The sequence below is a fragment of the Fibrobacter sp. UWB11 genome, assembly GCF_900143015.1.
Taxonomy (GTDB): Bacteria; Fibrobacterota; Fibrobacteria; order Fibrobacterales; family Fibrobacteraceae; genus Fibrobacter.
Window position 1 is genome coordinate 1,384,119 of record NZ_FSRT01000001.1, and the last position, 230,686, is coordinate 1,614,804.

At 45.8% G+C, this 230,686-nt stretch carries 171 protein-coding genes, 5 tRNA genes, 1 other RNA gene and 1 pseudogene (2 of these 178 only partly in view); 70 read left to right on the forward strand and 108 right to left on the reverse strand.

The window, feature by feature from the left end; translation table 11 throughout:
- The 5 genes from BUQ91_RS05885 to BUQ91_RS05905 all read left to right on the forward strand — a co-directional run.
- On the forward strand, window positions 1-1,404 hold the 3' portion of the coding sequence (locus tag BUQ91_RS05885; RefSeq protein ID WP_072828412.1) for an HD family phosphohydrolase. 873 nt of this gene lie to the left of the window's left edge; only the last 1,404 of its 2,277 coding nucleotides appear in the window; its start codon lies beyond the left edge, outside the window; it ends in the stop codon at window positions 1,402-1,404.
- A gap of 168 nt (window positions 1,405-1,572) precedes the next feature.
- Window positions 1,573-1,648 (forward strand) — tRNA-Asp (locus tag BUQ91_RS05890).
- Window positions 1,649-1,952: 304 nt separating this feature from the next.
- Window positions 1,953-2,144: a hypothetical protein gene (locus tag BUQ91_RS05895; protein WP_072828410.1), complete on the forward strand. Its 192-nt coding sequence runs from the start codon at window positions 1,953-1,955 to the stop codon at window positions 2,142-2,144.
- A 6-nt stretch (window positions 2,145-2,150) separates the two neighbouring features.
- Window positions 2,151-2,225, forward strand: a tRNA-Val gene (locus BUQ91_RS05900).
- A 24-nt stretch (window positions 2,226-2,249) separates the two neighbouring features.
- A tRNA-Asp gene (locus tag BUQ91_RS05905) sits at window positions 2,250-2,325 on the forward strand.
- A 162-nt stretch (window positions 2,326-2,487) separates the two neighbouring features.
- Here BUQ91_RS05905 and BUQ91_RS05910 read toward each other — a convergent pair.
- The 5 genes from BUQ91_RS05910 to BUQ91_RS05930 form a co-directional block, all read right to left on the reverse strand.
- Complete coding sequence (locus BUQ91_RS05910; RefSeq protein WP_254842258.1) at window positions 2,488-3,237, reverse strand: hypothetical protein; 750 nt, start codon at window positions 3,235-3,237, stop codon at window positions 2,488-2,490.
- A 9-nt stretch (window positions 3,238-3,246) separates the two neighbouring features.
- Window positions 3,247-4,047, reverse strand: a complete 801-nt coding sequence (locus BUQ91_RS05915; protein ID WP_074208500.1) for a hypothetical protein — start codon at window positions 4,045-4,047, stop codon at window positions 3,247-3,249.
- The gene (locus BUQ91_RS05920) at window positions 4,019-5,278 is read right to left on the reverse strand and encodes a lamin tail domain-containing protein (protein WP_074208501.1); all 1,260 of its coding nucleotides are present in this window, start codon (window positions 5,276-5,278) and stop codon (window positions 4,019-4,021) included. The genes BUQ91_RS05915 and BUQ91_RS05920 overlap by 29 nt, the downstream gene beginning before the upstream one ends.
- Before the next feature lie 48 nt (window positions 5,279-5,326).
- Window positions 5,327-6,247: a M23 family metallopeptidase gene (locus BUQ91_RS05925; RefSeq protein WP_074208502.1), complete on the reverse strand. Its 921-nt coding sequence runs from the start codon at window positions 6,245-6,247 to the stop codon at window positions 5,327-5,329.
- A 137-nt stretch (window positions 6,248-6,384) separates the two neighbouring features.
- Window positions 6,385-7,149 (reverse strand): Nif3-like dinuclear metal center hexameric protein, encoded by a 765-nt coding sequence (locus BUQ91_RS05930; RefSeq protein ID WP_072828402.1) that lies wholly within the window; start codon window positions 7,147-7,149, stop codon window positions 6,385-6,387.
- A 233-nt stretch (window positions 7,150-7,382) separates the two neighbouring features.
- On the opposite strand from BUQ91_RS05930, the gene metK reads away from it, so the two are divergent.
- The 3 genes from metK (at window position 7,383) to BUQ91_RS05945 (ending at window position 10,818) form a co-directional block, all read left to right on the forward strand.
- Window positions 7,383-8,576: a methionine adenosyltransferase gene (gene metK, locus BUQ91_RS05935; RefSeq protein ID WP_072828400.1), complete on the forward strand. Its 1,194-nt coding sequence runs from the start codon at window positions 7,383-7,385 to the stop codon at window positions 8,574-8,576.
- 76 nt (window positions 8,577-8,652) lie between these two features.
- The gene (locus BUQ91_RS05940) at window positions 8,653-9,207 is read left to right on the forward strand and encodes a hypothetical protein (RefSeq protein ID WP_074208938.1); all 555 of its coding nucleotides are present in this window, start codon (window positions 8,653-8,655) and stop codon (window positions 9,205-9,207) included.
- 39 nt (window positions 9,208-9,246) lie between these two features.
- A complete protein-coding gene (locus tag BUQ91_RS05945; RefSeq protein ID WP_074208503.1) occupies window positions 9,247-10,818 on the forward strand; it encodes a DUF4832 domain-containing protein in 1,572 nt (523 codons plus the stop codon).
- Between the two features lie 74 nt (window positions 10,819-10,892).
- On the opposite strand, the gene BUQ91_RS05950 is transcribed toward BUQ91_RS05945, so the two are convergent.
- Together BUQ91_RS05950 and BUQ91_RS05955 are read right to left on the reverse strand one after the other, a co-directional pair.
- Window positions 10,893-11,855 carry a nuclease-related domain-containing protein gene (locus tag BUQ91_RS05950; RefSeq protein ID WP_074208504.1) on the reverse strand — a complete coding sequence of 321 codons (963 nt, stop codon included), beginning with the start codon at window positions 11,853-11,855 and terminating at the stop codon, window positions 10,893-10,895.
- Window positions 11,856-11,941: 86 nt separating this feature from the next.
- Window positions 11,942-12,157 (reverse strand): hypothetical protein, encoded by a 216-nt coding sequence (locus BUQ91_RS05955; RefSeq protein ID WP_074208505.1) that lies wholly within the window; start codon window positions 12,155-12,157, stop codon window positions 11,942-11,944.
- Between the two features lie 59 nt (window positions 12,158-12,216).
- Here BUQ91_RS05955 and BUQ91_RS05960 point away from each other — a divergent pair, with 59 nt between their 5' ends.
- From BUQ91_RS05960 to BUQ91_RS06000, 8 genes are all read left to right on the forward strand, one after another.
- A complete protein-coding gene (locus BUQ91_RS05960; protein ID WP_074208506.1) occupies window positions 12,217-13,233 on the forward strand; it encodes a hypothetical protein in 1,017 nt (338 codons plus the stop codon).
- A 103-nt stretch (window positions 13,234-13,336) separates the two neighbouring features.
- The gene (locus BUQ91_RS05965; RefSeq protein WP_074208507.1) at window positions 13,337-14,368 is read left to right on the forward strand and encodes a hypothetical protein; all 1,032 of its coding nucleotides are present in this window, start codon (window positions 13,337-13,339) and stop codon (window positions 14,366-14,368) included.
- Window positions 14,365-15,750, forward strand: a complete 1,386-nt coding sequence (locus tag BUQ91_RS15415; protein WP_254842259.1) for a tRNA lysidine(34) synthetase — start codon at window positions 14,365-14,367, stop codon at window positions 15,748-15,750. Before BUQ91_RS05965 ends, BUQ91_RS15415 begins: the two co-directional genes overlap by 4 nt.
- The gene (gene ftsH / locus BUQ91_RS05980; protein ID WP_254794395.1) at window positions 15,737-17,836 is read left to right on the forward strand and encodes an ATP-dependent zinc metalloprotease FtsH; all 2,100 of its coding nucleotides are present in this window, start codon (window positions 15,737-15,739) and stop codon (window positions 17,834-17,836) included. Before BUQ91_RS15415 ends, ftsH begins: the two co-directional genes overlap by 14 nt.
- An 8-nt stretch (window positions 17,837-17,844) precedes the next feature.
- On the forward strand, window positions 17,845-18,759 hold the full coding sequence (folP, locus tag BUQ91_RS05985; RefSeq protein WP_074208508.1) for a dihydropteroate synthase: 915 nt from the start codon (window positions 17,845-17,847) through the stop codon (window positions 18,757-18,759).
- A complete protein-coding gene (cdaA, locus tag BUQ91_RS05990) occupies window positions 18,746-19,588 on the forward strand; it encodes a diadenylate cyclase CdaA (protein WP_074208509.1) in 843 nt (280 codons plus the stop codon). Before folP ends, cdaA begins: the two co-directional genes overlap by 14 nt.
- Window positions 19,589-19,602: 14 nt before the next feature.
- Complete coding sequence (locus BUQ91_RS05995; RefSeq protein ID WP_074208510.1) at window positions 19,603-20,817, forward strand: formylglycine-generating enzyme family protein; 1,215 nt, start codon at window positions 19,603-19,605, stop codon at window positions 20,815-20,817.
- A gap of 66 nt (window positions 20,818-20,883) precedes the next feature.
- Window positions 20,884-21,261 (forward strand): hypothetical protein, encoded by a 378-nt coding sequence (locus tag BUQ91_RS06000; protein WP_072828382.1) that lies wholly within the window; start codon window positions 20,884-20,886, stop codon window positions 21,259-21,261.
- A 162-nt stretch (window positions 21,262-21,423) separates the two neighbouring features.
- On the opposite strand, the gene BUQ91_RS06005 is transcribed toward BUQ91_RS06000, so the two are convergent.
- From BUQ91_RS06005 to BUQ91_RS06025, 5 genes are all read right to left on the reverse strand, one after another.
- Complete coding sequence (locus BUQ91_RS06005; RefSeq protein WP_074208511.1) at window positions 21,424-22,170, reverse strand: amino acid ABC transporter ATP-binding protein; 747 nt, start codon at window positions 22,168-22,170, stop codon at window positions 21,424-21,426.
- Window positions 22,160-23,653 carry an ABC transporter permease subunit gene (locus BUQ91_RS06010; RefSeq protein ID WP_074208512.1) on the reverse strand — a complete coding sequence of 498 codons (1,494 nt, stop codon included), beginning with the start codon at window positions 23,651-23,653 and terminating at the stop codon, window positions 22,160-22,162. The genes BUQ91_RS06005 and BUQ91_RS06010 overlap by 11 nt, the downstream gene beginning before the upstream one ends.
- A gap of 63 nt (window positions 23,654-23,716) precedes the next feature.
- The gene (locus BUQ91_RS06015; protein ID WP_074208513.1) at window positions 23,717-25,426 is read right to left on the reverse strand and encodes a PCMD domain-containing protein; all 1,710 of its coding nucleotides are present in this window, start codon (window positions 25,424-25,426) and stop codon (window positions 23,717-23,719) included.
- Window positions 25,427-25,435: 9 nt separating this feature from the next.
- Window positions 25,436-26,251, reverse strand: coding sequence for a hypothetical protein (locus BUQ91_RS06020; protein WP_074208514.1), 816 nt, complete (start codon window positions 26,249-26,251; stop codon window positions 25,436-25,438).
- Between the two features lie 73 nt (window positions 26,252-26,324).
- The gene (locus BUQ91_RS06025; protein WP_074208515.1) at window positions 26,325-27,170 is read right to left on the reverse strand and encodes a CAP domain-containing protein; all 846 of its coding nucleotides are present in this window, start codon (window positions 27,168-27,170) and stop codon (window positions 26,325-26,327) included.
- A gap of 155 nt (window positions 27,171-27,325) precedes the next feature.
- On the opposite strand from BUQ91_RS06025, the gene BUQ91_RS06030 reads away from it, so the two are divergent.
- The 3 genes from BUQ91_RS06030 to BUQ91_RS06040 all read left to right on the forward strand — a co-directional run bounded on the left by BUQ91_RS06030 (window position 27,326) and on the right by BUQ91_RS06040 (window position 30,391).
- Window positions 27,326-28,921, forward strand: a complete 1,596-nt coding sequence (locus tag BUQ91_RS06030; RefSeq protein WP_074208516.1) for an ABC-F family ATP-binding cassette domain-containing protein — start codon at window positions 27,326-27,328, stop codon at window positions 28,919-28,921.
- A 28-nt stretch (window positions 28,922-28,949) separates the two neighbouring features.
- Window positions 28,950-29,483, forward strand: coding sequence for a DUF5662 family protein (locus BUQ91_RS06035; protein WP_074208517.1), 534 nt, complete (start codon window positions 28,950-28,952; stop codon window positions 29,481-29,483).
- Window positions 29,484-29,557: 74 nt separating this feature from the next.
- The gene (locus BUQ91_RS06040; RefSeq protein ID WP_072828325.1) at window positions 29,558-30,391 is read left to right on the forward strand and encodes a CvfB family protein; all 834 of its coding nucleotides are present in this window, start codon (window positions 29,558-29,560) and stop codon (window positions 30,389-30,391) included.
- A 114-nt stretch (window positions 30,392-30,505) separates the two neighbouring features.
- Here BUQ91_RS06040 and BUQ91_RS06045 read toward each other — a convergent pair whose 3' ends face one another.
- Window positions 30,506-31,204 carry an OmpA family protein gene (locus BUQ91_RS06045; protein WP_072828321.1) on the reverse strand — a complete coding sequence of 233 codons (699 nt, stop codon included), beginning with the start codon at window positions 31,202-31,204 and terminating at the stop codon, window positions 30,506-30,508.
- 121 nt (window positions 31,205-31,325) lie between these two features.
- Between BUQ91_RS06045 and BUQ91_RS06050 the strand changes: the two genes are divergently transcribed.
- Entirely contained in the window at window positions 31,326-32,381 is a 1,056-nt protein-coding gene (locus tag BUQ91_RS06050) for a hypothetical protein (RefSeq protein ID WP_074208518.1), read from the forward strand.
- Window positions 32,382-32,610: 229 nt separating this feature from the next.
- On the opposite strand, the gene BUQ91_RS06055 is transcribed toward BUQ91_RS06050, so the two are convergent.
- Together BUQ91_RS06055 and BUQ91_RS06060 are read right to left on the reverse strand one after the other, a co-directional pair.
- Window positions 32,611-32,683, reverse strand: a tRNA-Glu gene (locus BUQ91_RS06055).
- Between the two features lie 107 nt (window positions 32,684-32,790).
- Window positions 32,791-34,725 (reverse strand): peptidylprolyl isomerase, encoded by a 1,935-nt coding sequence (locus tag BUQ91_RS06060; protein ID WP_072828312.1) that lies wholly within the window; start codon window positions 34,723-34,725, stop codon window positions 32,791-32,793.
- 157 nt (window positions 34,726-34,882) lie between these two features.
- On the opposite strand from BUQ91_RS06060, the gene nadB reads away from it, so the two are divergent.
- Genes nadB through BUQ91_RS06075 form a run of 3 tightly spaced genes read left to right on the forward strand, consistent with a single transcriptional unit; the run spans window position 34,883 to window position 38,282 of the window.
- Complete coding sequence (gene nadB, locus BUQ91_RS06065) at window positions 34,883-36,463, forward strand: L-aspartate oxidase (protein WP_074208519.1); 1,581 nt, start codon at window positions 34,883-34,885, stop codon at window positions 36,461-36,463.
- 22 nt (window positions 36,464-36,485) lie between these two features.
- Window positions 36,486-37,535, forward strand: a complete 1,050-nt coding sequence (locus BUQ91_RS06070) for a serine/threonine protein kinase (protein WP_072828306.1) — start codon at window positions 36,486-36,488, stop codon at window positions 37,533-37,535.
- A 12-nt stretch (window positions 37,536-37,547) separates the two neighbouring features.
- Window positions 37,548-38,282 (forward strand): CvpA family protein, encoded by a 735-nt coding sequence (locus BUQ91_RS06075; protein WP_074208520.1) that lies wholly within the window; start codon window positions 37,548-37,550, stop codon window positions 38,280-38,282.
- Between the two features lie 98 nt (window positions 38,283-38,380).
- Here BUQ91_RS06075 and BUQ91_RS06080 read toward each other — a convergent pair whose 3' ends face one another.
- The 5 genes from BUQ91_RS06080 to BUQ91_RS06100 form a co-directional block, all read right to left on the reverse strand.
- A complete protein-coding gene (locus tag BUQ91_RS06080; protein WP_074208521.1) occupies window positions 38,381-40,351 on the reverse strand; it encodes a preprotein translocase subunit SecA in 1,971 nt (656 codons plus the stop codon).
- An 18-nt stretch (window positions 40,352-40,369) separates the two neighbouring features.
- Window positions 40,370-42,532, reverse strand: a complete 2,163-nt coding sequence (locus BUQ91_RS06085) for a zinc metalloprotease (protein ID WP_074208522.1) — start codon at window positions 42,530-42,532, stop codon at window positions 40,370-40,372.
- A gap of 136 nt (window positions 42,533-42,668) precedes the next feature.
- Entirely contained in the window at window positions 42,669-63,950 is a 21,282-nt protein-coding gene (locus BUQ91_RS06090; RefSeq protein WP_074208523.1) for a calcium-binding protein, read from the reverse strand.
- Between the two features lie 128 nt (window positions 63,951-64,078).
- A complete protein-coding gene (locus BUQ91_RS06095) occupies window positions 64,079-65,275 on the reverse strand; it encodes an FISUMP domain-containing protein (RefSeq protein WP_074208524.1) in 1,197 nt (398 codons plus the stop codon).
- Between the two features lie 146 nt (window positions 65,276-65,421).
- Window positions 65,422-65,727: a DUF3467 domain-containing protein gene (locus BUQ91_RS06100; protein ID WP_074208525.1), complete on the reverse strand. Its 306-nt coding sequence runs from the start codon at window positions 65,725-65,727 to the stop codon at window positions 65,422-65,424.
- A 655-nt stretch (window positions 65,728-66,382) separates the two neighbouring features.
- Between BUQ91_RS06100 and BUQ91_RS06105 the strand changes: the two genes are divergently transcribed.
- The 8 genes from BUQ91_RS06105 to BUQ91_RS06140 all read left to right on the forward strand — a co-directional run bounded on the left by BUQ91_RS06105 (window position 66,383) and on the right by BUQ91_RS06140 (window position 79,777).
- Window positions 66,383-68,854 (forward strand): hypothetical protein, encoded by a 2,472-nt coding sequence (locus BUQ91_RS06105; protein WP_175566607.1) that lies wholly within the window; start codon window positions 66,383-66,385, stop codon window positions 68,852-68,854.
- A 12-nt stretch (window positions 68,855-68,866) separates the two neighbouring features.
- Window positions 68,867-71,401 (forward strand): hypothetical protein, encoded by a 2,535-nt coding sequence (locus tag BUQ91_RS06110; protein WP_074208527.1) that lies wholly within the window; start codon window positions 68,867-68,869, stop codon window positions 71,399-71,401.
- Between the two features lie 9 nt (window positions 71,402-71,410).
- Complete coding sequence (locus tag BUQ91_RS06115; protein WP_074208528.1) at window positions 71,411-72,796, forward strand: formylglycine-generating enzyme family protein; 1,386 nt, start codon at window positions 71,411-71,413, stop codon at window positions 72,794-72,796.
- Window positions 72,797-72,857: 61 nt separating this feature from the next.
- Window positions 72,858-74,105, forward strand: a complete 1,248-nt coding sequence (locus BUQ91_RS06120) for a formylglycine-generating enzyme family protein (protein WP_074208529.1) — start codon at window positions 72,858-72,860, stop codon at window positions 74,103-74,105.
- Between the two features lie 261 nt (window positions 74,106-74,366).
- Entirely contained in the window at window positions 74,367-75,830 is a 1,464-nt protein-coding gene (locus BUQ91_RS06125) for an MSCRAMM family protein (RefSeq protein ID WP_083601159.1), read from the forward strand.
- Window positions 75,830-76,618 carry an efflux RND transporter periplasmic adaptor subunit gene (locus BUQ91_RS06130; protein WP_074208531.1) on the forward strand — a complete coding sequence of 263 codons (789 nt, stop codon included), beginning with the start codon at window positions 75,830-75,832 and terminating at the stop codon, window positions 76,616-76,618. Before BUQ91_RS06125 ends, BUQ91_RS06130 begins: the two co-directional genes overlap by 1 nt.
- Before the next feature lie 62 nt (window positions 76,619-76,680).
- Window positions 76,681-78,345, forward strand: coding sequence for a TolC family protein (locus BUQ91_RS06135; RefSeq protein ID WP_175566608.1), 1,665 nt, complete (start codon window positions 76,681-76,683; stop codon window positions 78,343-78,345).
- Window positions 78,338-79,777: a GAF domain-containing protein gene (locus BUQ91_RS06140; protein WP_074208533.1), complete on the forward strand. Its 1,440-nt coding sequence runs from the start codon at window positions 78,338-78,340 to the stop codon at window positions 79,775-79,777. The genes BUQ91_RS06135 and BUQ91_RS06140 overlap by 8 nt, the downstream gene beginning before the upstream one ends.
- A gap of 5 nt (window positions 79,778-79,782) precedes the next feature.
- Here BUQ91_RS06140 and BUQ91_RS06145 read toward each other — a convergent pair whose 3' ends face one another.
- The 6 genes from BUQ91_RS06145 to BUQ91_RS06170 form a co-directional block, all read right to left on the reverse strand.
- A complete protein-coding gene (locus tag BUQ91_RS06145; protein WP_074208534.1) occupies window positions 79,783-81,039 on the reverse strand; it encodes an amidohydrolase in 1,257 nt (418 codons plus the stop codon).
- Between the two features lie 121 nt (window positions 81,040-81,160).
- Window positions 81,161-82,588 (reverse strand): UDP-N-acetylmuramate--L-alanine ligase, encoded by a 1,428-nt coding sequence (gene murC, locus BUQ91_RS06150; protein ID WP_074208535.1) that lies wholly within the window; start codon window positions 82,586-82,588, stop codon window positions 81,161-81,163.
- Between the two features lie 143 nt (window positions 82,589-82,731).
- Window positions 82,732-84,009 carry an RluA family pseudouridine synthase gene (locus BUQ91_RS06155; protein WP_074208536.1) on the reverse strand — a complete coding sequence of 426 codons (1,278 nt, stop codon included), beginning with the start codon at window positions 84,007-84,009 and terminating at the stop codon, window positions 82,732-82,734.
- Between the two features lie 154 nt (window positions 84,010-84,163).
- Window positions 84,164-84,748, reverse strand: coding sequence for a signal peptidase II (gene lspA, locus BUQ91_RS06160; RefSeq protein ID WP_074208537.1), 585 nt, complete (start codon window positions 84,746-84,748; stop codon window positions 84,164-84,166).
- Window position 84,749: 1 nt separating this feature from the next.
- Window positions 84,750-85,832, reverse strand: a complete 1,083-nt coding sequence (locus BUQ91_RS06165; protein WP_074208538.1) for a squalene/phytoene synthase family protein — start codon at window positions 85,830-85,832, stop codon at window positions 84,750-84,752.
- A gap of 91 nt (window positions 85,833-85,923) precedes the next feature.
- Complete coding sequence (locus tag BUQ91_RS06170; RefSeq protein WP_254842260.1) at window positions 85,924-86,400, reverse strand: hypothetical protein; 477 nt, start codon at window positions 86,398-86,400, stop codon at window positions 85,924-85,926.
- A 305-nt stretch (window positions 86,401-86,705) separates the two neighbouring features.
- Between BUQ91_RS06170 and dnaA the strand changes: the two genes are divergently transcribed.
- Both dnaA and BUQ91_RS06180 read left to right on the forward strand, forming a co-directional pair.
- A complete protein-coding gene (gene dnaA, locus BUQ91_RS06175; RefSeq protein ID WP_074208539.1) occupies window positions 86,706-88,031 on the forward strand; it encodes a chromosomal replication initiator protein DnaA in 1,326 nt (441 codons plus the stop codon).
- 27 nt (window positions 88,032-88,058) lie between these two features.
- Window positions 88,059-89,207 carry a tyrosine-protein phosphatase gene (locus BUQ91_RS06180; RefSeq protein WP_074208540.1) on the forward strand — a complete coding sequence of 383 codons (1,149 nt, stop codon included), beginning with the start codon at window positions 88,059-88,061 and terminating at the stop codon, window positions 89,205-89,207.
- Window positions 89,208-89,224: 17 nt separating this feature from the next.
- Here BUQ91_RS06180 and BUQ91_RS06185 read toward each other — a convergent pair whose 3' ends face one another.
- The 7 genes and pseudogenes from BUQ91_RS06185 to BUQ91_RS06210 form a co-directional block, all read right to left on the reverse strand.
- Window positions 89,225-89,989: a hypothetical protein gene (locus BUQ91_RS06185; protein ID WP_175566609.1), complete on the reverse strand. Its 765-nt coding sequence runs from the start codon at window positions 89,987-89,989 to the stop codon at window positions 89,225-89,227.
- Entirely contained in the window at window positions 89,986-90,483 is a 498-nt protein-coding gene (locus BUQ91_RS06190) for a hypothetical protein (protein ID WP_175566610.1), read from the reverse strand. The genes BUQ91_RS06185 and BUQ91_RS06190 overlap by 4 nt, the downstream gene beginning before the upstream one ends.
- Before the next feature lie 107 nt (window positions 90,484-90,590).
- Window positions 90,591-91,259, reverse strand: a complete 669-nt coding sequence (locus BUQ91_RS06195; protein WP_074208543.1) for a hypothetical protein — start codon at window positions 91,257-91,259, stop codon at window positions 90,591-90,593.
- Between the two features lie 278 nt (window positions 91,260-91,537).
- Window positions 91,538-92,521: a diaminopimelate dehydrogenase gene (locus BUQ91_RS06200; protein WP_074208940.1), complete on the reverse strand. Its 984-nt coding sequence runs from the start codon at window positions 92,519-92,521 to the stop codon at window positions 91,538-91,540.
- Window positions 92,522-92,735: 214 nt separating this feature from the next.
- On the reverse strand, window positions 92,736-93,980 hold the full coding sequence (locus BUQ91_RS06205; RefSeq protein WP_348536624.1) for a DUF1015 domain-containing protein: 1,245 nt from the start codon (window positions 93,978-93,980) through the stop codon (window positions 92,736-92,738).
- Window positions 93,981-94,079: 99 nt separating this feature from the next.
- A pseudogene (locus BUQ91_RS16040) lies at window positions 94,080-94,565 on the reverse strand (DUF2062 domain-containing protein); the annotation flags it as partial.
- 120 nt (window positions 94,566-94,685) lie between these two features.
- Window positions 94,686-95,744 (reverse strand): fibrobacter succinogenes major paralogous domain-containing protein, encoded by a 1,059-nt coding sequence (locus BUQ91_RS06210; RefSeq protein ID WP_074208545.1) that lies wholly within the window; start codon window positions 95,742-95,744, stop codon window positions 94,686-94,688.
- Between the two features lie 111 nt (window positions 95,745-95,855).
- Here BUQ91_RS06210 and greA point away from each other — a divergent pair, with 111 nt between their 5' ends.
- Window positions 95,856-96,323 (forward strand): transcription elongation factor GreA, encoded by a 468-nt coding sequence (gene greA / locus BUQ91_RS06215; protein WP_074208546.1) that lies wholly within the window; start codon window positions 95,856-95,858, stop codon window positions 96,321-96,323.
- 143 nt (window positions 96,324-96,466) lie between these two features.
- Window positions 96,467-97,306, forward strand: coding sequence for a TatD family hydrolase (locus BUQ91_RS06220; protein ID WP_074208547.1), 840 nt, complete (start codon window positions 96,467-96,469; stop codon window positions 97,304-97,306).
- A 57-nt stretch (window positions 97,307-97,363) separates the two neighbouring features.
- On the opposite strand, the gene BUQ91_RS06225 is transcribed toward BUQ91_RS06220, so the two are convergent.
- Window positions 97,364-99,373, reverse strand: coding sequence for a putative bifunctional diguanylate cyclase/phosphodiesterase (locus BUQ91_RS06225; RefSeq protein WP_072830490.1), 2,010 nt, complete (start codon window positions 99,371-99,373; stop codon window positions 97,364-97,366).
- Between the two features lie 659 nt (window positions 99,374-100,032).
- On the opposite strand from BUQ91_RS06225, the gene BUQ91_RS06230 reads away from it, so the two are divergent.
- On the forward strand, window positions 100,033-100,476 hold the full coding sequence (locus BUQ91_RS06230; protein ID WP_072830488.1) for a zinc ribbon domain-containing protein: 444 nt from the start codon (window positions 100,033-100,035) through the stop codon (window positions 100,474-100,476).
- 60 nt (window positions 100,477-100,536) lie between these two features.
- A complete protein-coding gene (locus BUQ91_RS06235; RefSeq protein WP_074208548.1) occupies window positions 100,537-100,965 on the forward strand; it encodes a sugar 3,4-ketoisomerase in 429 nt (142 codons plus the stop codon).
- Here BUQ91_RS06235 and BUQ91_RS06240 read toward each other — a convergent pair.
- From BUQ91_RS06240 to BUQ91_RS06280, 9 genes are read right to left on the reverse strand one after another with little or no spacing between them, the layout of a single operon-like run.
- A complete protein-coding gene (locus BUQ91_RS06240; protein WP_074208549.1) occupies window positions 100,949-101,932 on the reverse strand; it encodes a GNAT family N-acetyltransferase in 984 nt (327 codons plus the stop codon). The genes BUQ91_RS06235 and BUQ91_RS06240 overlap by 17 nt on opposite strands.
- Window positions 101,933-101,950: 18 nt before the next feature.
- Complete coding sequence (locus BUQ91_RS06245) at window positions 101,951-102,760, reverse strand: RNA methyltransferase (RefSeq protein WP_072830482.1); 810 nt, start codon at window positions 102,758-102,760, stop codon at window positions 101,951-101,953.
- Window positions 102,761-102,779: 19 nt separating this feature from the next.
- Window positions 102,780-103,136, reverse strand: a complete 357-nt coding sequence (locus BUQ91_RS06250) for a four helix bundle protein (protein WP_072830480.1) — start codon at window positions 103,134-103,136, stop codon at window positions 102,780-102,782.
- A 36-nt stretch (window positions 103,137-103,172) separates the two neighbouring features.
- Complete coding sequence (locus BUQ91_RS06255) at window positions 103,173-104,075, reverse strand: sugar phosphate nucleotidyltransferase (protein ID WP_074208550.1); 903 nt, start codon at window positions 104,073-104,075, stop codon at window positions 103,173-103,175.
- A 13-nt stretch (window positions 104,076-104,088) separates the two neighbouring features.
- Window positions 104,089-104,526, reverse strand: coding sequence for a 3-hydroxyacyl-ACP dehydratase FabZ (gene fabZ, locus BUQ91_RS06260; protein WP_074208551.1), 438 nt, complete (start codon window positions 104,524-104,526; stop codon window positions 104,089-104,091).
- Window positions 104,513-105,430 carry a UDP-3-O-acyl-N-acetylglucosamine deacetylase gene (locus tag BUQ91_RS06265; RefSeq protein WP_074208552.1) on the reverse strand — a complete coding sequence of 306 codons (918 nt, stop codon included), beginning with the start codon at window positions 105,428-105,430 and terminating at the stop codon, window positions 104,513-104,515. Before BUQ91_RS06265 ends, fabZ begins: the two co-directional genes overlap by 14 nt.
- 23 nt (window positions 105,431-105,453) lie before the next feature.
- On the reverse strand, window positions 105,454-106,476 hold the full coding sequence (locus BUQ91_RS06270; RefSeq protein ID WP_254842262.1) for a UDP-3-O-(3-hydroxymyristoyl)glucosamine N-acyltransferase: 1,023 nt from the start codon (window positions 106,474-106,476) through the stop codon (window positions 105,454-105,456).
- Window positions 106,473-107,438, reverse strand: coding sequence for a diacylglycerol/lipid kinase family protein (locus BUQ91_RS06275; protein WP_074208554.1), 966 nt, complete (start codon window positions 107,436-107,438; stop codon window positions 106,473-106,475). The genes BUQ91_RS06270 and BUQ91_RS06275 overlap by 4 nt, the downstream gene beginning before the upstream one ends.
- Complete coding sequence (locus BUQ91_RS06280) at window positions 107,431-107,946, reverse strand: gamma carbonic anhydrase family protein (protein ID WP_072830468.1); 516 nt, start codon at window positions 107,944-107,946, stop codon at window positions 107,431-107,433. Before BUQ91_RS06280 ends, BUQ91_RS06275 begins: the two co-directional genes overlap by 8 nt.
- A 114-nt stretch (window positions 107,947-108,060) precedes the next feature.
- Between BUQ91_RS06280 and BUQ91_RS06285 the strand changes: the two genes are divergently transcribed.
- Window positions 108,061-109,512 (forward strand): aldehyde dehydrogenase family protein, encoded by a 1,452-nt coding sequence (locus BUQ91_RS06285; protein WP_074208555.1) that lies wholly within the window; start codon window positions 108,061-108,063, stop codon window positions 109,510-109,512.
- An 81-nt stretch (window positions 109,513-109,593) separates the two neighbouring features.
- The gene (locus BUQ91_RS06290; protein ID WP_254842263.1) at window positions 109,594-110,742 is read left to right on the forward strand and encodes an iron-containing alcohol dehydrogenase; all 1,149 of its coding nucleotides are present in this window, start codon (window positions 109,594-109,596) and stop codon (window positions 110,740-110,742) included.
- Window positions 110,743-110,769: 27 nt separating this feature from the next.
- On the opposite strand, the gene BUQ91_RS06295 is transcribed toward BUQ91_RS06290, so the two are convergent.
- The 22 genes from BUQ91_RS06295 to BUQ91_RS06405 form a co-directional block, all read right to left on the reverse strand.
- A complete protein-coding gene (locus tag BUQ91_RS06295; protein ID WP_074208557.1) occupies window positions 110,770-112,152 on the reverse strand; it encodes a glycoside hydrolase family 5 protein in 1,383 nt (460 codons plus the stop codon).
- A gap of 145 nt (window positions 112,153-112,297) precedes the next feature.
- Window positions 112,298-113,551, reverse strand: a complete 1,254-nt coding sequence (locus tag BUQ91_RS06300; protein ID WP_074208558.1) for a hypothetical protein — start codon at window positions 113,549-113,551, stop codon at window positions 112,298-112,300.
- A gap of 3 nt (window positions 113,552-113,554) precedes the next feature.
- Entirely contained in the window at window positions 113,555-115,870 is a 2,316-nt protein-coding gene (locus BUQ91_RS06305) for a DUF4419 domain-containing protein (RefSeq protein ID WP_074208559.1), read from the reverse strand.
- On the reverse strand, window positions 115,833-118,247 hold the full coding sequence (locus BUQ91_RS06310) for a DUF4419 domain-containing protein (protein ID WP_074208560.1): 2,415 nt from the start codon (window positions 118,245-118,247) through the stop codon (window positions 115,833-115,835). The genes BUQ91_RS06305 and BUQ91_RS06310 overlap by 38 nt, the downstream gene beginning before the upstream one ends.
- Before the next feature lie 119 nt (window positions 118,248-118,366).
- The gene (locus BUQ91_RS06315; protein ID WP_074208561.1) at window positions 118,367-118,858 is read right to left on the reverse strand and encodes a hypothetical protein; all 492 of its coding nucleotides are present in this window, start codon (window positions 118,856-118,858) and stop codon (window positions 118,367-118,369) included.
- Window positions 118,840-119,448, reverse strand: coding sequence for an alpha/beta hydrolase (locus tag BUQ91_RS06320; protein ID WP_074208562.1), 609 nt, complete (start codon window positions 119,446-119,448; stop codon window positions 118,840-118,842). Before BUQ91_RS06320 ends, BUQ91_RS06315 begins: the two co-directional genes overlap by 19 nt.
- A gap of 84 nt (window positions 119,449-119,532) precedes the next feature.
- Window positions 119,533-121,869, reverse strand: coding sequence for a DUF4419 domain-containing protein (locus BUQ91_RS15530; RefSeq protein WP_139299700.1), 2,337 nt, complete (start codon window positions 121,867-121,869; stop codon window positions 119,533-119,535).
- Window positions 121,870-122,103: 234 nt separating this feature from the next.
- Window positions 122,104-123,564 (reverse strand): radical SAM/SPASM domain-containing protein, encoded by a 1,461-nt coding sequence (locus BUQ91_RS06335; RefSeq protein WP_074208563.1) that lies wholly within the window; start codon window positions 123,562-123,564, stop codon window positions 122,104-122,106.
- A 71-nt stretch (window positions 123,565-123,635) separates the two neighbouring features.
- On the reverse strand, window positions 123,636-124,838 hold the full coding sequence (locus tag BUQ91_RS06340; RefSeq protein WP_074208564.1) for a hypothetical protein: 1,203 nt from the start codon (window positions 124,836-124,838) through the stop codon (window positions 123,636-123,638).
- A gap of 255 nt (window positions 124,839-125,093) precedes the next feature.
- Window positions 125,094-128,969 carry a phosphoribosylformylglycinamidine synthase gene (gene purL / locus BUQ91_RS06345; protein WP_074208565.1) on the reverse strand — a complete coding sequence of 1,292 codons (3,876 nt, stop codon included), beginning with the start codon at window positions 128,967-128,969 and terminating at the stop codon, window positions 125,094-125,096.
- Window positions 128,970-129,177: 208 nt separating this feature from the next.
- Window positions 129,178-130,467, reverse strand: a complete 1,290-nt coding sequence (gene hisD / locus BUQ91_RS06350; protein ID WP_074208566.1) for a histidinol dehydrogenase — start codon at window positions 130,465-130,467, stop codon at window positions 129,178-129,180.
- 31 nt (window positions 130,468-130,498) lie between these two features.
- Window positions 130,499-132,139, reverse strand: a complete 1,641-nt coding sequence (gene cimA / locus BUQ91_RS06355) for a citramalate synthase (protein WP_074208567.1) — start codon at window positions 132,137-132,139, stop codon at window positions 130,499-130,501.
- A gap of 124 nt (window positions 132,140-132,263) precedes the next feature.
- Window positions 132,264-133,376: a hypothetical protein gene (locus BUQ91_RS06360; RefSeq protein WP_074208568.1), complete on the reverse strand. Its 1,113-nt coding sequence runs from the start codon at window positions 133,374-133,376 to the stop codon at window positions 132,264-132,266.
- A gap of 16 nt (window positions 133,377-133,392) precedes the next feature.
- Window positions 133,393-134,826, reverse strand: a complete 1,434-nt coding sequence (locus BUQ91_RS06365; RefSeq protein ID WP_254842264.1) for a hypothetical protein — start codon at window positions 134,824-134,826, stop codon at window positions 133,393-133,395.
- A gap of 165 nt (window positions 134,827-134,991) precedes the next feature.
- Window positions 134,992-135,573, reverse strand: a complete 582-nt coding sequence (locus BUQ91_RS06370; RefSeq protein ID WP_074208569.1) for an FKBP-type peptidyl-prolyl cis-trans isomerase — start codon at window positions 135,571-135,573, stop codon at window positions 134,992-134,994.
- 67 nt (window positions 135,574-135,640) lie between these two features.
- Window positions 135,641-137,116, reverse strand: a complete 1,476-nt coding sequence (gene nadE, locus BUQ91_RS06375) for an NAD(+) synthase (RefSeq protein WP_074208570.1) — start codon at window positions 137,114-137,116, stop codon at window positions 135,641-135,643.
- Window positions 137,117-137,196: 80 nt separating this feature from the next.
- Window positions 137,197-138,567 carry a hypothetical protein gene (locus BUQ91_RS06380; protein ID WP_072830432.1) on the reverse strand — a complete coding sequence of 457 codons (1,371 nt, stop codon included), beginning with the start codon at window positions 138,565-138,567 and terminating at the stop codon, window positions 137,197-137,199.
- A gap of 112 nt (window positions 138,568-138,679) precedes the next feature.
- Complete coding sequence (locus BUQ91_RS06385) at window positions 138,680-139,552, reverse strand: NAD-dependent epimerase/dehydratase family protein (RefSeq protein WP_072830430.1); 873 nt, start codon at window positions 139,550-139,552, stop codon at window positions 138,680-138,682.
- Window position 139,553: 1 nt separating this feature from the next.
- Entirely contained in the window at window positions 139,554-141,014 is a 1,461-nt protein-coding gene (locus tag BUQ91_RS06390; RefSeq protein WP_072830428.1) for a DnaA ATPase domain-containing protein, read from the reverse strand.
- 432 nt (window positions 141,015-141,446) lie between these two features.
- Window positions 141,447-141,920, reverse strand: a complete 474-nt coding sequence (locus BUQ91_RS06395; RefSeq protein WP_072830426.1) for a hypothetical protein — start codon at window positions 141,918-141,920, stop codon at window positions 141,447-141,449.
- Between the two features lie 27 nt (window positions 141,921-141,947).
- On the reverse strand, window positions 141,948-143,237 hold the full coding sequence (locus BUQ91_RS06400) for a U32 family peptidase C-terminal domain-containing protein (protein WP_072830424.1): 1,290 nt from the start codon (window positions 143,235-143,237) through the stop codon (window positions 141,948-141,950).
- A 30-nt stretch (window positions 143,238-143,267) separates the two neighbouring features.
- Entirely contained in the window at window positions 143,268-144,845 is a 1,578-nt protein-coding gene (locus tag BUQ91_RS06405; RefSeq protein ID WP_254842265.1) for a capsule assembly Wzi family protein, read from the reverse strand.
- Between the two features lie 238 nt (window positions 144,846-145,083).
- Here BUQ91_RS06405 and BUQ91_RS06410 point away from each other — a divergent pair, with 238 nt between their 5' ends.
- Window positions 145,084-147,150 (forward strand): carbohydrate-binding domain-containing protein, encoded by a 2,067-nt coding sequence (locus tag BUQ91_RS06410; RefSeq protein WP_074208572.1) that lies wholly within the window; start codon window positions 145,084-145,086, stop codon window positions 147,148-147,150.
- A gap of 104 nt (window positions 147,151-147,254) precedes the next feature.
- Here BUQ91_RS06410 and BUQ91_RS06415 read toward each other — a convergent pair whose 3' ends face one another.
- The 24 genes from BUQ91_RS06415 to BUQ91_RS06535 form a co-directional block, all read right to left on the reverse strand.
- The gene (locus tag BUQ91_RS06415) at window positions 147,255-148,355 is read right to left on the reverse strand and encodes a type IV pilus twitching motility protein PilT (protein WP_072830418.1); all 1,101 of its coding nucleotides are present in this window, start codon (window positions 148,353-148,355) and stop codon (window positions 147,255-147,257) included.
- A gap of 1 nt (window position 148,356) precedes the next feature.
- Window positions 148,357-151,101, reverse strand: a complete 2,745-nt coding sequence (locus tag BUQ91_RS06420; protein ID WP_074208573.1) for a tetratricopeptide repeat protein — start codon at window positions 151,099-151,101, stop codon at window positions 148,357-148,359.
- Window positions 151,098-151,355, reverse strand: coding sequence for a Trm112 family protein (locus tag BUQ91_RS06425; protein WP_072830414.1), 258 nt, complete (start codon window positions 151,353-151,355; stop codon window positions 151,098-151,100). Before BUQ91_RS06425 ends, BUQ91_RS06420 begins: the two co-directional genes overlap by 4 nt.
- A 65-nt stretch (window positions 151,356-151,420) precedes the next feature.
- Window positions 151,421-153,067 (reverse strand): glycosyltransferase family 2 protein, encoded by a 1,647-nt coding sequence (locus tag BUQ91_RS06430; protein ID WP_074208574.1) that lies wholly within the window; start codon window positions 153,065-153,067, stop codon window positions 151,421-151,423.
- Between the two features lie 65 nt (window positions 153,068-153,132).
- Window positions 153,133-153,846, reverse strand: a complete 714-nt coding sequence (locus BUQ91_RS06435) for a polyprenol monophosphomannose synthase (protein ID WP_072830410.1) — start codon at window positions 153,844-153,846, stop codon at window positions 153,133-153,135.
- Window positions 153,847-153,879: 33 nt separating this feature from the next.
- The gene (locus BUQ91_RS06440; protein WP_074208575.1) at window positions 153,880-154,818 is read right to left on the reverse strand and encodes a glycosyltransferase family 2 protein; all 939 of its coding nucleotides are present in this window, start codon (window positions 154,816-154,818) and stop codon (window positions 153,880-153,882) included.
- Window positions 154,819-154,833: 15 nt separating this feature from the next.
- A complete protein-coding gene (locus tag BUQ91_RS06445; RefSeq protein WP_083601161.1) occupies window positions 154,834-158,064 on the reverse strand; it encodes a glycosyltransferase family 117 protein in 3,231 nt (1,076 codons plus the stop codon).
- 5 nt (window positions 158,065-158,069) lie between these two features.
- Complete coding sequence (gene nusB, locus BUQ91_RS06455; RefSeq protein ID WP_072830406.1) at window positions 158,070-158,510, reverse strand: transcription antitermination factor NusB; 441 nt, start codon at window positions 158,508-158,510, stop codon at window positions 158,070-158,072.
- Between the two features lie 2 nt (window positions 158,511-158,512).
- A complete protein-coding gene (ribH, locus tag BUQ91_RS06460; RefSeq protein WP_072830534.1) occupies window positions 158,513-158,980 on the reverse strand; it encodes a 6,7-dimethyl-8-ribityllumazine synthase in 468 nt (155 codons plus the stop codon).
- A 1-nt stretch (window position 158,981) separates the two neighbouring features.
- The gene (locus BUQ91_RS06465) at window positions 158,982-160,229 is read right to left on the reverse strand and encodes a bifunctional 3,4-dihydroxy-2-butanone-4-phosphate synthase/GTP cyclohydrolase II (RefSeq protein ID WP_074208576.1); all 1,248 of its coding nucleotides are present in this window, start codon (window positions 160,227-160,229) and stop codon (window positions 158,982-158,984) included.
- Window positions 160,216-160,815: a riboflavin synthase gene (locus BUQ91_RS06470; protein ID WP_074208577.1), complete on the reverse strand. Its 600-nt coding sequence runs from the start codon at window positions 160,813-160,815 to the stop codon at window positions 160,216-160,218. The genes BUQ91_RS06465 and BUQ91_RS06470 overlap by 14 nt, the downstream gene beginning before the upstream one ends.
- A 95-nt stretch (window positions 160,816-160,910) precedes the next feature.
- Window positions 160,911-161,852, reverse strand: coding sequence for a hypothetical protein (locus BUQ91_RS06475; protein WP_074208578.1), 942 nt, complete (start codon window positions 161,850-161,852; stop codon window positions 160,911-160,913).
- A gap of 3 nt (window positions 161,853-161,855) precedes the next feature.
- Window positions 161,856-163,133 carry a bifunctional diaminohydroxyphosphoribosylaminopyrimidine deaminase/5-amino-6-(5-phosphoribosylamino)uracil reductase RibD gene (gene ribD / locus BUQ91_RS06480; protein ID WP_074208579.1) on the reverse strand — a complete coding sequence of 426 codons (1,278 nt, stop codon included), beginning with the start codon at window positions 163,131-163,133 and terminating at the stop codon, window positions 161,856-161,858.
- 75 nt (window positions 163,134-163,208) lie between these two features.
- Window positions 163,209-163,646, reverse strand: a complete 438-nt coding sequence (locus tag BUQ91_RS06485; RefSeq protein ID WP_072830396.1) for a rhodanese-like domain-containing protein — start codon at window positions 163,644-163,646, stop codon at window positions 163,209-163,211.
- A gap of 60 nt (window positions 163,647-163,706) precedes the next feature.
- The gene (locus BUQ91_RS06490) at window positions 163,707-164,870 is read right to left on the reverse strand and encodes an alpha/beta hydrolase (protein ID WP_083601163.1); all 1,164 of its coding nucleotides are present in this window, start codon (window positions 164,868-164,870) and stop codon (window positions 163,707-163,709) included.
- A gap of 35 nt (window positions 164,871-164,905) precedes the next feature.
- Window positions 164,906-166,654, reverse strand: a complete 1,749-nt coding sequence (locus BUQ91_RS06495; RefSeq protein ID WP_074208580.1) for a 1-deoxy-D-xylulose-5-phosphate synthase — start codon at window positions 166,652-166,654, stop codon at window positions 164,906-164,908.
- 128 nt (window positions 166,655-166,782) lie between these two features.
- Window positions 166,783-167,049: a hypothetical protein gene (locus BUQ91_RS06500; RefSeq protein ID WP_139299701.1), complete on the reverse strand. Its 267-nt coding sequence runs from the start codon at window positions 167,047-167,049 to the stop codon at window positions 166,783-166,785.
- 111 nt (window positions 167,050-167,160) lie between these two features.
- A complete protein-coding gene (locus BUQ91_RS06505; RefSeq protein ID WP_254842266.1) occupies window positions 167,161-168,150 on the reverse strand; it encodes a hypothetical protein in 990 nt (329 codons plus the stop codon).
- Window positions 168,151-168,335: 185 nt separating this feature from the next.
- On the reverse strand, window positions 168,336-169,229 hold the full coding sequence (locus BUQ91_RS06510; protein WP_072830388.1) for a DMT family transporter: 894 nt from the start codon (window positions 169,227-169,229) through the stop codon (window positions 168,336-168,338).
- A 165-nt stretch (window positions 169,230-169,394) separates the two neighbouring features.
- Window positions 169,395-172,949, reverse strand: a complete 3,555-nt coding sequence (smc, locus tag BUQ91_RS06515) for a chromosome segregation protein SMC (RefSeq protein WP_074208583.1) — start codon at window positions 172,947-172,949, stop codon at window positions 169,395-169,397.
- 122 nt (window positions 172,950-173,071) lie between these two features.
- On the reverse strand, window positions 173,072-173,575 hold the full coding sequence (locus BUQ91_RS06520; protein WP_074208584.1) for a hypothetical protein: 504 nt from the start codon (window positions 173,573-173,575) through the stop codon (window positions 173,072-173,074).
- The gene (locus BUQ91_RS06525; protein WP_074208585.1) at window positions 173,575-174,813 is read right to left on the reverse strand and encodes a hypothetical protein; all 1,239 of its coding nucleotides are present in this window, start codon (window positions 174,811-174,813) and stop codon (window positions 173,575-173,577) included. The genes BUQ91_RS06520 and BUQ91_RS06525 overlap by 1 nt, the downstream gene beginning before the upstream one ends.
- Window positions 174,814-174,844: 31 nt before the next feature.
- The gene (locus tag BUQ91_RS06530; RefSeq protein ID WP_074208586.1) at window positions 174,845-176,263 is read right to left on the reverse strand and encodes an MBOAT family O-acyltransferase; all 1,419 of its coding nucleotides are present in this window, start codon (window positions 176,261-176,263) and stop codon (window positions 174,845-174,847) included.
- 3 nt (window positions 176,264-176,266) lie between these two features.
- Window positions 176,267-176,668, reverse strand: coding sequence for a hypothetical protein (locus BUQ91_RS06535; protein WP_072830378.1), 402 nt, complete (start codon window positions 176,666-176,668; stop codon window positions 176,267-176,269).
- Between the two features lie 387 nt (window positions 176,669-177,055).
- Here BUQ91_RS06535 and ilvB point away from each other — a divergent pair, with 387 nt between their 5' ends.
- From ilvB to BUQ91_RS06575, 8 genes are all read left to right on the forward strand, one after another.
- On the forward strand, window positions 177,056-178,774 hold the full coding sequence (gene ilvB / locus BUQ91_RS06540; RefSeq protein ID WP_074208587.1) for a biosynthetic-type acetolactate synthase large subunit: 1,719 nt from the start codon (window positions 177,056-177,058) through the stop codon (window positions 178,772-178,774).
- A gap of 15 nt (window positions 178,775-178,789) precedes the next feature.
- A complete protein-coding gene (gene ilvN, locus BUQ91_RS06545) occupies window positions 178,790-179,284 on the forward strand; it encodes an acetolactate synthase small subunit (RefSeq protein WP_014547307.1) in 495 nt (164 codons plus the stop codon).
- A 229-nt stretch (window positions 179,285-179,513) separates the two neighbouring features.
- Window positions 179,514-180,071: a hypothetical protein gene (locus BUQ91_RS06550; protein ID WP_074208588.1), complete on the forward strand. Its 558-nt coding sequence runs from the start codon at window positions 179,514-179,516 to the stop codon at window positions 180,069-180,071.
- Between the two features lie 24 nt (window positions 180,072-180,095).
- On the forward strand, window positions 180,096-180,734 hold the full coding sequence (locus tag BUQ91_RS06555) for a hypothetical protein (protein WP_074208589.1): 639 nt from the start codon (window positions 180,096-180,098) through the stop codon (window positions 180,732-180,734).
- Window positions 180,731-181,819, forward strand: a complete 1,089-nt coding sequence (locus tag BUQ91_RS06560; protein WP_074208590.1) for a radical SAM protein — start codon at window positions 180,731-180,733, stop codon at window positions 181,817-181,819. The genes BUQ91_RS06555 and BUQ91_RS06560 overlap by 4 nt, the downstream gene beginning before the upstream one ends.
- Window positions 181,820-181,966: 147 nt before the next feature.
- Window positions 181,967-182,752 (forward strand): hypothetical protein, encoded by a 786-nt coding sequence (locus tag BUQ91_RS06565; RefSeq protein ID WP_074208591.1) that lies wholly within the window; start codon window positions 181,967-181,969, stop codon window positions 182,750-182,752.
- Window positions 182,752-183,624 (forward strand): hypothetical protein, encoded by an 873-nt coding sequence (locus BUQ91_RS06570; RefSeq protein WP_074208592.1) that lies wholly within the window; start codon window positions 182,752-182,754, stop codon window positions 183,622-183,624. Before BUQ91_RS06565 ends, BUQ91_RS06570 begins: the two co-directional genes overlap by 1 nt.
- Before the next feature lies 1 nt (window position 183,625).
- Window positions 183,626-184,435: a hypothetical protein gene (locus BUQ91_RS06575; RefSeq protein WP_074208593.1), complete on the forward strand. Its 810-nt coding sequence runs from the start codon at window positions 183,626-183,628 to the stop codon at window positions 184,433-184,435.
- Here the strand turns inward: BUQ91_RS06575 and BUQ91_RS06580 are convergent.
- Complete coding sequence (locus BUQ91_RS06580; protein WP_074208594.1) at window positions 184,432-184,845, reverse strand: hypothetical protein; 414 nt, start codon at window positions 184,843-184,845, stop codon at window positions 184,432-184,434. The two genes, BUQ91_RS06575 and BUQ91_RS06580, sit on opposite strands and share 4 nt — an antisense overlap.
- 188 nt (window positions 184,846-185,033) lie before the next feature.
- Window positions 185,034-185,394: a transfer-messenger RNA gene (gene ssrA, locus BUQ91_RS06585) on the reverse strand.
- Window positions 185,395-185,756: 362 nt separating this feature from the next.
- Here ssrA and BUQ91_RS06590 point away from each other — a divergent pair.
- From BUQ91_RS06590 to BUQ91_RS06600, 3 genes are read left to right on the forward strand one after another with little or no spacing between them, the layout of a single operon-like run.
- Window positions 185,757-187,130, forward strand: a complete 1,374-nt coding sequence (locus tag BUQ91_RS06590; protein ID WP_083601165.1) for an SUMF1/EgtB/PvdO family nonheme iron enzyme — start codon at window positions 185,757-185,759, stop codon at window positions 187,128-187,130.
- A 49-nt stretch (window positions 187,131-187,179) separates the two neighbouring features.
- Window positions 187,180-188,604 (forward strand): formylglycine-generating enzyme family protein, encoded by a 1,425-nt coding sequence (locus tag BUQ91_RS06595; protein ID WP_074208595.1) that lies wholly within the window; start codon window positions 187,180-187,182, stop codon window positions 188,602-188,604.
- Window positions 188,528-189,868, forward strand: a complete 1,341-nt coding sequence (locus BUQ91_RS06600; RefSeq protein WP_254842267.1) for a formylglycine-generating enzyme family protein — start codon at window positions 188,528-188,530, stop codon at window positions 189,866-189,868. Before BUQ91_RS06595 ends, BUQ91_RS06600 begins: the two co-directional genes overlap by 77 nt.
- On the opposite strand, the gene BUQ91_RS06605 is transcribed toward BUQ91_RS06600, so the two are convergent.
- A complete protein-coding gene (locus tag BUQ91_RS06605) occupies window positions 189,865-190,623 on the reverse strand; it encodes a glutaminyl-peptide cyclotransferase (RefSeq protein ID WP_074208597.1) in 759 nt (252 codons plus the stop codon). The genes BUQ91_RS06600 and BUQ91_RS06605 overlap by 4 nt on opposite strands.
- Before the next feature lie 26 nt (window positions 190,624-190,649).
- Here BUQ91_RS06605 and BUQ91_RS06610 point away from each other — a divergent pair, with 26 nt between their 5' ends.
- Window positions 190,650-191,216, forward strand: coding sequence for a DUF4416 family protein (locus BUQ91_RS06610; RefSeq protein WP_074208944.1), 567 nt, complete (start codon window positions 190,650-190,652; stop codon window positions 191,214-191,216).
- A 3-nt stretch (window positions 191,217-191,219) separates the two neighbouring features.
- Window positions 191,220-191,591: a DMT family protein gene (locus BUQ91_RS06615; RefSeq protein ID WP_072827155.1), complete on the forward strand. Its 372-nt coding sequence runs from the start codon at window positions 191,220-191,222 to the stop codon at window positions 191,589-191,591.
- A 75-nt stretch (window positions 191,592-191,666) separates the two neighbouring features.
- Here the strand turns inward: BUQ91_RS06615 and BUQ91_RS06620 are convergent, their stop codons facing one another.
- From BUQ91_RS06620 to BUQ91_RS06635, 4 genes are all read right to left on the reverse strand, one after another.
- A complete protein-coding gene (locus BUQ91_RS06620) occupies window positions 191,667-193,067 on the reverse strand; it encodes a fibronectin type III domain-containing protein (RefSeq protein ID WP_074208598.1) in 1,401 nt (466 codons plus the stop codon).
- A 153-nt stretch (window positions 193,068-193,220) separates the two neighbouring features.
- Window positions 193,221-195,206 carry a family 43 glycosylhydrolase gene (locus BUQ91_RS06625; RefSeq protein ID WP_074208599.1) on the reverse strand — a complete coding sequence of 662 codons (1,986 nt, stop codon included), beginning with the start codon at window positions 195,204-195,206 and terminating at the stop codon, window positions 193,221-193,223.
- An 83-nt stretch (window positions 195,207-195,289) separates the two neighbouring features.
- Entirely contained in the window at window positions 195,290-197,377 is a 2,088-nt protein-coding gene (locus tag BUQ91_RS06630; RefSeq protein WP_254842268.1) for a family 43 glycosylhydrolase, read from the reverse strand.
- Window positions 197,378-197,441: 64 nt separating this feature from the next.
- Entirely contained in the window at window positions 197,442-199,103 is a 1,662-nt protein-coding gene (locus tag BUQ91_RS06635; RefSeq protein ID WP_074208600.1) for a family 43 glycosylhydrolase, read from the reverse strand.
- Between the two features lie 472 nt (window positions 199,104-199,575).
- Between BUQ91_RS06635 and BUQ91_RS15675 the strand changes: the two genes are divergently transcribed.
- From BUQ91_RS15675 to BUQ91_RS06655, 4 genes are all read left to right on the forward strand, one after another.
- The gene (locus BUQ91_RS15675; protein ID WP_175566611.1) at window positions 199,576-201,264 is read left to right on the forward strand and encodes a T9SS type A sorting domain-containing protein; all 1,689 of its coding nucleotides are present in this window, start codon (window positions 199,576-199,578) and stop codon (window positions 201,262-201,264) included.
- A gap of 11 nt (window positions 201,265-201,275) precedes the next feature.
- A complete protein-coding gene (locus tag BUQ91_RS06645) occupies window positions 201,276-202,247 on the forward strand; it encodes a T9SS type A sorting domain-containing protein (protein WP_074208601.1) in 972 nt (323 codons plus the stop codon).
- A gap of 14 nt (window positions 202,248-202,261) precedes the next feature.
- Complete coding sequence (locus tag BUQ91_RS06650; protein WP_083601197.1) at window positions 202,262-203,242, forward strand: T9SS type A sorting domain-containing protein; 981 nt, start codon at window positions 202,262-202,264, stop codon at window positions 203,240-203,242.
- 297 nt (window positions 203,243-203,539) lie between these two features.
- Complete coding sequence (locus tag BUQ91_RS06655) at window positions 203,540-204,481, forward strand: T9SS type A sorting domain-containing protein (protein ID WP_074208603.1); 942 nt, start codon at window positions 203,540-203,542, stop codon at window positions 204,479-204,481.
- Window positions 204,482-204,859: 378 nt separating this feature from the next.
- Here BUQ91_RS06655 and mdh read toward each other — a convergent pair whose 3' ends face one another.
- Window positions 204,860-205,801 (reverse strand): malate dehydrogenase, encoded by a 942-nt coding sequence (gene mdh, locus BUQ91_RS06660; RefSeq protein WP_072827148.1) that lies wholly within the window; start codon window positions 205,799-205,801, stop codon window positions 204,860-204,862.
- Window positions 205,802-206,140: 339 nt separating this feature from the next.
- On the opposite strand from mdh, the gene hisS reads away from it, so the two are divergent.
- The 6 genes from hisS (at window position 206,141) to BUQ91_RS06690 (ending at window position 215,009) form a co-directional block, all read left to right on the forward strand.
- On the forward strand, window positions 206,141-207,424 hold the full coding sequence (gene hisS / locus BUQ91_RS06665; RefSeq protein WP_074208604.1) for a histidine--tRNA ligase: 1,284 nt from the start codon (window positions 206,141-206,143) through the stop codon (window positions 207,422-207,424).
- Between the two features lie 2 nt (window positions 207,425-207,426).
- Window positions 207,427-209,064 (forward strand): SGNH/GDSL hydrolase family protein, encoded by a 1,638-nt coding sequence (locus BUQ91_RS06670; protein ID WP_074208605.1) that lies wholly within the window; start codon window positions 207,427-207,429, stop codon window positions 209,062-209,064.
- Entirely contained in the window at window positions 209,065-210,927 is a 1,863-nt protein-coding gene (locus tag BUQ91_RS06675) for a GDSL-type esterase/lipase family protein (RefSeq protein ID WP_074208606.1), read from the forward strand.
- Window positions 210,928-210,948: 21 nt separating this feature from the next.
- Window positions 210,949-212,799 carry an MBOAT family O-acyltransferase gene (locus tag BUQ91_RS06680; protein WP_074208607.1) on the forward strand — a complete coding sequence of 617 codons (1,851 nt, stop codon included), beginning with the start codon at window positions 210,949-210,951 and terminating at the stop codon, window positions 212,797-212,799.
- A gap of 230 nt (window positions 212,800-213,029) precedes the next feature.
- Window positions 213,030-213,683: a hypothetical protein gene (locus BUQ91_RS06685; protein ID WP_072827143.1), complete on the forward strand. Its 654-nt coding sequence runs from the start codon at window positions 213,030-213,032 to the stop codon at window positions 213,681-213,683.
- Between the two features lie 291 nt (window positions 213,684-213,974).
- Window positions 213,975-215,009 (forward strand): peptidoglycan DD-metalloendopeptidase family protein, encoded by a 1,035-nt coding sequence (locus tag BUQ91_RS06690; protein ID WP_072827142.1) that lies wholly within the window; start codon window positions 213,975-213,977, stop codon window positions 215,007-215,009.
- Between the two features lie 381 nt (window positions 215,010-215,390).
- Here BUQ91_RS06690 and BUQ91_RS06695 read toward each other — a convergent pair whose 3' ends face one another.
- Window positions 215,391-216,710: a chloride channel protein gene (locus BUQ91_RS06695; protein WP_254842269.1), complete on the reverse strand. Its 1,320-nt coding sequence runs from the start codon at window positions 216,708-216,710 to the stop codon at window positions 215,391-215,393.
- 137 nt (window positions 216,711-216,847) lie between these two features.
- On the opposite strand from BUQ91_RS06695, the gene BUQ91_RS06700 reads away from it, so the two are divergent.
- Window positions 216,848-217,435, forward strand: coding sequence for an L-threonylcarbamoyladenylate synthase (locus BUQ91_RS06700; protein WP_072827140.1), 588 nt, complete (start codon window positions 216,848-216,850; stop codon window positions 217,433-217,435).
- Between the two features lie 121 nt (window positions 217,436-217,556).
- On the opposite strand, the gene BUQ91_RS06705 is transcribed toward BUQ91_RS06700, so the two are convergent.
- Both BUQ91_RS06705 and BUQ91_RS06710 read right to left on the reverse strand, forming a co-directional pair.
- A complete protein-coding gene (locus BUQ91_RS06705; RefSeq protein ID WP_074208609.1) occupies window positions 217,557-218,042 on the reverse strand; it encodes a hypothetical protein in 486 nt (161 codons plus the stop codon).
- An 11-nt stretch (window positions 218,043-218,053) separates the two neighbouring features.
- Complete coding sequence (locus BUQ91_RS06710; RefSeq protein WP_072827138.1) at window positions 218,054-218,614, reverse strand: hypothetical protein; 561 nt, start codon at window positions 218,612-218,614, stop codon at window positions 218,054-218,056.
- Window positions 218,615-218,730: 116 nt separating this feature from the next.
- Between BUQ91_RS06710 and BUQ91_RS06715 the strand changes: the two genes are divergently transcribed.
- The 3 genes from BUQ91_RS06715 to BUQ91_RS06725 are packed head-to-tail and all read left to right on the forward strand — an operon-like array spanning window position 218,731 to window position 221,281.
- The gene (locus BUQ91_RS06715) at window positions 218,731-219,261 is read left to right on the forward strand and encodes a hypothetical protein (RefSeq protein ID WP_074208610.1); all 531 of its coding nucleotides are present in this window, start codon (window positions 218,731-218,733) and stop codon (window positions 219,259-219,261) included.
- Complete coding sequence (locus BUQ91_RS06720; RefSeq protein WP_074208611.1) at window positions 219,261-220,223, forward strand: glycosyltransferase family 2 protein; 963 nt, start codon at window positions 219,261-219,263, stop codon at window positions 220,221-220,223. Before BUQ91_RS06715 ends, BUQ91_RS06720 begins: the two co-directional genes overlap by 1 nt.
- 8 nt (window positions 220,224-220,231) lie before the next feature.
- Complete coding sequence (locus tag BUQ91_RS06725; protein ID WP_254842270.1) at window positions 220,232-221,281, forward strand: O-fucosyltransferase family protein; 1,050 nt, start codon at window positions 220,232-220,234, stop codon at window positions 221,279-221,281.
- 47 nt (window positions 221,282-221,328) lie between these two features.
- Here the strand turns inward: BUQ91_RS06725 and BUQ91_RS06730 are convergent, their stop codons facing one another.
- From BUQ91_RS06730 to BUQ91_RS06745, 4 genes are all read right to left on the reverse strand, one after another.
- On the reverse strand, window positions 221,329-222,204 hold the full coding sequence (locus BUQ91_RS06730; protein WP_074208947.1) for a glycosyltransferase family 2 protein: 876 nt from the start codon (window positions 222,202-222,204) through the stop codon (window positions 221,329-221,331).
- Window positions 222,205-222,212: 8 nt separating this feature from the next.
- Window positions 222,213-223,502, reverse strand: coding sequence for an O-antigen translocase (locus BUQ91_RS06735; protein ID WP_074208613.1), 1,290 nt, complete (start codon window positions 223,500-223,502; stop codon window positions 222,213-222,215).
- Entirely contained in the window at window positions 223,492-224,604 is a 1,113-nt protein-coding gene (locus tag BUQ91_RS06740; RefSeq protein ID WP_074208614.1) for a DegT/DnrJ/EryC1/StrS family aminotransferase, read from the reverse strand. Before BUQ91_RS06740 ends, BUQ91_RS06735 begins: the two co-directional genes overlap by 11 nt.
- Window positions 224,605-224,681: 77 nt before the next feature.
- Window positions 224,682-224,754 (reverse strand) — tRNA-Lys (locus tag BUQ91_RS06745).
- 127 nt (window positions 224,755-224,881) lie between these two features.
- Here BUQ91_RS06745 and BUQ91_RS06750 point away from each other — a divergent pair.
- Together BUQ91_RS06750 and BUQ91_RS06755 are read left to right on the forward strand one after the other, a co-directional pair.
- Window positions 224,882-225,895 (forward strand): PorV/PorQ family protein, encoded by a 1,014-nt coding sequence (locus BUQ91_RS06750; RefSeq protein WP_072827132.1) that lies wholly within the window; start codon window positions 224,882-224,884, stop codon window positions 225,893-225,895.
- Between the two features lie 14 nt (window positions 225,896-225,909).
- Window positions 225,910-226,698: a hypothetical protein gene (locus tag BUQ91_RS06755; RefSeq protein ID WP_074208615.1), complete on the forward strand. Its 789-nt coding sequence runs from the start codon at window positions 225,910-225,912 to the stop codon at window positions 226,696-226,698.
- A 137-nt stretch (window positions 226,699-226,835) separates the two neighbouring features.
- On the opposite strand, the gene gap is transcribed toward BUQ91_RS06755, so the two are convergent.
- From gap to BUQ91_RS06775, 4 genes are all read right to left on the reverse strand, one after another.
- Window positions 226,836-227,840 carry a type I glyceraldehyde-3-phosphate dehydrogenase gene (gap, locus tag BUQ91_RS06760; RefSeq protein ID WP_074208616.1) on the reverse strand — a complete coding sequence of 335 codons (1,005 nt, stop codon included), beginning with the start codon at window positions 227,838-227,840 and terminating at the stop codon, window positions 226,836-226,838.
- 165 nt (window positions 227,841-228,005) lie between these two features.
- Entirely contained in the window at window positions 228,006-228,773 is a 768-nt protein-coding gene (locus tag BUQ91_RS06765) for a thioredoxin-like domain-containing protein (RefSeq protein ID WP_074208617.1), read from the reverse strand.
- A 9-nt stretch (window positions 228,774-228,782) separates the two neighbouring features.
- Complete coding sequence (locus BUQ91_RS06770) at window positions 228,783-229,340, reverse strand: hypothetical protein (protein WP_074208618.1); 558 nt, start codon at window positions 229,338-229,340, stop codon at window positions 228,783-228,785.
- 9 nt (window positions 229,341-229,349) lie between these two features.
- Window positions 229,350-230,525 (reverse strand): beta/alpha barrel domain-containing protein, encoded by a 1,176-nt coding sequence (locus BUQ91_RS06775; RefSeq protein ID WP_074208619.1) that lies wholly within the window; start codon window positions 230,523-230,525, stop codon window positions 229,350-229,352.
- A gap of 118 nt (window positions 230,526-230,643) precedes the next feature.
- Here BUQ91_RS06775 and BUQ91_RS06780 point away from each other — a divergent pair, with 118 nt between their 5' ends.
- Window positions 230,644-230,686, forward strand: the beginning of a protein-coding gene (locus BUQ91_RS06780) for a M20/M25/M40 family metallo-hydrolase (RefSeq protein ID WP_074208620.1). 1,331 nt of this gene lie beyond the right edge of the window; the window shows 43 of its 1,374 coding nt (coding positions 1-43); the start codon lies at window positions 230,644-230,646; its stop codon lies beyond the right edge, outside the window.

Consider the following 230,686-nt stretch of genomic DNA (forward strand, 5'->3'; position numbering starts at 1 on the left):
GGCGCACCCATCACCAAGGAAATCCTCGAAAAGATTGACGCACTCCAGCTTGCTCAACAGAACGAAGAAAATTCGAAGATGCTCACCGCTCCTTATGGTAACGTGCTCGTCTTTGTCATTATCATTACGCTGCTCATCATGTTCTGCCTCTACACGCCGACGCGCACCATGTTCAAGACACCGCGCCAGTTGTGGAGCCTTGTATTCTTGACCGTATTGCAGCTCCTTGCATTCTGGATTATCCATAACCTTTCTGGAACACTCAACAGGCCCGACAGCATCCTCCCCGATGCCATCGACTTCATGTGGCTCTACCCCATTACCTTTACGCCCGTGATTGCCGTTGTGCTCTATGATTTCCGCATGGGACTTGCTTTTGCAACATTCTCCGCCGGATTCTATGGAATTTTGAACGGATACGACCTTGCCGCAACGCTCACGAGCCTTCTTGTCAATATCGCAGTCATCGCACCGCTCTTCCGCATGCGTTACCGTGTTCAGTTTGCTTGGAGTATGATTGCAGGTGTCGTTGCAGCAGCAGCATCCATCAGCATAATGCTTCTCCTCCGCAACAGATTCAACTTCGTGACATTCTACCAGACGCTCATCGCAGCAAGCGCAAACATCATCATCTTTACCGCAGTTGCATCAGTGCTCTTGATTCACGTCGTCGAAAAAGTATTCAGCATCACGACAGTGCTTACGCTCATGGAAATGTCCGACTTCAACAGACCTGCACTCAAGCGCATTTCTGAACTTGCACCGGGCACATTCCACCACAGCATTCAAGTTTCAAACCTTGCAGAAGGCGTTGCCGAAAGCATTGGCGCCAATTCGCTCCTAGTCCGCGTCATGGCACTCTACCACGATTTAGGCAAAACAATGCGCCCGGAATACTTCACAGAAAACCAGAAGCAAGGCGTGAACCCGCACAACAACCTTGATCCGTACCAATCCGTAAAAATCCTGACGGGCCACGTCTCTCAAGGCATTTTGCTTGCGAAGGAATACAAGATTCCGGAACTTGTTACTACCGGCATCCAGGAACACCACGGCACGACGCTCATCCAGTATTTCCACCACAAGGCTAAAGAACTCGCTAAGGAAACAGGAAAAGAAGTCAAGGAAGAGGATTTCCGCTACAAGGGCCCGCGTCCACAAAGCATGGAAACAGCAATCCTCATGCTTGCAGACGTTATCGAAGCCACAAGCCGCTCCATGGCAGATACATCTTCCGAAGCTCTTGAATCCATGATCCACAAGACGATTCTCGACAAATTCATGGACGGGCAGTTCAACGAAAGTAATTTGTCCGTAAAGGAACTTTCAAAGCTCGAAGAAGCGTTCTTGCATAGTTTGGACGGAACATACCATACCCGTGTCAAATACCCAGGACAGAGATAATCCGGAATTTGAAATGCATAATTAGGGATTTAGATGCTCGACTTTCTCGAGCATCTTTTTTTTCAAAAAAATTTCACTTTTTTTGCACATGACCCTTGACACTTAATTTAAATCTTTTTATATTTGGGTCGTTCGGTTGAAAGACCTAACAAACAAAAACAAACCACTGGGGTGGTAGCTCAATTTTGGTTAGAGCACCGGCCTGTCACGCCGGAGGTTGCGAGTTCAAGCCTCGTCTATCCCGCGAAAAAGCGCTTCTCTTTGAGAAGCGCTTTTCGTTTGCTGTGCGCACTCACCCTTACTGTCACCCCGCACTCGATGTCTTTGACCACTTAGAGCTTTTGCTCTTATGTGGTCATGATCCGCGAATGGGGACGGGATCACCATACATAGTTCCACACGGCACAAAAGCGATGTCAGCACTTTGTTCCAAACTCCCCAAAAACATACTCAAAAAAATTTCATTTTTTTTTGCAAAAAAGCCCGTTTTCGGTTGACAAGACTTTTAATATTTGTATATTTGGCACGTAATCTTGAGGTTGTAGAAAATGTTAAATAAAAAGAATCTTGTTCTTATAGCTATTGGCATTTTACTACTCGTCATCGGTTTCATTTGCTTGGGCACAGGTCCTGCAGATAATCCAATCAGCCTCTCGGTTGCACCGATTATTTTGACAATTGCTTACGTTGTAATTATTCCGCTTGGAATTCTCTTCAACGGCAAGGAAGAAAAGAAGTAATCATTTGGACGATTAGCTCAGCTGGTTCAGAGCGTCTGCCTTACAAGCAGAATGTCAGCGGTTCGAATCCGTTATCGTCCACTACCGAAGAATCGGAAACGATTTGGGGTGGTAGCTCAATTTTGGTTAGAGCACCGGCCTGTCACGCCGGAGGTTGCGAGTTCAAGCCTCGTCTATCCCGCGAAGAAGTCCTCTCGAAAGAGAGGACTTTTCGTTTGTTTTACGATAGCGAAACAAAAACCGCACTTCTCTTTGAGAAGTGCTTCTTCTTTTTTAGATTGCCGCGCTGCGCTCGCAATGACGACTTAAATCCGAATTCCGGACTCCTAATTCCTAATTGATTTTAAATCTGGAATCCTATCGCAGCGTTCACGTCGATGACAAGACCCTTGTCCATCTCAAAGAATCGATCTTTGCGGTCCGCATCAAAATCACTAGTCCAGACGTAACCTAATCCTACGTCAAGAAACACGGCGAAGCGCCCCAAGAAGCCTTCCCCGCCGTTCAAGACCTTCTTGACGCCACCATTAAGCATAAAGCCGTAAAGCCAACCATCAAAGCCACCATCGCGGTTCGAATGGATATGCAGATGATCCACTAAGAAGCCTACCTGGAAATAGCGCCAACGCTTGCCACCGACACCATACAAACGGAAACTTTCCTGCAAACCGATATCATGAATCTTGTAGCGGTCGCTTTTTCTTTTTCGGTCCACACGCACATAATGCGGCATCGAAATAAGGGAAATTTTTTCCATCAATTTCCATTCCACCGTCAAATAGTACAACGGATAATCCGTAAATCCATTCGGTACATTGACGCCACCCCAGAAATGCGAATACGGCACCATAAAGTTAAACGGATGGATATAAATGGTAACCGTCGAATCCATAATCTCTGATTCGTCCTGTCCAGTAGAATCAGATGCAGGCGTTTCCACAGCAATAGCGTTTTCTTCGGCAGCTTGGGTTTCGTCCTTTTCGACCACTTCCGTTTTTACAGCTTTTTCAGCACTCGCTTTGGGTTGCTTCTTTGCCGGTTTAGCCACACACAATACAGACAAAGCAATCAATAAAAGGACGACTTTTTTCATATGTCAAAGTTAGTTAATTTTCCTCCTTTCATCTTTAAGCCAACGCGTAACATGGAGGCCATTCCATGCTATTGAATTGTGCTTAAAGCCCCGCGCAAAGGATATTCCGTAACGAGAAATTTCAAAAGACAGCTGTAACGCCACCGCAAAGTCAGGAAACCGGTATGATGAGCTAATTTCAGCAAATTTCCATCTAAAAACAGTCCCTATGTACAAATAATCAAAATCGCATTCCGCAAAAGCGGCTATGGATTCATCCGAAATCCAATGAACTCCGACCATAGGCGAAACACCTTCATCCGTATAGCCGCTCAACATTCCTGCCAAATGGATTTCACGCCATCGGTAATCAAGAGCACCCTTAAAACGATGACGCGCCCAAAAATCCCCGCCAGGAATCCATTCCATATCTACCCCATAGCTAGCACCGATTGCAAAACGATTCCACGAACGCGCATACGAAAGTTCCGAGTACAAGTTCCGGTACAAGGAATCCATAGACAGGTACGCGACAAAGGCTCCCACACGATGGTCGTGATTTCCAAATTCAAGCGACATATTCCACGAGGTTTCTTCGACTTCATCCATCCAGTAATACGAAAGCCCGTACGACGGGTCTGCAAAACGAGCCGGTGTCGAATAATAACCACCAAGCCCAACAGGAGAAAGTCCACCCGCAAGGAGAGACGCAAACGAGGCGTGCCCCTCAGCCGCATAGCAAGGCTCAAAGCACCCCAATGCAGCAAGCATCACAACAACTGCCGAAAATACATACAAACGTTTAAGGGCGAACAAGAATACCGATGACATCTTCGTATTCCCCCACAGAAAAAGCGACATAGCCTACACCAACTCCAAGATATTCCTGTGCAGGCACCTTGACCCATTCGTTAGACATTGCAGAAACAACGGATTTCCACACACGCCGCCCTGCAGAATCCAACAATGCAAGCGCCACATCATGCTCGGAATCAACACGCACACGAAGCGCAGCACCTTTTTTCGAAGCCACCCTCGAAGAAAGTTTATATGTAAGCGGCGCATTTATAGGCACATTTATAGGTGTATTTATAGAAGGATTTACGGCTACATTTGTCGAAGTTCGACCTCCACCGATCCAAACACTTTTGGGCTGATACCCCGGCGTAAACTCTCGCTTTCCCGTCAACGGGTTGAATCCCAACGGACAAGAGACCATTCCCTTGTACCAAGAAACACTATCAACAACCTCATTACGGAAGCAAAGACGAAGCGAGCCTTCTACGTTATTCAAATACCCTAGCGATACCTGAACCATGCGAACATCAGGAATTCCAAGAGCCTCCCGCAAAGCCGCCGTATCCTTGCTCACCAGCAATGTCTGGAATGGCAGAATCGAATCATTTACATTCCCCAAAGCGCCACCACGATCGCAAAAGCGGAACTCCTGCAACGGGAGCGTATACGTGCTCGCATTATAAAGTTCCACCCACTCCGGCATAGGCTCTTCCGGACATTGATGAATCTCCGTCATGCGGAGCGTTCGCCCCTGCTTGCCCAGTTCACTCACCAAAGCCAAAAGCGATTCTTCTTCAACGCCAAGTTCGTATTCAGGATCGCCAGCACCAAAAGTACCAGCAACAAACACCCATTCATCCGTAAGGCCCACGCGCTGAATTGCCTTACCCGGCTTTGGCTGCGGAACCGTCACCGAATCCATGCACACGCCCGACCAAGCCTTCCAGATAGACTCTCTAGAATTCGGGAGCGAGACCTTCCCTAGCATGCCACACGCGACATTCTTTCGCATAGGACACTGCGAGGAATCATGCACCAGCACCAAGCGCTCAGCCTCCGGCCATTCAAATGCCAAGATTTCCTTGTTTTCGAACCGCACAAAAAGCGAATCCGCACGAAATTCATCCAAGCGAATTTCAACGTACTCGCCCTCCTGGTCTGAAACATTTTTAGGATCAGGGAAAAATTCAACAAACTGCGGACATGAAAAAGCCCACGAGAAAAATGCCAAGCCTAATGCCGGCACACAACAACAATTATTCACGACACCCTCCCCGGGCGCGCCCCTCTAAGCGTAAAACGCTAGCGAGATTTAGTCGACTTCATAGTCGTTAGGGAGAATATAAGGAAGAGGGTTCACCGGCACACCGTTTTTCCAGACCTCATAGTGGAGGTGCGGACCGACGGAACGTCCAGTATTGCCCATATAGCCAAGAATTTGATAACGATGTACAAACTGTCCCGGAGTCACGGCAGACATCTGCATGTGTCCATAACGGGTCTTAAACCCATTGCCATGGTTCAGGACTACAAAATTCCCAAAAGAAGAACTCAGCTGGGAAATTTCAACAACGCCATCCGCCGGAGCATAAATCGGAGTCCAGCGGTCATTACCGATATCGATGCCCTGGTGCATCTTACCAATTTCACCGGTAACCGGATGGATACGCGGCCCAAAGGCTGACGCATAACGACCCGTGGTCGGCGAAATCGACGGAATGTAGCGTAAAACAGAGCGGCTCTGGTCGATATACTTAGTCAGAGCATTAAAAGATTCTTCGTTGTTCTGGATCTGTCCAAAAATACGCCAGACATCTTCGTGCATCTTGGCAGTACGTTCGAACACAGGAGAACTATTGCGCAAAAGCTGGACATTCGGTTCGATATGGCCACCTGTCGACAGCTTACGGGAAGCTTCATCCGGCAGCGGCAGACCGAGCTTTGCATGGAGCATTTTTTCGGCATTGAAGAAATCCTTGGACGTATTGGAAATGTAATCCACGGTACTCTGGATTTGCGTCAATTCCTTATTGAGCTTTTGGCGACTTGCGAAAGCGTGCTTCAAGATACCATCATAGACGGAAGTCGAAAGCACCTGAACCAAGAAGAGAATAAAACCAACAACAACGACGATTCGCGCTAAAAGCGAACCGCGCAGAATGAACGAAGGCACCTTCACGGTCAACATCCGTGACGATTTCTGGAAATGTATGGAGGCCCTAACGAAATTCATCAAGGGATAATGTAAATAAATGGCACAAAAATTTCAAAGGATTTATCCCTATTTTTTTATTACAAGTCCTGTTTATGCAACAATTTGTCGTTTTTTAGACCTTTTTTCCCGTTATTTTTCATTTACACAAAAATATTCTAAACCGGATTATCCAAGTCAATGAACTTTGACGGAATATTCAGTTCAGCCTGAATTTTTGCAGCAAGCGCGCTTACGCCAAAGATTTCGGTCCTGTGGTGCCCGCAAGATACAAGGTTCACGCCGTTTTCTTGGCAGAGTATAGGAATATCTTCCTTGATACTACCGGTCACATAAGCATCGCAGTTCATTTCCATAGCTTCCCTGACCGCAGATGCGCTACAACCGCCACTGCAAATGGCAACACGCTTAATCTGTTCGGAACCGTAGAAGAATTTATTCTGCACGCCATGTTCAAAAGCAGTATCCAAGCAATCCAAGAATTCTTCTCTTGTTGCAGGAGTATTCCATTCGGCAATCACGCCAATAGCCCTCATGCCTTCGTACGCAAATTCACGGACTGGGTTCAAACCGAGATTCTTGGCGATAACGGCATTGTTTCCAATTTCGCGGTGGCCATCGAGCGGCAGATGGAAGCCGAACAAAGAAATTCCGTTATTCATAAGCTTGCGAAGACGTGCCCCGAATTTCCCTACCGGGAGCTGGTTTTCGCCTTTCCAAAAGCCATTCGGATGATGAACGATAATGCAATCCGCCTTTTCTTCTATGGCAGCATCAATCAACTGGTCGCGCAGGCTCACGCCCGTCACGATTTTGGTGACTTTATCATTAGCTTCAACACAAAGACCATTAACACAGTAATCATTAAAAGATTTTGGGTCGAGCAGGTCATCAAGCCATGCAGTTATAAAAGGCAAATCCATATTCGCTCCTTGTTAGTCAAGACATCCTGACACCATGCCAGAATTTACTCTCCGCCATCCAACTTTCTATTAGTAGCTATAGGAAATATAAATATATAATTTTAATTTACAACACACCCCCCTATTTTAGAGCGTAAAAAAGCCATTCGGATTATTTTCTCGTTGCCACAATCTATGCATTTAACTAAATTTACGCATAGATTGAATTTAAAGAATTATTATAGGAGCCCCAAATGGCACATTATCTTTTTACATCTGAATCAGTTTCTAAAGGTCACCCGGACAAGGTCGCCGACCAGATTTCCGACTCCATCCTCGATGCCTGCCTCGCCCAGGACCCGAAAAGCCGTGTCGCTTGCGAAACTCTCGTGAACACCGGTCTCGTCGTTATCTCTGGTGAAATCACCACCAAGGCTGTTGTTGATTTCCAGGAAGTTGCCCGCAACACCATCAAGAACATCGGCTACGTGAACCCGGACCTCCAGTTCGACTATAAGGGCTGCGCCGTGCTCGTCGCTATGGACAAGCAGTCTCCGGATATCGCCCAGGGCGTTGACGCCAAGGCAGCCGAAGGCAAGGAAGACGACAAGCAGGGTGCTGGTGACCAGGGTATGATGTTCGGTTACGCCGTCAAGGAAACCAAGGAACTCATGCCGCTTCCAATCAGCCTCGCCCACAAGCTCATGGAAGAAATCCAGAACCTCCGCGAAAAGGGCAAGATCAAGTGGCTCCGTCCGGACGCCAAGTCCCAGGTCACCGTCGAATACGACGAAAATGACAAGCCGGTCCGCGTTGACACCGTCGTCATCTCCACTCAGCACGACGAAAAGGTGAACGGCAAGGAACTCAAGCATTCCGTGATTGAAAAGGAAATCATCGAAAAGCTTATCAAGAAGGTCATCCCGGCCAAGCTCTTGGACAAGAAGACCCGTTACCTCGTGAACCCGACCGGCAAGTTCGTTGTCGGTGGCCCGCACGGCGACTGCGGTCTCACAGGCCGTAAGATCATCGTTGATACCTATGGTGGCATGGGCCGTCATGGTGGTGGCGCATTCAGCGGCAAGGACCCATCCAAGGTCGACCGCAGTGCAGCATACGCAGCACGCTACGTTGCAAAGAACATTGTTGCAGCAGGCCTCGCCTACCGTTGCGAAGTCCAGCTTGCTTACGCTATCGGTTACTCCAAGCCGGTTTCTGTGCTCGTGAACACGTTTGGCACAGGCAAGATCGACGACCGCAAGATCGAAGAAATTGTCGCTAAGAACTTCGACCTCTCTCCGGCCGGCATCGAAAAGATGCTCGACCTCCGCAAGCCGGGTTACGTGCAGACCGCAGCCCTCGGCCACTTTGGCCGCACGGGTGCTCGCTTCACGTGGGAAAAGACCGACAAGGCCGAAGCATTGAAGAAGGATGCTGAAGCGGTTTAATAAAAATCGCGAACAAACTTTACAAGGCAGACCGCACTTTAGCGGTCTGTTTTTGTATTTTATTCGAGGAGGAAATATGATACAAAGAATATTTGCACTTTTGCTTATCGCGGCTGTATTATGCTCAGCCCACGCAAATCCGTCTAGCGATTTACGCCCTCCCTATTTTGCAAAAGATTCCGTTCAAGCCGAGCAACATGCAACGCTCACGCAAGTCGATTTTGACGGATACTACGAGAACTTGATCCAAGCAGAAAAAGACGCAGTCCGCAACGCCACAACCATAGGCATCGCAAGCGGAGTCGTTACCGGATTTGGGGTATTTGCGACAGTCATCGCATTTAGAGACAAGGACCAAACAAAAGAAAATTCATACGCCGAGACTCACAGGCAATTACTTCAAGTCGGAGGCATCGCCTTCACCGCCATCGGAACAATCGGACTCATCCGCAGCATTTATACAATTGTCACTAGTACAGGCGAAAACAGCAAACGCGCCTCGTACGAACATGCCTACGAGATTTACAAACGCAGACGTTCCGAACACAAGGACGGAACAAAAGTCATTGTAACACCAGCTGTCAACTTGCTCGGAAGCTCCGCAGGAATGATGTTAAACGTTATATTTTAAAACACAATTCAGTGTAAGGGAATCTTTCGAGGAGCGTGTATGACTAAAAGTTTTTTTCTCGCTAGCGCTGCAATTACCGCACTAACAACAGGTATTCTTGCGACTAGCTCATTTGCAGTAGCACGTTCCATTGCACTAAACAAGAGCATCGAATCACTCGAGCCCATGAAGGGCATCGTATTTTGGCCCGATCAAGCCAAAAGCCAGAAAGACTTGCAAAAATCCATCTCGCTAGAATTCTCATATTGCCTCCCCTGTGCTGTTGTCACTGGGGAATACGGCGGTAAAATTAGCTACGACTGGAGCAGTTTCGAAAAGTTACTTGAAGATATCAAGAGTCGTGGGCACCAAGCCATCGTGCGGTTCCGCATCGAGTACCCGAATGAAACCATCAAGAACGCCCCGAACTGCACCGAAAACGTGAAAGGCGCAACCGCTGTTCCCAATTACTTCGTTACCAACAGCAATTATTTGGAGACGTTCTCTGAAAATCCGGGCGGTGACGGCCCCACATTCTATGCCGACTGGAGCAGCACAGCATTACAGTGGTTCTACAAACAATTCTACGCCGACTTCGCCGCCAAATACGATAAAGACCCGCGCATCGCATTTGTACAAGCGGGTTTCGGCCACTGGGCAGAATACCACATCTACGGCACCAAACTCAAGCTCGGCTCGAACTTCCCATCCAAGGACTATCAAAGAGATTTTCTGACACATCTTGATACTTTATTCAAAGAAACACCTTGGAGCATTTCTATTGACGCCGCAGACGATGAATACACACCTATCGCCAGGAACAAGACTCTGCTTGCACTTAATTTCGGACTTTTTGACGATTCATTTATGCACGAAAAGCACGATATTTCACAAGGCGAAGGCGACAACGAAAAGAACTGGCAAACAATGGGCAAAGACCGCTGGAAAACATCACCCGCCGGCGGCGAAATCAGCTACTACGAAGACAAGGACCAAAAAGAATTTCTGAACCCCGCCGGACTTTACGGAGTAACCTGGGAAGATGCCGCAGCCAAGTACCACATGACATACGTCATCGGCAACGACGCGCCTGAAGGCAAGTACGCCACCAGGAGCCGCGTCTATGAGGCAAGTTCCAATGCTGGCTACAAATTCGAAGTCACAGGATTTGCGGTCAACAAAGTTTCAGCCGCAATCCGCGTGAAAAACGTGGGTATAGCCCCGCTCTACCACAACGCCTATGTGACCATTAAAGGCATTCGCAGCGAAAAATCGCTCAAAGGTCTTTTGCCCGGTGAAGAAGCCACCTATACCATTTCAGGAATTTCTATCGCCGACAGCGAAACGCCCGAACTCACCATCACCAGCGATAAGCTTTTGCAAAATGCGACAATCCCCTATAACGCAAGCCTCAACGGAAGCGCAGCTGTCATCGAAGGACTCGTCGACGAAAACGGAACCACATCAATCGCAGGCGCACGTTGGAATAAAGGTGCCGCGAGCAAAGTTCACGAAAACCGCGCCAAGAACTCACAAATCGTAGATCTCAAAGGCCGTACCATAAACAACGCCGAAGCACAAAACTTCACAGGAACTGTGCGCAAAGCGTACTATAAAGTGAATAGGAAATAACATTTTTCGCAAAATGCGTTACGCAAAATGCGAAACTTTATACAATTCTCGCCCATTTAAGGTTTGGAAGCGTTTTATTCTCTATACCAGCATTTAGGAAATCCACTACAGCCCCAGAATTGATTACCTGCATTTTCACCTTTTTTAGCGGTTCGCAGAACTAAAGGTTTTCCGCACTTGGGGCAAATTTTTTCAGTTGATGGATTTTTAGCAGGTTCGACAGGTGTTTGATCACCACGTTCTTCCTTAATTTTACCGATAACGGACATCAAATAAATGTCCTCGTATTTTCTTGCATAGTCCGATTTATTTGGTCGATTGCAATTCAAGAAATACTGCATTGTTTCCAACATGGAAGAATCAGACCAATCAGCATTCCTTGAATTATCCATATTTTTTATAAAAGCAACCAATTGGTCTGCACGAATAACATGTTCTCTAATATTTTTAGGGGCTTTTTTATCGTTCAAAACTGTTTTTGGATTTGCAAGAACAACAATAGACTTGTAATTACTTGAAAAATTTTCATCAAAAACTTTTTCTGCGAGTCCAAGAAAACTACCTGTTTTGGCATCACGACGAACTTCTCTAAGGACATTCAAATGTCTTTCATTTTGTGTAACAGGAGAATACAAACCTTCTCGCTTATAAAATTTTCCAAAATTAAAGCGTCTAATAAAATTTCCTTTATCGTCTATTTCGATATCACCAAACAAGTTCTTACACTCAATTGCATAAATATGTTGGCGTGTACAAATCAAAAAATCAATCTGTGCAGACAAATCACCTTTTTCAAGATAAATATCATGCAATATATACATATCTAAGCCGCTATTTTTTAGTTCATAAATTATCTGTTTTTCACCAAGTAATCCAATTTCAGCAAGCTTAATCTGTTCTTCAATTTCACTTTTTAAACTTCCAGAAGCTCTTTCTGAAAGAGTCTTCATTTTAGCAATAAAGTTTTCAGCATCACTGTTTTCCTTTAAAAATACAGGACCTAGGCGTTTGTTGAAAAAAGCATCAATAATAGACATATCAAACTCCTTGCATAATAATTCAATTCCAAATATATACTGTATTTAAAGACATATTAAAAAAAGGCACATTCCAACTTAGCATATTAGTTCCATTTTTCACCATAAAAAGGGAAGTCCCCCGCATCAGCGAAGGACTTCTTGTGTTTCAAATTTCTGTTATACTTTGTCTTGTCTCGGACAACTCTTGTCCGTAACGAGGCTCCGTTTTGGGAGCCGTCTATGCGTCGCATGCGCATCATATCGCTTTCTTTGGCTGTTTCAGCAACCTTGCTGAACATTTTGTCTTTATTTTTAGCCATGACAGCCTCCTTATCGACCAAATTTAATATATTCGATTTGAATAGAAAAGGTATTTAATATGAAAAAAGCTTACACGTTCTTATTTGGCATGTTCATGTTCGTCGCCTGCAGCGATGACAATCCGACATCGGGTCTCGACAACACACAAAACAAAAATCCATCCGTTCAGTCAAATGTTGATTTCGGTGAAGGTTACACATATGCCATCCCAATTAAATACGATGAAGCAACGGGACGTGTTTATCAAGGAACGTACGCTTGCAATTACCACCCCGACACAAAGACTTTTGCTTGGGAAGAATATCCAGAATCATTGGATCCGGGCACTTATAAAATTGTTGGCGACTCGCTTTGGATGGGACCAACCGAAAAGCAAATTTCTGAAGATTCCGATGAACAACAATTTCTTGACACATACTACAACTATGAAACTTTGTCGTTAAGCAATGACCACAATGATATTTATGGAACGTGGAAAGTCACCGGTTGCAGAAGAAACCTTGGTGATACAGAAATCAAGTGTTCAAAATACATCGGTGGCCTAAGTGGAATTGCAAGAACAATGCAAATTACAAAAGACTCCATTTATATTACCACAACTATTGATACAGACAACTTAGAGCCAAACGACGTTAACATCGGAAAAATTATAAATCGTAGTTTTGGTTTTGATATTGGCGACGCCATCATCAAACAGCTGATGATTGAAAATACGATAAAGAAGGAATCCAAAGACTTTTTAACGCAATCCTTCTCTATCGGTAACCAGCTCTTTGAAGTTATTTCGACTCCTAAATTCGACGCCACAGGGATGAACTACATTTCAACGATATCCAGCAATGGAAAGACTTGCACAAACACGCAAAGATTGGGATTCATCAACGAGAAATTGTGCAAAGAAGAAACCGCAGAATTTTTATTGAGCGCACGTGATAAAAGCGATGATCAATCTTACTATAAAGAAGGACCTGTAGAAGGATTCAGCATAGACAACGATGATGAATTCAACAAATGCGCCAAAGAACTCCCGACAGAAGAAACAAGGCAATTGTTGAGACAGTACTCACGAGAATAGAACATAATTCTGTTTAAGTGCATAGATAGAACAGCATATTTAGCCGCAAAGGCATCCTTAAACTCAAATTTATTTTTAGATTTGAAATGGAAAGGAGTAAAATATGCTTGAAATTTTTAAAATCGTTTTAGAAGACGTAGCGAATTATGGGCTGAATATTTTTGCCCCATGTGTTCTAGCCTTAATTCTCACCCTGCTATATAAAAAGAACAAGCACAAAAAAATTTGCAAAATATTATTGTGGGTAATCCCCTTAATCATCATTTGCAAGTTGCGATTTCTTTCCTCTTATACATACGCATACACGATTGCGATTTTCCTTATTTTCGCGATTCTGTATGCGGCAACGATTGCTATTGGGAAACGTTTTGCAGAAAATAAAATCGTTCTTTGCTTATCGGTCCCCTTTATTTTAGCTTGTTCCTATCTGTTCCTTGCGGTTTTTGAATACATTGATTCGAGGGAAACATTCGGAAGCGTTGAAGATCGACCCTTACCAGACCATACAAAAAGTAATCACGACTACACCATCAGAATCAATTACGCAGATGCTTGGGGTAACAACAATTACACAATGACCATACGTGGAAAAAATGCTACAGACGTCCAAGCAGATTCCATTATCTTTTGCAAGCAGGTTAGGCTCTGTGCCGGTGCAAAATTTACTACAAAGGATTCCGCAAGCCGTGATACACAAAAGGTCTTACCGACTGAAAGAATTCGTTGCCAGTGGGAATTGTTCCCTAACGACAAAAAAGCAAATCTTTTTAAATTCAAAGAACTTGCTGAAAATTATACAAAAGAATACAAAATTGGCTTTGTCTTGGATGGCTATACATTTAGCGTAGACATGATTGACTACAACAAAAAAACAGTTCGTAATTTGAGCCTCGATAACGCTACAAATTACGAAGACCAAGTTCCTAAAGCCAAGGAAATTGTCAATCTCGGTTTGAATTTGATTGATTTCAATGATTCTATAAAAGTAGATAAGAAATGTAATGAACATCTACCACAAATGTCTACATCATTTGGTGTGGATTCAACATCATTAAACACAAATGATACAGGAACGGCGTTGATAAAACTAGACGAAATAAAGAAGCCCAAACGTCGTAAGCCCACTAAAAAATGACTTTAATTTGTCGTCACAGTTTTAAACGTCTGTTGCTTGCAGTTTCGGGCGGCTTAGATTCTATTTGCTTAGCGCATTATTTTATCAAGAATCGCGAGACTTTCGGAATCGAATGGCTTGGGATTGCGCATGTGCATCACGGGTTACGCGAAGGGACCGCAGACAGGGACGCAAAATTTGTGGAAGAGTTTGCGAAATCGTACGACGTTCCTTTTTTCTTGAGAAAACTAGATGGCGAAGCGCTGAAAAGTGCCGATGGATCGCTCGAAGAAAATGCACGAGATGCAAGATATAAAGCGCTATTCGAGATTGTGGAAAGCATTGTCACTCTGGAGCCAACAGGCGATAGAGTCCACAAAAAAAACGTTATGGATCCTATCGCCTCTGCGAGGCTCCAGGATGACGAAGGAAGATGCCCGCATCTTTCAGCTACGCTCAACACAAGTTCTGGCGGGCATGACAGTCTCCATAGCTCATACCCCAAAGCAGCCGAAAACTGCGGCCCCATATTCCATAGCTCTATTGCAATCGTGACGGCGCATCATGCAGGGGATCAGGCGGAAACCATGTTCATGCGACTCAAGCGCGGAACAACGCTTGCCGGGCTCCGCGGGATTCAAGAAGTCCGCATTCTAGACGAAGCCTCCCCCACCCAAGAAGACAAGAGTGAAGAAGGGAGATTCCCGCTCGGAGGCGGGAATGACAACGAAAAAGAAGGTTGCAACCTCATACCCCATACCCCATATCTCTACCGTCCATTCTTAAATGTCACGCGCAGCGAATTACTCGCCTACGCTCGTGAGCACGATCTCGATTGGTGCGAAGACGAAAGCAATACCGACGTGAAGTTCGCACGTAACAAGATTAGGCACGAGTTTTTGCCGAATTTGGAAAGCGAATGTCCGGGGGCAATAAAACAGCTTTGCAGAATTGCCGGGATTGCAGACAGGGCGTATGCGAAAGTGATAGGGAAATGCGACGAGGCGTTTGCACCGTGTTTATTAGACGAGAAGGAGATGCCCGGTCAAGCCGGGCATGACACGTGGCGATCCCGGAACAGAGTCCGGGATGACAATGCAATACGTACGATTGCGCTGGACAAGAAAAAGCTCAACAAGGTTCTGCGCGCACATGCCGATGCAGACCTTTCTGAATTATTCCGGTTGTGGCTTTCAGAGAAGGGTTTCCGCTTCCCAACAGGCTTTTTCTACGGCCCCAAGGAACCCGCCCATGTAAAAATTCCGATTCGTACCGTATATCGCAAGCGATCTATCGTCAAAATACGCAATACTGTCTGGATTTGCGATTTCAAAGACGCGCTATCCGCTGCAAAATTTGTATCTTGCGAGATGAAAGAAAAGGATTATAATGAACCAACCTAAGAAGCCTACATCCCCGTTTAAGAACAAGAATTTCATTATTGTTCTCGTCATGCTCCTCATGCTTTTTGTTTTGTTCCCCAAGACCGGGAACGACTACAACAAGGAAATTACCCGTACGGATTTTTTGGCATTGATGGGAGATTCCACCAAAGTCATTACGGAACTTTCGCTCCAGAAGACTCCTGATGGCGTAATTATCGAAGGCGCTTACGAGATGACTCCGGAAGAAATTGCCGAAGCGAAAAAGAACCAGAGCGCCATAGCAAGGTTCACCCGCGCCAGTAGCGATACAAAGCACAAGCATTTCAAGAGCCACATGCTCGAGGTCTCGAACGAACAGATTTCGACATGGGAAACGTTCAAGGGCGTAAAAGTCAAGGTCATTCACGAATCGACCACCTGGATTGAAACGCTCATCGGATTTTTGCCGGCCATTTTGCTCATCGCATTCTTCTATATCATGATGAGCCGTCAAATGGGCGGTGGCGGAAAGAGCCCGTTCTCGTTTGGCAAGAGTCAGGTTCGCCAGCTGACTTCGCAAAAGAAGACAACATTCAACGATGTAGCCGGCTGCGATGAAGCCAAGCAGGACTTGCAGGAACTTGTCGAATTTTTGAAAGACCCCAAGAAGTACGACAAACTCGGCGGACGCATTCCGAAGGGTGCTTTGCTCGTTGGCCCTCCGGGCACGGGTAAGACGCTCCTCGCCCGCGCTGTTGCTGGCGAAGCTGGCGTGCCGTTCTTTAGCATGTCGGGTTCTGACTTTGTGGAAATGTTCGTTGGCGTGGGTGCATCCCGCGTGCGTGACTTGTTTGAAACAGGCAAGAAGAACGCTCCGTGCATTTTGTTCATCGACGAAATCGATGCCGTAGGTCGCCAGCGTGGTGCTGGTCTCGGTGGCGGTCACGATGAACGCGAACAGACATTGAACCAATTGCTCGTGGAAATGGACGGCTTTACCGCTAACGAAGGCGTGATTTTGATTGCCGCAACAAACCGTCCTGACGTGCTCGACAAGGCGCTTTTGCGTCCGGGCCGCTTTGACCGACAGATTGTGGTGGGACTCCCCGACCTCAAGGGCCGTGAAGAAATTTTGAAAGTCCACTTGAAGAAACGCAAGGTTCCTCTTGGCGATGATGTCGATGTAAAGGCTGTTGCCAAGGGAACGCCTGGACTTGCCGGTGCGGACCTCGAAAACTTGGTGAACGAAGCTGCGCTCCTTGCCGCAAGGTTCAACAACAAGAAAGTGACGATGCTCGATTTTGAAGAAGCCCGCGACAAGCTCAGCATGGGTGCTGAACGCCGCACGCTCCTCATGACCGACGAAGAAAAGCGCCACACCGCTTACCACGAAGCGGGCCATGCCCTCATGACCTTGCTCTGCAAGCACTCGGACCCGCTCCACAAGATTACGATTATCCCGCGCGGACGCGCTCTCGGCGTGACCATGAGTTTGCCGGAACGCGACCAGGTAAGCTACAGCCGCGAATATGCCGAAGAACGCATCATGATCATGATGTCTGGCCGCCTTGCCGAACTCATTTTCTTCAACCACCAGAGTACCGGTGCTTCGAACGACATCCAGCGCGCCACAGAACTTGCCCGCAAGATGGTCACGGAATGGGGATTCGACGAAGAAATCGGACCTGTCTGCTACAGTCGCGCCGATGGCGAAGTATTCCTCGGTCGTGAGATTTCGAAGCCGAAGGAAATGTCCGAAATGATGGCCGAAAAAATTGACAATGCCATCAACGGCCTAATCAAGCGCATGGACGCAGCGGCCCGCAAGCTCCTTGAAGAAAACAAGGACAAGCTAATCGACCTCGCCGAAGCACTCTTTGAATTTGAAGTCCTCGACCGCGAAGAAATCGACAAGGTCATGGCGGGCGAAAAGCTCACCGGCACAAAGAAGAGCCGCCAGTACAAGGCCATGGAAGAACTCGCAAAGAAGCGCGAAGAAGAAAATACTCCACCTCCTGATCCGGGTGACCAACCTCCGGTAGCCCCGATTACCGACGTACAGCCCGCCCCCGCTACAGGTAACGAAACAGCCACTAACTCCGTTAAAGAAACCGAACAACAGTAACCGCGATTATGCTCCACTCTATTCTTGAATCCACTCGTGCAATCTCCTGGAAAATCGGAAACGACATCATTCCAGCTTCGAGGATGCCGCTTGTCATGGGTATCGTAAACGTTACCCCGGACAGTTTTTTTGATGGAGGCAAGCATAATACCCCCGAAGCGGCTTACGAACACGCGATTTCTCTTGTTGAACAAGGTGCCGTGATTCTCGATATCGGTGGCGAAAGCAGCCGTCCGGGAAGCGAGCATGTAAGCGAGCAAGAAGAAATCGACCGCGTTTGCCCTGTTGTCGAAGCGCTCGCACAGACCGCAACTATTTCGGAAGACCTCGACAATCCGGGATTCCGCAAATTCTACATCTCGGTCGATACGGTCAAGGCTAAAGTCGCCGAAGAATGCATGAAGCTCGGTGCGCACATCATCAACGACATCAGCGCCTGCATGATGGACCCGAACATGATCGACACGGTAGCCCGCACCAAGGCTAGCGTCGTGCTGAACCACATGCGCGGAAACTTCGGAACAATGCAGCAGGACTTCAAGCCTTACTCAAACGTGGTGCAGGAAGTTCAGGAAGAACTATTGGCTCAGGTAAAGAAACTCCTCGATGCGGGTGTAGAAAAAGAACGCATTTGCATTGACCCGGGTATCGGTTTTGGAAAGACTGTTCAAGACAACATAGACTTGATGAAGTCCGTCGAGGTTATGCTCAAGGACGGTTACCCCGTCTTGATAGGCACTTCGAGAAAGTCCTACATCGGAAAGATGCCGGGTCTCGAATCCAGCGACAGATTAATTCCGACGGTAACCGCAGGCATTGTGGCAGCCCTCGGCGGTGCAAGCGTTATCCGCGTTCACGACGTTCGTGAAGCAAAAGAATCACTTTTATATTTGGAGGCATTGAAGTCCCATGACTCTGTTTAAGTTATTCGGCATCATCGATGTTCGTATGGCTGACATTCTGGACGTTCTCCTCATATCAGTCATTCTGTACTATATCTTTTTGCTGTTCCGCGGGACGCGTGCAGCACAGATGATTTTCGGTGGCTTTTTGCTTATTCTCGCATGGCTCATCGCACAATGGTGGGAACTCCACACACTCGTTTGGATGCTCAGTAACCTCGCTACGCTCGGTATTATTGCCATCGTGATTTTGTTCCAGCCCGAAATTCGAAGCGCCCTTACACGAATCGGCCAAAGCGTGAGTAAGGTGGACTTGCGCAATATTCTCTTCCACGCCAGCGGTCTCGACGATATTTCCCAAAAAATTTGCAGTGCTGTCCAAGACCTCGCCAAGACAAAGACCGGTGCTCTTATCGTGCTTGAAAAACGCGTTGGCCTCAAGAACTACGCCGACACAGGTGAGCTTTTGAATGCACGCATCAGTTCCAGACTTTTACGCGCACTCTTTTTCCCGAACTCCGCTTTGCATGACGGTGCCGTAATCCTGAACTGCAAAGAAATTGTTGCAGCAGGATGTATTTTGCCGATGCCGACAGGTAATGCCGAAGGTGATGCAGGCTATGGCATGCGCCACCGCGCAGCAAAGGCTCTCGCAGCCGAAAGTGACGCCCTGATTATCATCGTCTCCGAAGAAACGGGTAAAATTTCGACCGCATACAGAAACAACCTGAGACGCGGCCTCACTCCAAAGGAACTCAAGGCAGAAATTTTCCGCCACTGGCATGACCTCTTCAACGAAGTTATCGATGAAGAACCGAGCGAAACTGAAAACGAAGCTGTTGAAAATTAAGATCTAGGAAAGTTATGGCTAAAAACACCAATACACCAAAAAACTCCGCAAATAAACAAAACAAGAAAAACGGGAAACGCAATCTCGTCATCTTGATTTTAATGTTCCTTTTACTTGTATGCTTGTTCGTTGTACAATGCCAGCTCAACAAAGTGAAGCAACAGGCTCTTGAAGAACAAAAGCTTGCGGAACTCGCCTTGCGCCAAAAAGAAATTCTCGACAGCCTCCGTGCTGAACAAGCTAAGGCCGACAGCCTGAAGGCCCTCGAAGACGCACGAATCACAGACAGCTTGCGCCGTGCCGATAGCCTCCGCACAGCAGATTCGCTCGCCAATTTGCCGAAGGTCAACAAGGATAGCCTCAAGCATGTGCGCGACAGCATCCGTGCCGAAAGAAAGGCTCGCAGGGATAGCCTAGACGCCCTTGCAAAAAACGAAAAAGCTAAGCAGGATTCCTTGGACAAATTACGCGAAGCCGAAAATCTCCGCAACTCGGACAAGGTCCCGCCTACCGCAGAAATCACACCCCCAGCAGGTCGCTATTACTCCCCCATCAAACTTAAAGTCAAGTGCGATGAAATCAAGTGCAAGACATTTGTTTCCATTGGTGATACGCTGAATCCGCAGGATGCAAGCAAACCCATTGACTACAACAAGACCGGTTCCGTATTCTTCCTTGCTGAAGATTCCGTCGGCAACCGCACCGCTTGGGAAGAAGCAAAATACGACATGGCAAGCGACAATATTTGTGGCAAGAACGCCTACCCTGTGCCTGTCGGCGGAAAAACGGTTTGCGTTGACGCATACGAATACCCGAACCAGCCGGATGCAACGCCCAAGGACATGGTAAGCCAGGAAGAAGCCGCCCGCATTTGCAAGAACGAAGGCAAGCACCTCTGCTCTATCGAAGAATGGCAAGCCGCCTGCCGTGGCAAGGACGGATTCAAATATTCTTACGGCAATAGCTATAAGCAAAGCAAGTGCAACACCAATACAAAATCGGCCAAGAGAAGTGGCCGCAAAACTCAGTGCCGCAGTTGGTGGGGCATGAACGACATGAACGGAAACCTTTGGGAATGGACGAGTTCCACAAGCAAGCAACACCCCGACAAATACCTGGTCGCAGGTGGCGCATGGAATACCAATAACGAAAGCAGCTGTTCCGAGAGCAAATTCAGTTTCTACCCGCAAAACCAGTACCCGAGCGTTGGTTTCAGGTGCTGCAAATAGAATTTGTTAAAACATCGTTACACACTTTCACTAGCTCACCCCCGCAAAAAAATCTAATTTAAAACCATGAAAACAAAACTTATTCTCTCCGCACTTGTTCTTTCGACTTTTGCATTCTTCGGATGCAGCGACGATCAACCCGTATACACCGGTTATTGGAAAGGCGAAGCCGATATGATTTTTGAAGTTTTCACTGAAAACAATATCGACTTCACCATCAGAAACGTGAATGGCGATCTTACCGCCAAATACGAAGACAACGCTCTCCGTGGCAAGAATTCCCTCAACATGGACATCTTGATGCGCGTCAAGGGCGACTCCGCTTACTATGAATTCGGCGAAGACGAATCTGGCAAGATTGTCACGGGTTACATGAGAATCACTAAGGACGAATACGACAAGATTTTCAAGGCCCAAACGGACGCAAGAAATAGCTATAACTAAGCGCTGAAACGTCGGCGACATGCCGCGAAAACGCAGCAGCAAAAAAGCTAAAATTTAAAGCAAGAAGCCCCGGTTTAAAAGCCGGGGTTTCTCGTTTTTTAAAGGAGGTCCCCGCTCAGAGGCGGGGATGACAACTTAATGCGGGAGTGCCGCGGCACTTCGTTATTTCTTGAGTGCCGAAAGGAATTCCTTGAGGCGGGCGTCTTTTGGATTGTCGAAGATTTCTTCGGGCGTTCCATCTTCCTTGACGTAACCGTCGGCAAAGAACAGTACGCGGTTAGCCACTTCGCGTGCAAAGCTCATTTCGTGTGTCACAACAATCATCGTCATGCCGGACTTCGCAAGATCCTTCATGATCTTGAGCACTTCGCCCACCATTTCGGGGTCCAGAGCGCTCGTCGGTTCGTCAAAAAGAATCGCTTCAGGTTGCATCGCCATGGCACGGGCAATCGCCACACGCTGTTGCTGACCGCCAGAAAGCTGTGCCGGATAATGGTCGGCACGTTCCAAAAGTCCCACGCGCTTCAAGAGGTCTTTCGCGCGAGCTTCGGCATCGGCTTTAGAAAGGCGTCCGAGCTTTACCGGAGCAAACATGATGTTCTTGAGAGCCGTCATGTTCTTGAACAGGTTGAACTGCTGGAATACCATACCAACGCGTTCGCGAATTTCAGGCTTCGAAACATTCTTGGCCAAAATGCTCTTGCCATCCAAAAGAATATCACCACTCGTTGGCTGCTCAAGCAAATTCAGCTGGCGCAAGAACGTCGACTTGCCGCAACCCGAAGGTCCGATAATGGCAACAACGTCTCCACGATGGATATCAAGAGAAATACCCTTGAGAATTTGCTTGTCACCGTAAGATTTGCAAAGGTCCTTGACCTGGATTAAAGTTTCAGCATTAGCGTTCATTTTTCTTCAACCTCTTTTCAAGTTTTGCAACACAAGCCGAGAGCCCGGCGACAAGAATAAAGTAAATTACAGCCACAGCAAGGAGCGGGAGCATGGCTTCGTAAGTCATACTGCGGATGATGTCACCACCGCGCGTCAAATCGGTAAGGCCGATGTAACCGCAAATGGAAGTTTCCTTGATGAGCGATATAAATTCGTTCGTGAGCGCGGGGAGAGAATTCTTGAAAGCCTGCGGATAGACAATGTGATAAAGCACCGTACGGAAACGAAGGCCAAGACTGCGCCCCGCTTCAATCTGGCCCGGATCCACGCCCTTGATACCGCTACGGATAATTTCAGAAACATAAGCACCGGAGTTCACACCGAATGCGACAATCGCAACGAGAATCTTGTTCACGTTCACCGACGAGAAGACGATGTAGTAAATGATGAGCAACTGGATCATCATTGGCGTTCCGCGAATCACGGCGAGGTAAGCTTTTGCAAACCAATTCAACACCTTCCAGCGACCGTTAAATTCATTGTTCGTGCGGATTTGCGCAATCACAAAGCCAATCATGATGCCGAGGAGAGCTGCAAAGAATGAAATAACAAGCGTGTTGCGGAGACCTTCGAGAATGAACTTCCAGCGAGATTCCTTCACAAAGTTCTTGTAGAAATGATCCCCAAAGCTTTCGTCATTTTCAATAGCCTTGTCGCCACGGACAATCACGACAACTTTAGAAAGCGTGTAAGGGGTCGTAAAGTTGATGGACTTTTTGCGTTCTTCAGTAACCGTGAAGCCCGCGAAACCGACATCAGCCTTGCCCGATGCGACCGCATTGATAATCGCATCGAATTCTATATCCTGAATTTCGACAGTTCGATGCAAATAATCGGCAATGTAATTGACGATTTCGATATCAAGACCGACAATCTTATTGTCCTTGTAGAATTCGTACGGAGGGAACTGAGCATTGGTCGAAACGATAAGTTTCGGACCTTCAGTCACTTTCTTCTGGTAATGATAATCGCTAGTGTGATTGATGTAATTATTGAAAATTGAATCGTAAACACCGTCGAACTTCATTTGCGCAATCGCCTGATTCACAGAATCAAGCAGCGATTCGTTGCCCTTTGCGACAACGCCCGCATACATCTCTTCGACGAAGACTTCTTCGAGAATGCGAAGTGACGGATTTTGGCGCACGAAAGCCTTGGCCGGTTGGTCATCGCTCATGACCGCATCAATCTTCCCCTGCATCAAGGCCTGCACGGCATCGGCAAGTTTCGTGTAGCGTTCGACATCGATTTTCGCCGTATCGCCACCATATTCGGAAGCATAGATATCGGCGGTGTTGCCAATCTGCACGCCCACTTTTTTGTGGCCGAGATCGCTAATGGAATGAACCTTATTGGGGATGACCGCCTGCTTGTTATCGCAAGAGGTCAAGGCCAGCGAATAAAACGCAATGAGAACTGGGAGTAGTAACTTTCGTATCATTTTTTAACCTTAATTTTAAAGTTAGTTAAAAGCCGAAAGTTTGGGAACCCTTGTGAGTTTTATTTAATAAATCAACCTCATTTCGTCAATGATAAGAGTCGCGCCCTTTATTCCCTCATAGTGGTTTCCATTGGCGCTTGAGGCAAAGACCACGCGGATATGCGTTACCGGCTCTTCGCCCGAGCCCTGCTCTAAGCCATTGTTAACAGCAGACTTGTTCGAGGATTCAAGTTCGGTATTGAATGTCGAAGAGTTCTCAATTGGAGAACCCGCCAGCGGTTCTCCATACTTGAGTTTGAGAAGAAGCGTGCGCATTCCATTTTCGTCCGGTTCCGAAACACTCACGACATCCGGATTTTCGCGGCCAGAATTGTCAGCCTTTGTAGAGCGGAACCAAGCCGAAGCCACCAACTTGTTCACATCGCCGGCCTTACGGTTTATATTCCTATCGCCTGTACGGTTTTCGAGCAGAATATAAATGTCGCAGCTATCGCCCTTGCCTTCGTAACTGAACTTGACTTCCATAAATTCGGGACGTGCCGCAAACGGTTTGCCAAAGTCCAAAAGTTCATTGCCATCGGGCCATGTCGATGCATTTGCCATCGAGAGCGTACCGACGCCCTTGGGGTTGAAATCTGCCGTGTAAAGGCTACCGCTTGCGACTTTTCCGAGCACGGAACTGGTCTGAATTTGCGCACCAATCAAGGAACCCGAAGTAATTTTTTTCGTCGTCGTCAAAATCGTGTTGGCATTACCCCAAATAGAATCCGGGGTCACGTCATCACCTTTCCAAGAATTAAAATTGGAGCCCGGCAATTGATAGCCCGCCTTGACGGTGTACGTTTCGCTTTCGTCATTTCCATTCATCACTGTCACCTGGACGCCAGTGCTAAAATCGTAAGACTCGCCCACTTTAATATTTGCCGAAGCACCTTCCGAAAGTTCCAAATCAGAAAGTTCAAGCGATGTCAAATCCGTTCGAAAATCGAGATCGTCAACGTGAATAGACTTGCTTTCTTCATTAACAACTGCCGCCAGGCCGGCAATAGAAAGCGCAAGAATTTTCGGGGGTTGAGAAGACTTTGCCGCTGAAGAGCTTGACGCAACAGATGCCGCAGAACTGCTAGATTCATTTTTTGCAGAACTGCTAGATTCGCTAGACTTGCCAGAATTGCTGGATGATGCGGATTTTGCGGAACTGCTTGAGGATGCCACCGACTTTACCGAACTGCTTGAAGATGCCGAGCTACTTGACTTAACCGAATTGCTTGAAGAAGATTTCGGTTTCACTTCAGGGATATTAAAGACCAGCTGCCAAACAGCCTTTTTACCACTTTCCGAAATTACAACAACATAAAGAACATGGCTAGAAGGAATATCAATTTTCTCGCCCATCTTAATGGATTCATCGGATACAGAAATCTTTTGCGCTAAAGAATCGAGCGCAACCGAATCCGTCGGAAATTCTTCAACTTTACCTTTAACCAAATGGAGCGAAGCGAAATGACTCATGTCAATAGCATCAATCGTCACGGAATTCCATGTTTCAAGCGATTCCGGCGGAGCCACCAAATCAAATACCATTCGATGATTATTCGAATAAACTGCAGGCGAAGATTCTTGTTCAGCAAATGTTATTTCGCTCAACACGCAATAATCCGATTTTCCAAAAGTATCGTAATCTGCAGAGCAACCATTCAACGAAACGAGCGTATAAACGGCACAAGAACACATCGCGATGATTTGCCAAAAAACTTTATTTTTAAACGACATAACAAGCTCCTAGAAGAAATAAACTAGCGAAAAATCAAGCGCTAGTAAGTTTATCTTAAAATTCACAATGTTGTAAGAAACTTCACTACGACGTTCACCATTTTCTTCTACGACTATCCAAGACGAACTCAAGCCCAACAAGCCCACCGACGTTTCAAATGCCAAGCGATCCAGCACCATAATGCAAAGGCCCGGATTGATACCAAACTTAAAAGTCCATCCGTGATTACGCGTTTTCGAGACATCTTCACCATCATCCGACTGCGAAATTCCATAAGAATATTCAGCCGTAAGCGAAGTCTCGTTAAAAAAGTAAATCGTTCTGGAATCAAAAACTTTCAAATAATTTTTAAGAAACGGCTGGACAAAAAAGCCATTGCTCACATACTTGCGACGTTCCTTAACATCAGCCAAATCTTCGAGAATCGAATAATCGACATCGACATAAGTGCGACTATAACCAGCACGCATACCCACAGCCATTGCATCACGAACAAAATATCCGCCAAAGGCCTCCGCCGTAAATGTATAACCTTCAGCCTTGTAAATATCGCCAAAGAGAATGTTCAAGGCATCTTCATCTGAATTTCCTTGGAGCAAAAAAAGCGTTGCACCTGTAAGGATATTTCCGCGATGAATCGCCTCATCTTGTTCAACGGCAAAAAGGCTACCAAGGAGCCCGCCTTTTTTCGCGGGCGATTTTGTAGAATCCGTAACAGAAACATCCGGCTGATGGGTTTCAAGATAAGCCGTTGTTTCCGGCATTTTCGCCAGAACATGCACTGCAATGAGCGAAATAACAAAAAAAATAGGCCTAATATTCATAGGCCTAAAGATAAAAAATTGATTTTAAAATCCAAATACTACAAAAAGCGTAATTTTTTAGAGTGAAAGACCATCACTTTCTAAAGAAATTCACGTTGAACCAGCCTTTTTTGCCATCTTCGCTGAGTGTAATGCCACAAGCGACAGTTTTATAGTTGCCCTTCATGTTGAGGTAATGGCCAATGTAGGAGTAATCCTCGTCTTTATTAGGGTCACGTTCGCCGCTTGTCACAAGCGCCTTTTCGTCTTCCCACATCATCTTAAGATAAGCATCGGACACTTCAATAGCCGTTTTTCTCCAAGAGGTATTGAAATTCGGGCCGCTGTTCTGAGCCCCTTCGCCGCAAGCGCCAAAGTGACCGTGCGCCTTATTTTCCGCAAGGTCGTCACCCGCTTGCTTATCGGTGCAGGTCTGCTTTTCTTCAGGAGCTAAGGTAAGTGGTTCCAAATTTTCTGTGGCACGGTATTCGTTGATTTTGTCGAGGCAAGCTTGACGCCAATTTTCACTAAAGAACGATGTGCCCGCAGACGAAGACGATGTTGCAGATGATTTCGGTGTTTCAGAAGAAGAACTTGCAGGTTTCTTTTCAGATGAGGAACTTTCAGACTTCTTTTCTGAAGATGAACTCGAAGCTTTTGCAGAGGAAGAGCTCGATGGTTTTGCAACGGAAGAACTCGATGTTTTTGCCGAAGAAGACTGCGCAACAGACGAAGAACTTTCGGATTTCTTTGATGAAGAACTAGCCTTGCTCTTTGCGCTAGACGAGGATTTTATGACTTCGGAAGGAGAAGGCTGTTTTTCTACTTCATGGGATTCATACTTCACAACCGAAACATTATCGGAGCATGCCGTAAATGCAAAAGCAAGCGATGCACAGATTGCGAATCCTGCCGTTTTCATAAACAAATTAACTTTCATAATATGCCCTAATATTTTAGACCCTTCGACTACCCCTATCGCCTGCGGCTCCAGGGTCCGCTCAGGATGACTCGTTTATTTAATTATAGCTTTTTCGGGCAGGATATGCCCTAGCCCCCTACAATCACGACCCATAATTTACTATCTTTGGCGCCATGCTTAATGTTTCTAATGTCAGTCTTCAATATGGTAGCCGCGTTCTCTTCAAGGAAGTAAACCTTTCCTTCAAGCGCGGCAATTGCTACGGTGTTATCGGCGCAAACGGTGCCGGCAAGTCCACATTCCTCAAGATTCTTTCGGGCGAACTCGAACCGAACACGGGTGAAGTCACGAAGGACCCGGGCGAACGTATCGCCGTCCTCAAGCAGGACCACTTCGCCTACGAAAACAACACTGTTCTCGAAACCGTGATGATGGGTTTCCCGGAACTTTACGAACTTAGCAAGAAGCGCGACGAACTGTACGCACTCCCTGAAATGACCGAAGAACAGGGCATGCAGGCCATGGAAATCGAAACGCGCTTTGGCGAAATCGGCGGTTACGAAGCCGATTCCAACGCAGCTGTGCTCCTCAAGGGCCTCGGTATTCCCGAAGAATTCCACTACAACTTGATGTCCGAACTCGATGGCGGTCAGAAGATCCGCGTGCTCTTGGCACAAGCCTTGTTTGGCAACCCGGACATTTTGCTCTTGGACGAACCGACGAACCACCTTGATTTGGAAACCGTCGGCTGGCTCGAAGACTACCTCGAACGTTTTGAAAACATCGTGATCGTGGTGAGCCATGACCGTCACTTCTTGAACGCTGTCTGCACGCACACTTGCGATATCGACTACGGCAAGATCAACATTTATGGCGGTAACTACGAATTCTGGTACGCAGCAAGCCAGCTCGCCCAGAAGCAGCGCAAGGACCAGAACCGCCGCGCCGAAGAAAAGATTGAAGAACTCAAGGCGTTCATCCGCCGCTTCGCATCGAATGCCGCTAAGGCCAAGCAGGCCACCAGCCGCAAGAAGCTTTTGGACAAGATGACCGTCGAAGAAATGCCGGCCTCCAGCCGTAAGTTCCCGTGGGTGAACTTCAAGATGGACCGCGAACCGGGTAAGATCGTGCTCGAAGTCAAGAACGCCACCGTTGATGGCGGCGACGGCATCATATGCAAGGGATTCGACTTCTCGCTCGGCAACCAGGACAAGGTCGCGCTCGTCGGTGAATACGACACTCTCAAGACGGCATTTTTCCAGCTCATTGCCGAAGAAATCAAAGCTCCGGATGGCGTGCTCAAGTGGGGCAACACCATCAGCTACAACTACTTCCCGAAGAACAACGACGCTTACTTCAAGACGGACCTTTCCCTCGTGGATTGGCTGCGCCAATACAGCAAGGAACAGGACGAGACCTTCATCCGCGGATTCCTCGGCCGTATGCTCTTTACCGGTGAAGAAGCCCTCAAGAGCGCCAACGTGCTTAGTGGTGGTGAAAAGGTGCGCTGCATGCTTTCGAAGATGATGCTTTCGAACGCAAACTGCTTGCTCCTCGACGAACCGACCGCTCACCTCGACTTGGAAGCCATCACCGCTTTGAACAACGGTCTCAAGGCATTCCAGGGTCCGGTCATCTTCTGCTCTCAGGACCATGAATTTGTCCAAACTGTCGCGAACCGCGTTTTGGAACTCACGCCGAACGGTGTTGTTGACCGCAGTATTACCTTCGACGAATGGCTTGAAACCAAGAAGACGAAGAAGAAGTAACTAGCGCCGCTTCGCGGCAGTTAGACCAATGCATCCGATTCGGCATTTCATCACGATTACCAAGCACAAAAACGAAGTCATGAGACTTTGTTTTAAGGCAGGTATCGGGTTGCAGGGGTTGCTACACGATTTATCGAAGTACAGCCCCACCGAATTTATTCCGGGTGCAAAATATTACACGGGCAAGGAATCGCCAAACAACGGCGAACGTCGCGATACGGGCATGAGCCTCGCATGGATGCACCACAAGGGGCGCAACAAGCACCACTTTGAATTTTGGTACGATTATGATATGAAGACCAAGAAAATCGTGCCGATGGATATGCCCGACCGCTATATCAAGGAAATGTTCTGCGACCGCGTGGCCGCCTCCAAGACGTACAACAAGGAGACATACACGCAAGAAGCACCGCTCCTTTATTTGACGAAAAGCACCGCGCACGAGAAGATGACGGAAACAACTTACAAGAAGTTACTGTTCCTGCTCAAGAAACTCGCAAAGGATGGCGAAAAAGAAACGCTTAGGTTTATGCGGCATTGCAAGGAACTGCCAACGGAATAACTATATTTAATTATATCGCGGATGTCCGCGACATTACCCCCGCCCTGCGGGATACCAGAACGGAAAGGCAAATTATGGAACTTGGAAGAATCAACCGCGCACGCGTCGAATCTATCACGCCACAGGGTTATTATCTGGAACTCGAAACTGGCGGAAGCGTGCTCCTCCCCGGCAACCGCAACAAATTCACGCTCGTCGAAGGCGAAATCATTGACGTGTTCGTCTATACGGACTCCGAAGACCGCCCGATTGCAACGCTCGACAAGCCGCTCGCGCAAGTGGGCGAATTCGCCGTGCTCACGGTCAAGGAAGTCAACCGCGTCGGCGCATTTTTGGATTGGGGTCTCAACAAGGACTTGTTCCTCCCCTTCAAGCAGCAACTTGGCGAATTGCAGAAAGGCGACCGTTGCGTAGTCTTTGTTCTCGAAGACGAAAAGAGCGGACGCATTATCGCTACTGAAAAAATCAAGAGCTTTATCGACCCGGACACGAACGACTTGCACATCGGCCAGCGCGTAGAACTCGCCGCATACGAAGTCACGCCCGATTACGTCGATTGCCTTGTGGATTACCGCTACACGGGCCGCATCATGACAACACCGGGCATGGAACGTATCTACATCGGCGATACAATGCCGGGTTACATCCAACGTTTCACGAGCGACGGAAAGATTACGCTCAACTTAACACCGGTCGGTTACAAGGGCATGATGAAGAGCGAAAGCCCCAATGCCATTCTGCAAAAGCTCGAAGCTGCGGGCGGATTCCTCCCCTATGGTGACCACACCGATCCGGAAACTATCCGTCGTGAATTCGGCATGTCCAAAAAGACGTTCAAGAAAATTATCGGGACGCTTTTCCGCGAAGAAAAAATCGTGATCGAAGAAGACGGAATTCGCGCGGTTTAATCCCCTAAAAAGGAGATTCCCGCTCAGAGGCGGGAATGACAACTGAAAAGCAGCGATTTGCGGCTTTCTTCATTTTCAAGATTCGCGCGGCTCAACGGCCGCGCATCTTAATTTTTAGAAATTCACTTCGTCGGCGTTGAGAACCTTGAGCTCGATGCGGCGATTAGCACGACGCCCAGCTTCGGTAGCATTGCTTTCCCTCGGACGGCTCGGGCCATAACCCACAGCAGTCACGCGTTCTGCTTCGATTCCATTTTCAATCATGTAATCGCGGACGCTATTGGCGCGGTCTTCAGAAAGTTTCTGGTTCAGTTCATCACCGCCTTCGCTACTCGTATGGCCTTCCACTTCGATTTTAGCCTTCGGATTGCGCTTGAGGCCAGCAATGGCAGCATTGAGCGTTTTCAAAGAACCCGGAACGAGTTCTGCGCTACCGGCCTTGAACGTAACACCCGTGAGTTCAGAACGAGTATCATCAAAGACGACTGTAATTCCACCCGTGCTTGCCGTGCGCGACACATACGGAGTTTCGCCACATTCGAACGGACCCGTCAAACTTTCGCAGAGAATCGTGTAAGTATCTTCACGCGGAATATGGAAACTGGCTTCGCCATACACGTCCGTCGTAATCACCACCTTTTTACCCTTGTTCTGCCCCACAAACGTGAGTTTTTTCTTTGCATGCGGAACGTCCTCGTTGTTCGTGTAAGTCACATTCAAAACAGCGTGAGTCTTGTTCGGGGCGAGCTTTCCGGCAGATGCAAACGAAACTGCCACCATCGCCGAAAGCAGGGTGCGTGAAATCATTCTCATTCTTGTACTCCAATTGATTTTTCGAGCCAAAAATAAAAATTGATAGACGGAGTTTCAAATTATCTTTAAATATTTTTTGAAATTTCTAGATTTGCGCCCGTACGATATACAAGGAGATTCCATGAACTTCAAAAAATTCACAAGCGCACTTTTGGTTGCAGGTCTCGTCTCTGCAGCCGCTGCAGCCGATGGCGAATTCGGCCTCAAGGGCAACGTCCAAACGCAAGCTACCAAGATGATCGCAGACCGCGACAACAACTTGAGCTCCCTCTGGATCCGCGCCAACATTGGCGGGCAGTACAAGAGCGAAAACTTCGACGCTCTCGTGATGCTTCGTATTTTTGCCCCGCAGTTCGGCAACAAGATTAAAGATGGTGACGGCAAGACCACGAGCTACGACAAGATTCTCGCCGACCTCTACTGGGCAAACTACAAGTGGAATTTTGAAACCTATAAGTTGAACCTCAAGATTGGTCACTGGAAAACGGACTGGTCCCAGTCTACCCACTTCGGTACCTATATCGATAAGGACCTCACGGCACGCGGTCTCTGGATGCGCGATTACAGCCACAACGCTATTGAACTCGGCTGGCAGACAGGTTACTCCAACTTCACCGCCATGCTCGCCACACGTGACAACAAGGCTAACACGGGTTACTTCCGCTTAGAAGAAGGCCTCAAGTTCGACTTCCCGCTCGAAGCTAAGCTCGCCTACCGCGTGAACGCTGTTGACGTCGTGCAAAATTCGGCATACATCACCCACCGTATAGCAACATACTTGAGCTACAAGCCGATTGAATTTTTACGTTTCTATGGTGAATATGGCTATATCCATACGCAAAAAGACAGCCACATCAATGGTAAAGAAGAAAACTATGTCGCTCAGGAATACAAATACATGAAGCCGGGTGACTCTTACCATCCGTTCTATCTCGGTGCTGAATACACCCCGAAAAAGGATTGCTTCATGAACACTCTCATGAGCAGCCTCTACGTCGAATGGGAACACATCAACGACCGTGCAGCTCTCACTGGTGGAAAGAACATCGATAACTGGGCATGGACCGTAGCTTGGGCCAAGAAAATCGCAAATTCCAAGCTCCAGTTCAGTGTTTATAGCGGCAACGAAATCAGCGATGTCGGTTTTGCATTCCGCTTGACCAGCACAATCAAGTAATAAACGCCAAAACGCGCGGGCATATTAACGAAACTGCGCGAAATTCGCGAAAAGCATTTGAAAAGCCAGGGTAACAAGCCCTGGCTTTCATTTTACCCATAACGAGAAATAATGGATGGGGCAAGCCCCAACGCAAGAGCTAAACAAGAAATTATGGATCCTTCGCTGACGCTCAGGATGACGAAATGCGGAAAATAAAAACGACCAGCCTTTCGGTTGGTCGTTTTTATACCCCCAAGCGGACTCGAACCGCTGTTGCGGGAATGAGAATCCCGAGTCCTGGGCCACTAGACGATGGGGGCAAGTGCGGCACATTATAGCAATTTAAGCCATATCCGTCAACCAATAATTGAATTTATTTGCTGACGGATTTTGTGCGCGCTCGAGAGCATTGCTCTCGCGAAAGCCCTTAGTCTCTGTAGAAGAGGTCAAGGTTGCTCTTAACCGGCGTAGAAGCTTCGAGATTCGTAACATAGTCGTTGAATGCAGTCATCACGCCAAAGCGGTATGCATTGTCTACATCCTGCTTGATAGCGTCTTCAACGTCTTCAATCTTCGGAGCCTTCTTGGAAACTACCTTGAGCATCACGGCGCCATTTTCAGCGACAACCGGAGCAGTCCATTCACCGACCTTAGCCTTGCCCACAACGCGTGCGACCTGAGCATTGCCGTAACCAAAGCCCGGAACGAAACCTTCAACAGATGCATTCTTGGATTCGATTTCGACCTTTTCGATCTTGGCTGCTGCGGTATCAGCCGGATTGTAAGCCTTCACCTGTGCGGCAACAGAATTCAAGTAGTTTTCAGCAGCCTTAGCAGCCTTCTGCTTGAGGAGAGTTTCCTTGATATTATCGTAGTAGAGCGGGAGGCTACGTTCGCCAGCCTTGAAGGAACCAACCTTCTTAGCAATGACAACCCACTTGTTGTTTCTGAGCACGCCAGAAATTTCGCTGTCTTCCTTCGGGAGGTTTTCGTTCGGCCATGCGAAAGAAGCGAGACCCTTGAGGTAACCAAAGGCAGCCATGTTGCCATCACGAGAAACCCATTCAGAAGTCTTGACTTCGAGACCGCGAGCCTGAGCTTCGGTGAGCAAGTCAGAACCAGCATCGACATCCTTCTTGATGTTCGTGAGGATCTTTTCGAGGCTATCAATAGTATTAGAAGAAGCAGTCACCGTAAGGAGAATGTGGCCAACCTTGACCTTTTCGACTTCACCCTTGGCATTCTTCACATTACCGTAAGACTTAATGATGTGGTAACCGAACTGAGAACGAACCGGTTCAGAAATCTTGCCTGAATCAAGAGCGAAAGCAGCGTCTTCGAACGGCTTGACATAAGCGCCACGGCCAACGAAATCATCGCTCAAGATGCCACCCTTTTCTGCACTACCCGGATCTTCAGAAGAAACGCGGGCCATGTCTTCGAACGTCGTTGTCGAAGAAGAATCGGTGAGCTGGTAGTAAAGAGTCATTGCATATTCACGGATGCTAGCATCGTCGCCTGCAGTAGCTTCGACCGGAATGGAAACATACTGGAACTGAGCAATGTCCTTCTGCACAAAGAAACTATCAGCATGAGCCTTGAAGTAGCCAGCAACCATCACGCTATCCACGGAGTTGCTATCCACAACAAACGATGCACTCGGGGCGACCGCCACCTGCAGTTCGTAATCCGTCAAGCGACGTTCAACACTCCACTTGGCTTCGAGAGCAGTCGGATGAACAGAAGCACCAATCAAAGTCTGGAGCTGACGAGCCGGAATGGTGTTGTTCTTCATTTCGTCTTCGAGCATGAGCATGGCGCTCCAGCGGTATGCAGCCGGAGTTTCAATCCAAGCGTCATAATCAGCCTTGTTGAAAGTCGTGTCCGTGAGGAACTTCGGCAAAGAAGCGATGTAGGCCTGAGAACGCTGCATCAAGTCTTCCTGAGAGGTAGCCTGCTGCTGGATAGCATAGAGGCGAGCCTGAGCTTCCTGAACCAAACGACCGCGAACAGCGTCGGAATTGCGCTTGAACTCGTTCTTGAGTTCTGCAACCGAGGCGTTAAGTTCGGCCTTTTCGAACTGTTCAGCAAAAAGAGCCTGACGGACGAAGCTAGAGAACACCTGAGCGCGGAGCTGGGAGTACTGTTCGTCGTCCAAGTGCTGATTCTGGTACTGATTCTGCACGATCATCTTCACGCGAGAATCAAAGTCCGTGTAAGAAATCTTGGTATCATTGACAACGCCGATAGGATAGCTACGTCCCTGATCCGGAACACGGTCCATGGCGAGAAGACCGATGGCGATACCGGCAGCAAAGATCACAATTACCCACTTGGCTTTTTCATTAATCCACGTTAACATAGAGACAACTCCATTAAAATTTTGTCGCACGAAAAATAGCAAAAAAAAATGTTTGCATTTTATTTTATCGAAATTGCAAGCCAAATATAATGCCGAAAAGCCCTATTTTTTCTATTTATTGGACATAAAAAATACATCAATTCCTTTGGAGTATCTCATGTACGATATTTTGGTTCTGGGTGCCGGCATTTCTGGATTGAGCGCAGCTCTCCACGCGGCAGAAAAAGGTTTCCACGTAGTTATCCTAACCAAAGGAGCAAAACCGGACGGCTCATCAAACTATGCACAGGGCGGTATCTGCTCTGTCACCGAAAAAACAGACAAATTTGAATTCCATGTGGCAGACACCCTCGAAGCAGGTGCAGGTCTTTGCAAAAAGGACTCCGTGAAAATTCTCGTGAAGAACGGTCCCACGACTATCAAGCAACTCGTGAAGTGGGGCGTCCAGTTCACACCGTCCCCCGAGGACAAAACGCAGTTTGACCTCCACCTCGAAGGCGGACACAGCCACCACCGCATTTTGCACGCCGCAGACCTCACCGGTAAAGAAATCATGCGCGCGCTCCTTTGCGAACTTCACAAGCAAAAGAACATCGACTACCTTGAAAACTGCTACATCAAGGACTTGATTTGCGAAGGCGAAGGCAAGGCAAAGCGTTGCATCGGGGCAAAGATTATCCACCAGAAGTCCGGCGAAGTCGAAAGCATTTTTGCAAAGGCCACCATCCTTTCTACAGGTGGTGCAGGTCGCATTTGGCAGTACACCGTTTGCCCGCCCGACAGCTGTGGCGATGGCATGGCGATTGCAGCACGCGCAGGTGCAGCCCTTCAAGACATTGAATTCATGCAGTTCCATCCCACGAGTTTGTACGCACCGAAGTTCAAGAAGCCGTTCCTCATTTCCGAAGCGGTTCGCGGTTTCGGCGGCATCCTCAAGAACGACAAGGGCGAAGAATTCATGAACCAAGTGCACCCGCTGCACTCCCTCGCCCCCCGCGACATCGTTGCACGTGCCATCCACAGCGAAATGCAGCGTCTCGGCAAGGACCACATGTACATCGACCTTTCCGGCCGTACCCCGAAGGATATCAAGAGCCACTTCCCGCACATTTATTCTAAATGCATGGACGCAGGCATCGATATCACCAAGGAATGGATCCCGGTCGTTCCGGCAGCCCACTACATGTGCGGCGGCGTTCTCGTCGATACTTGGTCCCGCACCGAAATCAAGGGTCTCTACGCCTGCGGCGAAGTCGCTGCAACGGGCGTTCATGGAGCAAACCGTCTCGCATCGAACTCGCTCTTGGAAAGTGTCGTATTTGCCATCCGCGCGGTCGATGACATCGAAAAGAGCGGCATCGCCAAGGAAAAGTTGAACGTATCTAAGTCCAAGAAGGAATCGGTCAGCTTTGCAAAGGCCGCCTACTGGAAGAAGCGCAAGAAGATGCTCCAGGACATGATGTGGACCCACTGCGGCATCGTGCGCACGGTGGCAGGCCTCAACCAAGGTCTCAAGGTCATCGAAGAACTCCAGAAGGATGTCGATACCGCCATCAAGAACAAAGAAACAGAAAACTTGCACTTCCTTGAATTCCTCAACGCATTGCAGGTTTCCAAGATGATTCTCATTGCAGCCCTCCGTCGCAAAGAATCTCGCGGGCTTCACTACATCCTCGATTACCCCAATCAGGACCCGAAGACAAAGCACCAGAGCATTTACTTGAGCGACAAGAAATAAATCTTTTTCTATATAGGGACGCATGGAAGAAGTCAAGGCAACACAATCGAGGAAAAAAGTAAAGGATCAACTACCGTCCAAAATTGGCGGATACAAACCCATACAAGCTCTAAACAGCGGAGCCATGGGCAGTCTGTGGCTTTGCAGAGACCCTTCGCTTGACCGACTTGTCGTTGCCAAAAGACTCCATTCGAACTTGAACCAGCAAGATGTGTATATCAAGCGGTTCCTGCAAGAAGGGAGCATCCTCGCCCACTTGAACCATCCTAGCATCATCCAACCGTACGCTCTCTGGAAAGATAGCGACGGCAATTATACGATGTCCATGGAATACGTACAAGGTTCAAGCCTCAAGGACTTGCTCTTAAGGAACAAGCGACCGCCCATTTGGGTTGTCGAGACAATCTTGTACGAACTTTTAAGTGCATTAAGCCACGCCCACCGCAACGGAGTCACTCATCGCGATCTAAAGCCCGCAAACATGATGATTGACAAAGACGGCCGCGTACGCCTTCTGGACTTTGGAATCGCCCATACCGAAACGCCTCTCGAAATCGGCAAGGAACTTACGCAGACCGGCTGCATCATCGGCACCGCCGCCTACATGAGCCCCGAGCAAATCATGGGTGAAAAGGTCAATTACGCAAGTGACCTCTATAGCGTAGGCATCATCGCAAGCGAAATGCTCATCGGCGAAAATCTTTTCCGCGGCAAGGACTTCGAAGAAACGCGCGAAAACATCCTCAAGATGAAATTCAAGCTCGAAGTTTTCCCGGACGATGTACCCAAGCCACTCCGCAAGTTCGTGTTGAAGTTGCTCAACAAGCGAGCAAGCAAACGCCCTTCCTCGGCATGCGATGCAGCAAACGAGCTTGCCGACATCATGAAGGAATACCCACGCGACATGACGCCATACATTGCCGAGTGGGCAGACACGGTAAACGAAGACCAACCCGTCGATACCGTTATGTCTCCGAAGCCGCAAAAAACTACATTTAAGTATGGAATAGGATTTATACTTGGAGTGAGTGTTGCGACGGCAGCTTTTATTGCCATCCAGCTTGCGACTTAGAGGATTAGTCCAATGAATTGGATAGACATTACTTGCAGCGCTTGTCTGCTTGTTTTCGGTGCCCTCGGGTTATGGCGTGGTCTACTCGGCAGCGTGTTCAGATTTTGCGCATGGGTCTCTGCGATTTTTGGAGCATACTTTGCACAAAGTCTTTTCGGTGATTTTTTCGCAAGGAACTTCGCCTTTGGCGACTTTGCATCTCACCTTATTTGCACTTGCATCGGCTTTTTGGTTCCGTTCCTGCTGTTTACGTTTATCGGGCATTTAGTCGGAGATTCTATCAAGAACACGATTGTCGGCAAAACAAACCGCATTCTTGGCCTCTTGTTCGGACTCATCAAGGCCGTCATTGCCTGCTTTATCTTGCTCACAATTTTGCATTTGCTCCCCGTCGAAGGTAATCTCAAGAAATTGAGAAACGATGCAATTTCGTACAGCGTCTACAAGTCTTCGCTCGAAACAATGGGATTTTCTTCTGACGAAGTAAACCTCCGCAAGATGGCAAAAGAAAAAGCAAGCGAACTTACCAAGACGATTACAGACAAAGCAAAAGGCTCGACAGAAGAGACCGCAGATTCGCTCAAAAGCGCCGCTAAAAATGCTGCGGATAGCGTAGCAACCAAAGTCTCAGAAACAGCCGAAAAAGCCAAGGATGCCGCTATTGCCGCTAAGGACGCAGCAATAAAGACCTTCGAAGAAGGCAAGTCAAGCAATTCCGCTTCGTCTTCAAGCTCTGCTAAAAAGTAGCCGAAAAAGGGAGATGCCCGCACGGTGGCGGGCATGACAATTGTTATTTCGAAACGAGCGGCGCAATTTTAAGTAACGCAGCCGCATTCATTATTGTTTTACACATCGCCACCGCTAAACCCTAACGATTCTTCAAGCCAGGTATCGGTGCGCTGTACAGCCACACGACTTTGATACGATTTACGGCCAGCACGATATTGCGCCCACTTTACCGCTAAAGAAGCCAATGGCCCCGCATGTCGAAATAGCGTCATCAATGGCGAAGGCAAATTTCGACGAAGCACTTCATCTTCAAAACTGGCATAATGGCTTGCGCTGCCCGGATCGCCCTGACGCGCCGAACGCCCAAAGAGCTGACGGTCAATTCGTGACGACATGTTGCATTCCGTCGCAATCACATGGAGCCCGCCAACTTTTTTTACACCAGCCGGAATCTTGATATCCGTACCACGCCCGGCCATGTTTGTAGCCACGGTAATTGCGCCTGCCTTCCCAGCTTCGGCAATGATATTCGCTTCGTCATCACTGCGCACGGCATTAATAATTTTGCAAAAAAGACCCGATTCCGACAGCATCCGTCCGAAAGTTTCACTTTCGTCAATATCCTTTGTACCAATCAAAATTGGGCGGCCCAACTTATGGATACGAACAACTTCATCCATAATAGCCTTGCGTTTGCTTTCCTTAGTGGAATAAGTCTTTAGACGATAAATTTTACGTTTATTCTTGCGATGGTTCGGGATACATAACACCGGCGTTCCATAGACCATCCAGAATTCATTGGAAGCTTCTTTCCCGGTTCCGGTCATTCCCGAGAAATGCTTATACAGTCTAAAGAAACGCTGGAAGCTCATTCTTGCTTCGGTTTCCTTAAGGCCCGTCAATTCAAGACCTTCTTTCAACTCTATCATTTGGTGCAAGCCGCCATTCCAAGAACGCATCGGCATTTTACGGCCGGTAGACTCGTCCACAATAACAACCTTGCCTTCTTCAATCAAATATTGACGTCCGAGGAAAAAGAGTTCCCTAGCAATCAAAGCCTGTCGCACCAAATCCTTCAAGAACGAAGCTCTGCAAAAGCCTCCATTTCCACCATTTTTTTCGGCAAGTTCATCTTGGATTTCTTCAAGGCGCTCATCCATATCGACCAAGAAGCGGATCGTTCGCAACTTAATATCGACTTTATAATCAACATCGCGGACCAAATTGTTAGAAAGTCCAAAAGCGATTTCGCAAGTTCTATTAAAGCCCTTGTTTTCTTTTTCACGAGAAATAATCAAAGGAGTAACGGCTTCATCAATAAGCACATTATCTGCTTCGTCCACAATAGCCGTAAAAAGTCCACGCTGTACAAGTTTATCCGAAAACGCATTTTGCTGTAAAGTAAAGCTATCCAAAATTCTCTTCGAAAAATTTTGGCTTTTGCCCATAGCAATACGGTCACGCAAAAAATCCGCAAGCACTTCTTTCGCCGTAGAATAAGTCACATCGGCAGCATAGCCTGCGCGTCGATCAGGCGGTTTCATGGCCCCGGTAACCGCACCAACAGAAACGCCACAGAAATTATAAAGGCCTCCCATAATCTGCGCGTCACGAGATGCGAGGTAATCGTTTGCCGTAATCACATGGCAAGGGCGACCGCTCCACCCGCGAATAACACCGCACATTGCCGCCGTTACCGTTTTACCTTCTCCTGTAGACATCTCAGCGATATAGCCTTTGTACAAAGCAAGGGCACCTGCAATTTGTTCTACATAAGGGCGATACCCCAGAACTCGCAAAACAGATTCTTGCACAAGAGCAAAAGCCTCGGCCAACACATCATCATTTACAGGACGCTTAAACTTTTCACGAATATCAAAAAGCTTTTTTTTCAATTCAGAAGATTCAAGAGAAGCAAATGCCTTCCCCATGGCATCGATTTTTCGTGCAGTCCTAAGCAGCTTGCGGCGGACACTAGAACGTTCCTTGAACTTTCCTACCAAACGATAAACAACCGCATCTAACCCCGAAGGGATTTTCTTGATGCGCTTGAGCGAAGTCAACCTGTAATTATCCGTCAAGTTCATGATAGCAGCTCTAGAAGACTACAGCCTATAATACTTCTGCAAAGCTTGGCGGGCCTTGCGAATTCCCTGCAACGCAATCGGCTTCTTTCCCAAATCAAAGCGGATTTTTCCAGAACGGCCATGTTTCATAAGAGCGCGCTTGTCATCGGCCAATAGCGTTGTTCTCACTAAATAAACAGGTTCAGCCGTTTGCTCCGAATAACCATTCGTTTTCGTTTCAATATCACCACCGCCATGCCAGCCTAACGCATTCGAAGGAAGCTTATCTTGGGCCGTGGGAATCACTTGAATTTTATCCGTCAAAATTTCCGTAAACGCTTCGCCGTTCAAGCGAACACTCGTCTTATGCGGAGTCCCCGAAAACAAGCGTGAAACATCTTCTTGACTTACGACCGCTACAAAATCATACGAAGTCGTATCAAGCAAAATTCCAATCGAATCACCCTTCTTGACATGACGCCCCACATAATTCTGAATATCACCCGTGCTAAGGACGCCATCCATTCCAGCCACTAACGTCAACCTGTTCTGCCTTTCTATAAGATCATCCAAACCCTGATTCAAAACATTCAACCGAATTTTTATAGGATGCATATTTTCTGGAGAACGTTCCAAGGCTTGATAGTACATTTGGTTCGTTTCCCTAATTTCACCCTGTTTTTCTTCGATTTTATAAGTCAACTCTGGATTTTCGAGAACCATGAGCGTATCACCCACATGCACAAAATCGTTAGAAATATGGTTCACGCCAACAACGACACCGCTCTCGCCCACAATGCTGTTTTCGAAACGGCTCGCCTCGATAACCCCCGGTGCCGTAAACGTATCGGGCACAGGCAAATAAAACAACACGCCCACAAGAGACGAAAATACAAGGAGCGTCAATATAATCGCTCGACTACGGACCTGCGCAAGAGCGGGCCCCGCAAATATATACTTGATAAACTTACCGAACGGGATAACAAGCATGGTCAAGCATAGCAAAGTTCCCATTATGAACGACAAAATCAAGTAATGCTCCGAAATCGCAATGACAAGCCCTGCGAACAAGAAGAACCTGTAAATAGCACTCGCCACACCGTAGAACGTGTAAATAAAGCGTTCGCTCCATGTATCCGCAATGTTTTCGGCATCGTACTTGCGGAACACATAACGTTCAAGCAGATACTTCAAATGACTAACAGAACGTTGCTGCAAATTGGGCATATCCAACAAGTCCGTGAGAATGTAGTATCCATCAAAACGCATCAACGGGTTCACGTTAAACAACACCGTCGATATGGAACAAATGATAAACACATTGTATGCCAGAGCCTTTAAAATTCCACCGCCAAGATTCGCCCATAATATGAGCGCCACCGCAGCGATAAAGAATTCAAAGAGCATGCCGCCAGCACCCACAAAAACGCGTTGCCATTTTTTGCGGAAAGACCAGCTCGCAGTAGCATCCATGTACGGGAGCGGAGCCAAGAGCATGAACATGACGCCCACCGTGTGAACTTCGCCACCATACTTTTTCACCACGGCGCTATGTCCGAATTCATGGAGCAGCTTAACAACCACCGTACAGACATACACCCAACCGATATTCGACGGCGATAAAAATCCGTGTGTCTGATCCTTGAGCGTATCGAAATTTTCAATGCCATATTTTGTCGCAACGATAATCGCAGCAAGCCACACAAGCGCAAACGGCACACTCAACAAAATGTTGATGAGCCACTTGAGCTTACGCAATAGAAATTCAGGATCAAAAACAGGGACCTTCAAAAAGAAGATATTCAAAAGAGTCGCTTTCACCTTCTTGCGAACATTCTTCTTGTTACGGTCAAACAACATCGTACCATCATCCACGCCCTCGTACAAGAGCATGTTCGACTGATACAACTGCGAAAGCATTTCGATGACCTCGCCCTGGCTAGGAACGCTCTCGGCACCGCTATTCAAAAGTTCGTTCCAGACCTCGCCCACCGTTTTATGCGAACTCAGCTTAGAAATAAATTCGTACGCCCCTTGAGGCAAACGGTAATACTGATTTGTAAACGGTTCATAAAGAACGTACCACAGAACGCCACGATAAACTTGGCGATGAACGTGGACACTCGAACGCAAAGTAATTTTACTCTCTGCAAGCCGGTACCACGATTCATGAAAAATCTTTCGCTGTTGGTCTAGAATCATCTAAAAACCTTGCAAAGCAAGCTCATTCCATTATTAAACATTGCAAGCAAATATAGCAAATTCGCCTCCATTATTAAACAAAAAAATCCTCACCTTTTTTTTGCAAAGGTGAGGATTATTTTATTACAACATTTTATTACTGATTAACATAGAGCGATGCTCGGCCCGAAGTCTTTGCAGTCACATAGATTACGTACATGCCGTTTTCTCCATTCGGATGATCCGGAATATCAACATACAAATCATTAGTTGAATTCGTATGAGCCCTGAATTTGCCATCCCAGAACCAATCAAGTTCAGGAATCGGAGCATTTTCTGCGTTATTGCCCCTGATGCAAATATTCGGAGTCCAATATGGATTGCCCTGCGGATAATCCGTGCAAACAAGCTTAATCGTCTTGCCCGCTTCAAACACAATAACTTCAGGCAACGTACCAATAGTTTCTACACGTTCATCTGTATTTGTGTTGTTAGAAGAACCCTGGTTGTTTTCGCCTTGGTTTGAATTACCCTGGTTGTTGCCAGTATTGTTCTCGCCTTGGTTTGTATTACCCTGGTTGTTGGTGTTGTTCTCGCCTTGGTTCGTGTTACCCTGGTTATTGGTGTTGTTCTCGCCTTGGTTCGTATTACCCTGGTTGTTGGTATTGTTTGAAGATTGCTGTTGTTCCACATAAAGCGGAGCATCATTGTATTCACCTTCAAACACAAGGTCCTTACCAGATTCACCATCGATATCGTCACGACGACCATTTTCAGTATTCTGCAAAGCAATACCAGAAAGTTTACCCTGATAGTACTTCTGTTCCATAGTCTGAACCTGCACACCATCATTATCGAGATATGCTTCGTTCGTTCCCTGGAAATACTGATTATCTTCGAGAACAATTTCCACATCCGGGCGGAACACACCAATCGGGTTATTATTTTCGAGTTTGAGCGAAGCATTGTCACCCAAAACCACATCATCGCCATCGCCAGTTCTGATATAATCTTTACCATCACCGCCAACGACAACATCGCGGTCTATACCTGTATGAATTACATCATCAGTACGGACATTCCTTGCAGCATCAGCAGATACACTCATCGATGTTGCAGAAATCACGCGATTCTTGTAATCCGATAGATTTTCGTTACCCGCAAAAGGAATATCGAGATCGAAATCAAGCATGGCATCATCACCAAAGACAAGGTCCTTGTCATGATCGCCACCAACTGCGATATCGCCTGTACGTTTTGCACCAGAAACAATCTGCACACCCGTAAACACCGGAATGTCATTGGGCTGCTGGTTGCCGACTCCAGTTTGTACGCAACGAATTTGTACAGTATATTCAGCAGTCTTGATTCCACGGAATACCACGTAGTTGCCAATCATCGAAACACTCGGCGTCACACCAGAAACAAGCATGTCCGGAGTATAGCTCGTGCACGTAATTTCCTTGAATTCGCCTTCAAAGCTATTGCCCGCCCAATCGTTCAAATAGAACTTCTTGTTATCGGAGCCCGTAATTTCGAAGACGTAATCATAAGCATCACCATGTTCAAGCTTACCGCCCACATAGACATATACATCACACGGGCTGTTTTCGGACCCAGGCAGATTATGCAAAGAAAGCGACAACGTTTCATACTTCTGGCCCATCACAAGAGTCTTCATCATCTTGTTGTTGCCAGTATCAGCATCCATCACAGGATCTTCCTGTTCATGTGCATTGTTGTTATTCCATTGAGCGATGGACGTGTAGTCGAATGTAATCGCGCCTTTTTTCGGGGCAACTTCATTGCCTGTAGCACGGTCACGCATTTCATGATTGCGCAGGTAAACGTTCTTCCAATGATTGTCAACAACAACGCCAGCAGATTCACCATCATTGATGAGCATCGACTGATTTGTAGACTCTCTCACGAAGTTAAACGAAGTAACCGTTACGCCTTCAATCGTAGTCTGTGCCTTTTCGGTTGCACCAGTATTAATTACATCATGTCCAATACCGCCAACGACAACATCGTTACCGTCACCAGTATTGATAATATCGTCGTAATTTGCGGTAAAGTTCGTTGCAGCAATAGATTCCGCATGCGTCAGCGTCGAAGCCGTAGAATCCTTACTATCACGGTCAGTGAGCAAAATCTTGGCATTATCGCCAAACACGACATCGAAATCGTCAATTCCGTAGTACTCGTCGCCATAAGTCGTAATCTCATCGCCACCAGTACCGCCAACAACAATATCGTTACCGCCACTTGTTTTTATCGTGTCCTTGCTACCATAATCGATATCCGTAGAGGCAGCGATATCTTGCTTGTGGAGCTTACCACAAACTTGGATACCAGCAATACCTGCACGATCCTTACCATTCGTACCATTCAGCGGGTCAGTAATTTCGACATGGAAACGGTCACCACTCAATGTATGCATAACGCCATTAGCATCAGTATACGACTTGAAGATAACACAGTTAGAAACAATCGCAGTCTCTACAGACTTACCCGTTGCAACAGTCCAAGAACCATTAAATGTATTATTGTCCGGATCGTTGACATAGAAGCGGTCAAATTCCTTGCTCACACAGTTACCATCTTCATCAAAAGTATCGATGAACAACGTAACCATACGAACACTATGTTCGGGCATGGAGTTTTCACGCACCATATCCAAATAGACAATCACATCGTATTCCGTGAAATACTGGTCAAGACCATCAATCTGCGTCAAGAGCGTATTGCGAGCGTTATTGCCGCTGATTTCAAGACCGCTCTTCATCAAGTTTACATCACCCGGATTCGAGCCAGTCACAAACTGAGACTGATCATAACCATGCAAGCGGATATTGGCACCATCAGAGGTCTTAACGCGGTGAGATTCAGAGGCACCGTAAGTCACGCTCACGGCACTTGCACGCGTACCATCGTCAAAGTAGACCAATTCCTTGTCATCATTGCCGTATGTACCAGCTTCTTGGCCAGACTGAGTCTTGATATTGTTCCAATTGCCAACACGATGATTTTCACTTTCAGTTAGCACACCAGCCTGTTCGTTAGCACCAATACCCCACTGGGCAGGGCCCTGGAAATTGAAGCTGAGTGTTGCAGAATCACGAACTTCAGGAGCATTTTCGAACGTAAACACATCCTTAAGATCAGTGAACTTTTCGTGCAAATCATTTGCCAAGCCAGCATTTCCACGGAATGTCGCATAGCCGTTATCGCCAAACACGACATCTTCGCCATTGCCCGAATCAATCTTGTCTTCACCAAGACCACCGAAGATAACGTTGTCACCACCAGCTGTTATGATGATATCACCACCAGCAGACTTTGTTTCCTCATTTTCTTCGGCAACATTCTTGCCGGAGTTCGTCACAATGAGCGGGTTATGGTCATTGTCCATGATAACCAAGCCACCGTCACCGACGATAATGTCATTACCGTTTCCAGTAGTGATTTCGTCAACATCTGTACCGCCAAGAATCGTATTCTTGCCGTCACCCGTAGTGATGATGTCATGGCCACCAAACGGTTCACTCTTCGTTTCAACCGTCAAGCAATTTTCACGAACAGTATAGACACCGGCATCACCAACGACAACGTTATCAGCACCATCAATGATAATCTTATCGGCATCGACACCACCCATGACGATATTGATGTCACCATGAATATCAATATCATCGTTCAGGCGTACAGACTTTCCAGAAGGATTATCATCCTTCGGCATAACAACTTCAATTTCATCAGCCTGCGTTTCGACCTTGATAAGTCCGGCATTGACATTGGTATCACCCTTGACTACTTCAGGGCGCTTATCGTAGTTTGCCAAACCGCCATCACCAAGAACAACGTTATCATTACCGAAGATATCAATATCGTCCTTCAGGAAACCACCCATAACAGTATTTTGGCCACCATGGATTTCAATGGTATCTTCACCACCAACTTTATCACTGGTAGTGCGGATTTCGAGAGAAACATTCTTCTTGAGATCGTACTTACCACCATCGCCAAGAACTACGTTGTTATCGCTTTCATAGCCAGTTTCGCCGATATAAATCTTATCGCCTTCTGCACCACCCATAGCAACGTTGCTACCGCCATAGACATGGATTGTATCAACACCGCCAGTAGCATCATGCGTGGTATGAACATCATACGGAGTCACCTTTTCAGGATCTTCTGCAGATTCATCCTTAGTAAACAGCGCAATACCGCCATCGCCAAGTACAACGTTATTGCATCCGCTATTAGGCTGACCAGCGATACCAATGGTTATCGTATCGCCCTTGTCACCACCCATAGCAACGTTATTATCACCCGTAATGTTGATGGTATCAACATCACCGATATTGTCTGCCATTGTAGCAACCGACTCTAGATACTTATGGAGATCTTTATTGTTGTGCCATGTGGTTGTTACAGTTTCATTAGTTGTATACTTAATTTCACCATTATCACCAAGCACAACATTCTTGCCGCCGGTTACAGAAATTTCATCATTGGCAAAACCGCCAACAGCAATACTATCATGGCCACCAGCAGTGATTTTATCGTGAGCACCAACATCCAAACCAACAGACTTTATAGAAGTTGCACCACGTGCGACACCGTCAGTCTGCTTTTCAAGTTTACCCTTATCGTCCTTGGAGATTTTCGTATGAATGGTTTCGTATTTCTTATCATCGCCTGAACCGACTTCCTTATATCCCAAGTTCGTAACAATTTCGCCCTTAGCATTCTTATACTGGATATTACCCATATCACCGAACGCAATCACGCCCTGGTTTACATCGATAGTATCCCTACCCTTGCCACCGAAGACAATCATGCCATTCTTGGTAATATCTTCTGATGTAGCATCAATCTTGTCACCACAACCTTCCTTATCTTCACCACCGTCTTCGGCGTTAATGACAAGCTGACCGTCCGAATCATTCTTATAGCTATGGATCTTAATCTGGTCTTCGCCATCACCGGTATTCACAACGGTAAAGGTCTGGAACGATGCTTCATCATCATTGCGATAATGGGTTTTGTAAATATCGACTTTATCTTCGCCAGAACCAAGGTTGTATTCGCCAAATTCGAAGTGGTTTGCAACAACTTTACCATTAAGTTCACTATGAGTAAACTCAACAGAATCAAGAATCTCCGTCTGTTCTCCAGTAGCACTTTGAGCAAAATGCTTATCAAATTTGCTACTTGCGTTTTCATCGGACCCCTGATTGTTCACGAAGATTCGGTCTGTATTATCGTTTTCATCCTTGAACAAGTAATCCTTTGCATCCGAGAACAAGGCATACACATCACCATTTGCCGGGTCAAAATCTGTTACAGATGACAAAACTGTAAACGAGTTGTGTAACTTGTCAGCCGAGTCAACATAAAGCCATTCCGTCTCAACATCACCCATGATAATCTTAACGGTGCAACCATCAACCAGTTTATCAGCATTTTCGCCATCAAAAACAAATGTTGTCTTTTCATCCTTAACTTCAAATGACGAAACTTTACCCATTTTGTTTACGTCATAGGAATTCTTTTCATTATACCTCGATGCACTTTCAACGTTGCCATTGTTAGTCAACTTATGCTTATACTTGAGTAAGTCAGGATTGTCAAAGTCAGCAACAACACTGGTTCCTTGACCATAAGCATTGACATTGCCATCAACTTCATCAATTCGATAAGGCTTTTCACCTACAAGAACTTTACCATATTCTTCCTTATCATCATCGTGTTTTGCGAAAATGGTGATATTTGCAGTCAGGCTATCTTTTGTAAACTTCAGAATAATCGAAGAACCCTTCTTTTCAGCACCAATAATCTCAAGATGAGTATCTTCTTTATTCAAATCAGGATCGAAATCGCTTACAGAGACCTTGACATATACAGTTTTACCATTTTCAATACTGCCGTTGTACTTCACTGTAAATGTTGTAGAATTCAAAGCTGTCTTGGTATCATCAACAGCTTCAGCAAGCACCTGATGCATCGGAGTTGTCTCTACAATTTCGATAACACTGTTATCATCCCTCAAATCAGGATCACCGATGCCAGCTTTTTCTTCAATACGAGCATATTTCGTACTTGAAATAGATACATTTCCATGCAACGAAGCTAGACGATTATTGGATTTATTGTAGAATACCAAGCTATCACCAAGCAGAGCGTAATATATCTCGGCATCACTATGTGTAGCCGCCTCATCCTTGGAGAACACGGTCATTTCAGATCCATCTTCGCATTTATAATTGATATTGAATAAACTTTTCTTTGTACCGCCTTCCTCAATATCATATTCTTTAATATTATCATATACCAAGCGAAGCTTTGAACCATCCAAACGCATATTATCAGCGCGATAATTAACAACAAGCGTTTGTCCCTTGCACTGATTCAATTCAGAATCAGTAAGTGTAAATGTACCCGCATTAGAATCAAAATGCCCCTCAGATACAAACACTATATCCTTATTTTTAATATAAGCAGATACAACGCCGTTGAAGCCCTTAGCAAACTCTCCTAAATAAATAGTATTGGTCGATATATTGAATTCGTCAGAACGAGTAAACAGATTCTTGTATTCATCTTCTGCAGCAATTGTTTCAGCGCCAACATTTACAGAAATAACATTTACAGAGCGTTCTAGTTTTTCATCCTTACCAGCATTTTTCCAATAGCTCTTAGCTGTAATAGAATATGAGCAAGATTCTTCAAACAAACTATCTTCAAGAACCTTTACAGAGATTTTTGCAATTTTATTGTCTTTATCGAACGTCAATCTTACTTCATCCGAATACTCTGTAGTCTTACCATCAACAACTTCCTTAATAACAATGCCCCTATCGCCATGCTGTACAGCAGTCGACGAAAGCATAGGAACATTCAAAACTACATCAATTGTGCTGTCTTTAATATCTCCAGTATATCCAATATAGAAGGTCGCGTCACCATTTGCAGACACAACGATATTGCTAAGGTCAATATAATTTTCATTCGCTGAGTAGAACACAACAGGTTGTTTACTCGTATCCATCACTATAAACTTGTCGCTACGAACAACACCTTTTTTCTTATCAGACAAATCACTTACATTCTTACGTTCTTCTTCAGAAAGATCTCCACTATCCTTTTCGAGGACTTCATAAGTTACATAATTTGTCTGTCCATCAGAATCAGAACTACGGAGTATTTTTTCTTCATCAAGACCACCAACAGAGACCGTATCATTACCAAAGCCCCCATTAATATTGGTAGTTTCGCCTTCATTATTCGAGATGACATAGAACATATCATCACCAGCGCCAGCATCGAAATTAGTCGTTTCAACACCAGCAACCTTAACACCAACCGAGTCACTCAGCATACCTTCTTTTGTAATAAGAACGGTATCATCGCCCACGGTTCCAGCAACATTAAGTGTATCAACGCCAGCACCACCATCAACCGACATCACCCCACTTTCAACAGGTTCACCGATAAACTTAGGTACATCAGAACCTTCAGTCCAATTGGGGTTTGGAATACGCTTGCGGAAGGTATGAATGGAGAAGGTGTCATCACCCCTACCACCAGCCATACTCACAGTACCAACATTATGCAACAATGTAAAGCTATCTTCGCCTACACCGCCTTCAACATTCAAGACCGTGTCTCTAGTAACACCATCACTGAGATACTTTTCATTGGCATTTTCTTGAACTGTGTTAAATTCGTCATCCTTCTTGATGCTCTGATTACCACTAGACAAACGTTCAGAATTATAAAGCTGTCCAATCTGGAACGAATCCTTACCAGCACCGCCATCTACATTAGTTATCTTCGCGGTACCATCAATGGCAATCTTGTCATCACCACCATTACCATTCAGATTTACGACATCAATTCCTCTTGTAAAGTTAACACGTTCAATATTATCGTTAGTAACTTCACTCGGATCTGTCTTTTGCTGAGGCAGCAAAGCTACAAAGCCCAGTGTTCCTTCGACATCCTTATCATCTTCCTTCGTTTTTTCCTTGTTCATACGCATGAGCAAGGTGTCATTATATTCCGTACCTTCAATAGTAAGCGTATCCGTATCAAACTTATCTGTTCCAGAATCGGTAATATTTGCATAGTTCGTTTCGCTTTCACCCATCAAGGTTACAATTACTTGGTCGCTACCGCCTTGACCATCAACAAAGTCCATACCCGGACCCGTCATAATCTTATCGTTGCCACCCTTTGTACTGCCATCTTCTTTACTTACGGCATTCTTATAGACATTTTTAGACAAACCAAGATTTTCGCCGAATGTAATTTGATCATTTTCAAACGATGCAAAATTACCCTTGTACTGACGAATGCCATTGTCACCATACAAGCTGTCATTACCGGCACCGCCATCAATGGTATCATTACCTAAGCCACCGTAAATGATATCGTTATCAATGCCACCACTAATGGTATCATTACCACCATTACCATCAATGATGTCATTTCCTATGCCGCCTTCAATATGGTCATCGTTACCATCGTTTGTACCGCTATCACCAAAGATTAGGTCGTCACCTTCATCACCATAGATGTAGTCAATACCGGCAGCAGCAAGGTCATCACCACCAGAATATCCATCAACATTGAAGAATTTATCTCTAGAAATTGTCGGTTTGTCGGCGTTTCCAAACAAATCCTTATTGTTAAAATGAACGTCCTTAAATTCATCACTGAAGAATTCTTTATCAAACAGTGATGTTAGAATCAAATCACTCTTAAGAGAATCACCAAAGATGATATCATGTCCTGAGCCACCACGAATTTCATCATCACCAGAACCGCCAAGAATTACATCATGGCCACGTTCACCAAAGATAGTGTCGTCGCCAGCACCACCATCAACACGATCGTTGCCAGCACCACCATAGATGAAGTCACTACCTGCACCGCCGAGAATTACATCGTTTCCGCCATCAAGGCTAATATCGGTACGGTCAATCGATGATATGTTACCCTTTTCATCGTAAACGACACGACCACCATCACCAAAGATATAGTCGTTGCCATCGCCACCATAAATACTATCGTTACCAGCACCACCGAAAATAATATCGTTGCTAGATCCACCAACAATTGTATCATCGCCGGCAACATCCGCTTCTACGCGTCCTTCAATATAATAACCATTGCCAGAAGCTAAAAGTTTTTGTTTTTCTTCATCAGTCGGTTTATATCCACCATCACCAAAAATAATATTCAAGCCCTTGGCACCATAAATTCGGTCATTTCCGGAACCACCCCAAATAACAACAGAATGGTCACCAACCATAGTCAGCCCAGACAAATCAATGACATCATCACCATCGCCGCCCATGATTTCAATATCAAAGCTAGCGTTACCTTTCAAGGTAATGGTATCTATTCCGGCACCACCATCAATGATAAGCTTTTTACCACCATCAACAGTTTCCGATTTCTTTTTATCAGCCCAATATACAGTATTTCCACTCAAATCAAGTGTAATAGTTTCATCACCATCATTCAAAGTGGTATTCACGTTATCTGTAGAAATTCGATCTCCAGCATTCGGCCCCACATGGCCGACAACATCGCCATTTTCATTGCGAGATGCCATCACAGGGATTGCGGAATGTTTATAGTCAAATTCAAATAGAGTTATTTCCTTAGTAATATTCCATTTCTTGGTGTAGAACAGCAAATCGACATAAGCATAAAGTTTTGCCGTAATCTTACCATTCACATCAAACAGGCCAAATAAACCATCTTCCTTAATAATCTGGCCCATTTCGCTCAAACGAACCTTGCCATCATTATTCGGGTCATAAAGGTTGAAACCAACATTGATACCTACACCACCACCAACACCGGCAGAAACGCCAACATTGACTTCAGCAGATGCAGTGAGACCACCATAGAACGAAAGTTCATTAACGTCATAACCAGATTCGTCCTTATCGGCCACATAGAAGCCATTAAGCAAGCGGCTATAATCCTTGTAACCACCCTTAACCCACTGGCGAATACCAAGCGTATCGTAACCGAAGCCAAGTTGGATAGAAGCGCTAAATGTCACACCTATACGAGCGCCAAGCGGTCCCCAAATTCGAATGAACTGGCTCCAATCGAAATTAAAGCAGAGTTTCGGCATCGTATATTTGACAAGGTCAACATCTTCACCAAGAAGGAGTTTGAATATCTTTGAAGGATTACTCCAGATAAATTCCCATGATCCAGAGCCTTCCATGTGAAGACCTTGTTTTTGAAGTTCTTTATCAGCTTCTCCACCAATATCACTATTATTTTTCAATTTATCCGAGTATTTGCCAACATCAACAGAATCTGTTGAAGACTTGCCTTTAAGGAATTCTTCAGCTGAAGAATTATTTTGTTGCTTTTCCTTTTCTTTTTGTTTTTCTTCTTCTGGCAAATTAGGATCAACATTCTTTTTCTCCACTAGTACAAAATCACCCAACTTAATCGACAAGCCCTTACCATTGATTGCCGAAATCGTCTTGGATACAGCAATCAAATCTTTGATAGCATAAACCATCCTATCATCAAACTCACCCTTACTATATTTCTTAGCTAAGTCAAGTGGTGTCATCTTGATTCCCAAATCCTTTAACACAGGGAATGGGGTTGTCAAGAAATCAATCAATGGTTCCAAAGGTTCAATCACCTTTTGGATTTTGGAGATTATTGGACCGAGAACTCCACTGATAAAGGAACCCATATCAAGTTCAAGACCATAGAACCCAAGGTTTCCAACCCTAGACTCCTTTATGCCTGCACCATCAAAATCTTTATAATCCCATTCAAACTTAAAATTACCGGTAATATTTGGGAACTTCGGAGTATTTCGATCCAAATCCTTCGTAATACCAACGGTCATTTTTGCATCAATATGTACACTAGCATTATAGTCAAATGTTGGATTTGCAAAAGCTTCAGATAGTTCAACAATTCCATATCCCCTGCTTGAAACAATTTCTTTAGAAGCCGTTCCATCCTCGAAAGGTTTATTTAATTTTTTAATTTCCTCATCAGTTAATAGTCTTGGCGCAGCCCCTTCGTCAGCTTTCAAAGACGATGACAAACCTGTTTTAGCATTATAAAGTGAATTACTTGGATTATTCAAATCTACGCCAAAATCAAGTGAGACTTTGGTACCACCATCATTAACATCCAAAGCAAGTCCTAAACCAGCTAAAGAGCCTACAATTTTTCCATCTAAAGTTGCATTTGCAGTAACATTTATTTCATTACCATCACCAAAAATAAAGTAGAAGCCTTTCTTTTGTGATATACCAAAACCAAATTCAAGAGACCACGCAAGCGAAAGATCTAGCCCAGCATCCGAAGACAATCCAAGCCCAGGGAATCCCAAATCAAATTCAATAGATTTACCATAACTATAGGTTTGTCCTAAATTAAAGAACCATTCCGCAGACTCTCCATCGGTACGATACCAGGTTCCCTTGCCTCCTTCTCCAGACTGAGTCCATTTAGCATCATTCTGATTATTCCAACTAAAGTAATAGTTATCATTTGGATCGTAATTTACATTAAGCAGATAATCCTTCAGCAAAGCATTCATCTTCTTTGCAACCATTTCGGCCGTGAGACCCGTAGATTCATAGACATACTTCGAGAATGGATCAAGAATCTTATCTCTCAATACACTTAAGAAATCAACACCAGAACTTAACGCAGTACCCAATACAGGCACAGATTTCAATTTGCTACCCATGCCACTGTTCATACCGCTTTCAAGCATTTCAAATAGGTTATTCAACCCTGCTACAGCAAGTTTTATCTTGCTAAACCAATCCAGATTAGCAAAATTCGCTAGATCCGAAATTTTTTGATAGGCTTCTGAAAAATCGACAATAAACTTATCTTTTAAACCTACTGCATCTTCAGTTGTTTTTATATCGAATCCAAACGAAGAAGTTCCTTTATTCAATATATACAAAGATTCACAATTATTATGATCTGCCTTATAAGCATTCATTGCAGTTTCGACAGCATCCTTAGCATTTGTAAACGTTGAATTTTCAACAAAAGCAACATTTTCGCCTATGCACTTACCCATATATACATTGCCAAGTGACATATTGCAAGCATAGACCGGAAGTTTACCATAAATTGCAACAGGGAGAGTGTAGGTAAGAGACGAATCGGAAGTTAATGCAGAAAGTTTAAGTTCATCAGCATTAATATCTGCCTTTTTGGCCCCATAAGAGCCATTAAAACAAGCCATACCATAAATAAATGCTTCATTTTCATCTGATCCAACAGAAATTAAATTGCTTAGGAGATTTTTCTGAGAATCATTCCCAGAATTGATGCCTAAATCAAAGCGCATTTTATCGCCAGCAATACTAATTTCTGCACCAAATTTTATCGCAATTTCATCACTATCTTTATTTTCTGAACAATCGACTAGCGCCAAATAAAAATCATTATTAACAGCATCTCTACATAATTTTGCAGAAAGCGAGAACCAAAAACCACCATCGACATCTAGATCAATATTACCATTAACTCCACTTGAACCATTACCAATGCTAAATCTATGGCGAGTCTTAAAATTCTTTTGAATATTAAAACTAAATTCCAAAGACTCAAAGTTACCATCAGCATCATAAACCGGCTTCAGTTCAAAAAGTTTCCCTTTCTTAGTTGGAGAAACAAGACCAAATTCGTCAAGGTATGTATTTAAAAGATTACCGAACTTTTGAATCGTCGTTACCTTCTCTGCACGCAATCTAGTAATAATATCACGCAAGTCATTTGCCACATTTACCAAGTCTCGCACAGACTTGTTAATAACAGGAATTTTAACGCCATCAGAGTTCTTTGTAATTTGATCAACACGTTCAATTAATGTTTCAAGGATTGCAAAAAGTTTTTCTATTGAGAAATCCTTGAATTGATCGAAAATTTCATCAAAAGCATTCCCATTTACATCAAATTTTCCATCAAGTTTATAACCATCTTTATCATTTTTAATAACGCCAATAGAACCGTCCGTTAATTTTATTCCTTCACCAAAGACATCTGCATAAGATTTTAATGTAAATCCATCACCTTTAACATCAAATGAAGGATCAACTTCAAAATCAAAGAAATCAAATTTATTACTTTCTGCATCTGTTACAACTTGAGTATTTCCTGCATTACTAGAATTTGATTTATTTTGATTCTTCTTTGTAAGAGTAAATGATGTTTCTAATTTCGCATTACCTTCCGCAATAACATCAACACCAAGGAAATCAACAGAAGCCGATGCACTTGCTACATAGAAGGCATTCTCCCAGGTTTTAAGGTTTGAAACATTCTGCAATTTTCGTTTATCTTCTTCCAAGCTCTTATCGGCATTAATCGGCATCAAAGATACTTCAATAGACTCTATTTTGGCCGTTTCATCTATATCAACAACATTAACCTTTAAGATTCTATAATACTTTGCAGTATCCTTATCCCCTAGTCTCAAAAATCCATCAACCTTGTAAGCATTTTTATCATTATCTCCAATAGCAAGTGTTACGCTATCATCCTTTACTTCAATCACATTCGAAACAACTACATTTCCACCCATTCCAAAAGAAACATCGGCACTTAAAACAACACCATCAAGTTTAATCGCCTTAGCCCAATCAAAATTGATTACAGATGTGCCAACAATTTTCATTTCACCGCTAACAAGCTTTGCTTCTTGTCCAGAAACAAAACCAAGCCATTCAAGGACATTACTTGCACCAACAGAAGTCAGCGTAAACGATTTTTTAGAATCTCCCGTTCTAACAATTTCAAAATGATCACCAACAAATTCTTTTTGTTGTTCATCCTTTTTACCATCACCAAGTCTTATTTCAAGATTTTCCGAAGATAGATATGTATTTATCTGATTCAAAAGATTCTTAATAGTCACATCCTTTATGGTTTTATCTGAATCAGTCGGATTTGCTTTTTTCAATTCATCTAAAGCCTTTGTCAAACAATCCTGGAATTCAACATTACTCTCACCAATTTTAAAATCATTATTATCAAATACACCAGGTTTACCGCTAACGTTTATTTTAACACTAGATGTTGCAACAAAAACAATTTTTCCGTCAACTACACGAACAGAAGAAATATTCTTAAAATCCGATCCCTGATTATTCTTTACATGAATATTTATCGCATTTTCAACGGACTTGGCTAGATTCGAAACAGTCAAGCAATTATCAACATTAACGAAAATGGAATTCGAACCAGCATCAACCTTAAGAACACTTTCTGACAATTTAATTCTGTAATTTTCATTTATGCTTACTAATGAAATCACCCAATATTTTTTAGAATTTTTTTCTATTTCATCAGCCTTAAACTCAATTATACTAGTCAAAGAACTATCAAGTTTATCATTAAGTTGCGTTACAATATCTTGTATTTTTGATTCGTCATACTTTTCATATTCATATTCTTTCAGTCGATCTTGGATATAACTATCAAATTCCACAAAAATAATATTCTTTATAGCTTTTTCATCATTGATATTTTCACCCTTATCTATATTGTAAACAAAAGCACCCTTCAATTTTGGCGTATTCATTGATGGTGTAATTTCGGTAGAAATACGCATATAGGTAATTTCAGAACCAACATTCTTATCAAGCAACAGATATCGGTTTTTATCATCAGATTGAATCAATCTAGAATCACAACCAAAGACAACATCAAATAAATCACCAGACGTTTTTATAATATCCACCACGTACAAGCCATAGCTATTCATGATGGAGCGACCTTCTTTAAGTTCCGTCGGAAGCTTTACAAGGTCATTATCCGAATCTTTTAACAAACATAGATACTCATTAATCTGCTTTTTTCTATCGTTTTTTTCAAGAATGATACCTTTGTCTACAAGTTTTTCTATTTCACCAAATTCTATTTCAATTGATACATCTTCTTTAATTTTTGCATTCGTTTTTAACGAACCATTTTCATTCAAATATTTTGACTTTTCATCAAAGAAATCAATCGTCCATTTTACGTCACTTAATTTTGAGCCACTGGATTTTGCAGTATAAGTAGTCTGCAAATTAGAACCCGTAAGTTTTAATTCAGCAAAAGCATCGCCACCAGAAGCTAAATCCGCGGAACGAAGCGGCGCTCCATTTTCAACATCAAACTTTTCTTTTGCAGTGATATATAGGCACTTATCCGAAGTATATTTTACATTAACATTCTTACTAGAATCAATCGGTTTAAACCAATCTGAACCTGTTGTATCTAAATTTTCATCAGCATTAATTTCAATCGTAGTTAATTCAGATTTATCACTCTTGGTAAGACGAATATACAACTTATCATCAAATTTTTTCTGTTCAAATCCAAAAGCTGTATAATACTCGTCTTCCTTAACTGCTTTAATTTTTTCTTCTTCTGGCATATCTTCAGAACCATGATCAAACAATCCTATAGCATTCAAATCTGAAGATTCACTTAACGAGCTTTGAGACTCGAAATCAATTATCATGTTAAAATAGATACCAGCATCAGCAGTCACATGAATATTCCCGCACGTCGAAATATTCGCTAATTGATTACCTAAAGCTTTTGCAAAATCAAGGCCCCATTGTTTATCGTAATTAAAGCCCAATTTGAAAGAAAGCTTTATAAAAGAAAGTTTTTCATCTTCACCAACATTTTTATTGTTTTTAGAGTGCTCTATTTCTTTTCCATTCTTATCCTTATATATATAAACCGCACTACAATAATCAAGAGTATCCTTAACCTTATCTAAATCCGTTCCTTCACGAACAAATACATACCAAGCCCTATTAAATTCATCAACAAAGCCTTCTACATCACTAAATCTCGGTTCATAAGAGTTCTTCGTTTCATTTTTCTTAAATAGACCATATTTATTTTTTTCATCACCATAAGCAACTCGTTCAACCTTTTCAACGATATCAACAACCCTTTCAATGGAACCATCCAAGAAATCAAGCTTAGTTTTACTTTCCACCAAGCTACGCAAAGCAGTCTGTGTCGTATTCAAAACAGTGTGAACTTGAGTAATCAAGTTATCCCCAGAGAACGATGCAAAGCGTTGAATCGTTTCAGGAAGATGCCATTCTCCAGTTGAAAAATTATAACTGAAGGGTCCATCATTTTGACCATCAAGAGACACTGCGGTCATACCGCAAACGCTTAAGTCTAATTTTTCATAACCTAATACAATACTTGTATCACCAACAATATCACTCAAATTTTCAACATTTGGATCAATATTTATTTTAAATTCAAGACATCCTTTTTTATCATTTCCTTTCGCATCTTTAAAATCAGCCTTAAACAATCCACCAAGTTTAATATCATCAACATCAGCACTCAACTTCAAATCAATTGCATCTAAATAACAATCATTAAAAACAGTCCAACCATCTAATATGTCAAAAACGATTTTAATATAAGCATCAAACCCAACACCAAAATTTTCTACATTTAACAAACTCAAATCAATATTTTTAGTAAACTTAATCGAATCTGGTGATATTTTAAGAATTAATACATTTTCACCTTCATTGAGTTGAACAAAATCACCATCAGTCGTAACTCCTGATCCTAACAATTTCTTAAATGCATTTTTATCATAAAAAGCGCCTTGATCATCTAACGAATCTTTATAAATAGAGATACTGTCTAAAGGAATTTTTTTATCAACATATTGATTTATTAGCGCTTTTATTTTATCAAGATTGACTTTTCCACCTTCTACACCGTCTTCAAATTCAGAAGCCTCATCAACAACATACTGAACAAACCTATTGTACTCACTCACTACATCTACGATATCCTTAATACCAAAAGGAATCCCATTAACAGAAAAAGATGGGTTTTCCAAAAAAGGAATATTTACAAAATCCAAAACATCAAAATCAGTACTTAACGGATCATAATTTTCTTCAATATAATCATCCAACTTTACATTAGACTGAGCACCAGTTTCCGTTATGGATACTTCCAATTGACCATTTTCAAGATCGAACGCTGAGCCAGCACTCGTTATTTGAGGCATTTCCAATTTAAACGAGTTGAATTTCGAAGTCAAACCAATTTGGTTACCAGTCTTTCCTATTTCAACAACAACAACAATAGACAAATCTACATCTGTCTCTTGCTGAGTCCCTTCCGAAGTCAACTTCACTTTTTGCTTATCAACATGAGAACAGAACTCAATAGTCAGCGAATTACCAGTAATAGTAGCAGCCTTTAAAGAACTTTCATCATCATTCAAAATATCAACTATCATATCTCCATCTGCAGAATCTACGTACTTAATTTTTATTGCAGTAAAGAAATCCTTTACGCCAACACTATTTAAAGACACTACAGAAGCATTCAAGGCATCGACAACAGCTTTAACACTAGGCAAATTTAACTGACAAGATCCACTAGTATCTGTTATATTACTAGACAAAGCAAGCATTACATTCGTTCTAACATCATCAACAATATTAAGAATTTGCGTTGCACTATAATTTCCCTGACCAATCTTCAAATTTTTTCCAATTTCATACGGGAATTTAAAATCATCAGCCAATTTAACAGCATTTTGCAAAGAGAACTTATCAGCCTTAACAATAGATACAAGTTCATCAAGGTCATGAGAATATTTCCATGTACCATCAGTAAAGTTCAAAGAATCCTTTTGACCATCGGTAACAAGAGATGTATCTCCACATTTTACGTCAAGGGAACCGTATTCTAGGCTACCAATTTCGATTTTTCCTTCATCACTATTTATGGAAACCTTCAAATTTAATTTTGCATTTTTCAAGTCAGCTTGAACTTTATCCACGTTCAGTTTGACTGTTTTATCAATTCCCAAATCATGCGCAACATTCAATTCAAAGCTGTCAAACGCAGCCTTTTTCAAGGATACATTTTTACCATCAACAAATGCATCCACATTTAAATGGAATACACCATTAGCAATCACACCATCAAAATCAATACCATCAACACTCAATTTTCCCAATGTAAAATCATTCGTGCCAATTACGAAATTCAAAACATTATCTGCTTGATTTAACGTAATTATCGTATCATCAGCAGCAGTACCCAACAAATCATGAGAAACTTCTGTATCCTGTCCACCAACGTTTTTCAATTCAATCAATTGAACGGTAGAATTACCAATACTAATTTTATTTGTAGTCAAAACACTCTTAAATGCAGTTTTCAAATCACTCACTTTCAACTGAGCTCTATTAGCAACATTCCCAGCAAACACACTATGCAATGCTTCTGTCAAACAATTCCAATAAACTTCGGCTTCTGATGAAGCTTTGGAAAGAGAACTCAGTTTGCCAATTTTCGGAATATCCGTATTTTCAAGAACCGCAAGAGAATTTTTAAGAGAAAGGTCATCCTTTAAAGTAATTTCTGGAATATTTTCATTCCATACAGTTCCATTCCAAGACACCTCCATATGATCACTGCTAATAGAATACGGAAGCTCATCTGACATTGCATTTTTCAAATCAACATCAAACAACACAGAAGCTAGATTAATATTATCATAAACAATCTGTTCAGCCGATCCCTCAACTTGTTTTTTCGAGATACTAACATCGACATCAATAGACGTTTTCACACCAAGATTTTTCAGAGACTGAGTATGGATATCCAACTTATCCATATACGCAGTCTGCAATGTAAATACAACAGAATAAACTTTATCAGCACCACCATTTACATTTTTCTCAACAACTTTTACATCAGAGAGCCACGTAATCACATCATTTTTCTTATCTGCAAGCAAAGAGTCAAGCGTATTCTTCAAAGCATCAACATTAACATCCAGCGAATCCGTGTTTAACGCCGATGTAAATGCCTTGGATACTTCAGTCCATACACCATCAATTTTTTTAACTAAACTAGAAGCCCCGATGCTAGTACCACCTATTTGGAACAGGCCATTCTTTAAAGTCGTGGAATTTGTCAATGAATCCTCGAACTTTTTAAAAGATATTTTAGGAAGTTCGCTAAAATCAACACCAGATTCATTCCATTTACCAGAATCAAACGAAATCACTATGCCATTTGAATCAATTGCATACGGAAGGCCCGCAACATTCCCCACAGGTTTCACCGTAAACTTGAAGCAATCCAAAGAAACACCGCCCAAGCTAACACCTTTATTCGTTGCTTGAACAACAAAGTTTACACCAATTTCAGTATCAACAGTCGCACTTGACAAAGTCGAGCCATAAATATCTAAATTAGACAACGCAGACTGTTTGGGTTTAAACGTAATTTTGAATACATTCTGTCCATTTGATAAATTAAATACAGATCCATCAACAGGCGTTTCAAGAAGATTGATAGATTGATTACCCAATTCAAGGTTAATAGAACTAAACAAGTTCTTTTTCGAAGGATCGATAAGTTTAGCTTCAGCAAATGTCATGAAATCAGACTGAAGTGATTTAGCATCAATGCTATACAAAGCTCCTGTTCCATCACTCACCTTGTTTAAACAATTCGCAATTGTTCGAGATAAATCGTTTCTAATAGAATCAACGTTAGAAACAAGTTGTTGAACAGAGAGACTCGTACTTTCAATCGGCAAATTCACATTTTGAAGGAATGGAACTGCACCAGCATTTTTAACAAGATTATTTATTGAGAAAGAATCATTCCCATAAAGAGCTGTCAATTTCGAAATAGATTCAGGCAAAATCCACTTATTTTCGGAATAGGAATAAGAGAAGTTCCCGGATTTTTCATTCAATAGAACAGTTGAATCAGCTGATTTAACCACAATTCCAGAATAAGCAAGATTTCCCGAACACTTTTGAACCTTCAATCGGTCATTTGTATTAACAATTGATACTCCTAATTCAAATTCTCCTCCATCCAAAGTTGCGTCAAAGCCATTAAATTTTACAGAAGTAACGCTTTTCTTCGGTACAATTAGATTAAAATTCTGCAATGAGGCTCTAGTAAACGAAATTTTGCCATCCTTAACATTGAGTGCAACATCAATGTCGAAGGACGATTTCATATCAACATTTTCTAAATCAAAAAGACCTAAATCAAGCTTATTCATGCGCCCTGATTTTAGATCAATCTTTAAAGCAACACTATTATCCCCCTCAACCAAAGTCAAAGCAGAAGAATTGCCAGCAATAGAAATTCCATCAAAAACATCCTTAAGTTCTGCACTTTCATTCTTGGATGAAGCCATAGAAGAATTGAAGTCAGTTACATTCAGCTTCATTTCTGCCAAGCTGTTAAGAATCGCACCCGGCACATAATTCCAAAGCACATTCATTTGGGATGCTACTTCAGAAACAGTAAATTCATTTGCACCAACAGGAATCTTCAAAAAATCTAAAATTGACAAATCTACTGACGAAAGGCCTTTAAGCACAGAATCCATCAAGAAATTTTCTTTTATTTGGAATTTTGGTGCCTTAACATCAATATTTTCACCATTTTTTTTGATTTTCAAGAAATCATTATCGCCAACAGCAAACGGCAAACCTTCAGAATTTTCCAGTTTAAATTCCAAATCAACATTTGTAGAAACGTCCGAACCATCATAAGATAATTTCATATCAGGAGAATCATTCAGATTTTGTTCTACAAAGTTTAAATTTTTGAATTTAGCCTTAAGACCAAGATTATTGATGACAGATTCGATTTTTTCAATAACCGGAGTTTCGACACTAAAGTCTTCACCGTCATTAAGATAAATTCCATCACCATTCTTATCCAAGTCTACTGATACCTGAATTCGAGCAGAAGAAGAAAGCGAAGCATCCTCATTCGTTGTAATCTTGCCCGAATTTTCTATATCAAAATTGACATCACTTATGGTCTTTTGGTTGGAAACGTTTATTGTTACGACTATTTTATTGTCAACAGCCCCAAAACTAAAGTCTTTATACAATTCTTTATTTGGTCCCTTAAGGACGCCTTCTATATAAGTGCCAACAAACTGGGACAAAGTAATACTTTCGTCGGCATCAGAAGCATTGTTTATAGCTTCTTTAAGAACAGCTGCAATTTTTTCCGAAATATCAGACTTAAACGAATCTTCCGAATTGTAAAATAAAGCTATAGGAGAATCAATTTTATCGTAAATTCCTAACTTAGATACATCAAATTCCGTAAAAGAACCAATAGAAGATACCGCATTTTCTGCAACAGAGTTCGCAATTACATCAAACTGACTTTCATATTCTTCAATTTTTTCAGCATCAAAACCCGCAGAAGCATCCATCATCAAACGAGGTTCGAGATTTTCGATTTTAAAGTTCTTTTTGGAACTATTCCTCGAACGAATTGCTTTTTTTGCTGCATTTTTGGAAATTTTGGAGTTTTTACGAGAGTTGTTGTTCTTTTTGGACATAAGGATTACCTTTGGTGTATCATCATACACCGATTTTTAATTAAACTTTTTGTTAGGATATTCCGACACCATGTCGGAATAACGCAAGAAAGGCGGATACAATCCGCCTTAATATTTTTATAAGGAAACTATTCTAGCTTTACGCAACGAACAGATACGCCTTCCAATTTCGAGCCTGCTGAATTTTTAGCAGGAGATTCTTCACCCAACTTCGAAACAAGTGCTGAATTAACAATTGTCAATGAGGTGCCGCCATATTCTTGCGGATAATTCCAAATAGCAAAATTTGCTAATGATTCAAATGCTCCTTTTTCAGTTCTATACCCCGCACCAATCAAAGAAAATCCACTTGTATTAGTTCCATTAAAACATTGAGAACGCAAACCGCTTATTCCCTCATCATATTTATCTTCGTATTGTCGAATAATTACATAGTCATCCCATGTAAAAAGTCGCCAACCTTCAGGGCATATTCCTCGATGTTTTTCTTGTATTAAATCCGTGCAACTTTCGGTATTGCAACGACTCGGTAGTTGCATCATTTCCGCCCATTGGTAAAGCCCACCAAATCGATCACAATAGGTTGTGTCGTTGTTATAGCAATAGCGTTCAATTTTTGCATCATCATTTTGGTCATTTTCACCAGAAACCATTTCACCGATATTTAAATTTTCGGCCATAACAGTTACAGATTTTCCAGTTTTTGATGAAACTGCGGTATAGTAGTAATAACTGCGACCATTACGCGTATCGGTAAAAGTCTTATAATCATTTTTATGAACGTTCCAGTTTCCTGCAAGGCATGTATCATGAGCATATGGTTTATACTCAATACCACTAGATACGTCATTGTTTAGACTCGAAGATGAAGAAATCTTTTGACTAGAGCTAGACTCAACTTTTTTACTTGAGCTTGAGGCCGAGACAGAAGAAGAGGATGCAACCTTTGCAGACGATGACGAAACGTCATTGCGAGGAGTCGAAGATGACGAAGCAATCTTTTGACTAGAACTAGACTCTACTTTTTTACTTGAACTCGAAGCAGGAGCAACAGAAGAAGAGGATGATTCCTTCTTGACAGAAGAAGAAGAAACTGTCTTTTGATTGGAACTAGACTCGGCTTTTTTGCTAGAGCTAGAAGACTTAGACCCATTCGACTCCACTGACGTTCCACTCAGGGTGACACTACTTGAAGACGAATCATCATCATTTGCAGATGTTCCACTATCGTCGCCACAAGCGATGAGGGCTATGGACAAGAAAAGAGCTAGCAGGGATTGCTTCGCTATGCTCGCAATGACGCTATTCATTCCAAACTTTCTCATTCTGTACTCCTTTTTCAGCAGCAAGCGCAAAACAAGCACATGCCGCAGACCTCTTCCATATACCCAATAAATATTAGAAATTTATTATTAAGCACCTCAAGAGGTCCTGAGACCATAGGCCCCAAAACCCGTTTGAGGTGTAAGAATTAACCCTTATTAGCTTCCGGGATACCGATTTCGATTTTTCCGTACTTGGCTTCGTATGCCTTGAGGGTTGCACCAAGCATAATAGCGAGGCGTTTTGCAGTAAACGGAGTCATCACCACGCGTTCGGCGAGATCGACATCGACCTTTTCCTGATTCATTTTCCATGCGCGGTTTACGCCCAAAAGAACCATAACTTCTTCGCGACCGGCAACAACATTGGTCGCATTCACATAGAGGCTCTTCATGTTAGCGTCGTTCCATACGACTTCTGGTTCATTTGAAGCAACTTTTTTTTCTTCGGACATTTTAATCTCCAAATTTTAATACATTACAACTCGTTTATGTAAGTCGTTTACAGTCAACAAAATACGTTATTTTAAAGCTACAAAATTCCTTCATTTTTGTGGAATTTCAGCCAAAATAAGCAATATTGCCAACTTTTTCACGCTTCACACAAACGATAGAATATAGTATAAATTATCAAAAATCAAGTATAGACAAGACAAATAACTTATTACAATTAACATACATAAGCAATTTTCAAACCGACACTCATTACTTTTTTCTTACCAAACAACATTTTCCTTGACAACAGAATAACGCTATTCTATTTTCGCCTCGTTTTAGGATAAAATCACAACTTGGAGATTCATACAAACTTTATACGTAAAAAGTTTACCAAATTATTTCCCAAACAAATCAATCAACATAAAATACCAAACATATCCACACATAATCATGGTTTCTAAGTTTTACTCCATATTGTTATTAGCTTTCGCAATAATGATAAGCGAAGCTTTTGCGGCAAATACAGCCAATACAAATTGGTCATTTACACCATACAACGAATCGTTAAATACACTCAATAAAAATAATTCCGAAAGCAAAGACCTTTTAAATAACCGAAAAACATCAGATTTTCTCGTTATCGCAGATACGATCGACATCTCCGACAATTCAATGATTCTAGGAGATATTTTCGGCACAAAATTCCAATTGGGCGCCGATTCTAAGATTTACGGCAATGTGGACGCATCAAAAGGATGCTCATTACGAGCAAAATCTCACATCGCTGGGAATTTACGCTACAGCGAACCTTGTAATTCAGAAATCGGCGCGACAGCGGCATCGACAAAACAAGTTTCCCCGGAAAAACCGACCCTAGCCACCCCCACTTTCGCATTCAGCGATTCCGCAAAGGCCGTAAACATCAGCAAATCCGAGACGCTCCTACCGGGCGAATACGGCGCACTTAATGCAAAAAAACGAGCCAAGATAAAACTCTCGTCCGGTTCATACAAATTCCAAAGCATTCATACAGATCCAAATGTCGAATTATCTTTTGATCTAACATCTGGCCCCATTACAATCGATGTCGCAAACGATGTTGATTTCGGCAATAAAAGCCAATTCGCTATAAACGGCGGAAATCCGAGCGAAATCACATGGAATATCGCTGGTAAATCCATTAAAATAGGCAACGATGGGCTTTATTTCGGAACAATCATTGCCCCGAACGCATCCGTCAGCATCGAATCACGAACACACTTGGTCGGTAGCGTTTACGTAAACAAGCTCACCATAGCCCCAAAATCAACCATTTCACGCGAACCCCGCGCAGAAGAAATTTCGCACAGCGAAGGACATTTCGGACCGTTCTTCGAATCCAATACATTCCATTACCGTTCCGTACTACCGACAACAGCAAAATCTGTTGAAATGTACGTTTACGCCAAAGATTCCAAAGTAAAAGTAAACGGAAAACAATCTACAAAGGTTGCTCTCGATGCATCATCGACAATAGTAAAAATCGAAATTTCCCGCGACAAAATCACAGGATTCCCCGCCGAAGCATTCAGCAGTAATTACGTCTTCAGCTTCGAGAAAAACGATAACTACCGCATTTATTGGAACCCGCAATCGCCCTGTTCGCAAGGATGCGAAGGAACAACCCCGGCAACAGCCATCGGTGATTTCAACGCAGTCCTAGAAACAGCACAAAAGACCGGCCGAGAAATCAACATCACCAGCGGAACATGGAACGTCGCCGACAACTTCAGCGATGGAGTTGTCCCTTGGAAAGTCGGCTTTGAGCTAGTCGGCTACACCGGCGACATTTGGCATCTCAAGTCAGAAAACGACATGCCGCTCATCGACCTTGGGAAATCCTCCCACATCGAAATCCAAGGACGTTCTCCCCGTAGTTTAAAAGGCCTACGAATCGCCAACGGATTCAATGCAAAAGATGGCGGCGCCATCCACGCCAGCAATCAAAAACTCACCATCAAAAACGCAGTCATTACCGATTCAAAATCCAACGCCGAAGGCGGTGCAATATTTGCCACGGATTCATTAAACCTTGAAAACATCCGATTCTCCGGAAACTCGGCCCTTGGCGATGGCGGTGCCGTAGCCGCCAACGGCGAAACAAAGATGCTCAACATCGTCTATACAGGCAACAAATCCGCAAAGAATGGAGGCGCTGTAAAACTCACTGGTAACGGGACCTACATCGGCAACGCCGTTTTCCACGACAACCGGACCGTTATAAAAGGCGGAGCCATAAACAACGAAAGCAACAAGCTCGACATTTGGAACTCCACATTCTTCGCCAACATCGCCAAAGCAGCAAACCCAGCCATTAGCGGTAAAGCAAACGGATCCATCGGCAACAGCATTTTCTGGAAAAACTTCACCCCAAGCTGCGAACCCGGCAAATGCGCCAATGAAGTTATTGAGGGATTTTCAGCAACACATTCATCATTCTCAAGACCGTACGGCGGCAACCACAATTATACAGGCGATCCGAAGTTTATGGACGAGAAGAATCCTGCAGGGAATTCCGCATTTATGGACTTTGATGCAGGAGTCAATCTATCCGACGAATCGCCTTTACGAAAAGCCGGAAAAATAGACGAACTCATACCTAAAACAGATATTACAGGAAGCGAACGCAGTAAAAAAGAAACATCATTAGGTGCATACGCCTACAGCACAATTGCCAGCGAATTCTTTTACGGCAACCTTCAAGAAGACGGAACTATAGGCATAGCCACCCCAACTTTTCCACTATTCGACACAATACCAAGCCCTTGGTTTAGATCATATTTAGCAGACAGCAAACTAGCAAGAGCTATAAAGGTCAAAATTTCAAAGCACCCCAAAACCGAAACAAATTCACTAAAAATTCGATTTTCCTTGACAAAAAAAGATAAAACACCCTACAACATTAAACCAGTCGATATACTCTTTTTCAAAAGCGGAGAAGAGGATGGGAAATACGTATTCCAAACAATGACAGAAACACAGGGAAAACCCGTTTTATTTACACGAAATAAAAAGAATATCGGAAACTTTGAAGAAGCCATTGTTTTATTCATCAATGACGGTTCAGACAGGTTTCATTATCAAATACTTGATTTTAACAAATAACATAGGATTAAAATGAAAAAGCTATTCATAACTTTATCGTTTTTCTTCGTAGCAGCTTATGCCAACAACAGCATGAGTGGTTATACGGAATCAATTGTAGAAAATGCAAATTTATCTTCTAATGAATCAACAATATTAGAAGAAAATCATTCTTTAAGCACACAAACATCTACACAAAAACCACAACGATTGGCTATTCAACCGGCAGGTTACCTCGACGGCACTTATGAAACTCCACATAATCCATATTCTGGAAAAATAAAGGAGTATTCGTGGCAAAATGAATTACCTAAATTTACAGAAACAGATGGTCACCCGTATGGTTTTGATCAAACCCCAGAACACTGCCTTAAAACAAACAGAACTGTAGAGTATTGCGTTAAAAATATGCAAAAGATTTGCGAATCAGATGATCCTGATGACCAAATGGAATGTTATTATTTAAAAAAAGAATGTCTCTGTTATGAAAGGCTTCCAACAATATGCAATACAGAAAGTCCAGCTGATGAATGCAAAGATTTATTTAAAGATGCCAAAATTCCCACGATATATATTTCAGCAGAAAAAGGAAAAGAAGTTTCCTTTGATTATGATTTGTCAACAAACATAAATGACAAATACTGTTTAGTTCGATATGATTATGTAAAAGATGGTGAAGGTAATTACATAAAAGAAAAAAATAAAAACTCCAGTGATGGATTCGGAGGAGAATTAAAAACAGAGCTTGTATACGCAAAACCATTTAAAGCAAACCGAGGCGTTCATACAATTGAAGGGATATATACTCAAACAGAAGGATTATTTAAATTAATGAAAGCTGTGAATAAAAAATGCAAACCCACTAAAAATACAGTTTATAGCACAGCAATCAAAGTTATTCCTTATGAGATGGATACAAAAAAATTTGTTTACATTCAAATGGATGGAGGAGTAAAAGACATCGAAAAAAATTCTGATTATCCCAATGCATTCACAAAAGCAAAAGTAGATAAATTCGTTAATGAAGTATTTAAGCAAGCCGTACTTAACACAAATAGTACAGATGGAACAAAAAAACTAAATGACGCAAAGGAAACTTTTCAAAATGAATTAATTCAAGTCGAAATGACAAATCCATCAGCGACTGAAGATGATTTTTATAAAAAATTAGATAAAATATACAAATTTTTCAATATATCATCATCACTTGACAAAAAAAACGAAGCATGGCATATTATCGTTGCAATAAATAAAGTTCGAAAAAAATGGCATCTCGACAAATGTAGATCCAAAGTAGGGGCTCCAATTGAGTTAAGAGCTTGCGCAAGTAAATACAAATTCCAACCAGAACAAGAAGGATCAAACACTCAATACTACATAAAAAGCGCCAAAGGGTGTAGAAAAGGAATCAATCCCGAAGACGAACGACCTGTTATTATTAGCGCAACCCCCAAAATATCAGATGGGTCGATAGATTATGACTATTACGGCCAAATAAAGAAAGATTACCATGTTATTGAAAATGGAGAAAAACAAGAGCTTAAAGATTGCGACACTTTGTTTACAGACAATGGCTATGCAGTAATACCAACAGCGGATGGTATTGATGCAGCCGGTATTAGCATTGATTTGGGACGTAATACAAAATTCGGAAATATCGCAAGCTACGAACATGACATATTTGATGATTATTTGGCATATGGAAGTATCATGATTGTACCTAGAAATATTGGAGACGAGTCATTCTATACAAGCGTTCACGAATTATTACATTCATTCGGTTTAACGGACATAGCCTCCGTATCTGATTTTGAAGTTCCCATAAAAGATCCAACCAGCCGAATAGAAATTGAATACGATCCAAGTTCTTATAAAACAAATTGGGGCAGATATAAAAACGAATACGGAACTCAAGAATCAAACGTTATGGAATATAAAGGTCCTGGAGGTAATCGAATAAGGCATAGAGAAAACATAATCACATGTACTGGAGGACAAACGTACTACGCTTCATTAATAAAAGAAACCGCAATGGGTCCATTAGTATGGGATCCTATAGAAATAGGATTAGGACCTCTTGTTATTGATGGAATTGGAGAAAACCAATGGGACTGTCTTAGAGATTGTCTTAACAAACCTGATTTTTCTACAAAAAGTCGAAAAATTTATTGGAACAATTCAGACAAATGCGCTTTGGAAGACAAAGAAATAACATTACCTCAACAAAAATATATTGATGCATACCAAGACAATCCAAAATATCTTGCAAAAATATTTCCTATTAGAAGGTTTATGGCAAGTCTTACAGAAACAGAAAAAAAATCACCTGAAAATTATAGATATTACTCACTTGAAGAGGTGTCTAAAAATACAACTTTTTCAATAGAACAATTAAGACCGTATTTTGAGTTTGTCGATTTTGCACAATGTTATGATTACGTTAAATCGGAATACTGCTTTAAATTAGATGATTTACGTAATTGTACTTACTTAGATGGAAAAAATCGAAAGCCTTGTTTTGAATCTAGTAAAATAGAAGACTATTTAAAAAACAATCCACGAAATTAAGGAGGTATCATGAAAAAAATTTTTTTATTAGTCTCTTTACTTTTTGCCATAGCAAATGCATATCAATATAACATTTACGACATTAATGGAAAAAAAATAGGTACGTACAAAGAAAAAATAAATAAAGCACAGTTAAAAAATTTCGTTAAACAGTACCACAGCTCTATATTAGTAAAAAAAGGAACTAGCCAGGAATTCAAAACATTAGAAAATAAAAATTTGGCACAAGTAAAACAGGTAGATAAAAATTTTGAACTAAACAGTTTTTTTTCTGATAATGAAGATTGGATTGAAGTAGAAAAAAATGAAATCATAAAAATATGCCTAGATAACCTAATATCTGTTTGGGAAACTCCATTAAATTCATCCATCATAAATGATTCTTGCATAACAATTCAAATGCCAATGTTTGTTGGAGTCGAATCACTCAATGTATATTCACCTAATGTGGATAGTTCTCGAAAGATCAATTTTGCAATAAGTTTAAAATACCTTGATTTAAAAAATGAGGAAGTCCTTCTAGGCTATAATACAGGAAATAAAGGAATCAGAGTAACAACAAAGAAAAGATCATATATAGCCAAGGAACCTGATCCAGAAAGAACTCTATCCATTACAGCCAAATATTTAGTTGATAAATATCCCATAACGAATTGCGAAATTTTGCAATTGATGTGGGACAGCATTCCCAACAATCCAACAATAAAAGATTCTTCCTATTATAACAATGAAGTCATAAAAAAATGGTCCAATAGAAAAAAAACAAACTTGCACAACGGATTTTGTCCAGTTCATGATACAGCAGCAAATACATTTTCTCTATATCAAGCAATGAGATATGCCAATGCACGCAGTATCCGTGAAGGGCTAAAACCTTATTACACTTTTTCAGACACACAAACTGATTCTGTACAAATAATCTCAAAAGGTCAATACATTATAAGCTATTATGACCATTCAAAACATAATAATGGATTCATTCAAGTTTCAGTTGATTCTTCATCTGATGGTTATCGACTTCCATATTACGATGAATGGATGATGTTTGCTCGTGGTGGAGACTTGACTAAACACGCCCCATGGGGTAATTTTTCAGATTCTTTTGAAGAAGTTTCTAAACATGCCAAATTTGATAACAAAAAAAATTATGGAGAATCTGAGCTAGTAGGTCAGTTGCAACCAAATCGATATGGTTTATATGATTTTTTAGGACTAGTAGAAGAACACGTTCTTTTTGAGCAGACCAATCCATTTAATTATTACAACGGAAGTCCATCTTGTTTTAAGGGAGGATCAATTCATAGCAACTGGAAAAAAGTCAACTATGGTTATACATCTGCTAACTATTACAGCGCTAATCTAGGTGGATTTCGTTTAATCCGAAAACTAAAGTAAAAATGTCTCAACACGTTCAAAAGACCAATATAAATATTGGTCTTTTTCTATATTCTGATATATGAAATTTTTTTCTTTTTTTACAGCAATCGGCATTATAATTTTTTTTGTAGCCATTTACTTGATACACACTCAAAATTTAAGAAAAATTACGATAAAGCAAACCTCTTTAAACACGGAAACTTGGCTAGAAGTTGAAAAGAACGAGGCAATCAAAATTTGCATAGATTCCAAAGTCCTAGAATGGAAAACTTCGCTGAACACTAAAAAAACAAACGATTATTGTCTGAAATTTCAGACCCCGATGATTATCGGGACAAGTGTAATTAATGTTAAATTTCCGGATTCAGATAGTTTACACAAAATCAATTTAGCTGTCGGAATGAAGTATCTTGATTTCAAAAAAGAGGAAGTACTGCTTGGGTTTCGCATTCCTCAAGGAGACTACGTTGATGAAGAAAAACTCGTATCGGTGACGGCAACATATTTAGTTGATAAATATCCTGTTACTAATTGCGAAATGGCATATTTTTTTCGGGAAGAACTTTCTTCGAGCTCGGTAATGAATGATGAAAAAAGAAAACAAAAAAACGAACATACCGAAAGCGATTGGAAATGTAATGCTCATGATTATGCAACAAGAGCTTATTTATACCAAGCTTTGAAATATGCAAATGCACGCAGCATTCGTGATGGTTTAAAGCCATATTATGTGTTTTCTCAAACAGACAAAAGAAAGGCTCAAATATTATCAGAAGGTCATTATATTATAGAGTATGAAAATTTGGATTATCCTAAAGAAACTCGAGCTGAGGTTTCGATTGATTCCTCTTCGGATGGCTACCGACTTCCCTATTATGATGAATGGATGATGTTTGCTAGGGCCGGCGATAAAACGAAAGATGCTCCTTGGGGGGATTCGGCAACGCTTGAAGATGTTTTGAAGTACGCAAAATTTGAAGTAAAGGAAGTTTATGAAAAAAACGAACGTTTAAAAACAGGGAATGTGGGCTTACGGCTTGCAAATGAATATGGCTTGTATGATATGTTTGGCTTGGTTGAAGAACATGTCCTTTTGGAACGCCCAGAAAAGTTCAAACGTAAATGGAGGATGGTACGTGACCGCCCCTTAACTGTCGGTTGCAAAGCAACATGTCCATCTTATTTGAAAGGAGGAGACATTCGTGATAGGTGGCAAGATGTTAATTATGGGTCTTATTCACGAGAAGGTATTGGCGGTTTCCGTCTCATCCGCAACATCGGCAATAACGCCAAGTGGACCGAAGTCAAATCCAATTCAAACGAATAACCCTTTTATACTACTATCACCGCACAAAAAGAGGCCCCACAGGCCTCATTTTTTTTGCATCATCCGAGATCTTTCGATTTCGCCCTTGCGGGCTACACTCAAGATGACACTATGGCATACAATCAGCAAAAATGACAAATAACAGATTTCACCAAACCCCGCATTACTTTACTTTTTTCTTACCGCACAAAATAACCTTGACAAGTGATTAATCCAATTCTATTTTGGCTCCGTTTTGGGATAAAATAGCCGTGGAGGTACATGATGAGCATATCTCGTTCATTCATCAACAACCATTTATTCTTATTCTTCTCGTCCTGTGTTATTTTAGGATGTTCTGTAACCGATTCCACAGATAACGCTTATTCTAAATGGGATTTTTCAGGCTCTGTCGTTGATGCTACAGACAACAAGGGTCTCAACAAGGCTACTATAACATACCAAGACGCATCCGGCAATATCACCGAAACGGAGACCGATAAGAACGGCTATTTTTATATTGAAGAGCTCCCCTACGGCACTCGTTCATTCACATTCAGCTACAAAAAAATATCCGGAAAAGACACGCTTTACTATTCTCCCAAATCGGTAAGCATAACCTCTACAAGCGAATCCTCGCACATGGAAGGGGTCGTCGCCGGAAATTCATCGATCGTACGCCTGACACCTATAAATGCTTCGTTCAAAGGCGAATTATACATCTACGACGAAGATGCGGACAAAAAAATACCGGTTTCTGGCGCCAAATTGAACATAATTCACCAGAATGCCGACTTTATCAACATTTTCCCCGAAAGTTTTTCTTCAAAAACCGATTCTACCGGAAAATTTACGTTTAAAAAGATTCCTGCCGATACCGGTTTCATTCTACAAGTAAGCCCTTATACCTATAATAACTTGCGCTACACCATAGGCGATATCGTACTCCCTAAGCTCAGGGCCAACTCCGAAATCGACCTGGGCCGTAATGTTCTCGAACGCGACACATCTATCGAACAGAAAAGTATTATCAAATCTTCAAACGTCATAGACGTAAATATGAACGGTTACAGCGGCGTATCCACGCTTGCAACGCCTTACTATGTTTTCAGCGAAAGCATTACCGATAAAAATTTATCCGTATCCGTAAAGGCGGACACAGCAACATTCTATGTAAAGCCTACTCTTTCTGGCGACACGTTGTTTTTAAAGCACGATCTCGCCTTCCCTGCCGAGACAAAGATTCTCGTCAACATAACAGCTTACAAGAAAAAGTCCGGAAACCGCATAGCTCTTGAGCTTGCTGGCGATTCCGCATTCACAACCGATCGCGGTTTGTACGCGGTTACAAGCAACGCATGGCCGAGCAACAAAAATTTCAAGTCTACGTTCGGAACAAAAGATACCATCTGGGTAAAGTTCAGCGAAAAACTCGACGAAAACACCGAACGTATCCAGTGGAGTTATGTCAACGGCATGGCCCGTTCCATTTACGCAAACGGCTACTATGCCAATGCAAAATCTTGGATTAAGCAAGATACGTTGTTCGTCCAGATGTTAGAAAAGATTCTCGATTCCCGAGTCCAGGGCGACTCTGTAGGCATGAACGTGACCGTTTACGCCAAGAACGAGATGTATCTCAAGGGATTCACTTTGCGCACAGAGCTCAAAGTTCCGCCCAGTTCATCTTCTAGCGCTGTTTCTTCTAGCTCTGCCGCAAATTCTAGCTCTAGCACGTCTAACTAATGATTCGCAAAGTCTTCACAAGTTTTTTGTTTGCGGCTACGGCATACGCCGCTACTTTTGACGGTGTCACAGAACCCATCGCCCAGGCAAAAATCGGATTCACCGTATCCGGTAAAGTCGACAGTATTTGGGTAAAAGAAGGCGCAATCGTCCACAAGGGCGACACGCTGATGAACCTCGTAAAAACCGAAGAGGAATTACGCGTAAGCATCACGAAAATTGCGGCAGAAGACAATTCCAACGTAGCGTCCGCCAAAGCAAAGATGGACACCTACGAAAAGGATATGCAGGTCACCAAAAAGCTTTTTGAAACATCTACTTCTATCAGTGCCGAACAGGTCTGGGAAAAAGAGATGAACTACAAGGTCACAAAAGCCGAATGGGAAGCCGCAAGGATTGCCAAAGCGAAGGATTCTCTCGAATACAGCATGGCACGCGCTCAGTTGCAAAAGCAATACCTTATAGCGCCCTTTGATGGCGAAATCGTAGCCATTTCTAAGAATCCAAGCGAAAGTGTCGAAGCGCTGGAGCCTATCATCGAGATAGCCGATGTGCGCACCTGCCGCATGACGGCCTACATCATTGTAAGCAAGGCCAGTTCGCTCAAGGTCGGGCAAGATGTAAGTCTGCAGCTCAACAGCGGCAAAATTCGCAACAAGAAAGGCAAAATCGAATTTATCTCCCCCGTTGTTGATAAAGCAAGCCTTTTGCGTACCATAAAAGTCGTTTTCGAAAACTCCGACAAATCTGTCGAGCCGGGTGTAACCGGAAAGATTTTTGTTAAATGATCGAGGCTCGCACCACATTGTTTTCGCAATCAGTAAGGCCGTTTTTCGCCATACTGTTCTTTGTGTTTTTTACCGTTTTTGCGCAAGCACAAGATTCAACGGAAATTCTGGATTCGATACAACAAACCCAGATGCCGCAGGTTTTGGACTCTATCGATCAAATTCCAGATTCGATTGCGCAACCACCGCAAGAGCCAATAGCACAGGCAGAAGAGACCTTGGAATCGCAGCCATTACAGCAACAGGATTCCGAGCAAATTGAAGAAACTTTACAGCAAGAAAATGCGGCCCTTTTGTCGAACGATTCGCTTTTCATCGACTTTAGCGAAGCCATCGACATCATCATCGCCAACAACATCGACATTCAAGAAGCAAAATACAATTGGATTGCCCAAAGCGAAGCTGCCACCGGAAGCTACGGCGAATTCGAGCCGCACTTGACTGCACGCGCTTTCAGCGAAAAAGGCGACGCCCCCAACACGCTATTTTCTGAAACCCGCAATGAATACAAGGTTGGCGTTCAAGGCAAAGCCCCAACCGGAACCGAATACAACATCGGTTTTAACCAGACGAGTTACACGCACAGCGAGTACACTTCGGAACTTTATTTTGGCGGAGAACTCAGGCAGCATGTGCTGAAGGGCGGCCCATTATTTTATGCATCGTTCAACAATCAACGTGCTGCAAAAATTCAAAAGGAGCTAGCGCTCCAGAAATACCGCGAAACTTTAAGCGGGATTCTTGAAAAGTTCTGCGAAACATACTGGGAATTTTATTTTTCGCAACAGACATTGCTCTTTGCAGAAAAATCTTCGGCTGTCGCCAAAGAAATTGTAGAAGATGCCCGCAAACGCTATGAATTGGGAATGCTTTCTCAGCTTGATTACCAAAAAGCCGTTGCAGAATATTCCGACCGCGAAAGCGCTCGCCTTGATGCTTTGGACAAATTGCGCAATGCAAGGCTCGCTTTGTTATTGATTTTATCTTCACAAGAATTGGTAAGGGACCCACGCCCCATCGCCATTACGCCAAATCTAGAGCTGGATTCAACAGCCATTCTCGATTCTTTGACGTTTATCGATTCCATCAGCATTCTACACCCCTCTTACCTTGCACAACACGCCGAAGTCGATTTACGCACAACAGCGTTGGACAAAAGCAAGAATAACTTTTTACCCTCTGTCGACCTCATCGGAAATTACGGCATCCGCAGCCGCGACAAAAATGCAGAAGTCGCCCGCAGCAAGTTCAAAAACAAGAACAACAGGCAAAGCGTATTTGCATACGGCATCGAAATTGACGTGCCCTTATTTGCAAATCTTGATGAGCGCCACCAAATCGCATCGAACAAAGCAAGCGTTCGCGCTGCACGTTCTAGGCTAGCACTCATACAGAACCAACTTTACGAAGAATACCGCATACTACAGCAAAGAGCAACAGAGCTCCGTAACCAATGGCAACTGAGCAAAACAGCAGTCGCCTACCATGAAAAGGAACTCAAAGAAGAGTTCAAAAAAATGGAACTCGGCAAAAGTAACTATCACCTTATTTTCGACATGGAAGACGATCTCCGTCAGGCACAACAGCGCCACCTTGAATGTATGAAACTTTTACGAGTCATAGACATCCGTCTTGTCCGCGCTACAGGCAAACTACTGATGCAAAACGGTTTTGAATCTTGGAAAGACGGGAAAATTACGCTTCGCAAGGAACTGCTCCATGACTAACGCTAAATTTAAAATGGATCCGAGCGAAATCGTTACCGCTCTGCAATACGCGCTAAAGTCGTCAAACACAAAAAACGACCAGTTGACGACTGTATTTGACATAGTCCAAAAAGTTTTAGAAAAAGATAAATTCAAGCAAGCTGCACTCACACTCGTCAGCGAAATTGCCGACCGCAATAGAGCAGAACGAGTAAGCATCGGTTGGCTAAAGCACGATTACATTGTCCTCAAGGCAATAAGCCACACAGACCATTTCGAGAAAAAGATGCAAATCGTGCGCGACCTCGAAGGCGCCATGGAAGAAGCCTACGAGCAAGACGCATCGATACTCTACCCGCCCCCCGAAAACAACCTGCTTGCCACGCGCATGCACGAAGCATACAGCCAGACATACAATGCCCCCTATATGCTTTCTGTACCGGTTCGCCACGGTGACGATATTATTGGTATTATTACTTGCGAACGAAAAGGCGTCCCATTTACCGATGATAATGCAACGCAGATTCATTTGGCAGCAAGCCTCTGTAGCGCAAGGCTTATGGAGCTTTATAGCAAAAGCAGCTGGTTTGGTGCAAGAATGGCACGCAGCATGCGAAAGGGGCTCGGCAAACTTTTAGGGTACGAACATACATGGGCAAAATTTTTCTCGATTATCGGGATTGCCTTTGTTCTTTTCGCTACACTATACCCGCTCGAATACAAAGTAAGCTCCCCTGCTATTTTAAAAACCGATAAAATAATTTACTTGACAGCCCCATTCGATGGTTACATCGACAGCGTCTACGTAAAGCCGGGTGATGTCGTATACAAAGGTCAAGAAATTCTCCGACTTGATCAAGAAGAGCTCAAGCTCGAAGAAGCCGACTTGCTCGCCCAAGAGCAAGACAATCGTCGAGAAATCCAAAAGGCCCAGGCAAGCCGCGAACTCGCCGAGATGCGCATCCAACAGGCAAGACTCGCACAGACTCTTGCAAAACTCAAAACTGTTCGTTACAAACTTTCCAAGGCAATTGTCCGCGCCACCGCCGATAGCGCCATCATTGTCGAAGGCGACTTGCAAAAGAAAATAGGTGCTCCGGTCAATCAAGGTGCAGAACTGTTCCAGATGGCATCCATCGAAAACATCTACGTAGAATCGGACGTAAGTGAACTTGAAATCGGAAATATTCCAAGCGATGGCGAAGGCCTGCTAGCCATCAAGAGCCGCCCGGATTTCGTTTACCGATTCAAAACGGAGCGAATCAGCCCGACCGCAACCGTCAAGGATCAAGAAAACACCTTCCCCGTGCGCGGAGAATTTGTAAACAAGGTTCCAAGTTGGTTCCGCCCTGGCATGACAGGCATTTCTAAAATCTACGCCGGCAAAAAAACACTTTGGTGGATTCTATCGCACCAAGCAATCGACTATTTGCGACTCAAGCTTTGGTGGTAAGAAATTTACGCTTTCGCTAGTCGTGCCGTACATTCGCGGGCATCGCGGAGGATTTCTTCTTCCCCATTCACATGGCGGCCACGCATCACGAACTTGCCGTTGCACATCACAGAATCGATAGCGCTTGAATTTGCGGAATAGACCCAGTTGCTATATACATTGTAGCACGGCACCATGCGCTCGTTGTTCAAGTCAATCAGCAAGCAATCCGCGAGATAGCCTTCAGCAATGCGGCCTGCATTGATTCCAAAGAACTGCGCGACATTGCAGGTAGCCATCTTGAGAGCTTCTTCGGCAGGGAGCGTTTCTGCAGTTCCAAGATACTTCGCGAGGAGTGCAATGGTCTTCATTTCTTCTTGCATGTCGAGATTGTTGTTCGACGAATCGCCATCCGTGCCAAGACCAAGCTTCATGCCGTCTTTGAGCATTTCGGCAACCTGCGGAATGCCGCTATTCAACTTCATGTTGGAACACGGATTCAGAATTGCGGTTGCACCTGATTCCGCAAAAATCTTGCGGTCAGAAGCCGTGAAATGCGTGCAGTGAGCCGCCGAGAAATTCGAATTCAAGCCGCCCAAGCGCTTCCAAAATTCCACAGGAGTACAGCCGAACTGTTCCATGCAATTCTTAATTTCGGTCATCGTTTCGGACAAATGCGTATGGATCTTGTAATTCTCGGCATGAGCAAGTTCAATGAGTTCCGCAGTTTTCTCCTCGCCCACCGTGTAAATTGCATGCGGCATTACCACAAGCTGCACACGTTCCGATTCGCCCGTGTGATTCTTCAAGAAATTGACATTCGCCGCCCAAGCTTCTGGCGACATCAGCGGTTCCGCAAACGTAACGCCAATAGCCGCACGGATTCCCATTTCTTCGACAACACGGACCGTTTGTTCGCGATGCCAATACATGTCCGCAAAGAAAACCGTTCCCGACTTGATCATTTCGAGAATCGCCAAGCGGCTACCAATTGCAATATCCTCATCCGTGAGTTTCGCTTCTGTCGGCCAAATGTATTCGTTGAGCCACTTGCCGAGTTCCATGTCGTCAGCAAAACCGCGCAACAAGCTCATCGCCGCATGCGTATGGCCGTTATAGAACGCGGGCATAATTGCAAAATGCGAACAATCAACAATTTCAGCGTCTTCGTAATCAGCAGGTTCCAGCGGACGCGTGACCTTTTCAAAGAGATTACCGACAATCAAGATGTCGCGCTTTGCGCCATCAAAAAAAACATTTTTTAAAACAGTCTTTTTGTCCATTACAATTTTCCCCTAATTTTACAATTTGCCACGCCCTGTCATTCTGGAGGCACGAAGTGCCGATAGAAACCATTATTTTTCGTTATACAATTGCGACGGGATCCATACTAACAAAGTTTACTTAGCGTTCTTCGAGAAGTTTTTTCACAGATTTTGCGAAATCCTGCAAGCTCGGGTCTCTTGCCCCCATCAGCAAAATCGTGTCACCCGGCTCTGCATATTCTAGCATTTTCTTGGCACACTCGTTGCGGTCAGCAATGTAAATAGCCTCACAACCCTTGAGAATCAAGTCATCCGCGAGGTCGCCTGCGCTAATGTCACGCGTGACCGTTCCGCCAGCATAATAGATTTCGCTGAAGAACATCACATCGTTCTTGCGGTCAAAATCCATGTCCATCGGGCGAAGCGTATTTGCAATAAAGTCAACCAAGTCCTTGCGCAAGAATCGCGTCGGACCAAAGCCGTGCGGCTGGAACCAAGCAATCACGCGGCCTACGGTAAAGTCTTGGGCGCTCTTGATGCTTGCGGCAATTTTTGCCGGATTGTGAGCAAAGTCATCGACAAGCGTTACGCCATTGAACGTTCCAAGAATTTGGTGACGGCGGAACACGCCCGGGAAAGTCGAAAGCGCATCGGCACATGTGTGGAGCGAAACGCCCGCACGGAGCGCAGCGGCAGTAGCCGCCAAAGCATTTTCCATATTGTGCTTGCCCGGCAGCGGAATTTCGAACTTCACAAGTTCATTGCCATGGCGCACGCGGAACTGGATATGCGTTCCAACCGACTTAAAATCAATTCCCTGAACGCTTACATAGCTTTCATAGCCAAAATCAAATTCACGGCCTGCGCTGAACTTCTTTGCAAGCGGATGCGCATCGTTCACAATCAGGATGTGCCCTGCGCTCAAAACGTTCTGGCTGAACTTGAGGAAAATTTGTTCGAGTTCAGAGATTTCCTTATGGTCTTTGTCGATATTCAAAATGACACCGATTTCCGGTTCATAGCGAACAAGTGTTCCATCACTTTCATCGACTTCGGCAACAAGCCATTCACCCTTGCCACTCACAGCGTTACCAATCTTGCCCTGAGCTTGCAAATTCACGAGACCAGCCCCCGTCATCACAGACGGTTGGAGACCAGCGTATTCCAAAATGTGGTAAACCATTGCGGTCACCGTCGACTTTCCGCTTGTGCCGCTAATGGCAATCGTGCGCGCTTCCTTGGAAATCTTTGCGAGCATTTCACTGCGGTGCATCACCGGAACGCCAAGTTCCTTGGCTCGCTTCAAATCGGGATTCGTATCTTCGATAGCGGTGCTCACCACGACTGCGGTAAGACCTTCGACAACGCCGGAACCATCCTGCGCAAAGCACTTGATTCCGCAATCTTCGAGTTGGCTCATGACAAGCGGTTTCTCGGCATTTCCGTTCAGGAACTCGCCGAACTGACGGTCGCTACCGCTTACAGCAACGCCCTTGCCCACCAAATACTGCGCGATGGCACTCATGCCCACGCCCGCAACACCGATAAAGAAGTAAGAATTAGTCATTGGTCAATAGTTATTAGTCATTGGTTTTTAGTCATACATCAAAAGCCGTCACTCTGGAGCATCGAAGATGCGATAGAGTCCATACACATTTTCATAGATTCTTCGACTCCGCTACGCTCCGCTCAGAATGACACGTTTTTCATTTATTCCAACAGTTCCGGATCGATTGTAGGTTCGTAACCAGGTTCCACGAAATCTTCCGGGGCGATTCCCTTGCGGCGTGCAGCCTTCATCTGCTTGATGAGCTTGCGTTCGGCAGCAACGGCACGGCGCTTTGCAGCTGTCTGAGCCTTTTCAGCAAGGCGCTGGGCGCGTGTCTTGCGCTCCTTCACCGGAGCGGCTTCATCCGGAGAGATTTCAAGCGGTTCTGCGTATTCGTCAAATTCTTCATCTTCGTCAAAGCGAATCTGCGCATCGAAATCGCGGAAGCCTTCTTCTTCGTCATACACAGGCGCCGATGCCGGACATTCCTTCTTCAAGAGCTTGAGCACATTTGCAAACGGTTCTTCCATCGGAACCTTGAACGTGAGCTTCTTGTTCGTGCGCGGATGGATGAGTTCAATTTTCACGGCCTGCAAAAGCTGCGCCGGAGCAATTTCAAGTACTTTCTCAGCCACCGGCTTCATCAGAGGCGGCACGCGGTTCAAGCTTTCGTCGCGACCATCGTAAAGCGGATCGCCTACAACCGGATGGCCCGTGTAACGGCTATGCACGCGAATCTGGTGCGTACGGCCAGATTCCAGCTGCAATTCCAATAGCGTTGCAATCGCAAAGAACTGCTTCGCCACATAATGCGTACGGCTTTCCTTACCGCCCTTCACCACCGCCATCTTGAGACGGTTCTTCGGGTTGCGGCCAATCGGAGCGTCAATCGTTCCTTCGAGGTCACGCGGGCAACCCCATACAAGCGCATTATACGTGCGATGGAGCGTGCGCGTTTCAAGCTGGTGCGCCAAATGCCTATGAGCGGCATCGTTTTTCGCGACCACCATAAGCCCCGGCGTATCCTTATCCAAACGGTGGACAATCCCCGGACGGAGCGGACCGTTCACGGTCGAAAGATTTTCCTTGAAGTGGTACAAGAGAGCTGCAGCAAGCGTTCCCTTGCTCACGCCATTACCCGGATGCACCACCAAATTGCGCGGCTTGTTGATGACCACGATATCATCATCTTCGTAAACGATGTTCAGCGGAATATCTTCGGGTTCAAGCGTCGAAGATTCCTTCTCGATCATCTTTTCAACGACAACCGCCATCCCCGTTTCTACGCGGAAGTTCTTGGATACTTTACCACCGCCGACCTTGACTTCGCCCGCTTCAATCAGCTTCTGCACGTCTGTGCGGGAGACATTTTCCATAACGCCGACAAGGAACTTGTCGATACGTTCACCATTATGCTTTTCTTCTACGATGTAATTCATTGGTAGGGTTTAGGGGTTGGGTTATAGGGGTTAGGGATTGGCGATTAAATTTTGAGATATACCGCGTTTTAAAAGGTCATTAGTAGTTAGTCATTAGTTATTAGTTGAATAATCAAGCTTAAAAAACTAATGACCATTGACCAATAACTATTGACTAAGTCTTAGCTTCCTTCTCCGCGTCTTTTTCTTCCTTAATTTGCTTATGCAGCTTACGCAAGATCACGGGAGACAAAATCACAAGAGCAACGCCAACAGTCACGAACGAGTCCGCCACGTTGAACGTCGGGAATCGCACCATGTTAAAGTCCATGATATGAATATCCGGAATATCGCAGTCGATAAAGTCCACAACCATCTGCATACGCATGCGGTCAATGAAGTTTCCGACAGCACCGCCGAGAATCATCACCACGCCCAAACGGCTCAAATAATCGCGCTTGTCGATGGACTTGTAGAACCAAACCAGCGCCACAGCTGCAATAATCGAAATCAACAAAAAGAACAGCCAAGGCGGCAAGAACGGCATCAAGTCTTGCGGACGGCTACTGAACGCAGCGCCATTGTTGTACACAAGCTGGAAACGCACCAAGTTACCAATCACAGGAATTTTCTCGTACGTAAAATTCCCAGCTTCGTCGGTAAAACGCGACACCGCCCACAACTTCGTCAACTGGTCTGCAACAATGCTAAAAACAATCACCGCTACATGGAACGGCCACTTATTATAAAACTTTTCCATATTATCCTTTGATTTTCTTATAAGCTTCATCAATCCACTTGTCCGAATAGAAGTGCATCGACGTTTCCTTCACAATCCGCTTCACGGTATCGCGAGTGATTTTTACCTTCTTGTCCGAAGAGAACACCGACACACCATCCCCAATCAAACTCAAGTTCTCTGCAGCCATAAAGAGCGGCCAAAGGCAGAAGAGCCTCGTGCGCATTTTGATGTTCGGGATGAGTTTCGTGTAGGCAATTGCATCGTCCAAATGATGCCAAGCCTTTTCGACAAGTTCCGCAAGCACCGCGCCGCATTTTTGAGCGTCAGCACCTGTAGCAAACAGTTCACTCGGGTGAGCAAAGCCATGACGCTTGCAAATTTCTTCAGGAATAAAGCACACGCGGCGTCCAGAATCTTCGACGCAGTCCTTCACGATGTTCGTAACTTGCAAAGCAAGCCCAAAGCTCACATCAAGCTTCGAAAGTTCCGCCTCGCGTTCCGCATTGATAAAGCACGTGTCCGCCGAGAATAGCTTGGTCAAAAGCTTACCGACAATGCCTGCAACATAGTAGCAGTATTCGTCAAGTTCGCCCACGTTCGCAAGCGTGAACCAGCCCGCCGAAAGCGCAGCTTCCTGACGGAGCGCAAACTTCGCCATGCCACCGCACATTTCAATCACAACATCGCAAACCGGCTTCTGGTAGTTCTTAGGAAGCGACTTCAAAAGCGGCACCACAACTTCGGACTTCGAGCAAAGATCCTTGTTCGGGTCTTCGGAGCCATGCCAGGATTCCGGAAGCGCAGCTACGAACGTACGGATTTTTTCGGTCTCGAGTTCGCCCGTCTTGAACACATCGGCAAACAGCGCAAGCACGCGATCCTTTTCAGTCGCCTTCATGTCCGGGTCATCTTCGACCGTATCGGCAATGCGCAAATAAAGGTACGCAAGCAAAATACTGCGGTGCAACTTGCCGCGCAAAACCTGGATGTTCAACGCAAACGTACGCGACACCAACTGCAAGACATCCTCGGCAAACTTCCACGCCGCCTTGCCTTCGAGAACCTTCTCGCCCACATCTAAAGAATCCAATTTATCAATCACAGCCTACTACCTACTAATATCTCATCTAACTTCACTGGATCCTATCGGTCGCGACGCTTCCTCCAGGATGACACAGCTTACAACCTATTACCTAGTACACCTCAAACATTTCCGGGGGAACTTTCTTGGACACAGCCATCGCCTTGACATACCGCCAAAAACGGTGATGATCCTCAGCATTGCGGAGCTTATGCGCAAAGCTTAAACCAGCGCGATCCCGCACATTTTCTTCCGACATCGGAATTCCCTTGCGCTGAATTTCGTAGTTCACCCAGCGATACTCCAAATAAAACGCCGACTGGAACAAGTCCGTAACCTTAACTTCAGTCCTGCGTTTCATCAAATGCGCAGCCCAAACAAAAAGAATCAACGACAAAAATCCATAATAAGAATTGCGTCCAAGTCCAAACTTTTGCAAAGACCACACGACAGCCACAGCCGTCGCCACCGAGGCCACAAGAGTAAAGACCACATCAAAAAAACGCAAAAAATTCACACGTCCCGGATGCTTGACATAACCTTCCAAAACGTATGCCCATTTTTCACCCCGATTCAACTGTTTTTTCATAAATACAGTGTACGAGACATTCCTAAACCAAAAATGGAGCCCAACCCAAAGAAAAACGGGGGTCCAAAAGCAATAATCCACAAGAGTATTCAATTCCATCGTAGAAAAAATAGAAATTTTGCGAATTTTCAAGGCTTTGCGTAAGGCCTTAAAAGCCCGATACTCTACGTTAATTTTCGTTTACAAATAAGTAAGAAAATTTTTAGGTTTATTTCTCAATCTATCTATCAACATCCCGAAGAATTAGCTAAATTATTACGCCTAGTTGTTGATAGATTATTTATTAATCGGATGAGGATTGAAGAATGCAGGTTGAATGGGAAAGATGCTTGAACTACCTCCATGGAATGCTGTCGGATACGGTATTCAAGACATATTTTGCACAGACCAAGCTCGTAAGCCAGACCCCAGGGCACGCCGTCATCGCTGTGCCTCCCGGACTTGATGTCAAAGTCTATGCCGCTTACAAGGATCTCATCCGTCTCGCATGGAAAGATGTTTCGCACGACGAAGCTCCTGTAGAATTCGAATTCCAGCCGCAAGACGTGTACCAGCCGCAAGTTAGCGCTTCGGAAAATTCTTTCCGCGAATTTATCAAGCCGAGCGTTCCGCTTTCGGGCAGTTTCCGTTTCGAAAATTTCGTCCCGGGCGACAAAGCCCAACTTGCATTCAACGCAGCACTCGCTGTAGCAAGGAATCCGGACGGAACGCAATACAACCCGCTATTTATCTATGGTTCGTCAGGCCTTGGAAAAACGCACTTGCTCCAGTCCATCGGTAACTACATTCTCGAAGAAGATCCGACCAAGCGCGTCATTTACCTCACGTCCGAAGATTTTTCGCAGCAGTACATGAAGTGCCTGCAAGAAAAGCGCATCACGGAAATGTCCGACTTCTACCGCAACGAAGTGGACATTCTCTTGATTGATGATATCCAGAACTGGACAGGCAAGTACGAAACGCAAAACGAATTTTTCTTGATTTTTAACGCGCTGCATCAGGCTGGCAAGCAGATTGTGCTCACCTCTGACGCCCCCGCTGCCGAAGTCAAGAACCTCTCCGACCGCCTCGTGAGCCGTTTCTCCTGGGGTTTAACGGTCGACATCCAGCCGCCTGACGTCGAAACGCGCGAAGCAATTCTCCACAAGAAGGCCGAAGAACGTCACCTTGAAATCAGCGACGAAGTCATCCGTTACCTCGCTGAAAACATCGCAAGCAATGTGCGCTGCCTCGAAAGCGCCATCATCAAACTCACGCTCCAGTCGAGCCTCATGAGCCACGATATCGACATGAACATCGCACAGAAGGTCGTCACCGAAATCGCCCCGACACTCCGCCGCCGCGTAAGCCTTGACGCCGTGCTCCACGCCGTATCGCAGCACTACGAAGTTCCCGAAACCAAGCTCATCGAACCTGGCCGCGGCACCAAGGAAATTTCGAAGGCACGTCAAGTCGCCATGTTCCTCATGCGCGAGCTCTCCCCCATCAGCTTGCAGAGCATCGGTTCCCGCTTTGGCGGCAAGGACCACTCCACCGTCGTGCACGCCATCAAGAGCGTCAAGAAAGAGATGGAAACCGATCCGAGTTTTGCACGCTTGATCGAAAGCCTCAAGAACACCATCCACGACTAGGATCTAGAATGTAAAGGCGAGGGCGCAGTGCGACATTTTACAGCAATCGTTTTCTGCGCACTGTTTTTAATCGCCTGTTGCGAGCCGAATCCGGCTTTTTTCGCAGAAGAAAATTCTGGACTTCACACCACCATTTTAAGCGATAGCACAGGTCGAATCATATCCACCGACCTTTATCTCGATTATCCGGCAGATTCCTTCTTGACCGAATTCGAAATTGGCGATATCGTAACTGTAGCAATTATCGGCTACGACACCCTTGAAATGCCTGTCGTAGAATCAACCAACGATGTGCCCATCGCAGGCTTTTCGCTTTCAGCCGTAAGCGGTTCACAGTACCTAGTTCTAGCAATCCATTACGGCGAACCCGCAGACGTCCTTAAAATAACCGATGCAAAAACACCCATAGAAGTCATCGTGACTCTTAAAGACAAAGGCGGTTATCTATTCGGCCTTGATATCATGCGCCATGCACAATACATGTCCGCCTACGTAGAAAGCTACCCGGATCTTTCAATTGAAGAATTTGCAAATTTCCGCGAAGTCCGCACCACAGGCATGGGAACAAACAAACTCTACCGTTCATCAAGTCCCATCAATTTATCGCTCGGTCGCTACCTCTATGTCGATTCACTTGCGAAAGAAGCTGGCATCGCCACATTTATCAATTTAACAGACACCGAAAATGGCGCCAAATCTTACAAGGGCTTTGAGAGCACCTATTACTCGACGCAAGACGCCGTCTTTTTATCGATGCCCGTAAGATTCTTTTCCACACCATTCAAGGAAGGGCTTGCAACAGGGTTCCGCTACATGATTGAACATGAAGCACCCTATTTAGTGCATTGCACCTACGGCATGGACCGCACAGGTTTTACGATTGCAGTTCTGGAAGCGCTGATGGGCGCCACCGCCGAAGAAATTCAGGCTGACTATGCAAAGACATTTACCAATTACTTCAGTGTCTTCGATAGCAAGCAAGTCGCCTTGAACGAAGATCAAGTCAATTTTTTCAAGGATGTTGTTCTAAGAAATCTGCGAGCGGTCTATCACGCCGAAGGCATTGACGTTCCCGACACAGGCAATGCGGACTGGGCTTTCGCTACAGAAAAATACTTGCAAAGACTTGGAATGACGGCAGAAGAAATTTCAGCGTTAAAAGAAAAGTTAAAGTAAATTAATCCAAATAAAGTCTATTTCCAAGCAATTGTAACGGCCGCACCGATATGCTTACCGTTTAGCGTGATATCATCATCGTTTTGTTCACGGTTAGCATCAACACGGAATCCATCGACCTCATCTGTACCACCAGCAAAGCCACCCGCCACCTTTATTGAAAAGCCAACCCAAAAGCATTCTGAAGCCTTCCAGAGTTTTCCAACATCAAATTCGACAAACGTTTCTGAATCCCCGTAATTCATCCCATATTTGTTCCAAGCTTTCTTATTGCCAAACAGAGGAACTCCTTTTAATGTCGCCCCAATAAAAATGCCATTAAAAGGATTCTGTTCGTTTATAATGGGATACCACTTGAGACCAAATCCCCAATAAGCTCTAAACCTTATATCACTCTCAGAAAATTCTTCACTATCACGCGAATAAATCTTATAACGATGTTCACCGGCAGACCAAAAACAGCCAAAGTTCAAATACAAGGCAACCCGTCTTGCAAAACCGATACCAATTTTAGAATCAAGCAGAGGACCGCCCCCTTCAAAAGAATAGATATCGTAATAAAGGTCCTTGTCATAAACCATTTCATCACGTTCTAAGTCATGATAATAGTTTGTCTTTGATTTGGTCTTGTAATCCATTACCGAATACATTCCACCAACGGAAAGTTCAAAATACGGATGAAGAATCTGGAGGAATTTTCGGTCTTGCAGCGAAACTTCAAATAAACCCGCTGCAGAATACGCCACTAAGCAAAAAATCAGTACGGCAATGCGCTTCATCATTCCTCCTTGACATTGAGGACGGCATAGTCCACGAACTTACCGCAAGCAGTATCTTCAGGAGCAAGGAAAGTCTCAAGCGAATAATCGCCGCTGACCTTTCTTTCATCAAATTCAGCTATGTAGAACTTTACTTCATCCGCAAATCCACTGGAATCGGTCTTTGTTTTAACCTTGTATGTGGGCAGATCAACTTTCTTGTCACCGCAGAAAAAACTAATAGCAATAGTAAAATCAAAGCTTTTGCCAGCATGCTCCTTACCATAGCAATAATCAGCGAAAAAGAAACTGGCTTCCCCGCCATTTTCAGAGGTACGGCTATATTTGGTAGCAATCAGCGAATCATTGCTGTAGACTCGCATTTCTAACGAATCCACGCTAGAAGGCTTAAGTGCTTTAACATACCCAGGATTGTAATCATAATCATACGCAGGATCACAAGCCATGTAGCAGCAACAAAGCCACACGTAAGTAAGCAAACACAATTTTATAGACACTCTCATACTCATAAATATAAACTATAAAAAGAAAAAAGCCCACCGAAAATTTTAACGGTAGACTTTTTACAATCGCAACTCAAGCGATTTCAAGGTTGCATTAAATATTACTTTTCAGTTTCTTCACGAATAACTTCATAGAACATATCCGCCGCCTTTGCACGAATATCTTCTTCAAGCGCATCAATATCGCGAGCCTTCGAATTAAAACTTGCAATCAACTTGTTATTGGAAGTTCGATAAAGTTCAACAGAGATTGTCAAATTTTTGCCAAACGTTCCGATTCTCGCCTGCGAGACATAATCGGCACTGATATTTTTTCCAGTTTCAACAATGCAAGACCCTTCGCACTCCTCAAGAGATTTATCCGGCGGGAGCATTTCAATAATGTTCTCACGGGTCATAATGGTAACATTCAGTTTCGAATACAAAGCCCTAACCGCTTCTTCTCTCAACACGTTTGTTATAAACTGGGCTTCATTATATTTAAGGACACCACCAGAAGCCGATTCAAGAACGGCAACAAAAATCGGACGAGTTGATATTTTCTTTTTTGGCTGCGGTGTTACAGTCTGCTCAATTTTTTTGTTTGCACTTTTTTCAGACTTAACGTTACTGGCAACATCAGCAGGTTCGCCCCAAGGATCAACCGTCGGTTTTGTATCATCAAACGTTGGGGCCGGGCAATAGGTTGGCTCATAAGAATAATATGTATAATAACCACCAATAGCATCTACAAGAACAAACGGCCAGAACATAATATCCAATGCCAACATACCGCCTCTAAATCGCGATGCATAGCACTGGGCCAATTTAGGATTGCTCACCCGCAAAAAATTATACTCGGATTTCGTAAGATTCGGTGAGCTTACGGAAAAGACCATTGCGCAAGATTCGAAAATCGAACAACTTATAAACAGCACAACAATTGTGATGAAACTTTTCAAAAATCTACGCAAAATTTTCTTCTCCTGTTAGCGTCAAAAAAGAACACACTTCGTAAAATAAAAAAAGTTCCCCTTTGCTTAACACAAAGAGGAACAAATCCTACCAATTACAAGCAATGAGCTCTCAAATCTTCGTCGCTCAAGGTGCTGAGGTATGCAGGCGGAACGTCGAGAACAGTCTTGCAACCGATCTGGCCGTTAGCCTTCATACGCAGCGCTGCGCGGGCGTAAGCCACAAGAACGCTCGTCGTGAATTCCGGGTTGGAATCGAGCTTGAGGCTGTATTCGATCACGTGCGTGTGTTCCTTGTTCATGCCGGTCTTGCCGGTACGGATCACGAAACCACCGTGAGCGAGGCCGCTGTGGTTCTTGTTGAATTCTTCTTCGCTGATGAAGTTGACCGTGGTGTCGTATTCATCGAAGTAGTTAGGCATCGTCTTGATGGCATTTTCGATGTAAGCCTTGTCAGCACCTTCTTCGGCAACCACGTAAACGAGACGGGTGTGCTTCTGGCGAGTGGTGAGTTCCGGCATGGAACCGCTACGCACGGCTTCGAGAGCAGATTCCACCGGGCAGGTGTACTGCTTAGCATTCTTCACACCCTTGATGCGGCGGACAGCGTCGCTGTGGCCCTGAGAAACGCCCTTGCCCCAGAACGTGTAGTCCTTGCCTTCCGGAAGGATAGACTGAGCATACACGCGGTTCAAGCTGAACATACCCGGGTCCCAACCGACGGAGATCATAGCAATCTTGTTTGCACCCTTGGCAGCAGCGTCAACAGCAGCGAAGTGCTGCGGGATCTTGGCGTGCGTGTCGAAGGAGTCGATCACGTTGAACATAGAAGCATACTTCGGGGTGAGCACCGGCAGGTCCGTAGCAGAGCCACCGCAAATGATGAGCACGTCAACCTTGTCCTTCCATGCTTCCATTTCAGAGACGTTCAACACCGGAACGCCAGCCGTCTGGATCTTGACCGTCGACGGATCGCGACGAGTGAAAACAGCGACGAGTTCCATATCCGGAGCCTGCTTCACAGCGCATTCCACACCGCGACCGAGGTTACCGTAACCGAGAATAGCAATCTTTGCCATAAAATAATCCTTGTTAAAAATTTTTGCGTGGAAAATATAGGAAAGTAGGAAGTATGAAGTAGACTGTAAACAGTGAAATTCATGTAAAATTAGTAGGTAAAAAAAAGCGCACCCGAGCCGGGTGCGTTCTCCAATTTTCGTGTTAGAAAGTCCGCGCATTTCGTACAGCAATGCAGCAATTTTCATGCAACAATGCCGCGCGGCCTACAAACAATTAGTCGAGCGTGTGGACCAAGAGACCGTCGCGGAGCTTCGGTTCAAACCAAGTGCTCTTCGGCGGCATGATTTCGCCAGCGTCGGCAATGCTCATGAGCTGATCGAGCGTGGTCGGGTACATTGCAAATGCGCAAGCGCATTCACCGCTATCGACGCGCTTTACAAGTTCGCCGAGACCACGGATACCACCGACAAAGTCGATGCGCTTGGAAGTACGCGGATCGTCAATATCGAAGAGCGGCTTCAAGATAAGCTTCTGGAGGAGAGCCACATCGAGGCTGTCGACCGGGCCAAGGTTCTTGAGGAACTTGTCCTTGAACGTGCAAGCATACCACTTGCCGCCCATGTAGAAGTTCACCTGATTCTGCTTGCTCGGGCTCTGCATGCTCGGCAATTCTTCGATGTCGAACACAAGCTTCATTTCTTCCATGAGCTGTTCCGGCGTGCGGCCGTTCAAGTCCTTAAGCACGCGATTGTAGTCCAAAATCTTGAGCTGAGTGCTCGGGAAGAGGATAGCGAGGTAACGGTTGTATTCTTCGTTGCCCGTGTTCTTCGGATTCTGTTCGGCGCGGTAGCTGGCAGCGCGAGCACCAGCAGCACTGCGGTGGTGACCGTCAGCAATGTAGCTTACCGGAATTTCTTCGAAGGACTTGCGGATAGCTTCGATTTCAGCATCATCGTCGATGACCCAAACCGTGTGGCCAAAGCCGTCGCCCTTGCTCACGAAGTCGTAAACAGGCTTGCGCTTGGTCACTGCACCGAAGATATCGAACTGGCCGTTGTCGCGGTAAGTGAGGAACACCGGACCCGTATTGGCGTTCGTGGCGAGCACATGGCGCAAACGGTCTTCTTCCTTGTCAGCGCGGGTAAGTTCGTGCTTCTTGATGGTGCCGTTGAAGTAGTCGGCAGCCGGAACGCAGCACACAAGACCGTACTGTTCGCGACCGTTCATCGTCTGGCGATAAACGTAGAGGCACGGCTTCGGGTCGAAAGCGATCACGCCGTCTTCGATCATCTTGTCGAGATTTTCACGAGCGTGGGCATAAACCTTCGGATCGTAAGCATCGACAGAATCCGGAAGTTCAAGTTCGGCACGTGTCACGCGCAAGTAGGAGTGCGGAAGGCCCTCAGCCATAGCCTTGGCTTCGGCGCGATTCATCACGTCGTAAGGGAGCGCAGAGATAGTCTCAGCTTCAGCCGGGTTCACCGGACGCAAAGCCTTGAACGGATAAATGTGCATCATAGGTTTCTTTCCTTTGTGTGCTTCTTTGATTAAAACTTCATCTTCGGCAATCAAGTTATGGATATAACCCGTCTTTGCCGCAATCCATTTTTTCTTCCTGTAACTTACGATGAAATAAGCTAGAAAAAAGAAGATGGCGCCGCCAATAGCCGCGACAATTGTAATGCCAATCATGAACGCCAACAGGTGGTCTGCAGCATCATTCCACAAATGTCCAATCACTGTCGTAAAATTCTTGAACGAAAGCCCCTGGAATTCTTCAAGAAAATCAAACTTAATCGCCTCGGGATGGACAATCTTGCACCCGAGCATATAACCCGTCGGGTAGAAAAATCCGAACTGAGTCAGCGGGTTTGCCACAAACGACGAGACAATCCCCGGCACCTTCGGAAGACGGAACAAGGCACAGAACGCAACCGTCAAAATAATGGCGACACCAATCGTCGGCCAAATGCCAATAAAGACACCCGCCGCGACAGACCATGCTACCTGAATCGCATCTTGCCTGCGAGGGAACATCCTGTTATAGTAGATGCGGCTCAATCGCTTGTATTTGGGTTCTGTCGTCCTCTTTCTTTTTACCATATCACCTCTTAAATAACCGAGCCAAAGATAGTAAATATAGACGAGAGACTAAAGACTAGAGACGAGAGTAAAGCCTTTGTTCTACAAAAGGGGGAAGACTCCCCCTGATTGCAGCCCCGGCTAATCCTTCAGACAACGCACAGAAAACCCGTTGTTCGGGTGGTCGTAGCTCAGGGTCGCATAATCGCTACCGTAGCTCAAGTACATGCGGTAGGCGACGTTGGCAGCGAGCTGCGAGGCACTCCAGAATCCGGCGTAGCCACCATCGTTTAAGAATTCGACGTTGTCGCCATCGACTTTCCTGCTGCCGACAGGAAGCGCAGAAAAGCCATACGCATCTGTTCCATTACCACGATTATACCAACCAGTCTGCGACTTGAGGAACTTGCCAGCAGTTGATTCTTCACCCACTGCTGTAAACAAAGTGTTCCATTCAGCACGCGTCGGCAGGTGCCAGCCTTCAGGGCAAATACCCTGAACTAAGATCGTTGTGCCGCGCAAAGCGAGGCCGCATTCCTTGCCATAACCGCAGTCCTGTGGGTTGTCGGCATCAGTTGCAAGTTTCACCGAATCAATGGCCGCCGCCCAAGAATAAAGACGCCCCGCCACGGCACAGTTTTTAGGTTCATCATTGTAGCACCAGGACCAATCATATTTAGTATCGCCAGAACCACCCTGCCCTGGATCAAAGTTCAAGTTTTCGGCCATCCAGGTCTGGTCACCTATCTTTACGGTCTTGTAGGTTTGTCCGTCGCGGGAGTCAATCATGGTGCCATAGGCAATATCCGGATTGAAGCGACATTCTTTAGGAACATTCCAACTCCAGCCCGTTTCGCCTTCCAAAAGAGCCGAACAGTTCAATTCTACTGATGAACTGCTAGAAGGCTCTTTTTCACTGGAACTACAGGATCCTATCGTTCCTTCGGAACTCCAGGATGACGACGAAAGGGCGCTGCTGGATTCTTCGAGGCTATCGCCATTCAGAATGACGCTGGACGATGATTCAACTTTTGGGCTACTAGAAGAACTCTGAATATCTTCGGAATCAGATAATCCATTGTCACTTGGAGCGCTAGTACCGCCACAAGCCGCAAGCAAGAGCGCACTAGAGATTGCAGCAACAGCAACGCTTCCTCGCAACGACTTTTTTCCATCACACAAAGTTTTCATCAACGACATAGGCTCCCCTTATGCAAAAGATCTTTTCTTTCAAATATAATTTATTTGATTCTATTAGAGTAGCCTTGTTCCGGTGTCATCAGCATCCGTTAAATTTCTAAATTTCATTCCATGAAACACTTGATTTCGAAAGAAGGCTTTGAAAAATTCAAGGCAGAATGGGAACATCTCAAATACGTTGAACGCCCGGCAATGATCAACCAGGTGCAAGCCGCCGCTGCCGAAGGCGACCGCAGCGAAAACGCCGCCTACACGTACGGGCGTATGCGCGTGCGCGAAATTGACCGCCGCTTGCGTGAACTCGACCGCATTTTGGATGGCGCACAGATTGTCGAAAACGCCGCCACCAAGGACGGTTCCATCCGCTTTGGCGCCACAGTCAAGATGATTGACAAGAAGACCAAGCGCGAAAAGGTTTACAGCATCGTCGGAGACAAGGAAATCGACCCGCTCCAGGGCCGCATCAGCATGAAGTCCCCCATCGGCGAAGCCCTGCAAGGCAAAAAAGCCGGCGACACCGTCGAAGTCCAAGCCCCCCGCGGAAAGATCGTTTACGAGATATTAGAGGTTAGTTACTAGTTATTAGTCATTGGTCAATAGTTTAAGTTAGGCACCAAAGGTGCGTTTTCTAATCCAAAACAAATAGCGATTGACCATAATCTAAATATTTAAGCCAGCTAATTTTCAAAATAATTCAACTAAAGACTATTGACTAACAACCAATGACCAACTTCATCGATACTCATTGTCATATTGATTCTTACGAGCGCCATGCGGGCGAATCCTTTGACGCACTTTTAGAGCGTTTCCAAACTGCCAGTTTCACAACCGAACGCAGTTCCGCTAAAGAAAAAGCGGCCGCATCCAAAATAGCACAGCCAGAAGCATTCATTCACGTTGCCTGCGACCCAGCAGACTTCGACCGCGCCCGCGAACTCAGCGAAAAATATCCATTCGTCTACACCGCTTACGGCATCCATCCCGAATACGTCGAAACAGAGACCACCGAAGACGAAGCACGAATGATGGAATTTTTGCAGCACCCCAAATGTGTTGCCTGCGGAGAATTCGGTCTCGATTACCATTACGGCGCCGAGACAAAGGCCGCACAAGTCAAACTCTTTGAACGCCATTTGCAACTTGGTATCGAAAGCGGCAAGCCTCTAGTACTCCACCTCCGCGAAGCCGATGAAGACGCCCTCGCCGTGCTCCACACCGCGAGCCTCCACAACCGCAACGTTCACGTTCATTGCTTTACAGGCACGCCCGAATTCGTCGAACAGCTCCTTCAGCTAGACGCAAACATCTTCGTCGGATTCACGGGAATCGTCACGTTCAACAACGCGCAAAATGTCCGAGACGCAGCAGCGCTCGTACCGCTCGACCAGATGCTTTTGGAGACCGACGCCCCTTACATGGCGCCCGTCCCCTTCCGCGGCAAGCCCTGCCACTCCGGCTACATCCCCTTTATCGCCGACAAGCTCGCCGAAATAAAAAACGTGACGGTAGAAGAACTCTACCATCACAGTCGTGAAAACACGAAAAAATGCTATGGAATTTAAATAGCCTTTAACAAGAAGGCGATGCCGGCTCGGTGGCCGGCATGACATGATTAGCACTTAGGCCTTAACGCCTTTAGCTTCTGTTTCAGTTTCGAACGTCGAGCCCATAATCGGGGCATTGTAATGTTCATGCATATACTCTAGCGCCATATCCGTATTAAGCGGCTTACTAAAGTAAAATCCCTGAATCAAGTGGCATCCTTCACGATAAAGGAAGTCCAACTGTTCCTTGGTTTCAACACCTTCTGCAATGAGGTCCAAGTTCAAGGACTTTGCAATACCAATCACCATGCGAGCAAACGATGCATCTTCTTCGTTATCAGCCACATGATCCACAAAGTACTTGTCCATCTTGAGCGTATGCACCGGATAACGCTTCAAGTACGAAAGTGAACTGTAACCCGTTCCAAAGTCGTCAATCGAAATCTGGATGCCCATATTCGAAAGGGCTCGCATAATTTCAATCGTCTTGTCCGCTTCGCACATCGCCGTATATTCAGTAATTTCAAGCTTCAAGTTGCGCGGATTCAAGTTCGTCTCCGTCAGCACACGGCGCACATCATCAACCATGGAGTCCATCGAGAACTGCTTTGCCGAGAAGTTCACCGCCACTTGAATATCCTTGAATCCCATATCGACCCATTGCTTTGTCTGGCGGCAAGCCATGCGCAAAATAAGGGCACCCATCGGCACAATAAGGCCTGTTTCTTCGGCAATCGGGATAAATTCAGCAGGAGAAATAATACCACGTTCGGACTGGTTCCAACGCACAAGGGCTTCGAATCCCACGATCCTGTTACCCGCCTGAATATCAACAATCGGCTGGTACATAAGAACAAATTCTTGAGCCTGAATAGCTCTGCGAATTTCGAATTCGAGCTTATAAAGCTTCATCGCCTTTTCGCGAATACCACCGCTAAAGAACTGGATTCCGCCGTGGTTAATGCCTTTCTTCATATCGCGAAGGCTTGCATTTGCATTAGCGAGGATATCTTCGACACAATCAACATCCTGATTTATAACGATTGACATCGAAACGCTAATATAAAGATCCTTGCCTTCCAAAAGAATTGGAGACTTTACTTTATTATGAATATTACGAACAAGAGGTATCAAATCGTCATTCGGGTCGCGGCTCTGGATATTGTGCAAGATAACCGCAAAAACGTCCGGTCCAATACGTGCAACGCAATCATCCGGGCGTGCAATAGATTTTAGGCGATCTGCAATCGTACGGAGCACATTATCGCCAATATTGATGGAATAAGATGCATTGATGGCACCAAAGCTATCGATATCCAAAAGCGCAACTGCAAAAACATAGTCCGGACGCTTGGCCGCAATATCGACATCCATCTTTAACTTTTCAAGGAAATACTTGCGGTTGAAAACGCCAGTAAGCGCATCTTGGTACACGTAATTATAACGTTCGCGTTCTGCAGACTTGCTATCCACGGCTTCCTTCAAAGAACCAATAACGCGAATCGGGCGACCCAAGTCACTGCACTGGACACGTCCGCTAATCACAAGTTTTGCATTTTTCTTAGATGCATCAAGCAAAGTCAAATTGCAAGAGAATGTTCCAGAGTTCTGTAAAGCGGCATTCAGCTGTTCGCGGAAAGCGTTCCAATCACTTTCAATCACGCGCTTCTTCAACGGTTCAAAAGAATCTTCGAGTGTCGTACTTTCGGAAGCAAGCAACTTTGCGATGCGATTCGACCAGTAGACCTTCCCCGACGCCACATCAAACGTCCAAAAACCATCCGACGACACATCAATCATCATCTGGAACATTTCATCTTTTTCAAGAAGATCCTTTTTAAGATCGCGAATCGGTTCCACAACCTTAGGTTCTGGAATATCGACATCATTTCGCATTTTGTTGCTATCTACTGGGAATTTGTAAAATAGGGCGACATACGCTAAAAAAACAATCGCCAAGAAGTATGGTATAAAATTATACGCGTGTTCAGCAAAATTCAGAATATCCGGGATAGATTCTGCAAACAGGAAACACGCCAACAACAGCGCAAAGCGCAATACCACATGTTCATCAAATAATCTCATGTCAACCCAATCTTTTATTTACACCTAAAATAAGTAGAATATTTACAAATAGAACAATGCGAAAGAATTTAGTAATGATTTGTTTACTCCAATTTCTAGTATTCCAAGTTGGAATAGGTAGTGTGTTAAACGACAAGGACACTTGCATAGCCAATATCGCAAGTGCCCCCAATTCCTGTATTTGAATATAGTCTAAAAAAAACAGAAAGTAAAAATTTTTTAGAAATTGATATTTTTGTGTTGTAAAAATCTAAATAAAATAACAACAAAATACGTTTAGAACCAATAACTACGCGGATTTGTGATTCACGTCACAAAATTTACATATGTAAAAAAGTTTCAGAGGCTCACCACTCCGAGACACTTTTTTTCACTTTTTAAAATTTCCACACTCTTTTTTCCGTCTGATTTCCAGTCGAAGCAATACCAGAACATAATCAAAGAAAAACTCAAGTGGAACACATTGTTTCGTAAATTTCAGTTTTCATTAAACTAATCGTTACATTTTTATTATAAAAAAATGTTCACATTGTAACAAGCAGAATGCCAAAAAAGATATAATCCATCCTTACCTTTTTTACAGAAAGCAACAGCCTGTTTCTTGATTTCACGATAGCGCGTTGGTATATTTGACTCCGTAATCGAACAAAGGAGAATCAATGACGACTCAAGATATTTTGAAGAATATTCGCGAAAAACACAACCTCACGCAAGATCAGATGGCAGAACGCATTCACGTGACTCGTCAGGCCGTTAGCCGCTGGGAAACCGGCGAAACGCAGCCGAACACCGAAATGCTCAAGGTTTTATCGAAGGAATTCAACGTTTCAATCAACACGTTGCTCGGTGCACCACGCCAGCTCTTTTGCCAATGCTGCGGTATGCCGCTCGGTGATGATGCGATGATTAGCCGCGAAACGGACGGCAGTTTCAACGAAGATTACTGCAAATGGTGCTATGATGGAGGCAAATTCGCTTACACCAGCAAAGATTCACTGCTCGATTTTCTACTATCGCACATGCCGAACCCCGAAAACACACCCGATGCAGAACGCCGAAAATTCTTCGATTCGCACCTTTCGCAACTGAAGCATTGGAGATAATTACAGTTTCTTTTTTGCTCAAGCCATCTCATTTTGAGATGGTTTTGTTATATTAAGGACATGGAATGGAACGAAGAACAGCTTAAAAAACCGCGTTTAATTGATATCCCCATCGCCCACGACCAACGTGGCAACTTGAGCGTTGTCGAAGGCGGCGAGCTGATTCCTTTTGATATCAAGCGGTTGTATTACCTGTACGACGTTCCGGGGGGAACAACCCGCGGGGGCCACGCCCACCGTAAACTCCGCCAGCTAATAATTGCCGCAAGTGGCAGTTTTGACGTGATTCTAGACGATGGCAAGACGCGTTCCAAGTATTCGCTAAATCGTTCATACCACGGACTTTACATTCCAACAATGCACTGGCGCGAAATCGAGAATTTCTCTTCGGGTGCAGTTTGCATGGTACTCGCTTCCGAGCACTACGACAAATCCGATTACATCTATGAGTATGAGGATTTTGTGAAAGAAGCTACTTCTCGTATCTAGCGTTCACGCAAGCGGTTGCGCCGAAAGATTCCTTGTAATGGAGCAAATCTTCGTTCAAGAAGTTTCCTCCATTTTCGGTCGAAATACCCCATGAAAAATGTTCAAAGCCTTCTTCAGCCGCTTCGCGCAAAGCAAAGAGGTTCATGGGCGTGGTATGATGGAACTCGCTGAAACTTTCATCCGGTGAAATGTATTGATCATGCAAGACATGAGTTCTATCGAAAATGAATTGCATCATGCCGCAAACATAACGGCCTTTGAAGAACAAGCCTCTAAAGCGCAAATTTTGCGGAATTCGCTTTTTAAGGTCAATGAGTTCTTCAGCGGAATGCACCGGTTTGGTATTATGCTTTTCTTTTGAAATCACAAGGAACTTGTGGAACGTCCTTATGTCTTCGTCACTTTCGATAGCGCGATATTCCCACTTTTCAGATTCCGGGAGCGCATCGATAAACTTTTGCGCGTAATTCCAAAGACGTCTTTGGTTGCGGTTGCAATTTTCAAACGGATCGACACCTTTCGAAAGCGAAGTTTGGCTACTGAGCTCTGTATGGCGCGTGTAGCCTAAATGTTCCAAAACGTATTCGAGCAAGTCCGGGCTTTCTTCGGCAAAAAGCGGCGGCGTTATCTTTAACGTGACGTGCTTAAAATTGGCCGTTAGGTACTGATCCGCTTCTTGAAGGATTTCAAAAAGCCTCGCGCCCGTGTAATACGATTTTGAAATAATGGGGCCGCCAAATGTCGAGCCCGCATGCGAAACAAACGTGCCGTCCTTGACAACGCCCGGAAAATACGCAACTATAGTTCCACTTTTTTGAAGTGCAAAACTGGCATCGTCAAAACGGCCAGCGGGATGATAGTTCAAAAAACGCCTTGTCTGCAAAAAGGTGCCATTCACCGATTCCGATTCCACGAAATGGTCAAATCGCTGGTCTAGTTCAGGGCTATAAGGCAAAATTTCGTACATATCACCTCCGGCGTAGTACTACTTGGACTTCTTAGAGTTTTCAGCTTTCGGCGCATCAGCCTGTTCTGCATTCTGCGCGGCCTGCTTTGCAGCCTTTTCAGCAGCATGTTCCAAGCGAGCGGGCTTGCCTGCCAAATTGCGGAGCAAGCCGAACAATGCAGAAAGTTCGTTACGCGTCGGGTGCAAGCGCTGCAAGAGCGTGTTGAGGAAGCTATCGCGCCAAGCCTGATCATGATACTGGCCCGTGAGATAGCGGTCGAGGAACTTCTTGAAGCCGTCAATCTGCTGAATGGTTGCAGGACCCGTTTCGGCAACGCCTCGCGTTGTGCGCTTCGCGCGGCCCTCGCCGTTCGCGAGTGCCCCGGAACGGCAAAGCTCGTACAAGCTAATCGAGACCGCCTGTCCAAGATTCAAACTCATGAGTCCCGGCACCGGAATTTCGCACTGGTACGTGCAAGCATTCACTTCTTCAAGCGCAAGCCCGCAAGATTCACGACCGAACACGAGTGCAATCGTTCCATCTTCCGGAAGCATATCAGACAAGTTCTGCACCATCGTATGCTTGATGGAGCTTGCAAAAATGCGGCGGCTATAAGCAACAGCGCAAGAGCAATCGCCAATGGCATCTTCGAACTTGTGGACTACTTTTGCGTTATCCAGAATATCATGGCTATTGGCGGCCGTATGGTAAGATTTGTCCAAGACTTTGTCGCGCTTCGGATAGACAATATAAAGTTCCGGCAATGCATAGCAATGCATGGCTCGTGCGACAAAACCCACATTGTGCGGGTGTTCCGGTTCAACAAGTACTACTCTAAATTTACGCATATTAGTTATTAGTCATTAGTTATTGGTCATTGGTTATATTTTGTTTGAGCTTTGTAAGCATTTTGCCTATTGAATGAATTTTTTCAAGCAGCTCACTTAATTCGTCAACAATATAACCTAGCTTCTTAGATATAATCATTTGAGTCTCTAATTCCGCCAAAGATCCTTGAGCAATTGATAAAAAATGAGCAAATTGCTGGTGATACTTTCTAGCTTGACCCTCAGCTATATTACTAGGTACAGAAACAGCACATCGTCTTATCTGTGAAACTAGTCCATACATTTCTTCTTTAGGAAATGATTTTGTCAATGAATAAACATCTACTGTTAATTCAATAGCCTTTTGCCAAACAAGTAAATTTTTAAAGTTGCTCATAAAACTATTTCCTTGCAATTATCTATTGACCAATGACTATTGACCACTGACTACCCACTTAAATCCTTTTCCGCGGATTTCGTTTTCGATGGTCTCGCCAGGTTGAATTTCGGCACCTTTAAAAATCACAGAATGAGCGATTTTCACACCGTCTGGAATTACAACTCCAGGTTCCACAACCGCTTCATTCTTGTCGCGGCCACATTCCGCCAAGCGCGCTTCCACAGCAGCCATGAGACCTTCGGGCGAACCCATATCAATCCACGTAGCATGCAACTGCGACATGTCGACAAACGGCGCACGGCCTGCAGCAATTTCCTGTTTCCAAAATTCACGGATATCGAACTCGCCATCGCGAATCCGAGACAAAGCCTCATCGCTATACCACGAAATTCCAGAGAATGTCGCTGCCGTTCCTGTATCGGCACCGAAACGCCCGGCAACGCCTGCAAGGCAACCATCAGCACCCACGCGGAACGTATTCACCTTCGGAAAATCGACCGCCAGGAGCGCCGCCTCACAGTGGTTCGAGCCATCAGCCTTCCCCGCCTCGTATGCAGCTCGTGCATTCCGCACAAACGCACCCAAGTCAAAATTGCAGTACGCGTCGCCATTCATAATCAAGAGACCACCGCGATACCCCGCCGCATAAATCCGGCGCAACGGGCCTGCAGTCCCGAGGATTTCTGGCGTTTCGACCCAGACTTTTTCGAAGCCAAGGCGTTCGCCTTCACTTACAATCTGGTCGGCCAGATAATGCGCATTCGCGTGCAAGCGAACATCGCCAAGCGACTTCGCCCGCTCCATCTGGATTTCGAGAATGCTCTTGTCATAAACGCGAACCAACGGCTTCGGGATTTCCGACGTCAAAGGTCTCAGCCTTGTGCCAAGCCCCGCCGCTAAAATCAACACATTCAATTTATCATCAGCTCGCGTCATAACACAGCCTTAATTAGACCATTGCAGCGCTAAAGGAGGCGTTGCAGATAAGCGTTTCGCCCTGCCAGATTTCGCCAGTGTACTTGTAGATGCCATGACGAGCCATCACAAGCGTAGCCTTGAGCGTCAAGTCCTGCGGCGGAATCACCGGAGCGCGGAAACGGCAGTTTTCGACACCCATGAATGCCGGGCGCTTGCCTTCGACATCGGCCTTCTTCGCGATCATCGTCAAAAGCGTTGCAGCCTGAGCCATGGATTCAATCTGAATCACGCCCGGAAGCACCGGATTGTTCGGGAAATGTCCATCAAAGAACTTTTCCTTGCCCGTCACGTGCCAAACAGCAACGATAGACGATTGGTCACCTTCGGTGATTTCCTGAATTTCGTCCACGAAAGCAAACGGAGCCTTCTGAGGGAGGAGGGCATGTACTTGTTCTTCATTGTAAAGCATAGGGCAATACCTTTTCTAAGATTGTTCTGTGGCTCAAATGACCACCGTTAATGATTTCCAGACGAACTTTCGGGAGTGCGGGTTTTGCAAAGCAAAGGTCTCCCAACAAGTCGAGGATTTTATGACGAGCAGGTTCTTCGGCAACTCTAAACGAGGCATTCGCCGCCGCAGAATCGTCGAGCAAGAGCCCACAGGATTCATCCACCCCGCCAAGCAACCCTGCTTTGCGGGCTTCGTCAAATTCGTTTTTTAAAATAAAAGTTCTCGCAGCAAAGACATTGTACAAATGCTCTGCTGAATAAATCGAAACGCTTGCCGCAGACGTAAAATTGCACACGCCATCGTTACGCTCTAAAACGTATTCCACTTCGAACGTTTCGCTCGGTGTAATTTTCACGGAACCGTAAGGTTTGGAATCATGGCGATCCGTGCGGAACAAATCCCATTCAGCATGCACCGGAGCATCGTAAAACGCAAGTTCTTCGGGAACGCCCACATTTCGGCGGAGCGCCAAAAAGAACGGAAGCGCACTACCATCCATCAAAGGAATTTCTGCCGCAAAACCGTTGTCACTTTTTTCATTGCAAGAGACATCCACCACAAAGCGGCGAGACGGCCACATCAAAAAAACAGGTGCAAGGTGTTCCGGAGACGCAAGTTTCAACGCATTTGTACTTTCGCCCGATTCATAAATTGCGGTACGGGCCACGCTGAACTTCAAATCAGCAAAGCACTTCACGCAATCGGTACTGTAAAAAGGATGACCGCCCACGCGCCATTCGACGCGAGGCTCCAGTTGCGGATTGTACTCCTGGACTTCAATTTTTACGTTCGCCTTGCCGTAAGACAGAGACGCAGAATTAAATTCGCATTCATGCGAAAATTTACGAGAATCTTTTTTCATTTAGATAACGGGAATTTATAAAATTATTTCTTCCCCATCATTCGGAGTTTCACGACAGAGCGGCGCCACACATCGATTTCTTCGGCCGGGTAGCCAGCGTAAACCTTGCCCGCCTTGAGGCTCTTGGTCACACCAGCCTTGGCTGCAACTTTCACGCCCTTTCCAATCGTCAGATGCCCTGCCGACTGCACGCCGCCAGCAAACTCCACATCATCTTCCATCACAACAGAACCAGCCACTCCAGACTGCGAAGCCATCATGATATTGTTACCGAGACGGCAGTTATGCGCCACTTGCACGAACGTATCAAAATGGCAATCATCACCAATTACTGTTGGCGAAATAAAACCAGCAGCAACAACATCGTTTGCACTGAAGCTACAGCGGTTTCCGATGCGGACCCCCGCCAAGTGCGGAACCATACGACGTTTACCTTGATACTCGTAAAATCCAAAACCGCGAGGTCCCACGACAACGCCTGCCTGGAACACGCAATCTTCGCCAATCGTCACGCGCGGATAGACGGTCACATTCGCTTCAAGAACCGTGCCTGCACCAATCGTAGCGCCATTCATCACAACACAATTCGGGCCAATAACAGCGTTCTCGCCCACCACGCCCTCGATTACCGCCGAAGCATGAACCTGCGCAGACGCCGCAATTTTTCTCGGTTCAAATGTTTCACGACGTTCAACAAATTCTTTCATGAACGTCACCATTGCATGGTACGGATTTTCGACCGGGCATACAAAATGCACATTCGGCAAGAGCTCCGAACGACCATTCACGCAATACTTTTCGTATAAATTCGGGACAAATAACAGTCCCGCCGTAACGCCCGCAAAAGCGCTTGCACTTACGCCACCAGCATTCCCTGCAAGCCCCGTTTCCGTCTTGGCATCGCCAGTCCAGAACGAGACATCATGCGGCCCCGCTTGGTCGAGCGAAGAAAAACCAGTCAGTTCAAAATTCAAAGAGCCCTCATCCGAAGGCTTCTTTAAGTTCATTTGTTCAAAAACTTCCGATAGTTTTACCGAAAGCATCATTCCTCCAACGAAAGCATGCGTACTTGAGTGGCAAAGTCAATCTTTACACGACTGCCAACTTTACCGCTCAAATCTTCTCCATCGAGCTGGATATACTCATTGTCAGCTAGATCAAGAGTCAATGAACGCACTTTGCGAGACTTGAGCAAATACTTTTTCAAAAAGTAGCCCAAAACAGGGACGCCGCCCATTGCAATTGCAAGCAAGAAATTCAACATATTCGGCACACAGACAACTTCTAGATAACCGTCGGCCATGTCCGATTTAAAAAATGGATTTGCGCCACTGGCAAAGCTCGGGATATTCCCGACAATGACCGTTTTATGGCCCGTCAAGTCCATATTTTCAACAAATTCAGAATCGCGGTCAATCATTGAAATGCGGCCGCTCTTTAAATAATAAGCTCTATCAGCAAAGAATCGCTTGACGTAATGCAATTTATTTGCAACAACAGAATTCGAAGAAATCACACCCGTTGCACGGTCATGATTAAAATCATGTGCAATACGCGCATCAATGCCTGCCGAGAAATAATTTGCAAGCGCATACTTGCCGTTCACCATCCAAATATCGAACGGTCTCGACTTGGCAAGCAAAAGCCTACGAACCAGATACAAAAGTCCTCTGTCTACAAAAAGCTTGTACAGTCCAAGCACGCGAGCAAGATCGTTCCCTGTGCCAAGCGGGATAAGTCCTATCTGCACTCGACTTGCATATTCAGACGAAAGCATAATCGAAAACACCGACGAAACCGTTCCGTCGCCACCAACAGCAATAAGTGTTTCCGTCGAAGCAAGGGCATTCAGGATTTGTTCATCCATCCCTTCTTTACGTGTAAATTCAGCCTTCCAATCGTCGGATTTAAAATCCATCGACTCCATAATTTCAGGAAGGAACTTATGGATAACCTTTCCTTGTCCACCTCCACTCACCGGATTAATCAGGAAAAAGAACTTATACATCTTTTAAAAGTTCATCCTTTGCGTCCAAGTAGTGTTCCACGCCAATCTTTACGTTTTTGAGTTCGTCTGTCGTCAACGTTCTGACAACATGCGCTGGAGCGCCCATTACAAGCGACCCTTCCGGGAATTCCTTACCATGCGTTACAAGAGCCCCTGCTCCGATAATACAATTCTTTTTGATATGCGATCCATCCATGAGAATGGCCCCCATGCCAATGAGAACGTTATCCTCAATCGTGCATCCGTGAAGCACCGCACCATGGCCAACAGTCACCTCGTCGCCAATGCTCACGCCAACACCCGTGGACACGTGGATACACACATTATCCTGAATGTTTGTACGCTTACCAATTTTTATTTCAGCAAGGTCCGCACGAATGACAGCATTGTAAAATACCGACGAATCATCGCCGACTTTCACATCGCCAACCAAGCAAGCGCCTTCGGCCAAAAAGACCCGTTCACCCACCTGGGGGACTTTGCCTTTATATTTAATTAAGGAACCCATAGTTCCAATTTATAAAAATACATGCACAAAAGAAATCAATAGACTTTTAAAAAAGCTTTGTTTTTTACCGCCCAAAAATCGACATTTTAAACAATAAGTTCTATCTTATTGAGTATGAACGAAATACAAGAAATGGACATTGAAAGAATTTTCGAAGCGCAAGGCCAAAATCGCTGGAAAATTGCGCAAACGACAGCCAAGGAGCGCATAAAAAAGTTAAAAAAGCTCCGCGCCGCCGTAATCCAAAGGCAAGTCTACTTTTACAATGCCGTTTGGTTGGACTTTCACAAGCCCAAATTCGAGGCGTGGCTTAGTGAAGTATTCCCCATCATCGAAGAAATTGATTACAACATTAGCCATTTGAAGCGCTGGATGAAAGACAAAAAGGCAAGCCGCGTGTTCTTTTTGCCGACATCTAAAAGTGTTCTCCATTACGAGCCCAAGGGACGCGTGCTCATTTTTTCGCCGTGGAACTATCCGTATCTGTTACTTGTAAACCCGATTATTTCTGCCATTGCAGCTGGCAATGTCATTATGGCAAAGCCTTCTCGCAAGACTCCGCATGTAAGCGCATTTTTAGCGAAACTTTTTGCAGATACATTTCCCGAAAACGAAATTGCCATCATCGAAGGCAACGGTTCTGAAATTGGTGATAAACTACTAGCACTTCCTTTCGACCATATTTTCTTTACCGGAAGTCCAAACGTTGGCGCACACATTGCAGAAATGGCCGCCAAGAATCACGCAAGCATTACGCTGGAACTCGGTGGAAAGTCTCCTGCAATTATACTCCCGAAAGCAAACATCAAGCGACATATCAAGCAGATTGCTTGGGGTAAAACGCTGAACGCAGGCCAAACATGCATAGCACCGGATTACGCACTTTGTCCGCAAGATAAAGTGCATGAACTTGCAGAAGCTTTTGCAAGTGAAATCAAGCGCATGTTCGGAGATACCGATGCAAAGCGCCACGAATGTAAAGACTTTGTCCACATCGTCGACAGGCGTGCAACAGAACGCCATGCAGCACTCATTAAAGACGCCATAGCTAAAGGTGCAACGCAAGTCATCGGAGGCGTAAGCGATATTGAAAATTGTTACACACCTATTACGGTTCTCACAAATGTCACGCCCGACATGGAAATCATGAAAAGCGAGATTTTCGGACCGATACTCCCGATTGTGTCATACAACACTCTCGAAGAGGCTATCCAGTTTGTTCAAAGTCGCCCGAAACCGCTGGCGCTATACATTTTCGGTACAAACAAACGTGAAATCGACTATGTTTTAAGCCATACGACATCGGGCTCTTCGTGCGTCAACAATACGATTATTCAAATCGAGAATTTAGATGTACCTTTTGGTGGTGTCGGCATGAGCGGAACCGGCAATTACCACGGCTTTTACGGATTCAAGACGTTTAGCCACGAACGCAATATCATGCGACAGAAAGGCCTTGACGTCGTCACATTCTTCCATCCGCCTTATGGAAAAAACTTGGGCGATTTACATTCCAAGATTCAGGGACTCGCAGAGAAAGCTTTGCGATTCATCAAGTCAATGTAGCAAAGGTTTACCATGGCATCCATACTTTATAGATTCGCATGTCGAGCTTTTCAAAAAGTGTTTTTTGTAGGCGTCCATTTTATGCCTTGGCGCGAACCGCAAATCGTTCATGGCGCAGGGCGTTTACGCGAGCTCCCCAACCACCTCAAAGCTCACAATATAGGCAAAGTCCTTCTTGTCACGGACACAATTCTTGAGCAAACAGAGCATTTCCAAAACATCAAAAAGTATTTGGAAGAAGCAAATATTGGCTACGCCATTTACAACGGGACCATACCCAACCCGACTATAGACAACATCAAAGACGCCACGCGCATTTACAAGAAAAATAAATGCAAGGGACTAGTAGCTTTTGGCGGCGGTTCTGCAATTGATTGCGCAAAAGGTGTCGGTATTCACATTGCAAGGCCATGGACACCGATTTCATGGATGCGCGGGACATTACGCGTTTTACGCAAGATTCCGTACCTTGTAGCCATTCCCACAACTGCAGGCACCGGGAGCGAAGCAACTGTAGCCGCAGTCATTTCAAATCCGCAAACACACGAAAAGTATCCGATTAACGACTTTGTTCTGATTCCGCGCCTTGCGATTCTCGATGCAAACATCACGCTCGATTTACCGCCTCACCTGACAGCAACAACAGGCATGGACGCGCTCACGCACGCCATCGAAGCGTACATCGGCTACAGCAATTTTAACGGAAGCGCCGAAGCGGCCATTATTGCAGGCCGTCTCATCATCGAGAACATCCAGAATGCCTATACCAACGGGCACAACATCAAGGCAAGAGAAAACTTGCAAAAGGCTTCATACCTTGCAGGCTTCGCATTCACACGAGCCTATGTCGGTTACGTTCACGCCATTGCTCATAGCCTTGGCGGTATGTACCACACGCCGCATGGCCTTGCAAACGCAGTTATTTTACCGCATGTCCTAAAATACTATGGTGAAGCCGCCGAAAAACGCCTTGGATTTTTCGCGAAAGCGATTGGTGCCGTGCCCGCCGAAATAGACAATCACGAAGCATCAACACTGTTCATCACACAAATCCGCGAACTCAACCGTTCCATGAACATTCCAAAATTTTTGGACGTCATCCAAACCGAAGACATCCCGACTCTTGCGAAATCGGCCAGCAAAGAAGCAAATCCGCTTTACCCTGTACCTAAGATTTTAAATGCAAAGGAGCTCGAAGAGCTTTACCGCATTGTGAAAGGTAATCCATAACAAGAAATGCCCCGCATGGGGCGTTTCTTACTTCTTCACTTTCACGACACGCGCCTGCGGGTTCTGCTTGCCGAGCAAGTCGTAAGTATGGGAAGAGCGCAAGCTGCGGGACTGCACCGGACGTGGACGCATCACCCCAATTCCAGTCTTTCCGTCATCGGTCTTGAAGTTTTCGACGTGCGTAATGCCGTTGTTCACGTAATCGTCAAGGCCGTACGCATGACGCATGATGTTCAGGACGTCCTTGTCAAACACGGAGCCGTCCGGAGCAGACTGCCTGCGGATAATCGTCATGTTGTTTTCGCCTTCGTGACCGGTATCCCAAGCAATCGGCACGACCTTGTTTTGTTTTGCAAGTTTCATCACGGCTTCGTAATAAGCGAGGCGGCCCTTGCGGTGTTTCGCATAATTGTCACCCGTCAACACCCCCACGCGGTCATTCGCACCGAACTCGCCGATAATCACAGGCACGCCCTTATCGACAAAGTTCTTTTTCATCTTGCCGAACTGATCCTGAATCTGGGCGCTGGTGCACTTGTCGCCCATGGCACCTGCCCAAGCGTTGTAGCCGCAGTTATGCACGATATCCGCACCTGTCGCAAGGTCGTCGCCCCAGTAATACTGCGGATAGACTTGAGCGCCCCAATCTGCAATATCGTTCATGAGCGTGTAAGTATAAGGGTCATAAAAATGCACTTCGACCATCAGGCGGTTCGCGATTACATCCTTCGGGAGTTTGCTCACAGGCATCACTTCACTCGTGCGGTCGATGCTTGTCGAAGGGCCCTGAATCACGAGCGTACGGCTTGCGTTATTGCCGCCTGTCGCACGCACTGCATCCACGAACGTCTGATGATAAACCATCAAAATTTCAGTTTCGTGCTTGTAATTATCGTCTGTTGTCGCGGGCTCGTTTGCACTGGCGAAAAGCAAATTTTCGTTATAGTTTTTGAAGTGCGTTGCGATTTGCGTCCAATAAGATTTCTGCTTAGCGTTCACCTCATCCTTCTTGGCATCCTTCAAGTTTTCTTCGAGCCAGCCGCCATCCCAATGGATATTGAGAACCGTCACGAGCCCCGCGCGCATGCACATATCCACCACCGTCTGCACCGAATCCATCCAACTTTTGTTGATGACTCCGTTACTCGCATGGCTATCCCAAGCGCAAGGAATGCGAATCGTGCTGAAACCCGCCGCCTTGACCGAATCAATATACGCCTCGGTCGGGAACTTGTTGCCCCACCCCGTCGGATTCCCTGGAACTTCCATCGTGTTCCCGATGTTTATGCCAAAGCCCATCTTGGCAAACATTTCGTTTGCCGTCGGCAAATCTGCCGCGAAGGAATTTGACGCTAATGCAAAAGAGAACGCGCTGCAAAGAGCAGCAACGCGAATGTGCTGTTTCAACATAGTTAATCCTTTGGTTCTATGCCATTCGCGTTTTATCCCCAAACAACGAAAGACCATAACACCGAATTTAAATATATATCAATGATGGGCTAAATCGCAAAATGTAAGCAGAAAAGCATTGACGATTTGTCAAATGAGGTGTTAGCTAAGGCTCAAAGCAAGCCGGGATTTTGAGAGTCACGACTTGATTTAAAGATAAGTCTTCTTTGACGTACATAGCATGATATCGATCAAACAACGTGTATATTGTCGGAAATTTAATCGGCTTTTTAGTGAATAGCGGCTCTATTTTTATACATTCCAAATAATTAATTCCGCTCGTAGCAAAGTCCTTCGTAAATCGGATTTCATCACAATGTTCTTTGATGATGTCAGAATAGCCGGCAATCTCAACAGAATCATTTTCACTTTTCTCTCCCTTACATTCCATTCGGAAATATTCTCTAGAAAACGAAAGATGAACCTTTTCTGACTTGACAATTTCTTGTGCAACGACATAACTCCAAACATTCCGTGATTGTAATTCCGGAGGCAAATTATCAGAGAAATACATACAAGGAAGCGGATCCATAAGACGAGTTTGCACCGTTGGCGGCATCCAGGCATAATATAAAATGGACTTAACTTCTTCCAAAAAATCCTTATACTCGGAATGTTCCGTGTTCATCGAGACATTCGTAACGCGACCGCTATCGCCAAATGTAATCGTAGCATCAACAGAAAGATTAAAGCCATCTTTATAATATCGTTTGAGAGCTCGTTCAAGCCGCCAACCACAAGGCTTTTTTATACTCTGGATGAGTCCCGTTTCAAATTCACGCGGGCTCAAGGAGTCACCAAGATTTTTCCCTTCTTTAAGTTCGAATGTATCAACGTATATATCCACATTCAACACGGGTAGATTCGGGCGGGTATTGAATTCCGCCGTTTCACCCTCTGTAGAAATTTTTCGTTCCTTGAAAAACGCATAAACAGGATCCATTTTTTTCATTCTGCCGCTACCTTGTAACGAATATACAACGCCATCAAACACAGTATCCCCAGAATAAGGATTTTCATAGTAGAACAAATAATCAATCAGTTTCCCTTTTTGAAATAAGCTAACAGATAAATTCGCTTCATCTTCAGAAACATATCTGAGACTTCTATCATATTCAACATATTCTTCATCAAGCACAGTTGCCTTCGCAAATTTCTCGATTTCCTTCAAGCTATTCGTTGTGTAGGCCAAGCCCTGTGCATTATATACGACCATAGAATCTGCAAGCGCTAAAGATTCTTGCAAAAGTCGCGGTTTGCCAGGAATAAAATCTATAGAAACTTCATCGTGTTTCTGTTCGCAAGAGAGCAGAACACATGCAGCGAGGACGAGGAAAAAGAATTTGTAAAAACGATGCATAATCTATTTTTCTTCCACAAAGCAAGGCGGAATTTTGAGTTTTATAACCTGCGACAACGGAAAATTGCGAAAATTCACTGCGTATGACCGATCAAAACTATAATTAGTAAAAACAGGAATGATTTTATTTTTTAATCGTCGAAATCCCTTATTAAACTCATTACATTCATAATGATTCACACCACCTGTGGCAAGATCTTTCGTAAAAATGATTTCACTGCAAAGATCCTTTCGTACATTTGAATACCCCACAAACTCAACAGAATCTTTCGCGGATTGTCCATTCTGCTTACAGGCCATGCGGTATTTTCTTGAAAAGGATAAATGCAATTTCATTGATTTTATAATAAAATTGCCAACTCCGTCATTATCTATTTTGGGACTATCCCATACGTAATAAAGAGCGTCCTTAACATCTTCTAAAAAAGCTTTGTACTTAGGATGCTTTGTATTCATAATAACATTTACAACTTGCCCATTTTCGCCATACACAAGTTTTGCATCAACCGATAAATTAAAATCTTTTTTATAGTGCTTATAAAAGGCCTTTTTCAACAACCAAACGAAAGCCCCATCGAAATCCGGTCTTTTAAACTTGTAATAAAATTCTCCACCAATAACGTTACCATCTTTATGTTCAAAAGAATCAACAAAGACCTCTACATCTAATTTGGGGATATTCTTATCATTTGTAAATTCATTAAACTCATCCCCCAAGGAAACATGGCGTTCCTTAAGAAAAGTTTCCAAAGACAGAGAATCATTCAGAACCCCGATATTCTGTAAAAGAACAACATATTTTTTGTTCAGCTGTTTATACAGGCTCAAATGTTCTATAATTTTTCCTCTTTTATATAAGTTAATTACACAAATCGGTTCGGAGTCAGCAATTTTTCCTCTAATTTCATAAGTATCGTATGATTCATCCGTTTCTTTTTTGAACGATGATGCAACGGCAAAGTTTTCAATTTCTTTCGGATTGTTTGTCGCATAAGCCAATCCCTGCGCATTATAGACATCAATAGAATCCGAGATTGCCAAAGACTCGTGTAATCGCAGCGGTTTTCCAGGAATATATTTGATATTCTTTGCAATAGATTTCATATCGCACCAACCGCAATAAGACATGAGTGCGTATCCACGAGAAGCTTTCAGCATATTTCTCGTTGTATCGACCTGAATTCCGACGAAACCCGTATAAATTTTCAAAGGAATTTTCTTACCATAATAAATCCAATTAACGTCAACATCCGTCAACCCCATCGGGACATCATAATAATCAACGCCTTCATTCCAATTCGTACGACGTTCTAGGTTATCACGGCCTATATAAGGATAAAATTTGGTAATCCAACCATTAACCGGATCTGTTCCGCAATCATCAGATTCAACATACTTATAGATATTTTTCCAATGGCTTAAATTGATTTTTCCATCAAAAATATTGATAAACTCATCCAGAACAGGATTCAACTCTTTCGCCCACCATTCCAAATCCAATCGTGAAGCAAGTTTGTTAAAAGAATCCTTAAGCAAGCTCCAATCCAATTTCGTACCATTCACCTTAATTTTCGGAATTCCACAAGATTCAATCAAGGTATAAGTGTAATATTCCGACGCTACCGCCATCACCATAGAACGAGATACGTTGTAATCAATTGGATTCGTCGTCGAGAATTTAATATTCAGCGGTTCTCCTGTTTCTACAGGCATTTTCATTTGCAGAGAATCAAACAAATCCGCAATAACGCCATGCCATTTTTCATACGTAGTATCCCACGAAAGGGAGTTATTCACGATTGCAATGGCAGTATCTGTCCCCGGTGACACAAAGCGTTCTTTCAACGAATCACGGTTGCTTTTTACATGGAGTCGAATGCCATCCAAAATTGTAAGCCATATATCGTCAGGATTTATTTCTATGGAATTATGATCAGCATACGCACGTTCCACCACATTTATAAAGGCCATTTCCATAGAAGACGATTCCCTAATAAAAGGACTTGTGGAATCCGAATACGCATAAAACATCTTTTTCGCATTCGTTCCTTCTTGCGAATAGCCTTTAAAATATTCAGTAAAACCACCTTGATTTATTGGAATCAATTCGCCATTGATGGCACTGTCGTGAACGGCTGTATCTACAACCATCACGTACGCACTCGTATCACGGACAAAGCTCGCATTTTCTTTTACGAGTCTCGACGAATTTTCGGGAACATTATCACGTTCCTGTTCGCAGGAGAGCAGAACGCATGCGGTAAGGACGAGGAAAAGGAATTTAGAAACGGAAATCTTCATTGTATTTTTTTTCTTCATTGAGTTTTTCTTCTACAAAGCATGGCGGAATTTTAAGTTTTACGACTTGCGAAATCGGGAGGCCGCCATCATACACAGCGTCATACTTGTTAAAGCGGACGTTTGTATGTCTCGGTTCGATTTCTTCAGAGCGTTCCCCGTACTTCACTTTTTTATTGTATTCTATACATTCATAGCGGACAACACCGCCAGTCGCAAGGTCTTTCGAGAACGTAATCTCGTTACAAAGATCTTTCTTTACATCCGGCGCTCCGACAATATCGACAGAATCTTTAGCATTTCGCCCATTCTCCTTACAAACCATGCGGTAATCCCTTGTAAAAGCAAGATGAATCCTGACAAAATCGATAATATCTTGAGCGATTTCTTCATTGCCGACATCCGTACGGACTTTCGGCGGCATCCATCCGTAATACAAAATATCATGAAATTCTTTATCAAAAGCCTTATTTTTACCCTTGCGAAACGCAGTACTTGCAGTCGAACCATCATCCTTATACGACAATAAGGCAAGACCAGATAAATTAAAATTTTCTTTATAATAGCGATACAACAACCTTTTGAGTCGCCAGCCCATAGAATTATTCATCGCTCGGACAATTCCTGTTTTAAAAGCACGCATTTCTAGACCATCTCTAAGAGATTTCCCTTCCTTAAGGAAAACCGAATCCACAAAAATTTCGACATTCAATTTCGGGAGAGATTTTTCATTTTCAAATTCATGGACAGTTCCACTTATAGGAATATCGCGTTCCTTGAAAAAATTCTTGATTGCAGCAGGCTTTTTCCATCGCCCAACGCCCTGCAACGAGAGCATAGCGCCATCATAATCCGAAGTCAAAAAATCGAGTACGCGCTCCTTGAATGTTTCCTTTCGAGGTTTCGCATAATAAAGCAAATGATCCACTAGCTTGCCATCTCGGTACAAATTGATAGATAGATTGGGTTCACCAACCCCGACCATTTCTCTACGCCACGATTCGGCTTCAGGATATTCTTCATCAAAGGAAGAAAATTCAGCAAATTCCTCTATTTCGTCAGCGTTATTGGTTGCATAGACTAAGCCCTTTTCCCCATAAACATTCATGGAATCCGAAAAGGCCAAAGATTCTACCAAGCGATATGCTTTTCCAGAAATATACTTTGTATTCCGTGCAACATTTTTTAACTTTTGCAATCCATAAGAGACAAGAGCATAACCTCTAGAAGCCTTCAATATATTATTCGTAGTATCCACCTGCACGCCTATAAAACCGGTGTAGAGTTTCAACGGGATAACCTCTTCAAAGTAATGCCATTGGATATCTATAAAAGTAATTCCCCTAGGAACTTGTTCTCCATCTAATTTTTTATTCCAATCATTGCGTTTGATATATTTTTCCGTATCAGAATACAAATCTTTTGTATAAGGAATGAATCTTGAAATCCAACCACTAAAATCAGGAGCTCCACAACCTTCGGGTTCGTAATACTTATAAATATTTTTCCAATGTTTTAGATTTATTTTGCCATCATAAATATTGATAAACTCATCTAAAATAGGATTAAGCCCATCAGCCCACCATTTCATATCCAACTGTGAAGCTAGTCTGTTAAAGGAATCCTTGAGTAAAGTCCAGTCCTCTTTTGTGCCATTCACCTTAATTTTGGGAATTCCACAAAGCGTTGAAACCCTATACGAATAATATTCCGATGCCACCGCCATCGTCATCGTACGAGAAATATTTGCATCCACAGGGCTTGTCGTCGAAAATTTCGTTCGCAACGGAGCGCCCGTTTCTAGAGGCAACTTCGCCTGCAATGAATCAAACAGTTCCGAGAGCGTATAGAACCATTCCTTGTGCGTAGATTCTAGAGTCAACGAATTATCCATAACCGAGACAACAGTATCAGTACCCGGAGCTACAAAGCGGTCCTTGAGTGCATCGCGATTATTCTTGACATGTAGACGGAAGCCGTCCAAAATCATAAGCCAGATATCATCTGGATTTATTTCCATAGCATAATGCTTGGCGTATGCAAGGGCGACAAGATTAATGAAAGAAGGTTCTTCAGAATAACCTTTAACAAACGGATTCACAGAATCGGAATACGCATAAAAAATTTTTTGCCCGTTCGTTCCTAAATTCTCCGCTTCGTTTGCAAAATACTCTACGAAGCCGCCTCTTTTTACATGGACGATTTTTCCATTGAATACGCTATCACGAACGGTCGTATCGATGACCATTGCATAAGCACTTGTGTCGCGAACAAAGCCTTCAAAACTCTCGGTCGGTTTCGAAGAAATTTCAATCACTTGCTCATCGCGTTTCTGTTCGCAAGAAGAGAGAACGCATGCGGCAAGGAAGAGGAAAAGGAATTTGTAAAGGCTATGCATACCAACAATATAAAAACATAGCCTTGCAGAGATTTAATAAGGGAAAGTAAAATAATGTAGATACAAGAAATAATGGATCCTATCGCCTTCGGCTCCAGGATGACATGGTCGAAACGGGATTACTTACCGCTCATGATGGCGGCGAGGTCGGCTCCACTCAAATTCGTCTTTTCGCTTAAGGCGGCAACGATTGCGGTGAGCGACTTTTGGCAAGCCATCATGAGATTGTAAACTTGTTCGACAACGTTTGTTTCGGCAAGCTGGTAATAATAGCAAGCCGCCTGGAAACTCTGGTAATCAGGGTCACTCCTGTAAAGCTCCATCGGGAGTTCTTTCATGACGGTGTCGAGGTCGCAGGCGAAATTTTTACGAATCAAGAAGTCCGACATGTGGCCTGCAATAGCGATGTGAGCGGCACCATCGAGCGAGCTTCCAGGCATACGCGTAGCGCTTGGTTTTTCCTTGGAATTATTGATTCTGACGTAATCAATCTGGCGCTTGAACAGGAATGCGATTAGAGCGTGGCCTGCCTCATGGCGGCAAAGTTTTTCAAATTCTTGTTCACCGAAAAATTCAATTAAGTTTTCGCGAGTTAATGTTTGTTCTGACATTTTTCAATCCACCTGTCTAAAAAAGCCATCTGTTCGTCGATATGGAACCAATGTTCGCCACCATCCATAATCGTGAGCGATGCGCCCACTTTTTGAGCAAAACCTTGCATCGTTTCAAGATCGGTCATATTGTCATTGGAGCCATACAAAATATGCGTCGGGATATTCCATTCGATGGGATTTTCTCGCACGTAGCAAAGGTATTTCCAAGAAAGCGTCTCGCCAAAGTTCGTCGCAATTTCACCTTTTTCGCGGAGTTCATCTTCGGAGACGTTCGCCCAAAGCATCATATTGCAAATGAGCTTTTCCAAGTTGACCATCGGCGAAATGAAATAAGCGTTCTTGATTCGCTTGCCTGCGAGCGCATTCATCGAGAAGAACGCTCCGATGCTATTTGCAATCAGGCTTACTTCGTCATAGCCCGCAGAAACGGAATCAAAATAAGACGAGAATTCTTCTTTGGCGTCCCAAGGAGTTTCGGACTTGTAATCAAAACCGATGACATCGCAGTTCGGGAAAAGAGGTTTGTAGTGATTCGCTTCGTCGGCGTTGCCGCCTTTCCCGTGAACATAAATAACGAGAGTTTTCATTGTACTTTCACTTTTTTGCAACATGCAATATAACAATATTTATGCAGGCATGGCAACAGCGATTAAACATCAGCAATTACGCTTTTATTCTTCCGCAAAGCAGGGCGGAATTTTAATAGAGACAAACAGGTCACTCAGTTTTTTCAACGTTCTCTCACGATCTTCGTATTTATTTTTATTAAAACTAACTTTTATATCACCACGAATATTTTTAGCTGATTTTAATTTTTCATCTTTTTCATCGAACTTTTCACATTGATAACGATATATTTCACCGGTTGCAAGGTCTTTCGAAAAATCAATAGCGTTGCAAAGAGCGTAGTTCTTTCCTATAGTCCAAGCACCAAAGACCCAAACGGAATCTTTTGCAACAAGCCCATTCTGTTTGCACACCATTCGATAATCTCTTGATAAGGTTATACGAACTTTTATTTTGCCAACAATTTCTTGCGCAATTTTACGACCATGATCGCAATTAACTTTTGGAGGCATCCACGCATACTTCAAGATAGAACGAATTTCTTCCTGAAAAGAACCGATTTTAGGTTTCAAGTCCATCAAAACAGAATCAACACGTCCTTCATCCTTATACGAAATCGTAGCCACAATAGAATCATTAAAATCATACTTATGATGGCGATATATAGCCCGTTCAAGTCGCCAGCCACAAGATTCTCTCAAAGCCCCCATTATCCCTATTCTAAGGTCATCCATTTTTCCATCATCTTTTTTTCCATCTTTCAAAATAACAGTATCGACATAGATTTCAAGATTAAATTTGGGAAGATTCTTTTCATTTGAGAATTCATCGACTGTTCCGTTTATAGGAATTTTACGCTGCTCGAAAAATTTTTTGATAGCAACATTCTTTTCCCAAAATCCAACTCCTTTTAACGAACGCATAGCACCATTACGATACTTTTTAGGATAGGCATAATAAAGCAAATGGTCTTGCAATTCGCCTTTTCGATACAAATTAATCGACAAATTCGGTTCATTCCAATCATAGTCTTCCAGTATCCAAGAACCAGGTTCAAGATATTCCTCGTCTAAATAAGACACATCCGCAAAACGTTCAATTTCTTCAAGGTCATTGGTTGAATAAAGCAAGCCTTTTTCCCCGTAAACATTCATGGAATCCGAAATTGCCAACATTTCATGCAGGCGGAGAGTTTTCCCCGGTATGTATTTTGTTTCTTTAGCGGTCTCCCTAAAATTCATCAAGCCATAGGCCATAAGAGCATACCCTCTAGCCGCTTTCAACATTTTTGTCGTGGTATCGACTTGGATTCCAACAAAACCTGTATAAAGTTTTAAAGGAATATCTTTAGAATAATGCCACTTCACATCTACAAACGTAATTCCCGATGGCACATCGTGAAAATACATCCGTTTATTCCAATCCGAATGCTTTACATAGGCAAACCCATCTCGAACAAATTCTTTCGTATAAGGCAAAAATCGAGAAATCCAGCCATCAAAGCTAGGGCTGCCGCATCCTTTGGGGTTGTAATATTTGTAAATACTTCTCCAATGTTCTAAATTTATTTTACCATCAAAAACTTTGATAAATTCATCAAGTACAGGATTAAGACCTTTCGCCCACCACTTCATATTCAATTGCACGGCCAGTTTGTTAAAGGAATCCTTAAGCAAAATCCAATCCTCTTTAGTACCTTTAATCTTGATTTTGGGAATCCCGCAAGTAGTCCAAACATGATATGAATAGTATTCCGAGGCAACAGCCATTACCATAGTCCCTGAGATATTGTTATCTACCGGACTTGTTGTCGAAAATTTCGTCTTCAGCGGATTTCCCGTTTTTTTAGGCAATTTAGACAGCAACGATTCATATAAGTTCGCGATTATCCAAAACCATTCATTATGCGTGGAATTATACGTCAATGAATTATCTACAATCGAAATTACAGTATCGGCACCTGGAGCAACAAAACGATTTTTCAGAGCTTTACGATTGTTCTTTACATGGAGGCGAAAACCATCTAATATCATAAGCCAAATGTCATCAGGGCTAATTTCCATTGGGTAATGATTGGCATACGCGAGTGAAACAACATCAAGGAATGAAGATGATTTGGAACTTTTTTCAACAAATGGGCTTATAGAATCGGAATAGGCATAGAAAATTTTAGTTTCATTCGTCAGATTTTCTTGGGGATAATGGGAAAAAATACGTGCAAAGCCGCCTTCTTCAACGGGGACTAGCGTCTCTTTAAAGGCACTATCGTGAACGCTCGTATCCACAACCATGACATACGCGCTCGTATCGCGCACAAAGCCTTCAAAGCTTCGAGTTGCTTTTGAAGAGGATTCAAGAACAGGTTCCGAAACCTTCGCTTCACAAGGATGCAGAACAGAGATGATAAAAGCAAGTAGAAAAAATTTATAGAGCGATTTCATACAGGCAATATAGCAATATTGCACTTTGTAGAGTCAAGAACTGATACCTTCTTTCAATTATGTTTATCGATCAATCTTCACCAGGAACACTGTCATTTTTCCAATCTACCGAACATCCCGAATAAAAAAAGACTGAACAATTTCCATCTATTGAGCAATCAAAAAACCGCCCCCACGGTAAAGCAGGAGACGGATTTTTCATGAGAACAACAAGCTTTTCAACAACAAAGCAATTTACTTGCTTGCGTATGCAGCTTTTGCAGCCATGTCGGATGTCATATATCTGAGATCTTGGATAAGATTCGGATCCTGACCTCCGGACAACGAAACGGCCTCTTGCATAACGCGCAAGCCTTCTTCTGCCTGTCCGAGTCGATACAAAGCAAGAGCTCGACCACCCATAGCATAAGTATCCATGCTATTGATATTCAAAGCCTTCTCGTTTGCTTCAAGGCACGATTCATAGTTACCGCACATGAATTCGCTGTAACCCATCGCCCTGTAAACATCGGCGTTATTGGGTTCCAGTTCTTGCGCACGCTTCAAAGCAAAGGAGGCTTCTTGGTAGTTGCCCTGCGGAATCAACGCTTCTGCCAATTTGAGCAAAGCAGCAGCACTGTCGCACTTGCCATACTTTGTTTCCTTTTCCTTTAGAGAAAGGTTGTATGCGCAATATTCATTTTCCTCATAAATGCTACCCTTCATCGTGAGACGCGTATTCGGGCAGCCGCCAAGGCACTTGGAACCATAAATACATTTTTTGCAAGAACCAGAGAGTTTGTCCTTTGTCATCTGGCGACGCCACAAAAATGCATTTTTATCTTCCCAAATTTCACGCAGCTTTCTTTCGCGGATATTTCCCTCGATGAATTCCTTGGAACGAATCGAGGTGCAACCCAAGATATCACCATTATGCAAAATCCCGAAACCGCGAATTCCTGCATTGCAGCCATCCCACAAGGAATAACCATTTGACTTGTAGGACAAACGCCTTGTTTCAAGATCCTTCATCGAATAATATCCAATACAATCTGCTGGATAAATATCTATTCTACCTTCTTTTGCAGTATTGTAGCAAAAATCAATGACGTCTTTGACCTGTCTCGGTTCAAGGAGCCAATCAGGGCGTTCCTTCAAATTACCCATGGGCAAGCCAAGTTGAACCTGCCATGTGTTAACGCCCATGCGAATAAGTTCTTCCTTCAATTCCGGGAGAATATCCATGTTCTGCTTCGTAAAGGTCGTAACAGCACCGGTCTTTATCCCCAATTCCTTCATTGCGGCAAAGGCCTGCCTTGCATGTTCAAAGGCACCTTTTTTCCTGATTTTGTCATGGATTTCGGGCGTTCCGTCAATGCTTATCGCAACCGTGGCAATGCCATTTTCTTTTAACTTTTTCGCCATTTTCGCGTCAAGGAGCCAACCATTCGTGATCATATTCACGATAACGCCATTGCCTGAAAGTCGCTTCACCAGCTCAGGTGTATCTTGTCTCGTAAGAGGTTCGCCTCCAGACAAGGTAATCCATTTCAGTCCAATATCAGCAATTTGATCACACAAATCAAGAGCTTCCTCGGTGCTCAATTGTCCAGGGAGAGCGCCTTCACAAGATGAACCACAATGCCCACAGCGAAAGTTGCAGCCCATCGTTACTTCCCAGACTGCAGTGACGGGTTGATACCCAATATTTGCCATTTAAAAAACCTCCAAACAGCCGGCCAGCATTCTTTGCCAGCAGGCTGTTTTGATCATGTATTCTGATTTATTTAACAGTCAGTCTTCTGCGAATCGCACTTGAAGCCATAAATTATTGCAGCATCTTTTTTCGTTGCTGCATCTTGAGCACCGCACGGATAGCCATATTTCAAAGCAGCATCCTGAACACCGCAGGGATAACCGTACTTCAAAGCAGCTTCATTTGCACCACAGGGGTAACCGTACTTCAAAGCAGCATCTTGAACACCGCAGGGATAACCGTACTTCAAGGCAGCTTCATTTGCACTGCTCTTAAAGCCATAAATCATAGCGGCTTCTCTGTTAGAGGCTGCGTCTTGAGCTCCGCACGGATAGCCATACTTCAAAGCGGCATCTTGAACGCTGCATGGATAACCATACTTCAAGGCAGCTTCATTTGCACCACAGGGGTAACCGTACTTCAATGCAACATCACTTGCGCCGCAGGGATAACCGTACTTCAATGCAACATCACTTGCGCCACAGGGATAACCGTACTTCAAGGCGGCTTCATTTGCACTGCTCTTGAAACCGTAGATCATAGCAGCTTCTCTGTTAGAGGCTGCGTCTTGAGCACCGCAAGGATAGCCGTACTTCAAGGCTGCTTCATTGGTGCCGCACGGATAGCCATACTTCAAGGCAGCATCTTGAACGCTGCATGGATAACCATACTTCAAGGCAGCTTCATTTGCGCCACAGGGGTAACCGTACTTCAATGCAACATCACTTGCGCCGCAGGGATAACCGTACTTCAATGCAACATCACTTGCGCCACAGGGATAACCGTACTTCAAAGCAACATCTTGAACGTTGCATGGATAACCATACTTCAATGCGGCTTCCGCCGAACCGAGAACAAGGCCATAGGGCATAGCAGGGCCAGCAACAGCTCTGATTGTAGCATCACTATTTTCGCTAAACTTTGCAAATTCTTCGGAATCGCTTGGGATCACATTCAGAAGCACTGTATGCGTCTTTTTCGCGGCGGACATATCAGACAAGTTAACCAATGTGAATTCAAGTTCAGCCTTGTCTTCCGTTGCGGAAACAGCACCAAACCAAAATCTTTGGACAACAGGAGCAATCGTTGCTGCCATCGGAGCTGTTTCTGTACTCAGCAGAGCAATTCCCTGCGGAAGTTTGGTCAGTGCCCAACCATAATTTGTAGAACCAAGCATTGATTGCAGTTCAATCGAGAAAGATTGACCCTGCAATACAACCATTTCATTTGCCATAAAATACCTCTTTTTGGTGAATTATTCAAAATTCATCATTTATCATAAAAAAATATTTTACGGTTGGATAATTGTAATAAAAATATAACAAAACTTTGTAGACAATACTTTGTCATACAAAGCACATAAACTATTAATAATAAGCTATATAAAAAACCGCCCCTGCGGTCAAGCAGGAAGCGGATTTATTTGCGTGTATGGTGCGGCTTATCCAATGGCGATCCCGGCATAAAGCCGGGATGACATGCAAGGGGATTACCCTACGAAGATACGGCCGTTGCGGAAGAGCTGCATCCACGGGCCATCTTCACCCCATTCTGCCGGGTGCCAAGAGTATTGGCAGGTGCGGAACACGCGTTCCGGGTGCGGCATCATCACGAGTGCACGACCATCTTCAGAGCAGAGGCCGTTGATGCCAAACGGAGAACCGTTCGGGTTGAGCGGATAGCGTTCGGTGTATTCGTGCTTGCCGTCGACATAGCGGAGTGCCACGAGACCCGTCTTGAGGCTGGCTTCGGCAGCTTCGCGGCTTGCGAATTCAGCACGGCCTTCACCGTGAGCAACAGCAATCGGGAGCACGGAGCCCGCCATGCCCTTGAGGAGCACTGCCGGCGTATCTTCAACCTTCAAAGAGCAGTAGCGAGCTTCGAAGCGTTCGGAGATGTTCTGCACAAAGCGCGGCCAGTGCTTAGCGCCCGGAATCAAATCCTTGAGGTTCGAGACCATCTGGCAGCCGTTGCAAACGCCGAGCGTGAAGGTATCCTTGCGGTTGAAGTAAGCTTCGAATTCAGCGCGAGCCTTCGGGTTGAACAAGATGCTCTTGGCCCAGCCTTCGCCAGCACCGAGAACGTCACCGTAGCTAAAGCCACCGCAAGCAACGAGACCGTTGAAGTCCTTGAGGCTTACGCGACCGGAGAGGATGTCCGTCATGTGAACGTCGATAGATTCGAAGCCAGCCTTTGCAAATGCAGCAGCCATTTCGAGTTCGCCGTTGACGCCCTGTTCACGGAGAATAGCCATCTTCGGGCGGCTTGCGTAATCCTTGATGACCTTGGCGCTAGCAGCGAGATCGAACGTGACCTTCGGCGTGATACCCGGATCGTCCTGTTCGAGCTTGAGCTTGTACTCGCTTTCGGCACATTCCGGATTGTCACGGAGAGCGGCAATGCGGCGAGTCGTATCACTCCAGATGGCGCGGAGGTCAGAGAGGCCTTCGGCGTAGTCGCCAATCACAATGTTATACGTATCGTTGAGCTTACCGATTTCAGAAACGGTATCGCCGAGACCGACAGCTTCGAAAGCAGCCTTCACTGCAGCGAGGTCTGCGTTTGCGACCTGGAGAACGGCACCGAGTTCTTCGTTGAACAAAGCGTCAATCACATTGCCCTTGAGAGCTGTAGCGTCGAGCGTCACACCCACGTGACCGGCAAATGCCATTTCGACAACCGTCGTAAAGAGGCCACCATCGCTCTTGTCGTGGTAAGCGAGAATCTTTCCATCGGCATTGAGCTTCTGGATCGTTTCGAAGAAGGCGCGGAGTTCCTTAGCGGAATCGACATCCGGAGCCTTGTCGCCGAGGAGGTTGTAAACCTGAGCGGCAATGGATGCGCCCATGCGGTTCTTGCCACGAGCGAGGTCCACGAGCACAAGCGTCGTGTCCTTCTTCTGCAAGAGCTGCGGCGTGAGCGTCTTGCGAACGTCAGCGCACGGAGCAAAGGCACTAATCACAAGAGAAATCGGAGCGGTCACGCGGTGGCTACCCTTTTCGTCCTGCCACACGGTGCTCATACTCATGGAGTCCTTACCGACCGGAATCGTAATGCCAAGTTCCGGGCAGAGTTCCATACCGATGGACTTCACGGCTTCGTACAAGTCAGCGCCATCGCCTTCGTAGTTCGGCGTAGCCATCCAGTTTGCGGACAAGTTTACGCGGCCCATATCCGGAACGCAAGCGGCAGCCATGTTCGTGAGAGATTCTGCAACCGTCATACGGGCTGCAGCGGCCGGAGAAATGAGAGCAATCGGAGCGCGTTCGCCCATACTCATGACTTCGCCTTCGTACGTGTCGAGAGTTGCACTCGTCACGGCGCAGTCAGCAACCGGCACCTGCCACGGGCCCACCATCTGGTCACGGCAAATCATACCCGTCACGGAACGGTCACCAATGGAAATCAAGAACGTCTTATCTGCAACGGTCGGGTTAGCAAGCACGCGATGTGCAAGGTCCTTCACCGTCACACCAGCCGGCACCACCTGAGAAGAGAGCGGGCGCTTCTGGGACTTTTCATTGCGGATCATGCGCGGCGGCTTACCGAGGAGCACGCCGAGCGGCATGTCAATCGGAGTCGTACCGAAGTGCTTGTCCGTAAGGGTCAAGTGCTTTTCAGGGATAGCCTCGCCCACAACTGCGTACGGGCAGCGTTCACGCTTACAGATAGCGTCGAACACATCGAGCTTGTCACCAGCAATAGCGATAACATAACGTTCCTGGGATTCGTTACTCCAGATTTCGAACGGGCTCATGCCCGGTTCGTCGTTCGGCACATTGCGGAGTTCAAACTTACCGCCGAGGCCGCCATCGTTCACGAGTTCCGGGAAGGCGTTCGAAAGTCCACCTGCACCCACATCATGAATAAATGTAATCGGGTTTTCTTCGTTCATCGCCCAGCAGCGGTCGATGACTTCCTGGCAGCGGCGTTCCATTTCCGGGTTTTCACGCTGCACAGAAGCAAAGTCGAGAGATTCATTACCGGCACCGTTAGCAACAGAGCTAGCTGCACCGCCACCAAGACCGATCAACATGGCCGGACCACCAAGAACGATCAAGTGGTCACCCGGATCGATGTGGCCCTTTTCAATGTGCTGGTGCTTGATGTTACCGAGACCGCCAGCAAGCATAATCGGCTTGTGGTAACCACGAACTTCGGTACCCTTTTCAGAAGAAACTTCCTGTTCGAACGTACGGAAGTAACCGAGGATGTTCGGACGACCATATTCGTTGTTGAATGCGGCACCACCGAGCGGGCCGTCAATCATAATGTCGAGAGCAGAAGCGATGCGGGACGGACTACCAAAGTCCTTTTCCCACGGCTGAACTGCACCCGGAAGCTTGAGGTTCGAAACGCTGAAGCCCGTAAGGCCAGCCTTCGGCTTGGAACCCTTACCCGTAGCACCTTCGTCACGGATTTCACCACCACTACCCGTAGCGGCACCCGGGAACGGAGAAATTGCAGTCGGATGGTTGTGGGTTTCGACCTTCATCAAGATGTCGACTTCTTCGTTGTGGAAGTCGTACTTGTTGTTGCGCGGGTCAGCGTAGAAACGGCCAGCCGTTGCACCCTTCATCACAGCGGCGTTATCCTTGTAAGCGCTGAAGATGTTGGAATTGTGGAGCTGGTAAGTGTTCTTGATCATCTGGAACAAGGACTTGTCCTGCTTCACGCCGTCGATGGTCCATTCAGCACCGAACACCTTGTGGCGGCAGTGTTCCGAGTTGGCCTGAGCGAACATGTAAAGTTCCACGTCGGTCGGGTTGCGCTTGAGTTCAGTGAAATTCTTGACGAGATAATCGATTTCGTCGGCGGAGAGGGCAAGGCCCATTTCCTTGTCGGCCTTCACGAGAGCATTGCGACCTTCGGTAAGCACCGGAATCACGTTCAGCGGACGCGGTTCTTCCTTGCTGAAGAGCACTTCGAGAGATGCTGTATCGGCAAACACGGCCTGAGTCATGCGGTCGTGAATCTTGGCCGTAATCTTTTCACGGGCGCCAGCTGGAGCAGCACCTTCAAATTTCACGTAGTAAGCAATGGCGCGTTCGATGCGCTTGATTGCCGGGAGGCCGCAAATGTGAGCGATATCGGTAGCCTTCGAGCTCCACGGGCTGATCGTACCCGGACGCGGGCAGACCACAAAGAGTTCACCTTCGAGCGCCTTGACTTCGCGCATCGGGCCGTAATGAAGGACCTTTTCGAGCGTTTCCTTTTCGGAAGCGGTCAGGTCGGCGGACAGATCCACCACATGGAGGAATTCGGCATAGACAGATGCAACCGGAATTCCAGCGGCCTTAAAATCAGATGAAAGCTTTTGCAGACGGAAATCCGACAGAGCCGGAGTACCACGAAGAATGAGCATTTTGACCTCTTTTAGCCTAAATATTTACCGCCCCAAATATAGCAATTTGAGGATATTTTCAAACGGAAAAAGCTCCGCAAAATGCGGAGCCGTTTCATAAAATGTAAATAGAACTGTGTAAGGCGATGCCCGCTCGGAGGCGGGCATGACATCGCGACCGAAGAGGCCGGGATGACAACCCTTCGACAGGCTCAGGGACCTTTCACAATTACAGTCTCTTGAGAACTGCGGCGGCGTGGTGGATGAAGCCTTCTTCATTAGCCACGACAGCGATTGCCTTCGCATTCTTCTTGATAGCCTTTTCGCTATACTTGATGATGCTCATGCGCTTGAGGAAGTCATAGACGCCGAGCGGGCTGAAGAAACGACCCGTGCCGTTCGTGGGCAAAACGTGGTTCGGGCCTGCAAAGTAGTCGCCCACCGGTTCAGAAGACCACGGACCGATAAACACAGCACCCGCATTTTCGATCTGGGCAGCCATCGATTCGGCTTCGTCCGTCATGATTTCCATGTGTTCCGGAGCAATAGCATTTGCAATTGCCACACCATCGAACCAATCCTTCACCACGAGGATGCGACCGAAGTTGTCGAGCACCTTCGTCAAAAGTTCCTTCTTCGGAGAATTTTCAACCTGGATATCCACACATTCGCTAATCATCTGTGCGGTTTCCATGTTGTCCGTAATGCAGATAGCGGCTTCAAAGCCAGAACCGTGTTCCGCCTGGCTCAAAAGGTCGGCAGCGACAAAATCCGGATCACAGGTGTTATCAGCAAGCACGAGCACTTCGGACGGGCCTGCCACCATGTCGATATCAACAATGCCAAAAACTTCCTTCTTCGCGACAGCGGCAAAGACGTTACCCGGGCCCACAATCTTATCAACGCGTTCCACGACAACCTTGCCCTTAGCATCCTTGGCACCGTAAGCGAGCATGCCGATAGCCTGAGCGCCACCGATGTGGTAAACTTCAGTAATGCCAAGTTCGCAAAGCACAAAAGCCACAGCGCGGTTGATTTCGCCCTTGATCGGAGTCACGACAACGATGTCCTTGACACCAGCGACAATGGCCGGAACCGCATTCATGATGACCGTGCTCGGGTAAATGCCAGCACCACCCGGAACGTAGAGACCCACGCGCTTCATCGGGCGGATACGCTGACCGAGAACCACACCGTCCTTGCCTTCCATGAGCCAGGAATCTTCCATCTGGTTCACGTGGAAATCGCGGACGTTCTTAATAGCCTGCTTGAGTGCACGCTGCATTTCGGGCGGGCACTTGGCAGCAGACTTCTTGATTTCGGCTTCAGAAACGCGGAGGTTCTTGCCCTTCAGACCATCGAACTTTTGGGCGTATTCAACAGCCTTCGCATAACCGCCGTTCTTGATGTCGGCGAGAATGTCCATAACCTTGTCGTGAATTTCCTTGCTCGGAGCAACTTCACGACCACAAATTCTATCAATCTCTTGAGACTTCGGAGTAACTTTTACGATTTTCATTTTAACAGACCTTCTATTTTAAAACTTTTGCCTACTTCTTGGGCGAAGCCTTGTCCGCATCATTGCTCGGTGTTCCCACATCAATGTGCTTGTAAGCGTTTGCAATGACCTTGTCTTCAATCAGAATCTTGTACGTAAGGCCATCGACAAAGGCGGTCCAGCAAGCTTCGATGATGTTGCTCGAAACACCGACCATGTTCCAGTAGCCGTGTTCATCGCCAAACGTTGTCCACACGCGAACAGTCGCATCGGATGCAACGTTGGAACCGAGCACTCGCACCTTGAAGTCGTCGAGGCGCACGCTTTCCATGCACGGGAAGAACGGCAAAAGAGCCTTACGAAGAGCGGCATCGAGAGCATTCACCGGGCCATCACCTTCGCTCACCTGATGGCTGATTTTGTCGCCAACCTGGAGCTTGACCGTTGCCTGCGATACAGAAACACCCTGCGGAGTCTTATCTTCAATCACGCGGTAGTTGAGCACCTTGAACGGTTCCTTGACCATTCCCAAGTGGCGGTACACAAGCAACTTGAAACTTGCTTCAGCGCTGTCAAAATGCCAGCCTGCGTTTTCGCGTTCCTTGATTTCTTTGAGGAGGCTTGCTACCAGCGGATCCTTCTTGTCGATACCCGGCTTGATGGCCTTGAGTTTTTCCACAACAAGAGAACCACCCGCCTGATCGCTCGTCACGAAAACGCGGTCATTGCCCACGGAATGTGGGTCGATATGTTCAAAACTGCGAGAAACCTTCATGACGCCATCGATATGCGCACCACCCTTATGGGCAAATGCGGCATCGCCCACATATGGAGCATGCACGTCGCTCGGCAAGTTCACAATCTGGTCGATGTTGCCGCTAAGCTGGCGCAAATGGCTCAACTTTTTAGCAGCAGCAAAATCGCGATCCATCTTAAACTTCAAATCGGCAGCAATAGTCGTGAGGTTTGCATTACCGCAACGTTCACCGTAGCCGTTCACCACGCCCTGCACCATCACGCAACCGGCCTTCACGGCGTAGAGCGAGTTCGCAACCGCAAGTCCGCTATCGTTATGCACATGGATACCTAGCGGAGTAGAAATATGCTTTTGCACATCCGCTATGATTTTTTCAATTTCCCACGGCATCGTTCCGCCGTTCGTATCGCAAAGCACGATACAATCAGCATGGCCCTTTTCTGCGGCACGGAGCGTTTCAATCGCGTATTCCGGATTTGCCTTGTAGCCATCAAAAAAGTGCTCGGCATCGTAAATCACTTCCTCAGAATATTCCTTGAGGTATGCCACAGAAGACTCGATCATGTCGAGGTTTTCCGTAAGCGTCGTGCGAATCACGTCCGTTACATGCAAATCCCAGCTCTTACCAAAAATCGTCTTGACCGGAGCTTCGGACTTGATCAAAGCCTGCAAAAGCGGATCGTTTTCCGGCAAGATTTTTGGACGACGCGTAGAACCGAAAGCGGCAATTTTCGCGTGCTTGAGCTTTACATCCTTGATAAGCTTGAAAAATTCTTCGTCAGTCGGATTACTCGGGTTCGGCCAACCGCCCTCGATATAATCAAATCCAAAATGGTCCAAAATTCGTGCAATCTGCACCTTGTCGGCTAAAGAGAGACTTATTTTACGGTCTTGGTTACCGTCACGGAGAGTTGTATCGTATAAAAGGACTTTCATGTAAGTAAAAATAGAAATTTATAAAAATGGCGATGCCGGAATAAATCCGGCATGACAGCATAATGGGCTAAGTCAGAACTAATCTAGCATGACAGCTTAATACGCAAAATGCTGCGGTTAGTAGCTATTCTTTATCATCGAAAGCTTCGGCGTCTTCGGGTTCTTCGACGGTCCACTCGCGAATGTGCTTTGCAAGTTCCTTTTCGCCAGCACGTTCAAGTTCGTCCGAAATCGCATTCAATTCAGCGGCGTCTTGCGCAGGCAATTCCTTTTCGAAATGATTGACGTATTGCCCTAGCAACTCAAACTTCTTGAGGTTCGCAAGGAGCATCATGTAGCTCGTGTCGCAAGTATTGCTGCGGTACTTCACATGGTCAATCAAAAGCTTATCGAGTTCAGAACCGCTCTTGAGCATGCAAAGTCTCGAAAGGTTCATGACCTTCGGGAAACATTCGTACAAACGCGTAGCATACTTGAGGCAATCCGTCTTGCGGCCTTCGCGGTCAGCAATCGCAGCCTGCAAATCGAGGAACGCTTCCTCGTCTTCAGCGCCAGGATCCTTCACGTCACCTAGCCATTGCTTGGCCATTGCAATATCGCCTGCGACAAAGTAAGAGTTTGCAATATCGATAAGCGTTGCATTGCTCTTGTCCGGATCCTTGTAAAGCGAAGCCTTCGCAAAGTTTTCAGTATCCTTGATAGCATCAGCCATGTCACAAATCGCATCAAGAACGTCTTCACGATTTTCAAGTTCGGTTGCATCAATCACGCCAAGAAGCTCGACAATCAAAGCCTTAGCGCGTTCAACCGGCATCACATCTTCGATCGAAAGGAAAACGACCTCGCGGCCTTCCCCACCCACATGGCGCACAGCCAAATCGTGAATCAAGTCGGCAATGTAGTCCTTGTCGTCATAAGTTTTTGCAACTTCGATAAAGAACGTGCCTGCATCGTAGAACAAGTCGTTCCACGTTTCCATTTCATCATCGTCAGCCTTGAACGCCAAAAAGTCGGCACGGAGCGTCCAAGCAAGGAGTTCCAGTTGAACCTTAACATCCTTGATTTTTTCAATTTCATCAAGACCATTTGCAATAGCCTCGTACAAATCGTCCGGGCGGTGCAACAAACGGCTTTGACCACTTACAATCTCGCGAAACGTCTTGCGGAGATTGTCTTCTTTACCACGAAAAGCCGCCTCGACAGAAGGCGACTTCCAAAATTTTTTCTTTTTAGCCATGTTCTAAATGTAGAAATTACTTGGCCCAGCTAAAGGACGGATAACCGCCAAACTTGGCCGGATCGATAGCCCAAACTGCGCCAGTTCCATTCAAAGTAGCAACAAACGTTGCAGCCTTCATTTCTTCCGTCGTAAATCCGGTCGGAAGTTCTGCGCTCATTTGGTTTGCAACAACGAGGCACGTGCCGCCAACGGTCTTGTCATAATAAACGTTCGTCACCGTTGCGGTCGAAGTCACCTTGCCAGCCACCGTTCCCGAAAGATTGTTATCAGGAATCTTTCCCGAATTATAACCAGATTCCAACTTGGCATCATTATCGACAACGCCAACAAGTCCACCCAAGTTAGAAGCCTGACCAGAAATTTCACCCTGATTGAACAAATTCGTTGCCGCAACAGCCTTCAAGCTACCAATGACACCACCAGCAACCATCACCTTCTTTACAGTAACGGTTCCCGTATTGAAAGCTTCATTAACAGAAGACTTATTCGAAGCAACGGCAATAACACCACCGACATTGCTCAACTGGCTTTCGTCAGCGGTCACAGCACCATAGTTACCGGCTTTTTCAAGTTTAGTGGACGAAAGTGTACCCACCACGCCACCAACATCCTTCGTTCCCGCCACAGCACCGAGGTTCAATGCCATAGAAATAGAGCTTTCTTCACCGACACTCGAAGAACCGCCAACGACACCACCTACAACTGATTTACCAGCCACAGTAGCACCATTCGTCAAACCCGTGAGCGCACCATTTTGCACACTGCCCAAAACACCGCCAACGTTGTTTGTACCGCTAACAGAACCCGACACAGAGGCGTTCGTTACAGTAACGTATTTCGCTTCGCCGACCAAACCTCCGACACGATCCGTGCCCTTAATTTCGGCGTTTTCAATCGTGCAATTTTCCACCGTCACTGAATCAGCCAAACCAGCAAGCACACCAGCAACAGAGCCAACATTCATCTTGGCATCCTTAATAACGACATTGCTAATATGCGCACCGCGAGCAAGTCCAAACAATCCGCTATAGCTAGCAGTATCGTTGACTGTCAAGCCAGAAATTGTCTTGAGCGAGCCATCAAAAGTGCCGCTAAAGACACGGTTACCTAAGCCATAAGCGTTCTTGCCAAAAATACCAATCGGACTCCAAGGCTTTGTAAGAGCAATATCAGCCGTGAGCTTAAAGAAATTATCTTTGAACGTCATCGAGGAATCGTTCACATAGAAGGCAAGTGAAGCCAAATCTTGTTCACTCGTAATCAAGAACGGATCTTCTGCCGTACCTTTTCCGCTCCAAATCAAGGAATAATCCCTGGTAATCGGTTTAAGGTCTTCATCGGGGATATTTTCGGGAATAGAATCCTTCGGTTGTTCCTGCGGATTTTCAGGACCTGGATTATTACCAAAATTTCCCGAATTGCTGTCGCTACAAGCGAAAAGAAACATTGGCAAAGTTGCCACAGATAAGATTTTAGCAAAGCGCATACGGCATCCTCTTGTGAGTTATTCCACACTCCTTCTTTTAAATTAAATAAAAAAAGGCCCGAACGTACTAAAGTTCAAGCCTTTTTTCAAATTTTTTAAGGATGCCCGCGGGATTACCCCGACACCTTACTTGCCGTGGTGTTCAGCGTGGTGTTCGCAGCCGCAACCGCCGTTACCATCGCAATTTTCCTTATTGCCATGGTCGCCACATTCACATTCGTGATCACCGTCGTGGCCACCGCAGCAGCAGTGGTGTTCGAACGGCTTGAGGTCATCTTCAGTAGCTTCACGAACGCTCACAACTTCAATTGCAAAGTTGAGGTTCTTGCCAGCGAGTTCATGGTTAGCATCAATAACAGCAGTCTTTTCGCCAACGGACTTGATGCGAATCTGCATCGGACCACCCGGAGTCTGAGCATAGAAAGCCATACCCGCTTCGACCTTGTCGACACCCTGGAACACGTTGAGCGGAACTTCCTGAGTCATGCGTTCATCGTATTCGCCGTAGCCTTCGGCCGGAATGACAACAACGTCAAACTTGTCGCCCACATCGTGACCGACCATCGCCTTTTCAAGACCCGGAACGATCATGTGCATGCCCTGGATGTACTGGAGCGGTTCACGACCTTCGGAGGAATCGATCACGGCACCTTCGTCAGATTTGAGGGTGTAGTGCATCTGGACGACTGTTTTTTCAACAATTTTCATAAATATCCTTTATAATCGCAGGCGGACCCGCGGTTGAACTATGAGCCGCAAATGTAGAAAAAAGAGGCTAAACGCTTACCTGGCTTTCACGGTATTCACCGCCAAAGGCGTGTCCGCTCACCGAAAGGATCGGCGGGAACTGGATGCGTTTTGCCAAAGCAAGTCCCTTGAACCTACGGTACCAATGGCGCATATCCTCGAGTGCCGCTTCGACCGTCGGGAGTTTTGACTTGAAATAAACGGCATCTACGCCGAGCGATTCGCAAAGCGAACCTTCCAGCAACAGCTTTTCGGTAAAGCTCAAACTTACCCCCTTTTCGACCCACATGGCAAAAAGTTTGTCGTGGTATGGGTAAAGAATCGGGTCGCCCTTGCCTTCATCAACATTCATCGCTTCGGAAAGTTCCGCGCTCGCCGGAATATCAATCGACGCCTTCGGGATAATTTCTTTATCGCGGTTGATATAACGAGCAAGTTCGTAGACTTGCGTTTTCCACAAGTCACCAATAGCGCACATCACACCGCAAGAATCACCATACAACGTGCAATAGCCGACCATCGCTTCGCTCTTGTTGCCATTGCAAGTAACGCCACCGCCCACCACCGACGCAACCGTCGAAAGGATTGATGCAGAACGCGTCCTCGCCTGCAAGTTCTCGTGATTAATTCCCGCAACCTTCATCACGGTATCGTTACGCACAAAAGAGCAACGTTCAAGCGTATGGCAAACCGATTCGATAATATCAGAAATCGGAGCCACCATATATGGCGTTCCCAAATTTTCGGCCAAGTCACGAGCGGCATTCTTCGTCGTATCGGAATTGAAGCGCGTCGGCATATTCACGAGGAACACATTCTCCGGTCCAATCGCTTCAGAATAAAGCACTGCAGAAACGGCACTATCGATACCGCCACTAGCACCAATGACCATGCGCGAAATATGGAACATCTTCAAGTTTTCGCGAATCATGAACACGAGCGCATCGTGAATTTCAGCAATTTCGCTCGTGTATGGCTTTGCGGATTCCGCATAAACTTGAACATTACCATCGACAAATTCAACGACGGCCTCGGCCTCGCTAAAAAGAGGCATTTCAAAGACAACTTTACCATCGCAGTCGAACACGCGGCTTCCACCCGAAAGCGCATAGATGTTCTTACCGGTATTGTCGGTTCCGACACCGTTCAAGCAGACAACCGGCATTGCGCAATCCTTTGCCAAATGCGCCAGTTCCTTATTTTCGGCTTCACGACGACCAACCACATAGAAATCGCTACCATGCGTCACATGGGCAACATTCAAAAGCGGAGTATCATCGAGTACGTCACCGCACAAGAAAAACGGCATGTTGCCAGCATACTTGCGAATTTCAGCCCAGTCAACCGGAAGAGCCTTATTGCATGGTCCCGTCAACGCATTTCGCGGAAACACGACACAATCGACATCGGCGGCCTTAGCGCGATCGAAAGCGGCTTTCATCGTTTGCATATTCGCCGGCACATTACCCGGCAGAATTTTCATCTGCACCACATAAAGTTTCATTTCAATATCCTCTATGTTGGAAAAATAAAAAAAATGCACCGCACATGAGCGATGCATTTTTCAAACGCGCGTCCTAAACCCTATTCGTACTGCGGAGCTTCGAAAGAGGTCGGAATCTTCGGCGTATCCGGGTCACTATGGATGAACGAGAATCCGCTAATCTTGTTAGTAGCTTTATCAATCGGTCCGGTCTGGAGTTGGCCATGGATGCTCGACGTGCACTTGTCCGGATGCAAGCATCCCGAATTGCGCATCATCAAGTGGTAACCATAAACTTCCCAGACGCCACTCTTGGATTCAACATTTTTTTGGCCTTCGAAAGCAGAAAGTTCATAAGAACCGTCAGCCTTGAGCGTGAAATTCCATTCAATACCATCTTTTATATTTTGCCATTCACCGACAAAATCGCTAGCCTTTTCGTATTTATATTCGCTAGATTCGACATTGCAGCTCATCGTGGTTGTCGTTTCACCATTAGACATAGAAATGGTATTTTCCGTTCCGACAGAATAAGCATACATTGAATAAACTGGCTTGTTATAGTATGCCGGACGCATCAACAACGTGCTACGTTGGATATCATAATGGCCGCCAATCCAGTAGGCAACTTTATCACCAACTCCATTTTCAACGATATACGAATTGTCGAAGAACGTGAACGTTCTCGTCGTATCGCCATCGGTGCACTTGTAAATTTTGTCCTTAATGTCTTCGGCCTTGGAAACCTTGCCCTTCGCCACAGTGACGCTAGCCTTTACAGCTTCGCTATATTCCTTCGAGCCATTGACCGCATACTTGACGACGCCGTTCTCATCGACAATGAACGAAATCGTGAAACCGTTCTTGTCCTTGAGTTTTTCCAAAATCTTTTTAACGGCATCCGTTTCAGCATACTGCTTGCCGACATTACCGTCGACGAATTTCACTTCGCCATTTGCAAAATCCGTATAGGTCACAATCCACATTTCATTCGGAATGCGGAGAGCAACAAGGCCCTGCTTGCTACCCGTAGAAAGGTAAACAGTCTGATCAAACAACTTGAGTTCAACATTCTTTTCGAGATCCGTAAGCTTTGCAGCGCGAGCACCCTTAGGAACGTCAACTGAAGACGAAGACTTCGGAGCCTCAGCACTCGATGAAGAAGAGTTAGCCTTATTCTCAACAGAAGAAGAAGACTTATCACCTTCATTTTTTGTACTGGACGAAGACTTTTCATTCTTGGAATCCGAGGATTTCTTATCGCCTTCCTTTGAATCAGAAGACTTCTTATCATCTGTTTTTGAAGAAGAAGACTTCACTTCACATTCATCGGAATCGCAATCATCTTCTTCGGAAGAAGACGAAATCTCAGTATCGTTATTTTTGGGAGAAGAGGGATTATCATCATCTCCGCAAGCAGCAAAAAGGAATGCGGAGGACACCAAAAGGGCAAGCAATTTTTTCTTATTCATAGTATTTAATATAATTTATTTAGTCCAATTTAGACCAACAAAAATTTACAATTTCCGCGAAAAAAGTCTAAAAACGCTCAAATTATTCAAATAACTGTATTATATGGAATTCCTAATTGCTAAACGGGCAGCCCGGATGGTAATCTAAATCAGCTTCGGCTTCTTCGATGGAAGGCGCGGCATCATACAAAAAACCCGCCAAAGCCTGCTCGGCCGAAACACGTTCCCCGCCAATCCAGTTTTTCAGAACGGCAAGTCGCTTCGAGATCCACCACGGAAGCGGAATCATCATGTGGCGCATTCCAGCAGATTTAAGCACATACGAAGCCATTTCCGCCATCGTCATGACAGTCGAACCCGCAAGAGCGTATGTTTTCCCGACCGCTTTTGATTCAAGGCCAGCAACAGCGATCCCCTTGACCAAATCCACACTGCAAACCGGGCGTTTGAGGCACTTGCCTCCCCCCGGCATAAAATAGAGCGGGAACTTTTTCACGTAATCGCGGAACATGTTGAATTCCACGCCACCGCCATCGCCAATTACAAGCGTAGGTCGCACAATCGTCCAATCCAAACCAGACGCATGCACAAGCGCTTCGCCCTTCTTTTTGCTTTCGCCATAGGGCGTAAGCACCGGATATGTCACGGAAATGCTAGAAACATAAAGGAAGCGACGCACGCCAGCAAGTTTGCAAGCCTCAATAACATTGCGCGTTCCCCACGTATTCACGTGTTCAAAAGCACCACGTTTTGTTGATAAAAGAATTGCCGCCAAGTGATAGACGACATCCACCCCTTCAAACGCACTTTTTATCGATTCAAAATCGGTGACATCGCCGTAACAGACATCCACCTCAGCAGGCAAGGATTTTGCCAAAGAATCGCCCGGAAGCGTCAAGACGCGGACACACACTCCCCGTGCTATAAGTTCCCGGCACAACGCCTTCCCTACGACGCCGGCGCCACCCGTCAATAAAGCAATCATGCTAGGCTTCCAGCATATAACGGATATCCTGAATGCGCCTTGCGAGCGACGCATCCTTTTCCATCTGCTTTTTTAGGGAATTTATGGCGGCGATTACAGTGGCATAGTCCCTGCAGAACATCGCGCCGATATTCTGGAGAGAATCGGTCGTGAGTTCGCGGCAAAGGAACATAGCCACCTTGCGGGGCATAGAAATCGCAGCAGACTGTCGCTTGGACGAGAGTTCGCAAACTTCAACGCGGTATTCCAACGCTACAGCCTCAATAATGTTCTTGGACGTAAGTTCCACATGGCCACCATGTTCCGATGGAGCCACAAGACGCTTGACGCTATTCAAGTTCAAATCAGCCTTGCAGAACATGTTCATAGCGCCAAGGAAGTTCAAAAGACCTTCAATCAAGCGCACATTCTTGCGAGGCGGCATCGAAAGGTAACGGCAAATTTCTTCACGGTCAGCCTTTGCAAACGGCAAGTCTTCGGATTTCTTGCTAATCAAGTGCATGCGAGTGAGCAAATCCGGTTCATCAAGGCCCACAGCAACACAGGATTCAAGCGGAGTAAGGAGTTTCTTGGAAATGCTCGGAATCGAGGATCTCGAAGAGTTGCGTTCGTTATCCGTATCGACAACCTTGAACTTAGACGGATGGCGGTCGCAAGAAATCACCACCTGCTTGCCTTCGGCGCGCAAATGCCTAATCAAAATGGCAAGGCGTTCCTGCGTCCACAAGCCCTTTTCCAAAAGTTGAACGTCATCAAGCAACAGAATATCGCAAAGCTCATAACGTTCACGGAACTTCTGGGCAAGTTCACGTACATTGCCCGTCTTATTGTGAAGAGCCGATGCCATTGCAGTCGCATCACGCAAAAAATCGTATGCATGGCAATAGACGATCGAATAATCAGGATGGTTCTTCTGGATTTTTGCAGCAATGGATTGCAACAAATGAGTCTTGCCCAAGCCGCTTTCGCCATAAACAAACAGCGGATTCAACGACGGGTCGCCCGGATTTTCGGCCACAGCCTGGCATGCGCGGAAAGCCGTGGAATTGCACTCCCCTTCGACAAAGTTTTCAAAAGTATAGCGTGCATAAAGCGATAAAGCCTGTTTCGGACGCTTTACCGGTTTCGGAGCTTGTACAACCTTCGGGATAACCGGCACCGTGAGCTTGATTTCGGGAATCGGGTCCGAAGGAGCAATCTGACGGATGCGATAATCAACAAATTCACTACCAAATACAGCCGTAAAGGACTTGCGCAATAAATCGCCATAATGGGAATTCACCCAGTTCTCGCGAAGCTCGTCAGGAACAGTAAGCAAGGCATAGCCATTGCACATTCCCTCATAACCAAGAGCGTCAAGAATTACGGCACCAAAAAAGTCCTTGCATTCCGAACGCACGCGGTCGAGCACCTGTTGCCAGGGCGACTCTGCAATATCCAACAAAGAAACAGTATTATCCACGATCTAAAAAACCAATCAAGAGTATAAAAGAGCAAGCAAAAAATAAGAAAGGAAAATTGAAGAACAAGCAACCAAACGAAAAAAATTTTTTATTGTCCGTTTTTTGTTCAAAAACGGCAATTTTTTTTTGAAAACACTTTTTATCCGACTTTTTCCAGTTTACACCACCCTTACGAACGTATGTGTAACAAAATTATCACTTACTATTAGCACAAGTTATCAACAGGTATTTTTTCAAACATCCCTTGACAAGATTTTTCTTACTTTAAGCATACAAAATATTATACAAATGGCGAAATTCGTTCAAAAACGCCATTTTTTTGTCATAAGAAAAATGTAACTTGATGAAAATCAACAAGTTACATGCACAGTTTGTTACCACAAATGGAAGCCTAGACCCACTGCAAAAACATGGTGAGAGAACATTACAACTTACGGATTCTGCGGAGGCGGAGGATTATTATTTTGTCCGTTATTTTCACCAAGCTTTTCTTGCAAGTGGTCAATCCGGTCTTCAAGTAATTTCTCGATTTCAGGAAGCAAGCGGTCCTTCACGCGATCAAGATACAAGCATTGCAGTTGAATCATGCGGTTACGATGGCGGCCTGCAAATTCCTGAATCCAGTGGCTTACGGCCTGCTGGCGATCCTGAATCTTGTCATGCAAAGAACGCTGGATGAAAGTTCTCTGGACTTCCATATAGCGCTGCATATTGAACGGCATGCGGTAAGTACGAATAAACTGTTTTAGCAACACCAGCAAGCAAAGATGATCATTGCATTGATGATCACGAATGAACAGCTTCAATTCTTCCAGATGCTTCTGGAAGAATGGGACAATCGCTTTATCATCAATCTGATAAAGTTCAAGTTCATCCTGTTCTTTTGTCGCTTTATCGACAGCCATATTCCAAATCTATTTTTTTACCGTTTCCTACACTTTTGCATGTTTCACAAGAAAGCTGAATTTGGCGTTTTTTTCGTTATTTAAGGTACTTTTTCCCAAAAAAACGCGTCCTTCAGTTCCCGGATTCAACCTATCTGCGGCAGCGCCGCGGAAATCTAGCATTTCTTCAACTTCGCACTTTTGCATGCCATCGGGCGTCATCAATTCCAACGTATCGTCCATGGAGAACGGATTTTTCACGTTCACAAGGCATGCACCCGTAGCTTCATCAAAGTCCTTCACCTGAGCCGCCACGCAGCCACCTTCTGCATCCACATGCGTTGCTTCGTAATTCTGCGGCAAAGGACCACGCAAGAATCCCGGCATAAAGCCACGCCCATCGACAAATCGAATCGCACGACGGCTTTCTTCGGGCACTGGATTTCCGGCAGCCACAGCATCAATTGCCATACGATAAGCGCGCACCACCTGGCTCAAGTAATACACAGAACGCGTACGGCCTTCGATTTTGAAGGAATCAAGGCCACCCGCCACGAGTTCAGGAATCACATCCAAGGCGCAAAGGTCACGGCTACTCATAAAGTAGGTGCCCCATGTATCTTCATCGAGCGCAATCGGATCGAGTTCCGGGCGGTCAGTGCGCTGCAGAGCAAACGAGCCTTCGTGTTCGCGATAGTCCTCAACCTGAGGACCGGAATTCGCATACAAGCGATACGGCATGCGGCAACTGTTATCGCAGGCGCCCTGGTTCGCATCGCGGTGCGTCACCCAATTCGAAAGCATACAACGTCCAGACATAGCCATGCAAACAGCACCATGAACGAACACTTCAAGTTCAAGGTCCGGGACTTGTTTCTTTATCTCTAAAATTTCAGACAAGCGAAGCTCACGGCTCAAAATAATTCGACGAACACCTAAGTTTTTCCAAAACGAAGCGGCTAAGTAGTTAGTCGTATTTGCCTGCACGGACAAATGAACTTCCGTTTCGGGATGTTCCTTCAAAAGCCAGCCTACAAAGCCCGGATCAGCCACAATCAAGGCATCTGGTTTGAGTTCCAAAGCCGCATTCAAAGCCTTTTGGAAAGATTCCACCTTAACATTTCGCGGAATCACATTACTCGTGAGATAGAACTTTTTACCATGTTCATGCGCATAAGCAATGCCTTCAGCAAGGTCATCAAGATTCTTGAAGCCGTTTTCGCGAGCTCGCAACGAGAACGCCGGTTGCCCCGCATATACAGCATCTGCACCATAAGCAAATGCATACTTCATTCGTACAAGGTCACCCGCAGGTGCTAAAAGTTCAGGCTTTTTCATTTTTAGGCGTTAGGTATAAGGTTTTAAGTGTTAGAATTTGAATCCGGCTCGAATGTAAGCTTTGCGATCGTCAATAAGCGTGAGTTCTCCCATAAAAGAGAAACGTTGTCCTTCATAACTGATTGCGGGAGTCAAAGAATACTGGAGTTCCGCACCTTTGAGATAGTGCTTTTTCTTCAAATTATGGGAGCCGGGAGTCGTATCGTTCACGGCACTACCGTAATTCGTTCCTTTCCAGAACCAAGTCTGACGGACAGACGCAAAGATATGGCCATCCAAACGAGCAAAAAGATTCCAGTCAATCGTACGGCTGTTCGGGCCACCCTGATTTCCGAGCGGATACCCTAAGTGAGCCATCTGGGCCGTATTCTTTTTAAAATGGGAATAGACATAAGGTTCAACGCGAGCGTATTCAAAGATCGTACCCGCTTCAATCTTATGACCTTTGTAATAGAAATTATGACCAGCCTGGAAACCCGCCATCCAAGCCCACTTCGCCTCAATATTATCATTGCGAATCAAGCTAATCGGGGAATCCATATCGTCCAAAAAGAATTCCGTATAAAGACGCACCGTGTTAAACAAACGATAGTTAAAATCAAAAGACAAGGAACCATTGTTGCTATTTTCCGAAAAATTACCCTTTTCCATAAACAACGGTGCTGTCGGTACAAACAACCAGGGTTTCATGTTATCATAAAGAATCGTAAGTTCGCTTATACCAAACGTAGCATTCCCTACGGCAAGTTCATAGCGGTGGCCAAAGAGGTTTCGTGTATTGTCCTTGTTCGCCATATCAAAGCTGTGGAAAATGCGCAAGTCCGCATAAAAGCTCATCACACGGAGAGGACCAATCATCAAGTCCAAGCTCATCATGTTGTACGGAACAGCAAACTGGTTTAAAGACAAGTTGTTATAGTAGCCAGGTCCCCAGTGCATTACATCACGGCCAAAATCAAGGCGCAACCAGTCATGATTAAACGCGAAGTGCGTGCGATAACGAGCATAGCTTGTGTAATCAGCACCAGACTTTTTCGATTCATTTTGAATTTCCAAAAATTCGCGGTCATAAGAGCGCGGTTTCTTGGCAGAATGACCTTCGCTGTAAATACGCGCATCCAAAACAAAATCTAAAGAATCGACAAAACCGCGAACGTAAATGCCACCGTCTATTCCCGGCCAAATCGTATCTCCAAATGTCTTACCATTAGTGCTAATGCCACGATGATCAGTATCATTAATGTATTCACCACCACGATAATCAATACCGCCTACAATGCTAGCCGCAATGGCCACACGCGGAATCGAGTTTTCAAGAGTGAGAGCACGAGCTGCACATGCAGAATCACCCTTTTCACATTTGTACTGAAGTCCATTTCCCAAAATACCGGCACCGCGTAAATTATCGAAGTACAAAAGCGCGTTGCTTTCTGTCTTTGTGAAATTCTTGCGGAAAGTCGTATCCCTGCGCGGGTACGTAAAGTACTGGCGTTCGTTTCCTATGGTCTGTCGATGGTATTCAAACAGCATCGGAGCCGTTTCGAGAGTCCGCAAATTGAAGGTTCGTTCGGGTTCAATGACCGGAGAAACCGCAAAGGACTCACTCACGCCCGCCCAAAGCAAAGCACAAGACAAAAGGGATAAAAAGTTCTTAAAAACCATTGCAAAAATTTAGCATTTTCGTTCGCCGGATTCGTCAAAAATGGAAAATTTGAGCACTTTCGTCCCATACGGAACTTTTTGTTCCGCTTAAAAATTCAATGTCCGTAAAAAAGAACAATTCACATATTTAAAAGCGAATTCATCTAATATAAGTTTTAAGAAAATGTTGAATGGGAGATATTCTATGAATAAAAAGTTTCTGACCATGGGCTGTATTTCGAGCCTTTCATTAGCAATGTACTCCGGCTGCTCGGACTCGACTTCTGATTTGTACAATCCTGCCAATCCATTTGGTGAAGTCAATGAAGAAAGTTCCTCTTCTGTAGCAAATGCCGGAGCTGGGGACGAAATTGTCGTTTCTAGCGATTCCGAAAGCGCAACAAGCAGCGCAACCGCCACCTCGTCTGCAAGTTTGAATTTATCATCCAGCGCTACAATTGCACCGAACAGCAGTGCAACAATTGCTCCAAACAGCAGCGCGACTTTAGCATCATCCAGCAGCAACGGCACAAAGCCAAGCACGAATTCCAGCAGTTCTGCAACCCCGACAATACAAAGCTCTTCTAGCACAACAAGCCAGCAGGTTAACGAAAACACGGGCAACCGCCCTGTAATCACTTACGCCGCAAGTGGCGCCACAGCTACAAATGCAGGCAACTGCGTCACCGTTACAGGCGGTACAGTTACCATCAAATGCGGTGGCGAATACGATTTTAGCGGAAACTACAGCGGAAACGATGCTCAGATTCTTGTGAACACGGCAAAGACTGATTCTTCCGTTTACTTGAACATGAGAGGCCTTACACTCAGCAACACCGCTGACGCCCCGATTTACATCCAGAAGGCAAGCAAGGCTTTCGTGGTCGCCAAAAACGGTACGACCAACACCTTGAGCGATGGCTCCACCCGCACCAAGACCTACAATTACACTAACGATAACGGTGAAGCAAAAACCGATACGACAGGCGCTTGCATTTACGCCAAGGACGACCTCACCATCAAAGGCGAAGGTACGCTCGTTGTCAAGGGAAATTACAATAACGGTATCCATACCAGCAACGACTTGAAGGTTAAAAACGGTCTCATTACGGTCAACGCCAAGAACAATGGTCTCAAGGGTAAAAGCTCCGTTGAAATCAGCGGTGGTACAATCAACATTACCACGACCGAAGGCGATGGCATCAAGAGCGATACCGAAGATGCAGCCGATTTAGCATCAGGCAAGGGAAGCATTGAAATTACGGGTGGCGAAATCACCATCACTTCTGCATTCGATGGCATCACAGCAGCGAACGCAGTAACAGTCGCAAATGGAGAATCGACCTCCCCAACTATCAAGGTTACAGCAGGCGGCGGCCACAGCTGCCTTAGCGATCCCACAAGCAATACCGGCAGCACAGGCGGCCGCGGCGGCATGGGCGGATTCCCCGGTATGGGCGGCAGTTCCTGCTCTCCGACCGAAAGCATGAAGGGTATCAAGGGCGATTCGAGCATCACCATCAGCGCAGGCATTATCGATATCAACAGCCGCGATGACGGTCTCCATAGCAGTGGAAACATCACTGTTTCTGGCGGTACAATCACAATTGCCACTGACGACGATGGCGTCCATGCCGAAAAAGCTCTCTACGTGAAGGACAACGCGAACATCAGCGTTACCCTCGCCTACGAAGGCATGGAATCTCCCGACATGCACTTTGAAGGCGGTATTACAAGCGTCATCACCACTGATGACGGTTGGAATGCGGCCGGCGGAACGTCTACGACCACGACCGGTGGCAACACGGGTCGCGGAGGCCCAGGCGGCTTTGGCGGAGGCTTCGGCCCTGGCAGCGGAAGCACCGGCAAGCTCACAGTTACGGGCGGTTACCACTACATTTACGTTGGCACCGGCGACACAGACGGCGTCGACAGCAATGGAGACATTACGATTTCCGGCGGTGTCATCATCGTGGAATGCCGCATGAACGGTGGCATGGGCGGTATGGTCGATTCCGACGGAACCACGAACATTTCTTCAAACGCAAAGCTCCTCGGTTTCGGCACGAACAATTCCGAAGAAGGCACGCAGTACAGCGTAAGCTTCAATACCAATAACTACTACGGCACTTCGTCAATCGCATTCAAGCCGAGTTTTTCCGGAAACAAGATGGTCTCTAGCGTGGGTCAGCCGAGCGCTATCAGCAGCGTAAGCGGCATGACCAAGACCTGCTTCGGCAACAGTACCGATCGCTGCGTTTATACGAAGTAGACGAAAGAACGGGCCGTTAACCGGCCCTACAGACGAAAGATAAAAGGCGAGCAATTAAGCTCGCCATTTTTATTTCTAATTCCGATTTCCTAATTCCGAATTAATTACATCCAGCCGCGGTCAGACGTACCAGAAATACCACGAATCTTAAGATCGAAGTCATCACGGTTCGTAGCAGCATTCATAGCCGTTTCAAGCGAGATTTGGTCGTTCTGGTAAAGTTCCAAAAGCGCCTGGTCGAACGTCTGGCTATGATACTGAATATGGCCTTCAGCAACCGCCTGTTCCACCATGTCAAGCTTATTCTTATCTTCGATATATTCCTTGATGGCGCCCGTATTCACGAGGATTTCGGCTGCAGGCACTCGCCCATTGCCATCCTTGGTCGGCAAAAGTCTAAGCGAAATAATACCGACCAACACTTCTGCTAGCAAAAGACGAATTTCATCATGCTGGTGCGGCGGATACATCGAAAGCACACGGTGAATCGTTTCCACGGCGTTCGTCGTATGGATTGTCGCAAACACCATATGACCCGTATCGGCTGCAGTCAAAGCAATCTGCATGGTTTCAAGGTCACGAATTTCGCCCACCAGAAGCACGTCCGGGTCCTGACGGAGAGCCGCACGGAGAGCGTTCGCGTACGAAAGGGTATCCACGCCGATTTCACGCTGCGAGATAATTGCCACGTTGTCCTTGTAAAGGTATTCAATCGGGTCTTCGACAGTAATGACGTTCACGGATTCTTTCTGATTGATGTAGTCAATCATGGAAGCAAGCGTCGTCGATTTACCAGAACCGGTCGTACCTGTCACAAGAATAAGCCCGCGCTTTGTCAAAGACAATTCGCGAATGATTTCGGGCAAATGAAGTTCTTCGAATGCAGGAATAACAGCCTTAATATGACGGATTACAACAGCAATCGTACCACGCTGGCGGAACACGTTCACACGGAAACGCCCCATATCGCGTGCGCCAACGGCAAAGTCACATTCCTTATTGGCCTCAAAACGCTGCTTTTGGTCGCGATTCATGATGTCGTCCAAAAAGGAATCCATCATAGCGGAATCAATACGAACGTCAAAAAGCCTTTGCAAAGTACCGTTAATACGATAAACCGGCGGCACGCCCACACGAAGGTGCAAGTCAGACGCCTTGCGGTTCACCATTTCGCGCAAGAGCTGTTCGATGCGAAGTTCAGCCATATTAGCCTTCTCCAAACTTTTCGCGGCAGAGTTTTTCTACTTCTTCCAGACGAGATTTAATTTCGGCATTATTCGGATTCTTCTTTGCAAGATCCGAATAAATTTCAAGAGCCTTGGTATAGACACCCTGTTCCATGTAGATATCCGCAAGCGTACGCGTATTCAGACTATCGTCCAAATCAGCAGCACCACGGGAAAGCGGAGCTTCGGCATCGTTAACAAGACTTGCAGAAACTTCATCGTCGGAATCGCCCGACATCAAGTAATCAACACCCTTATTGTTCGGTTCGTCAGCTTCCGTCAAGGAATCATCTTCATCGAACAGGCCCTTGAATGCATTAGACACTTCAGAGTCAATAGAATCCAGTTCAGCAGAAGGTGCATTTTCAAAAGATTCAGCAGGAGCTTCAGCAACTTCGGCAGGAGCTTCGGATGCGGCCGGAGCTGCAACCGGTTCTTCGGTCTTAGCAACTTCAGCAGGTGCAGCCGTCTCTACGGTTTCCGTCTTTTCTTCCGGCAAATCATCAGAGTCTGAACCAAAGATGTTATCGAAGGATTCTTCGACATTTTCCTTCACATCTTCTTTTACAGAGCTTTCTTCAATTTCAGCACCTGTAGCTTCTTGGCTCAAAGGTTCTTCGGCAGGAGCTTCCGATTTTTCTTCAGGCAAATCCATGTCGTCTTCATCACCGAACATGGAAGCGAAGGCTCCGCCCATTTCCTTAGCAACATCTTCTTCTTGATCCGATTCCTGAACTTGTTCCGGAACCGTTTCTGCAGCAGGAGCTTCAACCGGAGTTTCAACCTTTTCTTCAGCGGTCGGCACTTCCGATATTGCAACTTCCTCCGTCGATGCTTCGGTCTTTTCTTCAGCATCTTCATCGCCAAAGAGTGCATCAAAGGCGCCATCCACTTCTTCAGCAGCGGATTCCTCTTCTGCAACCGGAGTTTCTTCAACAGCAGGTGTTTCGGCTACAGCAACTTCCGCAGCGGCAGTTTCTTCAGCAGCCGGTTCTTCGTCCAAATTGAGAACAAAATCATCATCTGTCTTTGACGGAGCTTCTTCTTCCGAGAAGTCCATGTGCATAGAAGGCACTGCATTTTCTGCAGGCTGTTCTTCTTCCGCAGGAACACTCTCAGCCAAAGATTCTTCGGCCGGCTGTTCAGCCGGAGTTTCGTCCAAACTAAAGTCTGCATCAGCAGATTTTTCGAACAAACCGCCCAAGGATTCTTCTTCGGAAGATTCGGTTTCAGCAGCAGGAACTTCAGCAGGAGCTTCGTTTACAGGAGCTTCATCAGCATTATCGTCCATGCTAAAGTCTGCATCAGCGGACTTTTCGAACAAGCTACCTAAAGATTCTTCTTCAGCAGGTTCGTTCTGGACTTCCGTAACAGCCTCTTCAGCTACCGGTTCTTCTACAGCAGATTCTGCAGGAGTTTCAACTTCTTCAGCAGCTTCAACAGGCTTTTCAGCAACCGTTTCAGATTCTTCTGCCGGTTTTTCTTCCGGAAGATCATCATCGCCCAAAAGCGAAGAGAATGCATCATCAACATTCGTCTCAGCCTCAGCTTCTTCGGCCTTCGGCGTTTCATCTAAATCAAGTATATCGGAATCCGCATTGTCTGCACTAGATTCTTCATCCGAGAAATCCATGTGCGTCGGCGGAACTTCGCTTTCCGAGGACTTTTCGAACAAACCACTCAAGGATTCTTCAGCAGAATCTTTCTGTTCTTCGGCAGCCGCTTCTTCTGCAGGCTTTTCATCCGGCAAGTCGTCGTCGCCCAAAAGCGAAGAGAATGCATCATCGACATTCGTTTCAGCGGCTTCCGCCTGTTGCGGTTCATCCTGTTGCGGTTCGTCCAAACTATCCAAGCTGAACAAACTTTCGTTGGACTTTTCTTCAACAAGTTCTTCGGATGATTCCTCGGACTTCGCCTGTTCGTCCGAAGTTTCTTTGTCTTCGTTATCGGCAAAATGCGAGAACAAGGACGATGTTTCAGGTTCTTCTTTTTCAGCAGGACCTGCGATATCAAAATCGTCATCCGAGCCCAAAATTCCAGAAATAGCAGAAGACACTTCAGACGAATTCAACACTTGATCGTCAAATTCCTGACCTTCAGAATCTGAACTGCCTTCGGTAAGTCCATCCGAAGCAGAATCCAAAGAATCACGCAAAGCATCCATCGAGGTGTTGTCTTCTTCGTCCGTATTCGGAAGCGATGCTGCAAGACTTGCAAAGACATTGTCTTCTTCTGCAACTTCAGCCACCTCGGAATCATTGTCCACATCCATCGTAAATGAACTATCGTCATCCATCGGCGGAGCAACCATGCTTGCCTGTTCTTCTTCGGTCAGAACATCGTATTCATCCTTCCAGAATGCATCCAACGGATCCATATCGTGAACACGACGGAAACATGCGTTACGCTCGGCAACTTTACCAAGCTTATCGTAGGATTCCCCCATTCTCTTATGAGCAGACAGGCAGAACGGGTCCTTGGCGAGCACCTTCTTATATTCAGAAATGCTCCCTGCAAAATCCTGTTTACCCGACAAAATCTTTGCACGCACCAACATAGCCGGAACATCGGACGGCGATGCGGCAAGAGCTTCATCGACCAACTTCAACGCAGCTTCGTAGTCACCCGAAGCACGTTCCATATCAGCAAGCCAGGCCAAAGCCTGTGAATGCCCCTTAGTCTTTTTTACAGCCTTTTTGAGAGAATCCAACGTTACAGCCATCATTTCTCCAATGGAAGAAGAACAGCTTCATCCGCCAAAAGTACAGGAATTCCCTCGCGAACCGGATAGAGACGAGCTCCGTCTGGCGTCACAAGGGCTTCAGTTAAAATATCAATTACACTTTCACCAGCAACGTTCTTTACAGAACCCGCTTGAATAGCGCTGTTCACAAGAGCGATTGTATCCGCATCAGCCTGAGATAGAGGCTGACGTGTTTCCGGGCAGCAAAGAATGCTTAACAATTTAGAATCGAGCATATGACCTTTTTTAAATCGGTTATTTCATAAAAAAAAATAACACAATTTTTACAAAAAAGGGCGTTTTAACGAAGATATTTGAGATTTACAAGGGCAAAATTGCCATTTTTTCCGTTTCCGATGAGCAAATACACGCACATTCCGAGTTTATCGAGCCAATTTATGTCGAAATTTTCGCGATATCCGGAGAAATTGGAGACTACCAAAAGCTCACGGCAGCCCGTGCGGTTGCAGATGTTTTCCATCTGAGAAAGGGGCCCGAGCAGGTGCTTGCGGTTCTCTTCGGAGAGCTTTTCGGGTTCGCCGCTCACGCAGCCGAGAATTTCGATGCCGGGGATGACGTTGTAGCTATCGAACCAGTTGTTCAGGGAATCTTCGCGACCGCCGAGCAGAATGGAGCGGTGGCGTTTTTTCGCAAAGATACGGTAGAAATAGTTTATCCAGAATGCAACGCGGCGCCAAGCAAGGAGAACCAGCGGGATAAAGAGACTGGAACAGACAGCATAGACGCACCACCCAATACTGGGATAGATTGTAGACTTGTCTCCCGGGACATAAGAAAATTGGGCAAAGTAACGGAATACCTCATACCCACCAACAGCAAGAAGGTTCAGTGGCACAAGGTACTGCAAGAACTTTTCGCCCTTGAGGCTGGATTCCGTGTATTCCCCACGGAAAATAAGAAAGACCATATTAACAATGGCGACCAAGCCAACAAGCCACCAGTCTTCAAAAGTCGTTATCACCCCGATGGATTCCTTAATGGATGTAAAAATGCATCCGTCGTTTCCCAAACCGGGCAAAAATACAAGTGCCCACAGCGCCACAACGCCCAAATCGAGGAACATCTTCCAGAACTTCGGAATCAAGCGCGAGAACATGCCCACGAACGCCGCAAATAAAATACCGAAAGACACGAGGAAGTTCGGAACAAAGTAAAGATCTTTGTGCTTTTTCACAAAGATAAGCATAGCCTTGTAGAAGTCCACGTAGGAACCCCAACGGCGTGTACGGCAACTCTGTCCCTTAAAGTGCAGAATATTCGTGACCGGCGTGTAATAGTTCTTGAGACCCATCTGCTTCGTCCGGAAACAGAGATCCAAGTCTTCACCGTACATGAAGTAGTCTTCGTCAAAGCCGTTCAGCTTTTCATAAACATCGCGACGGATGCAGAAGAACGAGCCACTCACGGCATCGACTTCAATCATCTCGTCCGGATCGGCGTACGTCATGTTATAGCTGGCGAGTGTCTTGCTCTTCGGGAAAAGTGCAGCAAGACCAATCGTCTTCGACACTGCAGAAACAATCGTCGGGAAAGAGCGGCGGCATGCCCATTGGAGCGTTCCGTCTTCGTTCAGAATTCGGCAACCGACAGTACCTGCATCCGGATGTTCTTCCATAAACTGGAGCATTTCGCGGAAAGCGTTCTTCGAAATGATCGTATCCGGATTGATGAAGAACAGGTACGGCTTAGTCGCATGCTTTTCAGCGAGGTTACAGCCTTTACCAAAGCCCAAATTTTCCTTGGAGTCAATCCATTCCACTTCCGGGAAGAAGTTCTTGATTTCGGGAATAATCGGTTCGGTGGAACCGTTATCCAGAACGATAATCTGCGAATCGATTTCTTCACAAGCATCGCGCACAGACTTGAGGCATGCCGGAATGAAGTCGCAAGAATTATAAGCAATGATAATGACAGAACAAGAAAGCATAATAGACAATTCCAAACTTTACAGGGTCCTTCACGCTTACGCGTTCAGGATGACGAGATGCAGAACTACGCGAGTCCGAGACGAAGCTTGAGCACGAGGAAGAATGCTTCGGAGATGATTCCGCCGCTCATCTTGGAGGTACCACGGGTGCGGTCCGTAAAGATGATGGGGATTTCCTTGACGCGGAGCCCCTTCTTCCAAATCTTGAAGGTCGTTTCAATCTGGAAGCAGTATCCGTCACTCTTCATCTTGTCGAGGTTCAAGGCCTGCAATGCTTCACGGCGGAAGCACTTGAAACCACCCGTGGCATCGCTAATCGGGAGGCCCGTCACAAGTCGTGTATAGACGTTTGCACCATAGCTGAGGATTAGACGGCGAAGGTCCCAGTTCACCACGCTGATGCGGTGATCCTGATAACGGCTACCAAGCACGAGGTCAGCATCTTCGGCAGTTTCCAAGAATCTGTTCAAGTCCGTCGGAGCATGGCTAAAGTCTGCATCCATTTCGAACACGCGTTCATAATCACGTTCTAGCGCCCACTTGAAGCCCATCACGTAAGCGGAACCGAGTCCCATCTTACCCTTGCGGCGAAGCAAGTGGATTCTAGGATTCTTGTCGGCTTCGGCCTGAACAAGGTCCCCCGTTCCATCCGGCGAACCATCGTCCACAACAAGAATTTCAAGACAATCATTCTGTTCCAAAATCGCCGACATGATGAGAAGAATATTCTCCTTCTCATTGTAGGTGGGAACAATCACCAAACTCTTAGGGAACGCCATTAAATACCTCTCTAAACACAAATCTATACAAAATTACAATTCACCAATCGAGTCAGAAACAGGATAGGATCGTTTTCTATTTCCGTTCATCATTTCGCCAAGAAGACCAAGCGAAAAGAATTGAACGCTCATCACTAGCGAGAATGCACCCGCCAACAAGAGCGGACGCACATGCATCTCCCCTGTCTGAATCCATTCATAGCCAAAATAACCGCAAATGCCAAGGCCCAAAGCAAGCAACAACAGCCCGACAAGACCAAAGAAATGAAGCGGTTTGGAGGAGAAGCTACGCATGAACATCAAGGAGACGAGATCCAAAAATCCGCTCACCAGACGGGAAACGCCATACTTCGAAACGCCATGAACACGGGCACGGTGAGCAACCGGCATTTCAGTAATGCGGAAGCCCTGCCACTTGGCCATCACCGGAATAAAGCGGTGGTAGTCGCCATAAAGCTGGATAAAGCGGACTACGGAATTACGGTACGCCTTGATACCGCAGTTGAAATCATGGAGACGCTTGCCGCAGACAATCGAAACCGTCAAATTGAACAACTTCGACGGCATCGTCTTGTGCCACGGATCCAAGCGGCGGATTTTCCACCCCGAAACAAGATCGTAACCGCTTTCGAGAATCTTGATCATCTTCGGAATTTCGAGCGGGTCATCCTGCAAGTCGCCATCGAGCGTTGCAACGTACCTGCCACGAGCCTTGGAAAAACCAAGAGCGAGTGCGGCGGCCTTGCCGCAGTTGAACTGGAAACGGAACGCACTTACCGAAGACTTTGGCTTTGCACCAAATTCCTTAGAAAGTTCTTCGATGACCTCCCAGGTATTATCGCGGCTACCGTCATCAATCGCGATAACCTCGAACTCCATACCGGTCGGTTCAATTGCGGCCCAAATTTCCTTAAACAACTGAGGAAGATTTTCACTTTCTTCCTTAACAGGGATAACCAAGCTCAAATCCATTGCACAACCTCGAAATTAATTAACGGCGGGAACGGCTTCAGTAGCTGGAGCTGGTTCTTCGTCAACCTTGAGAGATTCGTCCCTAATGGCTTCAATCTGCTGAAGGCTCATAGAAAGACGACTGTGGCCCGGAATATCGTAAGACGGAATGCTTTCGAGACCGCGCTTCACGACATCGACCGCCTTAGACTTCATGCCTGCAGAGGCATAGACATAGGATGCAGCCCAGTAGTTGCGCCATTCTCTCGGGAACTGTTGAATGCCGAGTTCAAGATACTTTGCGGCATTCAAAGCAAGACGTTCCACTTCGTCCTTGTCGGCCTTGGTAAACGGCTTCTTGGTCACGAGCGCCGCAATCTTTTCGCGTGCATCGAAAGAAATCTGCAAGTAGAGCGAGACATAGCTGCTGAGGAGGCGTTCTGTTTCGGAGTTGATGAAAGCAGAACCGTCACCGAGACCGCGGAACTTGTAAACGCTATCGATGAGGGCAGCAGTCTTTGCTGCATCAAAAGCATTCTGCTTCGGGGTAAGATCACCCTTCACAAAGTTGTAGACCATACCTTCTTGGACCATGTACTTTTCAAGACCCATAAAGTTCGAAGAACCAACAGTCGTCGAAATTTCAATCGGTCGATCCATATTCTGGAGAGCAAGGTCAATCACGAGCTTATTCTGCGTGAGCATCATGCTAGCGCGATTTCTCTTAGCCCAATCAATAAAGGCATCCCAAACCTGATAGTTCACCTTGAACTGAAGAAGCTTAGCAGAATCTGCCTCAGAAAGGTTGCCCTTAGCTTCCATCTGGTCAATGCGTTCCTTGAGTTTCGGCTTGAGGGTTTCAGCCTTGCGGATCCAAGTAGAAACAAGATGATTCGGGTTATTGGCGCTGCTGTTATCAAGGACCATGTCGTTATCAATGGTTTCCTTGGTGTAAGAGAGCTTGAGAATCGGTTCGTTCGTGAGCATCTGCTTGATGTACCAATCCGTGTTGCCCAAGGAAAGGTTCACCACGCGCACATCCTTACGGACACCAGCAACTTCCTGAGCAAACCACAACGGGAACGTGTCGTTATCGCCATTCGTGAAAAGAATTGCGTTCGGACGGCAGCTGTTGAGGAGGTTGTAAGCGTAATCCCAGGGAACCCAGAGACCAGAGCGGTCATGTTCCTTGTAGTTCGAAACGCACGGAACGATGAGCGAAACGAGCACGAGTACTGCAGCAATCGGAGATGCAAAAGCGGCAGTCGTTACAGATGTAGCCGCAAGCAGCACGAGGATACCGGCGCCAATACCGTAAATCATGCTCATGAAAATGAATGCCGGCGTATAGAAGTAGTCACGTTCGCGCACTTCCATGTGTACTGCTTCCGGGAACGGAGCACGCTGGCCAAAGCGGGCGAAGTTTTCTTCAATCTTCTGCCAGTTTTTCCAAGCCGTGGTGTTTTCGGCATCGCTAATCTTCTTTTCGTATTCAGCAATGCGGTTAGCCGGAGCATTGTGCATGCGAAGTCTTTCAATCGCATACTTAGAAGTTTCGATTGTCTGGCGAAGGTCAATAAGTTCGTTCGGATCCGGGAGGGCCGAAATTCCAGCACCAGAGTTGTTCAAATCCGCCACATTGCGAGTCATTGCATTGACCCAGTATTCGCGGTCGCGCTGTTCCATGCGGGAACCATCAGCAAAGTTGATGTAGAACAGAAGTCCCAAGGAGCAAAGCGCATAAAGGGTCGAAATAAATACACCCACATGCCTGTTACGCTTGCAGACATATACGCAAACAGCGACAAGAAGACCATTAAATATCAAGAAGAATATGAGTTGCCATGCAACATTATCGCCCATGAACGACATCTGCGTCGGGAAGCTGATTCCGAAACGTTCAATCGGTTCGTTTTCGGAAGCGTCAAACGTGTAAACACCGTTAGCATAGTTCACCCCACCTACCTTAGTCGGCAAGTACTGGGCCATCTGGTAACCACCATAACTCATGCTCGGGAAAGAGAGCACCTGGTGAGCAAGGCGAGAACGACGGTAGAATGCACGAGTAATCATGCTTTCGGAACCGTACTGCTTACGTTCAATAAAGGCATTAAAGGCTTCCCAGTTCTTGCTATCCAAAAGGTTGCTCAACTGGAGGTTGCCCTGTTCATCGCGAATATTGAATTCAGGATCGTTTTCGTCAATCGTCGGGTTGAGTTCCGAACGGATCGGGATGTAAAGATGAGTGCTGTAACCGACCAAAGCGAAGAAAGCAAAAGCAACAGAAAGGAGGAGACTGCGCTTCAGAGCGCCTTCATTGGACTTTGGAATCTTCCAACCAAGCACGGCATACAAAGCATAACCAGCAATGAACAAGACAATGAGAATGATGAAAGTAGCAAGCCAGCCACCCGTAATCATGTGCAAAGCAACGGCGAGCAAAATAGCCAAGCCAACCAAAGTGCTACGAACGAGGTTAAGTCCAACGAACTTGGCAGCACCAAGAATAAGGCCCAAGGCTAAAAGGCAAAGGAAAGATATTTCGATGAAAGAAGACACCTGGTAAATCACGGAGCAAAGAAGCGTACCCGTAATCCAGATTGGCAAACGTTCCGGAATCTTTTTCGGCTGAGCGATAAGAAGAAGTGCAAATACAGCCGGAACCGTGAGCATCGTGTAAAGGTGAGCGCCTACGCCAAGGAATGCGATATAGCAAATGAAGATGAGGATTCTATCGCTACTTGCTTCTTCGCGCTTGTTGTACCACACCAAGCCGAGGTAAGAAACAAGCATCAAAATAAGCATGGCAACGCCATAAACTTCTGCTTCGACAGCGTTGAACCAGAACGTATCGGAGAACGTGAGGAGGAATCCAGCGACAAGGGCTGCAGTCCCCAGCACATACATGCGCATCTTTTCGGAAATCTTTGCGGCCAAGGCATCGGTCTTGAGGACCGTCGACAAAAGTTCCCACGCAAAGAGGGCAGTCACATAGACGGTCGCTGCAGAACTTATCACGGAGATATAGTTCACACGCTTTGCAATTTCACCCACGAACGGCAAAAGGAGAATCACTGCACGGGCAAAGAATACGAAGAACGGAGTTCCAGGAGGATGCGGAATACCAAGCGTATTGGCGCAAGCGACGAATTCACCGCAGTCCCAGAAAGAGACCGTCGGGGCCATCGTCATCATGTAGACAATCAAGGCTACAAAACCAGCAATTCCAGCAAAAAGGTGTTTATACCACTTTTCATTCATCTTCATAACTATTATGCATCCTTCTTAGTATTGTTTGCAACCATGCCACGCTTCTGCATGAATCCGGCCAAGAGTCCGTTCACGAACGTACTCGAGGAATCCGTGCTGAACTTCGCAGCAATCTGCACCGCTTCAGAAATGACAACCTTCATCGGGACTTCGGTAACATACAAAAGTTCGACCATCGCGATGCGGAGAACAATCCTGTCAAGAGTCGCCATACGCTCAATTCCCCAATGAGCGGAGCAAGCTTCGATTTCAGAATCGAGTTCGGCCTTGTGAGCAAGGACCAAGTCGACAAGCTTCATGCCGTACTTTTTCATGTTGTCCTGGAGCGGCTGGGCTTCCAAAACGCCCGGGAGTGCATCAGCAACCGTACCGCCAGAAATTTCCATTGCGTAAAGCAACTGCATCGCAAAAACGCGAGCAGGTCTAAAACTTACTTGTGCCATAATTATTTCCCAATCTGCTTGTAAAGATTTACCATTTCAACGGCTGTTCTTGCCCAATTGCAACCGAGGTTCCCGGCCTTGAGGCCAGCACGGTTCATCGCCTGGTCGACCGTATCGGTCGTTAAGATTCCGAGAATCACAGGAATCTTGCCTTCGGCAGCGAGAGAAGCGATGCCACCCGTCGAATTGTTCACAACCACGTCGTAGTGCCCCGTTTCGCCACGGATAACGGCGCCGAGAGCAATCACGGCATCGTACTTGCCTGAATCTACAAACCTGCGGCAAAGGCCCGGCAGTTCAAAAGCACCCGGCACATGAGCTACAGCGATATCGTCGCTTGCAACACCGAGCGTTTCAAGTTCGCGGACAGCGCCTTCGAGCAGACGATCCGTCACGACTTCGTTAAAGCGGGCAACAGCAATTGCCACTTTCAAGTTAGAACCATTGAGGGAATTTTTGAATTCTTTCATCTTATTTTCCTTCATCTAAAACTTCGGCTGCGCCATGATCCGCATTGTCAAGATGGAGTTCGTGGCCCATCTTTTCTTTCTTGGTGCGCAGATAAAAACGATTGATGTTGTTCGGCTTGACTTCGATAGGCACACGTTCCACAATCTTTAAGCCATAAGCGGAAATGCCAGAAATCTTGCTCGGGTTATTCGTGAGGAGTCGCATTTCCTTCACACCGAGGTCTGCCAAAATCTGGGCACCCGTACCATACTGGCGCAAGTCGGACTTGAACCCAAGGTGGAGGTTCGCCTCGACCGTGTCCATACCCTTTTCTTGCAATTCATAAGCGCGGAGCTTGTTGCAAAGACCAATACCACGGCCTTCCTGACCGCGCATGTAAAGGAACACGCCACCATGTTCGCCAATGAACTTCATCGCAGCGGCAAGCTGGTCGCCGCAATCGCAACGGAGGCTACCGAAAATGTCGCCCGTGAGGCATTCGCTGTGAACACGCACATAAACAGGCTTTGAAAAATCCGGATTTCCGGCAACCCAAGCCACATGTTCGACGCCATCAGTCTTGCTGCGGTAAGCATAAGCTGTAAAATCGCCGTACTTGGTCGAAACGTGCGGGGCGGCAACGCGCTGCACCAACTTTTCGTTACGCAAGCGGTAGTCAATCAAGTCGTGGATGGAGATAATCTTGAGGTCGAACTTCTTGGCGACTTCCTGGAGCTGCGGCATACGGGCCATCGTGCCGTCTTCGTTCATGATTTCGATGAGGGCGGCAGCCGGGCGAAGTCCGGCAAGGCGAGCGAGGTCCACAGCGGCTTCGGTGTGGCCTGCACGGCGCAAAACGCCTTCTTCCTGGGCGTAAAGCGGAGAAATGTGACCCGGACGGCCAAAGTCCGAGGGCTTGGAATTCGGATCGGCAAGAGCCTGGATCGTCGCGGCACGGTCATGGGCGGAAACACCCGTGGTGCAGCCTTCGAGCTTATCGACCATGACGGTGAACGGAGTCCCGAGCATGGAAGTGTTTTCGGCAGTCTGACGCGTGAGATTCAATTCGCGGCAGCGAGAAATCGGAAGCGGGCAGCAAAGCACGCCACGCCCCTCGTGGAGCATGAAGTTCACCTTTTCGGGAGTAATCTTTTCGGCGGCGATAATGAAATCGCCCTCATTTTCACGGTCTTCGTCATCAACCACGACCAAGAACTTGCCGTTCTTGAAATCCTCAATGGCCTCTTCAATCGTATTAAGCAAGGTCACGTTCCTTTAGATAGTTTTCAATATATTTGCCCAACATGTCGACCTCGACATTGACCACGGTGCCAGGCACCCAGTTTCTGAGATTCGTGCGGGCTAAAGTTTCGGGAATAATGCAGACGCGGATGTAATCCTCCCCTTTTTCGGCAACCGTAAGGCTAATGCCGTTCAAGGTGATCGATCCACGGCGAATCACGTAGCGGCGCAGGTCCTGCGGCAAAGCCAAATCGACCTCGACACCCGTTTCGCGCGGGGTAACACGCAAAACTTCGGTAGTGCAGTCGACATGCCCCATCACAAAGTGACCGCCCATAAAGCTATCGGCACGGCAAGGATACTCGAGATTCACGAGATCCCCGACTTTTGCCTGCTTGAAGGACGTATTCACGACGGTCTGGTGCATGAGACAGAACGTAGCTTCGTCATCGGTACAGTTTTCAACGGAGAGGCACACGCCGTTATTGGCAATGCTGTCGCCCAGTTTGCTGTTTTTGAAGAATCCCGGCGACTTCATGCGCATGGTAAGCGCGTCTCCCCTATTTTCGAGGGAAACGATTTCGCCGGTTGCTTGAATTATACCCGTAAACATACGCGGGCAAATATAGAATTTTTCTCATTTTTGAGCCGCAACTGCGGACACAGTAAGGCGCCAAAAAGGCGCTAGTTGCTAGGAGTAAGAACGGGTTACTTTTGCTTATTGGTCATTAGCAGTTTATAGGAGTCACCGTCTTTAACGGAGCGCACGCGATATACCTGTTTTTTGCCATCCTTATCCAAGACTTCTATAGGGCATACGCCCTCTGAAAGGACCGTCACATTTCCCTCGTTATCCTTCTTTTTAATAAAGTTGCATTTGATATCGAAATCCTGAAGTTGTTCTCCGACATAATTCAGAATTTCGCAATTTGAAAGGGAACATTCGCCGAGTGTGAAAAAGTTTTTCTTATAAGCCCCGTAATTATAGTCACTATAAAAATGTCTGGATTTACGATTTTGATGATCGAACGTTTGATAAAAAACATATTCACTCATAATTCTAAACTTTTTCTGATCCCTCGTCACACGTAAATTACCAAAGAAGAACGTAAGCGTTCGTTGAACCCCTTTTAGACCAATATTCATCCGAACAGGGCAAATTCCGGTATCCAAAACTTCAATGTATGATTTTTTATTATTAAACTTCACAAAGTCGCAGAGGAACTCTAAATCTTCACGAGGTATAGGCATGTCATAGAACAAGCCTATATTTTTAGATTTTTTACTTTGTTCTTTACACAAGGACTTCCGATCCTTCAAAGATGGCATCAACTTTACAGCCATAGGATCTTTTATAGTCTTGCAATAATTTGTAACGTTTTCACAATAAACATGAAACGTAGATCTGTAAGAATAATTAGCCAAGTAAAAATTATTATTTAGCTCTCTAAAACTCAATTCAGGAAATAAACGATAGCCCTCTTCATAACCATAGTGCCATTGACTTTTGCCAGGATGCACGCATTTTCCATCTTTTATATATCCATAAAGGCAATACGAGCAGCCATTTTCATCAGTCCATTCGTATTGTGTATTATTAGAAAAAGCACTAACCACAAAGAATAAAATTAAAGAAGCGAGAAACTTCATATTTTATCCTGGATAATACACCGTCAGTACATCAGGGCCAATGACGGCAGATTCTTTGGCGACGATATTGGCAGGCAATTCAGGGTATTCAAGCCCATATTTCACAGCGCCTTGTTCAATAAGTTCTTCTATTTTTTCATCAACAAGAGAATCTGTCGAACGCCACAAATCAAGGCGATTCCAAAGAGGCTGAGAATTTTGAGACTGCGCATTTTGACTTTGCAAGAGGTCGCGATGTTCGCTATTAAATAGTTCACGTGCAAGGCCTGCGCCCGGTTCCACCATTAAACGATGCATTCCGCGAGCGGACAAATCACCAATCATTTCGAGCCAATTTTCGGCAAATGTTTCATGACTTAAAACGAACGTATCCGGCAAATTCGGCTGCGCTACACATGAATACACCAATGTCTTTGAATTTTTCGACGAGAACACCACCAGATGCGTGATTTCATCAGCAGTAAATTCATGATGTCCCGCCCAAATCACTTTAACGGGGTCGTTACCATCCGCATAGCGCACATTCAAACTTGGGTTATCGGCAAGGAGCGTCCCTGCGCCAACAAGCACGGCATCGCTCATTGCACGGAGTTCATGATTCCAGCAATTGGCACCGGGTTTCGTGATTGCAATCGGCAAATGCATTCCATGCGCATCGGCACATCCCATAAAGCCATCCTGCGAAACCGCAGACTTGACCTCAACAAACGTACGTTTAGTGCGCACAAAATAATCGTATGCTTCAAAGAATCGCTCGACTTCGCGGAAAACTTCTCGCCCTTCGCCCTCGCGCAACGCACGGTCTTCGGGCGACATGCTTCGAAATTCAAAAACGCGACATTCCGTAGACGATTCGCCATTCGGACAATCCTCAACGCAGGCGCAAATGCAAGCATCCACGCCTTCGTGCACTTCGATTCCCGCTTCTTCTAAGATTGCACGGGACTTTCCATGCACAACGGGATTCGGGTCGGAATGTGCAAAATAAACTTTCTGGATTCCGGCTTCGATAATAGCCTTGGTGCAAGGCGGTGTGCGACCGTAATGGCAACATGGTTCCAAAGTCACAAAAATAGAGGCGCCGCATGCGAGTTCCCCCGCATCGCGTAACGCCATAACTTCGGCATGAGCACTTCCGGGACTTTGCGTATGCCCCTTCCCTACGACAATTCCATCCTTCACAACAACAGCGCCCACCGCCGGATTCGGGCGACTCACGCCAATTGCCAAAAACGCCTGTTGCAAGGCGAATTGCATGTAGTTTGTGATTTCTGGAGTCATGTTTTAGCAATCCAAGATGGCGATCCCGGCATAAAGCCGGGATGACAGCCAAGAATACACTCTAAGGGTAAACGTTTACTTCTGCGGCAAAGCCATAATTCCGCCGTCAATATTGAACACGCGGGTATAGCCATTTTCAATGAGGAATCTCGAAGCAGCCATGCTACGCTTGCCACTACGGCAATAAATCAGCAAGTCCTTATCCTTCGGGAATTCGCTCAAGCGCTGAGGAATTTCCTGGAGAGGAATGTTAATTGCAGCAGGCGAAGCCTTACCTTTTTCCACTTCAGCCGGAGTACGCACGTCAATAAGAAGGGCTCCAGACTTGTTCATTTCCAAAGCCTTATTCCAATCAATCGTCGTTACCGTTGCTGCAGGTTGTTCAGCAACAGCTGCAGCCGGCTGCACTGCTTCGACCTTATTTACAACAGCCTGCGGTTTCGGTTCTTCGGAAGAATTGCAGGCCGTAGCAAGCAACATTGCACAGAAAGAAATAGCTAAAAATTTATTCATCAGCCTAACTCCTTGAATTTCTTTGTTAAAAATAGCAATTACAATAATTTTTTCAGGCACCTATTTTAAGTGACCTTCAATAAACTCAAAAGTTTCACGATACGCTTTGTCGCGAACATCCTTACGGGAAAGATACAAATCATGGAGACCATCCTGAATGACTCGAGTCGTCACCTTTTCTCCAAGATTCGGGGCCCATTCTTCAATATGCTCCACGTTCAAGACACCATCGCAACGCTTATAGTCATCAGTCCATAGCTCTTGTTCAACAGAACAACCGCTATGCATCACAAGTATCGGAGACTTGATATTCAACTTAGAATGGACTCTCGCCTGGCCATTCATAACAGCGCGGAGCCAGCCCAAATGTTGAGTCGGACGGGCATAGCTTTTTACAGTTTCATTGAATTCCCATTCTCCCCGTTCTCTCTTTAATAACGAACTCGCATAATTCGGATCACCCGATGTATTCACGGCAAAATCAGGCACGAACAAAGCAATTTCAGAAATCAAAGGCAAGCCAATTTTGCGCATGAACCAATTGAAATTCATGTCCAAGAAAGGACTATTGAGAACAAGCGCCGCAAATTTTTCTTCGCTTCGATCATTTATATACAGCGATGAAATCAAACCGCCCTGAGAATGTCCAATGATAATATACGGAATATGTTCCGCTTCTTCGTAATCATCTACAGCAATTTTCTTGCTGAGTTCAACGGCCACATCCAGTTCCGCATAGAATTCCTTGATATTACGAAAATCGGCACGTGGCTCATCCGAGACATACGAGCGTCCGCAATAATGCAAATCGATAGCAAAGAAAGCAAAGCCAGCAGAATCCGCTTTTTCGGCAAGTTCTTTTTGGAAATAGTAATCATTGTAGCCATGTACGTACAGAATAATCCCACGCAGACTTACATTGTTCCCCGAATCGGCACGCGGAGAACTCCCAAAAGGATACTCGACAAGAGTCGAACGGAACACCTCTTGACTATCGGGGCTTGTCTCAATCGGGTAGACTTTAAAAGGTTCGCCGAGTTCCATGTCGGTCTGCACATGCGACAAAGATTTTTCAATGACATCGGGATGTACATCTATAACGGAAGTACAATCAATTTGCACATCACGCATAGCTTCGGCATTCACATAATACACATAAACCGCCGATGCAATAAAAAAGAGCATCAGCAGAATAATCATAACGATTATTTTAAATTTTTTCATGGCTACATAATACAAAAAAATAGAGCAGGCATTTGCTACGAAAGCAGCGCCACCACGTCTTTTGCGACCTGAGTGGGGTTCAAACGATTCTTTTCGCAGAGGTCGTTAAAGGGAACCTTGTCATAGAACTCCTTCGAGAGTCCCCGCACAAGCACCTTCGCTTGAGTATCGCCAAGAGCGGTCGCAACCTTTTGACCAAAACCACCTTCGACAACGCCATTTTCGAGCGTTACAAATACATCATGCGTCTTGGAAAGTTCATGCAACAAGTCATTATCGACACCGCTTGCATAACGCGGATTCACAAGCGTAGCATCAATTCCATCACGACGGAGTTCAAGCGCCACTGCGGCTGCACGCTGGTAAAAATCACCAAGCCCAATCAAGGCTACACGTTCTCCACGATGTACAACCTTGAACTTGTTGAGGCAAGAATAATCCTTTTCAAAAATATCACTGCGATGATGCACGGCATTCGGAATACGCAAAGCTACGGGATATTCAGTCTGGTCAATCGCCCAGTCTGCCATCGTCCGGAATTCCTCAACGCAAGTCGGACACAAATAAACCAAGTTCGGAATATTACTCATCATCGGGATATCGAAAATGCAAAGATGAGTCGTATCGTTCATACCATCGGCACCCGACATAGTCACAAAAATCATCGCGGCATTTTTATTTGTGCAAAGATCCTGCAACAGCTGGTCGTACGTACGTTGAATAAAGGTTCCGTGTGTACTATAGACAGGCTTTGCACCTCCCTTCGCAAGCCCTGAAGCAAGCGCTACCGCATGTTCTTCGGCAATGCCCACATCAATATATTGCTTGCCCGCTTCCTTACGGCGAGCCGCATGGAATCCGATTCCCGCAGGAACTGCGGAATGAATCACGACAACCTTCGGGTCGCTCTTGATTTTTGCCATCAGGTAAAGACCAATAATCTCGCTATAGCTTTCGCCGCTACCCCAGTTGATTACACCCGTTTCAGCATTGAACGGAGCAGCCCAATGCCACATTTCCCGATTCTGTTCGGCATACGAGAAACCGCGGCCCTTTTGCGTATGGATATGCACCACAACCGGATGAGTAGAATCCTTTACGGACTTGAACGCTTCGATGAGAGACGCAATATCATTACCTTGTTCCAAATACTTGTAATCAAAACCGAGAGACTTGAAGTAATTATTTTCGGACTTACCGCCCGTGGCACGAAGTTCTGCCAAGGACTTGTAAAGTCCGCCATGATTTTCGGCAATAGACATTTCGTTGTCGTTCACCACTACGATAAAGTTCGTCGCATATTCGCCCGCATTATCGAGACCTTCAAATGCTTCGCCACCGCTCAAGGAACCGTCACCAATTACAGCAATCACATTGCCTGATTCACGCAGCACATCGCGAGCTGTTGCAAGGCCTAGCGCAAGACTAACAGACGTAGAAGTATGCCCCACCATGAAATGGTCATGTTCGCTTTCGGTCGGTTCCGTATACCCCGTCACATCACCGAAATGTTCAGCCTCCAAGAATGCCTGAGCACGCCCAGTGAGCATCTTATGGCTATAGCTCTGGTGACTCACGTCATAAACAATCTTGTCTTTCGGGGACTCAAAAACGTAATGGAGCGCAATCGTCGCTTCCACAAAGCCAAGGTTAGGCCCCACATGTCCACCGCGCTGCGAAAGTTTGTTGATAAGAGCCGTACGCATTTCTGCAGCAAGTTGTTCAAGACTTTGGATATCCAACGCTTTCACGTCGGCAGGGGACTTGATTTTTTCTAGGAACATGAGACCTCATGATGCCCGTCAAGCGGGGATAATACATTGCGGTAGAAAAACTTTTAAAATAATATATACAAAAAACGCCCGCAAAAATTGAGATTTCCGCGGGATTTTGTTACATAAGTATATAGAAGCTACAGCACGTAAAGCGCAAGAACAACAACGAGCGCGATAAACGGGAGCGCAAAAAGCGCAAGGAATCGCAAGCAATAAAGAGCGACTTTCGCATTCCAGAAGAAGAGGCGCCACCTACCCTGCTTGGTCTTGCGAATTTCGGCCTGACAATCAGGGCAAATATTGCCGATTTTATTGCGATAACGGATGGCAAGGTTACTTTCCATCGGGGACATTCCCACCTTGTCATTAAATTCCTTTTTACAAATTGAACACTTACTTAGCATACTGCTAATATAACAATTTAGTTATTAGTCATTAGTCTTTAGTCAGTAGATTTAAGTTTGGCGCCAATGGCGCGGTTATAAAACCATTGACTATTAACCAATGACCAAAGTCTAAATTCCCTTAAAGAGCGTAGTTATTTCTAACGAGTCGCTATTTCCTTTAAAATAATGTCCCTCATAATATCTGTATTTCAATTTCCAAGTAATCAAGGTATCTTTTTCTAAAGGTGCTTCAAGACTATTCCAAAGATGGAAGGGCTTCAGCGTGTATGACGAAGGATAAATCGTTGCCACATCTAGTTTTAGGGTATATAAATCTTCATTAGTTAGAACCACGCAAACACGTAGAGAATCATTCGTCGTGCATTTAGATCGATTCGACGCCCAGTCCGGCAAGCCCTCCACTGTAACGGTATATGCCGAGAACAAAGTATCTATTCCAAAGATTGGCTTTTGCGTGTCGAGCGTATCCAGCGCATTGTGGAATGCAGCCGTATCAAATGCGGGCGCATTGATGGCAGGAACATAATCCGTCCAAGCTCTTGGACCATAATTCAAGAAAGTTGTGTCACGAGCAATTGTTCGATATGTTTTATGAAGAACATCATGGAAAACAGTATCACGCACACAGCGATACCCCGGTTGAGAACACAGTGGCTCATTCGTTATTAATACAGGATCTAAACGAACGACAGCAACCTCGGCAGAACTCGTTGCAAGATTATCTGTCTGATTATACATATAACACATACTGGAAATTTCGCAACTAAACGTCTTTTGCGTATCAGAGGAATCAAGATTACAATAAACAGGAACTCTACCGCATGGGCCTGAAGTCCCACTTTTTGCAGCACTTTGCTTAGTAAGTGTATCGTATTTTTCCGTATAACGATCAAAATAAATAAAGCTGGTGTACTTTTCATTGCCTGTAATCAAAGTATCGTCGTAAACAGAGTCCTTATAAACATTCAAGACACTATGAACAAAAATGGTATCACAAAAAGTACGCAACGAGTCCAACTGTTCCTGAGTTTTGTACTTTAACATATCAATCGTACATTTACCATCCAAAGCAGAACTTGATGGTTCAGGGCCAAACATTGAGTTATTGCACGACGCAAATAGCGCCGCTACCAAAGAAAGCAAAAGAAATCGGAACAAGCTTTTCATGTAAATAAAACTATATAAGCGGAATTTATAACGAACTAAAAAATTGAAGTAAAAACGCGGAAATTTGCGAGAATTACAGCCGAAAAAGTACAAAGTGTATTATATAGAATTTCCAACTACTTTTTTACAGCCACAAGCATGACGGCGCCGAGGATCAAAATGATCCCTGCGATAAGGCGGGTGGTAAGCGTTTCTCCGAAGACAGTTACGCCAATTGCTACAGCAGTCACGGGTTCCAAAGCGCCAAAAATTGCCGTAGGCGTAGAGCCAATAATTTTCACAGCCTTAACCATAAAAATAAGCGAAAGCACCGTCGGCACAAAGCCAAGCATAAAGCCCCAGCCCCACGAACTTGCCTGCGTAAAAATCGGCGGAAATCCAGAGCCAAGCGTCACAGAGTAAAGCAACAAAAAACACAAGCAAAAGCAAATGGCGTAAAAAGTCATCTTCACGGAGCCCATCTGGAGGTTCACGCGATTCGCCATGACGATGTAAATGGCGTAAGTAAAAGACGAAATAAAGACCAACAGCCAACCGATGGAACTTACAGAAAAGCCTTTATCACCGTTGTACAAAAGCGAGACACCCACCATCGAAACTGCGATAGACGCTATCACGCTCTTTTTCATTTTTTCTCTGAAAAATAGCGACATGATGACCGCGACTTCAAGCGGATACAAGAAGAGGAGCGTTGAGGCAAGCCCCGCATCCATGTACTTGAACGAGGCGTAATACAGCAGAGAACTGATTGCAAAAAAGAAACCGAACGCCACGAGAATTTTGCATTCACGAACATTGATTTTGAAGCTCATTTTTTGCAACAGCATTATTGCAAAAAGAATAATCGCCCCCGTAAAGAAACGATAAAAAAGGACCGTTTCTGTCGAATAGCCTTGCGCATAGAGATGCAACGCACCCAGCGGATTCGTGCCGTAGCAAATGGCGGACGCAGCCGCGAGAGCGAAACCTTTCAGAGAAGGCAGACGAGAGACGAAAGACGAGAGAATCATAAAACTTTACTAGATCCTTCGACTACGATGCTACGCATCTTCGCTCAGGATGACACAAAGAATCATGCAGCCATCGTGAGCCACAAGCGGCACTGAGCAAACGTGCCGTGGTGGCAAGAGCGAGGCGAAGAAGGAATATTTCCATCAGCGATAGAGATGAGCGGTCTATATAGCAAACTTAGTTGCGTCGGCGAGCTGTACGCTAGCGATACGAGAAATACCCTTAATTTCTTGGGTCACACCGTAGAGCATATCGGCTTCGGCCATGGTACGCTTGTTATGCGTCACGACGATGAACAAGGTCTGCTTACTGAATTCGCGGAGGAGCGCCATGAAGCGACCCACGTTAGCATCATCAAGCGGACCGTCAACTTCGTCCAGCACGCAATACGGAGACGGCTTTTCCATGTAAATAGCGAACAGGAGCGCCGTTGCAGTAAGAGCGTGTTCACCACCGGAAAGCGCCTTGATACCGCGCATCTTCTTGCCGGTCGGACGAACGTTGATTTCGATGTCAGCATCGAGAATGTCCATGGGCTTGCCCATTTCATCGACCTTTTCGACGAGACTCATCTTCGTTTCGCCATTGAGGAACAGCTTACTGAACACGAACTGGAAGTTCTTCTGGATGCGGGCAAACGTATCGAGGTATCGCTGGCGGGCAATGTCATCGAGCTTCGTAATCGTGCGGTCGAGCGAGGCGCGAGCGCGATCGAGGTCGTCGAACTGCTTTTCGACTTCTTCCAAGCGCTTCTTTTCGTCTTCGTAATCTTCCATCACGTTGACGTTGATCGGGCCCAGTTCCTTGATCTTGCCGCGGAGTTCTCGAATCTCGCGGTCGGCTTCAGGCTGCGTGTATTCCACACGTTCGACATTTTCTGGATTATCCAAATCGACGGACCATTCATTCGTGATGCGTTCGCGGAGGCGGTCGAGATTGTTCTGGAGAGATTCCTGACGACGGCCGACGTCATTCAGTTCCTTCATCTTTTCAATCATGTCATCGCGGAGACGGTTGACTTCATCACGCCAGCCTTCCAAATCGCCACTCACGAGGTCATAGCGTTCACGAGCGAGGTCGCGGTTGCGTTCGAGTTCGCGGAGCGCATTATCCTTGACCTGGGCTTCGTCGGCGAGCTTGTTGCAATCCGTTTCAAACTTTTCAATAGAAACCGTATTCTTTTCGATTTCGTCACGGCGGTTGCGAATCGTATTTTCCAAGAAGTCCATTTGGTCGGCAATGGCGACCAAGCGGTTCTGGTTTTGCTTTAAGCGAGAAGTCTTGTCTTGCGCACTGCGTTCGAGTTCGCGGACATCTTCTTCTTTTTCGCGAAGCATCGTCTCGTTTTCACCAAGCTGGTCCGAAATCGTCTGGTAACGTTCTTCGACCTTTTCGACTTCGCTTTCGGCTTCGGCAAGTTCAGCATCGCTGTTCTTGGACTGCGCCGCCGCATCAATTCTGTTCTGCGCGTTCGTCACTTCGCCATTCAACTGGTTCAAGCGACGGGTGCAGTTTTCAACCGTATTCCTATGAATACGGATAGAAGCATCACCACCGCGCAGAGAATCACGCTTTTCGCGGATTTCATCGACCAAAGACGAGAGCATTTGAGCGTCTTCTTCAGTCAATTCACGCAAACGATCGACGTTTTCTTCACCGGCAGAAATGTCGCCAAGCACCTTCTCTAACAGAGCTTCGGCATCTGCAATTTCGTTCTTACGAGAGAGCGCACCCGACGTCGAAACGCCAAACGACACAAGGCCGCTTGTACGTACAATCGTATCGGCGGTGACAAAATTCAAGTCTTCGCCACGGTATTCCTTCGCCAAGTTAAGTGCGGTCTGCAAGGAATCCACAACAAAATAGCGAGAGAGGATACCCGAGAGCCACGGAGAAACTTCGTCATCAGTTTTAACAAAATCTTTAAGCGAACCGACAACACCCGGATTGTTCACCGGCTTGTCGTAAGCAGGAGCGGCACTCGAAACAAGCGACATGAGCACCTTGCCCACGTTTTCGCTCTTGAGTGCATCCACAATTTCGTTCACGGCACTGTCGCCATTCACGACAACTGAATCAAGAATTTCACCGAGAGCTGCTTCGACGCTCGATGCGTATTCCGGCGTTGCCTCGATGCGTTCCGAAACAAGACCTCCAATGAGGTTCGCCTTGTTTTCCTTGAGGTAACGGTTGGCATCAGAGCCCTCGTTCATCACGCTCTGGAGCACGTCAATTCGAGACTGCAAACGCGCTTCTTCGTTCTTTAGGCCCAGCAACTTCTGCTGTGCTTCGGTCAGTTCTGCACGTTCCGATTCCAAGCGTTCTTCACGCGTGGCGCGCTGTTCTTCAAGATTCTCGATTTCACGGTTCGTGTCTTCGATGCCCGCCTGGATTTCGGCAATGTTCGCTTCGGCATCGGACTTTTGTTTGTCGAGGCCTTCGATTTCGGTCTGCCACTTCGCGATGTTCGTCTGGAGCATGTTGACTTCGGCGTCCATGCGTTCAAAGCGACCACGGAGGGAGTTCACGCGGTTCGTCGCCTGCAAGCGTTCGTTCGAAAGCTCACGGGACTGCGTACGCAAGTCATCGACCTTGTCGCGCATGACCAGGAGCGTTTCGCGTTCGCGTTCCAAAAGTTCATTGAGCTCGTCCATGTCGTTTTCGCTACCGAGAACGGCAATTTCTTCTTCGAGACGAGCTTTTTCTTGAGAAAGTTCCTGGGACTTGAGTTCGCTGCGTTCAATTTCGCCCTGCGCCTTTTCATTCGAAGACTGGAGGGTCGACATAGAATCACGCAAACGAACAATATTGTTGTTCAAGTCATTAAGTGCAATTGTTGCCGCCTGAACTTCGCGTTCCAAATCGCGATAGGCGTTTTCGTCTTCGCTGATGGCGAGTTTCTTTTCTTCAATCTTCGCCTGGAGTTCAGTGGCCTGCGTCTTGGAAGATTCCACTTCATGATTCATACGCTTGGTCGTTGAATCTAGCGTGGCCAAACCTTCTTTATAATCTTCAAACTTATCGAGACTTACAGACAAATCGAGTTCGCGGAGGCGCGTATTCAATTTCTTGTAAGCATTGACCTTTTCGGCCTGAGTTTCATAGAGACGGACAGAACGGCGCACACTGCGCAAGTTGTCTTCGACACGTTCCATATCCATCTGCACACGTTCGAGCTGGCGGCGCGTTTCCTTGCGCTGCTGTTTGTACTTGCTCACACCGGCGGCTTCTTCAAAAAGCACTCGGCGGTCATCCGCCTTGTCCGAAAGCACCGCCTTGATCATGTCGGCATTCATCTGCGAATAAGTACTGGAACCAAGACCCGAGTCAAAGAGCAAAGCGTGAACATCACGCAGACGGCATTCTTGGTTATTGATGAGGTACTCGCCCGAACCATCGCGGTGCACACGGCGCGTCACAATGACTTCGGAATAATCAGAAGCAAGCGTGCCATCGCTATTATCGATGACGATAGAAACTTCGGCAAGACTCATGGCGGCACGTTCTTCGGTACCGCTAAAGATAACGTCTTGCATTTTCCCCATACGCAAAGCAGCGGCTTTCTGTTCACCAAGCACCCAGCGGATGGCGTCCGTAATATTGGACTTGCCACAGCCGTTCGGCCCAACGACAGCCGTAAGACCCTTCGTCGGGAAGTTAATTTCCGTTCTCTGCGCGAAGGATTTAAAACCAAAAATCTTTAACTTAGTTATCTGCACTGTAGCAAAAATTTAATAATTATTATCAGTCTCTAGTCTATAGTCATTAGTCAATAGTTGTCTATAATCGCGGCAACGCCGCCAAACTTTAAACCAAAAACTACTGACCAACAACTAATTACTTATTTCAACTTAAAAGCCACTTTCCCGTTTTCGTCTTGCGAGACTATGAGGTACTGGCTGCCACCTTCGAAATCAAGTTCTATATAAGAATTATTTTCTTTTCTAACAATGGTGCATTCAGTAATCTCTGTAACATTAATTTCTTTTACTACAGATTTAGTTTCCTTAGCGAGATTCACAACATTACCGGAATCGCCATTCTTCAACAAGCGAGTTTCACACTTGCCGTCTTTCACGTAAACAAAACCGCCCCACCGCACTCTCACGCGGAATGTTCCAACCCAGTCTTCTTCGACCACGCGACTCTTTTCGCCCGGTTCAACCGCATCGCGAATCCAAGGGCTCACAGAAGAACCATCATCGGAAATAATATCGAGACCCAAAATCGTAACATCGGTCTTGTTTTCGACCTGGAGTCTCGTTGTCGTATCCGTAAACACATGACTCATGCAAGCGGTGAGCGACAATGCCACCAAACAAAGGAACATACGCAAATATTTCATTAGTTGCCTCCCTGTGTTGCAGAACCATCGACCTTTTCGTAGCGAATTCCCTTCGCTTCAATAACCTTGTTTCCCTGAGCATCAACGGTCGGAGTTCCAATATTCCGCAATTCCGAACGGTAATTTAAGCCTTTATTCGGGTCTCTGCTCTTCTGGGTTGTTTCCATGGGAGCAGCTTTCGAAGCGCCACGACCAAACCTATTGCTTCCAATAGAACCCACATCTATATGGATTTCTGCGATGAAGGTTCCTTTTGCCCCGAACATGTTGTCATAATCAAAGGCCGAATTGTACCCCAAGCGGAGAATGATAAAGTCAATAGCGCCCCCCCAAAGCAATTCCCTAGAGCCGCCAATTTCATTACGACGCAAACACGAAGCCTCAAATCCAATCAATCGAGAAAAATTTGCCGGATAATATTTCAAAATAGCTGAATGAAAACCGCCCTTCGGAAAATCATACGACACATCTGCATAAAGCTGTTGCTCATAAAGATTTTGTTCTAAATTCAAACGAACAAAGTTATCATCATCGCCATTATTCTTACGACGATAAATCGTAGCACTCAAGTTCGGCAAATACGTTTTGTATCCGCTCCCGACACCACCGTAAAGTTCACGAGATTCCAAATCCAACGAAAGTCGAAGCGTCTGGAATGAATTACGGTAAAAACTTCCTTGAATACTTATGTTCTTGTAACGAGCATGTCCCCAATAGAACAACAGAGAATCGCTTTCGTTCGGGTAAACCCTCTTACTTGCCAATTCCAAATTCTGGTGCTGCAAGCCAAGCGCAGCCGTAACATCATATTTCGTATTCGTATATGAAAAGCCCCATGTAAACGCCGACGAAATATGGGCAAACTTTCCATAATGCGGGAAAAAGAAAAAGTCTTGCGTATCCCAACCGGCACGGTCAAACCACGTCAAAAAGCCCAAGTGCGAAGTCGAATCAAGAGCCCAGCTACCAAAAATGCCATAATGGTGCCTAAACGCAAAACCATCATGAACACCATACTTACTTTTCAACTGTAACTGTTCTGACGACGGCGTGAAAGTATAACCGATATCAAAAAAACCGCCTCGCCCACCACGCATCACAAGACCAATATCTCGGAGCTGACGATCGCGCATGACAAGGCCCCCCTGCGTAAGAGCCTCTGTAGGAATCGGGTCAGCAAAGGCAACACTCGCCGCTAATGCGAGCCAGAAGAATATCTTATTAATACCATTTTTCATGGATTATAATATAGTAAAGGAAATGTGTAGGCTAGAACTGGAAATAAAGGAACGGATTGTAGCTCTGGGTAAAGAGCGCAAGCGTTGCCAAAATAAACAAAGCCAGAGCCAAAAGCGACTTTTTAAACGAGACTTCTACGCACCAGTCATAACTGCGGTACTTCCAGAACGAGAATAGTCCCGCAAGAGCCATGAACACAACGCAAGTCGGCGTGAAAATTTCAGCAGACAAAATAACATCAGAAGCGGCCGTAGCGCCAAGGCCAAGCATATTCTTCCACATGCGGACGGCATCGCCAATAGAATCTGCACGGAAAAGCACCCAGCCAAAGAGCACAATCACCTGAGTCAAAAGAATCTGCACCACACGCGGAGCCTTGTAATACCAAGCATTCTTGTTATTCGCACGTTCAACAATCATGAAAAAGGCGTGGTAAAGCCCCCAGCACACGAATGTCCAGTTGGCGCCATGCCAAACACCGCTCACAAACATCACAAGGAAAAGGTTGAAGTACATGCGACCCGTCGGCACGCGGTTTCCGCCCAGCGGGATGTACAGATAATCGCGGAACCAGCTCGTGAGGGAAATATGCCAGCGCTTCCAGAAGTCCGTAATGCTGACAGAGCGGTACGGGCCGTTGAAGTTACGCGGGAAATGGAACCCGAGCATAAGGCCAAGACCAATCGCCATATTCGAGTATGCCGAGAAGTCAAAATAAATCTGGAACATGTAGGCTAGCGAGCCCCACCAGCTATTGATGACGCCCGGAGCATCCGCCGCAAAAACGCGGTCTGCGATAATGCCCACCTGATTTGCAAGGAAAATCTTTTCGACAAAGCCGAAACAGAAAAACGCAATACCGCGAACAAAGTTTTCGAGCGTATGCGTACGAGTTTCAAGTTCTTCGGCAACCGTATTGTAACGCACAATCGGGCCCGCAACAAGTTGCGGGAAAAGCGCCACATAGCAAGCGAAAGTCGCAAAATTCTTGACCGGAGGAGCGGTGCCGCGCCATACGTCAATCGCATAACTCATGGACTGGAACGAGTAGAACGAAATACCCACCGGCAAAAGCACGGTCATAATCGAGAACGGCTCACAGCCCAGCATGGTCGCAAAATCATTCACAATCCCCATGCCAAACATATAATACTTGAAGAATCCGAGCGCACCAAGGTTTACTGCAATTGCAGCCCCAAGCGCCACGTTCCGTTGCAACTTAGATGCACCCGGAGCCGAAATAAAACGCCCAGCTACATACACCACCAAGGTGCAGCCGAACATGAGGAACACAAGCCACGGTTCCAGCCAGCCGTAAAAAACGTAGCTGAAAATGGTAATGAACAAGTTCAAGAACGAATGCTTGGCCCCGAGCTTGAACAGAACAAAGTAGCCAACCAAAAAGGTCGGCAAGAAGTAGAAAAGAAAGATTTGGGAAGAGAAGACCATTAATTACTCATTCACTTCAATAGCCAAGTAGCGCGGGGATTCATCGTCAAAGTATTCGTCTTCGACAGCACCATCCCAGTTGCCTTCAAGCGGAATGAGCTTGAGCGTGTACTTCGACTTGGCCTTGAACTCGCCTACGTTGCCCTTGGACTTGTCGGCCATTTTATCCTTGACCTTGCCGCGAGCGATAAGCGGGTTGTAGACACCCACGAGAACTTCCTTGGCATCGAGCTTACCCGAAACGACCTTTGCAACCTTGTACTTAAATACATAGACATAGCTGTACAGGTCATTGCTCGGCATTTTGCCCGGAATTTCGGTCAAACGCCCTTCAATGGTGATCGGGTCGGCGGCAAACACAAAAGCGGCCGCAAGGAACAGAGAAAGTATGATTTTCTTAAGCATAAGATTAAAATAGTAAAAAAAATGCGGAACGCCCACTTAGTAAGCGGGAAACGCCCACAAAATGTATTAGGAGAAATTATCGTTCCTATCGCGACGTTCCAGGATGACAGCATCATCAAAACAATTATTTTTCCTTCAAAAAGTTCATAAAACAGAAATTTAGTCTAAATTTCATCAATTTTTACTTTATTCAAAGTGTGATTTTTCAAAATTTAACTAAAATTTTTCAATTTTCATACCAAAACAGGTCGTTTCAAAATAAAATTTCACTAAAAATTTCAAAAAATTTCACAAAAGTCAGTCTTTACCTCTTGCCACCCTCAAAAATTACTCCTATATTTCAACCTATCTAAATTTTCATCTATTTTTTAAAAGACAGGATAAATTATGGCAAATAAGACCTTAAGTGGTGCCGAAGTGATTATCGAATGCCTCAAGCGTGAAGGCGTTGATACTATTTTCGGCTATCCCGGTGGATCGGCCATTCCGATGTTCGATGCCATCCTCGACTCCAGCATCAAAGTTGTGCTCAGCCGTCATGAACAGGGCGCAACCCACATGGCTGACGGTTATGCCCGCCAGACCGGTAAGGTCGGTGTAGCTCTTGTCACTAGCGGTCCGGGTGCAACGAACACGTTTACAGGTATTTATACAGCTCTCATGGATTCTAGCCCGATCGTCGTGCTCACGGCACAGACGACGACTCCGAACTTGGGCAAGGACGCTTTCCAGGAATGCGATACGAGCGGTATGACTTTTGCAACCGTCAAGCATTCTTACTTGGTGAAGGACACGAATGACCTCCCGCGCGTGATGAAGGAAGCTTTCCACATCGCACGTACAGGCCGTCCGGGTCCGGTGCTTATTGACCTCCCGAAAGACGTGACTGCAGGCCCCTGCACCGCTCCGTTCACGGATCAGATGGACCTTCCGGGTTACAAGATTCCGACCTACGCTTCTACAGAAAGCGTTGAAAAGGCCGCTGAATACCTCAAGAACTCCAAGAAGCCGCTTTTGCTCGTGGGCCACGGAGCCATGATTTCTGGCGCACACCGCCAGGTGAAGGAACTCGCCGAAAAGCTCGGCGCTCCGGTAGCATGTACAATGCTTGGCCTCGGCGCATTCCCGACTGACCATGAACTTTCTCTCGGCATGCTCGGCATGCACGGTACAATTTACGCCAACAAGGCTGTCCTCGAATGCGACTTGATCCTTTCGATCGGTAGCCGTTGGGACGACCGCATTACCGGTAAGCTCAGCGAATTCTGCAAGAACGCCGTGAAGATGCACATCGACATCGACCCAGCCGAAGAAGGCAAGGTGTTGCAGCCGGATGTGTTCATGTGCGGTGACGCGAAGCTCGTCTTGGAACAGCTCCTCCCGATGGTGAACAAGCTTGATACCGCCGACTGGATCAAGACTTGCCAGACCTGGAAGAAGCGCTATCCGCTTACCTACGCCAAGCAGGGCGGCCTCCGTATGCAGCACATCGTTGCTACCGTGAGCGAACTGACGCAGGGCAAGGCAATTGTCACGACAGACGTGGGCCAGCACCAGATGTGGGTTGCACAGTTCTTCCACATCAACTATCCGCGTCAGCTCCACTCCAGCGGTGGCGCAGGCACGATGGGCTTTGGCTTCCCTGCTGCTATCGGTGCCGCATTCGGCAACGAAACCGGTTGGCCGGTTTGCAGCTTCAGCGGTGACGGTGGTTTCCAGATGACCGAAGCAGAACTTGCAACGGCAGCCATCCACAAACTCCCCATCAAGATTTTCGTGATGGACAACAAGTACCTCGGCATGGTGCGCCAGTGGCAGGAACTCTTCTACGACCACCGCTATTCCAGCGTGGACATGAAGGGCAACCCGGACTTCGTGAAGCTCGCCGAAGCTTACGGCATCCCGGGTCTCCGTATCAAGCGCCCGGCCGACGCCGAACGCGTGATCCAGAAGGCTTTGGACTACAACGACGGCCCGATCCTCATCCACTGCGAATGCGAAAAGGAAGACAACGTGTTCCCGATGATTCCGGCAGGCGCTCCGATCACTAGCATGATCACCGAACAGCCGAAGACGCAGCTCGAAAAACCCACCGGATCGACGTAATAGGAGAATTAGAAAATGAAAGATATTGCACATTCTATTAGCTTGTTAGTGGCAAACCGCCCGGGCGTGCTCGTGCGTATTGCACTCGTGTTCTCCCGCCGTGGCTACAACATCGATTCTCTCGTCGTCTCCCCCACGCTCGACCCGAACTTCAGCCGCATGAACATCATCGCTCACGGCAATCCCGAAATCTTGATGCAGATCATCAAGCAGCTCGAGAAGCTCGTGGACGTGGTACAGGCCAAGGACCATACCGGTACGGACGCCGTGGAAAAGGAACTCGCCCTCATCAAGGTTCGTTGCACTGCAGAACAGCGCACCGAAATCTTGCAGCTTTGCGACCATTTCCATGCCAACACGGTGGATATGACGATGACGTCCATGATTATCCAGATTACGGGCAACAGCCAGAAGGTCGATACCCTCAAGAGCTTGTTGCAGAAGTTCGAAATCGTGGAATACATCCGCACGGGCAAGGTCATCATGCTCCGCGGTGAAGATAAAACGTAGTTCGCGACTTCGTCGCAGTTACTAGTTATTAGTTAATAGTTACTAGTTAAGAGAACTTAATTACAAAAGACGCTCGGGAAACCGGGCGTTTTTTCTTTTGCCCCCTCTATATGCAACGGATGCAACAAAAACGTTCAGAGACAATCACAAAAAAAGCCCAAAATTTCGCTTTATATTCCAAAACAAACTATATTAGCATACGGTAATAAACAAGTAAGGAGGAAAAATTATGAAAATCGAAAAGAAGAAGGTTACCGGAAATTCACGTCTGTCTAGTGCCACTAAGGTTGGTGTTGCCTCAGTGCTTGGCATGTCCACCGTTTTTATGAGCGGATGTTTAAGCGATGCTGAAAGTGGTCAAGTTATGGGCCCAGCAAACGAGCCGAATAGCAGCGACGCCTCCCAAACTCCGGAAATACAGTCCAGTTCCTCAGTAGCCGATATTCCACTGAGCCACGAACGCCTTAGCAGCGAAGCCATCGAAGTGCTTTCTTCTTCGTCTGTACAAACGCCGAGCAGTTCTCCTGTTGCGCCAATTCAAAGCAGTTCGTCAGAAGAAATCGTCAGCAGCTCATCCGAAAGTTCCAGCAGCACATTTGTCGAAAAGCCCCGCAGTTCGTCGAGCGTCAAGGAAGAATCTAGCAGTTCCACAGAAGTTGTTCCACCATGGCCAAGAGATTGCAACAAAATTGATTCCATGGGCGTCAACGTCATTATGTGCCATGACGACGATGATTTTCCGCTAGTGAGCATGGTTTCGACATACGAGATGTTCGACAACGTTTAAAAATCGCTATTGCTAAGAGTAACCATGAAAATCGAGAAGAAAAAAGTCGTCAAGAGCTCAAAATTGAGCAATTTTGCCAAAAGTGCCGTCGCAACGGCCCTTGGAATTGCAGCATCCTTCGGAACGACCGCCTGCGACGACAGCATTTCTGCAACAGGCAGCGCCAATAAAACGCAAGAACCAGAACCGACATGCGGTGAAGTCGCATGCGGAGATCAATTCAGCAGTTCAAGCTATACCGACATTCCTTCTAGCGGAGAGCGCCTCAGCAGCGAAGCCATCGAAGCACTTTCATCCGCAAAACAACCGAGCAGTTCTTCAATAGACACCCCGATTTCCTCGGGAGTACCTCATATTTCCTCACCTTCATCCTCTGAACGTCTCAGCAGTTCTTCCGTCGAAAAACCAAGCAGTTCGTCTTACGAGCCTATTATAGAAGCTGGCGTTCTCCCACCGTACGAAGAATCATCTTCAAGCGAAACGCCATCAAGCTCGTCCGAGGAAAAGTCTAGTAGCAGCGAAGCCGATATCCCAGATCCACGGATTATACCTGTCATAGACACGCTCAGCCCCCGCATCCACCTCTGCGAAGACCCAAACAATCCAGGTTGCCTTATAGAAAGCATGGTGACGACATTCGAGCAGGACGACGTTCAAGCATGAATTTAGTCCTTTGCCTTACAGAACAATGTAATTTACGTTGTATCTACTGCTATTACAAGGAATCGCAAGCGGACCGCAAGACGGTCATGGACGATGCGACACTTGAACAGGCAATCCGCATCGGACTGGAACGCACGATTTTCTTTAAGCAGTCGTATTTCAACATCACGTTTTTCGGTGGCGAACCACTTTTACGCAGGGACGCCATTTACAAAGGTGTCGAATTCGCTAAGGCAATTGTCGATGATGCAATGGATAACGGCAGAATCGCACGCAATTTTAAATTGCAATTTGCGGTCAACACGAACGGCACGCTGTTCGACGATGAATTTTTCGATTTTTGTGAAAAAGAACATTTTCGCATCTTCCTATCGCTAGACGGACCGGAACACCACCACGATATTGCACGCCGCACAGTCAACAATACGGGAAGTTTCAAAGCAATAGAAAAGCACATTCCTCGATTTGCAAAACTCGGCGCTGTCGCATTAAGCACAGTCACGCGAGCGCACGTCAACACACTTTTCGAAAGCGTCAAGTGGCTGCACGAGCAAGGATTCCAAAGCCTTACTACAAGCGTTGATTTCGATGGGAAATGGACTGGCGAAGATTTTGACAAACTCGCTTTGCAATACAAAAAAATGGCGGACTACTGGAAAGCATGCCGTGAAAAAGGCGACAAATTTTTCCTCGGCACAATACACGACAAGATAAAAATTGCACTTATCAATTCGCGATACAGACTTTATTCGTGCCATGTGTACAATGGAGCCATCGGTGTCGCGACAAACGGAAATATGTTCCCTTGCACACGGTTCATCACATCAAACCCAAACACCAACTATGTGCAGGGGAACGTTTTCACAGGTTTTAATGAAGCCGCCTGCGAAGAAATCCGGAACTTCTTAGACAACGACAAAAAAGAATGTGAAGGATGCGATATCCGCTACCGCTGTTGCGCGCATGAATGCGCCTGCACAAGCTATTACACAACGGGGACAATAGAAGGAGTGTCGCCCGAAGTCTGCACGCACGAAAGAATGCTCGCAGAAATATGTGATACGTTGTTAGAAAAAATTGCTTAGGAGGAAACCGGGCTCATGAGCCCCAATTTTACACCTAAGTATGCATTTCAGCGCTTATTTTTCCCTAAAATTCACCCAAAATACATTTTATCAAAAAGAAATATTAGAAGTAAATAAAACAAATACCAGTTGTTATATTTGTGACCAATGAAAACCTGGTCTTTGATTTTATTGCTATGTATTTCGGCTTTCTGCGCCATACCAAACGGAACGATTCCGGACAACGGAAGCGAAATTCACGATACCGTTTACGTGGAGCAAATCATTCGCGATACCGTTTATATTCCTATAAAATCAAGAACAGACACCATCTACTATACCAAAAACACATGTTGCGCCCCAACTAAAGAAAATCCACTCGGATTGGACACTACAAAATACCTCCGCAACGACACAAACTACACCCATCATCTCATTTATTTGCACTTCGATCTCATTTCAATCCCGTGGCTCATAGACACTTCATTTACTTCGGTAGGTGGAAATATCGAATTTTCGACAAGCCGCAAAAACTCGGCCATATTAAATTTCCGCTACAGCAAAATGTCACTTAACAACTCCATATACGAAGGCAATATTTCGCAAAAAGACATTGGCTTAGGCTACCGCCATTACTTTAGACCCTCAAAATACAGCTTTTATTTCGATGTAGGTGGAAACTGGCTTATACGCAAATACGACTATATAAACACTTGGGACGACAAACCCTATTTGCACAACGACAGGCCACATTCTCGACACGATACAGCAACATTATTCGCGCCATACTTGCATGCAGGCCACGCATTTAGAGGGGAACGAGCCACATTCGGAATTGAATACGGAATCTCGTATGGGGCATCCGACAAGGACTTGCTCCAAAAAGAAATCTCCTACATTTCAGCAGGCGTCCAACTTGATTTGAGATTGAATATTGGCGTGGGGATTTTCTAATGAAACAATTTAAAAATATCAGATGGATTTTCGTCGCGATTTTGGCGTTCATGGCAAGTCCGACACTTGCTGTAACAGATACAATCTACGTCCAAAAGAGAATCACCGACACGCTTTACGTAGCCTCCCCACCGGATACGGTCTACATTCAAGAATCGGCATCTCAGCAGCCCCAAGAGCAAGCAACACTCACACAACAGAAAAATGAATATCTTCTGGATTACAATACGGATACAATCGCGCCGGGAAGAAAATTCTATATCAACATCATAAGCGGATTTAGCCTTTTTTCAATATGGGGCGGCGCACCCTTGTTTGACCTGAGTTGGGAAATCGAAAACAAACATCGAGGATCCACCATTTTTAACATTTCCACAATCATGCTCTTTGGAGACCACTCCATTAAAATCAGTAGTGATGATGAAAAAACATGGGAAGGATTCAGGAGTATTATAAGCCCGGGTATTGGATACAGACAATACCTGCTCACATTCTCTATCGACAAAACTAATCCAGAAAAACTCGAAGTTATACATAGAAACACACCTCTCAACAGTTCTTCTTTTTATATTCAAGCCTTAGGAAACCCAACTTTCAAAATTGCTTACGACAAGAACCTCAAACGCGATAAGAACATGAAAGGCAGTTTTGATGCTGGTTTTTCGACAAAAGCCACACTGGGATACATAAGAAATATGGGAAATATGCTATGGGATTTTGGTATAACATTCGGTTACCAATACTGGAGCGACAAAGCCCGTCAATATCTCAATTGGTGCGAATACAAGAACGAAGGCTTCAGCTATCACTTTCTTAACGGGATGACTGGCAAAGGTTTATTCTTCGGCACCGAATTTAACATAGGATTCTAATATGCGATACTTACTTGTTATTCTTTTGTTCTGCGTTGCAAGTGCATTTTCTCAAGAACAAATCGTTGACACCATTTACACAGATACACATAAAGTCACATACATTGACAACACACTCAACAATACATTTCAAAATTCAAAGTCTGATGCCTCAGCCGCACCTGAAGATACTGTTGACTTAGTAGGATTGAGCGCAGTTCCAAATAATTATCATCGAATATCACTCTTTTTGACAGCACAGAGCTTGAGTTTTTCTTTGGGTTACGAATATTTGTTCAGCGATTTTTGGAGTGCTAGACTACGATTCGGATATATCGGATACAATAAGACAGACATCAAAAAACATACTGATACAGAAGGAACCATGGACATTTTCACAGCACCCCTAACCGTGAAATGGTATTGGGCACGTCGCAACATGGGAACTTATCAATACGTAGACGCCTTAGGGAATAACCACAAAAAAAGCCAAAGCCAAGCAGAAGGTTTTATTCATCTCCAAGCCGTTCCGACACTTTACAACATTGACATTCATCGCGACTCCAATTCCGTCTCCAACGGAATGCATTTAAAAGAAAAAGAATTAGCGCTTTATTTAACTGCCGGTTTCGGTTTCAACTTATGCTATGAGAGATTTATCCTCACAACGGAACTAAACTTGGGAACATTCGTGAAATCTCCCAAATTCCAAAAGGGTACCAACGTACATCATACTACTTACGAGATTTACGTGGATAACAACAATTCAGGCACTCATCTTTTAGAAAAGACGGTTCTCGAATCCATCATTGCTATCGGCTGGATGTTCTAAAATCCTAGAACTGCTTCGGAAATTTCGTTTGCTTCGTCAGAACCGTCATCAGCACGGTCGGCGTTAAATTCGCCCCAGCCTTCGCTAGTACCACAACCTACCCCAACATCCATCGTAGACCACTTGAACACGGCATACACGCGTTCGAAGCGTTCTAAAATTTCGGTCAAGACATCCTCTGGAGGTTCGTTTTCAACAAGGAACGTTCCATCGACCGCATACAGTTCTGATTCAGGAAGTTCCTCGAAACGGCACTCATACTCGTCCGTCATGAAATCCTCAACGGAATACCATTCGCCGGAATCCACGCTAGGAAGCTCCGCTTCCGGAAAATGTTCCATGAAAGCATCCCACAAGGCTTCTAAATCCTGTTGGATTCCAATGAAACGAACTAAGATTCGACAATCCATATCCAACCTCCTTTTGAATTTAATTTAGAAAGATTTTTTGAAATTTACTTCTGTGAGCGATAAGCGACCCGTATTAACGGGTCGTGTTCGCGAAAGCGAGGCGAAGATGGATTTTTCCAATTGCACAAGAGCCGAGCGGTTCTTATAAAACAGAAAAGAAAAGGGCTCTCATGGAGAGCCCTTTTCTTTTCTGGAGGTGAGGGGAGTCGAACCCCTGTCCAAAATCACGTCCATGTACGTTCCTACAAGCATTCCCTTCGAATTTAAGATCTCGTCTTATCCACGCCCAAGAAGGTCGGCGCGGAGTTTGACCAGCCTAGTAAATCTCGGGAAATGCCCCCAGGCATGACACTTCCCTATCCCATATTGCGTCCGGACGTACACCCCGATGGGAGCGGGATGAGGCCCGGCGTTGCCGTTAATTAGGCAGCGAGTGCGTAGTTTTCGTCAGCACTTATTTTTTTTCAGACTTTTTAACGAGTTGCCCTCGTCTGAGACCTCGACTTGCAACTAACACTTCGGTAACCCTGTCGAAACCAGAGCACCCCCGGTGCCTGCACCGGGGGTGCTCTGGTTGAGACCCGTCGATTAAACGCGACCTTAAGGAGCGTTTAAGCCTTTGAGAGCGCAAGCTCGAAAAGCCCGTAGGGTGAGAATAACGCGAACAGCGTTATTCGAAGCAAACCAGAGCACATACCAGTGCTTTAGTGCTCCAAATATATAAAGTTCGAAGAAATTTGTAAAGTAACCGTTTGGATTGAGACAGGCCTGTCGATTAAATGCGAACTAGCGAGCATTTAGGCCATTGAGAACGCATGCGTTCGTAAAGCCCGAAGAGTGAGAATAACGCGAATCAAGAAAGACATCTATTCATCCTATTAGAACAGACTCTATTTTTGTATATTCCGCTTATGTTTCGCAGTTGGAAAAATAAAAAGTTCTGGATTTACATTGCCGCCACATCCATCGCCTTTTTGTCGCTTATAATCGTTACAGATTTGTCAAGCATAAAAAGATTCAACCTCAATCGAGACTCATTAAACGCCGAAACTTGGCTCGAAGTTGAAAAGAACGAGACTATCAAAATTTGCATGGACTCAAAAGTTCGCGGATGGGAAACTACGCTGGATACTAAAATTCTTAATGATTCGTGCTTAAAAGTTCAAGTACCAACGCTTATTGGACTCTCCCCCATCATGGTGAAATTTTCCGACTCTGACAGTTCATATAAAATCAATCTTGCAGTCGGAATGAAGTATCTTGATTTCAAAAAAGAAGAAGCTTTATATGGCAATGACCTTCGTCAAATGCGACCTCATGAAAAGAAGATTGTGTCCGTTTCAGGAACTTATCTGGTAGATGAATACCCCGTGACTAATTGCGAAATCACTCAGCAAATGTGGGATGAGATCCCCTTGAATCCAAAGGATTATCAAATAGAAAAAGAATGGGCGCAAAGAAAAAAGTCTAGCATACGTAACGAAAAATGCGACACCCATGACTCTGCTGCAAATATGATTTCTTTGTATATGGCAATGAAGTACGCCAATGCGCGCAGCATTCGAGAAGGATTGAAGCCATATTATCGTTTCTCAGCAACTAAAGAAAAGCACATACATATCATTACGCCTTATCACAAACAGCGTAAAGACATTACAGTCAAACCGAGATACCAATACATTGAAATTTTTTATAAATTCACAGGATACGAGGAACCGACACATCAATATGTTATAGCTCAATACGATTTCACAAATCATGAAGATTCAACAATTCTTGTGATGGTAGATTCTACATCAGATGGTTATCGGCTGCCATATTATGACGAATGGATGATGCTTGCTCGCGGCGGAGAAAAAGAGGCTATGACGCCTTGGTGCAATAATTCCGCTAAAATTAAAGACGTTTCAAAATATGCAAGATTTGCCAAATATAAGGATGAAGTCAAATCAGAACCTGTAGGCCAGCTACAACCTAATGAATATGGTTTATACGACATGTTAGGTTTAGTAGAAGAACATGTTCTTTTAGAAGAGCACAATTGGCCAAGACCTATGGTAGATCTAATTTATACCTTAATCCCTTTTAGCCAAGAAAAAGAATCTTTCAAGTGCTATGATGAGGACTGTCCTTCCTGTTTAAAAGGTGGTGGACTTTTAAGCGATTGGAAAAAAATCAGCTACAGTTATTCAGCCATTGACTATTATAATGGTTACTCCGGCGGTTTCCGCCTAATCCGCAACATTGGCAACAACGCCAAATGGACCGAAGTAAAATCTAAATGACAAATGAAGGACCAAGCTATTCCAGTTCTCTTTTTGTATATTCAATTGTATGAAAATATTTTTGTTGTTCCTAACGATGTGCTTTGCACTTGCGAATGCTCAACTCTATTACGACAAGCATGGAGAAAGCCGCGGTGCGTATAAGGATAGCTTGGAGTATTCAAAGCTTGTTGCGCTTGCAAAAAGATTTCATGGTTCGATTTTGGTCAAAAAGCCGGTTGAAGGCGTCAAGCCGAGAAAGAATCTGGAAAAGTTTCCCGAAAATAAAATTCAAAGAACATTTTATGTGAGCCGCGATACTTTGGACAAAGAAAACTGGCTCGAAGTAGAAAAAAACGAAATCGTTAAAATTTGTGTTGACGATCCTGTTGTCGCATGGGAAACATCCTTAAAAGCGATTATATCTAGCGATTCGTGCCTAGCTTTCCAAGCACCGACGCTTATTGGTGTTGAAACGCTTAGGGTGCATTTCTATAAAGAATACATGCCTTACTACATCAACTTCTATAACGATGTATATTCCTACAAAATCAATCTTGCCATCGGGATGAAATATCTCGATTTCAAGAACGAAGAAGTGCTATTAGGTTTTAATGTGTATGGATTGAATCAATTTTGGGGCATGCCTATAGAAAATCCCGAAAAAAAAGAAACAATTACAGCCACATACTTAGTCGACAAATATCCCGTCACAAACTGCGAATTCCTGCAACTGATGTGGGACAGTATTCCAGAAAAATCATCATATCGCCACTCTGGAGCAAAAAGAAAACAAGAAGCTTGGTTTTCAAGAAAAAGAACAAGTATTCGCAATGAAAACTGTTCAGTCCATGACTCAGCAGCATCAGCAGTTTTCTTGTACCAAGCAATGGAATTCGCGAACACCCGCAGCGTTAGAGAAGGACTAAAGCCTTATTATATTTTTTCAGAAACTGAAATTCTTAGGTCTCAAATTTTATCCAAAAATAAATATATCATAGGTTATTACGGATTCTCTCCATACAATCATAAAACCATTCAAGTATCCATAGATTCTTCATCTGATGGCTATAGGCTCCCCTATTATGATGAATGGATGATGTTGGCTCGTGGAGGAGATAAAAAGAATAAAGCTCCATGGGGAGAAGCCTCTTCAGTCGATGAAGCATTAAAGTATGCAAACTTTGGAACCGCAAAGGAATTATACGATTCCGCCCCTGTCGGTCTATTAAAATCCAACGGATACGGATTATATGATGTATTTGGCCTTGTTGGGGAACACGTCCTTTTTGAGGAACGCAATCCCTTTACAATTCTTCGCGGCTCACCATCTTGTTTAAAAGGCGGAGATGCAAGCATCGACACAGAAGGCTCTTTTTGGAAAGCAGTTAACTACGGATATTTTGAAGATAATTTCAGTGGATTTGCAAGAGGCGGTTTCCGCCTTGTCCGCAACATCGGCAACAACGCCAAATGGGAAAATAGAATTGAATAGTATGAAAATTTTTTTGTTGTTCCTGACGATGTGCGTTGCGTTTGCGAATGCCCAAGGCATCAATCCTAGTAAAGATTTGAAAAACATTCCAGAAGATAAAATTCAAAGAACGTTTAAGGTAAGCCGCGATTCCCTGCGAAAAGAACTTTGGCTCGAAGTGGAGAAAAACGAAATCGTCAAAGTCTGCATAGACAAAAAAGTTAAGGATTGGAAAGCTTCATTGAAATCAAGTATTTTCAATGATTCATGTTTAGTGCTCCAATTGCCAACTCTTATTGGGGTTGAAACACTTAATGTGTATTTCTCGGATGTGAAGATTTCTCATAAAATTAATTTAGCGGTCGGGATGAAATATCTGGACTTCAAAAATGAAGAAGTCAAACTCGGATTCAATAGAAAAAGTAACAAATTTTGGACTTTGGATGATGCCGGAGAAGAAGATCCCGAAAGATTTGTTTCAATTACGGGAACATATTTAGTTGACAAATACCCTGTAACAAACTGCGAATTGATTCAGGTATTGTGGGATAGTATTCCAGCCACTTCGACTTATAAAAATCCTCAATATAGGAAAATGCATCATGAAGATTGGTTTGCCAGAAAAATGGCTAGTACCCGTAACGCATATTGTGCAGCACATGATACCATAGCGAATACGGTAACTCTTTACCAATCGATGGTATATGCAAACACCCGTAGTATTCGCGAAGGATTAAAACCATATTACATTTTTTCAGTTCCGGATGATTTATATCTATACGAAGGTTTCGTGAAGAAGGCTTATATTATTGGGTTTTGGGATTTTTCCGGCACTCACAATACAATTAACATTATGGTAACAATCAATGCAAAATCAGATGGCTATAGGCTCCCGTTTTATGATGAATGGATGATGCTTGCTCGCGGTGGTGATAAGGAAAAAAAGGCACCATGGGGCAGTCCAGCGACTCCGTTAAATGAAATTCAAAAATATGCACGATTTGAATCATCATATGCAATGGAAGAAACAAGTGATTATATTTCTGAACCTGTTGGTCAGCTTTTGCCAAATGGATACGGTTTATACGATATGTTTGGTCTAGCAGCTGAGCATGTTCTTTTGAAAGACAATAGGTTTATTGGAAATTCAGACCATCCTTCCGTTTTAAAAGGTGGAGAGCTATCCTATGGATTTTATGATGTTGGCGCATCTGGTGTTGGTGCCGGTTTCCGCTTAATCCGCAACATCGGCAATAACGCCAAGTGGGAAGAACGCGGTTTTTAGAACTTGACTTTATAAATCTGCGGCCAGAGCTTGCCTGTAATCCAAAAATCTTTGCCATCGTAGGCAATGCCGTTCAGAACATCTACGCCGGGGTACCGGTCACGAATCTCCCCCGCTTTTTTCGAGAAGTCAATATAACGCAACACCTTCCCGCTCGGGAGTTCGATTTCGGCAATCAAGTCAGTCTGCCAAATATTCGCATACAAAGTATTCCCAACAATTTCAAGTTCGTTCAAAAGTTTAATTGAATAGCGACCATCGCGGACACCTATAATTCCCGTCAACGAAAAGCTGCCCGGTGCAATTTGCAAAAGTTCATCAGTGCCATTACTCATCAAAAGCTGGTCGCGCCAAAGCGTAAGGCCCCAGCCTTCCGTCGGAATACGGAACTCGCCCTTCTTTTTAAACGGCTTGCGGGAATAAATAAAAGCCTTGTGAGATTTCCAGGTCAGATAATAGATTTCATCACCCACAACAACAGAACCTTCGCCAAAATATCGTTCTTGAATGCGCGCGGAATCAAGAATTTTTCCATCTAACGTGCGACGGTACAAGCCCGATTTTCCATACAGTCCAGTCGTTTCAATCAAATCATCACCATCAAAGGAAAGCCCTTGCGTAAAGTGCGATGTCTCATGCGGAACAGAATCAAGAATTGTCGGCACCACCCGCGGAGCCTCGGCGTGCACCGACGAGAGTGTAAAGACTAGAGACAAAAGGATAAAAGCAAAAAACGAGCGTCCAGAAAATTTCATGTTTGAAAAATACTAAATTTGCGGCCATGGGTGAAATTAGAACTCCAGCCAAAGTGAAAATTATCGTGGGCATTCTCGCGAAAGATGCCGAAGCCGTGAATGCGGTTCGCGGTGTTCTCAAGGCAAAATTCGGCGAAGAAGACCTGAACTTGGAACCGTTTCCGTTCACGTTCACCAACTACTACAAAGAAGAAATTGGCGAAGCTCCTGTGCGAGCGTTCTTCAGCTACGAACAGCTCGTGGATCGCGAAACGATTGTCGACATCAAGCTTTGGACAAACGACATTGAACTTGAAATCGCTAAAGAAAACGGCACGCCGGGACTACGCCCTGTGAATCTCGATCCGGGCTACATGACGCTTGGGCAGTTCTTTTTGGCAACGACCAAGGACCAACGCCAGCGCGTTTATATGCAGCGCGGGATTTTCGTAGAGCCGACGCTATATTTCCAAAATGGACATTTCCACGCTTTTGACTGGACGTATCGCGACTACCAGAGTGAAAATTACATCAAGTATCTCGAAGAAGTGCGCAAGCGACTCGCCTACCAAATGACGACGGGAAAACCGTATAGTCAAAGAAACAAGAAATAAATTATGAAAGCTGGTATTTTTACAATTCTCCTCCTCTGCTGTTCCAACATTTTCATGACGTTCGCTTGGTACGGCAACCTCAAGCTCAAAGAAATGCACATCAGCACCGACTGGCCGCTGATTCTCGTGATTCTCGCCTCTTGGGGCCTAGCCTTCCTTGAATACTGCTTTATGATTCCCGCAAACAGCATCGGCAGCCGCATCAACGGCGGGCCATTCAGCCTGATGCAATTGAAGATTATCCAAGAAGCGATTTCACTCACGGTATTCACGACGATTGCTGTAACAGTTTTCCATACAGAAACGCTCCAGTGGAATCACATTGTCGCATTTCTGCTAATCATCGCTGCAGTTTTCTTCGCGTTCTTGAAATAGCGATATTTTTTAACAACATTAAAACGCCGCTGCACTTAGCAACGGCGTTTTTAATTTTATACAAATTTATCTAGTTTAATTAGAATTGCAGATTTTATCGGCTCCAGAAATATCTGCGACATTGTACGGTTCAGTCCATTCACTCCAATCGGTAGCACCTTTACCCTTACCATTAATATTGTCTTTCCAAACCAAGCGGAATTGCACATAATAGCCGCAAAGCTTTCTAACATAACTTTCTAGGCAATAAGCAAAATTTTTCTCAGACCCAGAATTGTCATAACAATATTCATAGTATGTTGTCTTTCTAGCAGCATCCTGGAAGTCTTCCATAGCATCGAAGCGCTTCGAAATAGAGGGTTCCTGATACGGGAATGTTTCAGTCCAATAGCAGCTATCGCATGCATCAACCGTTTGCTTACCCTTACAATCTTCTTTGTAATTGTTGTATTTTTCGTAAGAAGTAAACCAACGGGCTTCGTAATAGACGGTATCCGTGTATTCCGATTCAACAATATATTTGCTAACGTTGTTCATAATCGTATAAGTTCCAACGGCCCTAACAATCGTTGAATCATCTGTTTCGGGATCGTCATCTCTATCGATACCTGTTATATAAGTCATCGTAATCCTAGGCGATGGAGCAGGAATTTCAGGAGACATGTATTTACGATATTCAATATCAGGTGTCAACTGGACTGCTTCGGTAAAGGCCGAAGTATCACCGCTATTGACGACTGCCAAACGATAATAAGTTTCAATCTTATCGCGGCCTTCGATGTAATAGTGGCGAACGTTGCCTTCAATCGGCGACTTGAGACCAGTCCACTTGAAATCCTTGAGTTTAGAAGTCTGGATAATAAACTTCCTATTCGGGTCATCCTTAGTTTCGCTGTATTTCCAGCTGAGTTCCCAAACGCTTGGTGCAATACGAGTTATTGCGACATCAGTCGGCATATCCGATTGAACCACGGTTGTCGAATCTACGTTTGTGTAACCATCGGCTTTAATTTGGACGCGATTACTTTCTTTGGAAATTCCGCAACCATCATACGCAATAACGCGATAATACTTGCCTGCCTTTTTCGCACCCTTTAACTTGTAAATGGTAACATCGGCGTTAGTCGTACCTTCGCCTTCCCAATCCGGAGATTTAGCCTCCAAATCAAGAGACTGGATTTCAAAACCGGATTCGCCACGAGAATCATTACGAACGTAATCCCAAGAAAGAGTCCAAGAGGAATCAGTGTCCTTGGTTACGGCGAAATTCGTCGGTGCAGAAAGAGATTCCTTGAGCATGCTGCAACTAATGGTTCCTGCAGCAGAAGAACTAGACCTCTTTGTGGAGTTAGAAGAAGTAGTCGTGGGAATATCATCATATTCGTCGTCATCCGGCGAGGCCGAATTAGAGCAAGCATCCATAGCGAACAGGAACGCTGCAGCGGCCGTAAACTTCCAAATACTGTTTATTTTCATAAAAGCTCCCTTTTAGAAAAATATGTTTTACATTCTAATATATTTTAATTGCGTAAAAAAAGATTACAAAAAACAATTTTTTCCCATAATATGGCAAAAAACGTGCAAAAACGCACCTTTAGATGCGTTTTTTTATGAAAATTTCTGAAAAGGTTACCGGTTGATGCGAAGGGTGCGGTTCGACGAACGCACAAGATACATACCGCGTGTAACGGAATTTAAGCGAATTTCGTGACCATAGCCCTGCTTGACAACAACTCCATTCATGTCGAACAGAGACCACGGAGCATCGTTCGCCAACTGAACCACTGCGTTGGACCGGTCATAGGTCATTCCAGGCATCGAACTGAGAGCTCTAGATCCTTCGCGAATTTCGACAGAGCCCGTATCCGCTTCGCTAAACTTGATGTTTCCCACGAGAGTTTCGCCACCAAGACCGTCCGCGGTCAGATAAAAATCTTGAACGCCTTCGAGCTTGGGCATGCTGGAACACTTTACTTCAACCCACTTGGATTCGCCTGCGGTGGGCAATTCGCATTTAGAAATCACATCGCCTTTTTTGCTTTCTTTACGGAGGTTCAGCACGCCACCTGCGCTATTTTTCACTTGCACACTCACGCCCGCGCCCACGATGGAATCCGTAATCACGTTTTCGAAGATTGCATAGCCACCGTCCTTGATGGCAAGTTCATCCTTGTCCGTAAGACGCACGCGTATGCCGTTATCAAAGCCGTTTGCCGGAATCGTATCGCGGATGATGCGCAAGAAATCGAGACGGTCAAGTTCGGCGTAATGTTTGCCCTTCGTAATTTCGATAAAGTTCGAACCGCGTTTGAGCTTTGTCGGGATGTACACGACAGACTTTTCGGGGAATTCACTCCAGGCACCCGTTAGCGGCAACTGCACTTCTTGCGTTTTGCCGTTGATATCCACAAAATGCGAGCTGCCGTTTGCGCCGTCTTCGGTCCAGTTGTTGTCGTAACGGTAACGGATAAGGTAATCACCCGCCTGCGGGATAATCATTGGCAAACGAATCTTGCTGTCATCGTAGTTGATGTACGCGCAGAATTCCCCGTTCGAAGCCTTGGAACTGCTCGAAATATCGACATGCGTGAGAATGCCGTGTTCCGCTTCGGCGCTCAGGTAACGGCCAAGGAAAGGCTGTCCCATTTCGGGCCAGTTGTCTTCAGTAAATACGAGATCGCGCACTTGGATGTAAGAATTACCACCATCATTCTTGTCATAATAGTGGTTCACAAAACGCAAACGATTCACGTCTTCAAAAGCTTCACCGCCAGCGGGTCCGTAATAACGACCATAACGATTGAGGAGAATCGTTCCTCCCCCATCAAGCAAAGCCTTGCCACTGCGGTCTACATAGCCGCCATCAATACGATTGGAGCGTCCGACGGTTGTCTTGTAAGAATTATTTTCGAGGTCTGCGCCTTTTTTGCAGCAGTTGTCCCAAGCGGTAAAGAGGAAATATTTTCCGTTGTGTTCAATAAGGCTTGCGCCTTCGACGCCCGCGCCACCGCGATTCGCGATGTTCTTCATTTTTGCGCCATCTTTCACCTTGCCGGATTTTTCGTCCAGTTCGAGAATGTGAATGCCCGTGCCCCACGAACCAAACGCCATCCAAACTTTTCCGTCAAGGTCCTTGAGCACAGCCGCGTCGATTGCATTGTACGAATCGCTTTTGACAGTATGAATGACTTCGCCTTGGTCTGTCCAGCCGTAACCGGGCTTTGTCGGGTCAATTTCCTTACTCGACATAAAGCCCATACCCGACGAGCGGATACCCATTTCGGAACCGCAATAGTACATGCGATATTCGCCACCGACGTAATGAATATCCGGCGCCCAAATATCAATCATGTTCGGAGCGTATTTATAAAGCCATTTCGAGAATTCGGGCATGGCGGGGTCGCCATTTTTCCAGTTCAGAGCGTCTTCGGAAAACTGCATGAGCATGTGGTTGTCCGTTGTCGCAAGCGCATAACCATCTTCGTAGCGGATAATGTCTGGATCATGGCCCGCCCAACGGTGCTCCTTCGCGTACCAATCGGCAGCAAAAGCGGCCTCAAACGAGAGGCCTGCAAAGAGGAATGCAGCGGTGCAAATTTTAGAACAACGAATCATATGACTCCTTCAACCACACACCAGCATACACTATTTAATCTATATTCCGAAAGGATTTTTCGGTACAATTTAATTGCAAAAAATCACTTCACTTTTACAACGTATCGGCCTTTGGGAAGATTATTAAATTCGATATCAGTACCGTAAGTTTTTTTATGGGAGACAATTTGTCCCATCGGATTCAAGAGGTAAGCTTGATGAACGCCAGCATTATCAAAGTGTACGCGGTAACCATTAGGGATTTGTGTCACCGAGTAGTTCAATGTCGGACGGAAAGCCGGGAGCGCCACGGAGGATTCGCTCGAACTGCTCACGACAATTTCGCTGGAGCTCGATTCCGCAACAGCACTGCTAGAACTTGATTCCGGCAAGGGGGCACTCTTGAAGAGAATGTTTCCGACAATCGCTTCGCCAGAGACGCCCGAAGCGGTCAAATAAAAGTCCTTGATGCCCGTTTTGCTTTTGAGCGTTCCGCAGTTTGCCTCAGACCAGCCATTGGCTGCAGCCTTAGCCGTTGAAAGGTCGCACTCAGCAAGGACGGTTCCGTTCTTTGCGCCATCGCGAATGCTGAGTTTGCCGCCAGTAAGACTTTTCACCTCAATAGCCACTTCCGTAGACTTGATAGAATCCGTCACGACGTTTTCAAAAATGGCGTAACCGCCGTCCTTGATAGCAAATTCATCCTTGTCCGTGAGGCGCACGCGGATGCCGTTGTCAAAGCCGTTTGCCGGAATCGTATCGCGAATCACGCGCAAAAAGTCAATGCGGTCCAGTTCCGAGAAATAGCCGTTCGGCTGCGGTTCGATTTCGATGAAGTTGCCACCACGCTTAAGCGTTGCAGGAATCATCACGATAGACTTTTCTGGAAACGTGCCCCAAGAACCTGTCGGCGGAAGCGTCACAGTTTGCGACTTGCCATTGACAGTGACTTTGTGCGTAGCATCGCCTTCACCGCCGTTTGCATAGCGGTAACGCAACAGATACTCGCCCGCTTGCATGATGTTCATCGGCAAGCGAATCTTGGAGCCAGCCGTGTTGATGTAAGCAAGATATTCGCCGTTCGAAGCGGTATTGCTGCGGGTAATCGCAAGATCGCCAGAAACCGCACGAGTGAGCACGCCGTGTTCGACTTCGGCACTCAAATAACGTCCGAGGAAGGGCTGTCCCATCTCAGCCCAGTTATCCTCGGTAAACACAACATCACGAATGTGGATGTGGTTGAACTTGTCACCGTTAAGATCATAATAGTGATGCACAAAACGTACGCGGTTCAAGTCTTGGAAAGCTTCGCCGCCGCCCGGACCGACATAACGTCCGTAACGTTCCATAAGGATTGTGCCACCGCCATTAGCCATATCGTAACCTGCACGGTCTTTATACGGACCGGTTACTTTATCAGCACGGCCATAAGCAGTTTTGTAAGTTGTCTTTTCAATATCATTGCCCTGCTGGCAGCAGATATCCCACGCAGTAAACAAGAAATACTGGCCGCCATGTTCAATCAAACTCGGACCTTCTTCGGCACCGTTACTCGCCTTGCTCGTGCGTCGTGCAATGTTATAAACGGTCTTATCGTCACTCGCCTGATAGCCCGTCTTTGCATCCAACTTAATCAACTGAATTCCAAGACCGAACGAGCCAAAAGCCATCCAATAAATGCCTTCGGTATCACGAACGACATCGGCATCAATCGCATTGTACTTGTCCGATGCCACCGTATGGAAAACGTGGCCATGGTCCGTCCAGCCGTAGCCCGTTGTGCCAGGCATAATCGACTTTGTGGACTGATAGCCAATCGCAGATGTGCGCTTGCCGAAAACGGAAACGCAATAATACACACGGTATTCACCGTTCATGTAATAAATGTCAGGCGCCCAAATGCCTTCGGTCGTTGGCGCATACGTGTAAGCCCACTGCGGAATTTTGCTCACCGTTGACTTGTGGTTTTGCCATGTGTAAGCATCTTCGGATGTCCACAGTTGCAAATTATTATTCGTGCTCATGAGGGCGTAACCGTCCTCGAAGCGCACCATGCTCGGGTCATGACCCGGCTGCAAGTTGTCCTTGGCGTACCAATCGGCAGCCGATACCGCGGAGACGCCAAAAGCGCCAATCGTTGCGAGAGTCGCGCTGTTCACAAGATTCGCAAAATTCAAAATCTTCATTTCCATACTCCTTAAAAATTCACTGGATCCTTCGACTCCACTACGTTTCGCTCAGGATGACACAGTAGCATTACCTTACCATAACCATCGCGATGGTGTGGGCGGTGCGGACAAAGTACATTCCCGAACGAGCGGAATGCACTTGGATTTCACGGCCATAACCACGACGCACAACAACACCATTCACATCAAGCAAAGCCCAAGACGCTTCTATGCCCAAACGAATTACGCGAGCACCAGCATCGTAGTGAACCTGTTGCAAAGCCGACGCATTCAAAGTACTGCGTGCAAGCCCAGTCGTCCCACCATTGCCTGAATCCGTCGGCGGTTCAACTTTCGGCAGTTCCGCCTTCGCAAATTGCACCTTCTGATTGTCCGTTCCTGTGCGAACCCACGTGATGACCGGCATCCCGACTTCCTTCGAAATGTTCAGCACATCGCCGAGGTAATCGCTATCGTAATCCGCAAACAAGAAGTACCCCTTCTTTGCCGATGCATTTTCAATGCGAATTTCACAAGATGTTTCAGAAGTTGTCACCGTATCCAACAACGTCTTGGGCGGGCAATAGTAACGGCCCGTTGCAAAATTCTTGAGCGTGTAATAACGTGCCGAATCGCCATGAGAAAGCACCCAAAGCTGCGCTTCGTTCTTTTCGTCTGCGGTTTGCTGCACCACAATGCCATCGCTATCTTCGAGTGCCAAATTGCTATGCGAAACCGTCAAGCGGTAACCGCCCTCTTCGAGAAGCGCATTGTTCACCGGATCCACGCCACTCGTGCGCTTGACTTTTTGGATGTTTCCATCACGGTCGTAATAGAGATAATCGATGTTCACAGAACGGCGGTACGTCCAGCCGCCCGGAGAATTAGCACCGTGATACATGAAATACCAGTGTCCGAGATACTTGAAAATCGCCTGATGGTTCGTCTCGGAATTGTCCATTTTGTCGTTGATGACGCCTTTTTGTGTCCACGGTCCGTTCAAGCTCGGAGCCATGGAATAATTCGTCGTCGAGGGGTAACCCGAGGCATAGCTAAAGTAATAATTGCCACGGAAAAAGTGCATCCACGGGGCTTCGAAAAAGTCCTTGATCTTGATATCTTCGGGCGTACTTGCAAGCTCAATCATATTTTCCTTGAGTTTCACGCGTCGGCCCGCATTCCACGAGCCCCAATACATCCAAATATCGTCGCCATCGTAGAAAATCGCGGGGTCAATGTTCAATTTCACATCGTTCGGCGTATTGTCGGTGATAAGCGCCTGCCCAATCGCGTCTTTCCACGGTCCGGACGGATGGTCCGCGACAGCAACGCCAATCGCAAAGCCTTCACTTCCATTTTCCTTGATGGTCCCATGATGAACGGCCACATACCAATAAAACTTGCCATTTCGGTATTCGCAGTGGCCCGCAAAAGCGCTCGCATTTGCCCACTTGAACGTTTTTACGCTCAGAACCGCCCCGTAATCGTGATAATGTTCCATATCATCGGTCACAAGCACATGCCAATCATTCATAATGAACGATTTATTGTTATTGCCTTGCGGCCCCTGCTCATCGTGCCCAGCAAAAATAAAGAGCGAATCGTTATGCACGAGTGCCGCCGCATCCGCAGAATAAAAATCAGTCGTAAGCGGATTAGCGGCAAAAGCCGACTGTGCCCCAATCACGCTAAATACGCCAAAAACGGCGCATTCCAACATCGTAAAAAAAACAGAACTCTTCGTTCCCATAAACATCTCCAAATCCACACCAACAACTGCTCTAAATATATATCAAAAATTATAAAAAGTCCACATATTTATTTATGACATCGAGTATTTTTAGAGAAAAATTCATAAATAGCCCACATTTTCACGAATTAAATGTCAACAGTTTAGATTAAACGGCAGGAATCGCCACCCCCAACAGAATCACTTCTGTTCAAAGTCGAAGGAGGCTAACACAACGTTCTCGTTTTTGTAAAAGGGAGATTCCCGATTAAATCGGGAATGACATTTTAAATCGGAAACAACAACCCGTGTCGAATGACTAAAGACCAACGACTATCGACGAATAATTGACCAACAACAGACAAAGCGTATCATTAAGATTGCATATGATTCAGCTGTAAAAAAATTTCATTTATTTGAAAATTATTTATGGGAAACAAGCATAAAAGTAAATATATTTTACGTTGGGTAGATTTGATTAGGAGAGTGGATTATGAAAAGATCTTTGTTGGTCGCACTTTGCGCAACGTCAGTCATTTACGCAGGTTCATTCGAAACCTGGGATGCAGCCAAAATTTATGAAGAATTCCTTCCAGAGTTTCAGATCCATACAGGTCTTGGCAATGGACTCGAAACAGAAGGCTACTGGTATTCTTACAACGATAACAACAACTTGGGAACATCTAAAATCGCTTGGCCAGCACAGATAGATGCATACGACAACATCAATCAATCTTTAGATCCCGTCATCGAGGAATGCAAAGGCCTTGCTGGCACAGCGATTCTAAGCAAAGAATCTTATGAACACGATCCGTATGTCGGTGTGGGCTTCAATGTTGTCGGCGAAACCTCAGAAACAAACCCAGCGCCAGATATTGGTGATGCATCAGCCTGGGGCGGGCTCTGCGTGACCTACATGTCAGACACAGATATAGCCTTGGAACTCGGTCTTGGCGAAACCGTTGATTCAACAATTAACTACGCGAATCCAGCGGTAACGCTCCCTGCCGCAAAAGCTCCAAACATTCTATCGCCCAACGGAAAATACGGAAACAAAGTCGTCGTCAACTGGTCCGACTTTAAACAGCCTTCATGGTACGATGGAGCCATTAAAATCGACGGCGAGACGGCAGCAAAACAGCTTGCCGCCGTACACTTTAAAATTCAGGCGGAACCAGGCGAATACAATTTCAACATCTGTGCCATCGGCCCGAAAGACGGAACATGCCCGGAAAAATGCGGAAAGTCAACAGCGACATCCGCAAAACAGTTTATCACATGGAACGGAGCCGATGAATATGCTAACGACCAAGTTCAAACAGGACTTGGCAACGAAACAGAAACGAGCGGATTCTGGTTCTCCTACGGAGACGATGGTGATGGAGGTGCGTCAGCAGTCCGTTGGGACGTCTATACAGATCCTGAACCACCACATGTACTCGAACCCATCGTCTTGGAGTGCAAAGGAATATGCGGAACAGCCCAACTCAGAAAAGGCATTTTAACCTACACACCTTTCATAGGTTTAGGCTTCAGTGTTGTCGGACAAATTTCATATGAAGATTTTTCCTATGCCACAGGCGACGCCTCTTCTTGGGGTGGACTCTGCGTAACCTACACTTCCGATGCAGACATACAACTTGAACTCGGCCTTGGCAAAGCTACCGATTCCACAATCAATTACGCAAATCCGGCTGTCAATCTCCCCGCATCCAAGACAAGCAACAGAATGGTTTTCAGTTGGTCAGACTTTAAGCAACCTTCGTCATACGACGGGGCCGTCAAAATCGAAGGTAAAGCCGCAGCAAAGCAACTCGCCATGGTCAAATTCAAGATACAGGCAGAGGACGGCGATTACCATTTTAACATTTGCGCGGTCGGTCCGAAAGACGGGACATGCCCGGAACAATGCGGAACGCCAAGTGCAGGGATTCAAATTGCTCGTGGAACATCCGCAGTCAAAGCAATTTTGAACGGGCGCACGCTTGGATTCACGGGAATCAAGTCCACTGCAACAGCTGAAGTGATGAATTCTCTTGGGCAAGTCGTGATGAAGGGCGCCATTAACAACGCCACGAATAACGCCACAACGATTAGCCTTGCATCGCTTAAAGCGGGAATTTATATGGTGCGTGTGAGCGGAACAAACGTCAATATAGCAAAGAAGATTATATTGAGGTAATTTGGAGGTCGATGGTGAAAAAGATTACATTGGCAGCACTTTGCGCAGCAACATCAACTTTTGCAGGGCCGTTTATCACATGGAACGGAGCTGATGAAGATGTTTACGACCAAGTTCAAACAGGACTCAACACCGAATGGGGCGGATTTTGGTTCACCTACGGAGACGATGGCGATGGCGGAGCATCCATGGTTCATTGGGATATGCCCCTCAACCCAGAATACCCATATACACTAGACCCCATCATCTATGAATGCAAAGGAATATGCGGGACAGCCATGCTCAACAAATGGAATTTAACCTACACTCCATTTGTGGGTTTAGCATTCAGTGTCGTCGGAAAACTTTCAGAAAAAGATCGGACACTAGTCACAGGCGATGCCTCTTCTTGGGGCGGACTCTGCGTGACCTATACATCGGATACAGACATATCTCTGGAACTCGGCCTTGGCGAAGTTACCGATTCCACAATCAATTACGCAAATCCAGCCGTTCCATTGCCCGCCTCCAAGACTAGCAATAGAATGGTTTTCAGTTGGTCAGACTTTAAGCAACCTTCGTCATACGACGGGGACGTCAAAATCGAAGGTGAAGCCGCTGCAAAGCAACTCGCCATGGTCAAATTCAAGATACAGGCAGAGGATGGCGATTACCGTTTTAACATTTGTGCAGTCGGACCAAAAGACGGAACATGCCCGGAGAAATGCGGCATCCCCACCCCACCGGACGATATCAAGGCCGTTCGCGGAACATCCACAGTCAGCGCAATTTTGAACGGTCGCACGCTTGGATTCACGGGAATCAAGACCACAGCCACCGTCGAAGTTTTGAATTCTCTTGGGCAAGTCATGATGAAGGGCGTTATTAACGGCGCTATGGATAACGCCGCAACGATTAGCCTTGCATCACTTAACGCGGGAATTTATATGGTGCGTGTGAGCGGGAAAAACGTGAATTTTGCAAAGAAGATTGTATTGAGGTAATTTGGAGGTCGATGGTGAAAAAGATTACATTGGCAGCACTTTGCGCAGCATCGGCTACCTTCGCAGGACCGTTCATCACATGGAACGGAGCCGACGGAGTCCCCGCTGTAGAAACCGGACTAGGCAACGAAACCAATACTTACGGAATATGGTACGATTTTAATGATTCCTTCAATGGCGGTGAATCAAAAATCGTTTATCCAGTTCAACCATGTCACGAATATTATTCATGCGAACCTCACTATATGGATGGGGTTATTGAGCATTGTGAAGGAGTATGCGGGACAGCCACTCTCTATAGCGGCACATCAACTCAAAAACCGTTCTCCGGCATGGGATTCAACATCGTCGGGGAAGCATCCCCCACGGACAACACGATAGTCGCAGGCGACGCATCCGCTTGGGACGGACTCTGCGTGACCTACACATCGGATACAGACATATCCTTAGAACTCGGTCTTGGCGATACCATCGATTCAACGATGAATTATGCAAACCCAGCAGTAAACCTTCCGGCATCAAAAACCGACAAGAAAATTGTAGTGTCGTGGTCCGACTTTAAGCAACCTTCATGGTACGACGGATCAGTCAAATTTGACGGTGAAACAGCAGCAAAGCAACTTGTCGGAATTCATTTTAAGATTCAGGCGGAACCAGGTGATTACAAATTCAGAATTTGCGCCGTCGGGCCAAAAGACGGGACCTGCCCAGAAAAATGCGGAATCCCCACACCACCGGACGATATCAAGGTCGTTCGCAGGGTTTCCGCAGTCAACGCAATTCTGAACGGACGCACGCTTGGATTCACAGGAATCAAGTCCTCAGCAACAGTCGAAGTTTTGAATTCTCTTGGGCAAGTCGTGATGAAGGGCGTTATTAACGGCGCTATGGATAACGCCGCAACAATTAGCCTTGCATCACTTAACGCGGGAATTTATATGGTGCGTGTGAGCGGGAAAAACGTGAATTTTGCAAAGAAGATTGTACTAAAGTAAAGCAAATACGAGAAGGCGATTCCGGCTCGGAGGCCGACATAACTAATGCGAAAGAGTCAACGAGTTTACTATCCGCGGGCTTTTTTTAAGAAAGTTTTTTCGACCAAACGTAAAAATCTTCTATATAGCACACAACGTATCATATAAATACTTTATATCACATATGACACGTATCTTAAGAATACATTTCATAATAAATTCATACTTTTTCATTTTATCTGACATTTCCTCAAAACATTTATACAAAACGAGTATATCTTATTTATAGTTCCATTTTGGGACTAGGGAGGAAACATCATGAGACACACAATCACGCTGGCAACAGCTATTTTCGCTGCATCTGCAGCATACGCCGGAGCATTTCAAACATGGAACGGCGAAGATGGAATATCACAGGTCAATACCGGACTTGACAACGGTTCCGAAACTTCAGGTTATTGGTTCAGCTATGCCGATGACGGAGACGGAGGTGAATCGAAAGTCACATGGCCTGTAGATACAAGAACCGAAACCGGGACATCACTAGACTCAGTAATTACGCACTGCAAAGGAGTCTGTGGCGTCGCATCGCTATCTAAGGGCTCATTAAAATACAATCCCTTTGTAGGCATTGGCTTTAACATTGTCGGAGAAGGTATTGACGGAGACCCCGAAGCCGGAGATGCTACGGATTGGGGCGGGCTCTGCATCACATACACATCAGACATAGCAGCCGATCTCGAGCTTGGCCTCGGAGCATTCGATGCGACTATCGAATATGCAAACCCGATATTCAAGCTTAATAAAGCAACCACCACCCCCGTAACCCAAGCCATACCTTGGTCTAAATTCACACAACCCACTTGGTATAGCGGCACAACAAAAATTTCCGGTCCAGACGCAGCTAAGCAACTGGTTGCAGTCAAATTCAAGATTCAAGCCGTTAATGGAGACTACAACTTCAATATTAAACAAATTGGGCCATACACAGGCTGTGGTCTTGAAGGAAGCAATGCCATCAAGACAATTCGCAATGTATCATCAGCCAAGGCAACTCTTGCGGGCCGCACACTTAACTTTACGGGAATCAAATCCAAAGCGACAGTCAATATCATAAATACCCAAGGTCAAACTGTCGTCAAGGGAACAATTGATATCACAACAGCTTCGCTCGATCTAGCTTCACTCGATGCAGGAGTCTACATGGTTCACGTCAACGGGAAAAACGTCAATTTCGCAAAGAAGATTATATTGAAGTAAAACAATACATGATAGCAGCCCCATAATAGCGTCTGGGGTAAAAGAAAACGCCCACGGGTTTCCCCGTGGGCTGTTTTGCTAAGAAGGAGATTCCCGCTCGGAGGCGGGAATGACATACAAGGTTAGACAGCACGAACGCTTGCGTTCGTATTGGATAACCGCAGAGTCAAGCCTCGAAGAGGAATGACATCTAATAGATTACCCGTGAACAACAAACGCCTCGTATTAACGAGGCGTGGTTGACGCCTACGGCGTCCGCGGCTTCACTCGGTCATGAAATTACGCAGGCATAATTTCGCGACTCTCGTTTTGCACGCTTTTGTGAGAGCGAGGCGAAGAAGAAATTTTTCATCGCCACACTAGAGCCGAGCGGTCTGATTAGGTATGTGCGTCAACCCATTCAGCGTTCTTCTTGCAAGCTTCGACAGACTTGTCGAAAGCAGCCTTTTCTTCGGCGCTCATCTTGACTTCGAGAATCTTTTCGACACCGTTTGCACCAACGACAACCGGCACGCCGCAGTAGAGACCGCTTACGCCGTATTCGCCATTGAGCTTAGCAGCGCAAGAGAACACGCTCTTCTTGTCGAGGAGGTAAGCTTCAGCCATGTGGATAGCAGAGGTAGCCGGGCTGTAGAAAGCAGAACCGCGACCGAGGAGGTTCACGATTTCGCCACCTGCACCAGCGGTACGCTTTGCAAGTTCAGCAAACTTTTCCTTGCTCATGAGCTGAGAAACCGGGATACCGCCGACAGAGACGCATTCCATGATGGAGACCATCGTGTCGCCGTGGCCACCCATAACGAGAGCCTTGACGTCTTCGACGGAAACGCCGAGTTCATCAGCGACGAAGCAAGCGAGACGAGCGGAGTCGAGCACGCCAGCCATACCGATAACCTTGTTAGCCGGGAGGCCAGACTGCTTCTGCATGTTGTAGACCATGGCATCGAGCGGGTTCGTAATAACAATCACGAATGCATCCGGAGCATTTTCCTTGATGGCTTCAGCAACAGTCTTGATAACGCCGCAGTTCTTGTCGAGGAGGTCGTCACGGCTCATGCCCGGCATACGCGGGAAACCAGCGGTAACGATAACAACATCAGCACCCTTAATAGCGGAATAATCAGTAGAACCCTGAAGATCAACGGACGAATTGATGACGGAGCGGCCTTCCATAATGTCGAGAGCCTTACCCTTCGGCATGCCCTGAGTCATCGGGATGTCGATAAGGACGACGTCGCCGAGGTTCTTCTGTGCAAGCACGAGAGCCATTGTACCACCAATTTGACCAGCACCAACGAGTGCAATCTTCTTTCTAGCCATGATTAACCTTCCTTTTAAGGTATTTAAAATTTTACGTACCAAATATAGCAAAAGAAATGTAAAACCGGCAATATGAACCAATGTTACATATTATTTATTTGTCTTCCAGTGAGTAGAAAAAAGACCCAATCCGACCGTTCCGGACAGTTTTTCGGCAGGAACAGTCTTTTTTTCGGAAAGACCCAACCTAACGATTCTTTTTCTTATCACAACCGACACGATAATTACAAATAAATTAAACACAAGATTGCTAATTCGACTCATAAAACGTCCGTAACGATTACTTTTTCCAATAGCTAATAACTACGAACTAGTAACTTTTCTATCTTTGCACGCACTATGAGTATTGCAATTCCTCAACTGCCTAAAGGCACACGTGATTTTTACCCGGAAGCTGAACGCATCCAGAACTATATTTTTGACACTTGGCGCAAGGTCGCCGAAAGTTTCGCCTACGAAGAATATGAAGGCCCGATGTTTGAACATCTGGAACTTTACACCGGAAAATCCGGCGAAGAAATCGTAAGCCAGCTCTATAACTTTAAGGACAAGGGCGACCGCGAAATTGCACTCCGCCCCGAAATGACGCCGACGCTCGCCCGCCTCGTGATCCAGAAGGCCCGCGAACTCAAGAAGCCGTTCAAGTGGTTCTCCATGCCGCGCCTGTTCCGTTACGAAAAGGCTCAGAAGGGTCGCCTCCGCGAATTCTTCCAGCTGAACATGGACATCATCGGTACCGAAAGCATCTACGCCGAAGCAGACTTGCTCGCTTCTATCGCAACGATGTTGCGCAAATTCGGCCTCAAGGACAGCGACTTTGCGATTGGCGTTTCGAGCCGCAAGCTCCTCGCCACTTACCTCGAAGAAATTGGCGCCCCGAACCCGGCACTCGTTTACCCGGTTCTTGACCGTCGCTTGAAAATCGGTCCGGAAGCTTTTGCCAAGGCTCTTACCGAAGCAGGACTTTCCGAAGCTCAGATTAAGCAACTCGACGATTTCATGAGTTGTAAGTCTATCGAAGAAGTGCGCGCCGCCGTGAAGAGCGAAAACGCAACCGCCGCCCTCAAGGAAATCGAAGACCTCTTTGCAACGCTTGCCGCCGCAGGCTTTAGCGAATGCGTGAACCTCGACCTTTCCATTGTGCGCGGTCTCGCCTATTATACGGGCATCGTATTTGAAGTGTTCGACAAAGGCAAATCCATGCGCGCTATCGCAGGCGGTGGACGTTACGACAGCCTCACCGAAAAGCTCGGTGGCGACCGCATCCCGGGCGTTGGCTTTGGCATGGGCGACGTTGTGCTTGCCGACCTCCTCCGCGAACGCGGACTTTTGCCGAGCCCGAAGCAGCATGTGGACTTCTACATCGCAAGCTTCACGAACGACATGAAGAAGATTTTCGAAACGGCCCAGGTGTTCCGCGCAAACGGAAACTCTGTCTCTCACCCGCTTGCAACAATGAAAATGGGTAAGCAGTTGGAACAGGCTAACTACCAAGGCGCATCGATTGTCGTTTATGTCGATGGCGACAAGGCGGCTGCCGGTCAGTTCGAATTCAAGGACCTCCGCGATGGCACGATGCACGTGGGCGATGTCGCCGCGATTGTTGAACAGCTGAAAGCTTAACTATGACACCAGTAAAAGTATTACTCACCATCCTTTCTTTGTTCCTCACCCTTGGGGTGATGGCGCTCGCCTACCCCGAGGACGGAATCCACATTGGCGACACGACGCTTCGCTATCCGAAGCTTTCACAAGTTTTCGAGAAGGCCGAAACAACAACGGACTCCGCCGGAAACGAAGTCAAGGTCGAGCAAGTCGATCCGGAAGAAGCTATCCGCCAGATGATGGAAGAAACAAAGGCTAAGCAGTTTGCTGCATTCTCGGATTCCCTCAAATATTACGAGGACTTCTTCAGGGAAGGTCGCACACGCTTTGAATTGCCGAACGACGACCTCACGTGGTTTGACAGGTTCTTCCAAAGCTTGCAGAACGCACAGAAGGATTCGTCCACGATCCACGTAATTCACTACGGTGACTCGCAGCTCGAAGAAGACCGCATTTCTTCGACTATCCGCGAAGACTTGCAAACGGAATTCGGCGGTAACGGTCCGGGCTTGCTCCCTGCCGTCATGCATATTCCGTCGCAGTCGACATCGCAGTGGAACAATGGCAACATGCAGCGTTACATTATCTTTGGACCCAAAGAAGAACAAGCAACGCACAACCGCTATGGACCGTTGGCACAGGTGGGTGAACTCAATGGTTCCGCAGTTGTCGGCATCAAGAAACGCGAAAATAAGAAGGACATGTTCCCGCATGTCGGTGGCTATTCGACAATCAAGGTACTTGCTGGTAAAAAGGGCAACTTGAAGTTGCGCCTCACATACGAACACATGGTATCTGATTCCGTAGGCGTTAACGCAGATGGTTCAACCAAGTACAAATTAAAGAACAAGAAAGAAACCGCAGAAGCACCGGCATACGAAGAATTCACGAAGTTGAGAGTTTATACGTGGAAACTCCCGGATACAACTTCCAACATCAAGCTTTATATGAGCGGCCGCACCGAAATCTACGGTATTTCCGTCGATGGTGCTTATGGTGTTGCTGTAGACAACGTTGCCATGCGCGGAAGTTCGGGCACAATCTTCCACAAAATCGATAGCCAGCTCCTTGCCGAATCTTACAAGGCAATGAACGCAAAGCTTATCATCATGGAATACGGCGGCAATTTGGTGCCGGGCATGACACCTAAGGGCTTGGACTACAACAAGAACCTTATCACCAGACAAATTAAAGCAGTACAAAGGGCTAACCCCGATGCAGACATTCTCTTTATCGGTCCGGCCCACATGGCAAAACAAATTAACGGAAGATGGCAAACTTATCCGGGTCTTGGCATCACTATCAAGATGTTGCGCGAAGTGGCACTTGAAAACGGCCTTGCTTATTGGGATATGCACCGCGTGATGGGCGGCGAAGGTTCCATGATCAAGTGGGTGAAAAAGTCTCCCCCGCTTGGATTTACCGACCACGTCCACTTTACACGCCGTGGCGCAGCCTACATGGGCGACCTGTTCTGTTCGTCTCTCCACATGTATTACGATTACTACCTGTTCCGCGGCAGACACAACTTGAACGATTCAAAGCTCAAGGACATCCGCAAGTATTCGGATAAAAAGAAATCTGACGCAGACACAACCAACGTAATTGACCTGAACGCAGAAAAAGCTAAATCCACAAAAACCGGAGGGGGTTTATAAGTGAGAAAAAAGCTTGCCGCTATAGCTGCTTTTCTTGGCATTTTTAGCATCGGTTCCATTTCCGCAAAGGATATGGAGATTACTCCGGGCTACTATGACGTAGATTTTGCGAAATACGATTTTATTGATACGTCGCTAAACACAATCCAATTCCCGCAAGGAAACGCTAGTTTCGAGACTTTCTTCAAGAAACTTGATACGCTTGTTTTCGAGAACAGGGGCAAAGTGAGAATTCTCCACATCGGTGGTTCGCACTTGCAGGCAGACGTTATTTCCGGCCGCATCCGCGAGCACCTTATCAAGGAATACCCGGGTGCTTCGGCAGGTCGTGGATTTGTATTTCCATATTCGGCAGCAAGAACAAATACACCGGCAAGCTATGCAAGCTCTTACAAAGGCATTTGGGACAAGAACAAGAATGTCCAGCGCGAAATCACAAAACCGCTTGGCCTCCTTGGCATTGCAATTAGCACCAGCGACCCGCGTGCAGAGCTCACTCTCCTTTTAGACAAGTATAACAGCGAACCCATCTGGGGCGAAACAAGCTTTAGAGTGTTCGGATTTAGCGACAGCAACAATGTGGAACCGGTGCTCCGCATCGATTCGATGGATGTTTTCGGAACGTTCGATGCCTCTAGCCAGAGCTACGTTTTCACAAGTCCGCGCCCGATAGATACCATTCAAATTGCATTCCGCTGGGCAGATACAACCAAGCAGGCCGAAATCGCCGCGTTCATCACGGACTCGCTCTTTAAAGACTCTGTTGCACGAGCAGACTCACTCGCCCGCGTAGCAGACTCCATACGCCTCGATTCCCTTGGACTTTTGCCTTCTTCAAGTTCAGTGCCTCAAGCAGCTGCAGCAGCCGATTCCATGTTCCAAGGCGACTGCGAAGATGTTCTCGACACGAATTGCCTCAACCGTGACGAAGACTTGCAAGCCGCTTTGAAGGATTCAGCGGCAGTCGATACTATTCCTCCACGTCCGCGCTTTACGCTTACCGGTATTCTTGCCGAAAACAACGCCCCCGGCATCACCTATACAAACGTAGGTATCAACGGTGCCAAAGTGGCAAACTACTTCGAAGAAACATGCCCGCTCTTTGAAAAGGAAATGTCTTATTACAAGCCGGACCTCGTAATTTTTGCAATCGGCATCAACGATGCAAACGTCGAAGTCTTTAACGACAAGCAATTCCGCGACGAATACGACATGCTCATCAAGCGCATCCGCAAAGTGAGCCCGAAAACAGCGTTCATCTTTGAAACGAACAACGACTCTTACCGCAAAATCCGCAAGAAAAAATATGTGCAGCACCCGAACGGCGAAATCGCACGCAAGGCATTTTTTATGCTTGCCGACAAGCACAAGGCCGGAGTCTGGGACAAGTTCTCCATCATGGGGGGCTTAGGTTCCATGGCGAAGTGGGAAAAAGCAGACCTCGCCAAAAAAGACAAGGTGCATTTCAAGACCGCCGGTTACCAATTGCTCGGCGACATGTTCTACAAGGCTTTGATGCAGGCCTATTTTGAGCACATCGCAAACCTCCCTGCCGAAGCCCCCGTAATTGCAAAAGCTGAACCGCAAGCACCTGCGTCTACACTCCCAGCAAAGCAGGCCGCCAGCGTCCAGTCCATTACGACATCAACGACAAAGCCTTTAGCTGTTCAATCTTCTGCAAAGGTAACAGCGCCTGCTACAAAGACCGCGCCGCAAATGCCAAAAGTAGCATCGGCAGCCAAGGCCGACGTGCCTATGCCTAAAGTTTTACAGCAAGCGTCTCAAAACACGCAAAAACAAATTCAAATTCCATTGAAACCGCAATCTCAAAATACGGAATCAACAGCACCCAAGGACAAATAACAGTTCCTAAAGTCCCAAACCATGCTTGACTACATCATCCCCTACCTAACTCGCACATTCGCATTTGACCCGAACTCCCCGCTTCTCTTTACCCAGTTCTATTTCTGGGGGTTCTTCGCGGTAGTATTCGCCATCTTCTCGTTCGTACATAGCAAGCTTTTACTCCGCAACGCGTTCCTCTTTGCGACAAGCTTGTTCTTCTACTACAAGACGAGCGGAAGTTACGTGTGCATTCTCATCTTCTGCGTCATCGCAAACTTTTTCATTGGCAAGTGGATTGAAAAATCTACGGAAAAATGGAAAAAGAAGATGCTGATGATCATTGTAGTCATCATCGACTTGCTCGTTCTCTGCTATTACAAGTATTCCTACTTCTTCTTGGACGCCCTTTACGACTTTACAGGTATCGAACTTCACGTTTACAATTTCTTTGCTGCAGCAAGCAACGCCATGTTCGGCACGCATTCGCTCGTCGACCAGATTATCCTCCCGGTGGGCATTTCGTTCTTCACGTTCCAGGCGATGAGCTACTGCATCGACATTTACCGCGGCAAAATCAAGGCTGTCGATAACATTCTGAACTTCGGCTTTTACCTTTCGTTCTTCCCGCAGCTCGTGGCTGGCCCGATTGTGCGCGCCGACAAATTCGTTCCGCAACTTTACAAGCCGTATTTCCTCCCCCGTCGTGCATTTGGCATGGCTGTGTTCTGGATTTTGAACGGTCTTGCAAAGAAGATTATCTTGAGCGACTACCTCGCCACAAACTTTGTAGACCGCGTTTTCGACACACCGCTCCTCTTTACCGGCCTCGAAAACCTGATTGCCCTTTTCGCTTACTCGCTGCAAGTTTATGCCGACTTTTCGGGTTACACGGATATCGCCATTGGCGTTGCCCTCCTCATGGGTTTCCGCCTGCCGCAGAACTTCAACAGCCCGTACAAAGCAAAGAGCCCGACCGAATTCTGGCGCCGTTGGCACATTTCGCTTTCTAGCTGGTGGCGCGATTACTTGTACATTCCTCTTGGCGGTAACAGAAATGCAACCGCAGGCACGTTCTTCTGGATGGGCTTCTTGAGCCTTGTGGCCATTCTTCTTTCAGGAAGCGTGTGGGTCGGTATCGCTCTCGGCGTGTTCTTCCTTTACATTGGCATTTTCGCTTACTTCAAGCCGGAATCCCGCAAGACCATTACCACGAACATGAACGCCATGGCAACGCAAATCGTTGGCGGTTGGTGGCATGGTGCTAGCTGGAACTTTATCATTTGGGGCGGTTTGAACGGCTTTGGCCAAGTATTCAACAAGCTCTGGGTCAAGCGCAGCGCAACGGTACGTGCATCAATTGCCCTTGGATTCTTTGCATTGAGCGCCATTCTCTACAAGCACTACACAATTCCTATATGTGCAATTACCGCCGTGTGGTTCGGTGTACTTTTCGTGGGTATTTACTCGACCATCATTTTCCACCTGTTCAGCGACAAGAAAATGGAATGGCTCAAGACAGCCTGGAACGTTTCGCTCACGTTTGTGTTCATCACCTTTACACGTCTTTTCTTCCGTGCAGGTTCTAACCTCGACCCGGCAGAAGCAAATGAAGTCGCATGGAACACAGCAAAGAACATGGTGAACCAGATGGGCACCGCATGGCGCTGGGAAACGATTCTCCCGATAGCCTGGGAACACATCAATATCATTCTCGTGTTTATCGCTGGTATGCTTATCCACTGGATTCCAAAGAAGTTTAAGTCCCGTTATCGCATCACGTTCGCTTCGCTCCCGATTCCTGCGATGGTTGCAGCGACGGCGTTCATCATCTTCGTGATTTACCAATTCATGAGCGCAGATTCTTGCCCGTTCATTTACTTCCAGTTCTAATTTAGACAACAAATGCGTAAGGCAAAAGAGGCGTGCTAAGCACGCCTTTTTTTATAGACAAGCAAAGATAGAGATTACGGGGACATCATCAATAAGATTGTTCTATATAATACATTTATCCAAATAAATTCAGAATAGCACTCAAGAAACTATGCTTTTGGGATCAATTCTTACATTTCTTTACATCCCATTAATTTATTTTTATACAGTAAGTGATGAGGAGGAAATTTATGCTCAAAAAAATCCACAACATTCTTGGAAAAATGTTCCTTTCGGGAGCTTCATTCTTTTGGGCCAGTTGCGATCCGGGAACGTCCGCAGAAAATCCTTCTGCCACAATCGACATAGACCAAGAATTGGCTAAAATCAAGCAACCGGATACGACCGGTTTGATAGGGCAATGTATTTCGGCAGAATCTTACTGCCATGATGTAACAGCCTATAATGCATACTACCTTCATGCCGCTGCAGCGGGCTCTATCGCACGAGAAAAAATTGACACACTCCTCAATGCAAATAAAATTTCCAAAGCAAAGTATGATTGTTTTAAGGAATCCATTGAAATAGAAAATATGCCCTTATATGGGGTCTCTTCATGCTATGAATTAAGTCATTTTGAAGTAGTCCCAATTTTTGAAACATACCCAGACGAGATGGACTCTCTAGAAATAGAATATTTAAAAACGCGTCAAAAAGAAAAGCAAGATGGATATCAAAATTTTCTGAGAAAATACAATCTAACGGAATGCGATACCTCGGAACATAAAGTTTTCATTAATGACCAATACATTAACGAGATTTTCAAAAACGACCAATACGAGCGTGAAACAATACGAGCCAAATTAGAGGAAATCAACGAAAAATTTGAAAAATGTGACATGTAAGTCGTTGATACTCCGAGAGTTACAAAAAATTTTATAGACAAAAATGTCAATTTTCAAGAAATCGGCCTTGTTCCGCTTGGGACAAGGCTTTTGAACAATATTTTACATTTGCAGAATACGACTTTTTGACCAATTTAAGCCGTTTTTACGCCAATTTCGCCCAATACTTTGTTACAACAAACTTACTTCATTGTTTCTTGTTAATAACTCGTTAAAAAACGCCCGAAAACTAGTGACAAAATCAAACAAAATGTGTATTTTTAGACCCATATATATAATACCGCTATTTTTATGAAGATCAAAACTATACTCATTGCAGGAGTCCTGCCTATCGCGCTTTTCGCAAAAGACGACGATATGGCCGGAAAAATTGTTCCTCGCCTGGTTGATTCTAAAACTACAGAATTAACTCAAAATATCGAAGATCTCGCTAACATCGAGACTCAGGATCCTTCCGTTGGAAAGTTCGTCATCACCGAAAGCAACTTTTCCAGCAAAAAAATCAAGCCCAAAAAGCAAAGCAAAGCAAGTGCTCCGGCCAAGGTTTCCAAGGTCGAAGTAACTGATTTGGGAACCGAAGAAGGCATCAATAGCGATAGCCTCGATACCGAAGAAGCCGCACGCGAATATGCAGAAGCGGATGCCGACATCAAGGCTACAACGGACTCCGCCTCGACAGGCGCTCCAGAAAAGCTCTTTGTTCTCGACATGACGACTTCTATCATCCCGACAGAAAGCCGTCGTATTGCAGGCCATTATGGCCCGCGCAAGCACCGTATGCATCGTGGTGTTGACCTCGGTCTCTGCCACGGAGAAAACCGCGCTATCGTCGCCGCATTTGCAGGCAAGGTCGTCAAGGTCAGAAACCAGGGCCGTCGCAAGGGCTATGGTCGCTATGTGATCTTGGACCACGGCAACGGACTCACCACGCTTTACGCACACCTCGAACGCTGGAAGGTGAAAGTCGGTGACGAACTCCAGGCCGGCGATACACTCGGAATTGGAGGCAACTCCGGTCGCTCGTTTGGCGCCCATTTGCATTTTGAAATGCGCTACAACGGCATTTACATCAACCCGGAAACCGTTTACGATTTTGCCGAAGGCACTTTCAGAGATATTTCCGTCACGCTCGACACAGACAAGCTCCAGGAAATCGAATCGGCTTACCAGAAAGAAATCGGCAAGAGCAAGTTCTACAAAGTTCGTCGTGGAGATTGCCTTGGAAAGATCGCCCACAAGTATGGCACATCGGTCCAACAGATTATGCGTTTGAACAATTTGAAGTCCGAAAAGATTCGTCCGGGTCAAGTTCTCCGCTGCTCGTAAACCGCAGGCAACTCACAGCAGTATTTCTATACTCCATTTAACAGCCCCTGAATTTCGGGGGCTGTTTTTGCATTTGAAGGACGTTTTGAAAGACGTTTAGAGCGATTTTGCCGTTTTTTGATACCAAAATTCATTTTTCTGCTTATTTGGCACCATTTTTTTTACTTTATTCGCTACATTTTTCACCCGATAACGAGTTCACATGCTACCAAATTCCATTTTTCCCCCATTTGGTACCACAATTACTGAGAACAATACGATATTTCAGCTCAAAAGACTTAATTTATCCATAAAAAATGATACCAAAATTCATTTTTAAACGGATTTGGTAACAAAATTTCGAAAAAAAACTCCTCCACAGCAAACCTAACAGCGATCCGCTTACTGTTTACTGATTTTATCGTATGCTTGGAGAAGTTCGCGATCCATGTCACGGCGATGCGCAGGAGAAGCAAACTTATTGAGCACCTGACTCTTGTAGATGGTCCAGTTGCGCGAGAAAGCCATATGCATGACCGCCGCAATCAAAAGCCCCGGCAACAAGCTATAACTCCCTGTCATTTCACAAACCATCACGACACCTGCAATCGGAGCCTTTGACGCCCCTGCAAAAAATGCAGCCATTCCGACAAGAATAAACATTTCCGGCATGCGAATAAATCCGGGAGCAACAAGTTCACATATTCCAGCAAACATGGCCCCCACCACGCCACCGATAAATAGCGACGGACCAAAGACACCACCCGAACCACCGGAGCCAACCGTCAAGGCTGTCGCCACAATCTTTGCAAGCACAACCCCAAGCAACAGCAGCACACCTACGCCCGAATGAGGAACAAGCCCAGACATCAAACGGTCGATAAAGTCAAAACCGCCGCCAGAGACTTCGGGATACACAAGGACCAAAAGCGAAATAAGCGCACCACCCACCGCAGGCTTGAGCCACGCAGGAGCAGTCCACTTGTTAAACCGACGTTCCGCAGCATAATAGCAACGCACGTACATATAAGAAAACGGGAAACAGAAAATTCCGAGGAGCGCACACGCCAAAAGTTCTACACCATTTGTAAACGGGAAAGCCGACACACCGCTAATAATCGGTGCCGTCCCCACAAACGCAATATAGACCGTAAACGAAACAACAGACGAAACAATTGAAGTTGCAAAGGCATTCGATTCAAAGTCTTCGCGGTAAAGCATTTCGACCGACGTGAGCGCACCAGCCAACGGGGCCTTGAAAATAGCCCCTAGCCCAGCAGCAGTCCCTGCCAGCAAGAACTGCCCGCGCAACATCCGCGGCATCTTGAAAAACTTGCAGATGGTCGATGCAATCCCCGAGCCAATCTGCGAAATCGGTCCTTCGTACCCTGCAGAACCGCCCGTCGAAAGCGTAATGATACTTGCGATAAACTTAACCGGCGCCACGCGCGCACGAACGTTTCCACCCTGGTGGTGGAAAGAATAAATCATCTTGTCGGTGCCCTGCCCCGCCGTTTCTGGCGCACGTGCCACCTTGTGAATGAAAAGCCCGACGGCAAGCCCGCCAATTGCAGGAACAACCGCAAAAGCCCACCACGGGAGCATTCCCAGCGTCCACGGCAAGCGCACAAATTCCATCGCGGCCCACAGCCCAAAATGGAACGCCACAGCCACAAGCCCAGTCACGCCCCCTATAACTGCCGCAAGTGCAAGCTTGGGCATATAGCCATTCACCACGAGAAGTTTCGCTATCGTTCTATGAAATCGCTTCACGGGCCGCAAGATAGAAATTTTATATAGCCTCACCAACACATTTTTTATATATTATTCCTCCAAAAGCGAAATGCTGTAAGAAAATTATGCGAATTGAAGTACATCCAGAAAATCCGCAAGCACGAGTTGTGAAGCAAGCGGCAGAAATTCTCGAAGACGACGGACTCGTCCTTTACCCCACCGAATCAGGCTATGCCATCGGCTGCAACGCCGAATCGCCCAAGGCCATCCACAAGCTCTATGCGCTCAAGAAGCCCATGAAAAAGTTCGTCATGGCGCTGATTGTTCCAGACATACGCTTTGCCACCGGCTACGCCCACGTGAGCAATTTTGCGTTCAACATCATCAAGCAGCGAGTGCCAGGGCCGTACACGTTCATTCTCCCGGCCGATCCGCATATTGCACGCAAGCTTGATGTCAAGCGCCCGGAAATCGGCATCCGCATTCCGACGCATCCGTTTTTCAAGGAACTTTTCCAGCATTTCGACAAGCCGATTCTCAGCACGGCCGCCAAGCTCAGCGAAGAAGACATTTACGAAACCGATGACATTTGGAAAACGTTCCAACATTCCGTGGACATGATGGTTGATTGCGGCAACATCGAAATCAATCCGACGAACATCGTAAGTCTCGTTGGTGATTCTGTCGAAATCATCCGCGGCGAATTGCTGTAAAAAACGCTGCAAGATTCCGCCATAGAAATCCCGCGAAGTCTTTGCAATACAGAAATAGCCCCGCCGAAGCGGGGCCTTTTAGCATTAACGTTTTCCCGCATCCGCGGGAATCACAACCGTATTATTCTTCGCCATCTTCTTCGGCATCATCGCTAGCAGTAGCAGCAGCGAAGTTGCCAAGCAAGACGCTCACGTCAACGGACTGCAAATCAGCAAGGCTCTTCACGCCCGTCTTCTTGTCTTCTTCGACTTTGCCGAAGGTAGAGACAATAACGTTTGCAGAACTAGCTTCAAAGCGACGCGTCTTGTTTGCGATGCTGTTGGAACCCTTGGTGGCCGGGAAGAACTTGGCTTCGAGCCTTGCCATGTCCTGAGAATTCTTGACCGTCTGGAGAGCCTGGCAAGCGATCGCCCAAGTCTGCTTGTTCATGTCAATTGCATTATTGACAAGTTCAAGAACCATAGAATTGCCCTTGAAGGACTTGGCGGTCGTGGCTTCGTAATGTTCCTTGGCCTGGTTGACATAGTTACCCTTCTGCATAAAGAGCATAGCGATAACGCCAAAGACGAGAACGGTAAGTGCAATGGAAATATTCTTTAAATTCATGACGTTCTCCCTTATTCGAAATGGTATTCACCCGGTTTTTCAATCTTGAGGGTGTTAGCAAGGTTGTACTGGACCAAAGCGCTGTAATCAACGTTCTTGAGTTTGCCCTTAGCAAAGCTGAACTTCACGACGCAATTTTTACCGCAAGCCACTTCCTTTGTACCTTTTTCGTTCTTGATAAGGATAGAGCCTTCGGCAAGGCCAGCCTTCTGGAAGATGCCGTTTTGCACAGCATCATTGATGCCAGCACCTGTGTAAAGGTGAGAAATCTGTTTAAAGCGAGCGTCCTTGTCACCCTCGATTGCAGCGAGGTTGCTCTTGAAAGCAGCTTCGGTCTTTGCACCGGAGAGCATGGAATAAACAAGTTTCCAAGCCATGCTGTACTGGTCTACAGAACGCCACTGTTCTACGAGAACCTGAGTATTCTTTTCCAAATAAGCCGATTCCTGTTCGTTCGCAGTGCGCTTAGCCTGTTCCTCATAGCCGCCCTTGAGCGTCATCAGGATAATGATAAGAGCGACGAGGATGACAACGTCAACCACGACGAGGATCTTCATTTTCTTTTTATCCATAATATTCCTTTAAAAAAAGACGTTTCAAAAACAATCTAAACTTTAATTTAAAAAAATCAAGAAAATTTAAAGTAATAATCAAGAACAAACACGCCTATTTTTTATATTCTTCGTATATGAGCGAAAATGTACTCAAGTTACCGTCCCAGATTATCTTTGACAACCTCAAAGAATTGATGCGCGCAAAGAACACCGCGCACGAATCGATTTTCAAGTTCCACTGGAAAAAAATGTGGCCGTTCAGCCTCATTTGGCCGCAAGTAGATTATATCCGAATCGTTAGACTTATGGGTGAGCTGCGAAACAACGTCGCTTCGCAGAAAAAACTTGCCAAAGAAGCAAAGTCCAAAGCCAAACCATACGAAAAGACATTTCTTGATACCGTGCCTGCGTACTTGGACAGCTTTGACACCTCTTGCAAGTACCTCGCCGACGTAGCACAATGGAAGCAGGACTTGCTCGAAAAGAAGGTCCGCCACGAAGTCAAGATGATGCGCGATGTTTCGGAATACAACCAAATTCTTAAGGCTTACGAAAAAGCGCAAAACGATTTAGTTCAGGCAGGTGCATTTGTCCGCGCCGGTTGGATCGAAGTTGTCAAAGGCATTGCCGACGAAACCGAAAGCAAAACAGACAAAGGCGAATAATGCCCGCAGTAAGCGTAATCATCCCGATGTACAACACCGAGGCATTCATCAAGGATTGCCTCGATAGCCTTGTTGCACAGACCTTCTCAGATTTTGAAGCCATTATCATTGATGATGGCTCCACAGACGAAAGTGCAAGAATCGCCGCAAGTTACGCCTCGTCCGATGCACGATTCAGGTTGATTGGCCAACCGAACAAAGGTCCGTCAGAAGCCCGCAATACGGGACTCAAGATTATGCGTGGCGATTACGTGACCTTCATCGATAGCGATGATTGCGTTGCCCCCAATTTTCTCGAAACGTTGTTCTTTTTAGCACAATTGCATCAGGCCGATGTTGTCTGCAGTGCAGCCCAAAATATAGACGAAGCATTCAAGACTGACGGAAGCACGCCCGATACAGCAATTTCAAAAATCATTTCTGCCGAAGAGGCAGCAAGGATTTCGCTTTATCAGGATTCTCTGCCCGACTATTCTGCATGGAATAAGTTGTACAGAGCAAGCCTTTGGAAAGGAAAGCAATTCCCCGCAGGAACGATTTACGAAGATCTCGCCGTAATTCCTGAAATTTTGTTTGAAGCAAACAAAGTAGCAACGACAAAATCAAAACTTTACTTTTACCGCAAGCGTTCAGGCAGTGAATTAGCAACGCAAATTGACAAGCAAAAGATTGTACAGCTACTCGACATTGCCGAAAACGTCTTTGAAAAAATGAAACCGGTATCGAAGCCGCTATACAAAGCAGCCCGCAGCATGCTCGTGAGCGCCGGTTTCAGCGTTCTGATGCGAACCAAAGACACCGAAGAGACCGCAGAATTCCGCAAAAAAGCTTTGGCACATATTCGCAAGTACCGCTTTAGCACATTTTTCGATTTGAAAATACGCATGCGCAACCGCATTGCCATTATGCTTTCTTACCTCCCCCGCGCTCTATTTTTAAAGTTGTTGAAAAAAGGCATTTAATGATTCCCATGACGCCCAAAGAAGCCGTTATCCGCATTGCGCGGCACGTTCTCGGAGAAGAACGCGTTCACGACCATCTGATAAAGCGTGGAATTAAATTACGCCACCTGAGAGACGATTACATAGAAAAAAGTGAAAGCGATTTCAACGGAAAAAGCCGCGAAGCAGACGAGAATCGCGAAGAATGTCGCCAACTTGAAGATAGCAGCAACAAACGCCAAGTGCTCATTTACATGGCCGATGGCAAATGGATGCACGGAGGACTAACAGACCGCCTCCGCGGAATGGCTAGTGCCTATAAATTCGCAACCGAGCACAATCTTGATTTCAAGATTTATCACACTTCGCCATTTTTATTGCAAGAAATCTTGGAACCGAACAAAGTTAATTGGATTATTGACGAAAAGCAAATCAGCAAGAACTGTTCCGTAGCAAAGCCAGTATTGCTCTATCGCGAAGACTTCAATAACGATTCCGCTTTGGAACGGCAGCTCGACAAAACGCACCAGCAATTTCATCTGTATTCCTGCGTTGATACACTCGGTGAAAAATTTGCGGAATATTTCAACGATTTATTCAAGCCTTCAGAGGTCCTTGCGCAAGAGCTTATCCACTATGAAAGCCTGCTAGGAACAAATTACTCGGCATTTTCATTCCGCTTTCAGAACAAGCTCGGAGATTTCAAGGAATTTACTTTCAACGAATTGCCAAGTGCAGGCAAACAAAAATTGCTGAACGCAGCACTCAACGCTATAAAGCGAGAAATCGCAACGGGCTGCCAAAACAAAATACTTGTGACAGCAGACAGCCCGACGTTCCTTGCCGAAGCAGAAAAATTGCCGAACGTCGTTACTGTCAAAGGGAAAAGCATTCACATAGACTTCAACAGTTCCAAGAAAGCTACAGATTACTTGAAAGCGTTCACGGAATTTTTCCTCATTTCAAAAGCATCAAGTGCAAAGCTCTATCGCAACCGCAAATATAAAACGTACCCGTCGAACTTCCCGAAATACGCAGCCAGCCTTGGGAACGTACCATACGAAATTATAGAAGAATAATCTATTCTCCAAAAAAAATAGCCGGAGTTTATTCCGGCCTCAAAAAACTAATACTTCAGCAACTTTCGCGGAATAAAAAGTTTTGGAAGTCTAAGCCAAAAACGCGGGGAAAGCGAAATCACCTTGGGAATCAAACGAAGAGCCCCTAGTTTACTCTGCGCAGCTTCTGCCGAAAACCAATTTGCCTTCCAAGCGCGAACGGCCTGCTTATAAAGCGGATGCTTGCTATAATCATCCGACAACACGCGCAGAATTTCACCATAAATACGTTCATGATTCACATGCATGTTATCGCCATGTTCACGATAATAGCAACATAAAAAATCTTTCGAAACAGGCTGCGGACCGTAATTATAAAGGATTTTCAGATAAAGCGGATAATCTTCAAATGCGTATCGCATATCGTAGCCGCCAATAGCTAGAATTTTTTCGCGCACAAACATTTCAGCACAACCATGCAACGCCTTTTTTCCAAGAAACGATTCTTCAAACGTTATCTGAGGCACACTGCGGAGATAACGTTCATCCATTTCCGTTCCGATTTCATCGTCTTTATAAAAAGGAACAACCTGTCCAAAACAAGCAACAGCTTCCGGATGCGCATCCAAAAAGTCGCTCTGTTTTTTCAAGCGTTCCGGAGGCATAATATCATCCGACGAAAACGAACAAACATATCGCCCGGTCGCTAAAGACAGCGCTTCTTTTAGCGTTTCCATCACACCTTTATTGGGGCGATGGACATAAGTAAATCCAAGTTCATCGGCCAAGTGCTTTAGAATTTCTGGAGAATGGTCTTTGCTACCATCATCCACGACAATCAACTCAAAATCAACGCCAGACTGCCCCATCACAGAACGTACCGCCTTTTCTACGTACGCTTCATGATTATAGCTAGCCAAGATTACAGAAACTTTCGGAGCCATTTTTACCATTATTTTTTTGCCCAATCTAAGCGACTAACGATAATGAACGAAGCCACAAGCGTAAGGAAATTTTCAAGCGCGTAAGCCATCATCGGACCATTAAATTCATACAATTTCACAAAGCCGTATGTTGCAGAAGCAAGAACAACTTCAGAACAAATTTCAAGAATCAGGAATTTTTTTGTTTCACGGCGCGCAACCAGCACAAGCCCCAAAGCCCAACCGCCCACACGGAAAAAATCGCCCAACAACTGCATCGGCATGTAATCAGCCGCGCCAGCATATGCTGAAGAAAGCATCACCGTTACAAGCAACGAGCGGCCTAAATAAAGAATTGCAACCGCTACAAGCGCAAGCGCGAGTGTCTTAACAAGAACCGGCCTAAACATTCCCCAAAATTCTGACTGCGTCAATTTTGCAGAAACTTTCGGCAAGATAATAACACCAAGAATTGCAGAGAAAAACGTCGTCAAGAAATCAGAAATTTTCCAAATTCCCTGCCAAATACCGGCCGCATTCCAGCCCAAATTTTCGCCAATTGTAAGTCGCATAAATGTAAGCACCACAGGCGTCAAAACCATAGGAACAATACCCATGAGCGCATACGACATCCACGGAGAACGAATATCCAACGCGGACTTACGAATTTCGCGCAAACTGAATCCAGCACGAGATGCAATTTGCGTTGCAAAAATACCCGCTATTACAGACTGCGTTGCCACTATAGAAAGAACACTTAACCGCCCCGTATAAAGGAAGAACGCCACCCACAGCATTTGCCACAGCGAGGTCACCATGTTTATAAGCGCCCAACGGCGATAATGACCAAGACCGTTCATTACAGACGAGGTAATCGTAATGATATTCGTTGCAAAAACGCCCGGCAAAGCAAAAATAACCGCAGCCTGGACAAGACGAGGATGAATATCCGGGAAGAATTTTTCAAGCGGAACGATAAAGCAAAGAACAAGAGCAACCGCGAACGTAACGATACTAGCAAACGTCGTCAATCGAAAACCGCCACGCCACACGCCACGTAACTGTTCAAAATTACTCTTATTCTGCGCGGTAAGGCTTACCCAGCCGTTCTGGAGAGCCAGTGAAGAAGTCGCCTGCCCCATCGTCATAAAGTTCATAAACTGCCCCACGCATGCAAATGCAGACGGCGGGAGAAATACGGCCAGCAATTTATTTACAACAAAAACGCGCACGGCATTCAGGAACGTCACCATTCCCGAGCCTAAAAACAATTTCATGAAATTCGCAGATTCTTGCGATGTCTTATCTTTAGAACTCATTAATTGCACCAATTACTTCGGAGACTTCGTCATCGGTAAGCACAGGGCTCATCGGAATACTGAGAATCGTCTTGGCCATCGATTCTGCAATCGGATACTCTCCGTTGAATTCATTAGCATACGCTTCTTGCAAATGCGGAGGAATCGGATAATGAATCAATGTTTCTATACCGCGCTTTTTCAAGTACGCCTGCATTTCATTTCGAGAATTCTCGCTCTTGAGGCGAATCACAAACACATGATAAACATGTTCCGAAGGCACCGAAGGAAGTTCAGGCAACAAGACCTTTGAATTCTTGATTTCGTTGCAATAACGCACAGCAATTTCACGACGTCGTTCGTTCCATTCGTCCAAATGCGGAAGCTTTGCAAGCAAAAGCGCGGCCTGCATTTCGTCAAGGCGCGAATTTACGCCCTTAAACCTATTCACGTACTTTTGCTCGGAGCCGTAATTGCCAAGCGCTCGAACAATATTGGCAACATCGGCATCGTTTGTAAGAACCATGCCAGCATCGCCAAGCGCTCCCAAATTCTTGGTCGGATAAAAGCTAAAAGCCGCCGCCGAACCAAATGTCCCTGCAGAACGTCCATCACTGAGACGCGCCCCATGAGCCTGCGCGCAGTCTTCAAAAAGGAGCAAGTCATGCGAATTGGCAAATTCACAAATTTCATCCATAGCGCAAAGGCGACCATACAGATGAACAACCAAAATTGCACGAGTACGAGCACCACAAGCATCCTTCAAACATTTCGGATCCATGTTGTAGCTATTTTCGGCAGGTTCCACAAGCACTGGTTTAAGCCCCACAGCGCTAACGGCAAGAACTGTAGCGATATACGTATTCGCCGGAACAAGAATTTCGTCACCTTCATGAAGGCGCCCCAATTCTATCGAAGCACGCAACATGAGCGTAAGTGCATCCAAGCCGTTCCCGACGCCCACAGCAAACTTTACGCCACAATATTGAGCAAAAGCGCGTTCAAACTGTTCGCCATAACGCCCTCGGATATACCAACCCGATTCGACCACGTCTACCGCGGCTCTATCTAGTTCATTCTTGTATGGTTCATTTATTCTTTTCAGGTCCAAGAAAGGAACCATAAAGGCACTCCTGCTTGTGGTTATAACGCTACCAATCAATATAAAAAAAATCGGCTCCATTAAATGGAACCGATTACTGAGCTACGAAGGGCTCGAACCTTCGACCCACGCCTTAAAAGGGCGTTGCTCTACCAACTGAGCTAGTAGCCCGAGCAGGAGCAAATATATAAAAACATTTTTGTATTGTAAAGGCTTCGCACGCCATATTAAATAAAAAAACGCACTTATAGTGCATTTATTGCAAAATTTTTCTTTGACTTTTTTATAAATTTACATCATGGATTTATTGAAAAAACTATCAGCAATTGCAGCACTCGCTATCGCATGTCCAGCATCAGATTTAGGTTACTTTTCAAAGCACGATGCAGGGCAAGAAGTTTTTTCGTTCCTTTCAACTTTTGACAGCCCGCGCAATGCGGCTCTCGAAAAATCTGCGTCGGCGCTCCCTTCTACCGATCCGACCATTGTCCAGCTAAACCCGGCTGCAATCCTTATGACTGAAGGGAAAAAGCGTGTCATCGAAGCCCACTGGCAAACCGGTGAATTTGCAGACAACCAAGGTACGCTTTCGTACACAACGGAGTTCAAGAAATTCATCCTTCAGTTTTCATACAACTGGATTTCGTACGGCACGATTGTAGGCTATAACGAGTATGGCGACGAGAACGGCAGCGAATACAAGCCATTCAGCCAGCTCACGACTTTAAGCGTCGCTTATCCGATGAAACATATCCGAGTCGGTGCAGCGCTCAAGTTCGCCTCGGACAAATTGACCGGAGATGCAAGCGATCAAACCGCCATGGCAGCAGCATTCGACTGGGGCATCACCTGGATGTCCGACAGCAAGAACTACGGTTTTTCGTTTGTTGCAAGGGACTTCGGCACCATGCTTCGCGGTTACGTTAAAGACGACGCGGATGACACGTACCCATTGTCCCAGACGTTTGCCATTGGCGGATTCCTCAAGCCCCGTAGCATCCCGCGCTTAACCGTTTTCGCAGAAACAGATTTTCCGCGTTACGCCGAACCGGATTTGAATCTCGGTGCAGAATATGCATTGGGTGAATTTTTCCGCATCCGCGCTGGTTTCACGCGCACTTGGCTCGACATCTCACGCGACATCAAGGAGTTGGCGAATTCCTCCGACAGACCTGACGAAACAAACGAAGCACGCATGTTCAGCCTAGGTCTCGGTTACACCTCTAACATGTTCGCCTTCGACTATGCGTTCTCGGTCCTCGCACAAAGTTTAGGCTACGAGCACAGGCTCGGTCTTCGCGTAGAGTTCTAAGAATAAGGCAAACGATGCGGCAGTTCGACGTTTTTGTTTTTGACGAAAACTTTGACGAATCGCAAGGCAATCCCCAACCGCCATTTACGGACCCCGAACTCGGCTGGTTCTTCACAAGCGATTGGAACAAGCACTTAAACGAGATTGAGGGAGAATGGGTCGTTTTCGCGCACCCCTGCATCAAGATCGACCGCGCCTTTTTGAACAACGTTGCAGAAGTCACCGATAGTTTTCCGATGGTTGATGCATTTGCACCGCGCATTCGCACAAACAAAGGAACATTTTTAGGCGGATATTTGCTAAAGCCCGCATCCAAAGGTTCTGGCTTTGTCGAAATTGACGAGAACGCACCACTGCGCTATGTTGCCGCACCGCACCCTTATTTGGGGATTTTCTCGAGGCGCATCATCCAACGTACCGGCGGGTTCGACACGACACTCCCGGAGAGCGCAAGGCTTGCAGACTTTACGCTCCGCATGATGCATGCAGGCGGCAGAATGTTTTCCGTTCCATATCTCGTAGCGCAGACAATAGCAGATAACGTTGCTAGCGAAAGTACATCAGAAGCAAATACAAAAAATGACGCGAATACCATAGCTTGCGGAATTGCGCCTAATCTTAAAGCAACTGCAATTATTTTGTCTAAAGCATTTGGAATCGAAGCCTCGTTGCCGTTCGCCCTCCACCATCCGTCTGTCATTCCCACATTGTTCCGCAACAGAAGCATAATCAAAGAAAAGCGCAAAGCGGCAACTCTACTCTCCAAGCTCAAAGCAGATTTTTTGAAAGAAGTGACGTTGTGATGGTGACCCCAGGCAGAGTCCGGGGTAAAAAAAATCGTCCCGCTCGATTGAGCGGGACTTAAATTTTTTAGCGGAGGTGTGGGAATCTATTTTGCTTTAGGCAGTTGCGCCCACACCACTAACACTAGTTAAAAATCTTACTTAGCAGCGATCACGCGGGCCATTTCGCAAACCTTGTTGCTGTAGCCCCATTCGTTATCGTACCAGGAAACAACCTTAACGAAGGTCGGGTCGAGCTGGATACCGGCCTTAGCGTCGAAGATAGAGGTCTTCGGGCAGTTACGGAAGTCGGTAGAAACAACAGCTTCATCGGTGTAACCGAGGATGCCCTTGAGTTCGCCTTCAGAAGCTTCCTTCATAGCAGCGCAGATTTCTTCGTAAGTGCAAGCCTTCTTGAGTTCGACAGTGAGGTCAACAACGGACACGTCAGAAGTCGGAACGCGCATAGACATACCAGTGAGCTTGCCATTGAGCTGCGGGAGAACCTTACCCACGGCCTTTGCAGCACCCGTAGAAGACGGGATGATGTTTTCGAGGATGCCACGGCCACCGCGCCAGTCCTTCTTGGACGGGCCGTCAACGGTCTTCTGAGTAGCAGTTGCAGCGTGAACGGTGGTCATGAGGCCACGGACGATGCCGAACTTTTCGTCGAGAACCTTGGAGATCGGAGCGAGGCAGTTGGTGGTGCAGGAAGCGTTGGAGATGATCTTCTGACCAGCGTAGGTCTTGTGGTTAACACCATAGACGAACATCGGAGTTGCGTCCTTGGACGGAGCAGACATGATGACCTTCTTGGCACCAGCCTTGAGGTGAGCAGAAGCGAGTTCTTCGGTGAGGAAGAAGCCAGTGGATTCAACAACGACGTCTACGTCAAGAGCGCCCCAAGTGATGTTGGTCGGATCCTTTTCAGCGAAGATCTGGATCTTGTTGCCGTCGACGATGAGGAAGTTGCCTTCGACCTTGATGTCGTGGTTGAAAGCACCGTGGACGGAGTCGTACTTCAGCATGTATGCGAGGTAGTCAGCGTCGAGGAGGTCGTTGATACCGACAACCTGGATGTCATTTGCGAAGTTTTCCACAGCAGCGCGGAACACCATACGGCCGATACGACCGAAACCATTAATACCGAGTTTGAGAGCCATTATTGGATCCTTTTTTTATTGTTGAAATTGCTACCCACCTACACGGTGGAGCTTTGCTGGCTGGAAAGATACAAAAAAACGGGTTATTTGTGTAGTAATAATCTCAAAAAAAAGCGACTAAAAAGACCAAAGACCGCCATGTGAGGTCGTGCCACCTCTCCCCCGCTATTTATCCATGACTTCAAGAACTAGCTTTTCGAGCATTTCGAAGCTCGGAGCCCCGCTCCAGACTCGCTTGATATAGCCATTTGAATCAAGGAGCATGAGCGTCGGAACCGCATGGATGCCATAACGGCGCCAGAGTCCCTGGTCTGCATCGCGATACAGTGGATACGGAGAAGCGTGTTGTTTCTTGTAGAATGCGAGAAGCGGCTTGGTCTGTTCAGACGAAATGCCGATAATTTCGAGCCCTTGGCTAGAATACTTATTGTACAGTTTTTCAAGTACAGGAAGCGTTTGGCGGCAGGGGCCGCACCAAGTCGCCCAGAAGTCCAAAAGCGTTGCCTTCGGAGTTTCTTGCCTTTTTTCGGCATTCATATAGAAGTTATCACCAAACTTCGCTATCTTACTCCCAATTGCAGACCCCGTGAGGCTAGAAATATCGTCCGGGCGTTCCGTAAGCGTCACCGTGAGCGGAATGCGTTTTCCATCGCGGAAAATCTCTATTTTGACTTTCGAACCGACCTTCGATTTTTTCATGACATTCTGGAGTTGCGCAACGTTCTCCAAGGCCTTACCGTCAATACCTATGACCAAGTCGCCCGAGACAACGCCCGCAGCAAGGCACCCCGATTCAGGATGCACGCCCGAAACATGAAGCGCCAGGTGATTTTCAAAAGTATCCTTCTTATAAATAAGCCCAAGCCACGGCCCCGCAAAAGCAGAAACCGAAAGCAACAAGAGTATACTAATAGCACGTACAATTTTTAACATGAGACACTCCTAAAACAGGTAAAAACCGATATTCAAAGCCGCTGTAAAATGGGCTTCTCGACCGAAAAAGTCATCATCGTTGTGCTCGACGAGCGCACGCCCCATTATATAGCTAGCATCCAGTTCTATACGGCATAAGAAACTTGCATTCTTAAAAAACGTGATATCGCGACCATACCCGAACGTTAAACGTGGCGGGAAATAGCTTTTGTCGTAACGTTCAAACGAGATAAACGAAATGCCCAAGCGCAAAAAATCGTCTTCGCGCGTACCACGGAAAAAGAATCTCCAATCGGCGCCAATCTCAAAGTAGTCCCCCGAAAACAAGGCTACCGCGAACAAATCCGCCGAATGATGTTTATGAAAGCGATATTCACCACTCAACAAAAGTCCTGGATGTATGGAACTCAAATAATAAACAAGTTCCAGTTCACCACCAAAAGAAAGCGAAGCAAGAGAATCCTTTGCAGGAGCTTCTTCGTAGGATTGCTCAATAAAGAATCCAGCAAAAGACTGGACACAAGCAAGCAAAAGTGCCGCGAAGAATATTTTAACGCTTCGGACCATCAGCTTTCTTTAGCCCTTCGGATTTTTGGAATCGTAATCGGCGAGAGTCTTGAAACCGTCTTTCGAAAGCGCTTCTTGAAGTTCCTTGCGCATCGCATGAGCAGCCATCCAGCGGAAAGCCACTACAGAATAGCACTGCACCGCATCAACGCCGAGCTTGATAAGATCGTAAATTTTGTAGCCATGGTCAATACCGCCGCAAGCCATCACGCTCATCTGCGGATAATGTTCACGGATAAACTTGACATTTTTGACCATGTTTTCGTAAAGCGGACGACCCGACATGCCACCGCAATCACCATCAGCACGGAGCGGAGTCAGTTCATTATACTTGACGCGGACCGGGAGATTTTCGATTTTCTTGGTCGGATATGTGTTACCGATGACAACGCCGTTGACTCCCGCCTTTACAAGCGCATCCATAATCGTTGCCGTGTGAGCCTCTTCCATATCCGGGCTAAGCTTGGCATAAACCGCCTTGCGATAGCTCTGGGCATCGCGATAATTCTTGATTTCAGAGAAAATCTTGTCGATGAACGACATGTCAAGATCAAGGCGATTTTCCCCCGTATTCGGGCAGCTCACATTGATTTCGATGTAATCAGCCACGCGGTATGCAATGGAAAAACTTTCGATGATATCCTTGACCTTTTCGTTTTCATCGGTCAAGCCCGGCGTTTCAGCAACGGAAATGCCCACGCACATTCCGGCCCTGTGCGCGGCAGCAATCTGAGCATCTGTACGACGAGTCACTGCCTCGACACCATCATTGTTGAGGCCCATGCTGTTGTGGATGGCTCGGTCATTTTCGATGAACCCAATGCGCGGTCTGTGCGTGTTTCCTTCGCGCACATGGCGAGTCGCGGTACCCACAGAAATTCCACCAAAACCCATATTTGCATAATCACAAATACGCTTAGCAGTCTTATTTGCACCAGCCGCAAGCACAATCGGAGCCCCGAAATGGAGCGGATTCGAGCCATCAGCAAACGTCACCACGCGATTCAGCGTCTTGCTCAAGTCCGGGCGACCGCCCATAAGAGGGATAATCGGGGCAAAGCGAGCCACATGCTTCATGGAATCATGGCGAAATTCTGGATTATTGTGGAAAATTCGACGAATGAGAGCCAAAATGCGGTCACTGACGCGCATATAATATTCGTGGTTGATGCAATTATCGTTCATATTCAGTAAGATAGAAAAATCCGCCATCAAAGACACACCCGCAAGACTGATATAACGAATAAAGGACCCATTGCAGAGTTTTGAAAAAAATTATAATTCTATAAAAAGAGAGAAAATTATGCAAAATCAAATCAAGAAAGATATTCACGAAAACATGCCAC

Coding starts and splice junctions, on each gene's coding strand:
- BUQ91_RS05895 (WP_072828410.1), top strand. CDS start 1,953: ATGTTAAATAAAAAGAATCTTGTTCTTATAGCTATTGGCATTTTACTA.
- BUQ91_RS05910 (WP_254842258.1), bottom strand. CDS start 3,237: ATGAAAAAAGTCGTCCTTTTATTGATTGCTTTGTCTGTATTGTGTGTG.
- BUQ91_RS05915 (WP_074208500.1), bottom strand. CDS start 4,047: ATGTCATCGGTATTCTTGTTCGCCCTTAAACGTTTGTATGTATTTTCG.
- BUQ91_RS05925 (WP_074208502.1), bottom strand. CDS start 6,247: ATGAATTTCGTTAGGGCCTCCATACATTTCCAGAAATCGTCACGGATG.
- BUQ91_RS05930 (WP_072828402.1), bottom strand. CDS start 7,149: ATGGATTTGCCTTTTATAACTGCATGGCTTGATGACCTGCTCGACCCA.
- metK (WP_072828400.1), top strand. CDS start 7,383: ATGGCACATTATCTTTTTACATCTGAATCAGTTTCTAAAGGTCACCCG.
- BUQ91_RS05940 (WP_074208938.1), top strand. CDS start 8,653: ATGATACAAAGAATATTTGCACTTTTGCTTATCGCGGCTGTATTATGC.
- BUQ91_RS05945 (WP_074208503.1), top strand. CDS start 9,247: ATGACTAAAAGTTTTTTTCTCGCTAGCGCTGCAATTACCGCACTAACA.
- BUQ91_RS05950 (WP_074208504.1), bottom strand. CDS start 11,855: ATGTCTATTATTGATGCTTTTTTCAACAAACGCCTAGGTCCTGTATTT.
- BUQ91_RS05955 (WP_074208505.1), bottom strand. CDS start 12,157: ATGGCTAAAAATAAAGACAAAATGTTCAGCAAGGTTGCTGAAACAGCC.
- BUQ91_RS05960 (WP_074208506.1), top strand. CDS start 12,217: ATGAAAAAAGCTTACACGTTCTTATTTGGCATGTTCATGTTCGTCGCC.
- BUQ91_RS05965 (WP_074208507.1), top strand. CDS start 13,337: ATGCTTGAAATTTTTAAAATCGTTTTAGAAGACGTAGCGAATTATGGG.
- BUQ91_RS15415 (WP_254842259.1), top strand. CDS start 14,365: ATGACTTTAATTTGTCGTCACAGTTTTAAACGTCTGTTGCTTGCAGTT.
- ftsH (WP_254794395.1), top strand. CDS start 15,737: ATGAACCAACCTAAGAAGCCTACATCCCCGTTTAAGAACAAGAATTTC.
- folP (WP_074208508.1), top strand. CDS start 17,845: ATGCTCCACTCTATTCTTGAATCCACTCGTGCAATCTCCTGGAAAATC.
- cdaA (WP_074208509.1), top strand. CDS start 18,746: ATGACTCTGTTTAAGTTATTCGGCATCATCGATGTTCGTATGGCTGAC.
- BUQ91_RS05995 (WP_074208510.1), top strand. CDS start 19,603: ATGGCTAAAAACACCAATACACCAAAAAACTCCGCAAATAAACAAAAC.
- BUQ91_RS06000 (WP_072828382.1), top strand. CDS start 20,884: ATGAAAACAAAACTTATTCTCTCCGCACTTGTTCTTTCGACTTTTGCA.
- BUQ91_RS06005 (WP_074208511.1), bottom strand. CDS start 22,170: ATGAACGCTAATGCTGAAACTTTAATCCAGGTCAAGGACCTTTGCAAA.
- BUQ91_RS06010 (WP_074208512.1), bottom strand. CDS start 23,653: ATGATACGAAAGTTACTACTCCCAGTTCTCATTGCGTTTTATTCGCTG.
- BUQ91_RS06015 (WP_074208513.1), bottom strand. CDS start 25,426: ATGTCGTTTAAAAATAAAGTTTTTTGGCAAATCATCGCGATGTGTTCT.
- BUQ91_RS06020 (WP_074208514.1), bottom strand. CDS start 26,251: ATGAATATTAGGCCTATTTTTTTTGTTATTTCGCTCATTGCAGTGCAT.
- BUQ91_RS06025 (WP_074208515.1), bottom strand. CDS start 27,170: ATGAAAGTTAATTTGTTTATGAAAACGGCAGGATTCGCAATCTGTGCA.
- BUQ91_RS06030 (WP_074208516.1), top strand. CDS start 27,326: ATGCTTAATGTTTCTAATGTCAGTCTTCAATATGGTAGCCGCGTTCTC.
- BUQ91_RS06035 (WP_074208517.1), top strand. CDS start 28,950: ATGCATCCGATTCGGCATTTCATCACGATTACCAAGCACAAAAACGAA.
- BUQ91_RS06040 (WP_072828325.1), top strand. CDS start 29,558: ATGGAACTTGGAAGAATCAACCGCGCACGCGTCGAATCTATCACGCCA.
- BUQ91_RS06045 (WP_072828321.1), bottom strand. CDS start 31,204: ATGAGAATGATTTCACGCACCCTGCTTTCGGCGATGGTGGCAGTTTCG.
- BUQ91_RS06050 (WP_074208518.1), top strand. CDS start 31,326: ATGAACTTCAAAAAATTCACAAGCGCACTTTTGGTTGCAGGTCTCGTC.
- BUQ91_RS06060 (WP_072828312.1), bottom strand. CDS start 34,725: ATGTTAACGTGGATTAATGAAAAAGCCAAGTGGGTAATTGTGATCTTT.
- nadB (WP_074208519.1), top strand. CDS start 34,883: ATGTACGATATTTTGGTTCTGGGTGCCGGCATTTCTGGATTGAGCGCA.
- BUQ91_RS06070 (WP_072828306.1), top strand. CDS start 36,486: ATGGAAGAAGTCAAGGCAACACAATCGAGGAAAAAAGTAAAGGATCAA.
- BUQ91_RS06075 (WP_074208520.1), top strand. CDS start 37,548: ATGAATTGGATAGACATTACTTGCAGCGCTTGTCTGCTTGTTTTCGGT.
- BUQ91_RS06080 (WP_074208521.1), bottom strand. CDS start 40,351: ATGAACTTGACGGATAATTACAGGTTGACTTCGCTCAAGCGCATCAAG.
- BUQ91_RS06085 (WP_074208522.1), bottom strand. CDS start 42,532: ATGATTCTAGACCAACAGCGAAAGATTTTTCATGAATCGTGGTACCGG.
- BUQ91_RS06090 (WP_074208523.1), bottom strand. CDS start 63,950: ATGTCCAAAAAGAACAACAACTCTCGTAAAAACTCCAAAATTTCCAAA.
- BUQ91_RS06095 (WP_074208524.1), bottom strand. CDS start 65,275: ATGAGAAAGTTTGGAATGAATAGCGTCATTGCGAGCATAGCGAAGCAA.
- BUQ91_RS06100 (WP_074208525.1), bottom strand. CDS start 65,727: ATGTCCGAAGAAAAAAAAGTTGCTTCAAATGAACCAGAAGTCGTATGG.
- BUQ91_RS06105 (WP_175566607.1), top strand. CDS start 66,383: ATGATTCTAGGAGATATTTTCGGCACAAAATTCCAATTGGGCGCCGAT.
- BUQ91_RS06110 (WP_074208527.1), top strand. CDS start 68,867: ATGAAAAAGCTATTCATAACTTTATCGTTTTTCTTCGTAGCAGCTTAT.
- BUQ91_RS06115 (WP_074208528.1), top strand. CDS start 71,411: ATGAAAAAAATTTTTTTATTAGTCTCTTTACTTTTTGCCATAGCAAAT.
- BUQ91_RS06120 (WP_074208529.1), top strand. CDS start 72,858: ATGAAATTTTTTTCTTTTTTTACAGCAATCGGCATTATAATTTTTTTT.
- BUQ91_RS06125 (WP_083601159.1), top strand. CDS start 74,367: ATGATGAGCATATCTCGTTCATTCATCAACAACCATTTATTCTTATTC.
- BUQ91_RS06130 (WP_074208531.1), top strand. CDS start 75,830: ATGATTCGCAAAGTCTTCACAAGTTTTTTGTTTGCGGCTACGGCATAC.
- BUQ91_RS06140 (WP_074208533.1), top strand. CDS start 78,338: ATGACTAACGCTAAATTTAAAATGGATCCGAGCGAAATCGTTACCGCT.
- BUQ91_RS06145 (WP_074208534.1), bottom strand. CDS start 81,039: ATGGACAAAAAGACTGTTTTAAAAAATGTTTTTTTTGATGGCGCAAAG.
- murC (WP_074208535.1), bottom strand. CDS start 82,588: ATGACTAATTCTTACTTCTTTATCGGTGTTGCGGGCGTGGGCATGAGT.
- BUQ91_RS06155 (WP_074208536.1), bottom strand. CDS start 84,009: ATGAATTACATCGTAGAAGAAAAGCATAATGGTGAACGTATCGACAAG.
- lspA (WP_074208537.1), bottom strand. CDS start 84,748: ATGGAAAAGTTTTATAATAAGTGGCCGTTCCATGTAGCGGTGATTGTT.
- BUQ91_RS06170 (WP_254842260.1), bottom strand. CDS start 86,400: ATGAAAAAACAGTTGAATCGGGGTGAAAAATGGGCATACGTTTTGGAA.
- dnaA (WP_074208539.1), top strand. CDS start 86,706: ATGCAGGTTGAATGGGAAAGATGCTTGAACTACCTCCATGGAATGCTG.
- BUQ91_RS06185 (WP_175566609.1), bottom strand. CDS start 89,989: ATGATGAAGCGCATTGCCGTACTGATTTTTTGCTTAGTGGCGTATTCT.
- BUQ91_RS06195 (WP_074208543.1), bottom strand. CDS start 91,259: ATGTTGGCATTGGATATTATGTTCTGGCCGTTTGTTCTTGTAGATGCT.
- BUQ91_RS06200 (WP_074208940.1), bottom strand. CDS start 92,521: ATGGCAAAGATTGCTATTCTCGGTTACGGTAACCTCGGTCGCGGTGTG.
- BUQ91_RS06205 (WP_348536624.1), bottom strand. CDS start 93,980: ATGATGCACATTTATCCGTTCAAGGCTTTGCGTCCGGTGAACCCGGCT.
- BUQ91_RS06210 (WP_074208545.1), bottom strand. CDS start 95,744: ATGTCGTTGATGAAAACTTTGTGTGATGGAAAAAAGTCGTTGCGAGGA.
- greA (WP_074208546.1), top strand. CDS start 95,856: ATGAAACACTTGATTTCGAAAGAAGGCTTTGAAAAATTCAAGGCAGAA.
- BUQ91_RS06220 (WP_074208547.1), top strand. CDS start 96,467: ATGACCAACTTCATCGATACTCATTGTCATATTGATTCTTACGAGCGC.
- BUQ91_RS06225 (WP_072830490.1), bottom strand. CDS start 99,373: ATGAGATTATTTGATGAACATGTGGTATTGCGCTTTGCGCTGTTGTTG.
- BUQ91_RS06230 (WP_072830488.1), top strand. CDS start 100,033: ATGACGACTCAAGATATTTTGAAGAATATTCGCGAAAAACACAACCTC.
- BUQ91_RS06235 (WP_074208548.1), top strand. CDS start 100,537: ATGGAATGGAACGAAGAACAGCTTAAAAAACCGCGTTTAATTGATATC.
- BUQ91_RS06240 (WP_074208549.1), bottom strand. CDS start 101,932: ATGTACGAAATTTTGCCTTATAGCCCTGAACTAGACCAGCGATTTGAC.
- BUQ91_RS06245 (WP_072830482.1), bottom strand. CDS start 102,760: ATGCGTAAATTTAGAGTAGTACTTGTTGAACCGGAACACCCGCACAAT.
- BUQ91_RS06250 (WP_072830480.1), bottom strand. CDS start 103,136: ATGAGCAACTTTAAAAATTTACTTGTTTGGCAAAAGGCTATTGAATTA.
- BUQ91_RS06255 (WP_074208550.1), bottom strand. CDS start 104,075: ATGACGCGAGCTGATGATAAATTGAATGTGTTGATTTTAGCGGCGGGG.
- fabZ (WP_074208551.1), bottom strand. CDS start 104,526: ATGCTTTACAATGAAGAACAAGTACATGCCCTCCTCCCTCAGAAGGCT.
- BUQ91_RS06265 (WP_074208552.1), bottom strand. CDS start 105,430: ATGAAAAAAGATTCTCGTAAATTTTCGCATGAATGCGAATTTAATTCT.
- BUQ91_RS06270 (WP_254842262.1), bottom strand. CDS start 106,476: ATGATGCTTTCGGTAAAACTATCGGAAGTTTTTGAACAAATGAACTTA.
- BUQ91_RS06275 (WP_074208554.1), bottom strand. CDS start 107,438: ATGTATAAGTTCTTTTTCCTGATTAATCCGGTGAGTGGAGGTGGACAA.
- BUQ91_RS06280 (WP_072830468.1), bottom strand. CDS start 107,946: ATGGGTTCCTTAATTAAATATAAAGGCAAAGTCCCCCAGGTGGGTGAA.
- BUQ91_RS06285 (WP_074208555.1), top strand. CDS start 108,061: ATGAACGAAATACAAGAAATGGACATTGAAAGAATTTTCGAAGCGCAA.
- BUQ91_RS06290 (WP_254842263.1), top strand. CDS start 109,594: ATGCCTTGGCGCGAACCGCAAATCGTTCATGGCGCAGGGCGTTTACGC.
- BUQ91_RS06295 (WP_074208557.1), bottom strand. CDS start 112,152: ATGTTGAAACAGCACATTCGCGTTGCTGCTCTTTGCAGCGCGTTCTCT.
- BUQ91_RS06300 (WP_074208558.1), bottom strand. CDS start 113,551: ATGCATCGTTTTTACAAATTCTTTTTCCTCGTCCTCGCTGCATGTGTT.
- BUQ91_RS06305 (WP_074208559.1), bottom strand. CDS start 115,870: ATGAAGAAAAAAAATACAATGAAGATTTCCGTTTCTAAATTCCTTTTC.
- BUQ91_RS06310 (WP_074208560.1), bottom strand. CDS start 118,247: ATGCATAGCCTTTACAAATTCCTTTTCCTCTTCCTTGCCGCATGCGTT.
- BUQ91_RS06315 (WP_074208561.1), bottom strand. CDS start 118,858: ATGTCAGAACAAACATTAACTCGCGAAAACTTAATTGAATTTTTCGGT.
- BUQ91_RS06320 (WP_074208562.1), bottom strand. CDS start 119,448: ATGAAAACTCTCGTTATTTATGTTCACGGGAAAGGCGGCAACGCCGAC.
- BUQ91_RS15530 (WP_139299700.1), bottom strand. CDS start 121,869: ATGAAATCGCTCTATAAATTTTTTCTACTTGCTTTTATCATCTCTGTT.
- BUQ91_RS06335 (WP_074208563.1), bottom strand. CDS start 123,564: ATGGCAAATATTGGGTATCAACCCGTCACTGCAGTCTGGGAAGTAACG.
- BUQ91_RS06340 (WP_074208564.1), bottom strand. CDS start 124,838: ATGGCAAATGAAATGGTTGTATTGCAGGGTCAATCTTTCTCGATTGAA.
- purL (WP_074208565.1), bottom strand. CDS start 128,969: ATGCTCATTCTTCGTGGTACTCCGGCTCTGTCGGATTTCCGTCTGCAA.
- hisD (WP_074208566.1), bottom strand. CDS start 130,467: ATGAAAATCGTAAAAGTTACTCCGAAGTCTCAAGAGATTGATAGAATT.
- cimA (WP_074208567.1), bottom strand. CDS start 132,139: ATGAAAGTCCTTTTATACGATACAACTCTCCGTGACGGTAACCAAGAC.
- BUQ91_RS06360 (WP_074208568.1), bottom strand. CDS start 133,376: ATGGCTAAAAAGAAAAAATTTTGGAAGTCGCCTTCTGTCGAGGCGGCT.
- BUQ91_RS06365 (WP_254842264.1), bottom strand. CDS start 134,826: ATGTTTCTTTTCGCTTGTAGCGACAGCAATTCGGGAAATTTTGGTAAT.
- BUQ91_RS06370 (WP_074208569.1), bottom strand. CDS start 135,573: ATGAAAATTGTTGAAAAAACAGTCGTCCAGATGCACTACACCCTCAAA.
- nadE (WP_074208570.1), bottom strand. CDS start 137,116: ATGAAACTTTATGTGGTGCAGATGAAAATTCTGCCGGGTAATGTGCCG.
- BUQ91_RS06380 (WP_072830432.1), bottom strand. CDS start 138,567: ATGAATAAGAAAAAATTGCTTGCCCTTTTGGTGTCCTCCGCATTCCTT.
- BUQ91_RS06385 (WP_072830430.1), bottom strand. CDS start 139,552: ATGATTGCTTTATTGACGGGTGGCGCCGGCGTCGTAGGGAAGGCGTTG.
- BUQ91_RS06395 (WP_072830426.1), bottom strand. CDS start 141,920: ATGGCTGTCGATAAAGCGACAAAAGAACAGGATGAACTTGAACTTTAT.
- BUQ91_RS06400 (WP_072830424.1), bottom strand. CDS start 143,237: ATGAAAAAGCCTGAACTTTTAGCACCTGCGGGTGACCTTGTACGAATG.
- BUQ91_RS06410 (WP_074208572.1), top strand. CDS start 145,084: ATGAATAAAAAGTTTCTGACCATGGGCTGTATTTCGAGCCTTTCATTA.
- BUQ91_RS06415 (WP_072830418.1), bottom strand. CDS start 148,355: ATGGCTGAACTTCGCATCGAACAGCTCTTGCGCGAAATGGTGAACCGC.
- BUQ91_RS06420 (WP_074208573.1), bottom strand. CDS start 151,101: ATGATGGCTGTAACGTTGGATTCTCTCAAAAAGGCTGTAAAAAAGACT.
- BUQ91_RS06425 (WP_072830414.1), bottom strand. CDS start 151,355: ATGCTCGATTCTAAATTGTTAAGCATTCTTTGCTGCCCGGAAACACGT.
- BUQ91_RS06430 (WP_074208574.1), bottom strand. CDS start 153,067: ATGCTTTCTTGTTCTGTCATTATCATTGCTTATAATTCTTGCGACTTC.
- BUQ91_RS06435 (WP_072830410.1), bottom strand. CDS start 153,846: ATGGCGTTCCCTAAGAGTTTGGTGATTGTTCCCACCTACAATGAGAAG.
- BUQ91_RS06440 (WP_074208575.1), bottom strand. CDS start 154,818: ATGGATTTGAGCTTGGTTATCCCTGTTAAGGAAGAAAGTGAAAATCTT.
- BUQ91_RS06445 (WP_083601161.1), bottom strand. CDS start 158,064: ATGAAGATGAATGAAAAGTGGTATAAACACCTTTTTGCTGGAATTGCT.
- nusB (WP_072830406.1), bottom strand. CDS start 158,510: ATGGCACAAGTAAGTTTTAGACCTGCTCGCGTTTTTGCGATGCAGTTG.
- ribH (WP_072830534.1), bottom strand. CDS start 158,980: ATGAAAGAATTCAAAAATTCCCTCAATGGTTCTAACTTGAAAGTGGCA.
- BUQ91_RS06470 (WP_074208577.1), bottom strand. CDS start 160,815: ATGTTTACGGGTATAATTCAAGCAACCGGCGAAATCGTTTCCCTCGAA.
- BUQ91_RS06475 (WP_074208578.1), bottom strand. CDS start 161,852: ATGAAGTTTCTCGCTTCTTTAATTTTATTCTTTGTGGTTAGTGCTTTT.
- ribD (WP_074208579.1), bottom strand. CDS start 163,133: ATGACTCCAGAAATCACAAACTACATGCAATTCGCCTTGCAACAGGCG.
- BUQ91_RS06485 (WP_072830396.1), bottom strand. CDS start 163,646: ATGAATAAATTTTTAGCTATTTCTTTCTGTGCAATGTTGCTTGCTACG.
- BUQ91_RS06490 (WP_083601163.1), bottom strand. CDS start 164,870: ATGAAAAAATTTAAAATAATCGTTATGATTATTCTGCTGATGCTCTTT.
- BUQ91_RS06495 (WP_074208580.1), bottom strand. CDS start 166,654: ATGTTCCTAGAAAAAATCAAGTCCCCTGCCGACGTGAAAGCGTTGGAT.
- BUQ91_RS06500 (WP_139299701.1), bottom strand. CDS start 167,049: ATGCTAAGTAAGTGTTCAATTTGTAAAAAGGAATTTAATGACAAGGTG.
- BUQ91_RS06505 (WP_254842266.1), bottom strand. CDS start 168,150: ATGTTTGGCCCTGAACCATCAAGTTCTGCTTTGGATGGTAAATGTACG.
- BUQ91_RS06510 (WP_072830388.1), bottom strand. CDS start 169,229: ATGATTCTCTCGTCTTTCGTCTCTCGTCTGCCTTCTCTGAAAGGTTTC.
- BUQ91_RS06520 (WP_074208584.1), bottom strand. CDS start 173,575: ATGAAATATTTGCGTATGTTCCTTTGTTTGGTGGCATTGTCGCTCACC.
- BUQ91_RS06525 (WP_074208585.1), bottom strand. CDS start 174,813: ATGAAAAATGGTATTAATAAGATATTCTTCTGGCTCGCATTAGCGGCG.
- BUQ91_RS06530 (WP_074208586.1), bottom strand. CDS start 176,263: ATGGTCTTCTCTTCCCAAATCTTTCTTTTCTACTTCTTGCCGACCTTT.
- BUQ91_RS06535 (WP_072830378.1), bottom strand. CDS start 176,668: ATGCTTAAGAAAATCATACTTTCTCTGTTCCTTGCGGCCGCTTTTGTG.
- ilvB (WP_074208587.1), top strand. CDS start 177,056: ATGGCAAATAAGACCTTAAGTGGTGCCGAAGTGATTATCGAATGCCTC.
- ilvN (WP_014547307.1), top strand. CDS start 178,790: ATGAAAGATATTGCACATTCTATTAGCTTGTTAGTGGCAAACCGCCCG.
- BUQ91_RS06550 (WP_074208588.1), top strand. CDS start 179,514: ATGAAAATCGAAAAGAAGAAGGTTACCGGAAATTCACGTCTGTCTAGT.
- BUQ91_RS06555 (WP_074208589.1), top strand. CDS start 180,096: ATGAAAATCGAGAAGAAAAAAGTCGTCAAGAGCTCAAAATTGAGCAAT.
- BUQ91_RS06560 (WP_074208590.1), top strand. CDS start 180,731: ATGAATTTAGTCCTTTGCCTTACAGAACAATGTAATTTACGTTGTATC.
- BUQ91_RS06565 (WP_074208591.1), top strand. CDS start 181,967: ATGAAAACCTGGTCTTTGATTTTATTGCTATGTATTTCGGCTTTCTGC.
- BUQ91_RS06570 (WP_074208592.1), top strand. CDS start 182,752: ATGAAACAATTTAAAAATATCAGATGGATTTTCGTCGCGATTTTGGCG.
- BUQ91_RS06575 (WP_074208593.1), top strand. CDS start 183,626: ATGCGATACTTACTTGTTATTCTTTTGTTCTGCGTTGCAAGTGCATTT.
- BUQ91_RS06580 (WP_074208594.1), bottom strand. CDS start 184,845: ATGGATTGTCGAATCTTAGTTCGTTTCATTGGAATCCAACAGGATTTA.
- BUQ91_RS06590 (WP_083601165.1), top strand. CDS start 185,757: ATGTTTCGCAGTTGGAAAAATAAAAAGTTCTGGATTTACATTGCCGCC.
- BUQ91_RS06595 (WP_074208595.1), top strand. CDS start 187,180: ATGAAAATATTTTTGTTGTTCCTAACGATGTGCTTTGCACTTGCGAAT.
- BUQ91_RS06605 (WP_074208597.1), bottom strand. CDS start 190,623: ATGAAATTTTCTGGACGCTCGTTTTTTGCTTTTATCCTTTTGTCTCTA.
- BUQ91_RS06610 (WP_074208944.1), top strand. CDS start 190,650: ATGGGTGAAATTAGAACTCCAGCCAAAGTGAAAATTATCGTGGGCATT.
- BUQ91_RS06615 (WP_072827155.1), top strand. CDS start 191,220: ATGAAAGCTGGTATTTTTACAATTCTCCTCCTCTGCTGTTCCAACATT.
- BUQ91_RS06620 (WP_074208598.1), bottom strand. CDS start 193,067: ATGAAAATAAACAGTATTTGGAAGTTTACGGCCGCTGCAGCGTTCCTG.
- BUQ91_RS06625 (WP_074208599.1), bottom strand. CDS start 195,206: ATGATTCGTTGTTCTAAAATTTGCACCGCTGCATTCCTCTTTGCAGGC.
- BUQ91_RS06630 (WP_254842268.1), bottom strand. CDS start 197,377: ATGGAAATGAAGATTTTGAATTTTGCGAATCTTGTGAACAGCGCGACT.
- BUQ91_RS06635 (WP_074208600.1), bottom strand. CDS start 199,103: ATGGGAACGAAGAGTTCTGTTTTTTTTACGATGTTGGAATGCGCCGTT.
- BUQ91_RS15675 (WP_175566611.1), top strand. CDS start 199,576: ATGAAAAGATCTTTGTTGGTCGCACTTTGCGCAACGTCAGTCATTTAC.
- BUQ91_RS06645 (WP_074208601.1), top strand. CDS start 201,276: ATGGTGAAAAAGATTACATTGGCAGCACTTTGCGCAGCAACATCAACT.
- BUQ91_RS06655 (WP_074208603.1), top strand. CDS start 203,540: ATGAGACACACAATCACGCTGGCAACAGCTATTTTCGCTGCATCTGCA.
- mdh (WP_072827148.1), bottom strand. CDS start 205,801: ATGGCTAGAAAGAAGATTGCACTCGTTGGTGCTGGTCAAATTGGTGGT.
- hisS (WP_074208604.1), top strand. CDS start 206,141: ATGAGTATTGCAATTCCTCAACTGCCTAAAGGCACACGTGATTTTTAC.
- BUQ91_RS06670 (WP_074208605.1), top strand. CDS start 207,427: ATGACACCAGTAAAAGTATTACTCACCATCCTTTCTTTGTTCCTCACC.
- BUQ91_RS06680 (WP_074208607.1), top strand. CDS start 210,949: ATGCTTGACTACATCATCCCCTACCTAACTCGCACATTCGCATTTGAC.
- BUQ91_RS06685 (WP_072827143.1), top strand. CDS start 213,030: ATGCTCAAAAAAATCCACAACATTCTTGGAAAAATGTTCCTTTCGGGA.
- BUQ91_RS06690 (WP_072827142.1), top strand. CDS start 213,975: ATGAAGATCAAAACTATACTCATTGCAGGAGTCCTGCCTATCGCGCTT.
- BUQ91_RS06695 (WP_254842269.1), bottom strand. CDS start 216,710: ATGCCCAAGCTTGCACTTGCGGCAGTTATAGGGGGCGTGACTGGGCTT.
- BUQ91_RS06700 (WP_072827140.1), top strand. CDS start 216,848: ATGCGAATTGAAGTACATCCAGAAAATCCGCAAGCACGAGTTGTGAAG.
- BUQ91_RS06705 (WP_074208609.1), bottom strand. CDS start 218,042: ATGAATTTAAAGAATATTTCCATTGCACTTACCGTTCTCGTCTTTGGC.
- BUQ91_RS06710 (WP_072827138.1), bottom strand. CDS start 218,614: ATGGATAAAAAGAAAATGAAGATCCTCGTCGTGGTTGACGTTGTCATC.
- BUQ91_RS06715 (WP_074208610.1), top strand. CDS start 218,731: ATGAGCGAAAATGTACTCAAGTTACCGTCCCAGATTATCTTTGACAAC.
- BUQ91_RS06720 (WP_074208611.1), top strand. CDS start 219,261: ATGCCCGCAGTAAGCGTAATCATCCCGATGTACAACACCGAGGCATTC.
- BUQ91_RS06725 (WP_254842270.1), top strand. CDS start 220,232: ATGACGCCCAAAGAAGCCGTTATCCGCATTGCGCGGCACGTTCTCGGA.
- BUQ91_RS06730 (WP_074208947.1), bottom strand. CDS start 222,204: ATGGCTCCGAAAGTTTCTGTAATCTTGGCTAGCTATAATCATGAAGCG.
- BUQ91_RS06735 (WP_074208613.1), bottom strand. CDS start 223,502: ATGAGTTCTAAAGATAAGACATCGCAAGAATCTGCGAATTTCATGAAA.
- BUQ91_RS06740 (WP_074208614.1), bottom strand. CDS start 224,604: ATGGTTCCTTTCTTGGACCTGAAAAGAATAAATGAACCATACAAGAAT.
- BUQ91_RS06750 (WP_072827132.1), top strand. CDS start 224,882: ATGGATTTATTGAAAAAACTATCAGCAATTGCAGCACTCGCTATCGCA.
- BUQ91_RS06755 (WP_074208615.1), top strand. CDS start 225,910: ATGCGGCAGTTCGACGTTTTTGTTTTTGACGAAAACTTTGACGAATCG.
- gap (WP_074208616.1), bottom strand. CDS start 227,840: ATGGCTCTCAAACTCGGTATTAATGGTTTCGGTCGTATCGGCCGTATG.
- BUQ91_RS06765 (WP_074208617.1), bottom strand. CDS start 228,773: ATGTTAAAAATTGTACGTGCTATTAGTATACTCTTGTTGCTTTCGGTT.
- BUQ91_RS06770 (WP_074208618.1), bottom strand. CDS start 229,340: ATGGTCCGAAGCGTTAAAATATTCTTCGCGGCACTTTTGCTTGCTTGT.
- BUQ91_RS06775 (WP_074208619.1), bottom strand. CDS start 230,525: ATGAACGATAATTGCATCAACCACGAATATTATATGCGCGTCAGTGAC.